The 229,002-nt window shown below is 66.2% G+C and carries 210 protein-coding genes and 11 pseudogenes (2 of these 221 only partly in view); 109 read left to right on the top strand and 112 right to left on the bottom strand.

What is annotated here, in order from left to right; translation table 11 throughout:
* From OHA40_RS32260 to OHA40_RS32240, 5 genes and pseudogenes are all read right to left on the bottom strand, one after another.
* Window positions 1–993, bottom strand: the 5' portion of a protein-coding gene (locus OHA40_RS32260; protein ID WP_330230232.1) for an IS256 family transposase. The gene continues 240 nt to the left of window position 1, outside the view; 993 of the gene's 1,233 nt are visible here — the first part of the coding sequence; its start codon is at window positions 991–993; its stop codon lies off the left edge, out of view.
* Window positions 994–1,099: 106 nt separating this feature from the next.
* Window positions 1,100–1,669 (bottom strand): annotated as a pseudogene (locus OHA40_RS32255) (IS21 family transposase); the annotation flags it as partial.
* A 144-nt stretch (window positions 1,670–1,813) separates the two neighbouring features.
* Complete coding sequence (locus tag OHA40_RS32250; RefSeq protein ID WP_330230576.1) at window positions 1,814–2,026, bottom strand: NUDIX domain-containing protein; 213 nt, start codon at window positions 2,024–2,026, stop codon at window positions 1,814–1,816.
* Window positions 2,027–2,240: 214 nt separating this feature from the next.
* A complete protein-coding gene (locus OHA40_RS32245; protein WP_442943861.1) occupies window positions 2,241–3,131 on the bottom strand; it encodes a phosphotransferase enzyme family protein in 891 nt (296 codons plus the stop codon).
* Window positions 3,128–4,444, bottom strand: coding sequence for an XRE family transcriptional regulator (locus tag OHA40_RS32240; protein ID WP_330230574.1), 1,317 nt, complete (start codon window positions 4,442–4,444; stop codon window positions 3,128–3,130). The genes OHA40_RS32245 and OHA40_RS32240 overlap by 4 nt, the downstream gene beginning before the upstream one ends.
* 272 nt (window positions 4,445–4,716) lie before the next feature.
* Between OHA40_RS32240 and OHA40_RS32235 the strand changes: the two genes are divergently transcribed.
* Genes OHA40_RS32235 through OHA40_RS32195 form a run of 9 tightly spaced genes read left to right on the top strand, consistent with a single transcriptional unit; the run spans window position 4,717 to window position 10,428 of the window.
* Window positions 4,717–5,154 (top strand): hypothetical protein, encoded by a 438-nt coding sequence (locus OHA40_RS32235; RefSeq protein WP_330230573.1) that lies wholly within the window; start codon window positions 4,717–4,719, stop codon window positions 5,152–5,154.
* Complete coding sequence (locus tag OHA40_RS32230) at window positions 5,147–5,332, top strand: hypothetical protein (RefSeq protein WP_330230572.1); 186 nt, start codon at window positions 5,147–5,149, stop codon at window positions 5,330–5,332. Before OHA40_RS32235 ends, OHA40_RS32230 begins: the two co-directional genes overlap by 8 nt.
* Window positions 5,333–5,388: 56 nt before the next feature.
* Entirely contained in the window at window positions 5,389–5,517 is a 129-nt protein-coding gene (locus OHA40_RS32225) for a hypothetical protein (RefSeq protein WP_330230571.1), read from the top strand.
* Window positions 5,507–6,202, top strand: a complete 696-nt coding sequence (locus OHA40_RS32220) for a hypothetical protein (RefSeq protein ID WP_330230570.1) — start codon at window positions 5,507–5,509, stop codon at window positions 6,200–6,202. Before OHA40_RS32225 ends, OHA40_RS32220 begins: the two co-directional genes overlap by 11 nt.
* Window positions 6,199–7,098, top strand: a complete 900-nt coding sequence (locus OHA40_RS32215) for a hypothetical protein (protein ID WP_330230569.1) — start codon at window positions 6,199–6,201, stop codon at window positions 7,096–7,098. Before OHA40_RS32220 ends, OHA40_RS32215 begins: the two co-directional genes overlap by 4 nt.
* A 23-nt stretch (window positions 7,099–7,121) precedes the next feature.
* Entirely contained in the window at window positions 7,122–7,757 is a 636-nt protein-coding gene (locus OHA40_RS32210; RefSeq protein WP_330230568.1) for a hypothetical protein, read from the top strand.
* Window positions 7,758–7,801: 44 nt separating this feature from the next.
* A complete protein-coding gene (locus tag OHA40_RS32205) occupies window positions 7,802–8,791 on the top strand; it encodes a hypothetical protein (protein ID WP_330230567.1) in 990 nt (329 codons plus the stop codon).
* On the top strand, window positions 8,785–9,696 hold the full coding sequence (locus OHA40_RS32200; protein ID WP_330230566.1) for a hypothetical protein: 912 nt from the start codon (window positions 8,785–8,787) through the stop codon (window positions 9,694–9,696). Before OHA40_RS32205 ends, OHA40_RS32200 begins: the two co-directional genes overlap by 7 nt.
* A gap of 21 nt (window positions 9,697–9,717) precedes the next feature.
* A complete protein-coding gene (locus OHA40_RS32195) occupies window positions 9,718–10,428 on the top strand; it encodes a hypothetical protein (RefSeq protein WP_330230565.1) in 711 nt (236 codons plus the stop codon).
* 77 nt (window positions 10,429–10,505) lie between these two features.
* Here the strand turns inward: OHA40_RS32195 and OHA40_RS32190 are convergent.
* Window positions 10,506–11,668 (bottom strand): IS3 family transposase gene (locus OHA40_RS32190; RefSeq protein WP_330230251.1). Its coding sequence is split into 2 segments (ribosomal slippage): window positions 10,506–11,381 and window positions 11,384–11,668, totalling 1,161 coding nucleotides; the frame shifts between segments, so codons are not numbered across the junction.
* A 49-nt stretch (window positions 11,669–11,717) separates the two neighbouring features.
* Complete coding sequence (locus OHA40_RS32185) at window positions 11,718–12,107, bottom strand: hypothetical protein (protein WP_330230564.1); 390 nt, start codon at window positions 12,105–12,107, stop codon at window positions 11,718–11,720.
* A 203-nt stretch (window positions 12,108–12,310) separates the two neighbouring features.
* On the opposite strand from OHA40_RS32185, the gene OHA40_RS32180 reads away from it, so the two are divergent.
* Entirely contained in the window at window positions 12,311–13,576 is a 1,266-nt protein-coding gene (locus tag OHA40_RS32180) for a DUF418 domain-containing protein (protein WP_330230563.1), read from the top strand.
* A 166-nt stretch (window positions 13,577–13,742) separates the two neighbouring features.
* Here OHA40_RS32180 and OHA40_RS32175 read toward each other — a convergent pair whose 3' ends face one another.
* The 6 genes from OHA40_RS32175 to OHA40_RS32150 are packed head-to-tail and all read right to left on the bottom strand — an operon-like array spanning window position 13,743 to window position 21,239.
* Window positions 13,743–15,254, bottom strand: coding sequence for an ABC transporter ATP-binding protein (locus OHA40_RS32175; protein WP_330230562.1), 1,512 nt, complete (start codon window positions 15,252–15,254; stop codon window positions 13,743–13,745).
* Complete coding sequence (locus OHA40_RS32170) at window positions 15,251–16,021, bottom strand: energy-coupling factor transporter transmembrane component T (protein WP_330230561.1); 771 nt, start codon at window positions 16,019–16,021, stop codon at window positions 15,251–15,253. Before OHA40_RS32170 ends, OHA40_RS32175 begins: the two co-directional genes overlap by 4 nt.
* Window positions 16,018–16,650 carry an MptD family putative ECF transporter S component gene (locus OHA40_RS32165; protein WP_330230560.1) on the bottom strand — a complete coding sequence of 211 codons (633 nt, stop codon included), beginning with the start codon at window positions 16,648–16,650 and terminating at the stop codon, window positions 16,018–16,020. The genes OHA40_RS32170 and OHA40_RS32165 overlap by 4 nt, the downstream gene beginning before the upstream one ends.
* A gap of 37 nt (window positions 16,651–16,687) precedes the next feature.
* Window positions 16,688–18,403 (bottom strand): ABC transporter ATP-binding protein, encoded by a 1,716-nt coding sequence (locus tag OHA40_RS32160; protein WP_330230559.1) that lies wholly within the window; start codon window positions 18,401–18,403, stop codon window positions 16,688–16,690.
* A complete protein-coding gene (locus OHA40_RS32155; RefSeq protein ID WP_330230558.1) occupies window positions 18,400–20,238 on the bottom strand; it encodes an ABC transporter ATP-binding protein in 1,839 nt (612 codons plus the stop codon). The genes OHA40_RS32160 and OHA40_RS32155 overlap by 4 nt, the downstream gene beginning before the upstream one ends.
* A complete protein-coding gene (locus tag OHA40_RS32150; RefSeq protein ID WP_330230557.1) occupies window positions 20,235–21,239 on the bottom strand; it encodes an alpha/beta hydrolase in 1,005 nt (334 codons plus the stop codon). Before OHA40_RS32150 ends, OHA40_RS32155 begins: the two co-directional genes overlap by 4 nt.
* Window positions 21,240–21,303: 64 nt before the next feature.
* Here OHA40_RS32150 and OHA40_RS32145 point away from each other — a divergent pair, with 64 nt between their 5' ends.
* Entirely contained in the window at window positions 21,304–22,083 is a 780-nt protein-coding gene (locus OHA40_RS32145) for an AraC family transcriptional regulator (protein WP_330230556.1), read from the top strand.
* On the opposite strand, the gene OHA40_RS32140 is transcribed toward OHA40_RS32145, so the two are convergent.
* Window positions 22,080–22,538: a MarR family winged helix-turn-helix transcriptional regulator gene (locus tag OHA40_RS32140; protein WP_330230555.1), complete on the bottom strand. Its 459-nt coding sequence runs from the start codon at window positions 22,536–22,538 to the stop codon at window positions 22,080–22,082. The genes OHA40_RS32145 and OHA40_RS32140 overlap by 4 nt on opposite strands.
* A gap of 860 nt (window positions 22,539–23,398) precedes the next feature.
* On the opposite strand from OHA40_RS32140, the gene OHA40_RS32135 reads away from it, so the two are divergent.
* Window positions 23,399–26,716 (top strand): NB-ARC domain-containing protein, encoded by a 3,318-nt coding sequence (locus OHA40_RS32135; protein WP_330230554.1) that lies wholly within the window; start codon window positions 23,399–23,401, stop codon window positions 26,714–26,716.
* A 54-nt stretch (window positions 26,717–26,770) separates the two neighbouring features.
* Here OHA40_RS32135 and OHA40_RS32130 read toward each other — a convergent pair whose 3' ends face one another.
* Window positions 26,771–27,148 (bottom strand): hypothetical protein, encoded by a 378-nt coding sequence (locus OHA40_RS32130; protein WP_330230553.1) that lies wholly within the window; start codon window positions 27,146–27,148, stop codon window positions 26,771–26,773.
* Between the two features lie 410 nt (window positions 27,149–27,558).
* Between OHA40_RS32130 and OHA40_RS32125 the strand changes: the two genes are divergently transcribed.
* Window positions 27,559–28,209: a hypothetical protein gene (locus OHA40_RS32125; protein ID WP_330230552.1), complete on the top strand. Its 651-nt coding sequence runs from the start codon at window positions 27,559–27,561 to the stop codon at window positions 28,207–28,209.
* A gap of 120 nt (window positions 28,210–28,329) precedes the next feature.
* Here the strand turns inward: OHA40_RS32125 and OHA40_RS32120 are convergent, their stop codons facing one another.
* Window positions 28,330–28,578, bottom strand: coding sequence for an FCD domain-containing protein (locus OHA40_RS32120; RefSeq protein ID WP_330234458.1), 249 nt, complete (start codon window positions 28,576–28,578; stop codon window positions 28,330–28,332).
* Window positions 28,579–28,679: 101 nt separating this feature from the next.
* Here OHA40_RS32120 and OHA40_RS32115 point away from each other — a divergent pair, with 101 nt between their 5' ends.
* The 3 genes and pseudogenes from OHA40_RS32115 to OHA40_RS32105 all read left to right on the top strand — a co-directional run bounded on the left by OHA40_RS32115 (window position 28,680) and on the right by OHA40_RS32105 (window position 29,973).
* Entirely contained in the window at window positions 28,680–28,931 is a 252-nt protein-coding gene (locus OHA40_RS32115) for a hypothetical protein (protein ID WP_330234504.1), read from the top strand.
* 13 nt (window positions 28,932–28,944) lie between these two features.
* Window positions 28,945–29,472 (top strand): annotated as a pseudogene (locus OHA40_RS32110) (YbhB/YbcL family Raf kinase inhibitor-like protein); the annotation flags it as partial.
* A 3-nt stretch (window positions 29,473–29,475) separates the two neighbouring features.
* The gene (locus tag OHA40_RS32105) at window positions 29,476–29,973 is read left to right on the top strand and encodes an SRPBCC family protein (protein WP_330234457.1); all 498 of its coding nucleotides are present in this window, start codon (window positions 29,476–29,478) and stop codon (window positions 29,971–29,973) included.
* 73 nt (window positions 29,974–30,046) lie between these two features.
* On the opposite strand, the gene OHA40_RS32100 is transcribed toward OHA40_RS32105, so the two are convergent.
* Window positions 30,047–31,297 carry an MFS transporter gene (locus tag OHA40_RS32100; protein WP_330230551.1) on the bottom strand — a complete coding sequence of 417 codons (1,251 nt, stop codon included), beginning with the start codon at window positions 31,295–31,297 and terminating at the stop codon, window positions 30,047–30,049.
* Window positions 31,298–31,693: 396 nt separating this feature from the next.
* On the opposite strand from OHA40_RS32100, the gene OHA40_RS32095 reads away from it, so the two are divergent.
* The 3 genes from OHA40_RS32095 to OHA40_RS32085 are packed head-to-tail and all read left to right on the top strand — an operon-like array spanning window position 31,694 to window position 33,908.
* A complete protein-coding gene (locus tag OHA40_RS32095; RefSeq protein ID WP_442944088.1) occupies window positions 31,694–32,947 on the top strand; it encodes a lipase family protein in 1,254 nt (417 codons plus the stop codon).
* 53 nt (window positions 32,948–33,000) lie between these two features.
* Window positions 33,001–33,327 (top strand): hypothetical protein, encoded by a 327-nt coding sequence (locus OHA40_RS32090; RefSeq protein WP_330230550.1) that lies wholly within the window; start codon window positions 33,001–33,003, stop codon window positions 33,325–33,327.
* Window positions 33,327–33,908, top strand: a complete 582-nt coding sequence (locus tag OHA40_RS32085; protein WP_330230549.1) for a carboxymuconolactone decarboxylase family protein — start codon at window positions 33,327–33,329, stop codon at window positions 33,906–33,908. Before OHA40_RS32090 ends, OHA40_RS32085 begins: the two co-directional genes overlap by 1 nt.
* A gap of 10 nt (window positions 33,909–33,918) precedes the next feature.
* On the opposite strand, the gene OHA40_RS32080 is transcribed toward OHA40_RS32085, so the two are convergent.
* From OHA40_RS32080 to OHA40_RS32060, 5 genes and pseudogenes are all read right to left on the bottom strand, one after another.
* Window positions 33,919–34,140 (bottom strand): hypothetical protein, encoded by a 222-nt coding sequence (locus tag OHA40_RS32080; RefSeq protein WP_330230548.1) that lies wholly within the window; start codon window positions 34,138–34,140, stop codon window positions 33,919–33,921.
* 5 nt (window positions 34,141–34,145) lie between these two features.
* Entirely contained in the window at window positions 34,146–34,865 is a 720-nt protein-coding gene (locus tag OHA40_RS32075; RefSeq protein WP_330230547.1) for an energy-coupling factor ABC transporter ATP-binding protein, read from the bottom strand.
* On the bottom strand, window positions 34,862–35,623 hold the full coding sequence (gene cbiQ, locus OHA40_RS32070; RefSeq protein ID WP_330230546.1) for a cobalt ECF transporter T component CbiQ: 762 nt from the start codon (window positions 35,621–35,623) through the stop codon (window positions 34,862–34,864). The genes OHA40_RS32075 and cbiQ overlap by 4 nt, the downstream gene beginning before the upstream one ends.
* On the bottom strand, window positions 35,624–35,947 hold the full coding sequence (locus OHA40_RS32065) for a PDGLE domain-containing protein (RefSeq protein ID WP_330234455.1): 324 nt from the start codon (window positions 35,945–35,947) through the stop codon (window positions 35,624–35,626).
* 99 nt (window positions 35,948–36,046) lie between these two features.
* Window positions 36,047–36,697, bottom strand: a pseudogene (locus OHA40_RS32060) (energy-coupling factor ABC transporter permease); the annotation flags it as partial.
* Between the two features lie 116 nt (window positions 36,698–36,813).
* Here OHA40_RS32060 and OHA40_RS32055 point away from each other — a divergent pair.
* Both OHA40_RS32055 and OHA40_RS32050 read left to right on the top strand, forming a co-directional pair.
* Window positions 36,814–37,167, top strand: coding sequence for an ArsR/SmtB family transcription factor (locus OHA40_RS32055; RefSeq protein ID WP_442943859.1), 354 nt, complete (start codon window positions 36,814–36,816; stop codon window positions 37,165–37,167).
* Between the two features lie 116 nt (window positions 37,168–37,283).
* A complete protein-coding gene (locus OHA40_RS32050; protein ID WP_330230545.1) occupies window positions 37,284–38,345 on the top strand; it encodes an MBL fold metallo-hydrolase in 1,062 nt (353 codons plus the stop codon).
* A gap of 21 nt (window positions 38,346–38,366) precedes the next feature.
* Here OHA40_RS32050 and OHA40_RS32045 read toward each other — a convergent pair whose 3' ends face one another.
* Entirely contained in the window at window positions 38,367–39,008 is a 642-nt protein-coding gene (locus OHA40_RS32045; protein WP_330230544.1) for a TetR/AcrR family transcriptional regulator, read from the bottom strand.
* 471 nt (window positions 39,009–39,479) lie between these two features.
* On the opposite strand from OHA40_RS32045, the gene OHA40_RS32040 reads away from it, so the two are divergent.
* The 6 genes from OHA40_RS32040 to OHA40_RS32015 all read left to right on the top strand — a co-directional run bounded on the left by OHA40_RS32040 (window position 39,480) and on the right by OHA40_RS32015 (window position 52,691).
* Complete coding sequence (locus OHA40_RS32040) at window positions 39,480–40,781, top strand: alpha/beta hydrolase (RefSeq protein ID WP_330230543.1); 1,302 nt, start codon at window positions 39,480–39,482, stop codon at window positions 40,779–40,781.
* A gap of 57 nt (window positions 40,782–40,838) precedes the next feature.
* Entirely contained in the window at window positions 40,839–41,093 is a 255-nt protein-coding gene (locus OHA40_RS32035) for a hypothetical protein (RefSeq protein ID WP_330230542.1), read from the top strand.
* Window positions 41,094–41,738 (top strand): PEP-utilizing enzyme, encoded by a 645-nt coding sequence (locus OHA40_RS32030; RefSeq protein ID WP_330230541.1) that lies wholly within the window; start codon window positions 41,094–41,096, stop codon window positions 41,736–41,738.
* 425 nt (window positions 41,739–42,163) lie between these two features.
* On the top strand, window positions 42,164–50,674 hold the full coding sequence (locus OHA40_RS32025) for an amino acid adenylation domain-containing protein (protein ID WP_330230540.1): 8,511 nt from the start codon (window positions 42,164–42,166) through the stop codon (window positions 50,672–50,674).
* Window positions 50,675–50,762: 88 nt separating this feature from the next.
* Window positions 50,763–51,176 (top strand): hypothetical protein, encoded by a 414-nt coding sequence (locus OHA40_RS32020; protein ID WP_330230539.1) that lies wholly within the window; start codon window positions 50,763–50,765, stop codon window positions 51,174–51,176.
* 24 nt (window positions 51,177–51,200) lie between these two features.
* Complete coding sequence (locus tag OHA40_RS32015; protein WP_330230538.1) at window positions 51,201–52,691, top strand: FAD-dependent oxidoreductase; 1,491 nt, start codon at window positions 51,201–51,203, stop codon at window positions 52,689–52,691.
* Between the two features lie 324 nt (window positions 52,692–53,015).
* Here OHA40_RS32015 and OHA40_RS32010 read toward each other — a convergent pair whose 3' ends face one another.
* The gene (locus OHA40_RS32010; RefSeq protein WP_330230537.1) at window positions 53,016–54,209 is read right to left on the bottom strand and encodes an MFS transporter; all 1,194 of its coding nucleotides are present in this window, start codon (window positions 54,207–54,209) and stop codon (window positions 53,016–53,018) included.
* Window positions 54,210–54,280: 71 nt separating this feature from the next.
* On the opposite strand from OHA40_RS32010, the gene OHA40_RS32005 reads away from it, so the two are divergent.
* Window positions 54,281–55,114, top strand: a complete 834-nt coding sequence (locus OHA40_RS32005; RefSeq protein WP_330230536.1) for a hypothetical protein — start codon at window positions 54,281–54,283, stop codon at window positions 55,112–55,114.
* 168 nt (window positions 55,115–55,282) lie between these two features.
* Here the strand turns inward: OHA40_RS32005 and OHA40_RS32000 are convergent, their stop codons facing one another.
* Window positions 55,283–55,729, bottom strand: a complete 447-nt coding sequence (locus OHA40_RS32000; protein WP_330230535.1) for an SRPBCC family protein — start codon at window positions 55,727–55,729, stop codon at window positions 55,283–55,285.
* Window positions 55,730–55,971: 242 nt separating this feature from the next.
* Here OHA40_RS32000 and OHA40_RS31995 point away from each other — a divergent pair, with 242 nt between their 5' ends.
* Window positions 55,972–57,207, top strand: a complete 1,236-nt coding sequence (locus OHA40_RS31995) for an IS110 family transposase (RefSeq protein ID WP_330230534.1) — start codon at window positions 55,972–55,974, stop codon at window positions 57,205–57,207.
* An 88-nt stretch (window positions 57,208–57,295) separates the two neighbouring features.
* Here OHA40_RS31995 and OHA40_RS31990 read toward each other — a convergent pair whose 3' ends face one another.
* On the bottom strand, window positions 57,296–57,958 hold the full coding sequence (locus OHA40_RS31990; RefSeq protein WP_330230533.1) for an SRPBCC family protein: 663 nt from the start codon (window positions 57,956–57,958) through the stop codon (window positions 57,296–57,298).
* Between the two features lie 148 nt (window positions 57,959–58,106).
* On the opposite strand from OHA40_RS31990, the gene OHA40_RS31985 reads away from it, so the two are divergent.
* A complete protein-coding gene (locus OHA40_RS31985) occupies window positions 58,107–58,754 on the top strand; it encodes a TetR/AcrR family transcriptional regulator (protein ID WP_330230532.1) in 648 nt (215 codons plus the stop codon).
* On the opposite strand, the pseudogene OHA40_RS31980 reads toward OHA40_RS31985, so the two are convergent.
* Window positions 58,732–59,508 (bottom strand): annotated as a pseudogene (locus tag OHA40_RS31980) (alpha/beta hydrolase family protein); the annotation flags it as partial. The gene OHA40_RS31985 and the pseudogene OHA40_RS31980 overlap by 23 nt on opposite strands.
* Window positions 59,509–59,702: 194 nt before the next feature.
* Entirely contained in the window at window positions 59,703–60,284 is a 582-nt protein-coding gene (locus OHA40_RS31975; protein ID WP_330230531.1) for a helix-turn-helix domain-containing protein, read from the bottom strand.
* Window positions 60,285–60,371: 87 nt separating this feature from the next.
* On the opposite strand from OHA40_RS31975, the gene OHA40_RS31970 reads away from it, so the two are divergent.
* From OHA40_RS31970 to OHA40_RS31940, 8 genes and pseudogenes are all read left to right on the top strand, one after another.
* Window positions 60,372–60,998 carry a class I SAM-dependent methyltransferase gene (locus tag OHA40_RS31970; RefSeq protein WP_330230530.1) on the top strand — a complete coding sequence of 209 codons (627 nt, stop codon included), beginning with the start codon at window positions 60,372–60,374 and terminating at the stop codon, window positions 60,996–60,998.
* A 25-nt stretch (window positions 60,999–61,023) separates the two neighbouring features.
* Window positions 61,024–61,512, top strand: a complete 489-nt coding sequence (locus OHA40_RS31965) for a DinB family protein (protein WP_330230529.1) — start codon at window positions 61,024–61,026, stop codon at window positions 61,510–61,512.
* A 23-nt stretch (window positions 61,513–61,535) separates the two neighbouring features.
* Window positions 61,536–62,558 (top strand): alpha/beta fold hydrolase, encoded by a 1,023-nt coding sequence (locus OHA40_RS31960; protein WP_330230528.1) that lies wholly within the window; start codon window positions 61,536–61,538, stop codon window positions 62,556–62,558.
* A gap of 297 nt (window positions 62,559–62,855) precedes the next feature.
* Window positions 62,856–63,971, top strand: coding sequence for a hypothetical protein (locus OHA40_RS31955; RefSeq protein ID WP_330230527.1), 1,116 nt, complete (start codon window positions 62,856–62,858; stop codon window positions 63,969–63,971).
* A gap of 600 nt (window positions 63,972–64,571) precedes the next feature.
* Window positions 64,572–65,240: pseudogene (locus OHA40_RS34840) on the top strand (MFS transporter); the annotation flags it as partial.
* A gap of 34 nt (window positions 65,241–65,274) precedes the next feature.
* Complete coding sequence (locus OHA40_RS31950) at window positions 65,275–65,850, top strand: MFS transporter (RefSeq protein ID WP_330230526.1); 576 nt, start codon at window positions 65,275–65,277, stop codon at window positions 65,848–65,850.
* On the top strand, window positions 65,847–66,263 hold the full coding sequence (locus tag OHA40_RS31945; RefSeq protein WP_330230525.1) for a Dabb family protein: 417 nt from the start codon (window positions 65,847–65,849) through the stop codon (window positions 66,261–66,263). Before OHA40_RS31950 ends, OHA40_RS31945 begins: the two co-directional genes overlap by 4 nt.
* Window positions 66,264–66,306: 43 nt before the next feature.
* The gene (locus OHA40_RS31940; RefSeq protein WP_330230524.1) at window positions 66,307–66,720 is read left to right on the top strand and encodes an ester cyclase; all 414 of its coding nucleotides are present in this window, start codon (window positions 66,307–66,309) and stop codon (window positions 66,718–66,720) included.
* Here OHA40_RS31940 and OHA40_RS31935 read toward each other — a convergent pair.
* The 3 genes from OHA40_RS31935 to OHA40_RS31925 form a co-directional block, all read right to left on the bottom strand.
* On the bottom strand, window positions 66,717–69,344 hold the full coding sequence (locus OHA40_RS31935) for an ATP-binding protein (RefSeq protein WP_330230523.1): 2,628 nt from the start codon (window positions 69,342–69,344) through the stop codon (window positions 66,717–66,719). The two genes, OHA40_RS31940 and OHA40_RS31935, sit on opposite strands and share 4 nt — an antisense overlap.
* Window positions 69,345–69,802: 458 nt before the next feature.
* The gene (locus tag OHA40_RS31930) at window positions 69,803–70,093 is read right to left on the bottom strand and encodes a hypothetical protein (RefSeq protein WP_330230522.1); all 291 of its coding nucleotides are present in this window, start codon (window positions 70,091–70,093) and stop codon (window positions 69,803–69,805) included.
* Window positions 70,094–70,831: 738 nt separating this feature from the next.
* The gene (locus OHA40_RS31925; RefSeq protein ID WP_330230521.1) at window positions 70,832–71,560 is read right to left on the bottom strand and encodes a GntR family transcriptional regulator; all 729 of its coding nucleotides are present in this window, start codon (window positions 71,558–71,560) and stop codon (window positions 70,832–70,834) included.
* A gap of 61 nt (window positions 71,561–71,621) precedes the next feature.
* Here OHA40_RS31925 and OHA40_RS31920 point away from each other — a divergent pair.
* The 5 genes and pseudogenes from OHA40_RS31920 to OHA40_RS31900 form a co-directional block, all read left to right on the top strand.
* A pseudogene (locus OHA40_RS31920) lies at window positions 71,622–72,479 on the top strand (FAD-binding oxidoreductase); the annotation flags it as partial.
* Window positions 72,480–72,673: 194 nt separating this feature from the next.
* Window positions 72,674–73,084, top strand: coding sequence for a hypothetical protein (locus OHA40_RS31915; protein WP_330230520.1), 411 nt, complete (start codon window positions 72,674–72,676; stop codon window positions 73,082–73,084).
* Between the two features lie 277 nt (window positions 73,085–73,361).
* Window positions 73,362–73,655: a hypothetical protein gene (locus OHA40_RS31910; RefSeq protein ID WP_330230519.1), complete on the top strand. Its 294-nt coding sequence runs from the start codon at window positions 73,362–73,364 to the stop codon at window positions 73,653–73,655.
* 115 nt (window positions 73,656–73,770) lie between these two features.
* Window positions 73,771–74,529 carry a hypothetical protein gene (locus OHA40_RS31905; RefSeq protein WP_330230518.1) on the top strand — a complete coding sequence of 253 codons (759 nt, stop codon included), beginning with the start codon at window positions 73,771–73,773 and terminating at the stop codon, window positions 74,527–74,529.
* Window positions 74,530–74,918: 389 nt separating this feature from the next.
* Window positions 74,919–76,121 carry an FAD-dependent oxidoreductase gene (locus OHA40_RS31900; protein ID WP_330230517.1) on the top strand — a complete coding sequence of 401 codons (1,203 nt, stop codon included), beginning with the start codon at window positions 74,919–74,921 and terminating at the stop codon, window positions 76,119–76,121.
* A gap of 165 nt (window positions 76,122–76,286) precedes the next feature.
* Here the strand turns inward: OHA40_RS31900 and OHA40_RS31895 are convergent, their stop codons facing one another.
* From OHA40_RS31895 to OHA40_RS31855, 8 genes and pseudogenes are all read right to left on the bottom strand, one after another.
* Window positions 76,287–77,393, bottom strand: coding sequence for a glycoside hydrolase family 76 protein (locus OHA40_RS31895; RefSeq protein WP_330230516.1), 1,107 nt, complete (start codon window positions 77,391–77,393; stop codon window positions 76,287–76,289).
* A 554-nt stretch (window positions 77,394–77,947) separates the two neighbouring features.
* Window positions 77,948–78,889: an aminoglycoside phosphotransferase family protein gene (locus OHA40_RS31885; RefSeq protein ID WP_330230515.1), complete on the bottom strand. Its 942-nt coding sequence runs from the start codon at window positions 78,887–78,889 to the stop codon at window positions 77,948–77,950.
* 77 nt (window positions 78,890–78,966) lie between these two features.
* Complete coding sequence (locus OHA40_RS31880; protein WP_330230514.1) at window positions 78,967–79,434, bottom strand: hypothetical protein; 468 nt, start codon at window positions 79,432–79,434, stop codon at window positions 78,967–78,969.
* A gap of 87 nt (window positions 79,435–79,521) precedes the next feature.
* Window positions 79,522–79,761: an acyl carrier protein gene (locus OHA40_RS31875; RefSeq protein WP_330234453.1), complete on the bottom strand. Its 240-nt coding sequence runs from the start codon at window positions 79,759–79,761 to the stop codon at window positions 79,522–79,524.
* 20 nt (window positions 79,762–79,781) lie between these two features.
* Window positions 79,782–80,030, bottom strand: a pseudogene (locus tag OHA40_RS31870) (alpha/beta fold hydrolase); the annotation flags it as partial.
* A gap of 225 nt (window positions 80,031–80,255) precedes the next feature.
* Window positions 80,256–80,711, bottom strand: a complete 456-nt coding sequence (locus OHA40_RS31865) for a VOC family protein (protein ID WP_330230513.1) — start codon at window positions 80,709–80,711, stop codon at window positions 80,256–80,258.
* Window positions 80,712–80,738: 27 nt separating this feature from the next.
* Entirely contained in the window at window positions 80,739–81,599 is an 861-nt protein-coding gene (locus OHA40_RS31860) for a DUF5996 family protein (protein WP_330234452.1), read from the bottom strand.
* 522 nt (window positions 81,600–82,121) lie between these two features.
* The gene (locus OHA40_RS31855; RefSeq protein ID WP_330230512.1) at window positions 82,122–82,880 is read right to left on the bottom strand and encodes a DUF899 domain-containing protein; all 759 of its coding nucleotides are present in this window, start codon (window positions 82,878–82,880) and stop codon (window positions 82,122–82,124) included.
* Window positions 82,881–83,360: 480 nt separating this feature from the next.
* Here OHA40_RS31855 and OHA40_RS31850 point away from each other — a divergent pair, with 480 nt between their 5' ends.
* From OHA40_RS31850 to OHA40_RS31840, 3 genes are all read left to right on the top strand, one after another.
* Window positions 83,361–83,696 (top strand): hypothetical protein, encoded by a 336-nt coding sequence (locus tag OHA40_RS31850; RefSeq protein WP_330230511.1) that lies wholly within the window; start codon window positions 83,361–83,363, stop codon window positions 83,694–83,696.
* A gap of 111 nt (window positions 83,697–83,807) precedes the next feature.
* The gene (locus OHA40_RS31845) at window positions 83,808–84,005 is read left to right on the top strand and encodes a hypothetical protein (RefSeq protein WP_330230510.1); all 198 of its coding nucleotides are present in this window, start codon (window positions 83,808–83,810) and stop codon (window positions 84,003–84,005) included.
* 70 nt (window positions 84,006–84,075) lie between these two features.
* Window positions 84,076–84,336, top strand: a complete 261-nt coding sequence (locus tag OHA40_RS31840) for a hypothetical protein (RefSeq protein ID WP_330234503.1) — start codon at window positions 84,076–84,078, stop codon at window positions 84,334–84,336.
* Here the strand turns inward: OHA40_RS31840 and OHA40_RS31835 are convergent.
* Window positions 84,317–84,493 (bottom strand): annotated as a pseudogene (locus tag OHA40_RS31835) (transposase); the annotation flags it as partial. The gene OHA40_RS31840 and the pseudogene OHA40_RS31835 overlap by 20 nt on opposite strands.
* Before the next feature lie 169 nt (window positions 84,494–84,662).
* Here OHA40_RS31835 and OHA40_RS31830 point away from each other — a divergent pair.
* Window positions 84,663–85,493, top strand: a complete 831-nt coding sequence (locus tag OHA40_RS31830; protein WP_330230509.1) for an alpha/beta fold hydrolase — start codon at window positions 84,663–84,665, stop codon at window positions 85,491–85,493.
* Between the two features lie 528 nt (window positions 85,494–86,021).
* On the opposite strand, the gene OHA40_RS31825 is transcribed toward OHA40_RS31830, so the two are convergent.
* The 7 genes from OHA40_RS31825 to OHA40_RS31795 form a co-directional block, all read right to left on the bottom strand.
* Complete coding sequence (locus tag OHA40_RS31825; RefSeq protein WP_330234451.1) at window positions 86,022–86,252, bottom strand: DUF6400 family protein; 231 nt, start codon at window positions 86,250–86,252, stop codon at window positions 86,022–86,024.
* A 702-nt stretch (window positions 86,253–86,954) separates the two neighbouring features.
* The gene (locus OHA40_RS31820; protein ID WP_330230508.1) at window positions 86,955–87,284 is read right to left on the bottom strand and encodes a response regulator transcription factor; all 330 of its coding nucleotides are present in this window, start codon (window positions 87,282–87,284) and stop codon (window positions 86,955–86,957) included.
* A gap of 247 nt (window positions 87,285–87,531) precedes the next feature.
* A complete protein-coding gene (locus OHA40_RS31815) occupies window positions 87,532–88,332 on the bottom strand; it encodes an ESX secretion-associated protein EspG (RefSeq protein WP_330230507.1) in 801 nt (266 codons plus the stop codon).
* Complete coding sequence (locus OHA40_RS31810; RefSeq protein ID WP_330230506.1) at window positions 88,329–90,905, bottom strand: hypothetical protein; 2,577 nt, start codon at window positions 90,903–90,905, stop codon at window positions 88,329–88,331. Before OHA40_RS31810 ends, OHA40_RS31815 begins: the two co-directional genes overlap by 4 nt.
* 44 nt (window positions 90,906–90,949) lie before the next feature.
* Complete coding sequence (locus OHA40_RS31805; protein WP_330230505.1) at window positions 90,950–91,441, bottom strand: YbaB/EbfC family nucleoid-associated protein; 492 nt, start codon at window positions 91,439–91,441, stop codon at window positions 90,950–90,952.
* Window positions 91,438–91,782 (bottom strand): hypothetical protein, encoded by a 345-nt coding sequence (locus OHA40_RS31800; RefSeq protein WP_330230504.1) that lies wholly within the window; start codon window positions 91,780–91,782, stop codon window positions 91,438–91,440. The genes OHA40_RS31805 and OHA40_RS31800 overlap by 4 nt, the downstream gene beginning before the upstream one ends.
* 24 nt (window positions 91,783–91,806) lie before the next feature.
* Entirely contained in the window at window positions 91,807–93,579 is a 1,773-nt protein-coding gene (locus OHA40_RS31795; protein ID WP_330230503.1) for a WXG100-like domain-containing protein, read from the bottom strand.
* Window positions 93,580–93,767: 188 nt separating this feature from the next.
* Here OHA40_RS31795 and OHA40_RS31790 point away from each other — a divergent pair, with 188 nt between their 5' ends.
* Window positions 93,768–94,883, top strand: coding sequence for a hypothetical protein (locus OHA40_RS31790; protein WP_330230502.1), 1,116 nt, complete (start codon window positions 93,768–93,770; stop codon window positions 94,881–94,883).
* A 115-nt stretch (window positions 94,884–94,998) separates the two neighbouring features.
* On the opposite strand, the gene OHA40_RS31785 is transcribed toward OHA40_RS31790, so the two are convergent.
* A complete protein-coding gene (locus OHA40_RS31785; RefSeq protein WP_330230501.1) occupies window positions 94,999–96,222 on the bottom strand; it encodes an FAD-dependent monooxygenase in 1,224 nt (407 codons plus the stop codon).
* Window positions 96,188–97,612 (bottom strand): MFS transporter, encoded by a 1,425-nt coding sequence (locus OHA40_RS31780; RefSeq protein ID WP_330230500.1) that lies wholly within the window; start codon window positions 97,610–97,612, stop codon window positions 96,188–96,190. Before OHA40_RS31780 ends, OHA40_RS31785 begins: the two co-directional genes overlap by 35 nt.
* A gap of 145 nt (window positions 97,613–97,757) precedes the next feature.
* On the opposite strand from OHA40_RS31780, the gene OHA40_RS31775 reads away from it, so the two are divergent.
* Entirely contained in the window at window positions 97,758–98,390 is a 633-nt protein-coding gene (locus OHA40_RS31775; RefSeq protein WP_330230499.1) for a TetR/AcrR family transcriptional regulator, read from the top strand.
* Between the two features lie 323 nt (window positions 98,391–98,713).
* On the opposite strand, the gene OHA40_RS31770 is transcribed toward OHA40_RS31775, so the two are convergent.
* Window positions 98,714–99,910, bottom strand: coding sequence for a L,D-transpeptidase (locus OHA40_RS31770; protein ID WP_330230498.1), 1,197 nt, complete (start codon window positions 99,908–99,910; stop codon window positions 98,714–98,716).
* A 220-nt stretch (window positions 99,911–100,130) separates the two neighbouring features.
* The gene (locus OHA40_RS31765; protein WP_330230497.1) at window positions 100,131–100,277 is read right to left on the bottom strand and encodes a hypothetical protein; all 147 of its coding nucleotides are present in this window, start codon (window positions 100,275–100,277) and stop codon (window positions 100,131–100,133) included.
* Window positions 100,278–100,440: 163 nt separating this feature from the next.
* On the opposite strand from OHA40_RS31765, the gene OHA40_RS31760 reads away from it, so the two are divergent.
* The 3 genes from OHA40_RS31760 to OHA40_RS31750 all read left to right on the top strand — a co-directional run bounded on the left by OHA40_RS31760 (window position 100,441) and on the right by OHA40_RS31750 (window position 102,928).
* Window positions 100,441–101,637 (top strand): NAD(P)/FAD-dependent oxidoreductase, encoded by a 1,197-nt coding sequence (locus OHA40_RS31760; protein ID WP_330234450.1) that lies wholly within the window; start codon window positions 100,441–100,443, stop codon window positions 101,635–101,637.
* A gap of 186 nt (window positions 101,638–101,823) precedes the next feature.
* A complete protein-coding gene (locus tag OHA40_RS31755; RefSeq protein WP_330230496.1) occupies window positions 101,824–102,240 on the top strand; it encodes a VOC family protein in 417 nt (138 codons plus the stop codon).
* A gap of 121 nt (window positions 102,241–102,361) precedes the next feature.
* Complete coding sequence (locus OHA40_RS31750; RefSeq protein WP_330230495.1) at window positions 102,362–102,928, top strand: hypothetical protein; 567 nt, start codon at window positions 102,362–102,364, stop codon at window positions 102,926–102,928.
* A gap of 635 nt (window positions 102,929–103,563) precedes the next feature.
* Here OHA40_RS31750 and OHA40_RS31745 read toward each other — a convergent pair.
* Window positions 103,564–104,250, bottom strand: a complete 687-nt coding sequence (locus tag OHA40_RS31745; RefSeq protein WP_330230494.1) for a TetR/AcrR family transcriptional regulator — start codon at window positions 104,248–104,250, stop codon at window positions 103,564–103,566.
* Window positions 104,251–104,392: 142 nt separating this feature from the next.
* Between OHA40_RS31745 and OHA40_RS31740 the strand changes: the two genes are divergently transcribed.
* The 4 genes from OHA40_RS31740 (at window position 104,393) to OHA40_RS31725 (ending at window position 108,718) form a co-directional block, all read left to right on the top strand.
* Window positions 104,393–105,463, top strand: coding sequence for a hypothetical protein (locus OHA40_RS31740; RefSeq protein WP_330230493.1), 1,071 nt, complete (start codon window positions 104,393–104,395; stop codon window positions 105,461–105,463).
* Between the two features lie 191 nt (window positions 105,464–105,654).
* On the top strand, window positions 105,655–106,659 hold the full coding sequence (locus OHA40_RS31735) for a polyprenyl synthetase family protein (RefSeq protein WP_330234449.1): 1,005 nt from the start codon (window positions 105,655–105,657) through the stop codon (window positions 106,657–106,659).
* Between the two features lie 33 nt (window positions 106,660–106,692).
* Entirely contained in the window at window positions 106,693–107,874 is a 1,182-nt protein-coding gene (locus OHA40_RS31730; protein ID WP_330230492.1) for a lycopene cyclase family protein, read from the top strand.
* An 85-nt stretch (window positions 107,875–107,959) separates the two neighbouring features.
* Window positions 107,960–108,718 (top strand): DUF2306 domain-containing protein, encoded by a 759-nt coding sequence (locus OHA40_RS31725; RefSeq protein WP_330230491.1) that lies wholly within the window; start codon window positions 107,960–107,962, stop codon window positions 108,716–108,718.
* Here the strand turns inward: OHA40_RS31725 and OHA40_RS31720 are convergent.
* Window positions 108,710–109,696, bottom strand: coding sequence for a DUF2332 domain-containing protein (locus OHA40_RS31720; protein WP_330230490.1), 987 nt, complete (start codon window positions 109,694–109,696; stop codon window positions 108,710–108,712). The genes OHA40_RS31725 and OHA40_RS31720 overlap by 9 nt on opposite strands.
* A gap of 547 nt (window positions 109,697–110,243) precedes the next feature.
* On the opposite strand from OHA40_RS31720, the gene OHA40_RS31715 reads away from it, so the two are divergent.
* Both OHA40_RS31715 and OHA40_RS31710 read left to right on the top strand, forming a co-directional pair.
* Complete coding sequence (locus OHA40_RS31715) at window positions 110,244–111,263, top strand: WD40/YVTN/BNR-like repeat-containing protein (protein WP_330230489.1); 1,020 nt, start codon at window positions 110,244–110,246, stop codon at window positions 111,261–111,263.
* Between the two features lie 4 nt (window positions 111,264–111,267).
* The gene (locus tag OHA40_RS31710; RefSeq protein WP_330230488.1) at window positions 111,268–111,540 is read left to right on the top strand and encodes a ubiquitin-like small modifier protein 1; all 273 of its coding nucleotides are present in this window, start codon (window positions 111,268–111,270) and stop codon (window positions 111,538–111,540) included.
* 258 nt (window positions 111,541–111,798) lie between these two features.
* On the opposite strand, the gene OHA40_RS31705 is transcribed toward OHA40_RS31710, so the two are convergent.
* Window positions 111,799–112,104, bottom strand: coding sequence for a hypothetical protein (locus OHA40_RS31705; RefSeq protein WP_330230487.1), 306 nt, complete (start codon window positions 112,102–112,104; stop codon window positions 111,799–111,801).
* A 464-nt stretch (window positions 112,105–112,568) separates the two neighbouring features.
* Here OHA40_RS31705 and OHA40_RS31700 point away from each other — a divergent pair, with 464 nt between their 5' ends.
* The 3 genes from OHA40_RS31700 (at window position 112,569) to OHA40_RS31690 (ending at window position 114,694) form a co-directional block, all read left to right on the top strand.
* Entirely contained in the window at window positions 112,569–113,582 is a 1,014-nt protein-coding gene (locus tag OHA40_RS31700; protein ID WP_330230486.1) for a BtrH N-terminal domain-containing protein, read from the top strand.
* A gap of 200 nt (window positions 113,583–113,782) precedes the next feature.
* A complete protein-coding gene (locus OHA40_RS31695; RefSeq protein WP_330230485.1) occupies window positions 113,783–114,064 on the top strand; it encodes a hypothetical protein in 282 nt (93 codons plus the stop codon).
* Window positions 114,065–114,148: 84 nt separating this feature from the next.
* Window positions 114,149–114,694, top strand: a complete 546-nt coding sequence (locus OHA40_RS31690) for a DUF3558 family protein (RefSeq protein WP_330230484.1) — start codon at window positions 114,149–114,151, stop codon at window positions 114,692–114,694.
* A 154-nt stretch (window positions 114,695–114,848) separates the two neighbouring features.
* Here the strand turns inward: OHA40_RS31690 and OHA40_RS31685 are convergent, their stop codons facing one another.
* Window positions 114,849–115,304, bottom strand: coding sequence for a hypothetical protein (locus tag OHA40_RS31685; protein WP_330230483.1), 456 nt, complete (start codon window positions 115,302–115,304; stop codon window positions 114,849–114,851).
* Between the two features lie 629 nt (window positions 115,305–115,933).
* Between OHA40_RS31685 and OHA40_RS31680 the strand changes: the two genes are divergently transcribed.
* From OHA40_RS31680 to OHA40_RS31655, 6 genes are read left to right on the top strand one after another with little or no spacing between them, the layout of a single operon-like run.
* Complete coding sequence (locus OHA40_RS31680; RefSeq protein WP_330230482.1) at window positions 115,934–122,515, top strand: acyltransferase domain-containing protein; 6,582 nt, start codon at window positions 115,934–115,936, stop codon at window positions 122,513–122,515.
* Entirely contained in the window at window positions 122,508–127,817 is a 5,310-nt protein-coding gene (locus tag OHA40_RS31675) for a type I polyketide synthase (protein WP_330230481.1), read from the top strand. The genes OHA40_RS31680 and OHA40_RS31675 overlap by 8 nt, the downstream gene beginning before the upstream one ends.
* Complete coding sequence (locus OHA40_RS31670) at window positions 127,814–130,807, top strand: type I polyketide synthase (protein ID WP_330230480.1); 2,994 nt, start codon at window positions 127,814–127,816, stop codon at window positions 130,805–130,807. Before OHA40_RS31675 ends, OHA40_RS31670 begins: the two co-directional genes overlap by 4 nt.
* Window positions 130,804–131,469, top strand: a complete 666-nt coding sequence (locus OHA40_RS31665) for a glutathione S-transferase family protein (RefSeq protein WP_330230479.1) — start codon at window positions 130,804–130,806, stop codon at window positions 131,467–131,469. The genes OHA40_RS31670 and OHA40_RS31665 overlap by 4 nt, the downstream gene beginning before the upstream one ends.
* Window positions 131,466–132,674: a cytochrome P450 family protein gene (locus OHA40_RS31660; protein WP_330230478.1), complete on the top strand. Its 1,209-nt coding sequence runs from the start codon at window positions 131,466–131,468 to the stop codon at window positions 132,672–132,674. Before OHA40_RS31665 ends, OHA40_RS31660 begins: the two co-directional genes overlap by 4 nt.
* Window positions 132,671–133,321 carry a hypothetical protein gene (locus OHA40_RS31655; RefSeq protein WP_330230477.1) on the top strand — a complete coding sequence of 217 codons (651 nt, stop codon included), beginning with the start codon at window positions 132,671–132,673 and terminating at the stop codon, window positions 133,319–133,321. Before OHA40_RS31660 ends, OHA40_RS31655 begins: the two co-directional genes overlap by 4 nt.
* A gap of 52 nt (window positions 133,322–133,373) precedes the next feature.
* Here the strand turns inward: OHA40_RS31655 and OHA40_RS31650 are convergent, their stop codons facing one another.
* Window positions 133,374–134,060, bottom strand: coding sequence for a DUF1214 domain-containing protein (locus OHA40_RS31650; RefSeq protein WP_330230476.1), 687 nt, complete (start codon window positions 134,058–134,060; stop codon window positions 133,374–133,376).
* 842 nt (window positions 134,061–134,902) lie between these two features.
* Here OHA40_RS31650 and OHA40_RS31645 point away from each other — a divergent pair.
* The 3 genes from OHA40_RS31645 (at window position 134,903) to OHA40_RS31635 (ending at window position 137,951) form a co-directional block, all read left to right on the top strand.
* A complete protein-coding gene (locus OHA40_RS31645; protein WP_330230475.1) occupies window positions 134,903–136,105 on the top strand; it encodes a hypothetical protein in 1,203 nt (400 codons plus the stop codon).
* A gap of 73 nt (window positions 136,106–136,178) precedes the next feature.
* On the top strand, window positions 136,179–137,411 hold the full coding sequence (locus tag OHA40_RS31640; protein ID WP_330230232.1) for an IS256 family transposase: 1,233 nt from the start codon (window positions 136,179–136,181) through the stop codon (window positions 137,409–137,411).
* Window positions 137,412–137,453: 42 nt separating this feature from the next.
* Window positions 137,454–137,951 (top strand): hypothetical protein, encoded by a 498-nt coding sequence (locus OHA40_RS31635; protein WP_330230474.1) that lies wholly within the window; start codon window positions 137,454–137,456, stop codon window positions 137,949–137,951.
* Between the two features lie 221 nt (window positions 137,952–138,172).
* Here OHA40_RS31635 and OHA40_RS31630 read toward each other — a convergent pair whose 3' ends face one another.
* Window positions 138,173–139,393 carry a hypothetical protein gene (locus OHA40_RS31630; protein ID WP_330230473.1) on the bottom strand — a complete coding sequence of 407 codons (1,221 nt, stop codon included), beginning with the start codon at window positions 139,391–139,393 and terminating at the stop codon, window positions 138,173–138,175.
* A 304-nt stretch (window positions 139,394–139,697) separates the two neighbouring features.
* Here OHA40_RS31630 and OHA40_RS31625 point away from each other — a divergent pair, with 304 nt between their 5' ends.
* On the top strand, window positions 139,698–140,441 hold the full coding sequence (locus tag OHA40_RS31625; protein ID WP_330230472.1) for an arginase family protein: 744 nt from the start codon (window positions 139,698–139,700) through the stop codon (window positions 140,439–140,441).
* A gap of 35 nt (window positions 140,442–140,476) precedes the next feature.
* On the opposite strand, the gene OHA40_RS31620 is transcribed toward OHA40_RS31625, so the two are convergent.
* The 3 genes and pseudogenes from OHA40_RS31620 to OHA40_RS31610 all read right to left on the bottom strand — a co-directional run.
* Window positions 140,477–140,800, bottom strand: a complete 324-nt coding sequence (locus OHA40_RS31620; RefSeq protein ID WP_330230471.1) for a putative quinol monooxygenase — start codon at window positions 140,798–140,800, stop codon at window positions 140,477–140,479.
* Between the two features lie 9 nt (window positions 140,801–140,809).
* Entirely contained in the window at window positions 140,810–141,835 is a 1,026-nt protein-coding gene (locus tag OHA40_RS31615; protein WP_330234448.1) for an NAD(P)-dependent alcohol dehydrogenase, read from the bottom strand.
* A gap of 156 nt (window positions 141,836–141,991) precedes the next feature.
* A pseudogene (locus OHA40_RS31610) lies at window positions 141,992–142,123 on the bottom strand (amidohydrolase family protein); the annotation flags it as partial.
* 200 nt (window positions 142,124–142,323) lie between these two features.
* On the opposite strand from OHA40_RS31610, the gene OHA40_RS31605 reads away from it, so the two are divergent.
* Together OHA40_RS31605 and OHA40_RS31600 are read left to right on the top strand one after the other, a co-directional pair.
* The gene (locus tag OHA40_RS31605) at window positions 142,324–143,796 is read left to right on the top strand and encodes a helix-turn-helix domain-containing protein (RefSeq protein WP_330230470.1); all 1,473 of its coding nucleotides are present in this window, start codon (window positions 142,324–142,326) and stop codon (window positions 143,794–143,796) included.
* Window positions 143,797–143,950: 154 nt separating this feature from the next.
* Window positions 143,951–144,290 (top strand): annotated as a pseudogene (locus OHA40_RS31600) (sigma factor); the annotation flags it as partial.
* Window positions 144,291–144,333: 43 nt separating this feature from the next.
* Here OHA40_RS31600 and OHA40_RS31595 read toward each other — a convergent pair.
* The 3 genes from OHA40_RS31595 to OHA40_RS31585 all read right to left on the bottom strand — a co-directional run bounded on the left by OHA40_RS31595 (window position 144,334) and on the right by OHA40_RS31585 (window position 147,097).
* Window positions 144,334–144,852 (bottom strand): SRPBCC family protein, encoded by a 519-nt coding sequence (locus tag OHA40_RS31595; RefSeq protein WP_330230469.1) that lies wholly within the window; start codon window positions 144,850–144,852, stop codon window positions 144,334–144,336.
* A gap of 367 nt (window positions 144,853–145,219) precedes the next feature.
* Window positions 145,220–146,251, bottom strand: a complete 1,032-nt coding sequence (locus tag OHA40_RS31590) for a DUF2293 domain-containing protein (protein WP_330230468.1) — start codon at window positions 146,249–146,251, stop codon at window positions 145,220–145,222.
* Window positions 146,252–146,512: 261 nt separating this feature from the next.
* Entirely contained in the window at window positions 146,513–147,097 is a 585-nt protein-coding gene (locus tag OHA40_RS31585) for a CGNR zinc finger domain-containing protein (RefSeq protein WP_330230467.1), read from the bottom strand.
* A 102-nt stretch (window positions 147,098–147,199) separates the two neighbouring features.
* Between OHA40_RS31585 and OHA40_RS31580 the strand changes: the two genes are divergently transcribed.
* A complete protein-coding gene (locus OHA40_RS31580; RefSeq protein ID WP_330230466.1) occupies window positions 147,200–148,372 on the top strand; it encodes an epoxide hydrolase family protein in 1,173 nt (390 codons plus the stop codon).
* On the opposite strand, the gene OHA40_RS31575 is transcribed toward OHA40_RS31580, so the two are convergent.
* On the bottom strand, window positions 148,362–148,502 hold the full coding sequence (locus OHA40_RS31575) for a hypothetical protein (RefSeq protein WP_330230465.1): 141 nt from the start codon (window positions 148,500–148,502) through the stop codon (window positions 148,362–148,364). The genes OHA40_RS31580 and OHA40_RS31575 overlap by 11 nt on opposite strands.
* Window positions 148,503–148,875: 373 nt before the next feature.
* On the opposite strand from OHA40_RS31575, the gene OHA40_RS31570 reads away from it, so the two are divergent.
* Entirely contained in the window at window positions 148,876–149,067 is a 192-nt protein-coding gene (locus tag OHA40_RS31570) for a YegP family protein (protein WP_330230464.1), read from the top strand.
* Between the two features lie 463 nt (window positions 149,068–149,530).
* A complete protein-coding gene (locus tag OHA40_RS31565; RefSeq protein WP_330230463.1) occupies window positions 149,531–150,091 on the top strand; it encodes a choice-of-anchor K domain-containing protein in 561 nt (186 codons plus the stop codon).
* 623 nt (window positions 150,092–150,714) lie between these two features.
* On the opposite strand, the gene OHA40_RS31560 is transcribed toward OHA40_RS31565, so the two are convergent.
* A complete protein-coding gene (locus OHA40_RS31560; RefSeq protein ID WP_330230462.1) occupies window positions 150,715–151,194 on the bottom strand; it encodes a MarR family winged helix-turn-helix transcriptional regulator in 480 nt (159 codons plus the stop codon).
* A gap of 63 nt (window positions 151,195–151,257) precedes the next feature.
* Between OHA40_RS31560 and OHA40_RS31555 the strand changes: the two genes are divergently transcribed.
* Window positions 151,258–152,433, top strand: coding sequence for an FAD-dependent oxidoreductase (locus OHA40_RS31555; protein ID WP_330230461.1), 1,176 nt, complete (start codon window positions 151,258–151,260; stop codon window positions 152,431–152,433).
* 385 nt (window positions 152,434–152,818) lie between these two features.
* Here OHA40_RS31555 and OHA40_RS31550 read toward each other — a convergent pair whose 3' ends face one another.
* From OHA40_RS31550 to OHA40_RS31535, 4 genes are all read right to left on the bottom strand, one after another.
* Window positions 152,819–153,169 (bottom strand): DUF3703 domain-containing protein, encoded by a 351-nt coding sequence (locus OHA40_RS31550; RefSeq protein ID WP_330230460.1) that lies wholly within the window; start codon window positions 153,167–153,169, stop codon window positions 152,819–152,821.
* Window positions 153,170–153,194: 25 nt separating this feature from the next.
* Window positions 153,195–153,941, bottom strand: a complete 747-nt coding sequence (locus OHA40_RS31545) for a cation transporter (protein WP_442943854.1) — start codon at window positions 153,939–153,941, stop codon at window positions 153,195–153,197.
* Window positions 153,905–154,240: an ArsR/SmtB family transcription factor gene (locus OHA40_RS31540; protein WP_330230459.1), complete on the bottom strand. Its 336-nt coding sequence runs from the start codon at window positions 154,238–154,240 to the stop codon at window positions 153,905–153,907. The genes OHA40_RS31545 and OHA40_RS31540 overlap by 37 nt, the downstream gene beginning before the upstream one ends.
* A gap of 156 nt (window positions 154,241–154,396) precedes the next feature.
* Window positions 154,397–155,134 (bottom strand): TetR/AcrR family transcriptional regulator, encoded by a 738-nt coding sequence (locus OHA40_RS31535; protein WP_330230458.1) that lies wholly within the window; start codon window positions 155,132–155,134, stop codon window positions 154,397–154,399.
* A gap of 118 nt (window positions 155,135–155,252) precedes the next feature.
* Here OHA40_RS31535 and OHA40_RS31530 point away from each other — a divergent pair, with 118 nt between their 5' ends.
* Both OHA40_RS31530 and OHA40_RS31525 read left to right on the top strand, forming a co-directional pair.
* Entirely contained in the window at window positions 155,253–155,852 is a 600-nt protein-coding gene (locus tag OHA40_RS31530; RefSeq protein ID WP_330230457.1) for an NADPH-dependent FMN reductase, read from the top strand.
* Between the two features lie 159 nt (window positions 155,853–156,011).
* On the top strand, window positions 156,012–156,194 hold the full coding sequence (locus tag OHA40_RS31525; protein WP_330230456.1) for a hypothetical protein: 183 nt from the start codon (window positions 156,012–156,014) through the stop codon (window positions 156,192–156,194).
* Between the two features lie 659 nt (window positions 156,195–156,853).
* Here OHA40_RS31525 and OHA40_RS31520 read toward each other — a convergent pair.
* Window positions 156,854–157,960, bottom strand: coding sequence for a helix-turn-helix transcriptional regulator (locus OHA40_RS31520; RefSeq protein ID WP_330230455.1), 1,107 nt, complete (start codon window positions 157,958–157,960; stop codon window positions 156,854–156,856).
* A gap of 156 nt (window positions 157,961–158,116) precedes the next feature.
* Between OHA40_RS31520 and OHA40_RS31515 the strand changes: the two genes are divergently transcribed.
* Complete coding sequence (locus OHA40_RS31515; RefSeq protein ID WP_330230454.1) at window positions 158,117–159,583, top strand: FAD/NAD(P)-binding protein; 1,467 nt, start codon at window positions 158,117–158,119, stop codon at window positions 159,581–159,583.
* Between the two features lie 475 nt (window positions 159,584–160,058).
* On the opposite strand, the gene OHA40_RS31510 is transcribed toward OHA40_RS31515, so the two are convergent.
* The 4 genes from OHA40_RS31510 to OHA40_RS31495 are packed head-to-tail and all read right to left on the bottom strand — an operon-like array spanning window position 160,059 to window position 164,134.
* On the bottom strand, window positions 160,059–160,808 hold the full coding sequence (locus tag OHA40_RS31510; RefSeq protein WP_330230453.1) for an ammonium transporter: 750 nt from the start codon (window positions 160,806–160,808) through the stop codon (window positions 160,059–160,061).
* Window positions 160,809–160,833: 25 nt separating this feature from the next.
* Entirely contained in the window at window positions 160,834–161,550 is a 717-nt protein-coding gene (locus OHA40_RS31505; RefSeq protein WP_330230452.1) for a hypothetical protein, read from the bottom strand.
* Window positions 161,547–162,938: an MFS transporter gene (locus tag OHA40_RS31500; protein WP_330230451.1), complete on the bottom strand. Its 1,392-nt coding sequence runs from the start codon at window positions 162,936–162,938 to the stop codon at window positions 161,547–161,549. The genes OHA40_RS31505 and OHA40_RS31500 overlap by 4 nt, the downstream gene beginning before the upstream one ends.
* Window positions 162,935–164,134: an alpha/beta hydrolase family protein gene (locus OHA40_RS31495; RefSeq protein WP_330230450.1), complete on the bottom strand. Its 1,200-nt coding sequence runs from the start codon at window positions 164,132–164,134 to the stop codon at window positions 162,935–162,937. The genes OHA40_RS31500 and OHA40_RS31495 overlap by 4 nt, the downstream gene beginning before the upstream one ends.
* A gap of 104 nt (window positions 164,135–164,238) precedes the next feature.
* Between OHA40_RS31495 and OHA40_RS31490 the strand changes: the two genes are divergently transcribed.
* Complete coding sequence (locus OHA40_RS31490; protein ID WP_330230449.1) at window positions 164,239–164,835, top strand: TetR/AcrR family transcriptional regulator; 597 nt, start codon at window positions 164,239–164,241, stop codon at window positions 164,833–164,835.
* Between the two features lie 188 nt (window positions 164,836–165,023).
* Here the strand turns inward: OHA40_RS31490 and OHA40_RS31485 are convergent, their stop codons facing one another.
* On the bottom strand, window positions 165,024–167,813 hold the full coding sequence (locus OHA40_RS31485; RefSeq protein ID WP_330230448.1) for a helix-turn-helix transcriptional regulator: 2,790 nt from the start codon (window positions 167,811–167,813) through the stop codon (window positions 165,024–165,026).
* Window positions 167,814–167,975: 162 nt separating this feature from the next.
* On the opposite strand from OHA40_RS31485, the gene OHA40_RS31480 reads away from it, so the two are divergent.
* Both OHA40_RS31480 and OHA40_RS31475 read left to right on the top strand, forming a co-directional pair.
* Window positions 167,976–168,800: an alpha/beta fold hydrolase gene (locus tag OHA40_RS31480; protein WP_330230447.1), complete on the top strand. Its 825-nt coding sequence runs from the start codon at window positions 167,976–167,978 to the stop codon at window positions 168,798–168,800.
* A gap of 47 nt (window positions 168,801–168,847) precedes the next feature.
* Window positions 168,848–169,549 carry an alpha/beta fold hydrolase gene (locus OHA40_RS31475; protein WP_330230446.1) on the top strand — a complete coding sequence of 234 codons (702 nt, stop codon included), beginning with the start codon at window positions 168,848–168,850 and terminating at the stop codon, window positions 169,547–169,549.
* Between the two features lie 124 nt (window positions 169,550–169,673).
* On the opposite strand, the gene OHA40_RS31470 is transcribed toward OHA40_RS31475, so the two are convergent.
* A complete protein-coding gene (locus OHA40_RS31470; RefSeq protein ID WP_330230445.1) occupies window positions 169,674–170,705 on the bottom strand; it encodes a nitronate monooxygenase in 1,032 nt (343 codons plus the stop codon).
* A gap of 133 nt (window positions 170,706–170,838) precedes the next feature.
* Here OHA40_RS31470 and OHA40_RS31465 point away from each other — a divergent pair, with 133 nt between their 5' ends.
* Window positions 170,839–171,192 carry a TetR family transcriptional regulator C-terminal domain-containing protein gene (locus OHA40_RS31465; protein WP_330230444.1) on the top strand — a complete coding sequence of 118 codons (354 nt, stop codon included), beginning with the start codon at window positions 170,839–170,841 and terminating at the stop codon, window positions 171,190–171,192.
* A gap of 245 nt (window positions 171,193–171,437) precedes the next feature.
* On the opposite strand, the gene OHA40_RS31460 is transcribed toward OHA40_RS31465, so the two are convergent.
* Window positions 171,438–172,430 carry a helix-turn-helix transcriptional regulator gene (locus OHA40_RS31460; RefSeq protein ID WP_330230443.1) on the bottom strand — a complete coding sequence of 331 codons (993 nt, stop codon included), beginning with the start codon at window positions 172,428–172,430 and terminating at the stop codon, window positions 171,438–171,440.
* A 64-nt stretch (window positions 172,431–172,494) separates the two neighbouring features.
* On the opposite strand from OHA40_RS31460, the gene OHA40_RS31455 reads away from it, so the two are divergent.
* Complete coding sequence (locus OHA40_RS31455; protein WP_330230442.1) at window positions 172,495–173,637, top strand: epoxide hydrolase family protein; 1,143 nt, start codon at window positions 172,495–172,497, stop codon at window positions 173,635–173,637.
* A 50-nt stretch (window positions 173,638–173,687) separates the two neighbouring features.
* On the top strand, window positions 173,688–173,822 hold the full coding sequence (locus OHA40_RS31450) for a hypothetical protein (RefSeq protein ID WP_330230441.1): 135 nt from the start codon (window positions 173,688–173,690) through the stop codon (window positions 173,820–173,822).
* Window positions 173,823–173,869: 47 nt separating this feature from the next.
* Here the strand turns inward: OHA40_RS31450 and OHA40_RS31445 are convergent, their stop codons facing one another.
* On the bottom strand, window positions 173,870–174,427 hold the full coding sequence (locus OHA40_RS31445; RefSeq protein ID WP_330230440.1) for a TetR/AcrR family transcriptional regulator: 558 nt from the start codon (window positions 174,425–174,427) through the stop codon (window positions 173,870–173,872).
* A 72-nt stretch (window positions 174,428–174,499) separates the two neighbouring features.
* Here OHA40_RS31445 and OHA40_RS31440 point away from each other — a divergent pair, with 72 nt between their 5' ends.
* Window positions 174,500–175,426, top strand: a complete 927-nt coding sequence (locus tag OHA40_RS31440; protein WP_330230439.1) for a TIGR03620 family F420-dependent LLM class oxidoreductase — start codon at window positions 174,500–174,502, stop codon at window positions 175,424–175,426.
* A gap of 370 nt (window positions 175,427–175,796) precedes the next feature.
* On the opposite strand, the gene OHA40_RS31435 is transcribed toward OHA40_RS31440, so the two are convergent.
* The 3 genes from OHA40_RS31435 to OHA40_RS31425 form a co-directional block, all read right to left on the bottom strand.
* Window positions 175,797–176,222, bottom strand: a complete 426-nt coding sequence (locus OHA40_RS31435) for a DoxX family protein (protein ID WP_330230438.1) — start codon at window positions 176,220–176,222, stop codon at window positions 175,797–175,799.
* 347 nt (window positions 176,223–176,569) lie between these two features.
* Window positions 176,570–177,301, bottom strand: coding sequence for an alpha/beta hydrolase (locus tag OHA40_RS31430; protein ID WP_330230437.1), 732 nt, complete (start codon window positions 177,299–177,301; stop codon window positions 176,570–176,572).
* A gap of 291 nt (window positions 177,302–177,592) precedes the next feature.
* Window positions 177,593–178,144: a dihydrofolate reductase family protein gene (locus OHA40_RS31425; protein ID WP_330230436.1), complete on the bottom strand. Its 552-nt coding sequence runs from the start codon at window positions 178,142–178,144 to the stop codon at window positions 177,593–177,595.
* 364 nt (window positions 178,145–178,508) lie between these two features.
* Between OHA40_RS31425 and OHA40_RS31420 the strand changes: the two genes are divergently transcribed.
* From OHA40_RS31420 to OHA40_RS31410, 3 genes and pseudogenes are all read left to right on the top strand, one after another.
* Window positions 178,509–178,949, top strand: coding sequence for an SUKH-4 family immunity protein (locus OHA40_RS31420; protein WP_330230435.1), 441 nt, complete (start codon window positions 178,509–178,511; stop codon window positions 178,947–178,949).
* 208 nt (window positions 178,950–179,157) lie between these two features.
* On the top strand, window positions 179,158–179,364 hold the full coding sequence (locus tag OHA40_RS31415; protein ID WP_330230434.1) for a hypothetical protein: 207 nt from the start codon (window positions 179,158–179,160) through the stop codon (window positions 179,362–179,364).
* A 287-nt stretch (window positions 179,365–179,651) separates the two neighbouring features.
* Window positions 179,652–179,786, top strand: a pseudogene (locus tag OHA40_RS31410) (thioredoxin reductase); the annotation flags it as partial.
* Window positions 179,787–179,893: 107 nt separating this feature from the next.
* Here OHA40_RS31410 and OHA40_RS31405 read toward each other — a convergent pair.
* Window positions 179,894–180,364 (bottom strand): hypothetical protein, encoded by a 471-nt coding sequence (locus tag OHA40_RS31405; RefSeq protein WP_330230433.1) that lies wholly within the window; start codon window positions 180,362–180,364, stop codon window positions 179,894–179,896.
* Window positions 180,365–180,441: 77 nt separating this feature from the next.
* On the opposite strand from OHA40_RS31405, the gene OHA40_RS31400 reads away from it, so the two are divergent.
* Complete coding sequence (locus OHA40_RS31400) at window positions 180,442–181,143, top strand: nitroreductase (protein ID WP_330230432.1); 702 nt, start codon at window positions 180,442–180,444, stop codon at window positions 181,141–181,143.
* Window positions 181,140–181,613: a MarR family winged helix-turn-helix transcriptional regulator gene (locus OHA40_RS31395; protein ID WP_330230431.1), complete on the top strand. Its 474-nt coding sequence runs from the start codon at window positions 181,140–181,142 to the stop codon at window positions 181,611–181,613. Before OHA40_RS31400 ends, OHA40_RS31395 begins: the two co-directional genes overlap by 4 nt.
* A gap of 214 nt (window positions 181,614–181,827) precedes the next feature.
* On the opposite strand, the gene OHA40_RS31390 is transcribed toward OHA40_RS31395, so the two are convergent.
* From OHA40_RS31390 to OHA40_RS31375, 4 genes are all read right to left on the bottom strand, one after another.
* Window positions 181,828–182,721, bottom strand: a complete 894-nt coding sequence (locus tag OHA40_RS31390) for an alpha/beta hydrolase (protein ID WP_330230430.1) — start codon at window positions 182,719–182,721, stop codon at window positions 181,828–181,830.
* A gap of 81 nt (window positions 182,722–182,802) precedes the next feature.
* Window positions 182,803–183,408, bottom strand: a complete 606-nt coding sequence (locus tag OHA40_RS31385; RefSeq protein WP_330230429.1) for a TetR/AcrR family transcriptional regulator — start codon at window positions 183,406–183,408, stop codon at window positions 182,803–182,805.
* A 164-nt stretch (window positions 183,409–183,572) separates the two neighbouring features.
* On the bottom strand, window positions 183,573–183,917 hold the full coding sequence (locus OHA40_RS31380) for a DUF1801 domain-containing protein (protein ID WP_330230428.1): 345 nt from the start codon (window positions 183,915–183,917) through the stop codon (window positions 183,573–183,575).
* Between the two features lie 30 nt (window positions 183,918–183,947).
* The gene (locus tag OHA40_RS31375) at window positions 183,948–184,499 is read right to left on the bottom strand and encodes a dihydrofolate reductase family protein (RefSeq protein WP_330230427.1); all 552 of its coding nucleotides are present in this window, start codon (window positions 184,497–184,499) and stop codon (window positions 183,948–183,950) included.
* Window positions 184,500–184,601: 102 nt separating this feature from the next.
* On the opposite strand from OHA40_RS31375, the gene OHA40_RS31370 reads away from it, so the two are divergent.
* From OHA40_RS31370 to OHA40_RS31350, 5 genes are all read left to right on the top strand, one after another.
* A complete protein-coding gene (locus tag OHA40_RS31370) occupies window positions 184,602–185,129 on the top strand; it encodes a MarR family winged helix-turn-helix transcriptional regulator (RefSeq protein ID WP_330230426.1) in 528 nt (175 codons plus the stop codon).
* Window positions 185,130–185,375: 246 nt separating this feature from the next.
* Window positions 185,376–186,248: a universal stress protein gene (locus OHA40_RS31365; protein WP_330230425.1), complete on the top strand. Its 873-nt coding sequence runs from the start codon at window positions 185,376–185,378 to the stop codon at window positions 186,246–186,248.
* A 649-nt stretch (window positions 186,249–186,897) separates the two neighbouring features.
* On the top strand, window positions 186,898–187,374 hold the full coding sequence (locus OHA40_RS31360; RefSeq protein ID WP_330230424.1) for a DUF1772 domain-containing protein: 477 nt from the start codon (window positions 186,898–186,900) through the stop codon (window positions 187,372–187,374).
* Between the two features lie 161 nt (window positions 187,375–187,535).
* On the top strand, window positions 187,536–187,934 hold the full coding sequence (locus tag OHA40_RS31355; RefSeq protein WP_330230423.1) for a PPOX class F420-dependent oxidoreductase: 399 nt from the start codon (window positions 187,536–187,538) through the stop codon (window positions 187,932–187,934).
* Between the two features lie 124 nt (window positions 187,935–188,058).
* A complete protein-coding gene (locus tag OHA40_RS31350; RefSeq protein ID WP_330230422.1) occupies window positions 188,059–188,196 on the top strand; it encodes a hypothetical protein in 138 nt (45 codons plus the stop codon).
* Between the two features lie 245 nt (window positions 188,197–188,441).
* Here the strand turns inward: OHA40_RS31350 and OHA40_RS31345 are convergent, their stop codons facing one another.
* The 5 genes from OHA40_RS31345 to OHA40_RS31325 are packed head-to-tail and all read right to left on the bottom strand — an operon-like array spanning window position 188,442 to window position 195,366.
* Entirely contained in the window at window positions 188,442–189,062 is a 621-nt protein-coding gene (locus OHA40_RS31345) for a glycerol-3-phosphate responsive antiterminator (protein WP_330230421.1), read from the bottom strand.
* Window positions 189,063–189,070: 8 nt separating this feature from the next.
* Window positions 189,071–190,639: an FAD-binding oxidoreductase gene (locus OHA40_RS31340; protein WP_330230420.1), complete on the bottom strand. Its 1,569-nt coding sequence runs from the start codon at window positions 190,637–190,639 to the stop codon at window positions 189,071–189,073.
* Window positions 190,636–192,309, bottom strand: a complete 1,674-nt coding sequence (locus tag OHA40_RS31335; RefSeq protein WP_330230419.1) for a glycerol-3-phosphate dehydrogenase/oxidase — start codon at window positions 192,307–192,309, stop codon at window positions 190,636–190,638. The genes OHA40_RS31340 and OHA40_RS31335 overlap by 4 nt, the downstream gene beginning before the upstream one ends.
* Window positions 192,306–193,889, bottom strand: coding sequence for an FGGY family carbohydrate kinase (locus OHA40_RS31330; protein ID WP_330230418.1), 1,584 nt, complete (start codon window positions 193,887–193,889; stop codon window positions 192,306–192,308). The genes OHA40_RS31335 and OHA40_RS31330 overlap by 4 nt, the downstream gene beginning before the upstream one ends.
* A gap of 40 nt (window positions 193,890–193,929) precedes the next feature.
* Window positions 193,930–195,366 (bottom strand): MFS transporter, encoded by a 1,437-nt coding sequence (locus OHA40_RS31325; RefSeq protein ID WP_330230417.1) that lies wholly within the window; start codon window positions 195,364–195,366, stop codon window positions 193,930–193,932.
* Window positions 195,367–195,557: 191 nt separating this feature from the next.
* On the opposite strand from OHA40_RS31325, the gene OHA40_RS31320 reads away from it, so the two are divergent.
* The 3 genes from OHA40_RS31320 to OHA40_RS31310 all read left to right on the top strand — a co-directional run bounded on the left by OHA40_RS31320 (window position 195,558) and on the right by OHA40_RS31310 (window position 197,650).
* Window positions 195,558–195,851 carry a putative quinol monooxygenase gene (locus OHA40_RS31320; RefSeq protein WP_330230416.1) on the top strand — a complete coding sequence of 98 codons (294 nt, stop codon included), beginning with the start codon at window positions 195,558–195,560 and terminating at the stop codon, window positions 195,849–195,851.
* A gap of 420 nt (window positions 195,852–196,271) precedes the next feature.
* Complete coding sequence (locus tag OHA40_RS31315; protein WP_330230415.1) at window positions 196,272–196,835, top strand: ABC transporter ATP-binding protein; 564 nt, start codon at window positions 196,272–196,274, stop codon at window positions 196,833–196,835.
* Window positions 196,832–197,650 carry a hypothetical protein gene (locus OHA40_RS31310; protein WP_330230414.1) on the top strand — a complete coding sequence of 273 codons (819 nt, stop codon included), beginning with the start codon at window positions 196,832–196,834 and terminating at the stop codon, window positions 197,648–197,650. The genes OHA40_RS31315 and OHA40_RS31310 overlap by 4 nt, the downstream gene beginning before the upstream one ends.
* Window positions 197,651–197,712: 62 nt before the next feature.
* Here OHA40_RS31310 and OHA40_RS31305 read toward each other — a convergent pair whose 3' ends face one another.
* The 8 genes from OHA40_RS31305 to OHA40_RS31275 form a co-directional block, all read right to left on the bottom strand.
* Window positions 197,713–199,722 (bottom strand): polyprenyl synthetase family protein, encoded by a 2,010-nt coding sequence (locus OHA40_RS31305; RefSeq protein ID WP_330230413.1) that lies wholly within the window; start codon window positions 199,720–199,722, stop codon window positions 197,713–197,715.
* A 325-nt stretch (window positions 199,723–200,047) separates the two neighbouring features.
* Window positions 200,048–200,845 (bottom strand): sigma factor-like helix-turn-helix DNA-binding protein, encoded by a 798-nt coding sequence (locus OHA40_RS31300; protein WP_330230412.1) that lies wholly within the window; start codon window positions 200,843–200,845, stop codon window positions 200,048–200,050.
* On the bottom strand, window positions 200,751–201,023 hold the full coding sequence (locus OHA40_RS34835; RefSeq protein WP_442943853.1) for a hypothetical protein: 273 nt from the start codon (window positions 201,021–201,023) through the stop codon (window positions 200,751–200,753). Before OHA40_RS34835 ends, OHA40_RS31300 begins: the two co-directional genes overlap by 95 nt.
* Window positions 201,024–201,320: 297 nt before the next feature.
* Window positions 201,321–201,707, bottom strand: a complete 387-nt coding sequence (locus tag OHA40_RS31295; protein ID WP_330230411.1) for a hypothetical protein — start codon at window positions 201,705–201,707, stop codon at window positions 201,321–201,323.
* Between the two features lie 169 nt (window positions 201,708–201,876).
* Window positions 201,877–202,689, bottom strand: a complete 813-nt coding sequence (locus OHA40_RS31290) for an AraC family transcriptional regulator (RefSeq protein WP_330230410.1) — start codon at window positions 202,687–202,689, stop codon at window positions 201,877–201,879.
* Between the two features lie 4 nt (window positions 202,690–202,693).
* Window positions 202,694–203,122, bottom strand: coding sequence for a DUF5360 family protein (locus OHA40_RS31285; RefSeq protein ID WP_330230409.1), 429 nt, complete (start codon window positions 203,120–203,122; stop codon window positions 202,694–202,696).
* A 186-nt stretch (window positions 203,123–203,308) separates the two neighbouring features.
* Complete coding sequence (locus OHA40_RS31280) at window positions 203,309–204,556, bottom strand: phytanoyl-CoA dioxygenase family protein (RefSeq protein ID WP_330230408.1); 1,248 nt, start codon at window positions 204,554–204,556, stop codon at window positions 203,309–203,311.
* Between the two features lie 10 nt (window positions 204,557–204,566).
* Entirely contained in the window at window positions 204,567–205,379 is an 813-nt protein-coding gene (locus OHA40_RS31275; RefSeq protein ID WP_330230407.1) for a hypothetical protein, read from the bottom strand.
* Window positions 205,380–205,421: 42 nt separating this feature from the next.
* Between OHA40_RS31275 and OHA40_RS31270 the strand changes: the two genes are divergently transcribed.
* Entirely contained in the window at window positions 205,422–206,021 is a 600-nt protein-coding gene (locus tag OHA40_RS31270) for a TetR/AcrR family transcriptional regulator (protein ID WP_330230406.1), read from the top strand.
* A 113-nt stretch (window positions 206,022–206,134) separates the two neighbouring features.
* A complete protein-coding gene (locus OHA40_RS31265; protein ID WP_330230405.1) occupies window positions 206,135–207,412 on the top strand; it encodes an MFS transporter in 1,278 nt (425 codons plus the stop codon).
* Window positions 207,413–207,720: 308 nt separating this feature from the next.
* On the opposite strand, the gene OHA40_RS31260 is transcribed toward OHA40_RS31265, so the two are convergent.
* From OHA40_RS31260 to OHA40_RS31250, 3 genes are read right to left on the bottom strand one after another with little or no spacing between them, the layout of a single operon-like run.
* Complete coding sequence (locus OHA40_RS31260) at window positions 207,721–208,521, bottom strand: crotonase/enoyl-CoA hydratase family protein (RefSeq protein WP_330230404.1); 801 nt, start codon at window positions 208,519–208,521, stop codon at window positions 207,721–207,723.
* The gene (locus tag OHA40_RS31255) at window positions 208,514–210,664 is read right to left on the bottom strand and encodes an acetate--CoA ligase family protein (RefSeq protein WP_330230403.1); all 2,151 of its coding nucleotides are present in this window, start codon (window positions 210,662–210,664) and stop codon (window positions 208,514–208,516) included. Before OHA40_RS31255 ends, OHA40_RS31260 begins: the two co-directional genes overlap by 8 nt.
* A gap of 1 nt (window position 210,665) precedes the next feature.
* Complete coding sequence (locus tag OHA40_RS31250; protein WP_330230402.1) at window positions 210,666–211,439, bottom strand: enoyl-CoA hydratase/isomerase family protein; 774 nt, start codon at window positions 211,437–211,439, stop codon at window positions 210,666–210,668.
* A 157-nt stretch (window positions 211,440–211,596) separates the two neighbouring features.
* Between OHA40_RS31250 and OHA40_RS31245 the strand changes: the two genes are divergently transcribed.
* Window positions 211,597–212,991, top strand: a complete 1,395-nt coding sequence (locus OHA40_RS31245) for an amino acid permease (RefSeq protein WP_330230401.1) — start codon at window positions 211,597–211,599, stop codon at window positions 212,989–212,991.
* Window positions 212,992–213,008: 17 nt separating this feature from the next.
* On the opposite strand, the gene OHA40_RS31240 is transcribed toward OHA40_RS31245, so the two are convergent.
* Window positions 213,009–213,908, bottom strand: coding sequence for a MurR/RpiR family transcriptional regulator (locus OHA40_RS31240; protein ID WP_330230400.1), 900 nt, complete (start codon window positions 213,906–213,908; stop codon window positions 213,009–213,011).
* A 570-nt stretch (window positions 213,909–214,478) separates the two neighbouring features.
* Window positions 214,479–214,676 carry a hypothetical protein gene (locus OHA40_RS31235; RefSeq protein ID WP_330234502.1) on the bottom strand — a complete coding sequence of 66 codons (198 nt, stop codon included), beginning with the start codon at window positions 214,674–214,676 and terminating at the stop codon, window positions 214,479–214,481.
* Here OHA40_RS31235 and OHA40_RS31230 point away from each other — a divergent pair.
* Window positions 214,606–215,151 carry a hypothetical protein gene (locus OHA40_RS31230; RefSeq protein WP_330234446.1) on the top strand — a complete coding sequence of 182 codons (546 nt, stop codon included), beginning with the start codon at window positions 214,606–214,608 and terminating at the stop codon, window positions 215,149–215,151. The two genes, OHA40_RS31235 and OHA40_RS31230, sit on opposite strands and share 71 nt — an antisense overlap.
* Before the next feature lie 36 nt (window positions 215,152–215,187).
* Here OHA40_RS31230 and OHA40_RS31225 read toward each other — a convergent pair whose 3' ends face one another.
* Complete coding sequence (locus OHA40_RS31225; protein ID WP_330230399.1) at window positions 215,188–218,469, bottom strand: protein kinase domain-containing protein; 3,282 nt, start codon at window positions 218,467–218,469, stop codon at window positions 215,188–215,190.
* 195 nt (window positions 218,470–218,664) lie between these two features.
* Here OHA40_RS31225 and OHA40_RS31220 point away from each other — a divergent pair, with 195 nt between their 5' ends.
* The 3 genes from OHA40_RS31220 (at window position 218,665) to OHA40_RS31210 (ending at window position 220,353) form a co-directional block, all read left to right on the top strand.
* Entirely contained in the window at window positions 218,665–218,889 is a 225-nt protein-coding gene (locus tag OHA40_RS31220; protein ID WP_330230398.1) for a hypothetical protein, read from the top strand.
* A 440-nt stretch (window positions 218,890–219,329) separates the two neighbouring features.
* Complete coding sequence (locus OHA40_RS31215) at window positions 219,330–219,812, top strand: hypothetical protein (RefSeq protein ID WP_330234445.1); 483 nt, start codon at window positions 219,330–219,332, stop codon at window positions 219,810–219,812.
* Window positions 219,793–220,353: a TetR/AcrR family transcriptional regulator gene (locus OHA40_RS31210; RefSeq protein WP_330230397.1), complete on the top strand. Its 561-nt coding sequence runs from the start codon at window positions 219,793–219,795 to the stop codon at window positions 220,351–220,353. Before OHA40_RS31215 ends, OHA40_RS31210 begins: the two co-directional genes overlap by 20 nt.
* A 209-nt stretch (window positions 220,354–220,562) precedes the next feature.
* Here the strand turns inward: OHA40_RS31210 and OHA40_RS31205 are convergent, their stop codons facing one another.
* From OHA40_RS31205 to OHA40_RS31190, 4 genes are all read right to left on the bottom strand, one after another.
* Window positions 220,563–220,688 (bottom strand): hypothetical protein, encoded by a 126-nt coding sequence (locus OHA40_RS31205; protein WP_330230396.1) that lies wholly within the window; start codon window positions 220,686–220,688, stop codon window positions 220,563–220,565.
* Window positions 220,689–221,171: 483 nt separating this feature from the next.
* Window positions 221,172–222,467 (bottom strand): cytochrome P450, encoded by a 1,296-nt coding sequence (locus tag OHA40_RS31200; protein WP_442943852.1) that lies wholly within the window; start codon window positions 222,465–222,467, stop codon window positions 221,172–221,174.
* A gap of 410 nt (window positions 222,468–222,877) precedes the next feature.
* On the bottom strand, window positions 222,878–223,789 hold the full coding sequence (locus OHA40_RS31195; RefSeq protein ID WP_330230395.1) for an IS5 family transposase: 912 nt from the start codon (window positions 223,787–223,789) through the stop codon (window positions 222,878–222,880).
* Between the two features lie 61 nt (window positions 223,790–223,850).
* Window positions 223,851–224,222, bottom strand: a complete 372-nt coding sequence (locus OHA40_RS31190; protein WP_330230394.1) for a VOC family protein — start codon at window positions 224,220–224,222, stop codon at window positions 223,851–223,853.
* An 87-nt stretch (window positions 224,223–224,309) separates the two neighbouring features.
* Here OHA40_RS31190 and OHA40_RS31185 point away from each other — a divergent pair, with 87 nt between their 5' ends.
* On the top strand, window positions 224,310–224,819 hold the full coding sequence (locus OHA40_RS31185; protein WP_330230393.1) for a MarR family winged helix-turn-helix transcriptional regulator: 510 nt from the start codon (window positions 224,310–224,312) through the stop codon (window positions 224,817–224,819).
* 46 nt (window positions 224,820–224,865) lie between these two features.
* Here the strand turns inward: OHA40_RS31185 and OHA40_RS31180 are convergent, their stop codons facing one another.
* The 3 genes from OHA40_RS31180 to OHA40_RS31170 all read right to left on the bottom strand — a co-directional run bounded on the left by OHA40_RS31180 (window position 224,866) and on the right by OHA40_RS31170 (window position 228,550).
* Window positions 224,866–225,399: a hypothetical protein gene (locus tag OHA40_RS31180; protein ID WP_330230392.1), complete on the bottom strand. Its 534-nt coding sequence runs from the start codon at window positions 225,397–225,399 to the stop codon at window positions 224,866–224,868.
* Between the two features lie 166 nt (window positions 225,400–225,565).
* Window positions 225,566–227,056 (bottom strand): flavin-dependent monooxygenase QhpG, encoded by a 1,491-nt coding sequence (gene qhpG / locus OHA40_RS31175; RefSeq protein ID WP_330230391.1) that lies wholly within the window; start codon window positions 227,054–227,056, stop codon window positions 225,566–225,568.
* Window positions 227,057–227,422: 366 nt separating this feature from the next.
* On the bottom strand, window positions 227,423–228,550 hold the full coding sequence (locus tag OHA40_RS31170) for a hypothetical protein (protein ID WP_330230390.1): 1,128 nt from the start codon (window positions 228,548–228,550) through the stop codon (window positions 227,423–227,425).
* Window positions 228,551–228,742: 192 nt separating this feature from the next.
* On the opposite strand from OHA40_RS31170, the gene OHA40_RS31165 reads away from it, so the two are divergent.
* On the top strand, window positions 228,743–229,002 hold the start of the coding sequence (locus OHA40_RS31165; protein WP_330230389.1) for a D-sedoheptulose-7-phosphate isomerase. The gene runs 277 nt beyond the window's last position; the window shows 260 of its 537 coding nt (coding positions 1–260); it begins with the start codon at window positions 228,743–228,745; its stop codon lies off the right edge, out of view.

The following is a 229,002-nucleotide window of genomic DNA, read 5'->3' as shown; positions in this document are numbered from 1 at the left end:
GCGCCAGATCTGCTTGGGGAACGCGGTGAACGACAGCAGGTCAGCGCGTGCTGCGTCGAGGTGTCCGGCCACCTTCGGCAGTTTCTCGGTCAGTGCATCGAGCATCCGATCATATTGGGCAGCAACCGATTCGGCGTCTGCCTGGTCGAACGCCGAGTGCAACAGAGTCCGCACCCACGGCCACGACGATTTCGGGGTGATCGACATGAGGTTCACCGTGTAATGCGTACGACACCGCTGCCAGGCAGCTCCGGGCAGTGTCGCGCCGATCGCGGCGACCAGCCCGGCGTGGGCGTCGGACGTGACAAGGCTGACGCCGGACAGGCCGCGGGCGACCAGGTCGCGGAAGAATGCCAGCCAGCCCGCGCCGTCCTCGCCGCTGGTGACCTGGATGCCGAGGATCTCGCGGTAGCCATCGGCGTTGACACCGGTCGCGATCAGGGCATGCACGTTGACCACGCGGCCGTTCTCGCGGACTTTGAGCACCAGCGCGTCCGCGGCGAGAAACGTGTACGGGCCTTGGTCGAGTGGTCGGGTGCGGAACGCTTCGACCTGGGCGTCGAGGTCGGCGGCCATGATCGACACCTGGGACTTGGAAAGCTTTGTCACACCGAGTGATTCGACCAGTTTCTCCATGCGGCGGGTGGACACACCGAGCAGGTAGCAGGTCGCCACCACCGAGGTGAGCGCGCGTTCGGCGCGTTTGCGGCGCTCGAGCAACCAATCCGGGAAATAGGAGCCCGAGCGCAGCTTCGGGATCGCGATGTCGATCGTGCCGACACGAGTGTCGAAGTCGCGGTGGCGGTACCCGTTTCGTGAGTTCACCCGCTCGTCGGATCGTTCGCCGTAGCCGGCGCCACACACCGTGTCGGCTTCAGCGCTCATCAATGCCTGGATGAACGTGGACATCATGTTGCGCAGCAGATCCGGGCTCGCGACGGCGAGTTGGTCCGACAGCATCTTGGATGGGTCGATAGGCTGGACAGAGGTCATCGCGTGAAACTTTCTTCCTTCAGTGACTTGGTAGGTCTGTTGAAGGATCACGCGGTGACCACCCTCTACTCGGCTACGACACGCCCAGACTTTGCTGGTGTCCGGTCGTACACCATCCTGCTGGACTCAACCCGACGCGGTCCAGGCCCTCGATCAGATGCGGCTGATCGGTCGACGGGGCAAGGTAGCCGCGCCAACGCCCGGAATGGGCCAGCGATCCGACGAGCAGATGCGCGTTCGCGCCCCAGCCCCAAGCTGCGGGCGGGTTCGGCAGATCCACCCAGTCCCACTGGGTTTCACCACCGGGTGCGTGAGGGATGACGGCGTTGGGGCGTTCGGTCGCGGTCCGGCACGCCTGGCAGACCGGCCGCAGTCCGCGGGCGCGGATGTTGCGGGTCAGCGACTGATACGACAGCGGGAAACCCAGCGGTTCCAGCTCGTCCATCAGCGTCTGGGCCCACAGGTGCGGGTCCTCGGCCAGGCGTGCGGTCACGTACTCGACGAACGGCTCGAAAGGGTCCGGCAGATGGCGTTTGCGGACGCCGGGGGTGCGTTCCCCGGCCAAGTAGGCGCGGATCGTCTTGCGGTCGCGGCCGGTGTGGCGGGCGATCTGGGAGATCGTCCAGCCTCGGGCGCGTAGGGCACTGATTTCCACATCTTCCTCACGTGTCAACATGGAAAAGCGGGCCTCCTCCGAACGAAAGCGCTGGTCAGGTGTGGTAACCACCAGCATCGAAGGAGGCCCGCCCTTCACGGCGGAGCCACACGGGACAAATGGGGAATTTCGGTGAGCGTCAGTGGGGAAATTCAGTGAGCGCCGTCACACAGACAAGAATGCCATTCGACCACCGGATGACGAGTTGTGCATGATGTGCGCAAAGTTGACATCGTCGGGGTTGATGCTGATGCCGATCTCTTCTTCGGCCTCGCGGATGAGCGCGGTAATCACGGATTCGTCGGCTTCCAGGTGGCCGGACGGCAGATGCGAGCTTCCATCCTCAAAGCCCGTGTTCTGCCGCTGGCCGAAGAGCACCTCATTGCCGCGGCGCAGAACCAGGTGAACATCACCGGGTGACTTTGTGCCGCCGGGTGTCTGAGCCGTGCGCCTTCTTGGTGACTGTGTCAGTCATGAAATGAAAAATCCCCTTGTCTGCCTGGGACTGCTGGTCCGCTTATACAAGTCCGCGCCTGCCTGCAGCCATGGCCAATGCACTCAGCAGGCCCCCTCCCAGCCTCTATTTTGCCTGCTAGTACTCCGCTTTCCACGACACCCACGGCCGTTCGCCATGCTTGCCGCGAAGACACGCCACCCGGCGCGCTGCCTGTTCCTGCAGACGTGGATGCTCGGCCGCCAGTTGCGCCAGCCAACTGGTCATGCGGAACTCACGAATATCGCGGAGCAGCTCGAAACCATCCCACTCGGTGATGTCGTGGCCGTATGCGGTGACGAACTCCTTGTACTCGACCTCGGTGATCCATCCGCATGTAGCCCAGTTGACGGCCGTCTGGACGGTGTCCCACTCAGGCGGACCGATACAGAATCGTTCCAGGTCGAGCATGATCTGCTCACCGTCGTCCGCGGTGACGATGTTGCCTTCGTGGGCGTCTCCGTGAACGGCGCACCATGGCAGCCCGCTGGGCAGGTTCGCCCATCGCTGTTCCAGCGACGCTAGGTGCTCGTGCATCCACGCCCGGTCATCGTTGGTCAGGCTGGGCGTTTGGTTGATCCGCGTATCGAGTCGGACGAACGGTTGGACGTAGCCGACGCCAATATCTGTTGGCGCTGGAAGGTCGTGAAGTTGCCGGAGCATGCGGCCAACCTGCGCGGGCCGACTGATGTGATGCGGTGGCAGCTCGTGCCAGAAAACCACCGGGCGCCCATCTACCGCGATAGGTTGCTCGAAGTCCCGGATGACTTGCACTGCCCGGATACCGGATTCCTCCAGCCACTTGGACACCGCCACCTCACGCCGTGCCGCGTCCATCTGGCCCGGCCGGGAGATCCTCGCGACGATGCGTCCCGGCAAGCGGTAGACGGCGTTCTCGTTCATGCTGATCACCTCAGCTCCAGCAGCCGACAGGCCCACTGCCACACAGGCGGATTCAAGGACTGCGCGGGTCTCAGCTTCCGGGCTCATACAGCAGCTATACCACCAAGACGCTGCCGAAGGTCGGCCACGCCATCCAACCTGCGGTGGGGTGCCGCCAGGCCGTTCAGTTCGCGCAGGTACCAGCCTGCCCGTTGCGAGCGGACATGGGAGGCATCGCTGACTGCGGCTTGCCCGATCACGGCGGCTTCCTCCGGTTCACCGGTCGCCATCACCAAGGATGCCAACTTCAGGCGAGCGAAGGCACGGGACCGGACGTAGTTGTCGCCATGCCCATCGACGGCTGTCTGAAGACGGCACCGGGCCTCGGAAACGAACCTGCCGCGAATCGCCAAGTCATAGAGGGCATGGCCGGTATCGCCACCGTGCTGGGCCACGTCGTAGTAACCCATCCAGATCGGATCGTTCTCTGGACGGCTGTCACTGAATTCGTCATCGGCTTCACCGATTGCCCGGACAGCGTCATCGACGCGTTGCAGCTTGGCCAGGGCTCTCGCTCTGACAGTGTGGATGTTCGCACGTTCGGTCGCTGTTAGCATGTCAGCCCGCACCAGTGCCAATTCGGCGAACGTCAGGCCGGTATCGGGATCTCCACACCAGATGGCCTGGCGGGCCATGCGCGTCAGCACCTCGGCCCGGAGGTGCGGATCGCCTGCTTGTTCGGCACAGGTGAGGGCGAGTCGCATCATGCGCCGGGCGTCGTCGTGGGCAAAGGCGTCGAAGGCCATCCAAGCTGACGTATGCCCGAGAAAGCCCACTGCGGTATATAGATCCGCCCGGTTGTTGGCCGAACACCGTGCGTTCAGCAGCTCGACGGCGTAGGTCAGCTGCGCGGCAACGGCTTCACGGACCAAGCCGCCGCCGTATGTGTTATCCCATGTCGAAAACACCTGGGCGGTGTTCAGTACCTGCTGGATCTCGGTTTTACCGACCAAGGATGGGACCGGGGTCGGTTGGGTGACTACCGTCAGTTCTCGCAGTGGTACAGACGCGGCGAACGCGGCTGCCGTGCCGAGAGCCACACGGAAAAAGTCTGAACGGCGCACAGGTTCCTCCTCCAGCAGATCGGAGACCAGCACAACTGGGGAGCGCTGGTCGTGGAACCCCACGTCCTGGTCGGATTCGACATTGAAGACATGGCGAAAAGCCGCGCGGTAGCGAGGGTTCGGCCAGGTTCGTTCGCCTCGCAAGTAACGGCGAATAGTTTCGTCGGTGTAGCGGCCAGGTTTGCCACCCGACTGCTCGACGCGCGCGTTCAGGAGATCCGCCAGTCGCTGCTGCGTCATGTCCGCCTCACTCATGAGGCGCTGCAGTTTCACGTTGGGCACCAGCTGTTTCGTCATCGCCGCCTCCCCTTGCGGTGCCTTGTTCACGGTTAGTCGGAAGGCTACGCCCGGTTGAGGTTTCGCGACGAGAAACCCCCGCTAGACCCCCCTTTCTGCGCGCCGGAACCCCCCTTTTAGCGCGGTTCTAAACGGGGGTGAGTGGTGGGCCTACCGACGTCCGTCCGTCGGGGCGACCCTCAAATCGGCACTTAACATTCACGGGGTTGCCGACACTCCGCACTTCGCTGAACGTCAGGGTGCCCCCTACCAAATCTGCCAGGGGTGGCCGCATGCAAACCGATTTGCTTCTCATCGCACAACCGACCGCGGTCCGGTGTGCGTGCAATCTCGTGCAGCTCAGACTGTCCCACTGGGGGTTGTCCCATGTCTCCTCGGTGATGGAAACGCTGACAAGAGATCTGGTTGATGCGGTCGTTCGCACCATCGGTTCTTCGAAGCACGACCGACCGGAACCCGAAGACAACATTCCGCTTATCCGCTGCGTGCTGTGGCTGCGCAGTGGCGTCATCGGCTTTGCCGTCGAAGACCCCACAGAGGTCAACATCCCAACACCGCCCGTCGCCACTCTGTATCCAGCAGTTCGGTGGGATCGAACAAGGCTGACGACCGGCAAGGCGACCTGGTTCATCGTCCCGGTGCCATCGACGCTCTCCAGATCGGACCAGCGCAGTAGTGCCCTGTCTCCCAGGAGGGTAGGCCATGTCTGAATGCCATATCCGTGTGCAGCTCGAGGGCTTCCCGCCGCTCGACTTCCGCGCCGAGCGGGATGCCGCGCTGAATTTCGCCCACGCCGCGTCTTCCGTCGGAGTGATTGCGAGCACCGACGACGACATCCGAGATGATCTGCCGCTACTGCCATGTGCACGCCTCTGGCGGTGGCCATGACGCGAACGATCCACCGTCGTCGTGGCGGCACTGCATCCACCTGCACGGAAGCTGCCATGGAACTGACGATGCGGGACCTGGAAGTCGTCGCCCGCGTCTTCGGCTTCGCCAACGCCAGAGCCCTCATCGACTTCATGACCAGATCCAATTCATCGCCAACAAAGGAGCAGCTTCGTGATTGTTGATCTCGCCAACGCGCCTCTGGCGCCGAACCTTTGGGGCAACAAGGCGGCCCAACTCAGTCGGCTTGCGACCGAAGGATTATCGGTTCCTCCTGCACTGTGCCTACAGCCCGGTGCCGTGACTGGCCTGTGGCGAGGAAGCATCCTCGGCAATTGGCTAACCGCGCTGACATCCGATCGCGTCGTGCTGCGCTCATCAACCCAGGCCGAAGATCGGACGGACGACGCCGGGGCCGGCCGAACCGTGTCGCTAACGGGTCTGCCACCGTCAGCCGAACATCTCATCCGCGTGATAGAGCAAGAAATCGAGCCAGACCTGAACCGCTACGAGGGTGGACGCTGCTGCATCCTCCAGGAGCAGATCCCGTGCGTGCTGGGTGGCGTCGCGTTCAAGACGCCGGAATCACTGTTGGTGGAGGGCAACTACGACACGCCGCTGGCGACGACCGGCGGAGAAGTACCTCAACTGAGGCTGGTGTCCCAGGATGGCATTCGCGAATGGGAGTTCATCGACCACGACTCAGTCCAGTACCAGCGGTTTGCAATTCAGATTGAAGATCTTGCCGTCCGAATCTACGCCGTCATGCGGATGCCTGTGGATATCGAGTGGGTGTTCGACGGTCGGAGCGTCTTCGCGGTTCAGGCCCGGCCGGTGACAGCACCTCTGGTGAACGAGGTGCAGTCGTGACGATCACCAAAGCCCAGGCGGTCGAACTGTTCCAACGCTTCCACCTGGACGGGTTGCCTGCCTTCCTACTGCATCTGCCGTCGCCCGATCCCGTCGACGCCATCCGCACTCAGCTGCCGAATGCCTCACGGTTCACGCTCCGGGTGTGCGGCAATGACGAGAACCAGAATCTGCCGCGGATCATCGGCTGCGACCTTGGTGACGCCGAGCAGTGGCTAAATGAGGCCCATGGGGATGGCGTCAGCACCGTGGTGGTGCAGCCCTACGACGATCTGCTCTTCTCCGTGGAACTGGCGGTGGCCGAACACACCTACGTTGCGGAGTTGGTCCCAGGTATCTGGGAACTGGACAACCAGGCCGAACCCACCACCATGACGCTGACGCCTGCCGAGGAAAGTTGCGTCCGGCTGCGCGGTCCAGTGGCAGCCCAACCTGCTAAGTACTGGATGATTTCCACCGGATATGTGGTGCAGCAGGCCCGAGTCGAAGACTGGCAGCTGAGCGATGTGATGCGCTGGGTCGGCGAGAACGCCAGCGAACTGCAACAGCTGCGGGACGCGGTCGGCACCGATGTTGTGGGCGTCAAACTGCACTACGCCCGTCGGTATGGCTTATCGCCTCAGAACATCCACACCAAGGGGCTGTCGGTTCCGGCTGACGTCCAACCGACGGCACCGATGCACCTTCCCATTCTAACGTCCGTCCAACAGGCACCACCCCAGACGACGGCTGTCCGGCTGGCTGTCAGTATCGGCCGGGAGCGCTACAGCGATCTGCTGGCGTTCGTGGCCACCTTGCAAGCGGCAGGCGTGAAGACGGTGTACGTCCGATCCGGCCTGCTCTCCCACATGGCAATCACCCTGCGGCAGCATGGGTTTGAAGTGAGGCGATGGTAATGCACTGGGTTTCAATTGACGGTGTGGACGGCTCAGGTAAGACCACCCTTGCCCGTCAACTGCAAGAGATCGACCTCGAGCGGACCCGCATCCTGGTTCGTGACGACAAGCCTGAACAAGCACTCGACAATTCGCTGCTCGTAAACCAGCGGCTGATCGCCCTGCGGGAACTCGTCTGGGACTACGACCCCAAGGAAGCGGTCTGGGAGTACGGTACCCGGTACTGGCTGCATAGTCTGGCCAGCTGGTTCTGGCTGTACTACGAAACCGTCATCACCCAAGCTGGCAGGGCGGCCCCCTTCGTTGTCACAGACGGCTGGGCCATCAAGCACTGGGCGCGGTTTCGAATGCACGAATCACTGGCCATCTGTGCTGCGGCTGACCGAGTGTTTCGCCAGCTGCCGTGGCCCGATCGAACCGTACTGCTGCCTCCGGGAGCTGTGGCCGGAGACCGATCAACGAAACAACTGAAGCCCTCGGAGTTCGGCGCGTTCCAGCCGGGCGGCACGACGAAGTTCGATACCTACCAGCAGGCCACGTGGGTTCAGATGCGCGATCTGGCCGAGGAGATTGACGACGAGCTGACCGACGTCCGCTACATGCCATCTGGCGAGACGCCGGATGCTTCCTCGTTCCTGCGGATTGTCGAGGTCAGCTGATGGCCACTCGTATTGTTCCTCCGACACCGCCCGCGGATCACACCATGGGCGAACAGTTGCATCGCTACGTACTGCCGAAGGTGCCGGAGTTGGATCTGCGCGATGTACAGGCCATCAAGGTGTACGGCTCGCCCTCGCTGGCCTTGCTGCTCAACGCCAAGCCGCTGGATTCGAAGTTGTTCAATTGGCGCCGGCCTGAGTTCATCCGCCTCGGCGGATTCCTCCACTGTGTTGCCTCGCCCGGCCGCGACTACACCTGGCACTACGCGAAGCTAATAGCTACCGCGGGACTTATCAGGGGGCAGCAGCGGCCGGTCGTGCTGACACAGCCGCGACGGTACGAGGTGGAACGGTTTATCGACCGCTGGTTGCCGCTCTCCCTCCCAGATGCCGATTTGGTCATCCTCGGGTACGTGCAACACCTCTTTCGCCAGGAGGCCGAATCGGTGCCATGGACCCACTGTCACGGCTTCGGCTGGAAGCGTATTGAGGTTGCCGGAGCAACGGTCCTGCTGCTTGGCTGCGAGTTCAGCTACTGGGGCGATCTCTCCGGCAGCCTAACCGCCGCGATCTTGCGCCGCGGCATCACTTCGTGGGTGATGTACGTCGGCAAGCTGGGAGCGCTCGATCCCAGTCTGGCCCCGAATCAGTGGCTGGCGACCGGTCAGAGTTCCGTAGTCGATGGCGTGCCGTTTGGCTGGCAGGGCCGTCTGCAGTATGTACGGCCGACAGGGCGGACGCTGCGGGACATCTGTCACGTAACGATGCCCTCGGTGATCGATGAGACCCGAGAGTGGGCGGTCGAGGCATCACAATCGAGTCAAGTGGTTGATCCCGAAATCGGGCACATGGGACGGGCGGCCGTCAAGGCTGGCGCGTCGTTCGACTACTTGCATCTCGTGACGGATAACCTCGTCAAGGATTTCGGCCAGGGGCTGTATGACGAGCGTTTGAAACGCGTTGCATCGCAACGGAAATCGTTGGTTATGGAGGCAGAGCAAATGATACGAAGGAGTATAGTTCAAACATGCTGAGGGGACCATTTCTGTATTGCGGCTCGAGCTGGCGCGAAGATGGCCGGTGGTTCCACGAAGCTATTTCGCCCAACGGTGTGGTTGAATACTGGCCGGGCGCGAACAAGCGACTGGCGTTTCGCATAGCCGATGAAAGTCGCTACTGCTTGGGCTATTTCACCTTCGATAATGGAACCAGCACAAGGCAGCCATGCTCGGGTCACGCAGCTGTGAGGACCGGCAAACAGTGTGACCGGTGCCGCTTTCTCGAAGGCTTCTCGACTGTCCACCAGCATCAGGGATCTATCGACGGATTGCCTGTGCAGATTCGGGACTACATCGGCCAGCCCCACCTGCTCTACATCGCCTGTTTCGGAACTGGGCAATGCAAGGTGGGAACCGCTGCATTGTCTCGGCGAAACTCTCGCCTCTATGAACAGGGAGCCATCCTGGCGCGAATCGTCGCCAGTTCGCCGGACGGCCTCCATGTCCGTCACCTCGAACGCATCGTGTCCGCAGCCGGATTCAAGCAGGCGATGTCCAGCAGTGCCAAAACGAGTGCCCTAACTGGCGCGCTGGATGGATGGTCGACCCTCGAAGGTTCGCTCACCACCGCAGCGGCCAAGGCTGTCGACAGTCTGCCTCCTGACGCTACGATCCTGTCCGACACCTGGACTGGCGGTGAGTGGTTCTACAACAAGCTGCTCGACCACGGCCGGATGCTGGATGCTGCGCCATCATTCGACGGCGCCGGCGAGTACGTCATCGATGGTATCGACGCCCTTGGGCACACCATTCTGTCCCACGACGGCGACGGATCTTCAGATCTGGTGCTGATCAACGAATCCAAGTTCATCGGCCATCTGATCGAGCTGGACGACGCGATCGAAAACGAACCAAGCTCGGCGCAGGCCAGCTTGTTCTAATCCCTGCCTTTAGGAGTACCAATGAGCACGCTAGCGGACATCTGCACCTTCTGCTGCGAGGTTAGCGGCGGAACGTCGTCCAACTTGTTCTATGACCTTGGTATCTCGCAGGAAGGCAGCCTCGACTACATCCTCGATGAAACCCCGCACTTCGTGGTGTTTCCCTGCATCGGGGCGCTTGTGCCGGAGTATGTGCTGATCGTTAGCAAGCGGCACACGCTATCGGCAGGCTGGTTCAACAACGAGGAACGAACTGATCTGCGACAGCTGATCGAACGATGGAAAGGTCGGCTCGGCCCGGCCGGTGGCAACGTGGTGCTGTTCGAGCACGGCAGCTATGACTTCCGGGACAAAGGCGGCGCCTGTTACGACCACGCCCACGTCCATTTGATCGCCACCGATGCCCAGCCAAAGGCCTTCGTCAGATCCGTCGCCGAGGATGTCGTCCTGCATGGCTCCGATGATTGGCTATCCGCGGCCGTTGACAGTGTTCAGCGACAGGAACGTTCGTATCTGGTGATGAGTACCGACGGACACGACTACATCGGCAACTCGCGCCAGGCGCGTTCGCAGTTCTTCCGACGGCACCTTGCTGAGTGGCTGGGTGCTGAACCGGGTGGTTGGGATTGGTTGGTATATCCCGAGATTGAACGGGTACGAGGGATGATCGAGTGTCATAGACATACCTCCGGGCTTAGCGAGCGGAATTCCCGGCAGAGTGGTGGCGGGTAACTGGCGGAGCGACCGGCGAAGTACCGATACCCCCCGATTGAGCCCGGGACTGCTGCACGATCGGGTGACAGATTCGATCACGCGGCCTGACTGGCCGGTGGGGTCATGATGGTCTCGTATTGGACCGGCGTCAAACGGCCGAGGGTAGCTTGGCGTCGGCGGCGGTGGTAGGTCCGTTCGATCCAGGTGACGATCGCGATGCGCAATTCCTCACGGCTGCACCAGGATCGGCGGTCGAGGACATTCTTCTGCAGCAGCGCGAAGAAACTCTCCATGGCGGCATTGTCACCGGCCGCGCCGACACGGCCCATCGACCCGGCCATGCCGTGACGAGTCAGGGCTCGCACGAATTTCCGGCTGCGAAATTGCGATCCGCGGTCGGTGTGCAGAATGCAACCGGCCACCTCGCCACGGCGAGCCACCGCATTGTTGAGCGCGTGCACCGCCAGCGCCGATTTCATGCGTGAGTCGATGGAGTAGCCGACGATCCGGTTGGAATAGACGTCCTTGACCGCACAAATGTAGAGCTTGCCCTCGCCTGTCTGATGTTCGGAAATGTCGGCCAGCCACAACCGATTCGGAGCCTCAGCGGTGAAGTCGCGTTGGACCAGGTCATCGTGGACCGGCGGGCCGGCCTTGCCCTTTCCGCGTCGCTTCTTGCCGAACGCACTCCACCAGCCCTGGGCCGAACAGATCCGCCATGCAGTGCGGTCGGCCATCGGTTCACCGGCGGCGCGGGCCTCGTCGGCGAGAAATCGGTACCCGAATTCGGGATCGTCGCGATGGGCGTCGAACAGCGCGTTGGCCCGATACGCCTGGTCGAGTTCGGCGGCAGTGACCGGTTCGGCCAGCCATCGGTAGTACGGCTGACGAGCCAGTTTCAGCACCCGGCACGTCACCGTGACGGGGATCCCGTCTTCGGCCAGCTCGCGGACGAGCGGGTAGATCATTTTCCCGGCAGGTTCGCCTGCGCGAAATAAGCGGCGGCCCGTTTGAGGACCTCGTTCTCCTGCTCCAGCAACCGGATTCGCCGTTTCGCCGCCCGCAGCTCGGCCGACTCGCTCGTGCTGGTGCCCGGTTTGGTTCCCTCGTCGACGTCGGCCTGACGCATCCATTTCGACAGCGTCATCGGGTGGATCCCGAAATCGGCGGCGATCTGCTCCAGCGTCACACCATCGTCGCGATTGCGAGCCACACGCACGACATCGTCGCGGAACTCACGGGGATAGGGCTTCGGCACGATGACATCCTTCCAGCCCACCCGAAGGGCAAGCCAACTCGGTTGTCACCTATCCGTGCAGCAGTCCCGGTTGCTGGAACAGGGGCAGCAGATTCAGCGGGCACGTGGAGCCGGGCCGGTCTACTTCGCGGCACCCTTCCGCGTGCAGTGCATCGTAGAAGCGCCGTATGGGAAGCCCTCCCAGCTCGTCGGCCCGGTATCGCAGAGTCAGCCCGTACCAGGACGGGCGCACCCCGGCCGGTACGTCGGGCACGGTGATGCCCGAGAAGTTCAGCAGCACATCGGCTTTCGACCCGGCGAGGTTGCGCACCTGCGGTTCCACGGTCGGGTCGGTGACCTCGTAGCTCTGCCCGGCAACGATCCGCACCCCGCTGCCTGCCACCGCCGCGCGGAAACTGTCGAGCAGGTCCTTGCCGAAGTCGTCGTTCTGATAGAGCACCGCTACGGTCGCGTCGGGCCGTTCCTGGCGGACATATCTGGCGAATGCGCCCCTCGGACTGGTAGCTGGGCTGCCAGCCGATTGTCCACGGATGGGCGGTGTCGGCGCCCCAGTGAGCAGCCCCAATTGCTCGAGTGAAACATTCCGAATGTCCGGGTTCAGGCGCGAGAAATCGTGTAGCTGACCTCTTCTAGAGTGAAATCATGCCCCGCCCAATCGAATCAGTGTCCGCTGTCGGCGCTACCACACAGCGGGTCGTCACTCTCGACGTGGCGCGAGGCTTCGCCCTCTTCGGGATCCTGATCACCAATGCCGCCGTTCTGACCGGAATCCTGTCATCCGACGGGCCGACAACGCCGATGCGGTTGTGGACGCACGCCGGCCCGGTCGACCGTGTCACCGACGCCGTGGTGGAAGCGTTGTTCCAAGGCAGGTTCTATCTCCTGTTCGCGTTCCTGTTCGGTTACTCCTTCACCCTTCAGATGGAGGCGGCACGGCGTGCCGGGGCGTCGGGGTCGATGAGAATGCTCCGCCGGTGCTGCGCGCTGTTTCTGATCGGAGCTGCCCACGCACTGCTGTTGTGGGTCGGCGACATCCTCACGCTGTACGCGATGCTGGGTCTGATTCTGTTGCTGCTGCGGGGCATCCGGCCCAGCGTCGCGGTCGGCGCGGGCGTTGTGCTCTTCGTGGCATTCAGCCTGCTGGCGTTTCTGCCCGAAGGTGCGACAGACTGGAGCACTTGGCTGCTTCTCCCCGAGATGCGTTCGGGGTATGCGGGTGGCGCGCTGGACACGCTGGCCGTACAGCTGGATGTGGCGCCGCGCTTCGTTCGGATGACCTGGCTCGGTCAGGGGGCCACCAGCCTCGCACTCTTCCTCCTCGGAATGGCCGCGGGCAAGAACGGGCTGTTGCAGGACGCCGAGAGAGTGCGGCGATGGACACCATTCGTGCTGTACGTGGGATTCGGTGTCGGGCTGCCTGTTTCGGCCGTGACGTTCACCGACGTGGCGGGCATCGGATCTGCGCCCGCCAATTGGAGCGGTGTGCAGCAGTTGGTCAACCCCCTGATGACGTTCGCTTACCTGGCGCTGGTGATCCGGCTGGCGCAGACTCCCCGCTGCGCGGCCGCGATCGGATGGCTGGCGCCGATCGGCCGGATGTCGGCCAGCCACTACATCGCGCAGTCGGTGGTATTGATGGTGCTCTATAGCGGGTACGGACCAGCGCTGGCCGGTCGAGTTCCGGCGCCGGTCGTCATCGCACTCGGCGTGCTGACCTTCGGATCGCTGGGGGTGGCAAGCCGGTGGTGGCTGGCGCGGCATGCATACGGACCGGTCGAATGGTGTCTGCGCGCCGCCACCTATGCACGCATACCTCAATGGAAGCGCGATTCCCCTCCGTACGGGCAGCGACCGGCATTCGACGAAGAACGGGCCGACTTCTCGCAGGATCGAAACGAGAGCGTCTGATCAACAGCCCGGAATCGACTGTGAGCGTTCCGCTGTCGGTGATTGCCGAGCGACTGTAGCTCCTCGCGGCGTGTCGGTGACGCTGGAAGTGGATTCCGGAGGCTTGACCGAAGTACAGGAGCCGGTGTCCGGAGTGATCGACAACGTGGGCGGACAGCTATTGGGCCTACGCCTTGCTTGCTCCGGCGCCCGTGTAGATGGGACGCAAACGCAGCTCCTGGTCCGCGGCTAGAGCGAGCAGGTCGGCGTCATGGCTGATGAGGACGACCACCGCACCGCCTGCGGCGATGTCGCGCATGGCCCGCGTGATCGATTGCAGGTGGCGGCGGTCGACACCGGAGCTGGGTTCGTCGAAGATGACGATTCGGCGGCCGCTGAGGCGGGCCGTGGCGACGACCAGGCGCTGCTGCTGACCGCCGGACAGCGACAGCGGGTGCCGGTCGCCTAAATCCTCCAGGCCGAGATCGGCGAGCACGGCGGCGGCATGTCCCGCGTGATCCTGGCGCGCACCAAGCCGGAGTTCGGCGGTAACGCTGTCGGTGAACAGTTGCCGCTGTACATCCTGCATGACGATGGCGGATTCGCGCTGCCGCTGCGAGCGGGACAGCGGGCGGCCGTCGAGGAGCACCTCACCGGCGTGCCGTTGCAGCCCGGCGAGGATTCGGGCCAAGGTGCTTTTTCCCGCACCGTTGGGGCCGGTAACGGCGGTGATGGCGCCGCCGGGCAGATGTGCCTCCACGATGTCGAGCACGCGGCGTCCGCGGAATGCGCAACGGATCCCTCGGAGGAGGATACCGCCACCAACCGCGTCCGGGCCGGGTGTTGCTGCGATGGAAGTCTTTTCGCCGACTTGGTCCTCTACTGCGGTGCCCTGCGGCAAGGGTTGCCCAGCCCCGATGCTGGGTCCGTGAGCCAAAGCCGGTGCCAATACCGGTCTTTCGGGTGTTTCGAGGCCGCGCAATCCCTCCGCGCGGAGCATCTGGTCGGTCAGTCCGGCAAATTCGGCTCTGGTCCACTCCTTTCCGATTCGGCCATTGTGGGGGAGTACCACGAACCGGTCGGCGAGTTCGCGCAGATAGTGCAGCCGGTGTTCGGCGATGACGAGGGTCACGTCCAGGTCTCGCAGCCGACGCAGCGTAGCGGTGAGATCTGCGATGCCCTGCGGCGAAAGGTTGGAGGTCGGTTCGTCGAACAGCAGCAGGGGTGGTTCATGGGTGACGGCCGCCGCGCACGCCACCCGCTGCTGCTGGCCGCCCGACAGATCCCGCAACCGGGTGTGGGCGAGATCGGTGAGCTCGAAGTCGGCGATGACCGCGCCGACCCGGTCGCGGATCCGCTGCGGAGGAGTACCGAAGTTCTCCAGCGCGAACGCCAATTCGGCATCGACCGCGTCGGTGAAGAACTGGCGGCGCGGATGCTGCAGCACCGTGCCCGTCACTCGCCCGACCTGCGCGAGATCGGTGATCGGCTCCCCACCGACGCGGACCTCCCCGTGCAGGGTCCCCGCATGGATGTGCGGGATGAGGCCGTTCATCAACCGCAGCGCCGAACTCTTGCCCGATCCGCTCGGCCCGCACACCACCACCGTCTCACCGCGCCGGACGTGCAGGTCCAATCCGCCGAGTACGGGGGTGGCGCCGCCCTGATACGTCCACCGGACATCCTTCAGGAGAATCATCGCTTGGACCTCCACAGCACCGTCACCGCCACGAGCATCACGACCACGGCCCCGGCCACCGCGTCGGCGGGGCCGAACCGAAGCGGATACATCGACGTCGGCCGCGTGTGCGAGCCCAGCCCGCGCAACAACGCCGACGCCGAAAGATCTTCGGCCGCAAGCAGGCTCGACGCCATCAGCGGCACCGTGAAGTACTCGATGCTGCGGATCGGATGCCGCAGCATCGCCCACCGGCCGCCCAGCCCGCGCAGCTGCATGGCGTCACGCACCGCCCGCGCCTCGGCGACGATGGTGGGCGCGAACCGCAGCATCACCGCACCGGACACCGTGACCGCGGACGGCACCCGCGCCGACCGCAGCGCAGCGGTGAACCGGGTCGGTGAGACGGTGCGGATCAGGTGTGCGGCTATGCCTCCCACCGCCACCAGCCGTAGCGCGTATCCGGTGACGATCCCGGCGACGCCGACCACCGGCCATGCGGCGACCGACGGCAGCAGGTAGGCCACCGCGGCAACAGCCCCCGCGGCCAGCGGCAATCCGATCGCGCGCCGCCAGGCGCGCTCGGAGATCGCCAGCAGCACACCGGCAGTCAGCGCGGCCGGAATGAACCACACTCCCCCGGGCCCCATGACGGTGATGCTCGCGGCCAGCAGCAGCGCCACCACAGTGCGCGGGTCCGGCGCCCACCGTGGGACGGTCCCCGTCGATGCGGCGGGGACCGTCTCGCCCGTTGCGGCTCGGCCCGGCTGCGGGAAAGTACCGCTCACGCCAGTCCGGCTTTCCGGAAGTGCTTGTCCAGCAACCGAAGTCCCAGCACACCTCCGATCAGGCCGAAGACAAGTGTGGACAGGGCGAAGGTGAGCAGCACGGCCGGCGAGAGCAGCGCGTCCAACTGTTCGATATAGCCCGCACCCCTCTCCTGCATAGACGTGCTGGACAGGAATTCGTCGCGGGCATAGAACAGCGGCAGAAAAAGCCCCACGAACCAGGTGCTGAATACGGCATAGGCGAGCACACTCAACTGCCGCGAACGGTATCGGCCCACCCACAGCAGCACCTCGGCGATCACCGCCGCCGCCATCCCGACGACGAAACCGATCGGCGGCCCTCCGATGAGCAGCATGAAACCGCTGACGATGACGGCCAAGACGGTGATCATGCCGGCATGCCGAACCCTGGTGAGGAACAGCATGAAAGGCACACCCGCCCCGACGATGCTCGCCGCGACCGATACCAGTGTCGCCACCGGATTGAGGTATTCGAGCAGGCTGAATACGCCCACGGTCACGACGTAGAGCGCGCCGAAGACTCCGATATTGATGAGATCCCTCGGACTCATCCGGAAATCGATACGGCGACCGGTGGATTCGACGTTCACGGTGCTTACTGCTCTCATGTCGGCTGAACTGTGTTCGAGAAAGGGGACCTGTTACTCATTCGCCTGCTGTCGGTATCAGGGAGAGATTCCAGACATCGGCGTAGCGGCCACCGCGGCGCAGCAACTCGTCGTGGCTGCCCGCTTCCACGATGCGGCCGCGGTCGAAGAAGACGACGCGATCGGCTCGTCGCACGGTCCGCAGCCGATGCGCGACCATAACCACGGTCCGGCCCGTCATCAGGCGCTCGATACCCTGGTGGACAGCCGCCTCGTTCACCGGGTCCAGTGCGGAGGTCACCTCGTCCAGCAGCACGATAGGTGCGTTCTTCAGCAGTGCGCGTGCGATCGAAACACGTTGGCGCTCACCGCCGGACAGCAGTGCGCCACCCTCGCCGACTTTTGTCGCCCAGCCGTCGGGCAGCCGCTCGATCACCTCGTCCAATCGCGCCGCGGTCGCGGCCGCGCGCACCTCGGCGTCGCCGGCGTCGGGACGGCCCAAGCGCACGTTGTCCTCGATGGTTCCGTCGAAGAGATAGACGTCCTGGAAAACGATGGCGATCTGCGCCATCAACTCCTCGGTGCTGATCGCGCGCACGTCTACGCCGCCCACGCGCACCGCGCCCGCGTCCACGTCGTAGAACCGTGCAAGCAGTTGCAGCACTGTGCTTTTGCCCGCACCCGACGGTCCGACGATGGCGAGCCGCTGTCCCTGCGGCACGGACAGTGAAACGTCGTCGATCACCGTGCGGCCGCCGTGCCGGAAGGTGACGGAGTCGAACTCGAGGTCGTGGCGTTGCGGCTGGATCGATTCGCGCGGCTCCGGCAACGGCTCGGTGCGCAAGAGCGCATCGAGTCGCACCAGCACGGAACGCGCGCTGCGGAGTTTGCCGCCGATATCCGCCAGCGACAGCAGCGGATCCGCGCAGCGGGCCGCGAGCACCAGGATCGCCAAAGACTCTGCTGCGCCGATGTTTCCGCCGAGCGCCAGGTGAGCGGCCAGGACCAGCAGCGCGGTGAACATCGCCTGCACCGTGAGCGTCAGGCCCACCACGCCGGGCAGTGCGGACACGGTCGAACGGCGGGACGCGCGCTCGAGCTCACGCAGCGAGTCGTCGAGCAACCGGAAGCGTTCCGTGGTCCGGCCGCCGGCGCGTAGCACCGGCTGTGCTCGGAGAAATTCGATGACCCGCCCGGTGGCGTCATGTTCGCGTTCGGCGCTCTCGGCGTCGCAGGCGGCCGTCGACCGTCCCGTCCAGACCTGGACCGCCGCCACGAGCGGGGCGGCGAGCACTGCGGCCAACCCCAATTGCCAGTTGAAGGCGAGCATGACGACAACGATCGTCAGCGGAGTCACCGCGGCGGAGATGAACGGCGCCAGCAGATGCGCGATCACGCTCATCGCATCCAGAACACCGCGGCTGGCCAGGACGGACACTTCCCCGACCCGGCTCGCGCTGTACCAGCCGAGGGGCAAGCGGGCCAGGTGATCGCCGAGCCGGTGGTACATGCCGCGCAGCAGCGTGGTCCCGACGCGGAAACCGGACAGATCGCTGAGATAGCGCAGCGCCGCGAAGGCCGCGACCGCGGCCCCGAACGCGGTCAGCCAGGGCCAGGCATCCCCGGGCGTGCTCCCGAATAGCGCCCGCAGCACCGGAACCAGCAGTGCGTAGGACAATCCCTCGACGACGGCGGTCGTCGTCATCAGCGCCACAGTGCGGCGCACCGGAGGGGCGTACTCGGGTCCCAGCACGCGCAACAGCATTCGAATCATCGGTACTCGTCTCCTCGCAGCGCCCCGGAACGGGTTTCGACCTCGTCGGCGATCGCGGATCGATGGGATTGCCAGAACGCGGCGAACTTTCCGTTGTGCGCCAACAGCTCGGCGGGCCTGCCGCGCTCGACGATCGTCCCGTCCTCCAGCACCACGACGGTGTCGGCGTCGGCAACCGTCTCCAGGCGATGGGCGATGACCAGGATCGTCCGATCACCCGACAGCGCCGAAAGTGCTTGGCGCACTGCCTGTTCGGTTTGCGGGTCGGCGAAGGCGGTCGCCTCGTCGAGCACGAGCACGGGCGTGTCGGCGAGCAGCGCGCGGGCGAGCGAAATCCGTTGTGCCTCACCACCGGACAGTCCGGTATCCGCACCGATCACCGAATCGTAACCCCGCGGCAGCTCGAGAATTCGATCGTGAATATTCGCCAGCCGGGCGGCGCGGACTACGTCGTCGAGGTCGGCATGCGGTACCGCCAGCGCGATATTGTCCGCGACCGACGCGCGCAGCAGGCGAACGTCCTGGAAGACGAAGGAGACCATCCGATAGAGCTCCCGGCTGCCGAGCTCACGCAGATCGACTCCGCCCACGGCGACCGAACCCTGAGTGGGGTCGAAGAACCGTGGCAACAGCTGCACCAGCGTGGATTTGCCACTTCCCGACGGACCCACGAGCGCGGTGACGGTGCCCGGCTCGAGCACCAGGTCGATCCCACGCAGCACCTCGCGGCCGGCGTCGTAGCCGAATCGGACGCCACGCAGTTCCACCCGGTGCCCCTGTGGTGCGAGCGGATGCGCGGGCTCCGGCAGCGACGGCACGGCCAGCACGTCCCGGATCCGGCCGAACGCGCGCCGGGCGGCCTGCATCTCGTCGAAGCCGTGGCCCAGCGCCGCCACCGGAGCAGTCAGGCCGAGTCCCAGCAGCAGGAAGGGCAACAGATCCGCACGCGCCAGCGAACCGTTCGTGATCAGAACCGCACCACCGACCAGCACAACCAGCAGCACGAACGGCGGCGACAGCGCCAACTGCATCCCCGCGGCGATCGGGGCGAGACCGCGCACCCACCGGAAGAAGGTGCCGACGAAATCGTCCACGGCCGTGCGGAATGCACGGTGGGCGCGCCCGGACCCGCCGAACGCCTTGACCACCGCGATACCCTGCACGAACTCGACGACCGAACTCGCGACCCGTCCCATCGCCGCGTCGAACTCCTCCTGCTCACCCAGCCGGGGCGGGGTCATCATCAACGGGACCAGTGCCACCGCCAGCACCACCGGAATCAGCGTGATCAGCGTGAGCCGCCAGTCCACGGTGAACAAGTAGGTCAGCGACACCAGCGGCACCACGAAAGCGGAGACCAGTTCGCCGGGGGAGTGGGCGATGAACGGGTGCACGGCGCTCACATCGTCGCCCACCAGCTGGGCCAGCTCACCGGTCCGGCGGCGGGAGAACCAGCCGATCGGTACGCGGCCCAGCCGCGCGGCCAGTTGCCTGCGAAACGACAGCTGCACCTGGCCGTCGAGCAGATGTCCGATTCCGGACGACGCGGCTGTGAACAGCAGTCGGACGAACAAGCCGGCCGCACCCGCGAGCACGACGATCCGAACATGACCGTGATCGATCGGACCGGGCGACAACAGGGTTCGCCCCAATTCGACAACCGCCAGCAGCGGGGCCAACCCCGCGACAGCGCCGATGACCTGCAGGATCGCCACGGCGGCGAAACTGCCCAGATAAGGGCGCAGCAGCCTGGAGACACTTTGTCCCGCAGCGGAATCGGCATCCGCGGGCGCCGGGGACAGCGCCCTCGCCTCAGCAAGATCGGTGGTGGTCATCGCCGCCCTGCCTTCGTCGCTCTCGTCGCAGCACTGCCCGAGCGCTCCAGCAGGTGGCTGCGCAGGTGAGCGAGGATCTCGGCGCGTGCGGGCCGGGCCGCGGGGACCAGTCCGGGCATGCTCAGGAAGGCGTGCACCGCTTCCGGGTAGCGGGTCAGCGTCACCTCGACTCCGGCCTCCCGCAGCCGAGCGGCATAGGCCGGTGCCTGATCTTCCAGCGGGTCCGTACCCACGGCTTGGACAAGGGCCGGAGGGAGTCCCGCGAGGTTGTCGCTGTGCACTGGTGACATCACGCGAGGGTCGAAGGATTCGGGAAGCACGATGCGCTGCACCGCGCGGCAATTGGCCGGTGTCGCGGTGGGGCTGTCTGCGTTCTCGGTGAACGACGGGTACTCGAAGGCACGGTCGGTCCAATCCAGCTGCGGATTGATCAGCACCTGGGCGCGTACCGGCAGCCCCAGTCCGACCGCCCTGATCGCAGTCAGTGTCGCGAGCGTGGCTCCCGCGCTGGCACCCAATAGGGCGAGTCGAGTGGGATCGGCTCCCCAGCGCGCGGCCTCGTCGACGAGGTGGGATACGGAGTCGTAGGCGTCCTCGACGGGCGCGGGCACCGGGTGCTCGGGCGCCAGCCGATAGTCGACCGAGACGACCACGGCCGGACAGTTGGCCGCCAGGTGACTGAGCAGCCAATCGTCCTGATCCGGTGCGCCGAGAATCAATCCACCGCCGTGGAACGCGACGATCAGCGGCAGCTCCGAACCTCCCCGCTCGGGCCGGTACACGCGGGCACTCAGCCGACGCCCCGGCAGATCGAGTACGGATGTGGTGATCTGTGCGCCGCGATCGCGCTTGCCGGTGACGAACCTGCCGAGCGCGGACCGGCGCTTGCGGTGCTGGGCTTCACGCACCTCGATGACCTGGGCCGGGGTGATCGAATCCCAGTCCGGTTCGGTCGTGAGTGCGGTCAGAATCCGCACCCCCAGGGGAACCTTGCCTCGCATGACTTTGCTCTCCAGACTCCTCGTGGACCGCCGTGCTCCGGCGGCGTACCGATACCCTGGCAGCGTGACCATCGACGCGCTTTCGGAAATCTGCGGTCCGACACGGACGCCGGTGGCGTGGGTGCGGTCCGGTCACGTCGGCTATATCGGGCCGGATCTCGGCGTCGACCCGCATTCCCCCTCGGTCGCGATGCTCAGTGTCGGCCTGGACGCGCCGCTCGTCCTGCATACCGCGCAGGGGCCGATAAGCACCGGCAGTTCATTCGCCCCCGCCCGCACGACGCAGCGCATAGTCGCCACCCAGGGATGGATTCTGGTGCTTTTCGTCGACCCCACGGGAGCGCCCGCCACCGCTATCGCCGACGAGATGACCGCTGCCGCAGGACCTTTCGGCCTCGCTCACCGGCGAGAGCGTGAGCTTGCCGAGCTATGCTGTGCTCCCATCGTGGATCCGGACCACATCTACGCCCGAGCCATCGCCGGCGCCGCACCCGTCACCGATCCACGCATCGAGCAGGTCGCCGCCACCATCCGCAGCGACCCGGCCCGCTCCTACCGCGCCGACCACATCGCCGCGAACCTGGGCCTGTCCACCACCCATTTCCTCCGCCTGTTCACCCAGCAGTCCGGCACCACATTCCGCGGCTATCAGCGGTGGAACCGCATGATCCACACCGTCCGCGGCGCCGTGACCGGCCACGACCTCACCCGATCCGCCCTCGACGCCGGCTTCGCGACCCCGTCCCACTTCAGTGAAACCTTCCGCGACATGATCGGACTGTCCGCCACCAAGATGCTGCGCGCCGGTATCCGATTCGATCTCGGAACCTCGCCTGCGTCCTAGTGTTCGCGATACCCCGGTGGGCGTTGATGGTGCGTGAGCAGTCGAGTGAGCAGGCGGGTCAAGTTCGTTCGGTCCTCGGCCGACAGCGGTACGAGGAGGTCGTCCTGCACCTTGTCGAGCGCTCGGTCCAGGCGTCGCAGTTGCCGTTCGCCCGCCTCGGTGAGGCTCACAATGTTGCGTCGTCGGTCACCCGGGTCCGGTGCCCGCTCGACGAAACCAGGCTCGGCCAGTTCGTTGATGGCCGCTACCACATCGCTGCGGTCCATATTGCACCGGCGACCGAGTTCGGCCTGACTGGCCACCCCGAACTCGTCCAGCGCGGCCAGAATGCGGTAGTGGTACCCGCGCGCACCCGCCTCGCCGAAGCCGTCGGATGCCAGCCGGTGGGCGTGCACCGCCAATTGGGTGAGCAGCCAACTCGGCTTCACGGTCAGGCGTGCGGGCGTCTCCTCCACGGCAGCAACCATACATGTTGGCACTGCCAATGAATGGCCGTGCCGAAATCACTCACCGACGGGGCGTGTCGGGTAGCCTGTCGGCCGCGGTACGCAGACGACCACGTTCGGCAGCAGCCGCACCGCGTACTTGTCCGACGGACATGGCTCGAAGACAGGCCGCCCGTTCTCGCAGCGGAAGTAGCCCGACGCGTCGTCTGCGATCCTCAGCTCGCCATTGCGGCACTCCTGGGCGACAGCCTGCGGTGCTTGAAGACTGACGAACGGTGTCGCGATCACCGCACCGAAGCACGCCAGCGCAGTAAAACCCCGAGAAGGTCCAAAGACCATAGATACTTCCACTTTCTTGGACGATCGAGCACCTGGCGGCCCAACCGTAACAGGAGGTCGAATGCGGTTGTGTGGCAATGAATTAGCGGACAGAGCATCTGACATCGACCGGCGTGAGGTGGAACGCGGTGTACCGGCTGAGCTGAGGCCGCAACTTCTCTCGCCGACAAGCTTTCGACAGGCCAGGGTTGCAGATTTCGGTACGTGCTACCCCCTGTGGCGTCGATGATGGAGAGTATGACGACTACGCAGCGGTACGCTTTCGTAGCAGCGGGATTGCTGGTGACAGGGGGATTGATCGTGGTTGCTGTGGTTTGGGGGCGGCGCGGCGTGGAGTTGGTGAGCTGGCTGGCCGGAGTCGGCAGTTTTGCTGCGGCAATACTGACTTTGCTGATCACCGTTCGTCCGAGCGGCGGAACTGCTCGGGTGCTTCGACTTTCGGCGCGGGCGCGCGATAATGCCCAGGTATTCCAAGCCGGTGGGGACATCAGCACCGGAGATATCCGGCGGCAACCATGACGCCTTTTCCGATGCGTTCCAAGGCGCAGGCACGGGACCAGGGCCGCATCTATCAGGCGGAGACCATCACGATCCACAATTCCCCGGAAGGCCACCCCTGGCGCGAGCGAGTTCCGCGGATGATCCCATCGCTGGATCGAATGGTGGAACGCCCCGATCTCGGCGATCAGCTACTGGAGGCGTTGACGGCCCTCGAGGCCGGCGAAGTGGGATTGGTGACCGGCCTGCAGGGGGTCGGCGGCTTCGGGAAGACGACGATGGCGGCCTGGGCCTGTCAGCACGCGGAGGTTCAGCGGCGCTATCCCGCGGGCATCTTGTGGACCACCCTCGGCCAGGATGCGCACGGCGCGGTCTTGGCCGACCGAATCAATGATCTGGTGTTCGTTCTCAGCGGATACCGCCCCGCAATCTCGGATCCGGATACGGCAGGATCGGAACTGGGTCGCTTGCTCGATGGGCTGGAGCCGGTGCTGCTGGTTGTCGACGACGTGTGGGATCGCACGCAGCTGCGGCCCTTTCGGCACGGAGGGCGCGAATGCACCCGCCTGGTCACCAGCCGCATCATTGATGTGCTGCCCGCGGGTACCAGGCGCATCCATGTCCCCCCGATGACCGACGAACAGGCCCGCTCGATGATCACCGCCAACGTGACGGGATTGCCCGACCGGGTGACCGATCGGCTCGCGCGGTCCGCTGGCCACTGGCCTGTGCTGCTGAACCTGGTCAACGGCGCCTTGGAGCGGCGAGTGAGCCGGGGGCAACCACCCGAGGTGGCGGCGGACGAGGTCGCGACTCAGCTGGCCGTGGACGGCCCTGCCGCGTTCGACCCGAGGCGGGTGGCCGATCGCAGCCATGCGGTGACGGCGACGGTGGAGGCCAGTCTGGCGCTGCTGGAGGACGACGATCGAGAGCGCTATCTCGACTTGGCGATCTTTCCCGAAGACATCGAGATCCCGCTCGCGGTGCTGCGGTTGCTGTGGCGGCAATCCCGGGTCGACGCCCTGTGCGAGGAACTGGTGCGACTCGGCCTCGTCGCCGACTACCGGTTGGATGCTCCTGGTCCGCGATTGATCCTCCACGACGTCATCCGCGCCCACCTGCACAAGCTGTGCTCGCCAGGCGACCTGATCGCGCGGCATGACCTGCTGATCGCCGCGGCGCGAGAATTGTTGCCCGACGATGCGCCGAGTCCCTGGTGGCGGTTGCCAGCCGAGCACCACTACCTGGTTCGCTTCCTGCCCTACCACCTGCTACAGGCGGGCCGGACAACAGAACTGGACACACTGCTCGCCGATTTGCGCTGGACCGAAGCCAAGACGCGGATTCTAGCCTCGGCGGTGCCCGTCCAAGCCGACCTGCAACTGGTGGAATCAGCGGCGGCGAGTCATTTGCGCCGGGCCCTCGGACGATCGGCGATCGTGCTCGGTCCGATCGATCCCCCAGAAGCACTGGGGGCCACACTGGCCAGTCGTCTTCGGGACGTGCCGGGCTTGGAGTCCGCCCTCGATCGCTACACGTCGACTCTACCTCGACCACGGCTGGAGCCCGCCCGGCGCCTGCCGGACCTGCCCGACCCGGCGCTTCGCCATAGCCTCATCGGTCATGCCGGTAGCGTGTCGGGGCTGGCCTTCTCTCCCGATGGTGTCTTCCTGGCGACGGCCGGCTATGAAGCGCGAGTCCGGTTGTGGGACTTGGCCGCCGGGGCGGAGGTCGGCGCGCTGAGTTGTGCGGGAAGCGTGCAGGGCGTTGCCTACTCTCCGGACGGGCGGCTACTGGCGTCAGGCGATCTCGAGGGCACTGTACGGCTCTGGGACCTGCCCACTCGACGGGAACTCATCGCACTGCACGGGCGGACCGGCGCTGGGCAGGGAGTGGCGTTCGCTCCGGATGGGCGACTGCTCGCTTACGGCGACAGCGAAGGAGCCGTCCATTTGTGGGAGGTCCCAGCCGGAGTCGAGCGGGTCGTACTGAGAGGTCACGGCGATCTGGTCAGCGCCGTGGCGTTCGCGCCCAGCGGGCAGTTGCTGGCTTCGGCGGGATACGACGGAACGATCCGGTTGTGGGACATATCTACGGGAGCCGAGCAAGTGGTGCTGACCGGGCATACCGGCCGGGTCAATGGTGTCGCGTTCGCTCCTGACGGGCGGTTACTCGCCTCCGCGGGGTACGACGGAACGATCCGGTTGTGGACTGTACGCACCGGAGCCGAGCAAGCAGTACTGACCGGGCACACTGATCGAGTCGGCGGAGTGGCTTTCGCTCCCGAAGGCGTGCTGCTGGCTTCCGCCGGGCATGATCGCACGGTCCGGCTGTGGGACGTCTCGCGGCGGTCCGAGGTGGCAGTGCTGACCGGGCACACGGATCGAGTGACCGGGGTGGCGTTCGCGTCGGATGGGCAATCGCTGGCCTCGGCGGGGTACGACGGAACGGTCCGGCTGTGGGACGTGCCGACCGGGGCCGAGCGGGCGGCCCCGGCTGGTCACACCGACCGCGTCAACGGTGTCGCGTTCGCTCCCGACGGGTCGTCGCTCGCTTCGGCGAGTTACGACGGCACCGTTCGCCTGTGGGATGTGCCGGCCGGATCCGAGCAGGCGGTGCTGGCAGGCCATGGCGATCGAGTCAGCGGCGTGGCTTTCGCACCCGGCGGGAGGCTGCTGGCGTCGGCCGGTCATGATCGCACCGTACGGTTGTGGGATCTGCAGGCCGGGTCCGAACGAGCCGTTCTCATCGGCCATACCGACTGGGTGAACGGCGTCGCCTTCGCTCCTGACGGACAATTGCTGGCGTCAGCGGGTTACGACGGAACCGTACGGCTATGGGACACAACGGACTGCGTGGAACGGGCGGCCCTGCGGACGAGCGGCGAGGTCTGGAACGTCGCGTTCTCGCCGGACGGTAGCCTGCTCGCGTCGGCGCACAGTGACCACACCGCGCGGTTGTGGAACGTCTCCGACGGCTCGTTGCGTGCTGAGCTCGTTGGGCACACGAATTGGGTGTGGAACGTCGGCTTCTCGCCGGACGGGCAATTGCTGGCCTCGGCAGGCTATGACGGAACCGTACGGTTGTGGAACGTCTCCGACGGCTCGTTGCGTGCTGAGCTTGCCGGGCACGCGAATTGGGTGCGGGATGTCGGCTTCTCGCCGGACGGTGCAGTGCTGGCCTCGGTCGGTCACGACGCGACCGTCCGGCTGTGGGACGTCGCCACCGGCCGCGTCCGCTGCGCGCTTCGGGTAGCGGCCCCGCTCAGCGCCGTGGTCTGGCATCCGGACGCCGAGCAGTTGGTGGTGGCAGGCGCGACCGGTCTCTACATGTTTCGCCACGTCCTTTGACGGACGTCGTCCTGCCCCAGCCGCTTGATCAGGCCGAAGCCTCGGCTTCCGATCTCAGATGAGCTGCCAGGCCAGCCATCCGTACAACGGCCTTGTGACGCTTGTTCCGGTTCCATCGAAACTACCGGTCAGAACACGGTATTTCGGCGCCACCGCCCGGCCGTAGTCGCTTTCCCGAAGCAGTGATTCATCAGCCTCGAAAAGGAAACCGGTGTAGTTCTGCGGCGTTCCGTGCGCGACGAGAACATCACGCCGGAACTGTATCTTCTGCTCGGACTCGCTCCAGACTCCGACAATGGGGTCGAAGGTCGGAACATCTATCCGGATCGTGCCGCCGACACCGCCGTCGGCCGTGATCACGATGTCGAGGTCGCCCTGAAAGCCATTCGCGATGATGTGCCAGTGACCCGCCGGAACCGAAATACCTTGCACTGCAACCCCCTAGCCTGGATCTCTCGTCCGGTCATTCGCGGTGCGCCGATACGGGTGCGACGAGCCTTCGATTCGGCATCATAGTTGTATTCGTTGTCCGGTAACAGCTTTCGCCTCTTCGGACGGATCACTGGTGGCGCATCGGACGGAGCAAGGGATCGTTCCCATCGCCCGGCGCTCCGGGCGGCCTGGTCCCGAGTCCGAGCAATACGTCCAATCGCCGACATCCATGACGTCACCCCACGCCGACGCATGCGAGCCTACTTCGCACGCGCGACACAACCCGCCGGAACGTGAGACGCGAGGTGCTGGGGTCAAGGAGCGATCATCTCAATCTCGACGTGACATTTTCGCGGCCGTTTCGTAATGTATCGGTGACCTTTTCTCGACTTTAGCTGGTATTCGACATCATGCCTGGCCAACATCGCAAACGGACCGCAGCCCGGAAGCTCCCTCGCCTGGCTGCGTGTGGCATCGCGGCAGCTGTCGCCGTTGTGCTGTGGGTGGCGCTACGACCGAGCCCGGCTGCTCAGCAGGCCGCGGCAGTCGATTCGCCGCCGTCGTCCGCCGTCGAATCCGGCCCGACCCCGACCACCGTGCCGTCAACGACTCAGCCGGCACCGGCAGTGGCGCCGGCAGCGGCGGCGGCCGCGGGACCACCACCGTCGGCCAAGCAAGCCCAACAGCACCCGCCTCCCTCCGTGCCATGTTCGACGGAACTCGTCGGCACGCGGCCGCACGTGGCACAGGTGGGCAACCTGCTCAAGAAGACGTTCGGCGTCACCGACGTCGGCGGCGCCGTCGGCCGTGGCGACGGCGACCACGGTGCCGGACTGGCGCTCGATTTCATGACACCAGATTCCGCGCGCGGCGACGCGATCGCCGAATTCGTGCTGAACAATAAGCGGCGTTTCGGTGTGACATATGTGATCTGGCGGCAGCGGTACAACGACGGCAGCGGTTGGTCGTACATGGAAGACCGCGGGAGCCCGACCGCCAATCACTATGACCATGTGCATGTGTCGTTCGATCAGGCTGCCGATGTGGACGTGACCTGCTGATTGCGCGCCACCGCCGATACCTTCGCGGCCTGCGCCTCGGCGGCCGTCTTGCCGAGCGGCGAATGACCAGTGCTGAGCCCGGCCGCAGCTAAGGCGCTGCTGAAGATCGAAGTCGACGCATCAGACTTGGCGTCCGGGTTCGCGGGAGGCACGGCCGGTCAGTGCGGCCGCGGTCAGGGTGAGGTGCTGGGCTAGTGCCGCGGCTGCGGCGTCGGCGTCGCGGGCCAGCGCCGCCTCCTCCAGCCGGCGGTGCTCGTCGGCGCCGTCCCGATCGGGGTTGCGGCGCGCCGACCAGCGGCGGGCCAGTTCGCTCGCGGTCCACATCCGGTCGAAGGTCTCCAGCAGGACGGGGTTGCCGCATCCCTCCAGCAGGGTGCGGTGGAAGATCCGGTGGGCTTCGGACCATGCATCGCTGTAGTACTCGCCCTGCTCCGGCTGGTATGCCGGGGTGCCTCGCCAAGGAACAGGGCGTGAGCCTGGCCGTCGTGCGCGAGGCGCTCGTACGAGTGGTCGGCGAGGGCCTCGCCGACCGGCTGCCCAACCGTGGCTTCGCCGTCCCGGCGTTCTCCGACCGCCGCTGGCAGGAGATCGCGGAGGCCCGCCGGACCGTCGAACCGGTCGTGCTGCGCATGTCCATCGAGCGCGGTGACATCGACTGGGAGGCCCGCGTACGAGCTGCCCACCGCGGCTGCCAATCCCGCCACTCCACCTGCATGGTCTGAAAGGAACGACGCGATGAGCGCCAACCATCCCTTCGCTCGCCTCCCCGAGGCCTCCTCCTTCACCGTCACCAGCACCACCGTCGCCGACGGCGCCGCCTGGTCGCTCGGGCAGTTCTCCTCCGGCGTCCCCGGCGGGAAGGATGTCTCCCCGCAGCTGTCCTGGAGCGGAGCCCCGGAAGGCACCAAGAGCTACGCCGTCACCGTTTACGACCCCGATGCCCCCACCGGGTCCGGATTCTGGCACTGGGCGGTCGCCGACATTCCCGCCACCGTGACCGAGCTGCCCGAGGGCGCCGGCGACGACACCGGCTCGAGCCTGCCCGAGGGTGCCTTCCACCTGCCCAACGACGCCCGCGCAGCCCGCTTCATCGGCGCCGCCCCGCCCGCCGGGCACGGTACTCATCGCTACTTCGTCGTGGTGCACGCCCTCGACATCGCGTCCATCGGCGTCCCGGCCGACGCCACCCCGGCCTTCCTCGGCTTCACCATGGCCTCGCACATCCTCGGTCGTGCGGTCCTGACCGCCACGGCGGAAACGCCCCGCGTGAGCGAAGACCGCGCGGTCGACGACACCGAACGGATCGAGGTTTCCCGACTGATCCCCGCTCCCGCCGACGCCATCTTCGCGGTCCTGACCGACCCGAAGGGCCACGTGGACATCGACGCGTCGGGAATGCTCATGGACGCCGAAGGGGAACCGGTCGAGCAGCCCGGCGACCGGTTCCTCGTCCACATGGACCGGGAAGCCCTCGGGGACGTTCCCCTGGCCAAGTACGACGTCGAGGTCGTCATCACCAAGTTCACCCCGGACGAGGAGATCGCCTGGACAGTCGAAGGCAGGCGCCGGCCTCATGCCCGCCACATCTACGGCTACCGGCTGGAGCAGGCCGAGGACGGCACCCGCGTCACGTCCTACTACGACTGGTCGGAGATCGACGAGGAGTGGAAGAGGCGCCTCGTCTTCCCGGTGGTTCCCGAATCCGCCCTCAAGGCCACCCTCGGGATCCTCGAGCGCACCGTCCGCCGGAGAGCCGCAGCCTGACCAGACCCTCTGCAAATCTGCGGAGTCGAGCTCCGGACTGGCTCGACTGACGCGTGGCCGCTTTGCCTGGGGGCTATTGCGGAGTCCGGACATAGTTTTCGGATTCTGTGTGTGTAGGCGTCGCCCGGAGGGCGGGTCCGATGCGGGGAGTGGTCAGGGTGACTGCGATGGCGGTAGCGATGGCCGCGGCGGCGAGGGCGGCGGTGGCAGGCCAGCCGAACCAGCCGACGGCAGCGGCACCGAAGGCGGCGCCCAAGCTGCCGCCGATGAAGTAGACGATCATGTAGGCGCTGTTGAAGCGAGCCGGGGCGGCCGGGGCGATGGCAAGGACCGTGCTTTGGTTGGCTACCTGGGCCGCGAACAGTCCGGCGTCGAAGAGGCCGAGGCAGATGAGGGTTACGACGGTATTCGACAGGAAAGCGCCCAGAGCTGCCGAGGCCGCGAGGGCGAGCACGAGCCCGATCACGATCACTCGCCGCGCGCCGACGCGATCGGTCCAGGCCCCCGAGATGCGGGTTGCGGCGACACCGAGGAGTCCGGCGATGGCGTACATGCCGATCCGTTCGGGTGAGTACGAGAACGGCGGCTGGGACAGCGCGACTGGGAGTCCGGCCCAGATCGCGCAGAAGGCGAAGAACCACAGGGCGCCGCGACCGGCCGCCAGCCGGAGCGTCCGATAGCGGGCGTGTAGTGCTGGAAGTCCGCGCAGCGTCGCCAGGTAACCCACGGTGGCACTCCCCGCGGCGGCGGGCAGCACGAACCGGGCGGTGACCGCAGTGGCCACGCACGCCACTGCGAAAACGAAAAGCGTTCCGCGCCAGCTGATCAATTCCGTCAGCCACCCTCCGACAATTCGGCCCGCGAGGATCCCCGCCGAAATGCCCGCGGTCACGACTCCCAGTACCGTGGCCTGCCGCCGCGGTGGCGCGAAGCGTCCGGCGACCGAACTCAGTTGCGCACCGACCGACGATCCTGCCCCGATCAGGCCGACGACAAGGCCGAGCAGCCAAGTCGAACCGACCACCGCACTCGCCGCCAAAGCGAGGGCCAGGGCAGCGAACTGGGCCGACACCACGATCCGCGGCGCGAACCGGTCGACCAGCGGTACCAGGAGCGCCAGCCCCGCTAGATAGCCGAAAGGCCCGCATGCCAAAGCCGTACCGACCGCCGCGAGTGAGGCGTGTAGCGAACCGGCGACTTCCGCGATGGCCGGTTGCAGCGGATAGATACTGGCGGTGCCGAGTGCGGCCGCGAGCGCCATGAACCAAACGACGGGTGTCCGCAGCGCGGTGACCCGTTCGCCCGGAATCAGTTCGGTCTTCATTGCACCGACGCTAGGAGCACCGAGCCCAAGCGTCCGGCGGGAAAAGGACGCGATAGTTGCCACCGTCGGACGCGTCCTGAGGCCTGCAGCAGCCCGCCCGCTCCGGCCTGGCATAAGCGCCTCGGCTGCCATCCGATACAGCGGCTTCACCGCACCCTTCGACTGGCCTTTCGGAACGCAGGTCGGCTCAGGCGCGATCCATAAGGCGCACTGACCGGGTGCAGTTGGCCCACCGAAAGTGTCACGTGCCCGTGCGTGACATCGCGTGCACATTGGCAAGTTCCTGGTGTTTCGGCTCCCCGTTCGGCGTGTCGCTGGAGGTTTGCCCACGCCGTCGGATTTGAATGCAGGCTGGCTGGTCGACGAAGCCGCGAACTACCCGTGGAGGTCAAGGTCGTGATCCGGCAGTTCCTTCTTTTCCCCGGCAGCAGGCGCAGCCGTCCAGCTCGGACCCTCAGTGCGATCGGCGGTGTGGTACTCGGGCTGCTCCTGACGACGACGGCGACCGCGGAACCCCTGTATCCGCGGCCAGATCCGGACCCGTTCTATGCCGCCCCGGCGGATCTGGCGGCACACCAACCAGGGGATGTGCTCGGTGCGCGGGCGCTGCCGCCGCTGGCGATCTTCCCCGGCGCCACCGTCACGCTGGTCAAATTCCGGTCCACCAACTCGCATGGAGCGCCGATCGCGGCGACGACCACGGTGCTCACCCCCTTCGGCCAGCGGCCAGGTGGGCCACTGCTGTCGTATCAGCACTTCATCAATGCGCTCGGCACCCAGTGCGCGGTATCGCACGCGCTGTACAGCGGCGATCGGAATGTGACGGTGACGATGCCGACTTTGAACGTGGTGCTGGCGCAGGGCTGGAGTGTCGCGCTGCCGGATCATCTCGGACCGTACTTCGCCTTCGGAGCGGCACGTTTGGGTGGCCAGATCACATTGGATGGCATCCGGGCGGTGAAACAGCTGTCCGCACTCGGCGTGCAGCACAGCCCAACGGTGCTGGCCGGCTACTCCGGCGGCGGCCTGGCCACCGCATGGGCGGCTGCGCTGCAGCCGTCGTATGCACCGGAGCTGGAGCTCGCGGGTGCGGCCTTCGGCGGCGCCCCGATGAACATGGTGACGATGGCGGAGGCGCTGGGCTTGGGTCCGCATCGGTCCTTCGGGCTGGCCATGGCGGCGGCGATCGGCCTGGAGCGGGAGTACCCGGACCGGCTGCCGGTCAGCTCGTATCTCAATCCGCGCGGCCTCGAGGTCCGTGAGCAGATGGCCAACAGCTGCGCCAATGAGATCCTCACGGCAGGCATCGGCGGCAGCGCCGGCGAGTACGTCACCGACACCTCGATCTTCGACAGCCGCGAAGCCCGGTCGGTGGTGGAGGAGAACAGCCTGGAACTCTACGCCGGGGTACCGGAAACACCGATCTTCGAATGGCATTCGCCGGACGATAAGCAGATTCCGGTCGAATCCATCGAGAACACCGTCCGCCGTTGGTGCGCGGCAGGGGTGCGGGTGCAGACGCAGCGGATGCCCGCGGTTGTACCCCTGCCCGATGTCGATCATCTGTCCGCCGCGGTACTGGGTGCACCCGCGGCGCTGCTGTGGCTCGACGCTCGGGTTCGCGGAGAGCCCGCCCCCACCAACTGCTGACGCAGTGTGCACGTAAGGGCCACCAGCCGAACCGGAGGAGAGACGAGGCCGCTGTGCCATACGAGGACAAGAAGCAAGCAGCGCACCGTGCTCTGGTGGACCGCGTCCTGAACGGAAAGGGCAGGGCATCTCCGGACCAGCGCGCCCGTGCCTTCCGCAACGCCGATGTCCCCCCGCCCTTGCACGCGCTGATCGACAAAGTCGCCACGAGGCCAACTCGGGTCACCGACGCGGACTTCGCGGCTGCCAAGGCAGCGGGCTTCAGCGAGGACCAGCTGTTCGAGCTGGTCGTATGCGCCGCGGTCGGCCAGTCCGCCCGGCGGTACGAGGCGGGACTGTCAGCCTTGGCCGAAGCGACAGGTAGCGAGGAGGCCCGATAATGCGACTCGACATCCTCAACCGCGGTTACAGCACCGGGACCAAGGTGTTGTTCACGCTCATAAGAGTGTTCTCCGGGCACCCGGTACCAGACGCCGCCAAGCTGGTTTTCTACCGGCCCGACTTCTACGGCGCCCTGGCGAAGACGTTCACCCACGAGGCGATGCGCGGGCCTTCCGCCTGGTCGGTAGCCGATCGAGAGCTGATGGCGGCCTTCGTATCGAAGGTCAACGAATGCGCGTTCTGCATCGCCGCACACACCGCGACCGCAGGGCAGGCATATCAGGACGCCGCGAAGGTTCGAGCGGTACTGGCCGACCTGGAATCGGCCCACATCGAGGACGGGCTGCGGGCAACGCTGCGGATGCTCGGCAAGCTGACCCGGGAGGCAACCGTGGGCGTCGAGGACATGCGGGAAGTGCTGTCCGCAGGTGTCACACCCCAGCAAATCGAGGACGCGCTGGCAGTCTGCGCCGCGTTCAACACGACCGACCGGCTCGCCGACGCTTTCGGCTTCGAGCTGCCCAGCGCCGCCGGCTTCGAGGCCGGAGCCAAGTACCTGCTCAAACGGGGCTACCGATAGGACTGCAGCTCTACCGTCGGACATGCCGCCGACCGCGCGGTTCGGCCGACAGCGGCAAGCAGCTCGGGAACCGAGTGTCTTCAGATCGTGCGCTGTGTCGGTCGAACCACTCCGCTTCGGCAACGGCGGCCAGCCAGTCCGGCGCCGCAGCGGCGAGCACGTCGAGGGCACGCAGTGTCTCGGTGACGAACTGCAGCCGGTGGAGGTCGCGGGCGATCAACGTCGCGATCACAGAGTTCAGCTGAGGCGGTGTTCGGCGAGCAGCGCGGTGTCGTCGAGTATTTCGTCGATGGGTCCGTCTGCGACGATTCGGCCGCTGTCGAGGATCACTGCGCGGTGGCAGATGCGTTGGGCGTAGGGCAGGTCGTGGGTGACCAGGACAAGTGTCGTGGGCAGGGCCAGCAGGATGTCGGCGAGTTCGCGGCGGGCAACGGGGTCGAGGTTGGCGGCGGGTTCGTCGAGGACGAGTACTTCGGGGCGGCATGCCAGGACGGTGGCGAGCGCGGCGCGGCGGCGTTCGCCCAGCGACAGACGTGCGGGGGAGCGTTCGGCTCGATCCGACATGCCGACCGCGGCGAGTCCGAAGCGCACGCTGTCGGTGAGGTGCTCGCCGCGCATCCCGAAGTTGCTCGGCCCGAACGCGACATCTTGTTCGACTGTCGGCATGAACAGTTGGTCGTCAGGGTCTTGGAACACCACACCGACGCGTTGGCGGATGGCGCGAACAGTGGTGCGGTCCAGGCGCGTGCCGCCGATGAATATCTCGCCGGAACCGGCGGTGAGCACACCGTTGAGATGCAGCATCAGGGTGGATTTGCCCGCGCCGTTGGGCCCTAGAACCGCGACTCGCTCGCCCGGGCCGATGTCGAGATTCAGCTCGTCGAGCGCGGGGGTCCCATCCGGGTACGCGAAAGTCAGGTCGATGAGGCGGACAGCAGCCGCGGCGGACTCGTTCACCGGGCGACCCACGCGCCGACACACACCCCGACAGCAGCGAATGCGGGAACGCAGGCGACAAACCATTGCGCGCGAGTGGACGGTGCTGTGCCGAAGTCGGGGACAGTGCCGGTGTATCCGCGCGAGAGCATTGCCAAGTGGACCCGTTCGCCTCGTTCGTAGGAGCGCAGGAACAGACTGCCGACACCGCGTGCTGTCGCGCCGATCTGACGTATCGTACGCGGGTCGTCGCCGCGCGAGATCCGCGCCAGGCGCATGCGCGCGGCCTCGTCGGCGATCACGTCCACATACCGCAGCATCAGTACGACGATCGTGACGATCATGCCCGGCACGTGGAGCCTGCTGAGCCCGCCCGGTAGTTCCCGAACGCTTGTCGTGGCCGCCACGGTCAGCGAAACTCCTACCCCGATAGTTCCTTTCGCGACGATTCCCCACGCCGCATACAGGCCCGTCGTCGACAGCGACAGCCCGAGCAGGTTCGTTCTGGGCTCTCCGGCCGCGAACGGCAATAGGATCGCCAGCATCACGAATGGCAGCTCGATGAGTAGTCGCGGCGTGATCCACCGCAGCGGAATCTGGGCCACGCCCCACGCCGCGACCAATCCGCCCGCATAGACGGCATACGGCCAGAACAACTCTCGCGGCGTCGCGACAACGGCGAAGACGGTGAGCGTGGCGCAGACTATCTTCACTTCGGCCGGAGCCCGATGCACCGGCGAATCGCCGGGTAGATGCAGTCGGTGACTGACAGTGGCCACCTACCGAGACTCCGGCTCGGGCGACGTGCTCGCGCCGTCCGGCACAGGATCGGCCCGCCGGTGTTCGGATCGGCCGGCCCGGATGATGCGAACGACCGCGAACAGTGCGGCGAAAGCGGCTGCGACCCCGAGCACGCCGGCGACGCCGGTCAGCCGGTCGTTACCGTCGATCGTGTAGTCGGCCAGCGGCGAACCCGCCAACCGGTGATCGTCTGTGTTCCGGGCGATGCACTCACCCTGCAATTGCTCGGCACCGTCGACCTCGACGACCGTGCAGCCGCGCTGGGTCGTGGCATCGAGGCCGTCCGGCTGCGAACTGGCCACATAGGACAGCAGGCCCGCCACGAGCACCGCGACCGCCGCGAAAGCGAGCAGAAATCCGTTCACCGACAGTGCGGCACGCCGCGGCGTCGCACCTGCCGCTGACCGATCGGTGGCCCGCAGCAGGTACACGAGGTCGGGGCGCGCGTTGACGACGGCGACGACGGTGATCGCCGTGATGATCCCTTCCCCGATGCCGATCAGCGTATGGGTGATGAGCATGTACCAGGCGACCGCGCCGACGGTCGGCCCGGCGGCCCCGCCGATGGCGTACTCGACGACGAAACCCATTGCGGCAAGGACCGTTCCGGCCAATGCCGCGACGAAGGCGACGACACCGATCCCGCCGCGCCTCGACGCGAGAGGCAGCAAACGGCGCGCGACGAGATATCCGACCGCAACTCCGATCAACGCCATATTCGTGATGTTCGTGCCCAGCGCGGTCAACCCGCCGTCGGCGAACAGCAGTGCCTGGACAACCAGCACGATCGCCACGCACAGCGCCCCCACATAGGGCCCGACAAGGATGGCGGCGAGCGCCCCACCCAGGAGATGCCCGCTCACGCCGGGCAGGATCGGGAAGTTCACCATCTGCACCGCAAAGATGAACGCGGCCACCAGACCCGCCATCGGAGCGGCGCGCTCATCTAGTTCGGCACGCGCCCGCCATGCCGCGAACGCCAAGCCCGCAAGGGCGATGGCGGCGAATATCGCGGAGGTGGGTGCGTTGACGATGCCATCGCTCATATGCATGGCAGATGTGGTGTAGCTCACCTTCCGATACGATACCCGCTATATATGTACAGGTGGACCGATATGAGCATTGGCGATGACTAGCCCTGGCAAGGAGAGAACGGCAGAGTAGAACAGTGCCCTCAAGCCCCCCGCTCGACCCCGAACACGCCCAGCCCACCGTAGCTGGCCTGGATGTCGCCGGTATCGAACACTGGGCTCACCGATTCGACCTGCTCTCGGACGCCAACCGGCTGCGGCTGCTGGTATGCCTGCATCACACCCCTGACCAGAGCGTGACCGACCTCGCCTCGGCCGTCGGGATGACCGCGACCGCCGCCTCACACGCCCTGCGGCTCTTGCGCTTCCAAGGCTGGGTCACCTCCTCCAAAAACGGCCGCATAGTGCGCTACCGCCTCGCGGACGAGACGATCCACCAACTCCTGCACTGGCTCGGCGCCCCACACGCCCCCGCGCCGAGCCCGCTCTAGGCTCCGCGGCTGCCCAGGGCGGTAGCGTTTCTCAACATGAGGGCGAGAGGTTCAGACCAGCCGGTCGAGGATGGCTGCCAAGCGGGCCTCGCGGGTTCGCCCGGGATAATCGAGGGGTGACAGTGAACGCGGAAGTGGAACATTCGCTGCACGGCGAGGTCGCGACCTATGCCGGTGGGGTGCACGAGGTCGCCGACGGGTGCCTGGCGTATCTGCAGCCCAACGGCGGCCTGGGCGAAGCGAACGTCGGGCTGGTCGTCGGCGATGGCGCGACCTTGATCATCGACACCTGCTGGGACCACGCTCAGGCGCGGCGCATGCTCGCCGCCGCCGCACCTTGGCTGCACGGCAATCCGATCACCACCGTGGTCAACACCCACAGCAACGGTGATCATTGGTGGGGCAATGCCGTGATGCCGGCGGCGGCGACCGTGATCACCTCCGCGGCCTCACGGGCCGCGATGGGCAGGGAGAACCGGCTCGCGATCGCCGCGATGACCACAGCGGCCGGTCTGGCGGCCAGACTGCCACTGCCGCAAGCCATCCGATCGTTCGTCACCGACGCTCACGCCGAGTTCGGGCCGTTCGACTTCTGGCGAGTGCGGCCGCGCTACCCCGATCGCACATTCTCCGGATCGTTGCGGCTGACCGTGGGTAACCGCACGGTGGATCTGGTCGAGGTCGGTCCTGCGCACACGCCGGGGGATCTGATGGTGTTCGACCGCGACCGCAACGTAGTGTTCGCCGGTGACATCCTGTTCATCGGACAGACCCCGATCATGTGGGAGGGACCGGCACGTAACTGGATCGACGCCCTACGCCTGATCCTGGACACCCGGCCCGCAGCCATCGTCCCGGGGCACGGACCACTCGCCACCGAAACCGACGTCACCGACCTGGTGTCGTATTTCGAATGGCTCGACGACTCCGCAACCCGACTGTGCCGCAACGGCATTCCCCCGTTCGACGCCGCGGCGCAGATGCTGTCGTCGGACACCTTCACCGAAAGCCGCTGGGCCCGCTGGCGCCGTCCCGAATCGCTGCTGGCCGGTGTCCGGGCCACCTACCGGCACGTGCGCGGGCACCGCGTGCGGATCCACCCGCTCGACATGATCGCCACCATGCGCGGCATCCAGAAACTCGGCAACCGTTTCGCGAAAGATCAGCGGCGGCAATGAATCGGTGCCGCCCTTTGATCGTCAGAGCTCGGGACGTGACGGGCCGGGGCGGTAGCCGACCTGTTGGAGTACCTCGGTGAGATAGGCCTTGATCTCTTCCGCTCCGATGTTGTCCGGATACGCGACCAGATGGTGGAGGATCGCACCGTTGAGGATTTGCTGAAGGATCCTCAGATTGGTGCTAGAGGGAAGCTGCCCGGCATGGCAGGCTCGATCCAAGGTGGTGCGCACTGCAGTCACACGTCGCGCATCGTGCGTGTCTCGGTAGGAGCGAAGCAGCTCCGGGTAGTCGTCGACGGAACCGTGCAGGCGGCGAAGCAACCGGCGGTTCCGGGGATCGCTGAGGTGATCCGCAAAGTCGATGAGCATATGGTCCAGATCCGGCCAGTCCAGGAGGCCACGAGCGTCGTCGGCCTGCGCCGAGCTGATCGCCTGTACCAAGAGGGCCGTCTTGTCCCGGAAGCGCCGGTAGACCGTTGCCCGGGTGACGCCGGCGCGCTGGGCCACCTGCTCGATGCTGGTCAGGTTGGCTCCGCATTCGAGAAATAGCTCGAGCGCGGCGGCGAGGATAGCTTCGTCTGCCTGCTCACTGCGGGGCCGTCCCGGCGACCGTCGGGAGGACGCGATGCCGGTCATCCCGGTAATTCCGGTGCTAAGCAGCATGTGAGCCATTCAACATTGTGGGTACAGGAGGTCGGGTCTGCTGCAACCACACCATGCCTCGACGATTGATCCCCGGGTCAATGGTCCTAGGCGGTCGGTGACCGGTGGATCGGTCCTGAATCAGTGGTCGCAGACGGTCAACGGGGGCGTGTTGGTGCGACGACTGTTCCCCAAGCTGGGGACACCAAGGGTGGCGGAGGCCGTAGCCTCGGTTTCGAGGAGCCCCTTATCCATACACTGAGCGATCTCGCCAGGCAATGCGACTCGAATTCTGACCAAGATCACCCCGCGTAGATGAGAAACCCGCTTTCCGACAGCGTCCGGGCCGCCTCTCGAACGGTCGAAGCCGCGCTCCAGAGGGCGGCTTCGAAGGTCTCGGCGGGATATCGCTCTGCCGGTGCCGGGCTGCGGACTGCTGTCGGTCATCTGCGCGACGCTGATACCCGAACGGCTCTGACAATCGGGGGTGGCGTGGCGCTGACCGGAATCGCCCTCTACAACCTGCTGGACGAGGAGGAGTATGAAAAGCCGCCTCGTACTTCGACTGCGGAGGATGCGGTAAGAGTCAACAAGTGGTGGAACTCGCTGACCCCTGAGGAGCAGAAGCGGCTGCTGGCCGAGGACCCCGAACGGATCGGCAATCTCAACGGAATACCGGTCGAGGTCCGTGACGCCGCGAACCGGCAGGTCATGAACGCCGACATCCGCCGGATCGAGGACATAGCGAAAGCCAAAGGCGTGTCGGTCGATGCGATCGAGGAAGACCCGAAGAAGTACGGCCTGACAGCTGAGGACATAACGCGCTACCACAACGCGATCAACGTCCGAGCCGGCCTGGAGCAATACAGCGGCCCGAACAAGGCCGATCCCGGGCGGTATCCGCCTGCCCCGTATCCCACCTACCTGTACGTGTACCAGCCGCTCGCATTCGAGGGAAAGGGCAGGGCCGCAATCAGCATCGGCAATCCGGACACCGCAGACAACACTGCGGTCGTCGTGCCGGGAGCGAGTCAGAGCGTGCGAGCCAGCGACGCATCCGACAAGGGCTGGTTCGCCGTCCAGGGCGAACAAGCGCAGAATCTGTATGTCGAATCGAACAGAGCCGACCCGGATCATCCGACCGCGGTCGTCGCCTGGATGGGATACGACTCGCCGACCGACGGGATCACCGCCGTGCTGAGCGGCGACCCCACGGCTATGCGCAAGGGCGGAAACCTGCTGGCCGAGGACGTCGACGGGCTGTGGGCGACCCATAAGGATCCATCGAAGTCACACGTGACGGTCGTGGGATATTCCGCCGGGGCCATAGTCGCCTCCGATGCGGCGGCCGCGAGTCAACTGCACGCCAACGACGTGGTACTGCTCGGACCCGTCAGCACCGACGAGGCACGCAACGCGGACGGCTTCCACGTGGACGGCGGAGACGTGTACGTCGGTAAAGCATCCAACGACCTGAACGCTCACGCGGGCCAGGCTTGGTTGGGCGGTCCCGATCCCATCGATCCGGACTACGGTGCCACCCGTATCAAGGCGGAAACGCCGGAGAGGTACTCGTCGCCGATCGACTACAGCATGCAAGCCCATACACACTACTTCACCGCCGGCAGCGAATCACTGTACGCCACAGCCCTTATCGCCTCCGGCCACGGCGGACAATTGACCCAGCACGGCATGGAGGCCGAACACCAGGAGGAGATCCCGCTCTGGCCCGACGACGACCCCGAAGAAGACCGGACAGACATCCAGGACAACCACTACCACAGGTCCCAGTAGCGACAGCGCAAAACCTCACTCACCGACCGCCTACAACGCAGACCCCGATGATCGGCCGTGGGACTGTCAGTGATCTTGTGGGCGGGCATGCACTGCTCCGGCGACATCGACATCACCCGGACCAGATGGAGTGAAGATCCGACCCTGCTCGTCCCGCTCATCCTCGGCAACATCAAGAATTTCGCACCAGGTGCGAGCCGGGTGAGGCACGACCAGGGACGTACCGACGCTGGATGCATGATGAACGAGCTCTCGAGCCGCCTGCACGCCCTGCGCGGAGGCAAGCGCAAGGCGAAGAAAGCGGCGCGGTAAATGAGTCTGTTGCGCCACTTCATCGGCTACCGGGAGTACTCCAAGCACGCATGCCTGCAACGGTACGGACTGTACAAGCAGGCGCTCCTCACCGAAGCCAGGAAGCTCGCTGCCCAGGGCGTGATCAAGCATCCGGAGGATGTGTATTTCCTGTCCTTGGATGAGTTCCGAGACGTGGTTCGGACAGGACGCCTGGACTACGCCACCATCATCGAGCGACGGGATGCGTTCGAGGACTACCAGAAGCTGACCCCGCCGCGGGTGATCACCTCGGACGGCGAGGTGATTTCCGGCGAGTACGAGACCGGCAGCCTGCCGGCGAGAGCGTTGGCCGGTCTCGCGGTGTCCTCAGGTGTCGTGGAGGGCCGCGCGCGGAGCATCCGAAAGATGGAAGACGCCGAGGTGGAAGACGGCGACATTCTCGTCACGGTCTTCACCGACCCGAGCTGGTCCGCATTGTTCGTCTCGGTGAAAGGCGTGGTGATGGAGGTCGGAGGAGTGATGACGCACGGCGCCGTGATCGCCCGGGAGTATGGGCTCCCTGCCGTCGTCGGGGTGCAGGACGCCACCCGGCGCATCCAGGATGGCCAGCTCATCCGGTTGAACGGAACCGAAGGGTACGTCGAGGTGCTCTCGGAGTCCTGAATATCAGGGTGCCGTTCCCGCAGATGACTGCCGAGTTCTGCATGCCGATGGACTGCGCCGACGAGCGCTTCGGAGTTATCGTTGAAGTTCCTGCTGGAGGCCATGGTTGAGGGATACCCAAGACATCTCCTAGCCATGGCCTCGGGGATACGACATGCACGCACCGAACGTGTCGCTCGCCGACAACCTCCGCATGCCGCCGCTCGCTCAGCCTGTCGCGGCGGTCGATGCCACCGCGCTCGCGCGGTCCACCGTGGCAGATCCCAACTCACCTGAGTTGAGCTTCATCGTGGGTCGAGTCTCTTGGGGCTGCGGCTCAGCAAGCGACATGAAGAGCGGGGAAGCTTCGTTTTACTACAGTCGTAGTGCCTGACTGGTGGTAACTGCCCGGGTGGCTACGGCGCGGTCAATATGAAGGTCTCGTCATGCAACAGTCTTCCGCTCGACCGATCGATACCGGTATCGGACTGCCGGACGGAGCCTTCCCGCTTTCGGCAGCGCAACGCGGAATATGGTTCGCCCAGCACATCGCGGGCGACGTCCCGATCTCCATTGCCCAGTACGTCGACCTTGCCGGACCGATCGACCTCGACCGGCTCGCACCGGCAGCGCGCCGAGCAGGGCGCGAGTTCGGCACCGGCTATCTGCGCCTGATAGAACGCGATGGTTATCCATTCCAGTGTGTCGACACCACCCTCGACGACAGTGCGCGCATCCTCGACTTCCGACGTGAGCGCGATCCTGTGGGCGCCGCGCACGCCTGGATGCGCGACGAATACTCGGCGCCCCTCGATCTGATGAACGACCGGCTGGCCTGTGTCGTCATGCTGCGAATCGCCGACGACCGCTGGTTCTGCTACTGGCGGATGCATCACATCGCGCTGGACGGCATGGGGGTGTCGGCCATGGCGCGACGCACCGGCGAGCTCTACACCGCGGCAATCGCGGGAAGGCCGCCTCCTGCCGCCCGAGCCGAGGACCTCAGGAAGATCGTCGACGCCGATCTGGCGTACCGCAGCTCCGACCGCTTTGCGGCCGACCGGGAGTATTGGCTGCGGCACCTCGACGGGATGGCCGACCCGGTAAGTCTCGCGGGCCGGGCCGCCGAAGTGAACGCTCATCCGAGACGCGCCGAGGGGGTACTGGAACAGGAAACGGCGGCGTTGCTGGAGACTGTCGCGAAGGCGGCATCGTCCGGTGTGGCGCCTACGTTGGTCGCGGCCTTCGGCGCTTATCTGGCCGCTATCACCGGCGCTGCAGAGGTGGTATTGAGCCTGCCGGTCTCTGCGCGCACGACGGCAACGATGCGGCGCTCCGGCGGCATGATCGCCAACGTCGTCCCGGTGCGACTGGTCTTGAACCCGACCACGACCGTCGGCGAAATGATCCGGACCGCGCAAGGCGAGCTGACCGGCGCGCTGCGGCGGCAGCGCTACCGGCAGGAGGACATCTTCCGCGACCTCGGTTGGCCTATGGACGAGGTCGCGACATTCGGTCCATCGGTGAACTTGATGATGCTCGACACCAGGGTTCAGCTCGGCGTGGTCACCGGAACAGCGCATGTGCTGACCTCTGGGCTGATCGAGGACCTGTACGTCAATCTGTACCCGGGCGTGGGTGGCGAGAGCACCCACATCGACTTCCAAGGCAACACGAACCTGTACAGCGATACGGAATTGATCACCCATCACGGTCGATTCCTGCGGTTCCTACGCCGGTTTCTCGCCGCTGGACCGGACGCGGCGCTGTCCACGATATCCGTCATACCCGACGACGAGCTGGCTGATCTCGCACCGGCACGGGGACCGGCGAGCGTTCCACCGCGTACGCTCCCCGAGATACTCGCCGCCGGTGCGAAAATCGACCCTGACGCGATCGCTGTTCGTAGCGGGGCGACCCGTCTGACCTACCGGCAGGTCGAGGAATACACCAACCGGCTGGCGCGCGTCCTGATTGCATCTGGTGTCGGGCCGGAACGCAGTGTGGCGATATCGATTCCGCGCTCGATCGATTCCGTGCTCGCAATGCTCGCGGTAGCCAAGACGGGCGCTGCCTTCGTGCCGATCGACCCGACCTACCCTACTGACCGGATCGAGCATATGGTCGACGACAGCGGAGTCGACACCGGCGTTACCGTGGCGACCGCGCGAAGGCTGTTGCCGAATCGGGTGAACTGGCTGGTCCTCGACGAGAAGGAGACCGGCCGGGATATCGCAGAGCAGAATGCGGACCTGGTCGACGATACGGTGCGGCGTGCAGCGGTGCGGTTGGATCACGTCGCCTACATCATCTACACCTCGGGATCGACCGGCTTGCCCAAAGGCGTGCTGGTCACGCATCGGGGTTTGGCAAATCTGGTCGCGAGTTCCGCGCGCAGCTTCGGTGTCGGTGCCGATTCCGTCATGGCACACGCCGTTTCGCCGAGTTTCGACATCTCGGTCGAGGAGATCCTGGTCAGCTTCGCCGCCGGCGCGACGCTCGTCGTTGTCCCGCCGTCGGCGTACGCCGGCGAAGAGATGGCGGCCGTTCTTCGCGCGCAGGGTGTTTCCCACCTGGATGCCACACCGGCAGTCGTGGGATCCCTCGACCCGGCGACACTGCCCAGCCTGCGCACCGTCATCGTCGGTGGCGACTCCTGCCCAGACGAGCTGGTGGCCAAGTGGTCCGGCCGTGCTGTTCTCAATGGGTACGGGCCCACCGAAACCACTGTCACGGCGACGTTGAGCGACGCGCTGACACCTACTGCGCCGGTCACGATCGGAAGCCTTGTTCGCGGTGTCTCCGCGGTCGTGCTCGATGCATGGTTGCGACCGGTGGCTCCGGGGACGATCGGTGAGCTCTACCTCGCCGGGACGGGCGTGGCGCGCGGCTACCATCAGCGTAAGGGCCTCACTGCTAGCCGATTCGTCGCGAATCCCTACGCGCACGGCGAGCGGATGTACCGCACCGGAGACTTGGCGCGCTGGACCAGGAGCTCCGGGCGGTTGGAGCTGGATTACAAGGGCCGCAGCGACTTCCAGGTCAAGGTGCGCGGCTTCCGCGTCGAGCTCGGTGAAATCGACGCTGTCTTGCAACAGCGCCCGGACGTCGACTTCGCGGTCACTCTGGGCATGGAGACCGATTCCGGTTCCACCGCGCTGGTGTCCTACGTGCTGCCCGAACCGGGTGCCGAGGTGTCTGCGGATGCACTGAAAGCGGCTGCTGGCGAATCGCTTCCGGACTACATGGTGCCCGATGCGGTGGTACTTCTGGACAGCATCCCGCTGACCCCGCTGGGAAAGGTAGATCGCACGGCACTGCCCGAACCCGAGTTCGGCTCACATGCGCTCGTCGGCCGACCGCCCTCGACTCCGCGGGAGGAGGCGCTGGCCGCGTTGTTCGCCGAGATTCTCGGGCTGGACTCGGTGGGCGTCGACGAGAGCTTCTTCGCGCTCGGCGGCGACAGCATCATGTCCATTCAACTGGTCTCGAGGGCGAAGTCCGCCGGGATCGGCTTCAGCGCACGAGATGTATTCGAACGCAAGTCCGTTGCCGCGCTGGCGGCGATGGCCACCGAGGTGCATGCCCCGGTGGTACGCGAGCTGCCCGGCGGGGGAGTGGGCGCCGTCGAACTCACACCGATCGTGCACGCGATGCTGGACCAAGGAGATACCTGGCGCCGGTTCGGTCAGGCGGTTCTGATCGGTCTTCCGGCCGGCGTGGACCACGCTCGACTGGTCGAGGCCGTTGGAGCACTCCTCGACCACCACGACCTGCTGCGTTGCTCTTTGCGAAACACCGACCACGGCTGGGAATGGGTTGTCGCCTCAGTCGGTTCGGTCGAAGCAGGCACCTTGGTGGACGTCGTGACCGCGAGTCTCGACGGGGACCTGACCTGCGCGCACGAATTGCAGCGTGCGGCGGACCTGCTCGATCCGGAGGCCGGGATCGTCGCGCGCTTCGTGCTGATCGAACGAGCGGAAGCCGCTCCATTGTGCTGGATCGTGCTGCACCACTTGGTGATCGACGCCGTCTCGTGGCGCACCCTGCTGCTGGATCTGGCGACCGCGGCCATGGGCGGCGCTCTCGCTCCGGTCGGCACCTCGTTCCGGCGTTGGGCGCGCGGACAGGTCGAGCACGCGGCCGGACGCGGTGCCGAACTGCCGGTCTGGCAGGACATCTTGGCTACACCCGATCCGCCGATCGGCGCGGGCACCCTGGATCCGGCCCTCGACGTCGCAGTCACTACGGCGACATGGCAGACCACCATCGCTTCGGACGTCGCGGACACGGTACTCACCACAGTGCCGGACCGATTCCACTGCGGTGCCGACGATGTGCTGGTGACAGCGCTCGCGATGGCGGCAAGCCGTTGGCGCGACCGAAGGTCATTGCTTTTCACCCTGGAGGGCCACGGGCGCGCGGAGGCCGTCCTGCCCGGCGCCGACGTCGCGCGCACCGTGGGCTGGTTCACCGCTGTTTATCCGATGGCCATCGATCTGACGGGCATCGACCTCCGTGACGCGTTCGACGGCGGCCCTGCAGCGGGCGCCGCGATCAAGACCACAAAGCAGCAGTTGCACGCGGTGTCCGACAAGGGCATCGGCTTCGGCATGCTCCGCTACCTGAACACCGACACCAAGAATGCGCTTGTGGACGCGCCGACTCCCCAGATCAGCTTCAACTATCTGGGCCGGGCACCGATCGGCAGCGAGACCGGAGCTTGGCTGCCGCAACGCTTCGCGGCAACGCGGGACGACCGGGCACCAATGGCCGCGGTCGTGGATATCAACGCCGTGCTGACCGAAAGCGGCTTGGAAGTGACGTGGGCGTACGCTTCTCGGCTGCTCGACAGGGCCGACGTCGAAGAGCTCGCCGGCCTCTGGGCAGCCGCGCTGCGGGCACTGGCCGATCACACCAGGAGCGCGGGAGCGGGAGGGCACACCCCTTGTGACTTAGACCTCGTCGCGGTGACCCAGCCGCAGATCGACACCTGGGAAAGCACCTACCCGAATCTCGCTGACGTATGGCCGCTGTCACCACTGCAACACGGCCTGCTCTTCCACGCGCTGTACGACCCCGAGGGCACCGACGGCTATACGGTGCAGTCGCTACTCACCCTGGCGGGCACCGTCGATGCCGCGCGACTACGCACCGCCGCACAGACGGTGGTGGCACGGCACGACATCCTGCGGGTCTCGTTCGTGGAAACCGACGACGGGCCACGCCAACTCGTCCTGACCGACGCCGCCATCCGCTGGCAAGAGATCGATCTGACCGGAATCGCCGATGCCGAGCAACGGCAACGGGAGCTCGACCGAGTGATCGCCGTGGACGCAGGCACCCCGTTCGAATTGACCCGTCCACCGCTAGTGCGCTTCACGCTCGTACGTACCGCCCCCACGCAGTACCGGTTCGTGCTGACCAACCATCACCTTGTGCTGGACGGCTGGTCGACGGCGTTGCTGGTGCGGGAATTGCTCACGCTGTATGCCACTGCGGGCGACGCTTCCGCGCTGCCGCCCGCGCACTCCTACCGCGAATTTCTTTGCTGGCTGCGCGAGCAGGATCATGCTGGGTCAACCGCTGCCTGGGCGCAATCCCTGGCAGGCATCGACACCCCGACACGGGCCGTCCCGACACCGGCCGGTATCGGGACGATGGAGACCGGGATGGTATCCGCCGACCTGTCCCAGGACACCGCCGACCGATTGGAAACGGCCGCGCGCGATTCGGGCACCACGGCGAACACGATGGTGCAGGCGGGCTGGGCGATGCTGCTGGCCGTGCTGACCGGCCGATCCGACGTGGTATTCGGCGCGACGGTGTCCGGCAGGCCACCCGAGCTGGCCGGTGTCGAAGAATCGATCGGCCTCTTCATCAACACGCTGCCGGTGCGCGTACGGCTCGATCCTGCGGAGAAGGTCGCCGATCTCTTCGCTCGCTTGCAGAGTGAGCAGGCACGCCTGATGGACCACCAGCATGTCGGGCTCGCTGCGATCCATAAGGCGGTGGGCTTGGCCGAATTGTTCGACACTCTCACCGTTTTCGAGTCCTATCCCCTCGGCCGAGAGGCGTTGTCAGATGTACCGGATATCGCGGGCATGCGGGTGCTGGACATCGAGGGCACGGACGCAACGCCGTATCCGTTGAATCTCATGGTTGTTCCGCTTCGTGGCAGCGATGGGCGCAACACGCTGCGCATCAGCTTGAAGTACCGGGCCGACCAGCTCGCGCCGGGGGCGGCGCGCCCGCTGCTGGATCGCCTGATCCGGCTGCTTAATCAGCTCGCAGGCGACCTACAGGCCGTGGTGTCCCAGCTGCAGTACTGCGACGACGCGGAACGTGCCGCGCTGCTGCCGGTTCGTGGACCGGAGCCGGTGCCGACGCGAACACTGCCCGGAATTCTCCGCGCCGCAGCACGGATCAATCCTGGAGCCATCGCGGTGAGCGCAGGCGAGCGCACGATGTCCTACGACGAACTCGACGCCTGGTCCAACCGCCTTGCCCGGGCCCTGCTGCGCGAGGGTGTCCGGCCGGAAACGTGCATCGTGCTCGCTCTCGGTCGATCGCTGGAATCCGTGGTGGCGGTGTGGGCGGTGGCCAAGACAGGCGCGGCTTTCGTGCCACTGGATCCCCGCTATCCGATCGACCGGATCGAGCACATACTCACCGACTCGAAGGCGCCGATCGGCGTGACGGTGACCGCGACCCGCGAGACGCTGCCGGGAACCGTCGACTGGCTGCTGCTCGATGACCTCGATACACGCCGCCGGGTCGACATGACCTCCGCCGCACCGATCACCGACGAGGAGCGTGGCAGTCCCATTCACATCGACCAGGCGGCGTACCTGATCTACACCTCAGGATCCACCGGTAAACCTAAGGCTGTGCTGCTCAGCCATCGCGGCTTCGCGAATCTGGTGGCTGCCTTGACGGAGTCACTGGAGTTGGATGCGACGGCCAGCGTGCTGCATGTGGCGTCCCCGAGCTTCGACGCGTCGATCTTCGAGCTGCTGACGGCACACGGCGCGGGCGGGCGGCTCGTCATTGCGCCGCCGGCCGTCTGTGCGGGCGCAGACCTGGATCGACTGCTGCGCGCCGAACGGGTCACCCACGCGTCGGTCACGCCGTCGGTACTGGCCACGATGAATCCCGTCGGCCTCGATCACCTGCGGGTACTCGCTATCGGGGGCGAGGCCGCGACGGCGGAACTGATCGAGCAGTGGTCGGCCGGGCGGCTGATGGTGAACCTGTATGGTCCGACAGAGTTCAGCACTTGGGCGACCTGTCGCGGCGAGCTCGTCGCGGGAGCGCCGATCACGATCGGCGGGCCGATCCGCGGTGCCACCAGCATCGTGCTCGACACCTGGCTGCGCCCGGTGCCGGTCGGCGTCGCCGGTGAACTGTACCTGGCCGGTCCCGCGCTGGCCCGCGGCTATTCCGACCGATTCGAGATGACCGCGGCACGGTTCGTCGCCCATCCCTACGGCGAGCCGGGCGAGCGGATGTACCGCACCGGGGACATGGTGCGCTGGGTCACCGGGCCCGACGAGACATACGAGCTGGAGTTTCTGGGCCGCAACGACTTCCAGGTCAAGATCCGCGGCCTGCGGATCGAACTCGGCGAGATCGATGCGGTGCTGTGCCGCGACGAACAGGTCGGCTACGCGGTGACGATCGGCCGCGCCGCGCCGACGGGGGCGACCGTGCTGGTGTCGTATGTACTGCCCGCCCCGGGCGTCGAGGTCGACGTTGCGCACCTGCGCGCAGTCGCGACCGAGGCCCTGCCTGCGTACATGGTCCCATCCGCCTTCGTCGTGCTCGATGCGATCCCGCTCAACGCGGTCGGCAAGCTCGACCGGGCGGCGTTGCCGATACCGAAATTCGCGGACGAGCAGACCGAGTACCGAGCACCCTCGACACCGACCGAAGAAACTCTCGCCGACATCTGCGCGGAGCTGCTCGGTCTCGACAAGGTCGGTGCCGACGATTCCTTCTTCGCTCTCGGCGGCGACAGCATCATCGCTCTCCAACTCGTGTCCAGGGCCAAGCGGAAGGGCGTCCACTGCACGCCGCTACAGGTGTTCGAGCACCGCACCGTTGCCGCATTGGCCGCCGCCGCCGACGCCGGGCGCGCGATGCTCGATGAGCTGCCTCCGGCCGACAGCGGACCCATGCTCGACGTAGTGTTGCCGATCCGGATCGACGGCAGCGAACCCGCGCTGTTCTGCGTCCATCCGTCGTCCGGAGTGGCGTGGACGTATTCGGGATTCGCGGACTCGCTGGCACCGGGCAGGCCGATCTATGGGCTGCAGGCACCAGACCTCGGCGGCTCCGAAGCACCGGCACACTCGATCGAAGAGTTGGCCGATCGGTACATTCGCGAGATCCGCGCCGTGCAGCCGGCCGGGCCATACCACCTGCTCGGGTGGTCGTTCGGCGGACTCATCGCGCACGCGATCGCCACGAAGCTGAGAAATGCCGGTGACGCTGTCGGCGTTCTCGCGCTGCTCGACACCGATTCCGCGGACATCGACGGTGCGAGCATCGAACAGCTTTCTGCCGGCGCCTTCGTCAATGCCTTCGGCCCGATGTTCGGTATCCATGATGTGCCTGCCGATGCGTCCGCTGCGGAGGCCGCCGATCTGATCCGTACCCAGCTGGGCGGCGTTTCGCCGGTAGACGCAGGCGCTATCGAACGGATGACGCGGTCGTTCAACGCGGTGGCGCAGATCAGAACCGCATATCGGCGTCCCGTATTCGATGGTGACATAGTGTATTTCAGCGCGACCGTCGACACTTCCGACATCTTCGGCCCGGCTGGCTGGCGGCCCTACGTGACCGGCGAAATTGTCGATTACGACGTCGAAGTCACCCATGACGAACTGACCGCACGACACGTGTTGCCGATCATCGCGCGCGTACTCGACGAACGTATGGCCGGTCGAAGATGAGCCAGTTCCCCGTCCCCATGCAGCGTGACCCGGCAAGTACCCGGCCGACCGTCGCAAGACCAGCCGCCGCGAGCAGAAGGGCCGCACCATGACCGTCACCGCCATCCAGATCGGTCTCGACCCCGACGTCATCGATTACGACTCGCCCGACTTCACCCACTTCCCTGGTCTGACCAAAGAGAAGTTGCGGAAAGCCAACGACGACAACGTCGCCGGGCTGCGCGCGGCAGGCTACGACGTCGACAACTGCCTCATCGACTTCGGCGAGGCCGGCGCCGAGAAAGCACGCAAGTGGCTGGCGGCCAAGCATTACGATGCCGTCCTGATCGGCGCCGGCGTCCGGCTGGTCGCCAGCAACACGCCGCTGTTCGAGTCGATCGTCAACACCGCACACAGCACTCAACCGGACTGCCGGTTCGTGTTCAACTACTCGGCCACCGCGACGCCGGCCGACATACGCCGCTGGTACCCCGATCCGGCCGACGCCACCCCGACGCGCTGACCACGGACATCAGGAATGCAACCTATGGACGCCCAGCACAGCGTCGATGTCCTCGTCGTCGGAGCCGGGCCGACCGGCCTGACCGCCGCGGGCGACCTCGCGCGCGCCGGCCGGACCGTCGCCGTCCTCGAACGATGGCCCACCATCAACCCCGCCAGCCGCGCGTTCGCCACCATGGCGCGCACCCTCGAAGTACTCGACGCCCGAGGGCTCGCCGACGATTTGCTCGCGCACGCACACCAAGCCGCCGGAGTCGCGATCTTCGCCGGTGCCCGGGTCGACCTGACCCACCTGCGGTCACGCTACAAGTTCGGGATGATCACCCCGCAGACCAACGTCGACCAGGCGCTCGGCCGCTATGCCGCCGCACAGGGCGCCGACATCCGGCGCGGAAACGAGGTGATCGCGCTCGACCAAGACCCCGACGGCGTGACGGTGATCGCGCGGCCGAAGGGCGACGACGACCCCCGGCATCGTAATGTCTGGCGCGCCGCCTACCTCATCGCGGCCGATGGCGCGCACAGCACGGTTCGCGGCCTCCTCGGCGTGGACTTTCCCGGGAAGACGATCCTGTCTTCCGTCGTCCTCGCCGACGTCAAGCTGGCCAACGGGCCGACCGATGGTGGACTCACCCTCGGCAGCAGCCGCGAGGTGTTCGCTTTCCTGGCTCCGTACGAGCGGCACGACAGCGACGGCTCCTGGTACCGGGCGATGGTGTGGGACCGCAATCATCAAGTCGCCGACACCGTTCCGGTCGGCGACCGCGAGGTGATCGACGTGCTCGCCCGGGCGATGCGCACCGACCTCGGTGTCCGCGACATCGGCTGGCTTTCGCGTTTCCACTGCGACGAGCGGCAGGTCACGCGGTACCGGCACGGCCGGGTGTTCCTGGCCGGCGACGCCGCGCACGTTCACTCACCCATGGGCGGACAGGGCATGAACACCGGCATCCAGGACGCGGCCAACCTGGCCTGGAAGATCGATGCCGTGCTCGGCGGCGCCTCCGACCGGGTCCTCGACACCTACCACGACGAACGCCACCCGATCGGCAAACGTGTGTTGCTGCAATCCGGACTCATGGCCCGCGCCGTCGCCCTCCACCCGCGCATCGTCCGCGGCTTGCGCAACCTTCTCGCCCCGGGATTGCTGCGCCTGCCTCCGGTCCGCGACGCAGTCTCGGGCAGCTTTGCCGGCACGTCCCTGCGCTACAGCCGCCGTCGCGGCGACAGCCGCTCGGTAGGTACCCGCGCCACCGAGATCCCGCTGGTCGAAGGACAACTCACCACTGTGCAGCGCACACCGGGATTCCTCCTGATCCGCGAACGCGCAACGCCCGCGATCGACACCGCCGACCTCCAGCAGGCCCAGCGGGCCGACCGAGGACCAGCCGTCCTCGTGCGGCCCGACGGTTACATCGCGTGGGTGGGGGCATCGACCGACCGACCCGGTTGGGGCAAGGTCCTCGATACCTGGACTGGAACATCTCACCAGTCCCGCGTGACAGGTGGTGATTGACCGGAACCCACCGCGACGCAGGACTCATCGCGACCGGAGCGACAGGATCCACCGGGGCAATTCCCATACCTGCGCCATGGTGCTGCGCCTGATTGTGAGATGTGCCGAGATCTATCCAATTACGCTGGTAGATGATGGTTTTGACAGCGGACTACGCAGTAGTGACGCCGTCCCGACCTATGCCCAACGGTCAACTATCAACCCTCCCCAACCGGAGCCGCTACCCATTCGTCGACTGAGCTGTGGGGAAATGGCACAGCGTGCAGTGGTGGCCCCACGAAATGCCAGCGGGTGCCGCGCGAGGTTGGCTGAGCAGGGCGACTGTCAACCGCCGAGCCTTGGTATTGACGTCGTGGTTTGTCGCCAGGGCAGCAGTAGCGAGCTGGCCAGCAGGGTGATGGCTGCGCAGGCGATCGCGACGCGGGTGCTGGTGGCGGCCGCGAGGAGGCCGCCGAGGGCGATGAAGGCGGGTTGGAAGGTTTTGGAGCTGATCGACCAGGCGGTGCCGACACGGGCCATGTGGTCGTCGGTTGTGGCGTTCATGCGGTAGGTGGTGAACACCGGGTTGAACACGCCGGCGCAGAACAGCAGCAGGGTGTCGGCGGTGGTGATGACGATCAGTCCGGCTGTGCCAGGGTGCGCGGCGAGCATTAGTCCGAGCCAGCAGGTACGCAACACACCGAAACCGAGCAGCACCGCGCGGTCACCGAGCCGGGTCACCAGCCTCGGCGCGCACAGCGAGCCGGCCAGCCCACCCAGAGTCGGTAGGCCGAGCGCCAGACCGTACTGCCAGGGCGCGAACCCGAGCTCTCGCAGCATCAGCAGCGCCATCAGCGGGCCGGTCAGCATGAGCGAACCCCCGAACAGCATGGCGTTCCAGAACAGCCGGTGCAGGACGGGATGGGCGAAGATGTAGGACCAGCCACTGCGGATCTCGGTGGTCCAATGATGGTCGCGGCGTTGATGATCCGGCGCTGGTTCGGGGGTGGCGATGCTGCGCAGTCCGAGCGCGGACAGCAGGTAGCTGACGGCGTCGATGAGGATGGTGGCGGTGGCGCCGAACATCGAGATGAGTGCGCCGCCGATCGGGGCGCCGATGGTGGAGACGGTCCAGAATACGGTTTCCAGGCGGCTGTTGGCTCGGATCCGGACCTGTTCGGGCACCAGCGATTTCAAGTAGGCACCGCTGGCGGCGCTGAACACGATCGTGCACAACGTGCTCACCGTGGCAACCACGCACAACTGTCCGTAGGTCAGTACGCCCAGCCAGGCGGCCACCGGGACGCTGGCGAGAGCGGCGAACGAAATGAGGTCGGTCTGCACCATAATCGCGCGTCTGCGGCGGAACTCGACGAACGGCCCCAACGGCAGCGCGACGGCCGCGGCGGCGGCTCCGGACAGCGCTGCCATCAATGTCAGCTGCAGATCCGAGGCGTGAACGATCAGGATTGCGACCAGCGGCAGCGCCCCGGCGCCGAGCGCGGTGCCGAGCTGGCTGACCGCGGCCGCACCCCACAACCGGTGGAAATCCGGCAGGCCGTGGCAAGAGCTGGCAGAGCATGTTTTTGGACTTCGGTTAGCCTGCATCCATGTCATTGGATCCGACTGCTGGTTCTCCGGCACAGCGATTGACCGAGCTGGCTCACCGCGCGGCGGAACTGCTCCGAGTGAACGGGCTCGCCTGGGGGCCAGCGGTGGCCACCGGCACGCAACTCACCTTCGATGGCGCGCTCACCAGGACAGCAGAGGTCCCGGGGGATGCGTACATCGTCGAGGATGTGTTCTCGTGGCGCTCGGGGCGCGGGTCGGTGCTGCCGAACGCGTCCGCCCCTGGTGCTAAGGAGGCTCGCGTCGATTATCTTGCGCGGCTCGAGATCACCGACGCCCACTTACTCGATCAGTTCGGCACCGGCTGGGAGCAGGTGCTCGATCTGAACACCGAGATCAACTCGATCCCGTTCGAGACGTGGTTTTCCCGTGCCGCGATGCTCATGCCGGTGGATACCGAGCAACGTAATCGCGCCTGGGCGGCCGTACGCGATCATGCACAGCAGCGGGGGCGGTATCGGCAATGGCGAGACACCATCGAACTGGCCACCCTCTATTTCCAGGCCTGCCTGGACTCCCCTGACCATCGTCCCGCGGACCTGCACGCATTTGCGGCAGCTCAAATGATCGGTCGAGACGCCATGGCGGTCATCGCGCTCGGCGAACGCGCCCCCGACGCTGCACTCATCGCGCACCTGGACCAGCTGATCGCGCCGTGGCGCGCGCTGGCCGGGTCGGAGGACGACCGGATCGCATACGCCGCAGCTGCCCGACAGTCCGGCGCCATCGCCAGCGACCTACCTGCACCTGACTCCTACGACCCCGAACTCGACGACTACGACCTCAGTCTGGAAGACGCTGTCATCGATGACTGATTACGGAAACCAGCGACCCTTACGAGGTCGGTACCCCGGCGTCGGGCCGGAGGAACGAGCGCACAGACCGTCCGATTTCGCTCAGAGTCGGCACAGCTCTCTGATCCGACCTTCATGTTTCGGTCAGATGGGCCGCAGATTTGCTGGTGACCGTGCAGGTCGCAGAGCTCAGACCAGGCCCTCCGCTGCGTAGGCTGCGAGGTCGTCGGCCATGCGCTGCATCACTCGGGGAAGGACGAAGGGCATGATCCAGCCGACGCCGGGCCGCATACGCCAGCTGCCGTGCCAGGTGATGCTCGTACCGCCCGCAGTGGTGGACTCGAGTTCGATAGCAGCTCGGTAGTTCCTCATCGCGAAGTTGAAGGCGTCCTCGTAGGCCATGCGCCGATCCGTCACCAACTCTGTCAGTCGTTCGCCGGTGACGACCCGGCCGGTGCGGAACGCGCGGACCGACCCGATGCCGTCGTGGCCGCGCGGATCGAGGCCGCTGGAGCGTTCTTCGACCAATTCGTCCAGCCCGGAGGACCACCGGGGCCAGCTGCGGCCGTCGATCAGAAGCCCCCACACCGTGCCGACGGGGGCCGGGGTTGTGGAACGTACTCGGTAGTGCGGCACGTCGCGTCCTAATCAGTTCGGGGAGTGAGCCATCCGGCAAACTCCTTGGTGGTAGCCGACCGGTAGGTGAGCACTCGTGCGTCCTGGACGTTGAGTCCTGAAGAAAGACTGTGCCCCTGCCGGTAGGTCGGGAGAGTTGATCGCTGCTGGGATGTCGTGCCCGTTCGTGGTGATGTGAGCACTGCTTGATTAGGTCGCTGATGGTTCTCTCGCTGGCTGCTCGACGGTGATCGGCATCGAGAATGGGAGGACCATTGCGACTGTTCGTAGGAGACGACTGGGCTCAGGATCATCACGATGTGGAGGTGATGGATGGCTCCGGTCGCCGTCTGGCCAAGGCGCGCCTTCCTGCGGGGGTGGCCGGGATGGGCAGGTTGCACGCGATCATCGGGGATCTGGTCGGCGACGACGTCGATGAGGCCGAAGTGCTGATCGGGATCGAGACCGACCGGGGTCCCTGGGTTGGGGCGCTGGTCGCCGCGGGATACACGGTGCTGGCGGTGAATCCGTTGCAGGCGGCCCGATTCCGTGACCGGTTGGGGGTCTCCGGCGCCAAGAGCGACGCCGGCGACGCGCACGTGCTGGCGGATATGGTCCGCACCCACTCGCATGAACTGCGGTCTGTCGCTGGGGATTCCGCGCGTGCGGAGGCGGTGAAGGTGGTGGCCCGCATCCATAAGACGATGATCTGGGAACGCACTCGCCACACCCAGCGGCTGCGGCACGCGCTGGGTGACTATTTCCCCGCGGCGCTGGCCGCCTTCGACGACCTCGACGCCGCTGACACCCTTGAGCTGCTCGCCAAGGCACCCACCCCGACCCAGGCAGCCCGGCTGACGATCGCCCAGATCAGCGCCGCGTTGAAGCGGGCGCGCCGCCGCAACGTCGCGGACAAAGCCGCCGCGATCCAGACCGCGTTGCGCTCCGACCAGCTCGGCCAACCCGAGGTCGTCACCGATGCCTACGCTGCCTCGGTGCAGGCGCTGCTGGCGGTTCTGACCGTCCTCAACACCCAGATCAAGACTCTGCAAGGGCAGGTCGAGGCCCATTTTTCCAAGCACCCGGCCGCTGAGATCATCTTGTCCCAACCAGGTTTGGGGCCGGTCCTCGGTGCCCGGGTGCTCGCAGAGTTCGGTGATGACCCCGACCGCTACGCCAGCGCCAAGGCCCGCAAGAACTACGCGGGCACCTCCCCGATCACCCGCGCGTCGGGCAAGAAGAAAGTCGCTCTGGCCCGGTTCGTGCACAACGACCGGCTCATCGACGCCCTCACAACACAGGCATTCTCCGCGTTGTTGTGGTCCCCGGGTGCCCGCGCCTACTACGACCGGCAGCGAGCCCGCGGCGTCGGCCACAACCCCGCCCTGCGCCAGCTCGCCAACCGACTCGTCGGCATCCTGCACGGCTGCCTCAAAACCGGCACTCACTACAACGAGGCCACCGCCTGGCCTCACCTGGGCGAGAAGGCTATTGCTTGACATTCAAGCCTCCTGGGATGTCTTTCTTCGTCTTCGGTCGGCGCGATCTGCGCCGTAAGGCCGAGATGTGTTGGTGGACATAGCGTTCCTAGCCTTCGGCGGCTGTGCGCAGGTCGGCCAGCCAGGCTTCCAGTCCGGCGCCGAGGAAGTAGGTGGAGGTCGGCACGTCTGCTTCGACCTGGGCTCCGTTCCAGTTCTCCTCGGTGCGTACGAGGACGCCGTCGTCGACGGGGGTGAAGGTCCAGACGTGAATGCCACCGTCGATGCTCATCCCGTCGCCGATCGCTGGACCGGTCCAGCGGATGCACCGGCCGGGCTGCATCTGCTGGACAGAGGAGGTGATGGTCAGGGTGGTCGCGGGGGTGGTGGCGGTGGCGGGGGCGGGCGTGGTCCATCGGAACTGCGAGCCCGGCTGCAGCGGCCCCGAGTCCAGGCGCTCCATGCTGGTGACGGCCTGCTGCCAGGACGGCCAGCGTTCCACGTCGGTCTGCAGGTTCCAGATGGTATCCAGCGGCGCCTTGATCAGGGCCTCGGTCCGGTAATGGATCGGGGCGCCGGGATCGATGCCCTTCCCCTCGCAGGTCAGCGATGCCGGGTCCGCTGCGGGGCGGTCGGCGAGGGACGGCGTGGCGGTGGCGGCCAGGATTCCGGCGGTCAGCGCGATCCCGAGCAGGGTGGCCCGCCCGGAGCGGCGGGTGGTGTCGGAGGCGGCTCGAGCCGTGGGCGTGCTGGACGGGCGAGTGTCGGTCATGGTCCTGCTCCTCGTTGACGTGCCACTCCGAGAGTGGTTAGTACATATTGCGTAAGTTAGAGGCTATAACGCAAAACGGTGAGAAGCAAGAGATAAAGTGATAGCCTCTAACCAGCTCGGTAGCGCACGGTCGGGAACGGAGTAGTCCATGACGGACGCAGGTGCGAAGAGCCCGCGGCAGCGCTATCGCGCGCAAATGCAGGCGGAGATCAAGCAGTGCGCCTGGCAACAGATCGCCACGGCGGGTGCGTCCGCGCTGTCGCTCAACGCGATCGCCAAGCAGGTTGGCATGAGCGGCCCCGCCCTGTACCGATACTTCACCAGCCGCGACGAGTTGATCACCGCACTCATCCGCGACGCCTACCGCAGCCTCGCCGACACCCTCCGTGCGGCTCGACACTCCGGCGCAGACCTGGCCGGACTGGCCTACGCCCTACGGGAATGGGCCTTGGCCGACCCGCAGCGATACTTCCTCATCTACGGCACACCCGTCCCCGGCTATCACGCACCCGACGACACGACCGAGATCTCGGACGAAATCATGACGATGCTGATCGAGGCCATCTCGGCACTGCCCGTGAGCCAGTCGACGACACCGTTCGACGCCCACATCGAGAACCATCGCCGATGGGCCGACAGCCACTCGGTACCGGCCACCACCCTCCACCGAGCCCTGGCCTTCTGGACCCGTCTGCACGGCGTTCTCTCGCTCGAACTCGCCGGCCACTTCACCGGAATGGGGTTCGACCCCGCCCTACTGTTCGCCGACGAGCTCAATACCCTGGTGGCCCACTGAGATACCGGGCGAAGAACCGCTCGACGGCATGGAACATGTCGATTTGGTTGTCCGGGTTCACGAACCCGTGTCCCTCGTCGTCCGTGATCAGGTATTCGACCTCGGCCCCACGGGCGCGGAGGGCTTCGACGAGGTTGTCGGCCTCGGCGCGGACGACACGGATATCGTTGGCGCCCTGAATCACCAGTAGTGGTGTGCGGATTCGGTCCACGTAGGTGATCGGTGAGCGGGCGAGCATATCGGCCTCTTGTTCGGGGTCATCAGGGTCGCCGACGAACAGGTGCCAGTCGTTGGCCACATGGGGTTTCGAGAAAGGGGGGATCGTGCGCAGGAAGTTCGCGAGGTTGGAGATGCCGACGTAGTCGACAGCGGCCGCGAACACGTCGGGGGTGAAGGTGACGCCGACAAGAGCGGCGTAGCCGCCGTAGGAACCGCCGATTATCCCGACCCGCTCCGAGTCGGCGTAGCCCTGCTCTACGGCCCACCGCACGGCGTCGATGACATCGTCGTGCATCGAGCCGGCGAACTGCCCGATGGCGGCCTTCACGAATGCCTTGCCGTAACCGATGGATCCGCGAAAGTTGACCTGCAGCACCGCATAGCCGCGGTTGGCAAGCAGTTGCACGGCGGGGTCGTATGCCCAGCTGTCACGAAACCACGGGCCGCCGTGGAGCACCACGACCATCGGCAATCCAACCGGCTCGATACCCACGGGCAACGTCAGATACGCCGGAACCCGCAGTCCGTCCCTCGCTGGACTGTCACTCCTCGATTTCCGCTGGCACGGGACAGTCTCAACTGTGCCGTAACGGCATAGTCAATTGCCGATGTGCCGGCGCGATCGCGGCGTGAGGTGGGTGCGTCCGTGTCACCGGGCCGGCCGAGAGCTGCTGCCACGAGCCGGCGCGCGTAGGCAGCGTCGAGTCCGTCCGGGCGGAAGTGGTCCGCTCACCGGTGGGGGTCGGCGCGTACATGCGATCGCACCCCCTGCAGACCGAACAGAATGAGAAGCTCGACCGCGCCGCCGTCGGCGCTGCCCAGCCAGTGCGGCAAGGAGGTGTCGAATTCGGCCGCCTCACCGGGTGGCAACGTCAGGTCGCGCTCGCCGAGCACGAGCCGCAAGTGACCGTTGAGCACGTACAGCCATTCGAAGCCTTCGTGCGTCTGCGGTGTCGGTTCCAGCGGTTCCGGCCGCGCAGGGATGATCATTTTGAACGCGTGTACCCCACCCGGCCGTCGGGACAGCGGCACGAAGATCATCCCGAACCGCCTGATCGGTTTCAGGTGTATCCGGGGATCGCCGGTGCGCGGGGCGCCGACGAGGTCGTCCAGCGGAACGTCATAGGTACGAGCCAGCGGCAGCAGTAACTCGAGAGTGGCCCGGCGCTGCCCGCTCTCCAGCCGGGACAGGGTGCTCTCCGATACGCCGGTCGTCGTCGCGAGGTCGGCGAGGGTGATGCCGCGGTCGCGCCGCAACGCACGCAGCCGCGGCCCCACCGTGTCGAGCACATCGTTTGTTTCGCGGTCCATGAGCTCATCTTGCCGGAACCGCAAGATTGCGTGCCAGGTTGCGGTGCGACTGGCGAGACTGAACGCGTTCCGACAGAAGGAGTCTCCATGAGCACCACCGATGCGGTCACGTTCTGGAACGGCGTCTACGCCGACCGGCAGGCAGCCGCCGACCCGCGGCCGAACGATCTTCTTGCCGAGACGGTTTCGAGTCTGTCACCCGGCGACGCGTTGGACCTCGGATGCGGCGACGGCGGCGACGCGCTGTGGCTCGCCCGTCGCGGATGGCATGTCACCGCCGTAGACATCTCGGCCGTCGCGATCGAGCGGCTCATCAGCCTTGCCATTTCGCGCGACCTGGGCGACCGCATCGTCGCCGAGCGGCATGACCTGCACGAGTCCTTCCCGCAGGGCGGGTTCGACCTGATCTGCGCCCACTACCTGCACACCCCGTTCGACCTGGATCGGGCAACCGTCCTGCGTGTGGGCGCGCACGCGCTGCGTCCGGGTGGGCGGCTGCTGGTCGTCGACCACGGCTCGACCGCGCCATGGTCATGGAACCAGGATCCCGGCCTCCGGTACCCGACCCCGCATGAGGTCGCGGCGGAAATCGGGCTGGACCGCACGACATGGAGGGTCGAGCGGGCCGACGCACCCCGCCGAAGCGCGACCGGACCGGACGGGCGCACTGCCGAGGTCACCGACAACGTCCTGCTCATCCGCCGCACCGCCTGACTCGCACCCAACGAAGGAGACCACCGTGCCCACCACCACACGCCGTGACACCCCGCCGCCCCGGACCGGAAGCAGCGAGACCGAGATCCTGCGCGGATTCCTCGACTACCTGCGGGCCGGGATCACAGCGAAGGTCGACGGCGCCCCCGAACCACAGGTGCGAACAGCCGTCGTGCCGTCGGGCACGAACCTGCTCGGCCTGCTGAATCACCTGACCGTCGTCGAGCGCTCGATGTTCCTCGGGGACAAGGTCACCGACTGGCAGGCGACGTTCCAGGCCGCACCGACCGACAGCGTGGCCGATGTCGTCGCCCGATACCGAGACACGGTCGAGCGTGCGAACGAGGTTCTCGACGAATGCACCGATCTCGGCGCGCCTGTCCCGCGGTCACGGCCGGGCCGCCCCGCTCCCACCGTCCGCTGGGCACTCACCCACATGATCGAGGAGACCGGTCGCCACGCGGGCCACGCGGACATCCTCCGTGAACTGATCGACGGCACGACCGGCCGCTGACCTCTTCTCCGGGAAAGGAACACATGATCACCGCGACCCGGCCGCCGACGCACGGCCTCCTCCGATCCGCGCGCGCGATGGGTACCGTCGCGCTCACCCTCCTGATCACGGTGAGCGCCGCAGCCTGCTCCACGACCACCCCGGACATCGCCCCCTACGCCGCCGCCACCCAGGGCGACCCCGCGTTCGAGGGCACTTTCCGGCACGAGTTCGCCGACGTCGACGGTGTCGGTATGCACTATGTGACCGGCGGTAGCGGCCCGCCGGTCGTCCTGATCCACGGCTGGCCGCAGACCTGGTACGGCTGGTGGCCGATCATGCCCGCACTCGCCGAACACCACACCGTCTACGCCGTCGACCTCCCCGGACTTGGCGACAGCACCGGCTCACCGACCGGCTATGACAAGGCCACCCTCGCGCGATACGTACACACCCTCATCGCCGAAAAGCTCGGAGTGCGCGACGCCCGCGTCATCGGCCATGACTTCGGCGCCGCCGTCGCATTCCAGTACGCCGCTCAGTTCCCCGCCGACACCGCACGCCTCGGCTACCTCGACCTACCGCTGCCCGGGCCCGCGATCGATGCGCCCGCATACCGCTCACTGAGCTGGCACATCGCCTTCCACACCCAGCGGCGGGTCCCCGAAACGGTGGTCGGCGACGACGTCCGCGAGTACCTGGCCCTGTTCTACCCACAGGTCTCCTTCGAGGGAACGGCATTCGGCGGCACGTCGGACCGAGCCCCCTTCACCGACGCCGAGATCAGCGAATTCGCACGCACTTACAGCAGGCCCGAGGCCCTGGCGGGCGGCTTCGAGCTCTACCGCGCCCTCGACAAAGACGTCCGCGATACCATCGCGGCAGCACCGACGCATGTCCCGACCCTTCTCATGACCGCTCTAGGGCAACTCGATGCGGTCCGTGCCACCGTGTCCCCACGCATGACCAATATCGTGCGAGCTGTGGACGTGCCGCGCGCGGGACACTGGCTCGTCGAGGAGAATCCCCAATTCGTCACCGCGGAACTACAGCGTTTCCTCGACTGACGACACCGCCACCGCCTGGCTCGGGATGCCGGACAGCACCCCGAGCCGGTGCGTTTCTGCCGCGGACCGGTTGTGAGCCAACGAATCTGAGGTCGGCAGGCCGAAGGCCTGCTCACGCCGATCATCGTGCACACGTCGGGGAAGAAGGCAACAGACTCGCTTGCCGTGGCAGCCTTCCCAGCATTGGCGAACTTCCGGCTATCGATCGGCCTATCCTGCTTGGCAGCCGCCGGATCGTGGCCCCGAGCGGGGGGCGAGCGCCTGATCCGTTTGTGAGAACTACGTGTTGGACAGGCGATGACGCGACTCGTGCACTTCGTGGGCAGCTTGCCCGCACCATTGACCACCGATGACAGTGACGTGCTGGAATGGTTCGTCCAGCGCAGCCGAGGCCACCGGCTCACTGGTGTACCGCGAGATCTGGATCCCAACTGGGTCGTGGAGTACCTGCGCGAGCGGGAGAAACACGGCGACGTCTTCGAAGTGGTACGCAGCGGTGACTTCGCCGACTACGCCGACATGCGGGTCTACGGTATTCGCCGCGGCGCCACGCTCGAACCCCGGCACGTGGCGATGGACCGCGTCGACCGCATCGGCGCGGCCGTCACCGCCTTTCGCGCGCTACGGGATCGGCATCCGGAACTCGCCGAAACGAGAATGCAGGTGAGTCAACCGAATCCGCTGGACCTGGCGATGTTCGTGTTCGGCGGCGCGGCCGTAGCCGACGGACTTCCACTCGGGCGCGCACTGCGCCACCTTCGGACGGTGACTCCGGCGCTGCGAAACCTGCCGGTTTTCGTCGACGCCGCGCTGGCCGAAATGGCCCAACTCCAAGCCGATCACAGCGAACTGATCACCTGGCAGGTGGAGTCGCCGATCGCTCAGCTCGCACTGGTGAAGGCGGCGCGATTGGGTGCGCAGGCTCCGGTCGGTCGTCTGGTCGCGCGACAGTTGGCCGACTTCCTTGCGCGGGCGCACGATATCGGCGCACAGACCATCCTGCATCTCTGCTACGGCGACTACCGACACAAAGAGCTTCTCGCCCCACGCAGTCTCGCGCCGGCGGTGAATCTGTTGAACGCCGTCGCACGACACCTACGTGCTCGTGCGGTGCCGCTGCCACCCGCGCACATCCCCTGTGCCTACGGTGCTCATCCAGCTCCGGTGGACCCGGCCTTCTACCGGCCGCTGCGCCGACTGGACCCGGACTGGCGCATCATCGCCGGGGTCGTGTCGCCGGCGGGAGCACAAGACAGCATCCAGAGCCTGGCCTTGTTCGAAGCAGATGCAGGCCGGGCCGCATACGGTGTGGCGACAGCATGCGGCCTCGGCCGGTGCACCGTCGAGGAGGCCGAGCGGGCCGCCGCTGCCACCGTGGCGACCGCCCAGGGCGCACCGTGGGCGACGGCGTGAGGCTGAATCGCCCTAGGCTGAGCTCGAAACACCCACTCACCTGACTGCCGTTGCAGACGAACGATGACAAACATTTGACCAGGCCGATGACCTGTTGTTCTGCCGAACCTGGCTGACCAGGCCGTACCCGCGCCGATCGGGCAACCGACCTGTCTGCCGATTCGCCAGGCTTATCTATCGGCCGCGCGCCGCCCGCCGCGGGGCCGATAGCCCGAAATCGGTTGTCCGACAGGCGGGCCTGCGGACGCTGCTCCCCAACCCCGGACCTGGTGGCAGCGGCGAGCTGTGCTGAGGCGGTCCGGACTGAAACGGTTGGCCCATTGCGCGAAACTCCTTGCTGACACTGCGACTCGAAGCAACCTGTCCGATAACGGCGGGTCCGGTCCTGACCAATCGCAAACACCCGGTCCGCCTCGGGCCCATCCAGCCGGAATGCCGTACATCTGCTCAGCTTCCGCCAGCTGCAGCGGGGGGGCGGCGACTACGGAGGCGGCATTCAGAGTCATACCGCGGGAGCGGGGGAAGCTCAGGGCTGTGTCTGGACGGTCACTGGCCGATTCGCCAGGACAGGTCAGTCACTCGCGTCGGTGAAAACCACCTATGCGGCTTCCCGCGATGCGAATAGGTAACTTTCGCCGACGCGAAACACGCTGTGCCACTGGAAGTCTTCGTCTCGTCAACGAACGACGAGGAGGAACGATGACCACCGCCCGGCACGCACCCCCGCGGGTGGCCCAGGCGACGCTGCTGGCAGCGGCCACGCTGACCATCATGGCCGCGGCCATCATCGCGCCGAGTCTACCGGTGATGACCGAGGTCTTCGACACGGCAGATGTACTGGTCAGGCTGGCCCTGACGGTCACCTCGCTGGCGATCGCGATCAGTGCTCCGCTGAGCGGCACCGTCGCCGACCGTGTCGGGCGGCGACCGTTGCTCATCGGCAGCTTGGCGCTCTACGCGGTGGCGGGCACCGCAGGCTATTTCGTCTCTGATCTGGCAATGCTGCTGGCCACCCGGGCGTTGCTCGGTGTCGCGGTCGGCGGGATCATGACCGCGGTCGGTGCGTTGATCACCGACTGGTTCGACGGACCCCGGCGTGCCTCGTTCCTCGGGATGCAGCAGGCATCGGCGAGCCTCGGCGGAGTGGTGTTCCTGCCACTGGCCGGTGTACTGGCCGACCTGGACTGGAAACTGCCGTTCTGGATCTACGCCGTGTCCGCACTGATCTTGCCGTTCGCCGTGCTGACGATCAGTGAGCCCGCCCGCGCCGCCACACCCACCGCCGCGCCCGGCGCGTCGGTGGGTGTGGCGGAACTCGCTGCGTATCTACGGAATTTACGCACTCGCGCTGGTCGCGACACTTGCGTTCTACATGGCACCGACCCAATTGCCGTTCCTGCTCACCGATTTCCACGTCGGCCCCGCGGTCACCGGAATCGTGGTCGCCGGGAGCACACTGACCGGCGTCGTTGGTGCGCTGGCCTTTCCCGCACTGCGCAGCAGGCTCGCACCCGCCACCATCACCACCGCCAGCATCGGCCTGCTGGGGTTGGGCTGGCTGGTGATCGGCACCGCGGGATCTGTCGTGCTGATCGTGGCCGGACTGCTGGTCGGCGGCATCGGCGTCGGCCTCGTCGTGCCCAACCTGAACCTGCGCCTTGCCGACCTGGCAGCCCCGGACCGGCGCGGCCAAGTCCTCAGCGGACTCGTTTCCGGGATCTTCCTCGGCCAGTTCCTTTCACCGCTGGCCGTGCAACCACTTATCCAGACCATCGGCGTCGCCGACACTTTCGCTCTCGGCGGTGTCGCGATGACCGTGGGCGCGGCCCTGGCCGCGCTGTTCACCCTGCAACAGAACAAGAACAGGAAAGTCGCATGATCTACCACGGCAACCGATTCACCATCAAGGCCTCCGCCACCCCGGAACAGGTCGAAGGGGCGCTCGAGAGCCTGCGCAACCAAGGCCGGGTCATCCCGTCGGTGAAGTCCTTCGTCGTCGGCCCCGACTACGGCGGCGAATACCACTACGGCGCGGTGTTCGCCATCGAGGACCTCGAAGGCTACTGGGAATACCTCGTGCATCCGGCCCACCTCAACACCGACCGGGTCGGGCTGCCCCTGGTGGACAAGTTCGTGTCGTTCGACATCACCGACGACGAGGACCCGCAGATGGCCGACAAGATCGCCGAGTTGCACCAGCGCCGCTACGACACCATGCCCGAGATCGCCGAGCTCGTCTCCGAGCTCGGCGAATACACCGGCAGCGCCGCGCCCGGCCAGCACGGCGAATAGCCCCGCCACCGGCCCCTGACCGAAACGAAGGAGGACCAGAACAATGTCCTACGACAAGATTGCCCAGGCTTGGGTCGACATATGGAACGGTGACCTGTCGCTGGTCGAAGGCACCGTCCACCCGGATTTCGTCTCCCATGCCGCACCGCTGCTGGGTGGACCTCCCGCCGACACGGCCGGCCGTGACGAACTCGGCACCTGGGTCGGTGGCGTCCGGGCAGCCGTCCCCGACCTCCGCTTCACCGTTCAGGTCGGGCCACTGGTCGACGACCCTTACCTGGTGCTGCGTTGGTTCGGTCGCGGGACGTACCAGTCCGGTTTACCCGGTGCGGCGCCCGGACCGACTCCGATCGAGTTCTTCGGCATCGACATCCTGAAGGTGACCGACAACATGATCAGTGAGTACTGGGCCAACGCCGACAGCATGTGGGTTGTCCAGCAACTGGGCATTTCCTAAGGCTTCAGGTCGGGCACCTCCCGCAGCTGTCTGCGGGAGGTGATGCCCAGCTTGCGAAAGATGTTGCGCAGGTGGGCATCGATCGTGCGAGGGCTGAGGAAGAGCCGGTCGGCGACCTCTTTGGTCGTCGCACCGGCGGCCACCAGCCGCGCGATGTGCATTTCCTGCATGGTCAGCTCGTCGTGGGTGCGGGTGGAACGGCTGCCTGCCTGGGCTCCGGCGGCCCGCAGTTCGTCTGCGGCACGACGGGCGAACGCTTCCATCCCCAATTCCGACAGCCGGTTGTGTGCACTGCGGAGCCGCTGGCGTGCGTCCAGCTTGCGGTTCTGGCGGCGCAACCATTCCCCGTACAGCAGCTCGGTCCGAGCAAGGTACGGCGCGAGCCGGGTTCCGTCGAAGGTGTCGACGGCTTCCAGATATGCCGGTTCGTCCCCGGTGACGAGGGCGCGGGCGCACGCGGTGACTCCGGCAGCCCACACCGTGCCACTCGGCTGGGTGCGTTCGGTCAGTGCCGCCAGCGCGGCCGCGGCTTCGGTGCTGCGGCCGCAGTGCACCGCTGCCTCGATCAGTTCCGGCAGGGCGATGCCGGCGAGGAACAGGTCACCGCCGGCCGCGGCCTGCTGAGCGGCGGCCAGCGCTGCCGGATAATCGGCCAGACCGTTGGCCAGCACGGATCGGGCCCAGTGGATGTTGGCGATGAGCTGCCCGGCGCCGCGGGCGTCAGCCGCTGCTGCCGCCGCGTCGAAGAGTTCGCGCGCTTCCTGCCGACGGCCGCGGATGGCGGCCAGGTGTAGCCGCGGGTACATCATCGGTGGCGCGCCGACGGCGTCGGCGATCGCTTCCTCTTCCGCGATCGCCGACATCGCCGTGGCGAAGTCACCGGTGTGCACGGCGCCGGAGGCCACCTGGGCACGGCCGAGCCGCAGCATGACCGGCGAGCCGGAACTACGACCGGTTTTCATGATCCACTCGGTGATCACGTTGTGCGCGTCGATGTCCCACAGTTCGGCCGCGACCATCGTGGCCAGTGCGGGACGGGCAGAGAACACACCGACATCGGTGACGACCGACCGCAGCAAGGGCGCCGCCGCCTGGTGCCTCTGGGTGGTCAGCGTGAGCAGTGCGTCGAGGATGTCCGGTGGCGCCGGAGCCGGTGGGGCAGTACCGGCTGCATGTGTCACCCTGTCCATCACCCCGCTGGCGCGGCCGACTGCCAACGCCATTTCCAGCGCGTCGAGGTAGCAGTCGCGCGACCATGCCGGATCCAGGGCGGCCAGCCGCTGCGCGGCGCGGAGCATGAAATACGGGCCGTCCCCGTCGCCGTGCCGACTGAACGCGATCTGCCCGCGTAGCAAATCGACTCGAGCGAGCGTCTCGTCGTCCAAGCCGCTGGTGTCCACGGTGGTCAGCAGATTCGAGGCTGCTTCGACAGCACCTGCTTCCAGAGTGAACCGTACGGCTGCGAGTGTGCGTCCTGTGCGTTTGGCCGGGTCCAGCGACAGTGCCGCGGAGCGTTCGAGGAACGCTGCTGCGGCCGCGACGCCGCACCGGGCCTGGGCCCGGGACGCGGATGCTTCCAGTTCGGCGGCAACGGCTTCGTTCGGCCCGGCGCCGGCATGAGCTCGGTGCCAGGCGCGGCGGTCGGCGTCGGTGACCGGATCGGTTACCTCGGCCAGCGCTCGGTGCACGGTGTGCAGTTCCGTTGCGTCCGCAGCCCGGTAGACAGCCGACCTCGCCAGCGGATGACAGAACCGCACCCGCGTGCCGAATTCGATCAGGCCCGACACCTCTGCGGCGCTGCTCATATCGACAGCAATGCCGAGTTTGCGGGCCGCCGCCCACAACAGGGCCGGGTCGCCGGTCGGCTCGGCACTGGCGAGAGTCAACAGCAACTGCGCCTGGGCGGGCAACGCCGCCAGCCTGGCCTGGAATCCACGCTCCACCCGGTTCGCCACCGACGACTGTGGGAGAGCGAATCCATCGGTGCGCGGCAACTCCAGCAACGCCAGCGGGTTACCGCGCGACTCGGCGAGGATCCGGTCACGCACCCGAGGATCGAGCGTGGACTGCAACAGCCCACGCGCCTCGTCGTCGGTCAGACCCTCCAGTTCCATACCGGGAAGCTCATCAAGGCCCTGGCGAGCTGCGAAGACCATCGCGACCGGTTCCGAAGCGATCCGGCGGGCAAGAAACATCAACGCCTTGGTCGAGGCATCGTCGAGCCAATGCGCGTCGTCGATCACACACAGCACAGGGCGATTACGCGCAGCCCCGCTGAGCAACTCCAGGACCGCCAACCCGATACGAAACATCTCCGGCGCGCCGGTGGCCTGGCCGAACGCAACTCGTAGTGGCTCGGGCATCTCGTCCACACGCCCCAACACCGGCACACACAGCTGGTGCAGTGCGGCGAATGGCAACTCGGACTCGAACTCCGACCCGGACGCCTGCAGCACCAGGAACCCAGGCGCTCGGCTGACCTGCTCGAGCAGGGCGCTCTTGCCGATGCCTGCTTCCCCCCGCAGTACCAGCACACCGCCCCGGCCCTCGGCAGCTGAGCGCGTAAGCCCCTCCAGTCGGCCGATCTCGTCCTGTCTGCCGACCAACGACGAACCATTCTGCACAGCGCGCACCGTACGTGATACCGGATGAAGCAACACACTGAACTCTGGAAGCCCCCGCACCGGGAAAGGACAACGCCCAGCGGCACGACAGGATGAGCGTCGGAGGCGTCCTATGTGGCGGAGGTCGTGGGAGTGCGGTCGAACAACGCGTCTCACTCGTCACGAATTCGCGCTGCCTGATCGTCGGGCGCTACCGCGAATCAGATCTCGACGAGATGCCGCTGCCCGACCAGCACACGTATTCGGCGTTGAATACGTGTGCGCTGGACGGTGACTCGGCGAGCGAACCGTTCACCCACCTCGGGCACGCACATCAAATGCGCGACCGCCCCGCGGCGTCCGACACGGCGAATGAACGGTTCGATTCTGGCAAATTCACTGCAATAGCGCGTACCAGCTGATGCTCAGCGTACGCGTAGCGGCACAAAAGAAATCCGGCCCCGAGAGGCGAGACCGAATCAGGCGGCGGGCGGGGGCTGGTTCAGGTCCCTGACGCCGGTGATCGCATCGATGATGTTGACGATGGCGGAGGTGCCGCCGTCGAGGGCCGAGCTGCCGGAGTCGAGCATGGCGGAACCGGAGGACGAGCCGGCCGAACCCGAGGATGAGCCGCCGCCGGCCGAACCCGAGGCCATGCCTGCAGAGCCCGTGGCGGGGGAGTCAGCGGCGGAGGCCACCCCGACCGGACCGAAGAACAGGGCAGCGGCGGAGACGGCGCCGGCGGCGACAAGAACCTTGCGAGAGACCATGTACGGAGCTTCCTTTCACAGATGGATAACGACGCCATCACGGCGCGCCACCACTAACGTTATGAAAAAGATATCTGCAAATCCACTCCTATTATTGTGTGAATAATCACAGTTAATAGTTAGCTAATGTCATATTTTGCCTAAGTAAAACAATTCGATCTTCACCCGGACGCGGATTCCATGATCAAATTCGGTTGATTTATCTACGACGCCGCGTATCGGCGTGCGGCGGAGCCGATCTCGCAGCGGACCTACGATCCCGGCACGGCGGGACCCGAGCCGATGACGCGCTCGGGGATCGCTGGCATGCCGGTGATCCGGTGTTCCAGGCGAGGCAGGGTACCGCGCGACGGCGCGTATACTCGAGATCCGATCCCGCCCGGTGCCCGGCTCGTACTGCACCTGGCACTCGAACTCCGGCGGTGCGGCGGCAGCAGACGATCGCCGATGCCGATCACGCGTCGATGATCCTGAACGTACTGACCGCGTGACATGTGCTGCCGATCATCGCGCGCGTACTCGCCGAGCACTTGGAAGGTCGAAGATGAGTTCCGCAGCGGTGCGGACGTATTCGGCGGACAACTGCTCATGACATGTCCTGTGATGCCGCAGCTGTAGCGACTGTGCTTGCAGTGCTTCGAGACTGCCGTGGCGGGCGGGATTCAGGACTGACGCGGGTTGCGCGTGAGCGGCGCTGGTGGAGCTTGGCCGCGTCCGTTCGTCACGGATGGCGAGCCGTCAGCCGACGATGGAAGTCCAGATCTCGTCCGCGTCCAGATCGCTGTCGCCTTCCGGTATTGCCTGGGAGACGAGATGTCGGCCGGTGTTGACCAGGTGAGCGCGCATCGCGACTTCCGCGCCCTCGACGTCGCCCGCGGTGATGGCGACGATGACCGGGAGGTGCTCGGCGTCGATATCCGCGAGGGTTCGGGTGGTGTCGGCGGTGGAGGCGCCGAGCAGGCGGGTCGCTTCTCGCAGCGATTTCACTATCGCGCGCGAGCGGCTGTTGTTCCCCGCCTGCAGTATCAGGTCGTGCAGTCGCAAATCGTGCTGAGCGAATAGAGTTTCGTCACCGGCCGCCGCGGCCTGCCGCATCAGGGTGTGCTGTTCGTGCAGTGCGTTGACGAGCGCCGGCGTCGCGTTGGCGGCGGCCTTGCGGGCAGCGGGCAGTTCCAGGGCGAGGCGGACGGCGAAGATCTCCGCGATCTCTCTTGGCTGTGGCAGCAGGATACGAAATCCTTGGCGCGCCTCGAACTTGATCAGGCCGACTTCCTCGAGGCGCAGCAGTGCCTCTCGGACAGGCGTGCGGGATATGCCGAGCACCTCGGCGAGCTGGTAGACGGAGTACTTCACGCCGGGCTTCATCCGCCCCTGGTCGATCGCAGTGCGGACGGCGGTGATCACCAGTTCCATGCGCCGTCCCGGCGATGACGGTAGCGGTTCGAGTTCTAGCAATCCATCTGCCACAGGTGTCACTGTAACAACGGGTGGCTATTCGTAGCATGCTACGAGCTGTAGCATGCTACGAATGATTGCTGCTGAGTCACTGGCCGCCGAACTGCGACGTTCCGGAGATGTGTGGCCGACGACACCACGCGCGCCGCGTACTCGTCGGACGCCTCGCTGTATCGGGTGCGACCACTGGTGGTCGCCCGCCCACACCATGCCGATGAGGTGGCCGCGGTGCTCGCGGTCTGTCGCCGCGAAGGCGTACCACTGACCTCTCGCGGGGGCGGTACCTCCGTTGCCGGGAACGCCATCGGGCCCGGGGTGGTGCTGGATTTCAGTAGGCATATGAACCGCATCCTGTCGATCGATTCGGACGCGCGGACGGCGACGGTTGAGCCCGGGGCGATTCAGCTGGCGGTGCAGCAGGCGGCGGTGCAGCACAGGCTGCGATTCGGTCCCGACCCGTCGACGTTCACCCGCTGCACTATCGGCGGCATGGTCGGCAACAATGCGTGCGGTTCCCGGACGTTGGGGTACGGGCGGACTTCGGACAATGTGACCGAGTTGCAGGCGCTGACCGGCACGGGGGAGTCGTTGGTTTTGCGTTCCCCGGGTGATCGGCGTGAATCGATTCCGGAATCGCCGCTGCTGTCTGGACTGCGGGCGATCACAGGTGACGGATTGGCGACGATCCGCACCGAGTTCGGGCAGTTCGGTCGCCAAGTTTCCGGATACGCCCTCGAGCATCTGCTACCGGAGAATGGTTTTCGACGTGGGCCGGATGCTTGTCGGCAGCGAGGGCACGCCGGCTGTTACCACCATGGCGACGGTCCGGCTCGTCCGCGAACCTGCCCAACGGGCGCTGGTGGTACTGGGATACCCCGACATCGCGTCGGCAGGCGACGCTACACCGTTGGTGCTGCGGTTCGAACCCTCTTGCCCGAGCTGCTGTCGCAGATGAAGTCCCCGACCCGCCGGGGGCGATTCAGCCCCCGGAATGACCTGGTCGTCGAGAGGTTGTTTGCTGTGGGGTCGGGGTGGGGAAACGTAGAGGTGTGGTGCGGTGAGCGCCGCGCGATGTCGTCTGATTGCGCTCCACGATCTACTTCCTACGCAGGAGGACGAAGATCTATGGTGACTATCCGGAACTACCGACGTCCCGCCCTCATCGTGACTGCCTTCGGGGCGATCGGGCTGGCCATCGTGTCGGGCGCTGCTCCCGCTCTCGCCGCCAACACTATCGACATCAGTGGTGTTGGACCGGCCAACGTGGGGGTCGACTACAGCTGCGAAGCCTCGGCCGGAGTGGCTGGCATCAAGGCGATGGTGGGCGATCCCAACGCAAACAGTCCGTCGGCCACCGGCACGCAGAACGCCGTCACATGCGACGGAGCCCAACATACCGCCGTGATCGTCCTGGTCGGAACAGCTGGTGAGGATGCGCCGTTGTCGGCGGGGCAGACGGTGCAGGTGCGGGTCGCGCTTGTCGATCGCGACGACATTGTCGTTTCCGGGCAGGCGAAGGTAGTGTCGCTGGGGTAGTGCCAGCACCCAGATGTGTGGTCGATGGCCGGTTCAACAGCCGCTGACCCGGCGCTCGATTTCATGACATCCGATTCCGCGCGGCGACGCGATCGCCGAATTCGTGCTGGGCATGAGGCCGAAAACATGGTTTCGAAAAGCAGCCTTTGGTTAATCGTGAAGGAACGCCCGGTGCTGGCTGTCGGCACCGGTGATGATCGTGTTGGAGGTTTGCCTGCGGAGCCTGAGCTCGCCCTCAGCTGGCTGACTGTCACGACAGCGGGAAGGAAACAGACACATGTTGATGATCACCCCCGCGGCCATCGAGGCCGTTCGTAGCATCACGTCGGCGGATGGGACGCCAGAGGATGCCGGGCTGCGAATCTCTACGGCGGACGGCGCTGAGACGCTCCAGCTGGCGGTCTCTGCGGGACCGGCCGAGCAAGACCAGGTCCTGAACGCCGAGGGTTCACGGATCTTCCTGGACGAGCAAGCCGCCGCCTTTCTGGACGACAAGATCCTCGACACCGGGCTGGACTCCAACGGCCAAGGCACCTTCGTGCTTGCCCAGCAGGACGCCTCGGGCAACTGAACCGCCTGAACATCACGGCGGCGATCTTCAGCCGTCCACCGACCAGTGGCTGCGTTGGGGAGTCCGGGATGGTTGCTGATCCGCTTGTGTCGGTGCGTGCCGCTAATCTGCTGGCATGGCCGGACCGGACTCTGCGTTGCGCCGACTGACGCGCGACGCGGGAAAGCTGCTGCAGCCGTATGGCTTTCACGGCTCGCAAGCCATGTGGGTGCGAGTAGCGCCGGGTGGTGCGGCGTCGGTCTGCCGCACCCGGACACTGCGTACCTGGACCGGCGGGCACCAGGAGCTCAAATTCGGCCTGAACCTCAGCGCTACACCGACCGCCTGGTGGGAATTCTGTAACTGGCGCAATGCGCAGCTGGGTCTCCCGCTCATGCCGCTCGAGCAGGCGACCGGCCCCGGGCTGATCAACGACCATGGTATGCCGGACGATCTGACCGAGTTGTGGTCCCTGCAGGTCGACCCGACACAACCGGGCCGGGCGCTGCAGACAGACGTCGACGCGATCCGCGCCGAGCTGCCCCGGCGCGTACACGCCTACGCGCGCCGGGCCCTGCGGCTGCTGGAACCGGGCCGGTACCTCGACGAACTGTTGACCCTCCCGGACCCGCAGATCGGGACCTGGGAGGCGATCGTCGTCCTGCTCGCCGACCGCGGACCGGGACCGCAACTGGAGGACGCATTCATCCAACTCCGAGCGTGCTTCGCCGGGCGGGACACGTCGGCCTACGCAGAGAACGTCATCGCGTACGCACGAGGCCGTGCCGCCCTGGCTCGAGCAGGTACGGGCACGAATTCAAGGCCTGCACCCACCGTCGGCGGGTTGCCGAGCGGGCGCGCGACACACGGCTACTTCACAGCAGCGAACCATTGATCCGAGGTTGCGGAGGGGGACTTGGCCACTACACACGCCCTTCAACCGGGGAGACGTTGATTATCGGGGCGAGATAGGAGCCGAGTCGGCCGACGGGTTCCTCAGGAAGGCCGCGCAGACAACGCAGTGGCACTGAGTAATCGGCTGCCACGGTGCCGACTGGAACGGCTCGTGAGAATGACGTTTGTTCTCGTGTATGTTGGTCGGGTCTACTCACCGGAGAGCCCATGGGCTTTCGAGGGCTTCGGCCTCACCGACTGGTTTCTCGGTGCCTGGTGGCATCGAGGAGGTGGGAGTCGTTTCCGACTCTGGTGAGGTGTGTCTTGATCAGTCCCGAATCATGTCGACGTTTCCCCATTTCTCCCGGTCCGCGGCGGGCGCATCCACATGTGATTGTGATCGGCGCCGGTTTGGGTGGGCTCTGCCTCGCGCAGGGGCTACGCCGTGCCGGGATCAGTGTTGCCGTCTACGAGCGGGATACCTCCGCGGCCGTGCGCGCCCAGGGCCACCGGCTGCACCTCGATGGACGCGGTCGACAGGCGCTGTCGGCGACCCTGCCACCGCACCTGTTCGGGCTCGTCGCGGCCATCGCCGGCCGACCGGCTCCGAACGCAAACGGTTTCGACCACCAACTGCGTCCGACCGGGGTTTTCACTCTGGACGATCCGGCGCCGGGGTCGGCCACCGACGGCGACATCATGCCCGCGCACACCGTCATCGACCGGCAGGTCCTACGCCGGGTCCTTCTCACAGGCCTCGATGGCATCGTCCATTTCGGCCGCCGTTGCGTGGGATACGACAGCGATAAAGGCACCGTCACGGCATGGTTCGCCGATGGCGGCTCTGCGCAAGGTTCGGTGCTGGTCGCTGCCGATGGTGTCGGTTCGGTGATTCGCGCCCAGCGTCTGCCCCACGCGCGGGTCGTGGATTCCCAGGTCCGCCTGATCTACGGCCGGCTGCCACTGACACCCGATCTGCACCGCGCGCTGCCGCCCGAGATGGTCAGCGTCTTCAATTCGGTTGTCGGACCGGGTAATCGGTTCGTGGGCATCGCGCCGGTGCAGTATCGTCAGCCACCGGCGGAAGCCGCGTCTCGGTTGGCACCCGAGGTGGCTTTCGAGCCGACCGAGGACAGCCTTGCCGTGATGTTCGGTAGCCGTCTCGATCAACTCGGGCTATCAGACTCGGAACTGCGCGCTGCTTCCGGTCGGCGACTGCGCGACATGGTGCTCGAGCGCCTTTCCGGTTGGCATCCGCTGGTGACCAGGATCGTCGAGGGATGGGCTCTCTCGAGCGTCTACCCGATCACCGTGCGCTCCAGCGTTCCCGTCCCACCGTGGCCGACATCGAACGTGACCTTGCTCGGCGACGCCATCCACGCTATGAGCCCAGCTGCCGGCGCAGGTGCGAATATCGCGTTGCGGGACGCCGCTGCCCTCGCCACGGCGCTGACCGCGGTGACTTCCGGTCGCCCACTTCTGGATGCGGTGCGCGACTATGAGCGGGAAATGATCGAGGAAGGCTTTCGCATGGTGCGCTTGTCGGCGGCGAATCGGACACAAACACTGGGAGCCGACCCGCTGCCGATCTGACTCACTGTCCCGCAGCCGCGTTGAGTGGCTGCCACCGCAGCTGATAACGGTGGCATCCACCCGACGGACCACGCGCAGATCGGCTGCCCGGCTGGTCTCTTCGGCTTGAACGGCCGAATCTTATCGGCTCATGCCGTCGGCCCACTGCACCCGGCTGCGGTGGGCTCAGCGTCCCGCGGCGGTGAGCTGGTAATCCGCTTCGAGCAGCATCCACCCGCTCAGCTGTACCGAGAGATCGCGGCTAAGGTTCGTCGACGAAGCGGCGGACGAGCGCGCGAGCGGGGGAAAGGTACTTGGATGTTCCGACACCGTGACCGCGCGGGTCCAGTCCGGACCGAACAGAGGTAGCCCGTCCACCTCGGCGCGGTGTTCCCAGGCCGCCCGCGCGGAAGCGTGCACGATATCCGCGGCGGTGGTGTTGTCCAAGGCCAGTGCGGCTTCAGCGAGATACCTGGCGAGGATACCCATGAACAGCCCGGAGTCGTCCCCGGAGGCCGCGGCGATCACCCCCGCGTCCGTGACCCGGTCCTCGATTGCGGCAACGAGTGCTGCCACGCGGCTGTGATGGCTCGATTCGCCTGTACGCACTGCCAGCTCGGTTTCCAGCCCGATGATCACGCCCTGGCTGTAGGTGTGGATAGTCCGGTCCACTCGTCCACCGGGCTCATGAACACCGTCGAGGATCAGGCCGCTGTCGGTATCGCGTAATCGGGTGTGCAAGAAATCGGCAAGTTGTCGGGCGCGGGACAATTCGCCCAATCGCGCCATAGCGATACCGGTCGGACCGATCGCAGGGGTGTTGTAGAAATCGTCGCCGGACCGCCAGGGCACCGCACCGACGGCCGGGTTCCAGCCGTCGATCAAGGCGCCCCGCAGGTCCCCGATGGCGTCGCTGAACCGGACACCGAGCAGCCGGTCGGTGCGTTCGAGCGCCAGCACCAGCCACGCCATATCGTCGTAGTACTGGTTGGTCCAGCCGGTGAGATTGCGAGTCCGGATACCGCGTGCGAGGGCGACGACCCGGTCGATGCGTTCGGGAGTGCGGGCGCGATACGCGGCGTCCACCGCACAGTCGAGAAGGTGGGCTTGCCACCAGTAGCACCATCGCACGAACGACTGGTCCAGCAAGGACGCCGGCCAGACCAGCATGCCCAGCCGCATCCGCGGCCGGCCCCAAAGCGTGCGCACGTGTCGCTGCAAGATCGCCTGTTCGGCCAGGTCAGCCCGCTTCCCGGGCTCCCCGGGGCCGACGGACACCTTCCGCGTGATCATCCCTGCCTGCGTCGGTTGCGCCATCCCGGTGAGTGCGATCGAGGCTCCGGCCGCCAACAGTAGACTGCGCCGACTGATCCCCTTGTTCCGGCGATCCATCCGCTCGGACTCCCTTTACCGAACAACGATCACCGGAGCACGGGAACCGTGCAGCTACATTCTATCTCGCAACGACCACCACGGCGCGGCGCCGATCGGCTGCCCCAGATACCGGCGTCAACCGCTGGCAGTCCCGGTATGGCGTAGCCGGGATGTCCGACGGGTCCAGCCGTCCGCATCACGGCTCGAACCGCACCCCGGCGCCGGTGGTTCGCATGATCGTGGATCTGCGCTGACGCAAACGACTGTCCCCACAGGCGGTCGCATTGTGGTTGTGATGCCGACCTCGAGCGTGCATGCGGCGCCGGTTGAACCGGCTGTCGCACATCGACATCCGCACCGGCGAGATGATCCGCCGCTACGAACACCCACACCCCGGCGCGTTGATCCACGTCGATGTCGAGAAACTGGACAGCATCTCTGTCGGGAGGCAAGGTCCAGTATTGCCGCTGAGATCAAACCAGTGCGTTCGCGACCGCCAGGTGCAGTCGCAGATCGTCCGGTTCCCCGTCTTCGACGGCCCAGACGATTTCCTCCATGGCACGCATGAACGCCCAGCCGCGGGCGCGATCGGCATCGACGTCCAGTGCGGTCGCGGTGCGCTCGATGACCCTCCCAGCATGCTGCGGCTCGGGCGCACTCTGCACCTGGATCATCACCAGGAATCCCGCGTCGAAGGCCGCCTCACCCAGATACGCCTTCGGATCGATGAGCAGCCATGGTTCCCGCTCGGCCGCGACGATATTGCCGAGGTGGGTGTCCCGATTGACCGCCAGCAGCGGCCCGTCGGGCACCGCCAGCTTTGCACACCATTCCGCTGCCCGCTCGAGCAGCAGTGCTGGAACCACCTGCAACAAAGTGAGTTTCGGATCGGCGAAGAGCCGGTTCCAGTCCGCCACCATGTCGGCGGCCGCGGGCAGCACGGGATATCCCTCCGGAACGCTGACGGGTTCGCGCCGCAGCCGCCGGTACAACCGGCAAGCGAGCTCGACCTTCTCGACGTTCTCCGGCCGCCCTTCGAGACTCGGAGAACCGGGCTGGTCTACCAGTTCCGTCCCCGGCCGTGCCCATTCGAGCAGCATCGCCCCAGACCCGGAATCGTATTCGTACAGGCGGACGGCCCCCTCGCCCCGATAGCAGAACAGCCCGGTCGGCTCCCCGACGTTCTCCTCATCGACAACCGGAACCTTCAGCACCGCCACCAACCCGTCGCTGCGTCGAACCGGAGCCACGTAGGAATGCGTGCCGCCCCCGAACCCGTTCCCGATCACGTCCAATTCCCATGCCGCGCAGCGTGCATCCACGACGCGTGGCAACTCGGCGAGCCATCGTTTCCCGCGTTCCCCGAACACCTGTCCGATATTGTCGACGACGTCCTGCGGCAGTGAGATCGGCACCTGCCCAGTCTGCCCGCCGACAGGTCGGGCAGACTGGCCCGCCCCGCCGGTTCCGTCACTCGGCACGGACGGGCAAGTCAAGCGGCCGGGCTTCGGTCCAGCCTTGGCGCAGCCCGGTGTTCATGGTCCAGATCGGGATACAGGAGGCGATCTCTTGCGCGAAATCGAAACTGCCCGAACCCGGCCACCACTCGCCGGGTTCGTTCCCGGATGCGGGGCGCCAACGCGCGCACCGCGCCTCGCGTCAGCGCCGCTGTCATCAGCCGACGCAAGCGGTGTGCCGGGGGCGGATCCGTCACCGCCAGCATTTTGCCCGCCGCATGGTCCCGGCCGGCCAGCAGAGTGAGCAGGACGTTGCCCCGCTGTGAGGTGAACCGCTTACTGTCACGGTAGATGGCCAGCGCCGGGTCGTAGCCGCAGACAACCCAGAATCCGGGCCGGCCGGGCGCACTGTCGTGCCAGAATATCGGCTGCCGACGGCGTCGGCTGCGCCAGAATTCCGCGATATCCGCTCGCAAGTGCGTTGCCGGTTCGGTGAGACCCACACCTGCGTTTCATTCTGGCTCATCGACCGGATCGTTGCGGTCATCCTCTGCTCACTGACTCCGGTTCGGAAATCGACAGCAGCGGAGCTAATTGCGCGGGCGAAGGGGCTCGAGCAACATGCGCATCGTCATCTCCACACCCAGGACGGTGCGGATCCGTCGGGCGAGCTTTGCGGCTTCCATGGATTCGCCGCCGAGATCGAAGAAGCTGTCCGCGGGATGGAACTCCGGCAGGCTCAGGGTTTCCGCGAGCCACCCGATGCCGCACCGCAGCCTCCCCCGGCGTACCCGGCTGTCGGTCCGGACGACCTCGCCTACGTGACCCACGGCATGCGCGGGTTTGCCCAATATTCGAGCAACGCAGCCGAATCGGCGACCATGTCGTCGATGGTGATGCCGTCGGCACTCTCCTCGGACGGTGCGATCCCTCGATTGTCGAGCGTCACGACCCGGAAGCCGGCCTGTACCAAGGCGGGTACCTGGTAGGTTCGCCAGGCCCGCCCCGGACTGCCGCTGCCCATGATCAACAGAACCAAAGGTCCCTCGCCGACCATCTGGTAGCTCAACTGGATTCCATTGACGATCGCCATCGACATGTGCTTGTGAATACCACCTGGTCCGCCGGCTCGACGAGTCGTGCCGAGCCCGACTGCCGCGCAGAAAGTAACCAGCGATGGGATGCGCCCCACCAGCCTCGCCTTCCCAGCAATGGGAGTCGGCGGTCGGGCGGCGTGCAGGCCCGCGCCTTGCCGCTCGGGCTTCCAGCACACCCACAACCGAGATGAAGCGCGTTGTTCAAGCGGTGGTCGACACCGACCACCTCAGCCGCCTCGTACTACACGGTCGGCGAAAGCGCCGTGAAGCATGCCGGTGGCCTGGCCGACCTCGATCAGATAGCCGTCGGGATCGCGTAGATAGCACCGCAACTCGGCCTTGCGATCCAGTGGTTCGGTGAGGAAATGTGCATTTTTGGCTTTCGCTTCCGAATAGAAGGCGGCGATGTCGGCTACCCGGACATTGAGGAACGAGGAGACCGGGTCGCCAGGCTGCGGCGGCGCCAGGACTACGTCGGGCTTATCCGGTGTCGGTCCACCGCCCGGGTTCATGATTATCCAGCTGTTGGCGACCTTGACAATGGCGGGGTTCTCCTCCAGAACCACTTGCCCGCCGAGGATGTCGGCGTAGAAATTGCGTGAACGAACCACGTCGCGCACTGTCAAGAAATGCGTCAGGACAAGCCCGTGCTCGGGGGCTGGTAGGTCTTGACGGTCGGTCATGGCTACACCTCCGATGTGTTGTGTTATTCAGCGCTTGTGGTCCCAGCGGCCCGGGTCGACCTCCAAGGCTGCGCGGTCCCAGTGGCCGAGTTCGGCGGCGGCCTCATACGTCGTATGGAGGAACTCGAGTAGCGCCCGCTCCGGTGCTTCGGCGTTGCGCACCGCCTCGTACGGCAGCAGAAACTGACGGTTCTGTCGGCTGTAGAACGCTTCTCGCGGACCGACGCGGTAGTCGGCGAATCCGTCGGGTTCCGGATATGCGTAGGCGTAGAAGGCGCCCTCCTCGCCGCCGCCCGGCCAGAATCCACAGCTGCTCAATTCATGCGAGTAGCCCTCGACCATCACCCAGTCGGCGCAGTTCGGAGCACCGCCCGGGTGCCGCGGCGCGGTCCGCCCGGAGAATCTGGTACACGCCAGATCCATCGCTCCCCAGAAGAAGTGCACAGGGCTCACCTTGCCGATGAAATACGACCGGAACTCGTGGATGACGCGGTCGGCGGCGACCAATTGCCGCCAGAACAAGGTGGCGGCCGTGGGATCGTAGGATCGATGCTCGTAGTCGTGGGCGAAAGGGATCGCCGGATCGACCTCGTTGGGTCTGGCTTGAATCCGTACGGGAATTCCGAGTTGGCCGAGTGCGCCCATGGTTTCGGCGTAGAAAGCGGCGACCGGCTTGGGTTCGAGCGCAACCTGCCGGGATCGGCCATCGCTGGACCGGATGTGCAGCTGGTGGTCGACGAAGTCGAACTCGATGTCGAATGAGCCCACCGAATGCTGAATAGCCGAGGTGGTCAGTCCCCGCGGGCTGACATAGAGGGTGACTTGCCACCAGTGGTTGACCAGCGGAGCCAGGGAGAGTCTGATTTTGCCGACGATCTGCGTCCACATGTGCAAGGTTTCGCGCGTCGGAGTCCAGTCATCGACGCGCAGTGCAGGCCACGCCCGCAGACGGGGTGAGGGCTCCGTGTCTGTCACTACTGCACGCACCTCCTTGTTCGTCGGAAGCTTCCCTGCGTTACCAGGGCAGCGCGCTGGTACCGATAGAAGCCGGTACGCCGACGCCTGATGCCCGCAGCGATGCGCGGAACGCAACTCGACGAGTCGTTCAGCGCGTGCGGTCGTTGAACACTCTGCGGCCGCTCGGGAAATATCCGATCCCACCGTCCGACTACAGTTCGGTATCGCTTCCTCCGTTCGATAGCCGGGCCATTTCACACGCCACCGCTCACGATTCATCGCCACATTTTCAGTGCGCGCCCTGCCGAATGAACGTACCCGTTGACCGGTTGCCTCGGAGGTCGAACAGCACTGACCCGCTCGGCCGCCAGTGTCGCCGTCACGACGCGCATGAGGTAACACACCGTCGTGACGGCGAAGGCTCCGGAAAGAACCGGACCACGGTGTTGTCGATCATCTGGAGGCGGGGCCCTTCGAGTCGACGCGCGGCGGGCGCTGGTCGTTGGGGTCGTCCGGGTCGGGTTCGCCGAACCACCGCGACGGCGTGTGCTCGCCGTAGGTGTCGTGCCAGTCCCACCATTCGTAAGCCGGGGTCTGCGGGTAGCCCTCCGGTGAGTCCTCCCACTGCTCCTGGCGTCCCAGCGCGGTCATGTCGAGGTAGCTCCACGTCGTACCCAGTGCCTCGTCGCCGCGGCTGTTGATGAAGTAGGTGCGGAACACGCGGTTGTCGTCGCGAATGAATGCGTTCGTGCCGTGCCATTCGTCCACGCCGAAGTCGTCGTCGAAGTCGTCGGTAATCGTGTACCACGGCATCTCCCAGCCCATCCGCGCCTTCACCCGCTCGATGTCCGCCTGGGGCGCGCGGGAGGCGTAGACGAGTCTGGTGTCGCGGGCATTCAGGTGGGCGAGGTTGGGGACATGATCAGCCATCATGGAGCAGCCTCGGCACGCATGGTCGGGCCAGCCGTCCACGCCGGGCTCGTAGAAGGCGCGGTAGATGATCAGCTGACGCCGGCCCTGGAACAGGTCGAGCAGGCTCGCCCTGCCGTCGGGTCCCTCGAACGTGTACTGCTTGTCCACGACCTGCCATGGCATCCGCCGTCGTAGGGCGGCCAGCGCGTCACGTGCGCGGGTCAACTCCTTCTCCTTCACGAGCAGCTGCTGCCGGGCTGCTTCCCACTCCTGCGGCGAGACGATGGACGGTGTGCTCATTGCGATGTCCTTCCTTTCGGTTTCGCTCGTTCAGGCAGGGGCGATATACCCCCGGAGGTGAGCGTGTTCGCGTGGTGCACCGGGTGGTCAAAAGTGGCGATCTCGAACACCGATTTGCCAACCTGCTCCGGGCTAAGCGCAGGTTCCCCGATAGAGCCCGCGGGGGCCTCGGTCGGGTCGGTCTCGTCCCGCACAAGGTGACGTAACTTGCCACTGAACTTTGCGGTGGGAGTGTTCGCGGCTGTGCTGGTGTCGGAGACCGCCTCTACGATGCCGTTGACACGTCGCACGAGCATCTGTTGCAGCGTGAAGAGGCCGCGCGCACCGACTGGACCCCGGCACACCGCGCCGCCAAGGAGGCGCGGCTCCTCGACGGGCTGGGCCGCGCCGCGCCCGCTCTGCCTCGCACGGCGGTTCCGAGTACGGGGCGCGTGGGGCCTGTTCGAGAGCGGCCGGCAGCAGAGTCTCGGCACGGTCGAGATGGTCGCGCAGAAGGTAGGCGTAGATCAGCCGGTTGTACGCCTGGGGCGGCGCATCGTCGGGGAAAGTGGTGACGAACTCCAGGGCGGTGACACTTTCCTGGCCGGCCGCGGGATGTGCGGCGTTGGTGAGCAGACCGAGCAATCCCGTGAAGTCGTCGGGATCGGCGCGCCACTGGTCGGCCCAGTCGCCGCCGTGTCGGCGGCTGAGCTGATCGAGAAGTTCCTCGCCCTGCTCGCGGGCGGTGGGGCGAGGAAGCGTTGGGGGTCTATGAGGCGGGTCAGCCAGGCTGATGTGGCGCGGTGGTCGGCGAAACCGCCGGGAAGTTCGTCGTAGGTCAACTGCCACGAGGTCGACCGGTACCTGCTGCCGCTCAAGACCGGCGGCTGGCACCACACGTCGACCTGGTGGTTCACGCCGGGCCAGGCCTATCTTCCACAATGCCGCGTGCGTCGCGGCCCGCGCTGGCGACCACGGGCGCGCGCGCTGGAATTCGTACGCGCCGCGAAGCAGCACGGCTATGCCGACTTCGCCTCGATTCTCGAGGACGAGGACCTGCGAGGTCTGCACGACAACCCCGCCTTCACCGCGCTGTTCACCAGCGGGCTGAGCCCGAGGTCCGACGAGGAAGAGCAGGCCACATGAAGAGATGGCGAAGCCGCCCGATCCCGAAGCTCCCCAGCAGCCTCGAAACCTTACTGGCTCACGAATTGCATTGTCCGGTAAAGGATGCTGCGGAGAGGACGCCCGCCGCACCGTCGCCCTCGACCCGGCGCGCCACGAGGTCGGCCTGCTGGACCGGATCGATTTGGATTCGCCCGACGGGCGGCGGCTCGATCTCATGTTCGTCTGCGCCCACCCGGCTATCGACCCGGCGGCCCGAACTCCCTTGATGCTCAACACCCTGCCCCGCTGCACGGCCGAGCTCACGACGCCGACCGTGACCGCGACCCGACCACCACGATCGCATCGATGAAGGTCGCCACATAGACCTCGTCGAGAGGCCGGCTGGCCCACTCCTGCATCTCCGCGATCACCTAGTCGGTAATGCGCGAGACCGTTTCCTTCGATTCCGAGGCCCCGTAGATCTCGGCGAAATGCGTCGAGATCTCCCCGGTGGTCGAGCCTTTGGCGCTGTCATTCGAACCTCGCGTCAACCAGGGAAGGGGAGTGACCGACTCTCGCGACTCGACGACGGTGCGGCGCGTCGAGCGATCGCTGGCGCCGACCGGCATTAGGGCGAGCGATAAGCCCGAAGTTCAGCCATCACATTCTCAGGTAAGCATATGTTAACTTTGCGATGTGGAGTCGATTCAGAGCCGAGCGGCGGCGTTCGAACGTGACCTAGAGCGAAGAAACCGTCGGATAGGCCCGCATGATTGGTCGTTTCATGTCGGCGGCGGCGGTGATGCTGTCGTCCTGTTGCCAGGCGGAGCGGGGATAGCGATCGGGTGGCTGGACCTCGCCCCGGCTCTACATCTGGCCTATCGGGTTGTTGCCGTCGACTACCCGTCGACGGCAACAACTTTCGATGAGCTCGCCGACGGTGTTGTTGCGATTTTGGATGGGGAGGGCATCGGGTCGGCGCAGGTGGTGGGTCAGTCGGCGGGCGGGATGCTGGCGGAGGTGTTGTCGCAGCGGGCACCGGATCGGGTGCGTTCGATCGTATTCACCGGCACCGGTTTGTATGGGCCAGAGGATGAGTCCCGATTGGCGGCTCGGGTGGCGGCAACGGATTCGACGCCCTGGGAGCAGACACGCGCCGCAGCGCGAGAGGCGTTGCGCAGCGCGTGGAAAGACTCCGGTGAGGCCGAGTTCTGGGTTGAGTGTGTGGATGTTGCCTATCAGCGATCCGGACAGCGAGGCGCCGCGAATTCCCTCCGCTGCCTGCTGGACTTGGCGCGCCGCTTGCCCGAGCTGCAGCAGCAACCGGCGTGGCAGGGCCCATCTCTTATCGTCCGCGCCGACGACGACTCCCTCATCACCGGACTTCACCTCCAACGGCTGCGTGAGCTGCACCCCCACAGCGAGTTTCGACCCTTCTCCGATGGTGGTCATTCTCTATTGGTAAGCCGTCCCTCCGACTATGTCGCTACGGTCACCGATTTCCTGAACCGGCACAGGGGCGATTAGCCCGCCGGGCGGCTCGGACAGGGGACTGCTCACACCGATGCTCGTCGCACCGCTCTCACCGCCATCGCACCTGTCGTCGTTATGGCAAGTCAGACCTCGCGGCTCGGTCGCCCGCCGACCTCATCTCGGAGCGCCGAGGGAGCTCGGCGGCAGGTGACGCACCTGCCGCACTGTCGCGGGCCCACTGGATGCGACCGATCCATTCGTTCGTCGAATATTGGACGGGTAGCGTGGTCTGGCTTGGTGGCATCGATCGATGTCGAGTGGGACGGAAACGGGCGGGTTCGCAGCGCCTCGTAACGTTGAGGGGGAGTACCCCGTCTGTGCTGGTGCTTGAAATCCAGCTCGCAGCAACGAGTTCGGACTCATTCACCACAACGCAGCCCGATCAGCGTGGTGTGGTGAACGCGCGCCCAGCGGCATTACTGCGCATCCACTGCCCACGAAACTCAGCCGAGAGCCGGAGCAGCCAGGTCACGACTCGCCGGAGGCGACACCACCAGTCATGGTTCGCGCTCGGCGGTGAGATCAGTCGGCGATATGGCGCGTCGCCTGATCCGGCAGGATCCCGGCCCGGACGAGTTCCTCGTAGATCCGCTGCTGCTCATCGTCGAGATTCGAGTACAGCATGTCGTACGCCAGATCTTCCTCGGCGAGGACCGCCACCGGATCCCAGTCATCACCGAGCGCCGCGACGACGGCGCTGCGTCGTCGTGCCTCGTCCAGCGTGAGGTCGTAAGCAAAATTATGGTCGGCCATTCTGGCATCTCCAACCAGGTTCTTTCCAAAAACGAATTGACGACGATTCCCAACCACGCCTTCTCGGGCAATGACGTGCATCACATTCCACGGTTGGACTTCGTCACATTTGACGCCCGTGCGCGGACTGGATCACGGAGCAAACGCGTCCACAAATCGCCACGACACGGCCACCGCTGAAATTGGGCACGGCCACGCTATATCGCCACGCCGCCAACAGAGGGCGAGTTCCTGTCGCATTGTGCGACCTGGGATCGGTGATGACGACCGATACCGCAACCGGGGCAACCGCATCCACAATCCATTCGTGCGGCTGAGCAGCCTGAGGGGGCATCCGATCGTGGAGAGCCCGGTGCGTAGAGAGGCGTACTCCGTGCTCTCCGTGGCGGCCCGGGAAAGCGGAGCGGCAGCAATGCCGACACCGTGCCCGCGAAGGTCTCTCGCGGATAAGGGGAGTTGTCGCGTCTGCTTCCGTGGATCCGTCGCGGCCCGCCCAGATCGAAACGCCTGCTGATTGCCATCCGCCCGGAAGCCAGCGCGGCGCCTTGTCACCAACGCCCATGGTCGGCACACTTCGTTCGATCGTTCGTCGCGCTGGTCGGCGCCGCGCCCTTACCTGGGAGGTCTTCCTTTGGCCAGAGTTGCGAGCGTGTCCTCGATGAGAACTGGTCACCGAACGGGGTCCGGTACGGCGAGCATGGATCATGTGGCGTTCCGCTCGAGGTAGATCAGGACGGCGCGGACACGCTGGTTGTGGATGGGGTTCTTGGTGACCCCGAGTTTGGTGAAGATGGCGCTGAGATGTTTTTCGACGGCGCTGACCGACAGCGACAGTTCATCCGCTATCCCGGTGTTCGTGAGCCCCTGAGAAAGGCGCCGGAGGTAGCCCTCCGCAGAGGGCCGGTTTGCTCGTGTCCGGCTTGGCCCCTTCGATGTATGCGACAGCCAGGCGGACGGCAAACCCCATAGGGATTCGATCCTTCGGCCAGCACGAGAAGAGGTGTGCACAATCGGGTTCCCCGGTCGGCTCATCGGTGGTGGCTGCTTGATCCTGGGTCCGCTGGTGTTCCTCGCTGTTCGGATCGCCGCAGGGGGGCGCACCACTGGGGCCCAGTAGCAGAGGCGATGGCCAGATGGGGTCTCCGGGGAATTGTTCGAGGTGGCGGCGTGGATGTAGCGGATGGCGGTGGTGACTCCGATGCCGAACACGGTGATGAGGGCGAGAGGGGTGTTAGACGAGATCCCGCACAGCGCCGGCGCGGGGCACGATCAAGCGGCGTCAGTCCTCCGTCTCCATATGCGATTCCATGCGCGCCAGAATGTGGTCGATCTGTTCGCGCACCCACTCGGTGAGGCGGTCACTGCTCATGGCGGTGGCGACCGGGGCCGGGTGGTCCAGCGGCATGACGTAACGGCCGTCGTCGGGGAGGTCGCGCCAGAGCATGCCGGCTTCGATCCGGCCGCGCGGGCCGTACTTGGAACGGCCCTGCAGGACCTTGACGATGCCGGTGCTCACCGCGGGGGTCGCGAAGAAGGCGTCGCTGCTGATCGTGTCGTCGTCTGTGTCGTCGTTGTCCGAGACGCCGGACGACGGGCCTTGGTCGACGATCGTGGGTTCCGAGGTCGGTAGAGCGAGCTGGATATCGTCCAGACTGCCTGCATTGCATTTGGGCAGCAGCCCGAGCACGGAATGGGCCAGGGCGTGCGGGTCGCATTCGACAGCGTCGAAACCACCCGCGTGCATGAGGGTTTCGCCGGGGCGCTGGGTGATGATGTACCCACGGGCGCGTTGCCGGACGGCATGTACCCGGGTGCGCGCTTCCGGGTTGTCGAAATCCTGGTCGTCCCAGGCGTGCGCCACGATGAAGATGTCAGGTCGGGCGATGGCGCCCGCCATGGCGTCCAGTTCGTGGTCGAACCGTGCCCGCAACTGCTGCTGAACCTCGAACTTCTCCCGCTCGTAGTCGTCCGCCAGCCGGGTGCGGCTGGTGAAGACGAACGGGGCGGGCAGTTCGCCCTGCCGCACTTCCTCGCACAGCAGGTTGAACTCCAGGTCGGTGAACGTCCAGGTTCGGCTCACGAGTCGATCACCGGCTTCACCCGGTCCGGCACGGCGCCGATGGCGTCGTCCAGGTGCGCCTTGGACTGCAGGAACTTGGCCGGCTTTTGCGCGGTGTTGCCCTGCGCACCGCCGCCCGCGCCGGCACCGGCCGGACCCATCATCGGGGCACCGCCCATCCCGTTCGCGCCATGGCCCGCGGCGGCTGCGGCCGGGTACAGCGGGTGTTCGGCGCCGGGCAGCGACGCGCGCGGAAACATTTGCCCGGCACGGGCCTGCTGGTAAGGATGTTCGGACAGACCAACCGGGCTACCCACACCACCGCTACCGGCTCTGCCACCACCATCGCCGCCCGCGCTGGACGCCGGATCGACTGACGGATCGCCTACGGCGGCGGCGAGCGCGGCCGGGTCGAACCGGCGCAGCATCTCGTGCAACTGGTCCGCGCCGGGCAGGGTGGCACCGAGCTGACCGAGCGACTCCAGTCCCTGGGTGAGCGCCATGCTGATCTGGCCGAGGAAGTCCTTGCCCGCCTGGGCGAACGACGCCGGGCCGCCGTCGGCGCCCGCCGTCTGACCGGGCAGCCCGGCCCCGGAGGACGACTGGCCCGGCAAGCCGGCACGCGAGGGCAAGTGGTCACTCGTGCCGGTCGCGGCCGCCAGCGCCTTCTCGTCCAGCGCGTTCGGCAGGTTGTTCAGCACCGACCGCACCTGCGCCGGGTCGAGACCGGTGAGCTTCGCCAGTTCGCCGACGTCGGCCACCTCCGGAATGTTCTTCAGTACCGAGCGCACCTGCTCCGGGGAGAGGCCGCTCTTCTTGGACAGGGTGTCCTCGTTCAGCAGCTTCGGCAGATCGCCGAGCATCGAACGCACCTGGGCCGGATCGGCACCGGTGGCTTTGGCGAGCGCGTCCTCCAGCCCGCTCGCGCCGGATCTACCCACACCCGTCCCCGATGGCCCACTGCCCGTTCCACCGCTGCCGGACGATCTGCCCTTCGCGCCGTTGGGCAGCGGAGCGGACCCGAGCGACGACGGGACGCTGGGCACGCTGGTGCCGCTGCCTCCCGAGGGCGGTTCAGACGACGACTCGCCGGGAAAGCTGCTGCGCGGGAACGGATTCCCCGAACTCGACGGGCGCGACTGCGTCTCGCCGTCCGGCGAACCACCGCCGGACGAGCGGACCGGGGTCGCCGCACCGCTGGCGCCGGCCGCGGCGGACTCGGCTTCCCTGTGGGCGGCTTTGTAGCCGGGTGGGAGCTGCCCCTGCGACCCGGAACGCTCGCCGCTGCCGCCACCGCCCTTGGCGCTGTTGGGCAGCGGGGCAGCTCCGCCCGATCCCGTGCCGCCCGATTCGGCGCCGTGCGATCCGGCGCTGCGAGGGCCCGGGCTTGTGCCGGAACCCGCTGTGTCGTAACCGGACTGGCTCGCCGGCTCGACCTGCCCGTAGCCCAGCTGGTACCTCGGATCCTGCTGCTGGTTTCCGTGACCGTACTGGTTGTCCCCGTACTGGCCGTTGCCCTGCCCGTTGCTGCCCTGCTGGTCGTTCCCGGGCTGGTTCTGGCCCTGACCACCCTGCGGCGCCGGTTGGGCAATCGGACCGTTCACCACGGGCATCGCCGAGACGGTGTTCTTCATGCCTTCGCCGTAGTGCTTCTGCCACTCGTCGCGGTACCGACGGGTCACCCGGCCCGGGCAGCAGTCACCGGGATCGGGGCTGGAGGGCATGCTGAGCTTGGTCAGGTGCAGCCACTGCGCACTGTAGTCCAGGTTCTGGCTCATCGCGATCATCGAGGTGGCCAGCGGTTGCACGCCGTCGGAGTAGTTTTTGATCGCCGCGGCCGCCGCGGCCGCGCCCTGCCCCTCCCATGCCTCGGTGCCGGTGTTGATGGCGTTCACGAGGGTGTTGAGCTTGCCGAGCAGGTCGTTGGCCATGCTGTGCCAGGTGCCCGCGGCGGCCAGCACCGGAGCCGGGTCGAGATCGCGTCCCAGCTCGTACAATTCGCTGAAGGCGAGGCTGTCCTTGTTCTCGATGTTGGCGGTGACGCCCGGATCCTTCTCGCCCTGGTAGTCCTTCAGCGAGGCGGGGAAGCTCCCTGCGTTCGCGTTCTGGACGTGCTGCTTGCCGTCCTTGCCCTTCCAGGCGAATCCGCCGTTCGCCTTGTCGAATTCGGCGTCCGGCCCGCCCGGCTTCCGTGCGCCGGGGGTGTAGGGGCCGGCCACTGTCGGCATCTTCAGGTCGTTGAGCGCCTGGAAGTTGCTCTCGGACTCACCCTCGGCGTTCGCGTACGCCTTGCCCGCCGCGATGTAGGTCTCGCCCATGTCCGTGACGATGTCGGCGTGATCTTTGAGGATGGTTCGCAGCCGGTTTCCCTTGGCGGTGAACGCCATCGCCAGCTGAGTGCCGGAGGTGAGGGTGCCGATCGGCGCGAGATTGTCGAGGCGCAGGTCCGTCACGGCCACAGCCATACCGAGCAGGTCGTCGACCAGATCGGCGCAGGCGCGAGCGGCGGCCAGCGCGTCGGCCGTGTCGAACTTCAGATACCCGGCCTCGGCCTGGTTCTTCAGGCCCGACCACGTGCCCGGCTCGAGAGCCATCCCGTTCACCCTTCTTGTCGCACGGGCGCACCGCGTACGCCGCGTCAGTCGTCGTTGTCGGCCACCATGGACCGGGGCGCGCGGGCGCCGGAATCGTCGTCGTCGGGCCAGCGGTTCGGGTCCGGCGAAGTCAGCGGCGGTGGGGGCGCCGTCGGCATGAGCGAGCCCAGATCCGGTGCGCCCTCGATGACCTCGGAGAGCTTCGGCAGAGCGTTCTTGCGTTCCAGCAGCGGGCGCATGAGCTCCTGGCTGCGCTCGGCCACCTTCGCCGCGGCGGCCTGCACCGCCGCGGTGACGTTCTCCGCGATCTCCTCGAGGGTCAGATCCAGGACGTCGTCGGCGAACTTGGTGTCGATCAGGATGCCGTCGGCGTTCACCGTGACCTCGATGCGCTGATCGCACACGCTCACCGTCTCGGTGAGCCGCGAACGCCGCTGCTGCAGTTCGGCGATGCCGCGGAACTGCTCGCCGAGACCCTCCACCAGCGTCGCCATATCGGCGCGCAGGCGTTCGTTGACGGTAGGCTGCCCGGTCACGGCGTCGGCTTCCCGAACTGGCCGGCATTGCCGGAGTCGGTATCGGCCAGGGCGTCCGCGGCATCACGCTGACCGGTCGCCATGTCGCCCAACGTGGTCGCGGCGCCGATGGCGCCCTCGATCAGGTTGTCCCGCGCCGCCTTGTAGCCCTTGTCGCCGTCGAAGAACTTGTGGCCGCGCTTGTCATCACCCCACGGCATGACGGTGCCGTCGGACTCGATACCGCTGAGGGTGTTGCGCAGCTTCTCGGCGACCCCCTTGGCGTCGTTCGACAGCTCCCGGGTCAGATCCGAGGCGTGGCGCAGCTTCTGGGGATCGACCTCCAACCGTTCCGCGGCCATGGCACTCCCTTCAGTGTCGTCGGATTACGGGGTGAACGGGACGTCGACCTGCTTGGCGGCGTTCGCGAGTGGCGCATCCGCCGCGGGCGGGGCGCCCGGGGCCAGCAACCACTGCTGCCCGGAGGAGCCGCTCGACGATGGCGGTGAATACGGGCCGGGCAGCGGTTCCACCCACGGCCACTGCTTCGGCCGCGGCTTGCCGCGCACGTCCTTGCCCTCGCCCAGAAACGGTTCGCTGTGGTGGGTGGCGATCGGGTTTCCGTTGCCGCTCCCGCCATTCGCGCCGGTCACCTGAGCGCCGGACAGCGGGCGCGGGCGCGGCTGCGCACCGCCGGAGCCGGAATGCCCGCTGCTCGACGAGGAGGACGACCCCCTCGGCGCCGGGGGAGCGGCGTGCGACGGTCCCGAGCCGGACGGAGGAGGTGGGGTCCAGCCGCCGTCGACCGAGGACGACCACGAGGTCGGGGGTTGATCGGTGCGGGCGTCGTGGTACATCGTGCGGCCCGAGCTACTGCTCGAACTGCTCCCGCCGCTCTGGAACGAGCTCGCGGCGTCGTGGTAGACGCTGTTGCCCGAGGCGCTGCTGTGCGAGGACGGCGGCCGGCTCGACGAGCCCGCGACGGTGGAGTGCACCGGCTGAACCGAGGACGACACGCTCGCATGGGAACCGATGACCGACTGGCGGGACGGCCGGGAAATCGACCCGCTGGACGAACCGTCGCGCACCGGTGGCCGGGGCGCCGCGTTGCCGGAATTCGGTTTCGGCATCCAGACATAGGAGCGAATGTCGCCGTGCCCCGGCGGAATCGGCTTGCCGATGGCGAAACCGCCGCGCGCACCGCCCACCACCGCACCCCGCGTGACACCGCCGACCCAGCCCGGCCCGGATGCGAACGACGAGAAGTCTCTGGTCGCCGCGCCCACGGCCAGATTGCCGAAGATGGTGCCGACCGCACCGGAGGCGCCACCGATCACCGCGCCACGACCGACCCGGCCCGCGATGTTGTTCAACTGCTTGCCCGCAACCTTGTCGATACCGTTCCCGAGATAGCGCCCGAATTCGCGCCCGGGCACAACGCCCGCGACACCGGCGAGGATGGATAGCCCGAACTCCTTGCCGTTGAAGTGCCGTCGTTTGCCCGCCGCGAGCTGGCCGACCTGCACCGAGCCGTTGATGGTCGCGACGATGGCCGTCGCCTCTATGGCCCGCGCACCGTAGACGCCCCAGCCCTTCGCGGTGGGAAAGACTGGCCGCAGCCGCGCGGCCTGGGTCCAGAAGTGCCGCTTGGCGGTCGAAGCACCCAGGCGTGCAGCGAGATTGGTGATCGCCTTCTGTACGAAGTCCTCGAACACCTTGAGGAAGGAGCGCGTGGTGGTGATGGCGGCCGCCTCCACCGCGGGCGCGGTGGGCGGAAAGAGCCAGGCCCACAGGATCTCCAGCGCCAGCCAGGCCAGCGTCACGATGACGGTGATCTTGGTGGCCTGGATTTCGGTGCCCATGTCGAAGGTGCTGTCGCCGATGGTGCTCATGAACTTCGCCAGCGTCTCGATGGAGTGGTCACCGGTGCGCAGCGCGTCGTAGCGGGCGCCCATGGCGGTACCGCCCTCGCCCTGCGGATAGGCGTCGATGGTGGCCTGTTCGGCCGCATCGATATCGGCGAGCAGGGCCGTCAGCTCCGTGCTCGCCGTCTTCCATGCCTCCGACACCGCCCATGCGGCGTCCTCATCGCCCTCGGGCCAGGTGGTTCCGGCCACCCAGGCCAGCCACTGCAACCCCTCGGGCATGTGAATGGTCATCGCTGCACCGCGGCGGCCCCGTACCGCCCCGTCGGATTGCTCACCACAGCTCTCCTCTCGGCGTTCGATGTCGTGGGATTAGAACGCAGACAGTTGAATTCGTAATGACGGGCAAACGAATTCGCTGCACCGGCGCCGTTCGCTCCCGAGTGGTAGCGTGCGGGCCCGATCGAGGAGGCGCCGCTTTCATGACCGCAGCAGAGGATTCGCTCCCCACCGATTCCGAGTCACCGCTCGCCGACGCGGCGAGCCGCCGGATCGCCGCGGAATTGATCGCGCTCGCCCCGCCGGGCTGGCACGAGATGCGGGCGGTGTTCGCGCTGACCGCCGTATCGGAGCTGGCATCGGTCTTCTTCACCGACGAGCAGGGCCATCCGGCCCAGGTGTTGCCGTCCGAGGAGGTGCTGGCACTGGTCCGGCGGCACCGCGAGGCGTCGGCCGCCCTGCCCGGTGGCCCGTGGTGGCGTTACCTGGTGATGGCGTCGGCGTCCGGCGAGATCGGTGCCGAGCACGACTTCGGCGCCGAGCCCTTCCCGGACGACCACCTCTTCCCGCCGGAGGTGTATCGGGCCGACCTGGAGGCGTTTCCGCGGGCGCGGCTCCCGGTCTGGCTGGCGGCCCACATCGGGCACGAGGACCGGCAGTCCCGGCCCACCGAGCAGGCGGGGGCACTGGCCCGGACCGCCACGCTCACGCCGGAAATCGAGACGACATTGCCCGCCCTGCCGTTGCTGGCGATGCGCTGGGCGGCGATCGCCGCGGCGTTCGTGGCGGCCGGATCTCCGTGGGGGCCGCGGGTGCTGCCCGCGCTCGGCCTGTTCGAGGGCGCCGAACGCAGCGGTTCCTCGCTATGGCTGGTCCCTGGCGACCGGGCGGTGCTCTCCGGCGGAGTATGGAACGACCCAGTGCTGGACGCGGTCTACAACGCCGGCGCTCCCATGCCGGATCTCTACGCGGGCGCGCCGGGCTGGGTGGCGAACCCGCTGCTCAACCCGCGCGCCGGGTCTGGGCTGCTCTCCTTCTGCTACTGGTGGGAGGGCGCCCACTGGTATCGCGGCGCCGCCCCGCCCGCGAGCGAGGTCGCGGCCGCGATTCCCGGGGTGTGGACCAGGGAGAGCGCAGCCGACATCGTGGCGTCGCTGGCCGAGGAATCGGGCGTCGGAACGCGGGACGCGGCACTGGAACTGGTGCTGGCCGCGGAGCACGGCGCGGCCGAGCGCGCACTGCTGGTGCGGCTCTTCGGCGAGCGCGAGGATGTGGACGGCGCGCTACACCAGCTACTCATGGCGGGCGCGGCGGGCTAACCGTCAGGGGGCCTCACCGGAGCCTTGATTCTTACAGTCCCATCATCGACGTGGTACTGGGCGGCGTTCGTGCGACCGCAGGTGCTGCGTCCGCATTTTATTTGGTGCGGCTGTGTCATGACATTGGGACGAATTCAGGCAGCGAAAGGGCTGAGTGGGCCGGTCGTGGTGTCGTTGGGGGCGTGGTGACGAGGTCACGCAGCATAGTGTTGCGTTGCTCCAGGGCGCGCGCCGTGGTGGGGAAGAGCGCTGCCCCACCGTGGTCGACCAGCGCATGGTTCATGGCCACGAACTCTCGCGTGTTGTGTTCGTAGGCGGCGAAAGCTGCGGCGTGGTTCCGTTTCGTGGCCAGGGCATTGGCGAGCATGTAGGCTCCGGCAAGCGCGAGGCTGGAGCCTTGTCCAGTCAGGAACGAGGGTGCGTACGCGGCGTCGCCGACTAGCGCGACCCGGCCGCTCGACCAGCTGGGAATGCGGATCTGGGCGGCCATGTCGAAGAACAGGTCATCCGCGTCGCGCATGGCGTTGACAATGCTGGGGACCTCCCATCCTGCGTCGGCGAAAGCCGCGGCGACCAGGTCCCGCTGTGCGTCAGGGTTCCGGAGAGCTTCGAACGGCGGTTCTGGTTGGTGAAAGTTCAGGAAGGCATGCAGTTCGTCGTGGTGGCCGGTGGCATAGAGGGCTGCGGCTTTGCCCGGGGTGTTCCACAGCGTGAGCTCGCGAGAGAGCCCGAAGGTGTTGGGCATGGTGAATATGGCGAAGCAGTAGCCGAGGTAGCGGTGGAACTGCTCTTCGGGGCCGAATAGCAGCTCCCGGGTGTGTGAGTGCATACCGTCGGCGCCGAACACCAGGTCGAATGTGCGCCGTAGCCCGTTTCGGAAGGCAACGTCGACCCCGTGTCCGAGCTGGTCGAGGGTGTCGATGGAATCGTTGAACAGGATTTCCACGTCGTCGCGGATCGCTGTGTAGAGGGCCGCAGCCAGATCCCCTCGACCCACCTCGAGGTCCCGTCCCTCGATACTCCCGGCGACGGCATACGGGTGGACCGAGGCCACCTGACTGCCATCGGCGTTGAGGAAGGTGAACCGCCGCGAGTCGATGTGTGCGTCCTGCAGTTGCGGCAGTATCCCCATCCGCCGGACGACTTCTATCGCGGTACCGCGCACGTCGATCGGGTAGCCACCCCCGCGCAGCGCACTTCCCTTCTCCACCACCGTGACCGCGAATCCGGATCGGTGCAGCCAGTACGCCAGCGCGGGTCCGGCGATACCGGACCCGGAGATCAGAACGTTGCGCTTCGAGGTATTACTCACGTCCATCGACAGACTGGTAGATGTCATGCCTCGGTTCCTTCTTGGTGACACGAACAACGAACAGGGACAGTGCGGCGACGAGGCCGGCGATGACAAGACCTGTGACGAAGGCCGATTCGGTCGGCTGGCCCGACATCGGGTCGGTCCCGGCGGCGAGGATCGCGCCGGCGACCTGGACGCCCAAGGCGGCTCCGATCACGCGTGTCACCACGAGCAGGCTGGTGGCGATACCGGCGTCCCTGGTCTCGACGGTGGTGGCGGTGCTGGCAAGCAACGCCGTGCTGCCGACGCCGGCGGCGAACGCGGTCAGCACTTTCGCGATGACGAGCTGCCATTCCGCGGTGTGCAGCGATGCCAGAGTGATCACGGTGACCACTGTGACGACGGTGCATGCGATGACCACGGCACGCGGACCGAAACGCCGCGCCGCGATCCCGCCGAGCGCCCCGCTTACCGCCCCGGCGATGGCGCCGGGCATCAGGAACAGTCCGATGTCGGTGGTGCCGGCCCCGAAGCCGTACCCGTCGGCCGATACCGCGAACAGCTGTGGGACCAGGAACATCACCATCCCGAAACCGGTGGTCATGAAGAAGGTCAGCACGCACGAACTCCACATCGCGGGCCTTGCCAGCATTCGCAGATCGACCATCGGCGAGGCTGTCCGGCGCTCGACGACGACCCATCCGGTCGCGAGAGCGGCCACGACCACCGCGATGGCACCGACCGCGAGCGGCGGCAGGCCTCCGCTGGTCACCAGCATGAGCCCGAGCATGAGCGCGAGCAACGTCCCGCTCAGCAGACTCGCGCCAGGCCAGTCGATCCTGTCGTCCGTCTGGATCGGCGGATCATGCGGCATCAGCCGGGACACGATCAGCGTCGTCGCGATGATCGCGATCGTCGGCAGCGCGAACATCCAATGCCGAGACAGTCCTTCCGCGATTGGCCCGGCAATCAACGTTCCCACCATGGCGCCGGCCGTGAACAGCCCGGTAACGAGCCCGATCGCCACCTGCGTCTCACCTGCCGGGAGGTGCTTGCGCACCAAGATGTAAGAGAGAGGCAGCGCGCCGACCATCGCGCCCTGCAATACCTGGCCGAGCAACAACACCGGCAGGTTCGGCGCCAGGCCGGCCAACAGGCCACCGGCTGAGACCACCGCCATGAGCCGGACCAGCACTCGCTTTCCGCCGTAGCGATCGCCGAGCTTGCCTGCGATGGGTGCGACAACCGCGCCGGTGATGAGCAATGTGTTGGTGATCAACGCCCCTTCGGAAGGGGTGATCCCCAGCTCACGTTGTAGTAGCGGGAGCGCGGGGTCTACCACTGACTGCAGGCTGCCGAGGGCAAGTGCCAGGATGCCGAGGGCACCTATCGCCGGCCTCCCAATGCGGACCGGGGAAACCAGTGTTTCGGACATAGACGTCCTTTTCATCGTTGGGTGTGAGTAAGGGCGTGGACCGTGCCTGATGTGTGCGCCCGGGCTCCCTGGGCAACCAGATGACGGTTCGGCACTTGATGGCACTACACTACACGGTGCAGTGTAGTGATGCTACGATCCGCTCATGCCAGACGCGAAGACGCTGCGCGCAGGGTCCGCACAGAAGCGGGCCGCCATCCTCTCGGCGGCCCGGGAGTTGTTCGTCGCCGACGGTTTCGAGCGGTCGAGCGTCGACGCGGTCGCCGCCCGTGCCGGGGTGTCCAAGCGGACGGTCTACGACTACTTCGGCGACAAGCAGACCCTGTTGCACGCGGTTTTCGACACAGTTGGCCAGTCACTGCTCGACACGATCCGGCGCACCCTCGACGACACGCTCGACGGTCTCACCGACGCCGCCGAATTGGAGGCCGCCCTGGTCACGTTCTCGATGCAGATCGCGACCGACATGCTCGACTCGGCGGAGTACACCACGCTGCAACGACTGGTCCGGACTGGATCCGATCACCTGCCACACCGCGACGACCATGCCTTGACCGACGCGCCCGAGGAGGCCATGGGTGAACGGTTCGCCGCCCTCGCCCGTGCAGGGCTGCTCGATGTCCCCGACGCGCGACTCGCGGCCGACCACTTCATCGCGCTGACCTTCGGGGTCGCGCTCAGCCGATTCGGTTCCGCCAACGCCGCGAAGGACACCCGTATCAGGCCACTCATCGTCGAAGGAGTGCGGACGTTTCTCCGGGCATACCGGACGGGGTGATCACGCCGGACTCGGGCTGGCCGTCGCCTGCTCCATTCACAGCAGCCGGACTCGGCACACACTGCGCGCTCAGGCAATAGCTCGATTACCAGTTCAGGCCGGCGGATGCTTGAAGAGCAGAACCGCCCGTCCGTCTCCAGGAGTTCCCGTCTGGAGGTGGACAGGCGGTCCGCGGTGAATGCCGACTCCAACCGCGATCCCGCACCTGCGGCTCGACGTGTACTCCGACGCCGCCCGTCTGGATCGCGAGGTGACCTGGACGCACACCTCCGACCTGCCTGAACTCTGGCGCTGGGTGTCCGCCGGCGAACTGGCCTTTCGTGTCACGTGTGGGCGCCGCCGCGAAGCCAGTCGGGCCAGGGGATGCTCCAATCGCCGTTCTCCCAGATGTCGAGGGAGTCGCCGCCGGTGTTGCGGACCTCGACGACGTCGCCGGGTATGACGAAGTCGTAGAACCATGCGGCATCGTTGGGGGAGAGGTTCAGGCAGCCGTGCGAGACGTTGGTGTTGCCTTGGGCCCACATGCTTGCGGCCAGTTCGTGCACGAAGATTCCGCCGTGGCTGATGCGGACCGCGTGGTTGATGCTCGTGCGGTAGCCGAGCCCGGAGTTGGTGGGCAGGCCGTAGGTGGCGGAGTCCATGATCACCGGGTGCATTCGGTCCAGCACGGTATAGATGCCCGGGCGGGTCCAGAACGACAGGAATCTGCCACCGACGACCGCGGTGCCGCCCATGCCCATCGATGTGGGCATGGTGCGCACCAGGTTTCCGTTGTCGAAGACCTCGATCTGCTTGGTGTCGTCATCGGCGATCGCGACGTGCGCTGGGCCGATGATCACCGACACCCGTTGGTCGCGCAAGCCGTAGCGGCCCTCGCCGAGCGCGAGGCCGAAGAGTTCGGCCGTGACCGTGATCCTGGTTCCCGGTGCGTGATAGCGCTCCGGCCGCCAGTGTGCGTTCTGATCGTCGAGCCAGTACCAGGCACCGGTGACGGCGGGCTGGGTGGCGACCTTCAGGTGGCGTTCCGCGGCTGCCCGGTCGACGGGTTCGTCGAAATGGGCGACGAGCACGAAACCCACTCCGTAGGTGTCGTTTTCGGCCAGCTCGACGAGATTGGCGGAACGCAGCGAAACGTCGATGAGTCGTTGCGGTTGCACCGTGGTGCAGGTGGCCGTCACGGTGACGTCGCCGGTTTCGCCGTGTGCCACGGCTTTCGCGGTGTAGGTGTGTCCGTAGCCGAGTGGTTCGGCGCTGGTCCAGGTTCGATGATCGGGTGCCGATGTGCCTGGCAGTGATCTGCCCGTTTCATCGATCCATTCGACCGACCGCAGCGTCCCGTCGGTGACCGTGACCGTGCCGGTGCTGCGCGCTTCGACGTCGTGGGCGCCGGGTGGGGGATCGAATCGGATTGTGGCGGGTTCGGGTGGCGGCGCGAGTTCTCGCGCCAGCCCGCATCCGGCCAGGGTGAGGCCACCCGCACCGGCGAAGCCGATCAGCAGCCGACGACGTCCCAATGCCACTGTGTATCTCCCTTCGACCGGTGTGGGGCCGACCTCTATCCGCCAGCATGCGGCAGCTACGCGCCGACTGAGACACCGACGAGCGGCATCTCCACCGATCCGTCGCACAACCGATACCGTTCCTCGATCGATCCGGATTCTCGTAAAACGGTCATCGGCGGTCTGCGAGACACGGACGGTTACACGGTCCGCTGGCGCGCAACTGTCAGCCGAAACCTGCTCAGGGCCGCACGACGGTGACCAGGTTGATCAACGACTGGTCGGCGGCCGGAGTACGTCCGAGGTCGCGGATGTAGTCGGTGAGGTAGACGCGCTCGCCGGTCCAACCGCGGTCGGTGCACCACTCAGTGACTACGCTACCGAACACGGCTACCGCCAATTCAGTTGTGTCCCAGACAAACACAATATGATCACTCCGTGGCCACCCCACTTCCAGCGCCCCGACCAGCAGCATCGACGATCACGAAGCCCGGCTGGAGTATTAGAATGACGATGTGCAGCGCGCTGCAGTGACCGATCCTTCGCGTGTCATGGTTCTCGGGTCCGGGTTTGCGGGTCTGTGGGCGGCGCTCGCGGCGGCCCGGCGGCTTGACGAGCTCGGTGTGGCGGTCGGAACCGTCGATGTCACGATGATCAGTTCCACGCCGTACCACGACATCCGGGTGCGCGACTATGAACGCGATCTGAGCACATCCCGCATCCCGCTCAGCGCTCTTCTCGATCCGGTCGGAATCAAGCACATCGTCGGCGAAGTGACGGCGATCGATGCTGTGGCGCGGGTCGTGGAATCCACCGCCGGCGCTGATGGCTACGACCGGCTGGTGCTCGCGTTGGGCAGCCAGGTGGTCAAGCCCGATATCCCTGGCCTGCGGGAGTTCGGTTTCGACATCGACACCCATGACGCAGCGACCAGACTGCAAGCCCACCTGCGCCGGCTTGCCGAGGGCTCCGCTGACCCGGCGGCCGCGACAGTAGTCGTCGTCGGGGCAGGTTTGACGGGGATCGAAGAGGCGACTGAGCTGCCCGCGATGCTCGCCGACGCCTTTGCCACGCGTGCCGTCGCACCGCGGGTCATCCTGATCGACCGCAACCGGTTCGTCGGCTCGGACATGGGCGCATCGGCGCGACCGGTCATCGAGGCGGCGCTGGCCGACACCGGGATCGAGACCAAGTTGGGCGTCGGGGTCGTCGCCATCGACGAGCGCGGCGTGACGCTCTCCTCGGGTGAAGTGGTGCCCGCCGCCACCGTCGTCTGGTGTGCCGGTATGCGGGCCAACCCGCTGACCGCGGACTTCGGGGTCGACCGTGACCGGTTGGGTCGACTGCCCGTCGACGATTATCTGCGGGTCTGCGGTGTGCCCGGGGTATTCGCCGCCGGTGACGTCGCCGCCGCACAAATGGACGACGAGCATATGTCGGTGATGTCCTGCCAGCACAGTCGCCCGATGGGCCGATGGGCCGGATACAACGTCATCGGCGATCTTCTGGGCAAGCCCGTGAAGCCGTTGCGGATCCCTTGGTATGTCACGGTTCTCGATCTGGGACCGGCAGGTGCGGTGTATACCGAGGGCTGGGACCGCCACGTGGTCGCGTGTGGCGAGAAGGCTAAAGACACCAAGCGCGCCATCAACACCCGGCGTATCTATCCTCCGTTGAGCCGCGACCGTGACGCATTGCTGGCCGCCGCCGCGCCCGAACTGCAGGCCGCGCCCGAGCACGGGCCCTAGTCCGCCCATCGACTACCATCGCGCGCGACGCAGCCACTACCAGCATCGATCCCGACTTACACCATGATCACGAAGCCCGGCTGGAGTATTTAGCGGGCTACCTGCGCCGCACACCTGCCGAGCCCGGCGAATACCGAAACCCAGGTCGCCTGAACGGAGCCGGGTAATCGTGCCAGGATCTAGACCATGCCGATCACCACCAGTTCGTTCGACCATGTCCGCTTGACAGTGACCGACATCGACAGATCGCGGGCCTTCTATGACGCAGTCTTCGGCTGGCCGATCGCTTGGGAGGTTCCCGCGGACGCAGACGACGCCACGCGTGAGCGACTCGGATTCCTCTTCGGCGGTGTGATCTACCAGATGGGTGATGCACTGCTCGGACTTCGTCCCGTCGCCAGCGACGAGTTCGACGAAGATCGAGTAGGACTCGACCACCTCGCTTTTGCCCTTGCCACACGGTCGGATCTCGATTCGGCGGCTACCTTGCTCGACCAACTCGGCATCGCTCACGAGGGCGTGAAAGACCTCGGTCCCATGTACATTCTGGAATTCCGCGATCCGGACAACATCGCGCTGGAATTGGTCGTACGCAAGCGGTGATCACCCCTCCCGTCGTGCAGGCGCGGCACCGCATGCCGCTCACCCCTACCACTAAACGTCCGGGCATAGACCGCAGCCATCACCGGCGCCGTCCTGGAAGCGCGATTCCCTGACCGAGTCGATGCACGACCCTGGCCACGACCGTGTCGAACCGACCGTCGGCACCGTCCTGTTAGGCTCAGGCTGGTTATCCCGGGGAAGACGCTTCACTCGAGAGGTTTTGATGAATTCGCTTATGTACTCACGGTTTTCGAGCTTCGCCGCAATCTCCTGCCTGAGTGCGGCAGCACTCGTCGGCGCACCCGCAGCTCTCGCCGCGCCGAGCTCGTCATCGGAAAAACTGTGCACCATCACCTACCCGACACCGGACGACTTTTCCGTCGAGGCATCGAGCGAGGTATTCGTGGAACCGGACAACAACGGGTCGATCACGCTGACCATGCACACTGATGCGAAATCCGAGACTCCCTACGATCAGACGTTCCGCGTCACCTGGTCGAATCTCGATACCGGCAAGAACGGTCAAGCCGAAACCACCGCGCGGGTCCAAGGCTCCGACAACGTGCTGACCATCTCCAACGTGAACACCAAACCAGGCCGAATCCCGCTGGTACTGGCAGCTGCCAACCACGGATCCGGCCAGAACTACACCAACGGCGACTGCACCGTCGAATACAAGGTCAGCTAGTCCACCCCAAACCTGTTCCGCCACGGCGGTTCGGGGTCTACTGTGCGCACGGGGCCAAAGGGCCCGCCGACGGTGGTCGACCAGGCGTACCAACCGTCAGCTCGAGCGATCCAGCCTCCGTTGATCACGGCTGCCGAACGCACCCCGAATCAGTGCGACTGTTCCGCCCGAACTGCTGCCCGGTGTCCCCATGTTCGCCGAGCGCGACGCCATCGCGAACTCGGCTGGCCTGCACTAGGTTCCGCGCTGTTGCACGTCGACCCGTTCGTGTTCGCGTAGCAGCCGAGCGCCGACGACCATTGAACCGTCCCCGACGGCTCACCGGCATTACACCCTGGCTGCGCCTTGATGGTCATCCCACTGTCGAGTCAGGCCGCAGACAGGGCCGGAGACTGCGATTCAGCGTTGTGAACGGCACTGACCAGTTCCCGGGGTGCACCGCCGCGCGACAGAGCGGTCGAAGTCGAACTCGAAGAACTGGCCCTGGCCGGCGACGACGACGCGAACCCGAAGACGGAGGAAGCCACCACCCGCCTGAAGCAGATACAGACGGAGGTGGCCGATGTTCCGGTGGACGGCCGTGGCGTTGTCGTGCGGGGCCGGAAACCGTCAGACACTCCCGCGGCGGATTCCTCCTACCTATCCGGCTTGTGGTTGGGGTGGCGGGTTGCGAGGTCGAAGAGCGTCACCAGTTCGGTGGCGTAATCGCGCAGGTCGAGGTCGGGCTTGGTCTGCAGCAGCAGGGGCAGTCCGCCGAGTGAGCGTTGGATGGCGGCCGCCATGGTGAACGTGTCGAATGCCCGGAACTCGCCGCGTGCTTGTCCGTGTCGGAGGATGTCTTCGATATGGCCGAGGACCCCCCGGTCGGTGTCCGGGCTGTAGGCGGCGGCGTTACGCGGCTCGTCGTGAACGGCGGCGAAGATCGACTGTAGCGCTCGCATCCGCACGCGGTGCGCGTCGACGAAGGCGACCACTCCGGTGATGTAGGCGCGCAGTTCGTCGGCGCCGGAGCTGTTCCGGGGGCGTTGCACGGTATCTGGTGGGTTCTGGAGTGGGCGGGTGGCCGGATCCTCGCGTGCTCGGTCGATCAGGAACTCATTGATCGAGGTGAAGATGTCGGCTACGACGGCGGCGACCAGGTCGTCCTTGCTGGCGAAGTGGTAGGAGATGAGCCGGGTGCTGCTCAATCCGCCCCGCTCCGCGATCCGGCCGAATGTGGTTCGGCGGTAACCGAGTTCGGCGATGGTGGCGATGCTTGCCGCAATGATCTGCGCACGCCGTGCAGCTGTCGCGGCAGCACGCCGGGAGGTGGTGGGTGGCATCGGAACTAACTCCCCTCGTTGGTCGCGTCGCGCCCGATCCGACTATTCCCGGACATGGTGAGACTCCGATTGTCCATCCTGCCTCCCGTCGCTACGGTATGGAAAATTACTCAGCGGGGTAAATTTTGGATGGAGGAGAAACTTGTCGAATCGGTCCCCAGTCGCAGCACCTGCCGACGGAAACCGCAAGGCGGCATGGACGCTGGTCGTGCTCGCCCCGGTCAGCGCGGAGGCCACGTTCTCCGGGGTGACGATGCCGGCGATGTGGTTGCTGTTACCGGCTCTGGTGGTCATGTACGGCGCCGGTGTCTTGTTCCTTCGTGAGCTGGTTGTCCGGTTCGGCGGTGGCTGGCCGAGTCTGCTGGTGATGGGCCTGGTGTACGAGCTCGTCGAGGACGGTCTCGGTCTGCAGGCGTTGACCAGCCCGAACCTGTACCACGCGGCCGAGTGGGGTCCCCGGATACTCGGATTCAATACCGTCTACTGGGAGTCGCAGATCGGATACCACACGGTGTTCAGTGTGCTGATCCCGGTTTTGCTGGCCGATCTGCTGTTCCCGAGCCACCGTGGCCGCCCGTACCTGCGGCGTGGCGGTCTCGCCACGGCGGCAGTGGCTGCCGTGATCGGCGTCGTACTGCTGCGACTGTTCATTCCCGCCACCCAGGACCCCGGATACCAGACACCCCTATCTGTCGTCCTCGCGATCCTCATCGCGATCACCGCACTGCTCGTCATTGCCCTGCGCGTGCTTCCCGGCTGGAATCCCCCGGCAGCCCCGGCAGGACGCACCCCGCACCGGGTCGTCGTCGCCGTGGTCGCCGGTGTCGCGGCCGCTTGCTTTCTCGGCCTGCTGATGCCGCTGGGCCTGCCCCCGGACCATCTGCCGGACGGGCCCGCGGTCGGCAGCGGCGGATGGGTCGCGATCCCGATGATCGTGGCCGCGGCGATCGCGGCCACCGCGGGATGGCTGGTCTATCGCTGGTCTGCCACGGCTGGATGGTCCGACCAGCACTGGATATGGCTCGCCGGTGGCGCATTGATCGGCCGGACACTGTTCGCGGTTGTCACCGCGCCCGCCGCCAACGACTACGACTGGGGATCGGCCGGCCTCGCGATCGCCATCGGCATCGTGATGATCGCCGCCATGGCCTACCTGCTGTCGCGCCTGAATCAGCGAATCCAATCGCCGCAGAAGCGCAGTGTGACCACATAACTCGTCACCGGGGATGACATAGCACCCGCCGAGGCCGGGTGTTGATCCCGACGCCGCAGGTTTCGCCTTACCACGAGATCGAAGACCTGCCCGCCGACGAGTGCACCATCGTGACCGACAGCCGTCGCAGTAACTCCAATCGGCAGATTGGGACTACGCGAAACTTCTTCGCTGACACAGTAAGTGAGCAAATGGTCAATAATACCGCAGGCACGCAACACACCATCGCTGGTATCGATCTCGGTGATACCGAGCTAGCAGCAACAGTGTGCACCGCCTTGGCAGATGTCGAGAAACTCCTGGGCAGAGTAACGGAAGATCTGGATACCCTCCTGCAACATCCCGCGCCGCACCGGACAGAGACCGGAGGCGTGCGCTTTCGACCACTGTTCACCCTCCTCGCCGGACAGTTCGGTCCATGGTCAGCCGATCCAGCAGTCCTCAGTGCGGCCGCAGTCGCCGAGCTCGTTCATCTCGCCACGCTGTATCACGGTGACGTACGAGACCAGGCCCCAGAGCATCGCGCCGCCTCCAGCACAACCCTCCATCGGGGTAACGACATCGCCATCTTGACCGGCGACTACCTGTCCGCACACGCCTCACGCCTGGCAGCCACACTCGGTCCGAAAGCGACGCGGATCGTCGCAGAGACATTTGCCGCGGTGGTCACCGGCCAGGTGCGCGAGAAACGCAGTGCCCAGTCCCCGAACACGGTCGAGCACTATCTGCAGGTGGTGGCGGAGAAGACCGGATCATCGATCGGTGCGTGCTGCCGCCTCGGCGGCATGTTCTCTGGTGCAAGCCACGACCACGTCGAACTGCTGGCCAGGTTCGGCGCCGCCGCGGGAACCGCTGTGCAGATCTCCGAGGACATCGTAAGCACTTCATCGGTGTCCGGCCGATACGGAACCGATCTGCGCAAGCTCATGCACACCCTGCCGATGGTGTACGCGCTGCGAGAAGAGGGCGCGACGGGCGCCGAGCTACGAGAGCTGCTGATCCGGCCGGTAGAGAGCGGTGCGGAGGTGGAGGAAGCACTGGAGCTGTTGTCGCGTTCGCGCGGCATGGCCTCGGCCAAGGAGGTGCTACGCGCCTACGCCGATGTGGCCGACGCTGAACTGTCCGCTCTGCCTTGTGGTTTTGCCACTGACGCGCTGCGGCGATTCGTGCGCTATTTCGTCGAACGCGTCGAATAGGTCGAAAAGTTGACTCCCACAGAGGTTCGCTGAATGCGAGAGGTTGATATGTGCGTAGTCGGGCTCGGGCCCACCGGTCGTGCGTTGGCGCACCGCGCGATGCGGGCCGGGATGACGGTCGCCGCGGTGGATCCGCGCCCGGATCGGTTGTGGTCACCCACGTACGCCTGCTGGGCCGACGAGCTGCCGCCATGGCTGCCCGCCACAGTGATTGCCACCCGCATCCCGAGACCCACCATCTGGACCACGACGCACCACCGCGTCAACCGGCAGTACTGCGTACTATCCAAACCCGAACTGCACGCAGCGCTGCCGCTCGACAATGTCCTCGTCGTGGCGGGCCGCGCCACCCATATCGAGCCGCATCGGGTGGAACTCGCCGATCGAACAACAATCACCGCGACAACAGTTTTCGACGCCCGTGGGCTGACGTCCCCCGGTCGGCGCCGCACAGCAAGCGCCCACGGCATCTTCGTCGACGCCGACCTCGCAGCACCGATGATCGACGACGGTGACGGATTGCTGATGGACTGGCGTCCCGACAACGGCGCCGGCCCGAAGGAGCCGCCCTCATTTCTCTACGCGATGCCACTCGGCGACGGAACGGTCGTCTTCGAGGAAACGAGCCTCGGCTTGGCCGGTGGCATGCCACAGCGCGAGCTACGCAGGCGAACGCTGAACCGGCTTGTCGCTCATGGCATCCGACTAACCGGGACGGAAAGAAGCGAAGCCGCCCACTACCCGCTGGATCAACCGCCGCCCAAACACGGTGCCGGGCAGGTAATCCCGTTCGGCTCCCGCGGTGGCATGATGAATCCCGCAACCGGATACAGCGTGGCCGATTCACTCGCCATGGCCGACACCGCAGTCGCAGCCCTTCAAGAAGGAAGCGACCCTATCGCTGCGCTATGGCCATGGCGAACAAGGCTGGTGCATTGGATGCGCACCCGCGGCCTATGGGGACTGGGCAGACTCACCACCGAACAATCAATCGCCGCGTTCGACTCCTTCTTCAACACCTCGCCACGGGGCCAGCGCGCCGTGCTGTCCACCCGCGACGATTACGCGACACTCGGCGCCGTGCTGGTCGATACCGTCGCCCACACATGGCCGTTTCATTGGCGGTTCGACTTCATCGGCTGGACCAACCGCAACCGTTGGACGGACTACCCTTTCAGTCAGCTGCCGACCTCCACAGCGCGTCCACAGCACTGAGACACAACCTCGGTATTGCACCGCCGATCCAGAACAGCACTCGAGGGTGATGTCCGCCCGCGCCCACGGTTTCTACCGTCGGTCCGTGACCACCGAAGACACCATTCCTGCGCCGACTCGACGCCACTCCGTTCTCGATCCCCGCCCGCGCTGGTGGCGCAGACCCTGGATACTGCCGCTGGCGGTCGTCGCCGTGCTGTTCGTTGCGTTCTCGCTCCCCAGATATCTGACGTTCGATCCGGCTCTGTCGAGGGTTCAGCAACCCACTGTCGCGCTGCACTATCCGGTGCTGGTGGCGCACGTGATATTCGGGTCCATCGCCATGCTCACCTGTTGTCTGCAGGTGTGGCCACGATTGCGCCGCAAGTATCCGGCGGCGCACCGGATGGTCGGCCGCGCTTACGTTTTCGTTGGTGTCGTCCCCGCGGGTGTGGCCGCGCTGGTACTCGGTGCGACGACCCCGTTCGGTCCCGTGGCCATGGCCAGCAACCTCATGCTCGCCGTCCTCTGGCTGGGATGCACCGTCATCGGATTCCGTGCGGCCCGCCAACACCGCTACGCCGACCACCGCCGGTGGATGATCCGCAGCTTCGCCCTCACCCTCTCGATCATCACCAACCGGGTGTGGGCAGTGCTGGTGTTCATCGCGCTGGAACCACAGCTCGACACGACCTTCGGTGGCAACGAGGCACTGCTCCGCCAGGCCGTCGGCGGCACAGTGGCCTGGCTGAGCTGGACCGTGCCGTTGCTGGCTGTCCAGTGGTGGCTGGAGCGAGACTTCCGTCGCGCACGACCTGCCGCGAAGTTCCTTGCCGTGCCCGAGCGGGAGGGGAAGTCAGGGTGACGCGGCGCGGCGAAACCAATCAAGGGTCTGACCATGAGCACCGGCATATGCCAACGGAACCCCGTCCAGCGCAACAACGAACCGCCCAGGAGTGTTCTGCGCCGGCGTAGGAAGCTGAGCAGCCACCGATTCAACGACCCCGCAGCCTTCGTTCGACAGCCAATGGCAGGGCAGGCCCCGAATCGTCCGCTCGAAGCGGCGGCGCTCGTCGGTGCTCAGATAGGCCAAGACAGCGCTATGGAAGACCACCACCGTCGCCCCCTGCGGCGCAGCGTCAACCAACTCGGCCACGGTCTCGTTCAGGTCGCCGGACACCACATCCACCGGCCTGGACCGAGAAATCGCCACCGCTTCGCGCAGCCGCCGCAACCGTTCGGGCTGTCCAGGCCAGGTCAGGCACTCGAGCCACCGCATCTCGTCGGCATCGTTCGCGTCCAGCGGATTCGAATCGACACCCGCCCGCCACACAACCTCGGGCAACCGATCCGGAATAGGCGGCTTCCCCGAGGTCGCACACCACAACCTCACACCGGAAGCGCCACCGGCAGGATGCAGCACATCCCGATCGTCGTAGTGATAGCTGAACAGATCCGGATACAGGCACAGCCCCGCAGACGCACCCACCTCGATCAATGCCAAAGAACCAGCAAGCTGCGCTAACGCCGGAACAAGCACCGCGGCCCTGCCGACCTCGTTGGTTTGCGTCCTTCGCGTCATCACTACCTGCGCGACAGCATCCCAGTGCTGAAACACCCAGTCCCTGAACTCGGGAAACGAAGCCTCGGCGACCCCCAGATAGCGCGCCGCCGCGAGCACAAGATTCGGCTGCCTCTTCTCCACCGGAAGCCGATCGATCAACGACAGCAGCCGCCGATCCGACGCGATCCCCAACGTCCACAACTCATAGCACGACGAACTACCCCGAGCCTCGAATTCGGCGAAACGTCGATACCGGCCAGCCGTCGTCTCCCGATCCACACCATCGTTCTATCCGAATACCCACTCGCTGACCAGCCACCGGATCCTGTTCTGGTTCGGCGATCGGCGGCGGGGATGGGTGTGACGAGGTTGCGGCGATGCACGGCTACATCCCCGGCCGGGTGCAGCCGACCATCGAGTTGGTGCTGCCGCACAAACCCCGCCGACGGTAGTGCCACCGCGCCTCGGGCCGATCGAAGTCACCATTCCGGTTCTCTGAAGGTCAGCCGGTGCTACGCGGCTGCGGCCGGACCACGGAGGCTTCCGGTTGCTCGACGACTCGCTGCGTTTCAGCGAACCTTCCGTATCTATCAGCGGCCACAGTCGAGAAAGGGCCGGTCGCGGAAATGTCAGGCCGACATGACCGGTGGGCAGCACGCGTCGCGTCTCACGTTCTGGCGAGTTCTGTCGTGCCTGCGGAGTAGGCTCGCGCGCGTCGGCGTGGCGGTAACGGCATGGAGGTCGGCCAGTGGACGTATTGCTCGGAATCGGGACGCGCAAGGGGTTGTTCTTGGCGCGAAGCGAGGACGGTCGGTCGAGCTGGAGCGTGAGTGCACCGCGGTTCGCAGTAGCCGACGTGAAGGCGCTGGCGATCGACACTCGGCGGGAGGTGCCTCGCGTGCTCGCGGGAGTGCTGGACAGCCATTTCGGGCCGACGATGGTGGTCAGCGACGATCTTGGCGAGACGTGGAGTGAGCCGGACGATGCACCGTTGGCGTTCCCTCCGGACACCGAGGCGGCGTTGCAGGGCGTGTGGCAGATCGCGCCCGCGACAGGCGCGGAGCCGGACGTGGTCTACGCGGGCGTCGAACCGTCGGCGTTGTTCCGCTCCACCGATGGCGGGAGGACGTTCGAGCTGGTCAGAGCCCTGTGGGAACACCCGCACCGTCCGGAGTGGACGCCGGGCGGCGGTGGGTTGGCGTTGCACACGGTCCTCCCGCATCCGACAGACACACAGCGGATCGCGGTCGCCATGTCCACCGGCGGCGTGTATCAGACATCCGATGGCGGGGCGTCGTGGAAGCCGACGAACAAGGGCGTCACAGCCGATTTCATGCCAGGCGAGTTGCCGGAGTGGGGGCAGTGCGTACACAAGGTCGCGTTGGACGCCGAGACGCCGAGCACCATGTATCTGCAGAACCACGGTGGCGTGTTCCGCAGCACCGACGACGGTGCGAGCTGGCAGTCGATCGACGGCGGGTTGCCGGCGTCCAACTTCGGCTTTCCCATCGTCGCGCACCCTCGGCGTTCCGGCGTGATATACACGTTCCCGCTGGTCGCGGACATGGAGCGATTCCGATTTCCGCCGGACGCCACCTGCGCCGTGTACCGCAGCGAGGACGGCGGCGAGACGTGGTCCGCGAAGACCGACGGGCTCCCGCAGGTGCCGTTCTGGGCGGCGGTCATGCGCGATTCCATGTGCGCGGACGACGCCGACCCGACGGGCATCTACTTCGGCACCCGCAACGGCGAGGTGTATTGCAGCGCCGACGAAGGCGAACACTGGCAGCTCGTGGTCGACAAGCTGCCGGACGTGTTGTGTGTGCGCGCGGCAGTGATCGGATAACGTCATGGCACGCGTGCATTTGCCGTCCATGCTGCGTACGTACGTCAGCGGTGAGAAGGAACTCGACGTCGACGGGGCGACCCTCCGAAACGTGTTGGACGCCCTCGGCGAGCGGTCTCCCGCGTTGGAACGCCGGCTTCGCGACGAGAGCGGAAAACTGCGTCGCTACGTGAACTTCTACGTCAACGGCAACGAATGCCGCACCCTGGATGGCCTGGACACACCCATCGGCGCGGGCGCCGAGGTCATGATCATTCCCTCGGTCGCCGGCGGGTGACTGCGCCGTGTCGAGATCCACCTCCGCCGGATTGCGATGGCGCGTCCTTCGCATCTTCATCGCACGCCGCGCTAACCGTGCTGAATGTCCAGCTGGTCCGATTGCAGATGGGCATCCACGCTGTGGAATTCGGGCTGTCGGTGCCGGACGAGTGGCGCGAACGGCTGTGGGCCGGCGCCCGGGGCTGCGAGCATGGCCGCGGGAGCGAGTAGACCTTGCCGACTTCGACAAGGCCCACTCGCCAACGCAGTCGATCAGCTATTGAATCGGCTCCGATCCGCATTCCTTGCCCATCACGTCCGGGAGGTGGACCCATCCCGACGAACAGCTCACAGGCTCGCCACCGTTCACCACAAACGGTTGCGTGATCTCGCCGCTCACCGGTGCACCGTCCGACGCAGTGCACTCCACAGCGGTCACCCTGCCTTCCCACAGCGGTGAATGGGACGAGCAGTTGTATGCCCACATATCTTGCGCGGACGCGGTCGGCGGACAGAACAGCAGCGCCGCCGCGGCGGCGAGAAACGGGGGAAGACCCATACGAACGAGGCGTGTGGCTTTCATGACGATCTCCTTGTCCTGGTTCCGTGCGGTCTGAATCGGTAACCATCCCGGACGAGCCGTCCGAGCGGTAACGAGCAGAAACTGCGTGGTTGCTCAGGAGAGAACGTGCACACTGCAACGAAGAATGGTACGCCGGGAGTACCCAGACCGACTACGGAATGCCGATTGCTCTGATCCTTCATATCGAGGGCCGCTCGCCGCCTCCGTCGGCGGCGCCGCCGTCAACACCCGTCGAACGACCGCGCCGCCGAACCCGTAGCTGATCAGCGCGCCGCCTCCGTACAGCGTTGGACTCTCCCACCATGGGAGAGTCCAACATGATGGGAGCGCTCTCTTCGTCGCCCTCCACGAGCGCGGGCTGCGCACGCAAGCGCCCGTACGTGAGTCCTATCTCGGCGGGCAGGCAGAGGCACCGCGGGAAGAGCTGATGACCGGCTGATGATCTGCGCCCAGGAAGGCATGGCATGACCACGGTGATAGACATTGATGCCCGCGGTACACAGCACTGCGAGACGACAGCTCTGGGAGTGCTACTGCGCCACCAGGGACTCGATCTGTCCGAGCCTATGCTCTTCGGCCTCGGCTCCGGTCTGTCCTTCGTCTACTGGGACAGTAAGAACATGGGCTTCCCCTTCCTCGGGGGACGGGTCAAGCCTTTCGACCTCACCAGAAACCTGGCCACCAGACTCGGGCTGGAGCTGCTGGTCCGGGAGACCACCTCCGCGCGCAGGGCATGGGAGAACGTGGTGGCCCCCATCGACGCCGGCCACCCCGTCGGACTGCAGCTCGACAGCTACTACCTGGACTACTTCCGGTCGAAGGTGCACTTCGGCGGTCATGTCGTTGCTATGTACGGCTACGACGACCACGACGCCTACCTGGTGGACACCGCCCAGCAAGGCGGCACGGTATCCACCACCCTGACCAGCCTCGCCCAGGCCAGGGCCGCGCGCGGCCCGATGACCGCCGAGCGCCGATCCTTCACCCTCACCGCTCCGAGGAACCTGCCCTCCCCACAGGGCCAGATCATTCCCGCCATCACCGCCTGCGCCGACGCCTTCCTCAACCCGCCCATCGCCAACCTCGGCCACCGAGGCATCGAGAAGGCCGGCAAGCTGGTGCGCACATGGCTCCAGCGGACCGACAACCCGCAGCGGGACCTAGCGCAGGCCGCCCTCTTGATGGAGAAGGCCGGCACCGGCGGCGCCCTGTTCCGCAACTTCTACCGCGACTTCCTCGCCGAATGCACCCAAACGCTCGACAGCAGCCACCTGCGCACCGGCCACGGGCTGTACACCGAGGCAGCCACCCTCTGGACGGAAGTCGCAGCACTGATCACACAAGCCGGTGAATCAGGCCATGCGCAGTACCTCGTACAGGCAGGCACCACCCTCTGCGATCTTTCACGCATAGAGCGCGAGGCCATGCAGGCACTGAGCCGCCTAGAGAGTAAAGCTCCCAACACGATCCAGCCCTGACAGCTTCAAAAACCGTCGATCGGCCGGTTGAGGTCGGTGCAAAAATGTCGCGGGCAGCTACGAGGTAGCTTTCGCGACCAACCAGCGGGTGATTCACATGGCATGCTGAAGGGGTGGATGAGCCGCACTCGCCGCATCGCCTGCTCCGTTCCAATCCGGATTCGCCTCCTACACAAGACCACTCGTGGCGGGATGCCGCTGTGCGCATCGTCGCCGGCGTCGTCGGCGCCGCCGCAGGCGCGTTGTGGTCGATGTGCGCGTACGTCGCGCTCAGCTCGCGGTTCTCGGCCGATCCCGCGCGGGACCCCCACGGCTATGGACTGATCAGCGGAACGATGCTGGCCGTTTTCGCCGGAGTCGTTTGCGCTCTGACGCTTCCCTGCGCCTTCCCCAGGAAAGGTAGGAGGCGCGCCATCAGGATCGCGACACCGGCGTGCGTCATCACCTCGATGCTGCTGCTCGCTGCGCTGTTCACGGCGTAGCCGATCTGGTGTGATCGGAGCGATGGGGTGATGTCGAATTCTATGCGTGGTCGCTGCCGGTGCGCGCTCGCGGTGGTGGCTGCCGTGACGGCGGTCGTGCCGGTCGCCGCGTGTCGCAACGACGAATCCCCGCGACCGGGCGCGTCGTCGAGCGCCGCCACTACCTCGCCGGCGCCGTTGCCGCCATGGACGCTGGCTGATCTCACCTACCACCCGTGCAGTGTGCTGGGCGCGGACGATACCGCCCGCTTCGTCCTCCAACCCGACCCAAAGCCCACCACGCCTCCGCAGCAGCTGCCCAGCTGCACCTGGTTCTCCATCCAAACTGGGCTTTCGGGCAGCTTCACCATCCGATTCGCCCCGCAGACCAGCGATCTCAGCGATCTGGATCAACGCAGGGTGCGTGATCCGCTCGAGCAGATCATCACGATCGAGGGTCGCCGGGCCACGCTGGCGCCCAGCATCCGTCCCGACAGCCGCAACGGCAGCTGCTCGGTCTACGTCTCGGTGGCCTCAGGCGGATCGTTCTACCTCGGAATCGCCGCCCCCGGCGTCAGCGCTGGTGTCGACTGGGACATCTGCGCCAAGACCATCGACGTCGCCAGCACCATTTCGGCTCGCTTGCGCTGAGCCCACGCGGCTGTCCGGCCCTCACACATGGAAAGTCGTCCCCGGCCACTCGTCGGGCAGCCGCGCCGATCACGTCCCCTACGAGCGTTGTCTGCGACGCGGTCGTCGGACGGCGAGATGGCCGCCCGTTGAGCGCGCGCTCCCCAGGGGAGGCTCACTGTGGTGGCGGCTGGTGCTGGCTGGGGTAGTGGGCGGACGGTTGGCCCATCGGTGGATGAGGCCACGGGTTCGAAGGCTGGAAGCCAGCTCCTGCGACGCGCTGCGATCCCACGCTGGACGCCGCCGCGAGCAGTGCGCCGATTGCGACGAGCGCGATAAGTGTCACCGGGATCGATAGCCAACCACCGTCTTCCCACGCGCTGCGGCCGGCCCGGAAACTGCGATCGAAGGCGCTGGAGACGTAACTGGCATTGGGCGCGAACGTCATACCGGCTGCGATCCCGCCGACGATCCGGGCGGTCGCGGGCTTGCTCGCCGTGAGCAGCAGAATCGCGGCGAACAGGGCGAACAGAACGTTGATGATCAGAATGACGTCGCTGGAGAAGAACTTGCCGAACTGAACGTAGGACCAGATCCTGCGCACGAGATACAGGATCGCCGCCAGCGCCAATGCGGCCGCGGCTATCGCATCGGCCGCACCCCGTCCGCCGCCCGGCCGATAGCCCGGAACTGGCTGTCCGACAGGTGGGCCTACGAGCGCTGCTCCCCACCCCTGACCTGGTGGCAGCGGCGGATTCTGCGGCGGCGGTCCGGGCTGAAACGGTTGGCCCATTGCGCGAAACTCCTTGCTGACACTGCGACTCGAAGCAGCCTACGCGATAACGGCGGTCCGGGCCCGGCCGATCGCGGACACCCGGTTCGCACCGGGCACATCCAGCGGAATACCGCACATCAGCCCAGCCTCCGCCAGCGGGGGACTACGACACCGGAGGCGGAACTCGGAGTCCCACCGAAATCGGGGCAGTGTCTGGACGGTCCGTGTCGTCGTGTCGGCGTGGAACGGCAGGCACGCGGTCAAGGACTCGCTCCGTGTCGAACTGTTCCGCGGGAGCGTCGCCATCCGAGTCCTGCCACGCCAGGGAAGCAGCCGCGCCTTGTGAATTCAAGGGCCCGGGAACAAGACCATTCGGTCTATACAGGGGTTAGCGGGCGGGATACTATCCTCGGGCGTGCCGCCGTAGGAGGGCACAGGGCCACGCGACGATGAGGGTTTGTTGCGTGTTGGAGGTGGCCCGGCTTATGCGGTCCAATTCTATGGAGGACGTGCGGGATTGGCTCGTCGCCAGAACCGCGGCACTGAGCGGGTTGGATCCCGGTGCGATCGACGGACGCCAACCGTTTACTCGCTATGGGCTCGATTCACGGACGTTGACGATGCTCGCCGGTGAATTGAGCGAGGCAGGCGGCCAACCGGTGTCGCCAGCTCTGTTGTGGGCGTATCCGACACCAAATGCCCTGGCGGGCTGGCTCACCGGGGCCAGGTCGGAGCCGCAAGAACAGCACGAGTCCCCGGTCCCGGAGCGGCAACCGATCGCGATCGTCGGTCTTTCCTGCCGCTTCCCTGGCGCTCCCGACGCGGCGGCATTCTGGCAACTCCTCAGCGCGGGTACGGATGCGCTGACCGAACCGCCGGAGGGCCGGTGGGCCGAGGACGGTCCGCCACGCGGCGGGTTCCTCGACCGGATCGACGAGTTCGATCCCGAGTTCTTCGGTATCTCTCCCCGCGAGGCTCCACACGTCGACCCGCAGCAACGGCTGATGCTCGAATTGATGCAGGAAGCTCTCGATGACGCAGGCATTCCGACCGGCACTCTCGGTGGCAGCCGGACCGGAGCGTTCGTCGGTGCGATGTGGAGCGAGTACGGGGCGGGGATTCGCGCCGACCCGAATCTGGTCACCGAACACACCCTGGCGGGAGGCGATCCGAGCATCATTCCCGCGCGGTTGTCGTACACGCTGGGTGCCCGCGGGCCGAGCCTGCTGGTGAACACCGCGTGCTCCTCGTCACTCGTCGCCGTGCACCTTGCGGCGCAGAGCCTGCGGGCGGGCGAGTGTGATATCGCGCTGGCCGGTGGCGTGAGTCTGATGCTGGCGCAGGATACGGTGCACGCGCTGGCGCGGCTCGGCGCGCTGGCGCCAGACGGGCGTTCCAAGGCATTCGATGCGCGTGCCGATGGATACGGCCGCGGCGAGGGCGCCGGAATGATCGTGCTGAAGCCACTCGACCGCGCACTCGCCGACGGCAATCCGATTCACGGCGTGCTCAAGAGCAGCGCGGTGAATCACGACGGGTTCACCAATGGCCTGACCGCGCCGAGCTTGCTGGCCCAGGAATCCTTGCTGCGCAACGCGTACCGCCGAGCGGGGATTGCGCCTGCAGATGTCGGGTACGTCGAAGCGCACGGGACAGGAACGGCGCTGGGTGACCCGATCGAGGCAAGCGCGCTGGGCGCGGTGCTCGGCGCGGGCCGGCCGCACGACCGGTTGCTGCCGATCGGTTCGGTCAAGAGCGCGATCGGACATCTCGAACCGGCAGCTGGGATCGCCGGGCTGATCAAGGTGCTGCTGGCGATGCGGCATCGCACCCTGCCGCCGTCCGGCCAGTTCGAGCAGGCCAGTCCGCACATCCCCTTCGATGAATGGGGTTTGCGGGTCCTTTCGCGGCCGGAGAAGTGGCAAGGTGACGCGGGAGGCCGCCTGGTCGCCGGGGTGAGCGCATTCGGTTTCGGTGGTACGAACTGCCATGTGGTCCTCGAGAGCGGCGAGGACGCTCCGGTCCACCTGCTGCCGCTTGCCGCGGACAGCGAAGACGGCCTTCGTGCTGCGGCGCGAGAGCTGGCGACACCTCGGGACCGGTCATCGCTCGCTCAGTTGTGCGCCGCCGCTCGGGCGAAGGCAGACGGCGCGCACCGGCTCGCGCTGTCCGTTCGCGACCACGACGATCTCGCTTCGGCCACAGAGAAATTCCTCAACGGCTACGCCGGAGCCGGAGTCAGTACCGGGGAAGTCGAAGGCGACCGGCCGAGAATCACGTTCCTGTTCGGCGGGCAGGGTTCGCAATGGACCGGGATGGGTGCGTGGTTGCTGCGCGAGCCCACGTTCCGGTCGGCGATCAGCCGGTGCGAGACCGCGTTGCGCCGGCACGTCGACTGGTCCCTCACCCGCCTGCTGACCTCGGCCGACGAGCGCTGGATCGAGCGCACCGAGCTGGCCCAACCCGCGATTTTCGCGATGCAGGTCGCACTGACCGACCTGTGGCGATCACACGGGGTCGAGCCGGATGCCGTAGCCGGGATGAGCATGGGTGAGGTCGCCGCCGCGCACGTCGCCGGTGCGATCGGCCTCGACGACGCCGTGTTGATCATGTGTCGGCGAAGCACGTTGGCCGGCAGCCTCTCCGGCCACGGCGCCATGGCCGTGCTGGACCTGTCCGTTGCGGACGCGAACGAACTGGTATCCCGACACGGTGGTCGGGTATGGGTCGCGGGCGCCGCAGGCCCGGAATCCACGGTGGTCTCCGGTGACCGAGCAGCAATCGAGGCGATGCGGGACGAACTCACCGCGCGATCGATCGCGTCGGCGCTGATCAGGGTCGACTATGCCTCGCACTGCCCCTATGTGGATCCGGTGCTGCCCGATTTGCGGGCCGCGCTCACCGATCTGCAGCCCGGCGAGACCCGAATACCGTTCTATTCCTCGGTCACCGGCGAGCGAATGGACGGCACGCACCTCGATGCCGAGCACTGGGTGCGCACCGAACGCGAACCGTGGCGATTCCGAACCACAATGGGGTGGTTGCTCGGCGAGGGCAGTCAAGTCTTCATCGACGTCGGCCCGCATCCGATTCTCACGTCGGTGGTCGAGCAGAACGGTGGCACGGCACTGCCGACATTGCGCCGAGGCGACCGCGATTGCTCGACGCTGATCGATTCATTGGGTGCGCTGTACACCCGAGGTGCCGCTCGGCCACCGATGCCGCACCACGGCCGGACGGAGTTGCTGGTGCTCTCCGCCCGATCTCGTGATTCCCTGCTGGCATCGGCGACCGCGATGGCGCATGAGCTCAGCGGCGACGACGGAACCGCCCTGGGCGACCTGTGTTACACGGCCGCCGTGCGGCGAGATCATCACGAACACCGGCTTGCTGTGACGGGTTCATCGTCGAAAGAGCTGGCCGATTCGTTGCGTGCCACGGCTGAGGGCAGCATGCCGAGCAACACGTGGATGGGCGACGTGGAGCATGGCGAGCGGCGCCGGATTGTGTTCGTGTGCTCCGGTCAAGGGTCGCAATGGGTCGGAATGGGCCGGAACCTATTGGCCGAACCGGTGTTCCGTGCCGCCGTCGAGGAATGCGAGCATTGGTTACAGCCGCTGACCCAATGGTCGCTGACCGCCGAGCTGACCGCACCGGCGGGACGCAGTCGCCTCCAGCAGACCGCGGTCGCGCAACCGGCACTGTTCGCGATCCAAGTGGGGATCGCTCGGCTTTGGCAGGCATGGGGACTCGCGCCGGACGCCCTGATCGGCCACAGTGTCGGCGAGGTCACCGCGGCGTATCTGGCCGGGGCACTGTCTCTCGCCGAATCGGTCGAGGTGGTATATCACCGGAGCCGATTGATGCAGGCCGCGGCGGTGACGGGGGAGGGCGGCATGGCTTCCGTGGAACTGCCTGCCCAGCGGTTGCGCGACATACTGAGCGAATACCAGGGGGAACTGACGATCGGGGCGATCAACGATCCCTATTCGACCGTCGTCTCCGGCAGCGACTCCGCACTGGCGGACTTGCTCGGACGGCTGCGTCGCGACGGCGTCGCTTACCGTGAACTCCGGGTCGGTTACGCCTTCCACAGCGCGCGGATGGACCCGGCCGGGCGGGAGTTGTCCCAGGCGCTCGGCATGCTTGCTCCGGAGCCGAACCGGTTGCCCGTCTACAGCACAGTTTCGGGGAAGCTCGTTGACGGTCAGCGATTCGACCCGGATTACTGGGGGCGCAACGTCCGACAAACCGTGCAGTTCGCGGATGCGATGAACGCCGCGATCTCCGACGGGTACCGGGTTTTCCTGGAGATCGGGCCACATCCGGTTCTGCTCGAGAACATCCAGCGATGTCTCGCCGCCCGCAGGATCGATGGTCACGTCATCGGTTCGCTGCGCAGGGGCGAGGACGAACGGTCCGCGCTGCGCCGCGCCGCAGGCGCGCTGTACGCCGGCGGGTGCGCGCCGGACTTCGATCGGCTCCTCGATGCCGGTCGGGTCGTTTCGCTGCCCGCGTACCCGTGGCAGCGAAAGCGGTACTGGCTCGCGGCAGACCAGCGCACCGTCCTCTCCCGCACCGCCGAAGGCCATCCGCTGCTCGGTACCGGTCTGGTCTCGGCGGTCGAGCACGGAACCCGGTACTGGCAACGCACGCTGGACCCGGCACACCTGCCGTATCTCGCCGACCTCACCGTGCGCGGGAACGTCGTGCTTTCCGCGGCCACATTCGCCGAAATGGCATTGGCTGCGGCCGCGGAGGCCTACGAGACCACGGATATTGCAGTTACCGACCTGGCGTTCGAGCGAATGCTGGAGCTGACCGAGGCAGTGGCGCCCGCGACCCAGGCGGTGATCAGCACGCGGGATGGACTCTTCCAGGTGTTCAGCAGCCGCGGTCCGGACTGGGCGCGGCATGCGCTGGCCACCGCCGGCCCCGACACCGGCGAGCCGGACGTGCGCGAGAAACCGGAATTGATCGGGAAGCGCTGCCCCACGCACCGGGACGGGACCGACCACTATCGGGTTCTGGCCAGGGCGGGACTGGACATCGGAGCGCACCTCCGTGGGGTCTCGGAGCTGTGGTTCGGCCAGGACGAAGTGCTGGCCCTGCTCATTCCGCCGCAACCGGCGCACTCTAGTGGCGCGGATTACCGCATCCATCCCTCGGTGCTCGATGCCGGTCTGCAGGCGCTGATCGCCCTGTGCAACGGTTCGTCCGGCAGCTACGTGGTGACCGAGATCGGTCGGTTGCGGGTGTACCGGACACCGACCGGGCCGGTATGGGCGCACGGCCGATCGGCGGGTCCGGGCGGTGACGTGTACCTGCTCGACGACGACGGCCGGGTACTGATGGAAGCCGAGGGCGTGCGTATGCGCTCGCTCCCGCCCACAGAGCCGGATCCGGCTGCGGATTGCCTGTACACCGTGGAATGGCGCGAAAGCCCACACCGAGAACCGTTGCGAAAGCGAGTGGGGCCGTGGGTCGTGTTCGCGGACGAGGACCGCCTCGGTACCGAACTCGCGGACGAGCTACGGGCGCGAGACATCCACTGCGATCTGGTAACTGCGCGGATCACCGACTCGACCGCGATCGGATCCCTGCGCACAGTTCTGGCTGGACCACCACCGGCCGGGGTAGTGCTGATCGGCAGTCTCGGCACCGCGAGCGCGCGTGCGCTGGCCGACGCACTGGCCGGAATGGGATGGCGTGATCAGCCACGGCTGTGGCTGGTGACCCGCGCCGCACAGGCAGTCGGCGAGGATGCCGCTACGGTCAGCGTCGACCAGGCGCCCCTGTGGGGACTCGGCAGGGCGATCGGGCTCGACCACCCCCAGCTGTCGGTCACACGGCTGGACCTCGCCACACGGCCGACACCCGATGAGGCGGCCAGGTTGGTGTCGGAATTGCTCAGCGACGAGCGGGAGACCGACGTCGCCCTGCGTCCCGGCGGCCGGTTCGTGGCCAGGCTGGTTCGCGTGCCCGACGGCGGTGAGCGGACGGCGGAGCTATCGGCCGACGGCGCGTACCTGATCGTCTGCGAGGACGCCGCGTTGGCCGAGTCGTTCGCCGGGTGGATGACCGACCGCGGCGCGCGGAATGTCGTGATCCTGGACGGTACCGGTGCAATCCGGCCCATCGGCTCCGCGCGAGTGCCGACCATCGATACGCGCGGCACCGACGGCCACGAGATGAGGAGACTGATCGCCGAGATCGAGTCCGCCGCAGGCCCGTTGTGCGGGCTCATCCACGCCGGGAGTGGTGACAGCGCGTGGCGGTGGCATCAGCACACGCTCGATCGCAGGCTCGATCTCTTCGTACTCTGCTCCTCGGTCGCGTCCTTGTTCGGTCGCCCGGGTGACGCACTGGACAGCGCACGGCTGGATGCGATCGCACACCACCGCCGCGGCCTCGGCCTACCGGCGATGAGCCTGCATCTCGCCCAGGAGGGCACGGCGGCACACGGCATCGCCGATGCGCCCGCGGCGGGTCTCGCACGGGCATTGGACCGCGGGGTGGGCCCGGAACTCGGGCGGCTCGCCGTCATGGAGCTGAACCTCCGGCACTGGTTCGAGTCGTTTCCCGGCGCGGCGGGCGCGCCCCTGTTCGACGAGATCGAATCCCGTGCGCCGGACATCCCTACCGCGTTCGCCGCCAGGCTGGCCGCGACCACCGTGTCCGAGCGTGCCGCGCTGATCGAAGAGCATCTGACCGAACAGCTTTCCCTGACGCTGCAACGAGATTCCGCGAACCTGAGCCGGAAGGCGACGTTCCAGGGCATGGGCATGGGGTCGATCATGGCGGTGGAGCTACGCAACCGGCTGGAATCCACGCTCGGCATCCGGTTGTCCGTCGCGCTGCTGTTCACCTACTCCACCATCGCCGCGCTCGCGGAGTTCATCGCGGATGAACTCGCAGTGGCGCACCCTTCGGCGCGGCCACCGGAACCGGAACCGGAGAATGCACCGTCCCTGGCAGCGGACATCGATCGGCTCTCCGATGCGGAAGCCGAGGCCATGCTGCTGGACAGTATCCGGCTCGTCGAACAGGACCGGGGCAATGACTGAGCAGGCGTCGTCGGTGAAGCGAGCTCTGACGGCCATTCGGACCCTGCAGGAACGGTTGGACCGGGAGCTGCTTGCCAAGACCGAGCCGATCGCCGTCATCGGCATGGGGTGCCGGGTGCCCGGCGGCGGCACCGGCCCCGACGAGTTCTGGCGGTTGCTCGACGACGGCATCGACGCGATCAGCGAGGTGCCCCCCGACCGGTGGGCACGCGAGGACGGTACGGCGACCCGCTGGGGCGGCTTTCTATCCGATGTGGACGCATTCGACCCGGCCTTCTTCGGCATCTCGCCCCGCGAGGCCGAGGCGATGGACCCGCAGCAGCGCCTGCTGCTGGAGGTGGCCTGGGAGGCGCTGGAACGGGCGGGGCACGCTTTGCCGGATCGGCTGACCGGCTCGCGCACTGGTGTGTTCGCCGGCGTGGTCGTCACCGACTACGACCGCCTCAGCATCGGCGAGCGCGACATCTACACCGTGACCGGCAACGGCCACTCGTTCCCCGCGGGACGGCTTTCCTACGTTCTCGGGCTCCAGGGTCCGAGCATGGTGGTGGACACGGCATGCTCGTCCTCGCTGGTCGCCGTGCATCTCGCGGTGCAGAGTCTGCGATCCGGCGAGAGCACGATGGCGTTGGCAGGCGGGGTCAACCTGATGCTGGCCAGGGACATGACCGACATGCTGGCCAGTTCCCGCGCCCTGTCCGAGGACGGGCGATGCAAGACCTTCGACGCGCTGGCCAACGGCTACGTCCGCGGCGAGGGATGCGGAATGCTGGTTCTCAGACGACTGTCCGACGCGGTCGCGGACGGCGATCCGGTGCTCGCGGTGATCCGTGGTTCCGCGGTGAACTCCGACGGACGTTCGTCCGGGCTGACCGCGCCGAACGTGTCCGCGCAGAAAGCGTTGCTCCGGCACGCGTTGCGCAGTGCGCGCGCCGACGCGGCGGATATCGGCTATGTCGAGACACACGGCACCGGAACGCCACTCGGCGATCCGATCGAGGTGGACGCGCTCATCGAGGTGCTCGGCAGGCCACGGGACGACGGTTCGCGCTGCGTGCTCGGAGCGGTGAAAACCAACATCGGTCATCTCGAAGCAGCCGCCGGGGTGATCGGGCTGATCAAGGCCGTGCTCGCGCTGCGATGGGAGCGTATTCCGGCGAACCTGCACCTGCGCACCGTCAACCCCAGGATCGACCTCGCCGGGACCGCCCTGGTACTGCCGAAAGACCCGGTCCCGTGGCCGAAACGGGACGGTGCGACGCGGATGGCCGGCGTCAGCTCGTTCGGTATCAGCGGCACCAACGCGCACGTCATCGTCGCCGATCCGCCGGAGCACATCGAACCTCCCGCAGCCGCGCCCGCAGCGGGACCGGCACTGGTGCCGATCTCCGCGCGCGATGCCGGCGCGCTGACCGATCTGGTCGCTGCGTTCCGAGCCACGCTGACCGAGCGGCGGGCCGAGATCGCCGATATCGCTTACACCGCGGCCGCCCGCAGACAGCATCACGAGCACCGCGCCGCACTGTTGCTCTCCGGCGACGGGCCGCCGCGGCTGGTGCCGGGCACCGAGCCGGACCGACGGCCGCGGGTGGTGTTCGTATTTCCCGGGCAGGGCTCGCAGTGGCTCGGCATGGGACGTGCGCTGTTCGCCGATGAGCCCGCGTTCCGCGCGGCTGTCGAGGCGTGCGACGACGCAATACAAAATGAGGCCCAATGGTCGGTTATTGCCGAACTGACCGCCGACCCGTCCGAGTCCCGGCTGGACCGGATCGACATCGTGCAGCCGGTGCTGTTCGCGATGGAAGTCGCCTTGGCGGCCCTGTGGCGGTCGAAGGGCATCGAGCCCGACGCGGTCATCGGCCACAGCATGGGCGAGGTAGCCGCCGCGCATGTGGCCGGCGCGCTCACGCTGGCGGACGCGGCGCGAATCATCTGCCGCCGCAGCCGGTTACTGCGCGGACTGGCAGGACGCGGTGCGATGGCGCAGGTAGAGCTGCCTGTCGAACAGGCGAGCGCGGTGCTGTCCGGATTCACGGATCGGGTGTCGATCGCGGCGAGCAACAGCGCACGCTCGACCGTGCTGTCCGGCGCACCGGACGCCCTGGACGAGATCTCGGTCCAGCTGACCGATGCGGGAGTGTTCTGCCGTCGAATCAAGGTCGAGGTCGCCGCGCACAGCCCGCAAGTCGACGCCATCACCGATGAGCTGAGCCGCCGGCTCGGTGTGCTGACACCGCAGACCGCCACGGTGCCGATGCGATCCACCGTTCTCGGAAAAGTCTGCGACGGTGCCGAGCTGGATGTTACCTACTGGATCCGCAACCTTCGAGAACCCGTGCTGTTCTCCGACGCGGTCCGTGACCAGATTGCACTGGGGCCAACAGTGTTCGTCGAACTGAGCCCTCACCCGATCCTGCTGCCCTCGATCGAAGAAGACGGAGGTACGGCCCTCGCGTCCGGGCGGCGCGAACACGATGAGCGAGCGGTATTCCTCGAATCACTTGCCGCGCTGTATGTCCGGGGCAGCCAGGTGGACTGGCGCGCGCTGCATCCCAGCGGCGGGCGCTGCGTGCCGCTGCCTGCTTACCCGTGGCGCCGAGGGCGGTACTGGGTGGACCGGGTTCCCGCCCGCCGCGAACCGTACGGACATCCGTTGCTCGGTGAGCCGGTCAGCCCGGCGACCTCGCCGGGTACTCGGATCTGGGAACGGCAACTGGATCTGCCGTATCTGGCCGACCATACCGTCGATGGTGCCGTGGTGTTCCCGGCGTCGGGCTATGTGGAGATGGCGCTCGGTGCCTCGGGGCGATCATCTGTACTGGAAGAGCTCGTATTCGAACGCATGGCAATGCTCGGCGACGACGGCTCCGGTCACGTCCAATTCATCGAGGACTCCGACGGCTTCCAGGTATATGCCCGGACGACCGAGGCCGAGCCGTGGGTGCTGTGTGCGCATGGAACGATCGCTCACGGCGACGACGGGCCACCTACGGCCGAGCCGCCTTCGTCGGTGCGGAATCGATGTCGCACCGAGGTCACCGCAGACGAGCACTACGAACGATATGCCAGGCGAGACATCGGTTACGGCCCGGCTTTTCGTGGCGTGCAACAGATCTGGACCGGTGCCGGTGAGGCCATCGCGTCGGTCGAGCCGGCCACGTCGTCCTCGGGGTATGTCTGTCACCCGGCACTGCTGGACGCCTGCTTCCAGGTTCTCGGCGGTGTGCTGCTCGACCGGCTGCCAACGGGCGGGGTCATTCCGGTGCGGATCGAGCGGCTTCGACTGCATGGGCCGATCGGTGGACAGCTGTGGGTACACGCGCGCGCACGGTCCTCCGGGGACAGTGGGGATCTGCTGGTGCTCGACGCGGACGGCACCGTGCTGATCGAGGTAGCGGGACTGACGGTGGCCCGGCTCGCCGAACCGGAACCGTACCGGGACTGGCTCTACCAGGTGGCCTGGCGCGCGGGGGAACGCCTCGTGGCACCGGATCCGAGCGAAGTGACTGTCGGCACCTGGCTGGTGCTCGCCGATTCCACCGGTGTCGGCAACGCACTGGCGACGCTGCTCGAACGACACGGCCGGACCTGCGTACTGGTCGGCAAGGACGACATCGACGTGGCCGACGATGACGCCTGGAACACACTGCTCCACAACGTCGCCCAGGGAGAACCGGGCTGCGCCGGGGTGGTGCACCTGTGGAGCCTGGACACCACCGATACCGAACATGTCACCGCCGACACGCTGACCGTCGATCAGCACACCGCCGGACTGACCACGGTGCGGCTGGTCCGCGCGCTCGCCCGCCTCCGCCTGCGGGACCATCCCCGGCTGTGGCTGGTCACCAGAGGAGCGCAGCAGGTAGGCCGCGAACCGGTTGCAGTGTCCCAAGCTCCGCTGTGGGGACTGGCAAGGTCATTGAGCGTCGAGCATCCCGAACTACAGTGCACCCGGGTCGACCTCGACTCGGGTTGGGCTCGAACTCGTTCCGCCGAAGAACTCCTTCCCGAACTGGTCGTCGCGGATGGCGAAGACGAGATCGCGTTACGCGAGGATGGGCGCAACCTGGCCAGACTGGTACGCACCCGGTTCGGCGCCGGGGACGCCGCGCCGACCCTGACCTGGGGCACATACCTGATCAGCGGCGGCCTCGGCGGGCTCGGCATCGGTCTGGCACGCTGGCTGGCAGCGCGCGGGGCGTCGCATCTCGTGCTGGCCGGACGACACGATCCGAGTCCGGACGCACAGGCGAGGATCGACGAGCTCAGAAGAGATGGCGTCGAGGTCGTGGTGGCGCGCGCGGACGTCGCCCGGCGCGCGGACGTCGCCAGGGTGCTCGCCGATATCGACGACCGGATGCCGCCACTGCGCGGAGTACTGCACGCGGCCATGGTCCTCGACGATCGGACCATCCTGGGACTGGATACCGAACGATTCGATCGGGTCCTGGCACCCAAAGTCCGGGGCGCGTGGAACCTGCACGAACTGACCGGAGACAGGGAGCTCGACTTCTTCGTCCTGTATTCATCGGCTTCTGCCCTGCTCGGCTCGCCGGGACAGGCCGGTTACGCGGCAGCCAACGCATTTCTCGGCGCGCTCGCGCGGCATCGGGAATACGGTGGCAAAACAGCATTGTGCGTGGATTGGGGCCTGTACTCGCAGGACGGAATTATGGCGAGCCGCGCGTCGGAAGGGCAGCGGCTCGCACACCGAGGAGTCGGCACCATCACTCCCGAGCAAGGCATGGACATCCTCGGTCTGCTGCTGGGTGGCAAAACCAGCCAGGTCGCGGCGGCGAATCTCGATCTCCGGCAATGGCTGGCGTTCTACCCGTCCTTGGCCGGTGCGTCGCTGTTCGCCGAACTCGGTGACGACAACCGGGAGAGCGGGAGCAAGCAATCGGCTCCGTGGTTCGCGGACCGGCTGCGCGTGGCCACTCCTGCCGAACGCCCGAGCTTGATCGACGCCGTCGTCGCCGAGCAGCTCGGCCGGATCCTGCACCTCGACGCGGCCATGATCAACCGGAAGTCGCCGCTGACCGCCATGGGCGTCGACTCGCTGATGGCACTCGAACTGCGGAACCGGCTGGAGTCGGCGCTGGGCGTCCGGCTGTCCGCGACGCTGCTGTACGGCGCACCGACGGTGCTCGCGCTGACCGAACAGCTGCTCGACGCGCTCGGCATGGCCGAACCGCAGACGGCCGCCGATGAACTCGATGAACTCGGCGATCTGGACATGGACAACCTGCTGGCGCAGATCGACGATTCGATCGACCGGCTCGAAGGCGGGGAGCTGCCGTGAACAGCGCCGACGAAGAACGCTACCGCGCAGGCCTTGCGAAAGCGGCTTCCGCGCTGCGCAAGCTGGAGGCCGAGGTCGCGCGACTGCGGCGGCAGCACACCGAACCTGTCGCGGTGATCGGCATGGGCTGCCGTTTCCCAGGCGGCGTCGAGGACCCGGAATCATTCTGGACGCTGCTCTCCGACGGTGTCGACGCGGTGTCCGAACGACCGAACCGCGCCACCGGCGATGCCGGGGGACTAGGCGCCTTCCTGTCGGCGGTGGATGGTTTCGACGGGGCGTTCTTCGGGATCTCGCCGAGGGAGGCCGCCGCGCTGGATCCGCAACATCGGCTGCTGCTCGAGATCGCCTGGGAGGCGCTGGAAGACGCCGGAGTGGCGACCGAGCGGCTGGCCGGCAGCCGAACCGGCGTGTTCATCGGGATGAGCAGCAACGACTACCTCCTGCTCAGCGCCCGCTCCGGCGCCATGGGTGGGTATACGGGCACCGGAACGGCCCACTGTTTCGGCGCAGGCCGGTTGTCCTACCTGCTCGGGCTGCGCGGGCCGAGTCTCGCGGTGGACACCGCGTGCTCGTCGTCGCTGGTCGCGGTGCACCTCGCGATCCGGAGCCTGCGGACAGGGGAGAGCTCGCTCGCCCTGGCAGGCGGGGTGAATCTCGTTCTCGACGAGTCGGTGACCGAGATGATCAGCGATCTGCAGGCCTTGTCGCCGGATGGCCGGTGCCGCACGTTCGACGCGCGTGCGAACGGGTTCGTCCGGGGCGAGGGTTGCGGGATCGTGGTGCTGAAGAAGCTCTCCGACGCGCTGGCCGACGGTGATCGGGTACTGGCCGTGTTGCGGGGTTCGGCGATGAACTCCGACGGTCGCTCGGCCGGACTGACGGCGCCGAATCCGCTGGCGCAGCACGACATGCTGCGGCAGGCGTTCGCCGATGCCCAGGTGCGCCCCGGCGATATCGGGTACGTGGAGACCCATGGCACCGGCACCGCGCTCGGGGACCCGGTCGAGATCGATGCCCTGACCGAGGTTTTCGGCGAGGTGGGCCCGGACCGCGGCGGCTGTGTGCTGGGCGCGGTCAAGACCAACATCGGACATCTCGAGGCCGCCGCGGGCATCGCCGGACTGATCAAGGTGGTGCTGGCTTTGCAATACGCGGAAATTCCCCGCAATCTGCACTTCAGCACGCTGAATCCGAGGATTTCCCTTGCCGGAACACCATTCGTGATCCCCAGGTCGACCGTCGCGTGGCCCGAAGGCGAGCAGCCGCGGATCGCCGGTGTCAGCTCGTTCGGCATGAGCGGCACCAATGCGCATGTCGTCGTCGCCGAGGCGCCCACGATCGAGCCGGTGCCGCCACGCGTCGGACCGGTGCTGCTCCCGCTGTCGGCACGCAGCCCGGCGGCACTGACCGAGCTGGCGACGGCACACGCGAAACTCCTCGAACGGGAAAACGATCCGCACGACATCGCCTACACCGCAGGAGCCCGGCGCGATCATCATGAGTGGCGGACTGCGGTCGTCGGTGCGTCCGGCACCGAACTGGCCGAGCAGCTGCGCGTGTTCGTGCGGGACGGTGCCACCGCGGCGCGTGCCGCGGCACCGCCGATGCTCACCTATGTTTTCTCCGGGCAGGGCGCTCAGTGGATCGGGATGGGGCGCCAGCTGCAAGCCGGCGAACCGGTCTTCGGCGCCGCGCTCGAGGAATGCGCGGAGCTGATCGCGCAGCACGCGTCGTTCTCGCTGCTCGCCGAACTGGCCGCGCCGCACGACAAGTCGCGGCTGCACCGCACGGAGATCGCCCAACCCGCGCTGTTCGCCTGTCAGATCGCGTTGTCGGCCCTGCTCTCGTCGTGGGGCATTCGACCGGACGCGGTCATCGGGCACAGTGTCGGCGAGATCGCTGCCGCGCACGTCGCGGGTGCGCTGAGTCTGGCGGAAGCCATCAGGATCGCGGTGGCCAGGGGCCGGATCATGGCGCGGGCAGACGGTTCGGGGGCGATGGTCGCGGTCGCGCTCGGCCAGGATGAGATCGCGAATGTTCTAGCCGCATCGGATACTTCGGTCGTGGTCGCGGCGATCAACGACGGCGGGTCCGTCGTGCTGTCCGGCACGGTGGACGAGCTGCACACCGTGGTCGGCCCACTCCAGCGACAAGGTGTCCACTGCCGATGGTTACCGGTCGGCTACGCGTTCCACTCGCCGTCGATGGCGCCACTGGCCGCGGAACTCGCCACGGAACTCGCCACGGTCGAGGCCGTGCCGACAGCGTGCCCCCTCTACAGCACGGTGCGCGGAGACCGAATCGCCGGAAATGAATTGACCGGCGACTATTGGGCGGACAACGTCCGGCATCCGGTCCGGTTCGCCGAAGCCGTGCACGCCGCGGCCCGCGATGGGCAGCAGGTCTTCCTCGAGATCGCACCGCATCCAGTGCTCTCCGGTCATATCGCGAACTGTCTCGGCAGGACAGCGGCGATACCGACGCTGCGCAGGGAGCGCCCGGAATTACCCGGCCTGCTCAACTCGATTGCCGAGCTCTACACCGCGGGCTATCCAGTGGATTTCGCCGGCCTGTACCAGGATCGGCGCCGGGTAGTACCTTTGCCGCGCTATCCGTGGCAGCGCAAACGTCACTGGATCGACACGACGGCGGCACCGCCGAGTGAACCGGTCGCCGTCGAACCGGTGCACTGGATCGATGAACTGATCGGGTTGCCGGACGACGAGCGGGAGGCCGCGATCGAGTCGGCGGTATGCATCGACGCGGCGACCGTGCTCCAATTGTCTTCGCCTTCGGACGTCCCGGTCGACGGCAAGTTCATGGAACTGGGCATGGATTCGCTGATGACCGTGCAACTTCGACACGAACTGGCGACGCGAACGGGCCTTGCGCTGCCGGCGACCCTCGCCTTCGATCATCAGACCCCACGGGCGATCACACGGTATTTGCTGCAGGCGCTCGCCGAGCACGCGGAGGACAAAACATGATGAAGGTATACGGGACCGCTACGAGCGCCTGCACCCACAAGGTGCTGATGGTGCTGGCGGAGAAGAATCAGGACGCCGAGCTGGTCGAGGTGAGTGTCCTGAAAGGACACGACAAGTCGCCGGAACACCGAAAACGCCAGCCGTTCGGCGAGATTCCGGTACTCGAGGACGACGGGTTCTTATTGTACGAATCGCGGGCGATCATCCGCTATCTCGATCAGCGGCTGCCCGGCCTGGCGCTGACGCCGAACGACCTCCGGCTGCGCGGGCTGATGGAACAGTGGATCAGCATCGAGCAGAGCTATGTCAGCGGCCCAGTGTGGGAGCTCGTCCGCGGGGGCCCGGTGTACGAGATCATCCGCCGAAGCCCGGGCGCGCGATTCCTGCCGCCACCACCGGACCGGGACGCTATCGCCGCGGCGCGCGCTGAGCTCGCAACCGCGTTCGACGTCGCGGATGCCACGCTGGCCGGGCAAGAGTTCCTCGCCGGCCCCGAGTTTTCACTCGCCGAGGTGACCTGGCTGCCCTACTTGCAGTATCTGGTCGCTTCCAATGGCGCGGACCTGATCGACGCGCGGCCGAACCTTGCGAGATGGTGGCGGGAGATCAGTGGAAGGCCGACCTGGCGCCGGGTCGGGCGGGTGCTGGAGCGGCCCGAGTGAACCGGTTCGATCCGTGGGGCGAACAGATGCGCGTCGATCCGTTGCCGACGCTGGCGCGCATGCGTGCCGAGGCACCGATCGTCCGCCTGTTCAATCCGCACCAGAGTGCGCCCGAGTGGCGCGTGACTCGCTATGCCGACGTCGTCGAACTGCTGCGCGACAATCGTTTCAGCAAAGACAAGCGGAAGCTGTCCGATGCGGCACGATCCCGGTACTTCCGGGTATCCGAATTCGACCGGCTGGACAAGCACATGCTCTACGCCGATCCGCCGGAGCACACCAGGTTGCGTGCCTTGGTGGCCAAGGCGTTCACGCCCCGCCGGATCATGGAGCTGCGTCCGTACGTCGCCGAGGCGACCGAACGGCTACTGGATCCGGTCGAACGGCAGGAATCGGTGGATCTGCTCGACGCGCTGGCCTTCCGGCTGCCGATCGCCGTACTGGCCCAGCTGATCGGAGTTCCGGTCGAAGACCAGGAGCGCTTCCGGGAATGGACCAGGATTCTGATCGCTCCGCCGTCGGAAGGAGATTTCGACGCCCTGCGCCGCATGGTCATCGAGTTCCAGCAGTACCTGGAGGAATTCCTCGCACTGCGCCGTCGGCGGCCACGCGACGACCTCACCAGTGCGTTGATCAAGGCGCAGACGCAGAGTGACCGGCTGTCGTCGGTGGAACTGATGAGCATGATTTTCCTGCTCATCGCGGCGGGTTTCGAAACGACGGGGAACCTCATCGGCAACGGGGTGTGGGCGCTGCTGCGACATCCTGCGGAACTGCGGCGGCTCCGAACCACGCCAGCGCTCATCGAACCGGCGATCGAGGAGGTGTTGCGATACTGCCCGCCAGTGAAGAACAGCACCGGAGCCTTTCCGCTGACCGATGTCGAGTTCCGCGGCACGGTCATTCCGGCCGAGGAATTGGTCGTCGCTTCGCTGCTGTCAGCACATCATGATGAAGCGCAGTTTCCCGAACCGGACCGGTTCGACATCACCCGGACACCGAACCGGCACTTGGGGTTCGGCCTCGGCCTGCACTTCTGTCTCGGGGCGTCGCTGGCAAGACTGGAGGCAACGGTGGCTATCGGCACCGTGGTGCGGCGCTTCCCCGGACTGCAATTCGCGGTCGACCCGGACACATTGCGATGGAAGGACGGCGTATTCGTGCACGGCCTGGAGCAGCTTCCCGTGACCTGGGGGGTGCGATGACGATCCTGGTGCGGCAGGCGGCGATCGACGACCTGGACGAGATCATGGCCGTCGAGCAGGACTGGGAGGAAGCCCAGCGGGCGAGCCGGGACCAGATGACCGCTCGCCTGCGTGCGTTTCCGGAGGGGTTCTGGGTCTTCGAACAGCACGGCGAGGTCGTCGGCACCTTGATGGGCTTTCCCATGCGGTACGAGGCGGACAGGGTTTCCGAACTCAGCGACTGGGACACGGTGACCGGCAACGGTTACTACCCGGAGATCGATCTGGACACCGCGAACGCCATCTATCTCGCTTCCGGCTCTCTGAAGCGCACCGCACGCGGTGGCACAGCATACGCGGTGATGATGGAGACCCCGGTCGAGCTGGCCGAGAGGTACGCCTTGGACTATGTCCTCACCGGAGCCAAGATCCCCGGCTACGACGCCTACTGCCGCCGATTCGGCGAGATCGACGCCCGCGACTATGCGTTTCGCACACTCGGTGGCTGCCTGGTCGATCCCTTCCTGGAGATGTATCGGGGGCACGACTATCTGGTGCCCGACCAGAGGCACATCGTCCCCGACTACTATCCGGATCCGCCGAGCAGGGATTACGGCGCGATCGTGGTGCGAAGCGTGCGGCACAGGCCCGGCGACGACCGTCACTGAACAGCCGGTGGAAGGTCACTGCGGTCATGGGGCGAAGAGGTCCCGGATCAGCTCACGGCAGCGGTGCGAGTGGCGGAGGGTGCCAAAGAGACTGTACCGCCTCAGGTTTCGGCGCATAAAGCCGCAGGGTCAGAGAGAAATCGCCCGATTCGGGAATGGGCAGCCAGTTTCCGGTGGGGACGCTCGGTCCCGGGTCCGCGTACTGCAGGGTGATGTCCAGGGAACCGTCAGGATTGAGCGCTACCGGAACCTGGTGGCCAACCGCGTAGATCCCCGCCGGGTTGGGCACCAGATAGCTGTCGGCGTCGTACGCGGTCAGCGACCAGAAGGCGTCGACAGGCGGCAGTTTGCCCGGCGCGAAATGCAGCCGAAAGCGGCCCCGGTTCATGTCGTCCACCGAGCCGAAGAACGTCGGATAGATGGCATCCTCCGAGAGAGCGGCCCCGAGACCATTCCATGCCTGGGTCGCGCGTAACAGGTAATCGGTGCCGTACGCGCCCAGGGTCGGGTCGTAGATCCAGCCGTTCTGGTTGACCGAATTCGCCCCCAGATACACCGGGATCTGCCGCTGTGCGGTGGCGGCCGCCGAGCCGAGTTCGGCGTCGGACAGGCCCTCGACTTCGCCGCCCGGCCGGATGCCGATGGTCGCGAAGCGTCGCATGGCGGGTGCGTCGTCGGGTGCGGGCGGATTGATCGCCATCACCGCGCACATCCGGTCGAAGAATTCGCGTGCACCCATGTTCACGACCTGCTCGGCCGGCGCCGGCCGCGGCTGGGTCGGTCGAGCCGTCCTCGTCCGATCTGCCACACGCCACCGCGCCGATCGCGGCCCCTGCCGTCGCCGCCAACACGACGCGCCGCGAGATAGTGGGCCTGCGCTCGGGTCTGTCGTCCATAATCCTGCTCCGCCTCCGATCAGATCGGGTACCGTGCAGGGCTCCGCACCGGATTATAGCCGCCCAACGGGAATAAAATCGCTGGTCAGCACCTCGGAGGCAACTCCGGCGCGAGGTCTTATGACGGTTGGCGGGTACATCGACGAGCCCGCTTTCGTCTGCCGGTAACCGACTGCGGCGCCGGACGGCCGCGGCCGCCGGGCGCCGTTCCAGTGGGCGATGGAATCGAGCATTTGTTCTACTTGGTTCCGATTCGCCGAGCGCGATCACCGAGTAGCACCTCGATGAGGCCGTTGCGGGCCAGCCGTGATCCCGGCAAGGCCCGACGTCATCGGTCATCGAGGACGTGGGCGGGCGAGTTCGTGATGGATGGCTGGAACGAAACGATGATTCGGAAGTGTGGATGCTCGAGGGTCTGGATAAGGTCGACTGGGACGCTCTAGACGACGGATACGGGTCTGTGACCGCAGTTCCCGAGTTGCTTTGGAAAACGACATCGGAGGACCCGTCTACCCGTGGGTTCGCGATATACAAGCTCGAGAATCTGTTACGAACGAACCCGCTGGATTATGACTTCGACCCCGTCGAATCGGTCGATCCGCATCGGCTCGGGGCTGTGTGTGTGCCTTTCCTGGTTGAGCTCGCAGTGGATCCGCTCCACGGCGATCGGGCGGCGATGCTACGAATGATCGCCACCATAGCCGGTGTCGATGAAAGCGAATACGGAACATCTCTCCACCTCCGTTGGGACGGCGAGTCGGCCACGACGAGCGAATCCCGGCACCGGGAAACCGCTCGTTCGGCGATCGGGCGCGCGCTGCCGAATCTCCTGCCGTTGCTGGCCGACCCGGACCACGACGTCCGGCGTGCGGTCCCATTCGTCCTGGTGGCTTGCGCCGACAGGTGGGAGACGGTGATCCCCGCACTGCGGGACCACATCGACGAGGAACGCGACTCGCTGGTGCGCGGCAGGATCGACACCGTACTTCGGTGTATCGCAAAGGACCGGCCGGAGCAGGCGGCCCGATTCGGGCTTCCGCCATATTCGCCGCCACCGCCCGAACCGGTGACGCTGTCGGCGCAGACCGCACGAGCCCTCGGATACCTCGCCGAGCCCGACCCGATAATGCGAGGAATTGGCTGCACAGAAGCGGGCAAGGTTATCGACACCTGGCGGGCAGAGCACCCGGAATTGCTCGATGCCTTGGTGGATGCGGTGGGCGATGTCGATCTGTGGGAAACCGCGACCGACGTCTTGACCCGCCTGGGATCGGCCGCGGCGCCGGTGACCGATCGCATCCTCAACCAGCTCGAGCAGTACCTGCGGGTCACCGAACTCCCCGAGGGTATAGACAACTCCTGCCCGTTTCAGTGGCTTCCGCTGCCCTGGCTGTCGCTGAACACCAGGGAGCGATCACCGCATCGCGTCGGCCCACTACTGCAATTGGCGGCCAATACCGGCGACCGTGGCGCGATTCCGGCGGTGCGCTGGGCGTTGGAGCTGGACGAGCCGCCCATCAACCTGGACAAGGCATTGGCGCCGCTCGGCGCACACGCACTAGAACTTCTGCCTCTTATTCGCCACCGGATGGTCGAGCTGCACACTCGCAAAGCCGACGACGACCATCAGCGTGCGAGCGATCGGACAACTCGGCCAGCCGGCCGCTGCCGCTGCGCACGAGATCGTCGAGGTCCTCTCGGATACGCCGGTGCTGGCGGTCGAGATCCTCGGTCAGCTGGGTCGTGGCGCCGCATCGACCGAGCCAACGGTCCGGCCATTCCTGAACCACGTCGACCCGTCCGTTCGCCTGGAAGCAGCAGTGTCGCTCGGTTGAGTCCAGCAGGATGGTGTACGACCGGACACCAGCAAAGTCTGGGCGTGTCGTAGCCGAGTAGAGGGTGGTCACCGCGTGATCCTTCAACAGACCTACCAAGTCACTGAAGGAAGAAAGTTTCACGCGATGACCTCTGTCCAGCCTATCGACCCATCCAAGATGCTGTCGGACCAACTCGCCGTCGCGAGCCCGGATCTGCTGCGCAACATGATGTCCACGTTCATCCAGGCATTGATGAGCGCTGAAGCCGACACGGTGTGTGGCGCCGGCTACGGCGAACGATCCGACGAGCGGGTGAACTCACGAAACGGGTACCGCCACCGCGACTTCGACACTCGTGTCGGCACGATCGACATCGCGATCCCGAAGCTGCGCTCGGGCTCCTATTTCCCGGATTGGTTGCTCGAGCGCCGCAAACGCGCCGAACGCGCGCTCACCTCGGTGGTGGCGACCTGCTACCTGCTCGGTGTGTCCACCCGCCGCATGGAGAAACTGGTCGAATCACTCGGTGTGACAAAGCTTTCCAAGTCCCAGGTGTCGATCATGGCCGCCGACCTCGACGCCCAGGTCGAAGCGTTCCGCACCCGACCACTCGACCAAGGCCCGTACACGTTTCTCGCCGCGGACGCGCTGGTGCTCAAAGTCCGCGAGAACGGCCGCGTGGTCAACGTGCATGCCCTGATCGCGACCGGTGTCAACGCCGATGGCTACCGCGAGATCCTCGGCATCCAGGTCACCAGCGGCGAGGACGGCGCGGGCTGGCTGGCATTCTTCCGCGACCTGGTCGCCCGCGGCCTGTCCGGCGTCAGCCTTGTCACGTCCGACGCCCACGCCGGGCTGGTCGCCGCGATCGGCGCGACACTGCCCGGAGCTGCCTGGCAGCGGTGTCGTACGCATTACACGGTGAACCTCATGTCGATCACCCCGAAATCGTCGTGGCCGTGGGTGCGGACTCTGTTGCACTCGGCGTTCGACCAGGCAGACGCCGAATCGGTTGCTGCCCAATATGATCGGATGCTCGATGCACTGACCGAGAAACTGCCGAAGGTGGCCGGACACCTCGACGCAGCACGCGCTGACCTGCTGTCGTTCACCGCGTTCCCCAAGCAGATCTGGCGCCAGATCTGGAGCAACAACCCCCAAGAGCGGCTGAACAAGGAAATCCGCCGCCGCACCGACGTCGTCGGCATCTTCCCCGACCGTCAAGCCATCATCCGGCTCGTCGGCGCCGTGCTCGCCGAGCAACACGACGAATGGATCGAAGGCCGCCGCTACCTCGGCCTCGACGTGCTGGCCCGCTCCCGCGGCCTCACCGACCCCGCCGAACAGGAGGACACCACCCCAGCACTGACCGCCTGACCGAACAGGGTCACGCGGCAATCACCCCGATACACCACCCGCTTGGACTTGACCGTGTCGCTCTGGCGTTTGGTCGGAGACCCCGAACCGGCGTCAGCTCAGGTGACGGCCGCGCTGGAGGCTGGGGATCCGGGGTTGTATCCCCGCGCGGTCGCGGTCGCGAAGACAATGGGGCCCGTCGCCGCCGGCTGTGTACCGGCACTGCGTCGCTTTGTCGATGACAGGGCGCGCCTGTGGCTGGCAGTCGACGCCGCCATCGCAATGTGGCGCATCAGTGGCGAGCCCGAACCTACGGTGACCGCACTGCTCGAGCTGAGCACCACCGCGCTCAAACCGCGCCAAGCCATCGGGGAGTTCCACGCGAACTTGCTGAGCTACGCCGCAAAGTGTTTCGCCGAGATCGGGCCCGCCGCCGAGGTCGCCGCACCACTGCTGGCGGCCGAACTGGCACGACCGCGCCGACGCGATATCGGTGCGGGAAACGATATCGAGCTTTGCCACGACTGTCGAAGCGCACTCGACAGCATCTTCGAGGCTTGAGCCGGGACTGGTCGGGGGACCGGCGCGGTACTCCAACCTGCGCAAACGTTCTGCCGTACATGGTGTCTCACCAACGTTCGTTCACGAGACACCCTGCGCCGTACGGTGTTTCCGCAGGCTAAACCTGTGCCCCGAACTCCGCAACCAACGGAGACGACTACCTGTCGGTAGCCGCCCGTATCACGGGAGATTCCTTTCGGCTACTACGGCGACCCCGGCCCTCAGCTTCGGCTTGCCGGTTCGGTCGTCACACCTTCCTCCGAAAGGCGGGACCATGCAACGTGGTTGGGCCAGTCGACCGCACGGTATCGGGTCGGGCGAAGCCCGGGGATCGGAGTGATGCCGGTGATCTCCACCGCGGTATGGAACGGAACCGTGAGTATCTGGTCCATCTCCTCACGTACGAAAGCGATGTAGTCCGCCTCGGGCAGTGACGCGTGCACCCCCTCGCCCCACACCGTCACCATCTGCGGCGAACCATCATCCTCCTGTTGCCGCACCATGATGTCGGCGAAGAAGAGAGACGCAGACTCGTCATCGTCGAAGTCCCCGCTCACAACCGCGTCGAAGCCGTATTTCTCCTCCAGCCACTCACGCTGCTCTCCGTATCGGGTGCAGGCCAGCAGCGTACGGGCTCGGTCGACGGCGGGCGGCAACGGTCCGGTGATCGCCTGGTCCAGTGGGACCACCATCCCGTTGTCGTCAACTGTGTAGGCCTGCGGTGACAGGGGGCGGGCGGCTTCACGAACTTCCTGCTCCACGGTCTGATACAGATGCTCGAGCAGTTCCGGATCACCTGGAGCGACAATCAACGACGTGTGATCCGGAATGAATGCCACTGGCCGGTGCCGGTAGCTACTGGTGCACGCCGCCAACCAGCCCGGGACGAGCAGCCACGACGGGAGATAGCTCGAGTCCTCGACGACGATGCGGACTATGGCACCCTCATCGAACTCGGTCGCGATCACCGTTTCCGCGAGATTCTGCCGCGCGGCGTCGAACACCTCCTCCGCGCCCACGCCCCATTCGACCAGCTGCTGTTCTGCCGGGAGTTGGATCCGGCCGGGCTCGTCGATCGCCACCATCTCGTCGATGAACGGAAACGCCGGCCGCCGCAACCGGGAACCGGAATTTTCGAGCACGTACGTGCAGGGCCGCAGAACGGGTCGCAACAGCGGACGGACCTGGTCCCAGCTCGACAGTGTCAGAGACGGGGCGAGCATCACGGTGACGAACCGCTCCACCTCAGCGCGTCGTTCCTCGGCAGAGGAATCCCGCACCTGCTGGAAGAGGTTGCTCAGACTGAGCACCATGCCGCCGTTGTATCGGATGACGAACTCATCTGGGTCATAGGACACGCGGGTGGCGCCAGCTTTCATCATTTCCTGATAGACCTGCAACGCCAACTGCCGTTGCGCAGTCCGCTCCTCGGGTATCGACATCCACACCTTGCCTTCGCACAACATCTACTGATCCGTCCGACAGACGGATCATCACCCGTTTGTTGGGGCGGAGATTCCCACGCTAATGTCCCAGCACGACCACCCCGTACACACCTTCCCCACCTCTGGGAACTTGATGTCTGATGTGAAGATGGTCGGGGATGGTGCCGGTGGGCGGCATGACAGGATTTTCATGTCCAGCCCACGGAGGGGCCATCTGATTCGCGCTCCCATCAATCACGCGGTGAATGGGCGAGTTTCGAATTTGCTAGTAGCCGCTCGCATCGGAAGCTAGATTTTCTCCATGTCGTCGATCATCGTTGTGCCGTTCCATCAGGATGAGCAGCTTCCCGCGGAGAACTTCCCCCTCCCGGGTGGAGGTCACCGAATGGTCGTGCCGGATCTCCCGGAGGGGAACATCTGGGAGCGCCTGGTCTCGCTCTACCGAGTAGTGGCTGACGCTGTGTCCGAGGCCGAGGAGACGCCGCTCGTGGTCTCGGGAGACTGCACGGTTTCGTTGGGCGTCTTGGCCGGCGTGCAAAGAAGAGGGGTCGATCCCTCGATAATATGGTTCGATGCGCACGGCGACGTCCACACGCTCGAATCTTCGACGTCCGGATACATCGGTGGAATGGCGCTGCGGCTAGCTCTCGGAGCGCACGCAGATCGCATGGTCGAGCCCCTCGGCCTCAGACCTCTCACCGAACGGCAGGCCACCCTCGTCGACGCACGCGACCTCGATCCCGCTGAAAGCGAGTTCCTTTCGACCGCTGCTATCCGCCGTTGCTCGGTCGAGCAGATTCACCTGCCGGAGGATCCGATTGTCCTCCATGTCGACGTTGACGTGATAGATGGCGACGAAGTCCCCGGACTGCGATACCCCGTACCCGGTGGGCCGCCTCGCAACACCGTGCTCGACGCGATTCAGAGAATTGTCGACACGGGCCGGGTGGTAGCGCTCGATATCGCATGTCCTTGGTACGCGGGCAATTATCCACAGCGTTCCGAGCTGCTCGCCGCCATCACCGGCAGGTTCGAGCTTCACTGATCCGTTTGTAGCTGAGCCTTTAGATGGTGCACCACTCACGCCACGGTCATCTCGCCCATTTCCGACCAGCCGGTGGCGTCGATGGTCTGGCTGATGATCTTCGGAGTGGCAGCAAGAGCGCGCGGCAGTTCCGCCATCGCTTTCTCGAAGTGCGCGCTGGTGACGTGAGCTCGGCCGGCGTCGGCGTCCCGAAATGCCTCCACCAGTACGTATTCGGCTGGGTTGGCCAGGCTGCGGGACCACTCGAACCAGAGATTGCCGTCTTCGGCGCGGGTGCCTTCGGTGAACTCGGCGACCAGGTCCGGCCAGCGCTCGGCCCACTCCGGGCGGGTCTCGAATTTCACGACGATGAAGATCATGGTGCTCTCCTAGGGAACGAGGATGGCCCGGCCGCGGACCTTGCCCGCGTCGAGGTCGTCGAGGGCGGACTGGAAGTCGTCGAGGGCGTATTTCTGTGTGTGCAGGGTGACCGCGCCGCGCGCGGCGAGTGCCATGAGGTCACACAGGTCGTTGTAGGAGCCGACGAGGTTTCCGATGATGTTGATCTCGGTGGAGACGATGTCGATCGTCGGCACCTCGATGTTTTCGCCGTAGCCGACGATGTGGTAATCGCCTGCCCTGCGTAGCATCCGGATGCCTTCGGCGGTGGCGCCGCCTTCACCGACGAAGTCGACCACGGTTTCGGCGCCGTGGCCGCCGGTCAGGTCCAGCACCTGCTCGACGTGGCTGCCATCGGCGACCACGGTGCGGTCGGCGCCGATCGCTGCAGCGAGATTCAGGGCATCGGGGTTGCGGTCGACGACGATCAGTTCGGCCGGGGTGAGGGCTTTGAGTACCTGGATCCCGATGTGGCCCAGCCCGCCCGCCCCGATGACGACGGCGCGGTCGCGCGGGGTCAGGCGGCGGGCGGCCTTGGCCGCGGCGTGGTAGGCGGTGAGCCCGGCGTCGGCCAATGCGGCGACGTCGGCCGGCTCGAGCGAGTCGTCGATCCTGACCACACTGCGGGCAGAGGTCCTGAGGTAGTCGGCGTAGCCGCCGTTGGTGTCGATGCCGGGGAAGGCGTTGGCCGCACAGTGCACGTCGTCGCCCGAGCGGCAGGCGCGGCACAGCCCGCAGGTGATCAGCGGGTGCACGATGACCTTGTCGCCTTCGGCCACGTTGGCGACCGCGGAACCGACCGCGTGCACCCAGCCGGCGTTCTCGTGGCCGATCGTGTACGGCAACCGCACCTGGGATGTCTCGGCCCACTGCCCTTCCAGAATGTGCAGGTCGGTCCGGCACACTCCGGCGCCGCCGATTTTCACGACGACGTCGAAGGGCCCGGTAGGAGTGGGCGCCTCGACCTCCGTCATCTCGAGGTTGCGGTGGTAGCCGACGACCTGGACGGCTCGCATGGTGCTCATGGTGTTCCTTCTCCGGTCAGGTGGTGAGTGCGGTCGTGTCCGAAGCCATCAGGTAGGCGAAGTTCGGCGAGCAGAACGACCTCGGCAACCGCAGGCGTACCTCGACCTCGCCCGCGGGCGAGACTCCAGGGAGCTCCGAATCCGGCGATTACGGTGGTAGTCGTGGAAGCAGTCGATGAACTGCATGCCGTGAATGTTGCGCTGGTACTCCGGCCGGGCATCCCGCAGCGCGACGTGAGCGTCGACGATGAAGTAGCTGGTGGCATCCTTGCGGTACATGGGCTGCGCTCCTCGAACGAAGTCTATGTGGTGACCATCACAGGCCGAGATCGGAGTGTAGGGCGGCCGGAGACGGCCGACGAGGGCGTCGGCGTCTCATTCTGAGACGCCAGAACTACGGCGTCGGCGGACCGGCGGTGGCACGGTGGGTTGCAAGCGGATCACGCCGCTGTGATCGCGCGGTTCAGGAGGAGGCGCCCATGACGGACATGAAACGGGTCAGGCGTCACGAACTGGTCGACCGCCGCACGAGCGACGTCTCGAAGCGATTGCTGGCGTCATGGCAACGCAGCGAGGACTACGGCGTGCCGCTGGAGGAGATCGATCCGGTATTCACCGGCACCGAGAACCTCGGGTCGCTGTTCTTCCGGTGCGGTAGCGAAGTGCTGGCCGATCTGCACTCGACCCTGGCCGACGAGCCAGTCGGCATGATGCTCGCCGACGCCGACGGCGTGGTGCTCAGCCGGCTCAGCGGTGACCGCGCACTGCTCGACGCGCTCGACGACGTACATCTGGCACCGGGCTTCGGCTACGCCGAACGCGACGTGGGCACCAACGGGCTGGGGCTGGCCCTCGCCGACCGGGTGCCGACATTGGTGCGCGCCGACCAGCACTACGCGCTGAGCTTGTGCACATTCACCTGCGCCGCAGTCCCGGTGCTCGACCCGACATCCGGCCGACTTGAAGGCAGCGTCAACCTCACCACCTGGTCACAGTCGTCCAGCAATCTACTGCTGGCACTGGCTCGCTCGGCCGCGAGCAACACCGCCGCACTCATGCTTGCCCGCTCGAGCGGCCGGTCACCGCGCCGCACGACGCGCGGCCAGGTCTTCCGCGTCGAGGTGCCTCGCCTCGAGCCCGGATCGGGCACCGTCGCTGCTCTGTCGCGGCCGTGGAACGAGGCGGTCGCCGCCGCCGAACAGGCGATGACATCCGGACGGATCGTCGCCGCGGTGGGCGAATCCGGTTCCGGTCGCGCGACCGCCCTCGCCCAGGCCGCCCGGCGCGCCTACCCCCGCGACCGCATCCTCTCGGCAGGCACGCCGGCACCGGCCGATGTCGACACGTGGCTGGGACTCTGGACACCCGAACTCGACAAGGCTCACACCGCGGTGATCGTGCGCGACGTCGACGCGCTGCCGGTCTGGGCCGCCGAACAACTGCGCGACCTCCTCGACCGCCACGGCGACATTGCGCCGTTCGCGGTCACCGCCGAACACTTCGCGGACATCCCCGCATCGCTGGCCGCACGCATCGATACCGTCGTCCCGGTGCCCGCTCTGCGTGATCGGCCCGATGACGTCGGGACCCTGGCTGCGCACCTGACGTGCCGAGTGCGCGGTCGCGAGATCACCATCAGCGCCGCGGCCCAGCGGGCGTTGCGCGGCTACGACTGGCCCGGCAACGTCAACGAACTGTCCCAGGTGGTGTCACACCTGGCGAGCCGGTGCGATGCGATCGACCTCGCCGACCTGCCGCCGCAACTGCTGGCCGGCAGCACCCGCCACCTCTCCCGTATCGAGGCGTTCGAGCGCGGTGAGATCGTGCGCGTGCTCTCGACCACCAGCATTACGATGGCCCGGGCTGCCGCCGAACTCGGCATGAGCCGCGCCACCCTCTACCGCAAGATTGCGCAGTACGACCTGCGCATGCCGCGGGAACGGTCGAGCTGAGGTACCGGAATACGGCGAAGCGCGGCGGTGGCTTCGTGCTCGACCGGCGCATCGACCACTCGCGGTTTCGGGCCGAATGAACTCCCTTCCGCAGCTGATCTTCAGGTGCCGTCCCCGCTGGGTCCGAGAAAGATCCGAAAATTCGTCGCTGCGGATGTCGAACGAGTCGCTGCTGCGGGAGCTCGTGCCCGCGGTGATCGGTGTCCTCGTCCGGCGCGGAGCCGACTTCGCCTCGGCCGAGGATGCCGTGCAGGAGGCCCGGATTCGCGCGCTGGAGAACTGGCCGGAGGATCCACTGCGTGATGCGAAAGCCTGGCTGGTCGCGGGCGCCTGGCGCAAGTTCCTCGACGCCCGCCCGGGCCGAAACCTCACGGCGGGGACGGGAACTTGCCGTGGAGGTCGAGCCGCCGAGAGGTCCGGTGCCAGGCACGGACGACTCACTGTGGCTCTACTTCCTGTGCGCGCACCCGTCGCTGTCCCCTGGTTCGGCCGTATGAACCACCACGCCGGGAACGCGCCTTGTGTTCTCCGCTTGGCTCAGTGCGGGCTCCTGTTCTCCGCCAGCTGGACGAATTCGGTGACGGCGGTAGGCACTTCCTCGCCGAAGATGCTTTTCAGCACGGGTAGCGAGATAAGGGACAGCGGCCCCCTGGTTTCCAGGCGCCAGGTGACGTCGTAGCGACCGTCGGCTCGGCGCTGGATGGTGTGGTGCCAGTCGGTATGGGTCCCGAGCAGGCTCTCGAATCGGTCGGTGAAGCTCTCCTTCGGCGTCACCTCGACGATCTCGTACCGGACCGGGTCCTGGCCCTCGACCTTGACGGTGCCGGTGGTGCCTGCCTCGAACGGACCGTCGACATTGATGTACTCCAGGCCGCGGTCCCACTCGGTGCGGGCGGGCACGTTACTCCACAGCTCCCACATGACGTCGGGATTCGCATCGGTCGTGCGGGTCACGGTCACGATGTGGGAGTCGCGTAGCGAGCCGACCGTTGCGAGCACGGCTGCGGCTGCGATGAGGAGGGCCAGTACGCCCAGGACGAGGGTGCGGCGAGACATCTGCGCCCCTTTCGCCTGCCTCGCACGGAGAGCAGGATAGAACAAATGTGTTAGACAAACGTATCGCACGAATGTTCCAGTCGCACGGAACTCGGCATGAGAGTGCGTTCAGCAGACAGACCAGCTACAGGTGCTTGCCCGGTGATGGAGGTGCCCCGCGTGTCTGTGCCCGCACCGATGCTGGCGACCGCCACATGTTGACTGAACTAACTGCACTGTTTTCTGCGGCTCAGAATGTTTCGCAAGTCCCGGTGCGTCCCATAGCTATACGCAAACGCCGAAACCAAGAGACCGGGGAGCCGAAAACATCGGGAGGTTCGGGAGCGGCGGGCTGTGAGGGTAAGGGGGAGCGGGGGAGGGTGATGCCTCAGCCGCGCCAGGTTTCGAGGACGTGGTCGACGGTGGGACGGATCCGGACCCTGGCCTCCGGGCGGGAGATGCCGGTCATGAGGAGGTGGTCGTAGTCGGTGTCGCGGTGGCGGATGGAGGCTATGACTGCCAGGGTGAGCGCTTCGGGGGAGAGAAGTTTGGCGGCGGCGGTGCGGCCTACGCGGCCGCTGCCGCGGGCGGCGGCGTGTTCGGCGATTTCGGTGGCGCGGTCGCTGGGGCAGCCGGGGAACAGACGGCGGATCTCGTCGGACATGCGGGCGCAGTATTCGACGTCCTGGGCGGCGCGGCGGACACGGTCGCGCTCGCGGCGGCGTGTGCGGGCGTCGTCGTCTGCCAGGCATTGTTGTTCGGCGCGGGCGAGGGCGGCCTCCTCGACAAGGATGCCCAGCCGTTCATAGCGTTTGCGTCGCTGGTTGAGGCGGACCACGACGGCAGCGAGGGTGCTCTCCTTCTTGGCGCGCCGGCTCAGCGCCGCGTTTCCGGCGGGCAGGAACTCCAGATGGTCGAGGTCCGAACAGGTCAGGCACAGCGGTCCGGCCGCGGAGGTGATCAGATATGGGCCGGTTTCGGCGCATTCGGCGCACGTCCATGGCTGCGCGGCCTCGACTACCGTCAGATCCGGAGCCCGGTTGTGGCGTTGGACGACCTGTTCGCGCCGCGCCGGGCTGAGTTCCGCCGAGAGCCAGTGCATGCGGAACACCTCGTCTTCGCCGTTGTCGACGAACCGCAGCGCCTGGCGATCGCGCCCGCCCGACAGATACGCCGCTGTGCTCGCGGCGAGCCCGCGCTCGCGGGCCCACTCGCCCAGCAGCTCCGCCGCCTCCTGCATTCGCCGCCCATCCACCGCCGTGACTTGCTCCAACGACCGCACCTGCCCCTGCCGCCAGCGATCGACATGACTGGATCGCACCCACCCCAGAACGGCGAATACATCGACCGCCGACACGTATTCGCGTTGGGCCAGAGCCGCTTCCGCAGCCTCGACCACTCGCCGCCGCAGCTTGGACACGGGTTCGAACCCTAGCGCACGCCGCGGGTGAGCTAGACGATCGCCGGCGACGAATCGCGACGATGAACCAGGCCGCTGGGCGGTGGAGACGAAGTGGGACGGAAACGGGCGGGTTCGCGGATTCTCGCAACGCTGAGGGAAGTAACTGGTCTGCGTTGGTGCGTGTAACCCACCTCGCTGCAACGGGTTCAGTCTCGTTTACCCGAGCGCAGCTCGATCAGCGCAGTGTGGTGAACGCTCACCCAGCGGCATTATCGGATACTATCGTCGAGTGTAGTCAGCCTCTGGTGTTTTGCGCTGGTTGGCATTGAAGCGCGCCTTCTTCTGACGATTTCCGCACGTGTTCATGTCACACCATTTGCGGGTGCGACTTTGACTGGTATCGAAGAAGGCGGCTTGGCAGGTTGGCGATGCGCACAAGGCCAATTTTCCGTCTCGTTCGCCTGCGATGATGCTGATCGCGTCGGCGGCGATCACGCTTAGGGCATCTTCTACGCAGGAAGCCGAGCTAAGTCGCCATTGACGATTACCCTCGGGCGTCAGGATAGCCGCGGCCCGACCCTGAATGCTGCAGTCATTGATGATTTGGATAGCAGACGCAGGGAGAGCGTCTTGGATCGCGGTTGCTGTCGCGGCGGCGTGAATTGATTCCCTCAGTTCCCGAGCGAGTTCGAGCTGGGCGGTGGTGCAGGACTCCACGGCCAGGCCATTCACTGCCAGCCAGTCGACGAGTCGCTGCGGCGTGGGAATGCGCTCCACAGCGTCGCCACGACGCTCCGTCAGAGTCGCCGTGAAGCTGGTCGCTAGCACGTTACCGAGACGAAAGTCAGGGAACCGAGCGCGCATGGAACCACCTTAGCAGGTTGCACGCTGACATCGGACATGCTAGAACCGTCTTAGCCGGTTCGCGATAGGTCGTAGCCGGTTCCCCGATGGCCAGGAGGTCTCATGCCCCGTCCAACCAGCGACGTGCAAGCATTCGAAGCCCACGCAACTGACGCTGACCTCGACGATCTGCGCGCGCGACTAGCCGCGGCGCGGCTACCGGAAGCTGAGACGGTCTATCGCGCCGCACCCGACCCTCGCCGATGGGAACAGGGCGTTCCTCTCGCCGACCTCGTCGATGTCGTGAACTACTGGCGCACCGGGTACAACTGGCGGTCGTTCGAAGAGCGCCTTGACCGGATCGGCCAGTTCCGCACGACCATTGATGATCTGGGAATCCACTTCCTGCACCGCCGATCCGCGCGCGCAGATGCCACTCCTCTGATCTTGACGCACGGCTGGCCAGGCAGCATTGCTGAGTTCATCGATGTAGTAGACGAGCTGGCAGATCCGAAAGATGCAGACGCGCCGGCGTTCCACGTCGTGGTCCCGTCATTACCAGGCTTTGGTTACAGCGACAAGCCGGCCACCACCGGGTGGGGAACCGAAAAGATCGCGGCCACATGGGTGGAACTGATGGGAAGGCTCGGCTACAGCAAGTTCGCAGCCCACGGCGGCGACTGGGGAGGTAATATCACCACGGTTCTCGGCGGCAGGTTCCCGGCGCACGTTCTCGGCATCCACACAACGTTCGCGGAGGCGCCGCCCGGGTTGACAACGGACGGGCTGACGGCGGCCGAGCGCAAATGGACCGAGGAAACCCGCGATTTCTGGCGCCACCGCGCGGCGTACGCGAAGCAGCAGGCGACCCGACCGCAGACCATCGGCTACTCGCTCGTCGACTCACCGGTCGGGCTTCTTGCCTGGATCCTTGACAAGTTCGCTGAGTGGACAGATACCGAAGATAGCCCGTTCGAGACGATTTCCATAGACAGCGTTCTTGACGACGTCACCCTGTATTGGCTGACGCGGACCGGCGCATCGGCGGCCCGCATTTACTATGAAAGCCACAACTCGCTGGACCCCGAACTTCGGGTCGACGTCCCGTCAGCAATCAGTATGTATCCCCGCGACATCGAGAAGTGTCCGCGCCCCTGGGCACAGGAGCGGTACCGACAAATCGTCCGATGGAGGTCGCCCGAAACCGGGGGACATTTCCCGTCGCTGGAGGTTCCCGAGTATTTCGTCAAGGACCTGCAAGAAGGCCTCGCGGCAGTGCTGGCCGCTAATCGGTGAACGCGGCTGGGTCCAGCTCGCCAGCCTCGACCTTGTACTCGGCCGAAAACAACCGACGCTTGCGAGGAGGCATAACGAACGTCCTTACCAGCAGAACCAACAATCCTGCCAACTCGGTGTCCACTTCCACGGGTGAACCTCAAAGGGCTTGACAGTTCTGGATAAGGCGGCCGTCCTTTGGTTTGCTGCAACGCCGCATGCACGTCACCCGGCCGACGCGTGCGCTGATGCGTGAGGTGCCGGTGCACCCGTTCTGCTTTATGCCATGGACGGTCAGTGACCGATTTTAACCTACGTTCGCTGTCCAACGTGCCTATCGACGCACGATCAGAGGCATTTTCGTGCGTTGGTGCCCGTCCCACCTTTACTACCGACCCTGGATGCAGCTCGTTGGTTGCTGTTCGATAACCAGCTGGGGATTTCGTTGGCTGGGGTTGTCGTTGATCGCCTAGCGTCGAGATGGTCAGGTGTTATCCAGGTCAACAAGAGCTGAGGTAACTGGGATGGCTGCGAAGTTCGAGATCTACAAGGACAAGTCCGACAAGTATCGGTTCCGACTCAAGGCCGCCAATGGCGAAGTCATTGCGGTGGGCGAAGCGTATGAGTCCAAGGCTGCGTGCAAGAACGGCATCGAGTCGGTCAAGAAGAACGCTCCTGCCGCCGATATTGTCGACCAGACACTGGCTGGGGTCTAGCGACTTCGATCCGCGGGCTCGGTTCGGCCACTTGGCGCCGGACCGAGCGGGCGCACGCCCAGGATCACGTGGTGGTTAATCGCTGTCCAACGCAATAGTCGGTACACTGCGCTCTGCACCAGCGGCCGACTTGGTGAACATCCCTGCTTCGCAACAGGTTTCGCTCACCTATCCAGTGTGGGCTGGTGTTCCATATGTTCGCCGCGCTCGCCGAGTTCATCCGTCGGGCTCGGGCCATCCTCCCCTGGCCGCAGGAGGCCATGTCCTTGGTCCCTGCGGCGTCGAACTCGAGCCGATTGGGTCCCGGACCGAGCGCATGAGTGGAATCGGCTACTTGCAAGCCACCGGACTCACGTTGGCTCGCAACCGATTTCGGTGACACGGCGCCGCTGCGGAGGGATGATGGAGTCTCGCGCTGGATAGGCAGATCGTTCGGTGATCCGGAACAAGGAGTACTTCTGTCATGGGCAAAGTCAGCACCAAAGGGGAATGGGCGCGCGTCAGCGTAGAGGAGTCGCAGTTCGAAGGTCTGAGAAAATCTGGCACCAGATCCAGCAGTGGCATCAGATCCAGCATCAGATGGGGTGGCGCCCAGGACGACGAGAAGAGCGGTTATGACTTCACTGGCCTCACCGACGTCGACGCGCTCCTCGACGGTAAGGATTTCAAGCTGGGCATCTTCACGCACTACAACCGCCGAACCCACCTGAAACACAGTCAGTTCTGGGTGTACCTCGAGGTCACTGTGGACTTCCAGGACGAGGGGTTCGACCACACCTTCACCCTACGTTTCCGCCATGACGAGACGCCCAACCAGCCCGGGGACGTGCCCGATGCGGTCAAACTGCCGATAGTCCACGAGAACGACATCGTGCGCGTCGACGATGTCGAATACAAGGTGTCGATCACCGGTTTCTTGGATGGCAAGGGGCAGGTGACGCCGCAGTTCGACAACCCCGAGGACGGAATCAAGAGAGTCTGGCTCGTTGCCCGGTTCGAGCCGATGAGTGAGCCGGGCTCCTGAACCACGGCACCGAACCCGGCCGACACGGAAACCCCACCGCCGTGCAGCCGGAGAATTGCGGCGGTTCAGATCCAATCCCGCTGCGCAATGCACCGGCCATACCTGGGACGCAGCACCGGCAACCGCTTCGGATCACGGACCTGGCTGCCGCGGCCGCTCGTCAGTGCCCGGCCGACTCGGAGCGCCTTGTGCGTGCGCCACATCCGGAACTCGCGGCCGGCTCGCCCAAGTGGGGACGGGCCGCTGTGAGTCGGTCGGCGAACCAGTCGGCGATCACGGTGTGTTTCTCCATAGAGTGGTTGCACATGCAGTGGTCGCCATCGGCCCATTCACGCCAAGTCTTATCATGGCTGGCTGCGGCTGTGTAGATTCCTCGCTCCCGGTGACGAATTGGTCAGCCGGCCGGGAACTTCTCCGAGTACACGACCGCGAGGCCGCCGACGAAGCGATAGGGGAGGGCGATACTGGTCTGTCGTCGGTTCTTGTACGTCGGGTTGCGAGAATCAGGAGACCCGGCAGGTCGCCGTCGTGCGCGAACCACAGGGGGAGGCCGACCAGGGTGTCATCCTTCCGGTAGCTCGTCAACATCACATGCTTGCTGGCACGCGAGTCGCTCCAGGTCGTCATGCGGACCCCTCCAGATCGGCAGTGGCGGCGCGCTGTATCCGAGTCGCGTTGCGCAGAAAGTCCAGAATCAGTTCGAGCTGCTCGTCGCTGTAGCCCGCATACAGTTCGGTGAGCCCGGCGACCAAGCCCTCGAAGAGCCTGCCGAACCCGGCGATGTGCTCGTAGTTGATCTCGACGACGACTCGACGACGATCGGTCGTGCCCTTGGTGCGGCGGACGAAGCCTTTGACTTCGAGCCGGTCGATGAGGCCGCTCACCGACGCGGGCGCCAGACCCGCGCGCTGGGCGATATCGCCCGCGGTCAGCGGGCCGAGACGTTCGAGCAGGTCTAACGCCTTCTCCTCGGTCATCCCCAATCCCATCCTGGCCGCGACCGCGCTATGGAACATCACCACGACGTTGCTGTTCTCGCGGCCCGCGACCGACAGCTCCTCCAGCAGTTTCTTTCGCCTATCCGAAATATCTGTTGACAACACCCACGCCCTTCCATATATTTCGTTCGGACGAACTAAATATCTCACGAGATCGAAGGTAGCGCAATGAAGGCAATGATCATCGGCTGTGGCATCGGTGGACCGACGGTGGCGATGGCGCTCGCGCAGGCCGGCATCGAGTCGGTCATCTACGAGGCCTACGACACCACCGCCGACGGCATCGGCTCGTTCCTCAACATCGCCTCCAACGGCCTGGACGCGCTGCGGGTGCTCGGCGCCCACAAGGCCGTCATGGCGGCGGGCATCCCGACCCCGCACATGGTGATGTGGAGCGGCACCGGCAAGCGGCTCGGTCAGGTGGAGAACGGTCTTCGACTCGACGACGGCACGGTGAGCCACACCATCCAACGACCCGACTTCTACCGCATCGTCCGCGACGAGGCCGCGGCGCGCGGCATTCCCATCGAGTACGGCAAACGCCTTGTGGCTCTGCGTGAAACGACCGACGACGTGACCGCGATCTTCGCCGACGGCAGCACCGCCACCGCGGATCTGCTCATCGCCGCCGACGGCGTGCACTCGACGACCAGGAAGCTGCTCGACCCGGCGGCACCGGGTCCGCGCTACTCCGGACTGCTCAGCATGGGCGGGGTGGTATCGGACCCGAAGTTCACCGGGGAGCCGGGTGTCTACAACATGATCTTCGGGAAGAAGGCGTTCTTCGGCTACAGCGTCGCCGAGTCCGGCCAGACCTGGTGGTTCGCAAACCTGCCCATGGCACAGGAGCCGAGCCGCGAGGCGCTCGCGAACACGGACTGGAAGCAAGCCTTGATCGAGGAGTTCGCCTGCGACAACAACGACTCCGCCGAGATCGTCCGCCGCGGCTCGGTGGAGTTGGCGCTGCCCGTCTACGACCTGCCACCCATCCCGACCTGGCACCGCGGCCGAGCAGTGCTCACCGGGGACGCAGCGCACGCGACCTCGCCGAGCTCCGGGCAGGGGGCCTCACTGGCTATCGAGGACGGGCTGATCCTGGCCAAGTGCCTGCGAGACCTGCCCGACCACACCGCCGCCTTCCAGCGCTTCGAGCAACTCAGGCGCGCACGGGCCGAACGCGTCGTCGAGTTCTCCCGCAAGATCAGCAACAGCAAAGCCGCGGGGCCGGTGGCCCGGGTTTTCCGCGACCTGATGATGCCGATCTTCCTTAAAAAGGCGGCCAACGCCGAGTCCCTGGCCTGGCTCTACCGCCACCACATCGACTGGACATCACCACAGATCTGATCGATCCGCCGCGACGCGCCAGTCAGTGTGGTTCTCCCACGCGGGTGGCCCGAGGGTTGGACCATATGGGCAGTGAGGTGAGGGCCGCGTTCCCTGCAGGCAGACGCAGGTGACCTCACGACCCGTGGCGTCAACCTTGTGACCAGCCAGTTTCTGCCAAGAGGTTGGCAGTGAAAATGGACGGGTCGCGCAGGCGTCGGGTTTGACCTCTAGCTTGACCGACTCCCGTGCTGCAGAATGTCATTCTTGCGATCTGTCGACTCGATGCCCGCGCGACCGCACGTGTGTCGTGTGCGGGTGGTCGTGATACCCGCCGGTGGGCGGTCGAGCCGCGGCGGTGTCGTATTCCGGGTGCTGGCCCGCAAGCACGGTTAGGCCGAGTCGGTCAGGCCGTGGCCGGGTGCAGGAGGGCGGCCAGATCCGGTGGGGTGGGCATCGTTTGGCGCAGGCGGACGTGGGCGCGGCCGGTGTTGCCTTCCGGGGAGTGCCCGGTCAGGGAGCCGGGTGCGGCGACGATGATCCGGATGATCTGTCCGAGGGCTTCGCGCCGGTCGCGCTGGCGCACGGCCAGAGCGAACATGGCGACGTGGTTGCGGGTGTGCAGCCACGGGTCGGGCTGGGACAGGATGTGCGCGCGTTCGAGGTGGGCCCACCGCTCCTCGTCGGCAGCCGCGGTCTTCGCGGCCGCCATCTCCTGCTGGTAGCGGATGCGGGCGGCGTGCGGGATGCGTGGCATGGCAAGGCCTTTCAGTACGGGGTGGTCAGTCGCAGCAGTCGCAGTCGTGACCGGTGCTGCGTTCGGTGGTGGCGAGTGCGGCCGGGACGGGGCAGCAGGTGTCGCCTTTCCAGGCGTTGAGGCCTTCCTTCACGGCGATGACGGCGATGACGAGCGCGGCGATCGGGTCGGCCCAGGACCAGCCGAACAGGCTGTTGAGCAGCAACCCGACCAGCAGCACCGCCGACAGGTAGGTGCACAGCAGGGTCTGCTTGGAATCGGCGACTGCGGAGGCGGAGCCGAGTTCACGTCCGGCGCGGCGCTGCGCCCAGGACAGCACCGGCATGATCACCAGGCTCGCGGCGGCCAACCCGATGCCGATGGGGGAATGCTGGGCCTCGCCGATGCCGAGCAGGGCGCGGATGGAGTCGATGGTGACGTAGGTGGCGAGGGCGAAGAAGGAGAACGCGATGATCCGCAGTGCGATCTTCTCCCGCTTCTCGGGATCGCGGCCGGCGAACTGCCACGCCACCGCCGCCGCGGAGGACACCTCGATGACCGAGTCCAGGCCGAACCCGATCAGTGCGGTCGAGGACACGCGCGTGCCCTCGGTCAAGGCGATGACCGCCTCGATGACGTTGTAGGAGATGGTCGCAGCGACGAACCAGCGAATCCGCCGCGCCAGCACGGCTTTGCGGTCCGAGCTAGGACCGACCGTCACCGCCGACGGCGTCGAGGGCATCCCGAGCGAGGCCATCAGCAGCAGCCGTCGGCGTCCGCGGCCGGGCAGCATGCCGGATCGACCGCGAGCACCAACCCGAGCAGATCCTCGAGCGCGGCCGCGATGCGGGCGTCGGCCAGCTCGTAGCGGGCGCGGCGTCCCTCGGGGACCGCGACGACCAGTCCGCACCCTCGCAGGCACGCCAGGTGGTTGGACAGGATCTGGCGCGAGACCCCGATCTGCTCGGCCAGATCCGAGGGATACCCCGGTGCCCGGCGCAGGCTCAGCAGGATCTGGGTGCGGGTTGGGTCCGACAGCGCGTGCCCGAACCGGGCCAGGGCGTCGGTGTGCAGTACCGGCAAGGTTTCCACACCGCTAATATACATCAGAATCTGTATCCAGAAAATGCTGAATTAATGGGAGCACCATGACTACTACCGGGGACCCCTATTGGGACAAGCCAAGACGGCGCTACGTGTGTTTCTCCGTAGCGGGTACCGTCTGCGCCGACCGGTCCCGAGATGCACTCAGATCGCCAGGCGCACCGCGATGCCATCGAGGACAGAGTCCAGACCGATCTCGAACTGCCACTGCACGTCGTCCTTGCGGTCGGCCTCGTGGATATAGCGTGCGTACATCGGATAACGGCCAGTGTTCATGAGCCAGGTCATCTGTGTGGCCAGTCCCGCGCGGGCCTCCTTGCGGGTGGACCAGCCGCGCACGTGGAGCATCTGACTCAGCCTGACCTCGGAGTCGACCGCGCCGTGTACATAGGCGGTGACGGTGCTGAAGACCGCCATGGCGGTGTCCACGTCGAGCCCGAGGCCGTCGAGTGCGACGAGGGCCGCCTCCGGCACGGCCAACTGGTTCGGGGTCGGCGCGCCGCACGCCGCCCGCGTCACCCACGAGTGCTGCAGCAGGACCTCCCTGATGCGCAGGGCGACGGACCGCATGGTCGCGCGCCAGCCGTCCTTGCCGTCGAGCAAATCCAGCTCCGCGTAGACGAAGTCGACCATCAGCTCGAGTAGCTCGTCCTTGCCGGTGACGTAGCGGTACGCGGCCATGGGGGCGACTCCGAGTTCGGTGGCCAGGCGGCGCATCGTGACCGCGTCGAGCCCCTCGGCGTCGGCGATGGCGACGGCGACCTCGGCGATCCGCCGGGGAGTGAGGGTGGTGCGGGGAGCCGGCTCCGGTCGTTCGAGGCGCTCCCACACGGATACGGGGTCCTTGTCCTCGCTCGCTGACTGTCTCTCCTGGTAGGCCATCGCTTGGGTTCCTTCCGCCGAATGACGCCGTGTACAGCGTACCGGAGGTGGACAACGTACACTTCGATGTGTACGTTGTACGTTATGGATACAGCGTACACATTGTCGAGGGGTTCTCATGGCTGACCTGACCGACGACATTCTCCGCACCGCAGTGATCATCGGCAGCACCCGGGACGGGCGGTTCGGTCCGGTCGTCGCCGACTGGATCGCCGGACACATCGCTCAGCGCGAAGACATGGCCGCCGACCTGATCGACCTCGTCGAGACGCCCTTGCCGACCGTTTTCCCGGCGTTCGGGCAGGCTCCTTCCGACGAGGTCGTGGCACAGCTGGGCGCGGTGTCGCCGCGACTGGCTCAGGCTGATGCCTTCGTGATCGTCACGCCCGAGTACAACCACAGCTTCCCCGCGTCACTGAAGAACGCCCTCGATTGGCACAACGAGCAGTGGCACGCCAAGCCGGTCGGCTTCGTCTCCTACGGTGGACTCGCCGGCGGGCTGCGCGCGGTTGAGCAGCTTCGTATCGTGCTCGCGGAACTCCACGCGGTCACCATCCGCAACACCGTCAGCTTCCACAACTACGGTGCGGTCTTTGGTGCCGACGGCAAGCCGGCCGACCCCGGGTGCAACGTGGCAGCAAAGGCCATGCTCGACCAGCTCACCTGGTGGGGGCAGTCCCTGCGCGAGGCCAGACGCGTCCGCCCGTACGCCGTCTGAGATGGCGCCACAGCGCGATGACCGACCGACCGCCCGATACTCCCGCGCTCCTTCCTCGCGGCGCTCGGCGGACAACAGATCCTCACACCGAGCTTCCCCGATTCTGGGCGACCTCGGCCACTGCCGTCCCCGGACCCCCTACCCAGGCGAATTTCGACGATGTGGTCGCCACATAAGGTCACGGACATCGGCGAGCCCGACCGCATGGAGCGCGACGAGTTCGACCTCGTAGCTGTCGGCAGGGCCCTGCTGGGAGATCCCCAGTGGCTGGCGAAGGTCCTCGCCGACCGCATCGACGAACTCACCCCCTTCCACGCGGGCCTCATCGGCAGTCTCCACTGAGCTGTATCGCCGCCTGCCCGACCGCAGGCCGATGATCCCGTCCGCGCAGGCGGCGCAGTGCATATGTAACTGATCACTGAAGGATTGGAGCAAGGAAAATGCAAACCCGACCTATACTCGGTGATCCATCGCGCGCTACCACGGCCCACGAGGTGGCCGCACGGTTCGCCGAAGGGCTGCAACAGTCAGGCGCAGCAGGCGACGCAGACGGATACGATGCTGCTTTCGCGGCAGACGTGGTGTGGGGCAGTCCGTATGGTGCGTCAGTAACCGGCTACTCCGAATTGAACGCCATACACCGCCGCTTGATGGCCGCACAGGTTGCGCCGCGGTCACACTTCGAAGTCGTCGGCGCGACTTCGCCCGCGCCAGGGGTCGTGCTAACCCAGATCTGCAGGCTCGCCGCCGAAGCGGGCGGGTTCTCCGAGATCGCCATGTACGTCCTGGTCGAGAAGGATGGCGGATGGTGGCTGGCGGGGGCTCAGAACACGCCTATCACGGATCCACCCCAACGAACCGAGTCGAGTTCATGACCTGCTCCCGTAGAGGCACGTCGCATGCGCGGTAGTCGATATCGCCGAATCCTCTGCGTCGCCTGAGGTCCTGCTCGACGGGACTTGCCGACCCGCTACTTCCGGGGCGCTTTGACCCGATGTTTGCTACGGGTAGCGGACGCGGGCGCTTTCAGGCGCCACGAGCGGCTCGTAGTGCTCGGTGTAGAGCTTCGCGACCAGCTCACCCCGACTCGCTACGGCAACCTTCTCGAAAATCGCCTTCACATGGTCTCGGACCGTGTGCGGCGACAGGAACAATCGGCTCGCGATCTCAGCGGTGGACAGCCCGCGCACGATCAGTTCGGTCACTTCGCGCTCCCGGGGTGTCAGCTCGTAGGCGGCGATAACCAGCGTGGCGATCTCCGAGACCGGCGCGGGTCCGATCGTCATCGCGGTCATCTCCTCGGTGTCATCGGCACCGCGCAGGCACGAGGCATGACATACCAGCCACCCGCCGGTGAGCGCGCGCATTCGGATTCGCGCATTCCCACCCGTCTCGCGCGCACGACCGACGGTGCTACGAATCCACACTGGCAGGGGCAGGTCGATACCGGACGGCGTCGCCGCGCGAGGGCCCGGCGGCATCTCGGCGAGGAAGCGGCGGGCCTCGTCATTGATCGACGTCAGGTTTCCCGCACGGTCGAAAAGCAGCATTCCCGGCGTATCGGAGGGCCGTCGCGGCGGCGCCGTGGATTGGGCGTACGAGCGTAGCCGCTGCGCCATCGGACTCGACAACGAGCCGACCACTGCCATCTCCTCGGCCCGGAACGGCGCTCGACCGCGCTGGCGGAACAGACTCAGCTGTCCCCAAGGCCTGCCATCGACCCGGAACACGGCACGCAGTTCGTCGTCGAAGCCCCGTGGCCGCATGAAGTCTCGGTACAGCGGGCTCGACAACGGACGATCACCGGTGGCCTCCCGCAACCCGGCAACCGGCACCGGAGACTTCGTCAAATGCCGAAAGGGATTGACGGCATCGGCGAGGAATTCCGATTCCCAGTAGATGCCGCACCCACCCTGCTGGAGGTTTTCGATCCGCACCGGCGCCGTGGTCAACCCGTTGATCGGATCAGTGGCAACCCATACGGCCGCGTCGAAGGGTGCGGCGCGGCGCAGGCGGTCCGACGTCACGGCGAACAGGCTCGCCGCGTCGGGCGCTGCGGCGATTCCCGCCAGGAGACCGCCCGACGGCTCACTGGTCGACCTGCTCATGCCCGCAATGGTTCCCGCACACGAGGAGTCGTGCAACCCCTCACGTGAGGGGTTGCACGGCGTGTCGAAACCCCCCGATCGAGGGATGGGATCTCGCCCGGCGGCCGAGAAGGCTGGTCGACGCACGTTCGTCAAGACTCAGAAGAGGGATCAACCATGCATATCGGAATCGTCGGCGCGGGAATGGCTACGGTGGCCCTGCTCGACGCGCTCGCCGACTCGGACGCGAAGCCGGGTGAGATCACGGTGTTCGAGAGCTCATCCGCCGTCTGGCGCGGCCGCGCATACCAATGCGATCAGGACTCCGTGCGAGTAAATGCACCACCGATGGCCATGACCGCACGCGGCGGAGACCTGGATCATTACCTGCGTTGGTTGCAGGAACACCCCGAACTCGCCCGCTACCTCGACGAAGGACTTGGCCTACCGGTGGTTCCGCGCGCGGTATACGGACAATACCTGGAACACACCGCGCATATCGCCATCGCCAACCTGCGCCAGGACGGATGGCAGGTGAGCGTCGTCAATTCCGGCGTCACCGGCTTCTCTCGAGACACCGACGCCACCTTGCACACCGCCGTCGGCGGCACATTCCAAGTGGACCGCGCGGTGCTGTCCATCGGCGGCGGACAGCCACACGACAGCTATGGGCTGGCCGACACGCCGGGCTACGTCCATGAGCCATACCCCCTGTACCGCAGGTTGGCCGAGGTCTCCGCGGACAGGCACGTCGCCGTCATCGGCACCGGATTGACCGCCGTCGATATCGTCACCGGGCTGGTCTCCACCGGACACACCGGTCCGATCACCCTGATGTCCCGAAGCGGCGTACTGCCCGCCGTACAGCAACGTCCCATCCGATACGAGCCGCGTTATCTGACACCCGAATACGCGTTGCAACGAGTTCGCGAAAACCAGGGCCAGGTGACACTCACCACGCTGATCGAACTGATGAAGGAGGAACTCTCCGAGCTGGGGCAGGATTTCCGGACGCTGACCGATGAGGTCATCGGCAACGACACCGAACCTCCTGTGCAGCGTCTGCGACGCCAGCTGTCCTTGGTGGCGGACCCGCATCAGGGCCGGCGACTGCTCGGCCGGGCCATCCGAACCGTCGTGCCTGCGGTGTGGCCGCTATTCAGCGAGCAAGACAAGACGATGCTGCGCAGCGCACACTTCCGCACCATCAACTGCCTGAGTTCACCCGTGGTGCCGCACAATGCGAATATCCTGCTGCACCTGTTCGATTCCGGCCAGGTACGGCTGCGGCCAGGGTTGCAGAAGATCCGGCCACACTCCCACGCCGGATTCACGGTGACCGACGACACCGAATGGACCGCCGACGTGGTGATCAATGCCGTCAACCCACCGGCCTACACCGTGCCACAGGCCACCGAGGGGTTGGTGCGTTCGCTCCTGACCTCCGCATCCGCCGAACGGCATCCGTTCGGGGGTCTGACCACCCAACCCGGCACCGGCAGGCTTCTCATCTCGGGCCGGCCCGACCGCACCTGGTACGCACAGGGCAATATCGCGAGCACCTCGACATTCATTGCGACAGACCCCACAGGTCTCGCGCACGAGGCGGCACGACTTGCCCACACCCTCACCGCACAACAGTAACCAACCGTAGAGGGAGCCATTTCAAAGAACCTGGCCCTGCTCACCACCTCGACGGCCACCACACCGAATACACCCCGAAGGGTTGATCATCCTGAATTGCAAAGAAATACGCCATCGCATCAGCATGCTCATCCGAGCCGATCGTATTCCCGCCACCGCCGTCGCGGGCAGCAGCGGTCCCTGTCGCTCCCGGCACGTCCACAACCACCCGTGTGCGTAGTGTCTGTGTCCGGAGGGGGAGTCGACCACTGCGCACACGTGCTTCGTCGCCAGCGCAGTCGTAGCCAGCGCCGTCGCGCTGAACTTGATCCCGCTCAACGTCGTGAAGAACGTGGCTGGCCGTCGCACCTGCGAGATCGTCGGCCGCCAGCTTGATCTCGCCCGCATTCTTCGAGAGTGTCCTGAGATGGTCAGTCAGGTTCTGTATGTCGGGTGCGTCGAGCTCGGCCAGCCCTGTCGCGGTCGAGTGCCTGGGTCAGCCCGATGAGCCGCTCTCGAGCCCGCCCGCTGATCCGCTCGGTAGCCGCAGGCGGGCATCGGGAACCCCGGTGCCGTTCGGATCGAGCATGCCGTCTTGGTGTGCGTACGGGCTCTGGCCGGGCGGCGCCTGCAGGGTGGTGACGTACTTCCAGAGACCGTCGGCCATGGCTGCTCCGCCGAGGACGAGCGTGCCGACGACGCCACCGGCGCCGGCGAACGCGAGGATGGCGGCGGGGGTGGTGGCGAGACAGCCCGGCCCCACGACGAGGCAGGAGCCGAGGCCGATGGCGGCACCGACCAGCGCGCCGAGTACGGTGCCGATGATCGTGCCGATGAGGGGGCCCCTCGCCATATTGTCGGCGAAATCGTTGAAGGCCAGTTGATTCTCCATCGGGGACGCGACCGGACGCGGCGGGTCCAGTGCGATCCCGGTGCGGTCAGGGGTGAGCGTGAGGGTGTGCCCGTCCCCGGAGATCTGCTCGTGGATCGGTCCGCGCCGGCCGTCCAACAGGAAGGCCAGCGGCAAGGTCGTGACCGGTTGTCCGCCGGTGTCATGGACGGTGACCGAGTGCCGGTCGGCTGACACGGCAAAGGTGCCGCCATCGAGTGTGGCGACTACGGAATTGCCCACTACTGTGGCGCGGTATCCGATCGGTGCCGCCGGCTCGGCCTGAGCCGGCGCGACAGCGATCGCGAGGGTGCCGGCCATCGCGATGGCGGCAAGAGTGTTTGTGCGGTAATTCATTTCGGTGTTATCTCCGTTGTCACTGTCAACGCGGGCCGTCGGCGGGCGGGACACCGGGCTTGCCCTGGAGGTATTCGGCGTATTTGCTATGGCCGGGTGGAGTATTGAGGGTCGTGACGTATTCGTAGAGCGCATAGGCGGTGGTGGGGCCACCGGCGAGGATCAGGCCGGTCAAGCCGCCGACCGCGCCGACCAGGCTGACGATGGGGAGCACCGCCACGACACAGCCGAGGCTGAGAATCACACAGGAGGCACTGGCCAGGGCGAACCCGATGCCGATGCCGACGACGGCGCCTATTGCGGTGCCGATCAGGGTGCCCACCGACATACCGATGCTGGCCGCGTTGATGAGATCGTTCATGGCGAGCTGGTTTTCGAGGGGCGAGGCGACCGGTTGCAGTGCCTCGCGGTGGATGCCGCTGGTGTCGGGGGTGAGGGTGAGGGTGTGGCCGTCGGCGGAGATCCGTTGCCGCACGGGGTGTGGTCGGCCGTCGATCGTGAAGATCAGCGGCAGTGCGGTGAGGAGCTGTCCGGCGGTGTCGCGGATGGTCACGGACCGCTGGTCATCGGTGACGGCGAAAGCGCCGTGGTCGAGGGTGGTGACCACGGATGTGTCGGCCAATGTCGCGTGATACGTCACGGGCGGCGGCGTCTCGGGCGCCGCACCGGCGGGTACGGCGGCTACGCAGACGGTCGCGGTGGTGAGCAGTGCGGTGATGACCGTGCCGCGGATGATTTTCATGGTTTCCTCATCTGTGTGCTGTCCGGCGCTGCGATGGGCGCCGGGGATGAATGGTCCGGCGGCGGGATTGCCGAACCACCGCGCCCGCGCGTGCGGGTGGCATGAAATGGACTGGTACTCATCGAGATCGAGATTTCAGCGGGAGACGCAGGATGCCGGGCAGCGTCCCGGTCCGGCCTGATCATCAGCATCGACATCACCCCGCCCGCCACGAGAAGCCACCCGGCGATATCGAAGGCGTGCGTGAACCCGGTCGACTGGGTCGGCGCGGCGTCGATGAGCCTGCCGGTGACGTACGGTGCGAGCAGGCTGGCGACGGCGGCGACCGCGTACGAGATTCCGAGCGCGGCGCTGCGCTTTCCGGCTGGACAGGTGTCGGCGATCGCGGCGTTGACCAGAGGTGTCTGCGCGGTACCCGCCGAGAAGGCGACGACGACGAGCAGCAGGGCGAGCGGTGCCGCGTCGGCCCTGGTCAGGGTCAGCATGCATACCCCGGCCAGCACGGTGACCGTGCCACCGAGCACACCGTAGGCGATTCTGCGGGAAACACCACGCCGGACCGCGCGTTGCGCGAGGGTGCCGACAGTGAGTACCAGAATGATGGCGGCCACGCTCGGCAGGCCGATCAATCCGCCCACCGCGGCTTTGCCGAATCCGGCCTCGTCTTCCAGATACAGCGGTAGCCAGGCGAGTCCGAGAGCAAGGGCCCACATCACGGCGAAGGTCGAGAACGTGCCGCCGAGCCACGTTCCAGTGGTGACGATGCGCCGGTAAGGGACACCCGGATCTGCGGCGGATCCTGATTCGGCCCGCACGTGATAAGGACCGCTTCCGCCGTAACGCAGCCACGCCAGCAACCACAGCAAACCGAGCGCGCCGAGTAGACCGAATGCGGCACGCCAGCCCAGCAGACCAATGGTCAGGATGATCAGCGGCCCGCCGAGCACCGCGCCGAGCGCGCCGCCAACGGTGACGGCGGCCGAGGGAAGAGCGCGCCTGTGTTCCGGGAACCAGGTGAAGGCGGTGTGGTTGGCCAGCGGAAATCCGGGACCTTCGCCCGCGCCGAGCAGGACTCGGGTGCCGAGCAGAACCGCGAATCCGGTGCCGGGGATCACGATCGGAAGCTGGGCGACGGACCAGATCAGGATGAGCACGACGAGCAGGGGCCGTATCGGAACTCGGTTGCCGAGGAAGCCGACCAGCACCGCCGACGCGCTGAACAGCAGGTAGAACCCGCCCGCAACCGTTCCGAAGGCGGTAGCGCTTAGCCCGAGCTCGTCCATGATCGGTTCGGCGGTCAGGCCGACCACCGCCTTGTCGGCGAAGTTGAGCATCATGAACAGCATCAGCAGGGCGAGCACACCGCCCGCGCTGCGGCGAGCGGTCACCGGCCGAGGCGGGTGTCGAGCCAATCGAAAGTCCGCTGGTTGAACAGCTGCGTCGCCCCCTCGTGGCAGTGCTCGCCGCCGCCGTCCGCTGCTGCGAAGACCATCAGTTCCTTCTCGCACCGCAATGCGTCATGGACCTTGACGGGCTGGCCGCGGAAGAACTGGTCGTTCTCCGCCTCGAGAACGAGGGTCGGGCAGGTGATCTTGTCCGCGAGTCCGTCCAGGGTGTAGGACTGGGTCATCCGGATGTATTCGGCCGGCGATGCCGCGCCGAAGGTCCACATGCCGTTACGCACCGCCCACCGGCTCTGGGTCGACAACGCCATCATCAACTGCAGGACGGGATTCGCGAGATCGTCGCGCTTGTCGATGATCCAGTCATGGAGAAACGGCGGCATCGCATCGCGGTACGCCTCGTGGAAGCTGTACACCCCATCGTGCAGGACACAGGCTGCGAAGCGGTGCTCGAAGGCGGCCGCGCGGGCGGCGAGATAGCCGCCGAGGCTGGTGCCGAACAGGACGAGACGTGCCGGATCGACACCGGGCAACCTGATCGCGTGGTCGACGACCGGCGTGACAACCCGCTCCCAATCGGGCCGGAACACCAAGCCGGATTCCCGCCGCGCCGAGGCCTGGCCGGGCCCTTCGAAGGCCAGCACGTGGTAACCGCGCCGCAAGGCCCCCTCGGCCGCGAAAAAGTAGAGTTCCTCCAGCGTCGAGTCGAATCCACCGTGCAGGATGACGGTGGGCCGCGGCTCGCCCGAATCGTCCACGCGGAACAGGAATCCGGGCAGCGCACCGCCCTCGTACGGGATCGCCTGGTGCAGTGGCGGATGGTCGAACAGCTCGACCGCGGCGGCGAAGGTCTGCCGCGACAGCATCGCGAGGCGGGCCGACACCGTGTCGTTGTCCGGATCCTCTCGGCGATAGAAGTCCGCGTTCCGGTAGTAGTTGGAGGCGCGGAGCAGGGCCTCCCGAGCGCTGACCAGATGGCCGGCGGCGCGAGCTTCCGAGCCGATCCGATGCACGCGCTCGGCGGTGGCTGACCACTCACGACACCATGCCGCTTCGTCACCCTCGGGGACATTGCGGCAGGTGACCAGCACTTCGCCGAGCTCAGCACCGCCGTAACAACCGTGCCCCGCCGTTCGCAGTGCCTCGAACGAGAATGACTCGTCGTCGAATAGAAACTTCATCGTTCCTCCATCGTCGGAACGGAACCGTTCCGTTGTGTTGTGGAGCACAAATTTAGCCTTGGTAGTATTGGAACGCAACCGTTCCGTTCTAGAGAGGTAGCCGCATGAGTAGTCACCGGGCCGCGGGGGCGGCAGTGCTCCGCAAGCGCGTGACCGAGACGATCGCACGCGCCGCCTTCGACGAACTCGCCGAGACCGGGTACGCCCGGCTGTCGATGGAGGCCGTGACCCGGCGAGCCGGCGTCGGCAAGGCGGCGCTGTACCGGCGCTGGCCGTCGAAGGACGCCATGCTGATCGATCTGGTGTCCACCGCAGTACGCGAGCACAGCCCCGCGGATATCGACACCGGTTCACTCCGCGGCGATGTCGAGGCGTTCATCCGCGATGTCGTGGATATGTTGACCCATGAACTGGTCAGCCGGATCGTCCCGGACCTGTTCGCCGAAGCGGCGCGCAACCGCGATCTGGCCGATGCGTTACGGGAGGCGGTGGCCACCCCCCGTCGCGCGGCGGCCGCGCAACTGCTGCAACGGGCCGTCGACCGCGGCGAACTACCCACACATCTCGACTACGAACTCGGCATGGACCTGCTCGGCGCGCCACTGTTCTTCCGGCTCCTGATCACCCGAGGATCGGTCGATAACGGCTACGTCGCGCGCCTCACCAACGCCACGACGGCAGCCCTCGCTGCCGCCGAGTGACCCACGCCGTCAGTCGAATTCGATCTCGGAGACACCAACGGCGACCCGCCGGACGTTCTGGATTCGCTGATCGATCCGGTCCCGGGCCCGTTGGAATCTCTCGGGCTGTACGTCGACACCCGGCATCACCCAGACGGGCCACTCCGGGTCTGGGTCGAAAGCGAGCTCTTGCCAAGTGATCTGATCCGCTACGTGATGGGCCCTTTGAGCGCTTCGGCGAGCTCGATTCGGCCGGTGATGCCGAGGCGTGGGTAGATGCGGTACAGGTGGGAACCGATGGTCCGGTGGGAGAGGTAGAGCTTCTCGGCGATTTGCCGGTTGGTGAGTCCGTCGGCGGCGAGGGTGGCGATTTGCAGTTCTTGCGGGGTGAGTTGGTCGCGGGCGTTGAGGGCCCGACGAGTGCTGCCTTCGCCGGCGGCGCGCAGTTCGTTGCGAGCGGCTTCTGCCCACGGATCCGCACCAAGTGCGTCGAAGGTGTCGCGGGCCGCCCGCAGTGGTTCGCGGGCTTCCGACATCCGGCGTTGGCGGCGCAACCGGCGACCGTGGTGCAGTTGCAGCCGGGCGCGGTAGAGGGGCCAGGAGCCGACGTGGCTGTGGAGTGCGTCGGCATAGGCGGTGTCCGCGTCGACGTCGTCGGCGAGAACCGCTCGGCTGTACTCGTCGACGACGCTGAGCATCGGGGCGGGCAGCTGCGTCGCCAGGGCAGGCAGTTCGGCCAGCAATTGTCTTGCGGCGTCGACCTTTTCCGCGGCGACTGCCGCGTCGGCGAGTTCGGGAGCGATCCACCAGCATCGCATGGGGTGGCTGACCGGGTCTGCCGGGTCGAAGACGCGTTGAAGGGCCACGTAGGCGTCGTCGGCGCGGCCCGCCAAGAGATGGATCATGCCGCGGGTTTGCTGGGCAGCGGCGTGAATGCACCGCATGCCGGTGGCCAACGGACTGGCATGGATCTCGCGTAGATGATCGTTGGCGAGCTCGGATTCTCCGCGCAGCGCGGCGATCATGGCCAGGTTGGTGCGCCCGGCGACCAGATGGAATTCTTCGCCGGTTTCCTGGGCAAAGGCCAGGGATTCCTCGGTTTCGGCCCGGACCGTGTCCCACTCGCCGAGCCAGATGCGGCTCCAGTTTCCGGCGCCGAGAATTCCTGCGAGCAGTCCGAGCCGTCCTTGATTGCGTCCGATAGTGGCGGCGGTATCGATGTAGTCGGAACCGCGGCGGAAGTCGCCGAGGAACAGGGCGGCGTAGCCGAGGAAGCGCATGGCATCGGCATCGGAGCGGTCCGGAGTCAGCCGGGCGAGCTGGTCGAGTACCGCGGGACCGCGGTCCCAGGGCAGGGTGTAGGCGTCGATGGCAAGCTGGCGGGGGTCGTGCGCAGGTAGGTCGAGGATGTCGAGTTGGGTGGCGATGGCCTTGCGGGCGTCGGGTGAGGCGTCTTGGAAGAAGCAGCGGGAGGCGGCCCGCCACAGCAGCTCGGCGGCGAGATCGGCGTTGCCCGCGGTGCGGACCTGCGCGGCGATGTCGACCAGTTCGAATATCCGACCTTCGGGGTCGTGTCGGCCGAATGCGATGACTTCCTGGACGTTGGCCAGCCGCGCTCGTTCGATTGGTCCCAATGCGCCGAGGTTTGCTCGATCGACCAGGTCCTGGGCTTCGCGGCGGGCGCCGGTTTCGCTGGCGAGTTCGGCGGCGTGCAGTAACAGCGCGGTGGTGCAGTCCGGGCTCTCGGAGAGCTCGGCCGCTCGGTGTAACGCGTTGACCGCGGCCATCGTCGCGCCCCGGGCCCGGGACCGCTCGGCGTAATCTTCGAGTTGTGCGGCGAGGGTGTCGTCGGCTCCGAGAGTTGCCGCGGCCCGGTGCCAGAGTTGCTTGTCGGGGAAGTCGGCAAGTACGTCGGCCAGGATGGTGTGGGCGCCGAGTCGTTGGGCCAATGGCGCGCGCACATAGACGGCCGAACGCATCAGCGGGTGCCGGAATCGCAGTGCCGCGCCGGATAACTCGACCAGGCCGACATCGAGGGCTTCCTGCAGATGTGCGGTGGTGACCGGGGTTCCGGCGAGTTCGGTGGCTGCCCGCAGCAGTCGTCGGAGATCGCAGGTGACGTCGGCGGACAGGACGATCAGCAGTACGCGGGCCGGATCACTGAGCTCGGCGGAGCGGGCGGCGAAAGCGGCTTCGAGGCGGGTGGTGAGCGGGAACTCCTCGACTACCCGGTCAGCGTTGGTCTGGCGTAACGCCCGGGGCAATTCGATAAGCGCCAACGGGTTGCCCGACGCTTGCTCGAGCAGCCGCTGCCGAACGGTGGTTGTCAGCGCTGGCGCTTGCGCATCGAGCAGCGCGATGGCGTCGCGCTCGTCCAGCGGGTTGACGACGAGGTCGGGCAGCCCCGCCCGATGCGCCGGATCCGCCTGCCCGGCGCGGGTGGCGCCCAAGGTGAGGACCGCGTCACTGCCCACTCGGCGAGCCACAAAGCTCAGCACGTCGGCACTACAGCTGTCGAGCCATTGCAAGTCATCGACGATCAAGACGGTCGGGCACTGTCCGGCGGCCTCGCCGACCAACTGAAGCACGGCCAACGCCACCGAGTACAGATCCGGGGTGCCGTCCTCCTGCCCGAGCGCCGCGCGCAGTGTGCGCTGTTGTGTCAGTGGCAATTTTTCTGCCTCGGACATGAGCGGATGCAGCAGCTGGTGCAGTGTGGCGAAGGGCAGGCCCGCCTCGTTCTCGACGCCGACCGCGGACAGGACGGTCAGTCCCCGTTCGATCGCCGTATCCCGAACGGCGGCCAGCAGTGCCGATTTTCCGATACCGGCTTCGCCGCGCAGTACCAGCGCCGACCCGTTACCCGCGACAGCTCGATCGAGTAGGCCCCGGAGTAATGACAGATACTCCTCGCGCCCGACGAGACCTCGTGAACCGTTCGGTGTGGTCGCCAGGACATCGCTGGAGAAGAACGATGGCGCCGAAATCTCACTACCCACCCACGAAGCCTGGCAGAAGGGCCTGTGGTTTCACAACGCGACGGATTGAGTAGCCGCCGAGCGACTGAGTCACCGATCGGGGCGACTGAGTCATCGATGCAGTCGCCGGGGCAGTCGTTCGACTGATTCGTCGGGGGTACCCGGATTCGTAATTTCATCGGCATGACATCGACATTCACCACCACAGACGGCGCCGAGATCTTCTTCAAGGACTGGGGCGCCGGACAGCCGGTCGTCTTCAGCCACGGTTGGCCGCTCAACGCCGACGCCTGGGACGAGCAGGCTCGCCTGGTCGCCGAGAACGGCTTCCGCGCCATCGCTCACGACCGCCGCGGTCACGGCCGATCCAGCCAGACCTGGGACGGCAACACCATGGACCGCTACGCCGACGACCTTGCCGAACTGATCGAGAAGCTCGACCTGCACGACGCCGTTCTGGTCGGACACTCGACCGGCGGCGGTGAGGTGGCCCGGTACCTCAGCCGCCACGGCAGCGCCCGCGTCGCCAAGGCGGTCCTGCTCGGTGCGGTACCCCCGGTCATGGTCAAGTCCGACACCAACCCCGAAGGCACACCGATGGAGGTCTTCGACGCGATCCGCTCCGGCGTCGCCAACGACCGCTCGCAGTTCTATTGGGATCTGAGCGAGACCTTCTACGGCTTCAACCGGCCGGGCGCGACGACCTCGGAGGGTGCCCGCCGCGCGTTCTGGGCGTTGGGTATGCAGGCCGGGATCCGGGCCGCGTACGAATGCATCGCCCAGTTCTCCGAGACCGACTTCACCGAGGACCTGAAGCGGATCGACATCCCCGTGCTCGTGGCGCACGGCGATGACGACCAGATCGTCCCGCTGCACGACTCGGCGGTGAAATCCGCTGAGCTGATCAAGAATTCGACTCTTCGCGTCTACCCCGGTGCACCACACGGGCTGTACGGCGAATTCCGCACCGCGTTCGAAACCGACCTGCTCGCGTTCCTGAAGCACTGAACTCGCCTGTCATCCATTCCCGCACTCACTTTTCAAGGAGCACCGCCATGAGCACCGCCACCGTCGTCCTCGTCCACGGCGCATTCGCCGAATCCGCCAGCTGGAACGGGGTCGTCAGTCGCCTGCGTGACCACGATCTGACCGTGATCGCCGCCCCCAACCCGCTGCGCAGTCTGGTGACCGATGCCGAGGTCGTCCAGAGCGTCGTCGATTCCGTCGATGGTCCCGTCGTCCTGGTCGGGCACTCCTACGGCGGCCAGGTCATCTCTCAGATCCACGATCCGAAGGTCAAGGGGCTGGTATACGTCGCCGCGTTCGCCCCGGAATCCGGCGAGAGCATCGGCGAACTGTCCGCCAAGTACCCCGGAAGCACGCTCGGCGAGACCCTGAACCCGGTCCCGCTCGTCGACGGCAGCACCGACCTCTACATCAAGCAGGACAAGTACCACCACCAGTTCGCGGCGGATCTCCCCGCGGACCAAGCCGAACTCGACGCTGTCACCCAGCGCCCGCTCAACGACCGTGCCCTCAATGGCAAGTCGGGCGCACCCAACTGGAAGAACCTGCCGTCGTGGTTCGTCTTCCCCGACGCGGACTACAACATCCCGGTCGCCGCACACCGGTTCATGGCCGAACGCGCTGGAGCCCGCGACACCGTCGAAATCGCCGGCGCCTCACACGCACTCGCGGTCTCTCAGCCCGACGCCGTGGCGGAGGTCATTGCCAACGCCGTCAATTCCGTCTCCTGACCAGCAACAACCGCTGTGCCGCGTGGACATTCCACGCGGCACAGCGATTGCAATGGCGGGCATTCGTGGCAGATGCGACAGCCCAGGACCGCAAGGGATCGAAGCCGCTATCCGTGCCCGCCGGTCACAGTGTGGAGGCGAGGCGGGTGAGTATGCGGGCGACGGGTTCCGGGGTCGCCTCTCGGTATCCGGTGCCCGCCCAGAGATGGATTCGCTGGGCGTCGCCCGCCAAGGTGGCGGCTTTGCGGATCGGGCTGGTGAGATAGTGCACTGCCGGATAGCCGGTGGGTGCGATCTCGGTGTACCTGTCAGTGAAGGCATTGCGGAGCGCGCGTGCCGGACGACCGGTGAACGCACGCGTCACGATGGTTACGTCGAAGGCCGGGTCGGCGATGGCGGTCTTGTGGGCGGCGGAGGCGCCGCTCTCATCGGCGCGGAGCAGAACGGTGCCAACCGAGACGGCTGCCGCTCCGGCGCGGATGGCCGCTGCGACGCCATCCGCTGTCCCGATGCCGCCTGCGCCGATGACGGGGATCGACACGGTGGTGGTGATCTGACGGATGAGATCGTCGAGGGGAATCACGGGGGGAATCGTCCCCGGCGTCAACGTGCCGGAGTGCCCACCGGCCGCGGAGGCCTGCACGGCGAGCATGTCGACCCCGGCGTCCGCCGCCTGGTGCGCCTCGGTGGTGGAGGTCACGGTCTGGACGGTGACTGTGCCTGTTTTTTTGAATGCGGCGATGACGGCGGCAGAGGGAATGCCGAAGGTGAAGCTGACCACGGGGACCGGGTCGGCGAGGAGGAGCGCGATCTTCTCGTCCCAGTGATCGTCGTCCTCGCGCAGTCCGATCTCGCTGAGGTTCATTCCGTAGACGTCTGCCTCGGGCTGGAGCAGGCGCGAGTAGGTGCGGTAGGCATCCTCAGCGATCGGAACCGGGTTCGGTGCGAAGAGATTCACTCCGAAGGCGACGCCGGATGCCCGGACCGCTCCGACATGCTCCGACAGAGTGTCGATGTCCTTGTACCCGGCGGCGACGAATCCGAGGCTCCCTGCTCGGCCCGCTTCGATGACGAACTCGGGTGTCGACGGACCGCCGGCCATCGGCGCGGCGAGCACGGGGTTCATGACTCCGAGTCCGGTGAGTGGTGAGCTCATTGTTGGTCCTCTCTGTCGTTATTCGCCTCGTCCTGGTCTAGTCGATCTTGGAGACGTGGTAGTGACTGATCAGCCAGGTTCCGCCGTTTTTCGGAGGATGACGGTGAGATGAACCGGAAGCGTGGGGCGATCGATGAAGCCGAAGTCCACGGTCTGGTATCCGACGATTACGTCGTCGGAGAGCACATTGGAGATGAGTGGGCAGGACGATCCGATCCGTGAACGGTTGCAGGGCATCTTCGACGAACAGATCGACATGGTCGAACGAGCCATCAAGGAAGCGATGGATGGCGATCAAGTGCCTCCAGGGAATCCGCGGGAGGCGGCCAAGTCTGTTGTCGCACAACTCGAAGGTCTGGTCCTGTTCGCCAAACTTTTCAATGACCCTGCCCAGCTGGATCGGCTATGGGAGAACAGCATGCGCCTGCTGGGCGTTGACGGGGTGACCGAAGCGCAGACGGCGTGGGCTGCACCGTCAGGCCAGTAGCTGGCACCGGCCACAGCGTCAATGTGAAACGTCAGCGTACCGGAACCGAGTTCGATCAGCCGGGCGTCGACGGCGGGCACCAGGATTTCCGGTTGGGTGGCCACCCCCAGGACTGCACCCGTGACTGCGAGCGTCTCAGGCGCTGGATGGAGGGTACAGGGCGAACATTCGTCGTTGTCGCCGCTCGAGCTGGCGTGGGCCAACTGCCGCAACTTCGGTGCCGCAGGATCGGGCGAGCTGGGGTGTCAGCCCGGAGGGCGGTCGGCCGAACCGGGCGCGTCGTGCCGGGGCGCGATGGCCGCGGTGACGCGGCCGGCCAGCGCGCGCAGGTGATCGATGAGTTCGGGTGGTTCGTGCACATGGAATCCGAATCCGAAAAGCCCTGTGTAGACGGCTATTTCGTCGAGTGAGTTCGAGCCGGTGTGCAGCAGGCAATGCCCTTCGTCGATTGCTTCGATCACGCCGACGGTCGGCGGGATGCGGTCTGCCGCAACAGCGGCCGATACCTCGAGGGTGATGCGCGCCTGATAGCGATAGGGGGCGGTGCTGACTCCGCGGGACACCCACCCGGTCAGGTCGATCTCGGGTGCCTCGCGCGAGGTGAACCGTGGCCCGTTGGGGATGCGCGGGCGGAGGCGGTCGACACGGTAGGTGCGCCAATCCTGCTTCTCGACATCCCAGCCGACCAGATACCAGTGCCGCCCGGTGTGCACGAGCCGATGCGGTTCGGCTGCCCGCCGGATCTCGGTGCCGTCGTGGGTGTGGTAGTCGAAGCGGAGTTGTTCGTGGTCACGGATCGCGGCGGCGATCGTGGTGAGGACATTCGCATCCACGGACGGGGTGCCTGCCGGCACGCTGAGGGTCGCTGCTTGCAGAGCCGAGGCCCGGTGGCGCAACCGGGCCGGGAGGATCTGCTCCAGTTTCGCCAGCGCCCGCAGCGAACTCTCCTCGATGCCGGTGATGGTTCCGCCCGCGGCGGTGCGCAGCCCGAGGACAACGGCGACCGCCTCGTCGTCGTTCAGCAGCAGCGGGGGCAGTTTGGTTCCCGCGCCCAGGCGATATCCGGCCGCTCCGGCGACAGCGTGCACGGGGTAGCCGAGGTTGCGCAGCTTGTCGATGTCGCGGCGGATCGTGCGGGTATCGACCCCGAGGCGTTCGGCTAGGTCGGCGCCGGTCCATACGCGGGGCGTCTGCAAGAGCGACAGGAGTTCGAGCAGACGAGCCGAGGTTTCCAACACACTGCGCATTCTGCCCCATAAGCTAGGGCGGAAGTTGACCTAGCGGCTTCGTAAAGTCATTCTCATGAGCGCAGAGATAACTCCCTTCCGCATCGCCGTCCCCCAAGCCCAGCTCGACGACTTGCATCGGCGACTGGATGAAACCCGCTGGCCGGACGGCGTCACCGGAGTCGGCTGGGCGCATGGCATTCCGCTCGACTACACCCAGGAGCTGGCACGGTACTGGCGCACCACCTACGACTGGCGAGAGCAGGAGGCGTGGCTCAACGCGTTCCCGCAGTTCCGCACCGAGATCGACGGCCACGACGTGCATTTCATCCATGTCCGGTCGGCGGAGCCCGGTGCCTTACCGCTGATCCTCACCCACGGGTGGCCCGGATCGATCGTGGAGTTCCTCGACGTGATCGGGCCGCTGACCGACCCGGTTGCGCACGGTGGCCGGGCCGAGGACGCCTTCGATGTCGTCGTGCCGACGATCCCCGGGTTCGGGTTGTCCGGGACGGCGGTCGGCTGGTCGACCAGACGGGCCGCACGGGCATGGGCGGAGCTGATGCACCGGCTCGGCTATGACCGCTATGCCGCACATGGCGAAGACACCGGCGCGGCCATTTCTCGCGAACTGGCGGTGATCGATCCTGAGCACGTCGTGGCGCTGCACGTGACGATGATCGCCTCGGCCACCGTCACCCCCGAGACAGCGGACCTCGACAATCCTGCCGAGAAGCGGGCGCTGGCGCTGGCTCAGCGCGCCCAGTACGAACTCGGCGCCTACGCGATGTTGCAGGCCACCCGCCCGCAGACACTGTCCTACGCGCTCGCCGACTCCCCGGTGGGTCAACTGGCCTGGATTGTCGAACGATTCAAGGACTGGACCGACTCGACCGACGTGCCCGAGGACGCCGTCGACCGCGACGCGATGTTGACGAACGTCATGATCTACTGGCTCAGCGGCACCGCCGGCTCGTCGGCACGCTACTACTACGAAGGCGCCGCGACTTGGGGCAGGCCCGAACCCGAAACCGATGTGCCGGTCGCCGTCGCCGTGTTGCCGCACGACCTGGGTGTTCCGGTCCGCCGCATCGCCGAACGAAACCACAACATCGTGCGCTGGACCGAATTCGATCGTGGCGGCCACTTCGCCGCCATGGAGGAACCGGACCTCATCGTCGACGACTTGCGCGCCACGTTCGGCGAATACCGGCGATAGGGGCCACCGCCCGCCATCTGCAGAGTTTGAATCCGCCGCCGCCCTACCCGGTGACGGAAACGGCGGACCTGCTGTGGTTCTGGTTCGGTCCGACGGGCTGGCGCACCCTGGTCGTGGAGAACGGCTGGTCGTGGGATCGGGCCGAGACTGTCCTCTACCGTACGGCCGTCGCCGGTCTTCGCTGAGTCAACGGCTCCTGCCGGATCGGACTTCGGCTCCCTGCGCCGGTCCACTACCGTGTCGCAAGCCCCTCGACGACAAGTCGCAGAAGGCGATCGGGGTCGGCGGTGGCGTACGGGCTCGCGGTGCCCGCCCCGCAGGCCAGGGCAAACACCTCGGCGGGAGAGACATCGAGCCGGATGGTTCCGGCCTTTTGCGCTTTGACCACGAGCACGCCAGCGGCGGCGCGCATTGTCTCAACGCCGGCATTCAGGTCCGACTCTTCGACCGCGGCCGCGGCCAGGATCGATTCCGCCAGGCCCCGGTAGGCCGACGCGCACCGGCCGAACTCCTGCAACCACTCGATAAGCGCCTCGCATGGCATGTCGGAGTCGGCGAGCCGTTCCGCGTTCTCCTGCAGGCTCGTGACTCGATCGTGGATCAAAGCCTGTAGAAGTGCCTCGCGGGTGGGGAAGTGCTTATAGAGGGTCCCGATGGCGATCCCGCAGGTGCGCGCGATCTCCGCCAGCGAGGCCTTTACCCCATCTCGGCGGAAGGTCGCGTCCGCGATCTCGAGAAGCTTCTCGCGGTTGTGGCGTGCATCGGCACGCCTCGCTAAGGGTCCCGGCATACAGTCTCCTCGACAAGGTGAGCACCTCTCACTATCGTTAAAGTGAGAGGTGCTCATTCTACTGGAGGACGAATGGATACGACAGCGGGCCGCCTTGGACTGTGGACATTGGCACTGGATGTACAGCCCGCCATGCGGGTACGCGAACTGGCAGCCGAGATCGAAGAGTTCGGTTTCGGCGCCCTATGGATCGGTGAGGAATTCGGCCGCAACGCGCTAACGCAGGCGGGGATCCTCCTCGGCGCAACGAACGGTCTCGTGATCGGCACCGGGATAGCGAACATCTTCTTCCGCGATCCGATCGCGATGGCCGCCGCAGAACGCTCCCTCGCCGAGGCCTATCCCGGCCGGTTCATCTTGGGCCTCGGCGGACATCGGGTCGATGACCGGCCACTGACCTACCTGGGGCATCGCGTCCCATCCGCCGGGCGTGCCGTCACAACGATGGGGGCCTACCTCGACGCGATGGACGCAGTGCCCCTGCAGAGCCCGCCCCCGGCCGTTCCCAGCCGCCGTGTCCTGGGCGCGCTCGGGCCCAAGATGCTGAGCTTGGCCGCCGCAAGAACCAGCGGCGCGCTGCCTTACCTGGTACCGGTCGCCCATACCGAAGACACCCGCACCCGGCTCGGTCCTGATGCGCTGCTGGCCGTCGAGCAGGCGGTCGTGCTCGACCCCAACCCTGACGTGGCCCGCGACCTGGCACGAGCTCATGTCGGCACTTACCTTGCAGGCGGCGGCGCGCACGTCAAGGACATGCTGCGTTTCGGCTACACGAATGACGAACTGTCCGGAACCCCGGCCAGCCGTGTCGTCGACGCGCTGGTAGCGGGAGGCGGGCGCAAAGCGCTCGACGCCATCGCCGAGCGAGTGCAAGCCCACTTCGACGCCGGCGCCGATCACGTCTGCCTGCAGGTTCTCACCGCCCAGCCAGCCACCGCGCCGATAGCCGAATGGCGCGAACTGGCCAAACTCAACACCCTGCCCCGGCGAACAACCTAGATCCGCGCGACAAAGACCCTCCAACTGATAGAGCTCGTCACCCAAACAAAAGCGGACCGACCACACCCTCCTGCCGACGAGGCTGGCCACTTCACACAGGTCGGATGGAAGTCCACCACCAAGGTCGTCCCGGCCGCGTGCCCGATGGCTTCCCAGGACGCACCATCGGCGCGTCCGCCTGGCGCACGGCCTCAGTGAGTCGTTTTACGCCCGGACGCGACGGCCACCTGGAGCGGCGCCCGGGCCGGGCCGCTGCGGACCAGATGGCCGCTGGATCGATCGCCGCCAACCCGACAGGTGATAGATCCGAGAACGCACGACCGGCGATCGGTGGGTGGGCCACCGATCGCCGGTCGTACTTATGGATTTGTCATCGCGACAGCGAGTTGCGCAGATCGGTGATGGTGGCGCGGCGCTCGTAGGCGATCCAGGCGAAGATCGCGGCAAGCACCAGTGGGAAGATCCCCATCAAGGGCTTGTCGGCGATGAAAGCCTGCGTCCCGGCGGCGAGCACGGTGAGAACGGACAGACCCGCGGCGGCCAGGGCACTGAGCCGTGGCACCATCAGGCCGATACCGCCTGCGACCTCCACAACTCCGATGAAGATGAGCAGCCCGAGGGGGATGGTCAGATTCTCGGGGGCGTTGTCCGCCAGGGCATTCGGCATAACGAGCTTCGGCCCGCCGGAGGCGATGATGAAGAACAGGCCGAGCAGGATCTGCAGGGTCCACAAGGCGCGGTTGCGGACCTTGCCGGGACGGTCGGTGACGTCGTTGGAGAAGTTGGCGGTGGTCATTTCTGGTCCTTCTGGTTGGTCGCGCCGGGTTGGTAGCGCGTTCAACGGATAGGACGGAGCACCGTCCGAGGACTCATCGCTGTCCGCGAAGATTTTCGGAACCGCTGCCGTACTGGCTTAGCGCCGGATTCCGTGGTCGCCGACCGTTGGGCATATGACACCAACACCAGCGGGACCTTCACGACGTCAATCCTGAGAAGCGCCGTCCCGACCGGCCGGTACCGCCGCGATCGGGGCGGTTGTGCATCTGCTGGCCACCGCCATCGAGGAGGGCCGGGACCTGTCCTCGATGAGCGGCGTCCTGGCCGACAGCTCCTATCGTCTGCTGCCGGCCTGACGGCCCGGCCTCACTTCAGGTGCCGGGCGAAGAACCGGTTCCCGTCGTCCCCCTCGAACTGCGGGACGCCGGTGTGCCCGCCCATATTGGCGTGCAGCGTCTTCTCCTTGGAGCCGAAGGCGTCGAACAGGTTCAGGGCCAGCTGCCGGTCGTTTCCTTCGTCGTCCCACTGCAGCAGGACCTGCAGCGGAATGGTGATCTGCCGGGCCTCCTCGAACATGGTGCGGGGCACGAAACTCCCGGCGAACAGAAGGGCGGCCGAGATGCGCGGCTCGACCACCGCCAGTCGGATGCCGATGGCGATCACCCCTCCCGAGTACCCGACCGGGCCGCCGATCTCGGGCAGCGCAAGGAGGTCGTCCAGGGCTGCCCGCCATTCCGGGACCGCCTTTTCGACCAGCGGGAGGACGAGCCGGTCGACGATCTCGTCATCGACCGGCTCGCCGGCCTCCAGCGCCCGGCGCAGGTCGGCGCGGGCCTCCTCGGCGGCGGCCCAACGGGGCCGGCCACCGCTGCCGGGGAGCTCGATGGTGGCCGCGGCGAAGCCCTCCGCCGCGGCGTGCCGGGCCCGGGCCACCAGTCGGGGGTACATATGGCGCAGTCCGCCGGGGTGGCCGACCAGGATCAGCGGCGCCGGTGCGGACGCGGATCCGGGCGTCCACAGGATGCCAGGGATCTCGCCGAGAGCGAACTCGCGTTCGAGGACACCGTCGTCGAAGCGCTGTTCAGAAGTGAATTGCATGGTCGTGCCTTTCGGGAGTGCTCTCGAGCGGCGCTCCCGGACGACCTATCGCCCGACCGTGACCCCAGAGGGGAGCACCCATGTCGATACTGCGTTCACGGGTACCACCTCCTCGTTCTCTCGCACGGCCTCCGGAAAAGTAGCAGTGGTCGCCGTGGTCCGCCAACGGGTTTTTTGCGGAGGCTCCGGGGCCGGATGCCATGGAACCACTCGCTTACTGGTCCTAACAAAATGATCAACGTGGTGGAGTCGGGCGTGTCTGGTAGCGGGGCTGCTGCGGTTGAACGGACCTCAGTCGGCGAGGTAGCGCAGCATCACCACGGTGTTGAAGTGCCTCGTCTCGGCCAATCGGAGCTGGATGCGCTTGTCCAGCGATGGGAACAGCGGTGTGCCGCCGCCGAGCACCACGGGCAAGAGGAACAGCTGGTACTCGTCGATGAGCCCGTGTGGCATCAGCGAGGCCGCGAGGCCCGCGCCACCGACCTCCATGACGCCATCGCCTCCAGCCTTGAGCCTGCGGACCTCCTCAACCGCGTTCTCGCTGATCAGCGTGCTGTTCCAGTGGACCTCGGTGAGCGTCCGGGAGAAGACGACCTTCGGCTTCTCCGTCCAGAGCCTGCCGAACTCACGCTCGATGCGCGGCGCGTCCTCGGGCACGTGCGGCCAGCACTCGGCCATCAGCTCGTACAGGCGACGGCCGTGCAGCGAGACCTCGATCTCGCGGTAGCGGTCGTTGTGGAACTGGTGCAGCTCCTCGTCCGGGTTGGTCCAGTCGATGCTGCCGTCGCGGTCGTTGATGTAGCCGTCCAGGGACACGCTGAACCCGTAGATCAGTTTCCTCATGACCGGGTAGACCTCCTACGCTCTCGAAACTCATCGGCGTTCATCGGGCAAAAGGCAGGCTTCAGGCTCTGGGGCACGCCGCGAAGGCGGCACGCTCAGCCAGCAAGATTCAACGGATTTATAGCCGTTCGCTTGACAGTGCAGAGAATGAAATCGTTCCGAACACACGCAACTCGCAATGACACGTTGACCTGTGACGTCACTGTTCGCCGATAAGCGACGTCCAGTTTCACCAGCGGAGCCACAGCGGGATGGCCGTCATACAGCTCTGGGCGGCGGGGTCGGCTGTCTGTGAATTCCGGTAGCATCCCTGCGGCGCCCCCGCGCGGATGGACGCCACGACACCCCTTCTGGACGAACCGACATGACACACGACTCCGACATCGACGCGGCACTGGCCAGCCTCGACGGCAGGCGCGGCAGCATGGTTCCATTCGCCGGAACCTGGTGCCTCGCACCGTATCCCCGCACCCAATTCGCCGATGGCCGCGCCTGCACAGTCCTCGCTGACGACGACGGACTACAGACCCTGGTCATCGCCGACGACGGCGAAGTCCTGATCGTGACCGACGACGGCACAACGCTGGTCAACACCACCATCCAGCGCTTCGCCGCGTGCGCCCGCGCCTACACCGAGGCCCGCAAGCAAGCCCGCCACATCGACGAGGACGACGAGGAGACCTTGGAAGCGCACGGAGAACAGACCCTCGCCACGTTCCGCGGCATCGACCCTGCTGCCGTCGCCGGCGAGAACCAGTTCTGGTCCGTCGCCGCTGAGGAACTGGGCTACGGCCTCACCATCTGACAGCGGATCACCGTCTCGCAATAGCGGCGGTGAGAAACCGCTGCCGAGATCGGTTCGGGCAGACAGTTCGCAATGACATGCAGCGCGGATGCGATCAACACCGAGCCGAGCGCGGCTCCCGCCGAGGGGGCACCCGATGCGAAGCCGCCCGGTAGCCTGTGGCATTCGACCCGGGAGAAGGCCACTGAACACGAGGAGGGAGGTACACATGTACTCCGACCTGCTGACTCAAGCGAACCTGCTGGACCACGACGTGTGGACCAACTCGGATGCCTGGACCTCCGCTCTGGAGTACCAGGCCCGAAAGAGGAACATGAGCAGCAAGGACAGCCGGACCTTGGGCGCCATCTTCTGCATCGGATCGGTCGTACTCGTCCTCGGCATCGTCTATCTGGTAACCAAGCACAAGAAGTAGCCGTAGACCGGTCGGCCTGTTCGACTCTCCGGCTCCCAGCTCGTCAGCCGACTGCATCAGTACCGACACTGCCGGATAGCCCGGACCCGATAGTGCCGCAACTTCTTCGGTGGGTGTTGTGATGTCATCGCGTACTGGACCGCCCCTGACGTGGAGCAGATGCGTTTCCACATCGAGCAGACCCGTCACATCGCCGCGCACCTGTGCGGACGCGACCTGTACCAGGAGATGCTGGCCTGGGAGACCGCCGAGCAGACCATGTCCGGCAGCCGTTTCCGCATGAGCAACGCCGGTTACTGGTCGCCACCGGGCTGCGCGACGTGCTACCCGACATCTCCGGGCTGGCCCAGCATCGGGGTCACGGCGTGGTGCACTGCCCGTACTACCACGGCTGGGAAGTGCGTATCGCCGCAGGAGCCCCCCGCTGACACCGTCGCACGAATCAGGCCGGCCGAGCCCGGCGGCGCGTTCTCGACGACGGCGTGGTCTATCCGAATCGTGACAACAGGATTCGGGAGCGCGCGCCGCCTCAGCTGGTGCGATCAGCGGTGACGATCCAGGCACGCGAGTCCAACCAGATGCCATCGTCGGTGGCGTGCGCGGCCAATGCCGCGCGCAGCCGCTCGAGGGCGCGGTCCGCGGCGGCACTGTCCAGTTGTTTCAGGGCGGCGCTGGTGGTGCTGAAGCCGCAGACCCAGGTGAGGGCGGCGGCGACGTCGGGGCCGTAGTAGACCGGCTCGCGGACGTCGGTGAAGGTGACGGCGGAAAAGCCTGCGGCCGTGAGGATTTCGGTGACGGTTGGCGGGCCGGCGAGGGAGAACGCGTTGGGTCCTTCGGTGGGGGTGGGCGATGGCGCCCGGTCCGGGGTGAGGCTTTGCTGGATGGTGGTGGCCCATTCGTTGCGGTCGCGGGTCTGCCAGACCATCATCACCAGCCGGCCGGACGGGCGTAGTGCCCGGGCGATGTTGGCGAACGCGGCGTCAGGGTCGGCGAAGAACATCGTGCCGGGGAATAATACTGATTGAAATCGTATTGAATAAGACAGTTAGGAACGTAACGGATAGCTGGTAGGCGATCATGGACGTATACGAGGCGGTCACAAGCCGACGTGCGGTGCGCGGATTCACTGACGAGCCCGTGTCGCGGGCGGTGCTGGAGCGCGTGCTGGCCGCCGCGGCTTGGTCGCCGTCCGGTTCGAACCTCCAGCCGTGGAACACCTACGTGCTCACCGGCGCGCCACTGGCCGAGTTGAAGAAGCGCGCCGTCGAGCGCGTGGCCAACGGCGACCCGTGGGACGAGCGGGAGTACGAGATGTACCCAGCCGCGCTGAAGTCCCCCTACCGCGAGCGCCGATCCGCCTTCGGCAAGGAGCGCTACAGTGCACTCGGCCTGGCGCGCGAGGACTGGGAGGCGCGCCAGCGGGCGGCCATCGCCAATTGGGACTGCTTCGGCGCGCCAGCCGCGCTGTTCGTGTACATCGACCGTGACCTGGGCACGGCCCAATGGGCCGACCTCGGGATGTACTTGCAGACCATCATGCTGCTGCTGCGCGCCGAAGGCCTGCACAGTTGCCCGCAAATGGCCTGGTCGCAGGTTCGCGAGACGGTCGAGGAGGTCGTCGAACCCCCGGACGGACTGATCCTCTTCTGCGGCATGTCGATCGGCTACGAGGACCCCGAAGTGAGTTACATCCGTACGGGCCGCGCCCCGCTCGACGAGACGATCACATTCGTCGACGGCAGGTGCCCGGCTTCTCCGATTGGACAGGTCGCCTCATGACCGACGACGCTTCTCGACAGGCGACCCCCGCGCCCGACAGTCCCGGAAAACCTTCGCCTTTCGCTCTCGGGTTGCTGCTGCGCCGGGCGCACTGGCGCGCGGCAGCGGTGATGACGGAGGTGCTTCGGCCGCTCGGCATCGAGTTGCGACATTTTGCCGTGCTGATCGTCCTGGTCGATCGCGGGCCTACGGAGCAGCGGGACTTGGTGGAGGCGACGGGCTCGGACAAGGCGGGAATCATGCGGATCGTGGACGACCTGGAGCGCAAAGGGCTGGCCGTGCGCAAGCCCGTTCCGGGGGATCGGCGGGTGCGGGCGGTGGAGATTACCCGCAAGGGCCTCGAGCTCTTCGACGCCGCTCATGTCGCCGCCGAGCCACAGGCCGAGCTACTGGTTTCCGTACTGGGGCCTGGCGAGGCCGAGCAGCTGACGGATCTGCTCACCCGATTCGCCTCTCACGACGAGAAGTAGGCGCCCGCGGGCGAAGTCGAGTTGACAGCCCACCGACCCGGCGTACTGCTGCGGCGTGGCGCTCCCACTCGAGGCGTCGATCCGTCACGGATCGGCGCGAACACCCGTTACCAGGGCACGGTGTGCTGGCACTGAGCGCCTGCGGGCTGCCGCTACGGTGGGACAGTTGTCACCATGTAGATACTTTGTCCCGCAACGCAATTCCAGTGGGCGATCAGCGGGCCAGGTGGGTGAGCAGGAAGTTGCGAGCGGCGCTGGATGCCTGGTCGAACCGTTCGCCGTACACCTCGAAATGGCCGCCGGGTATCAGTTCGAGCTGTTTCGGTTCCAATGCCTCGGCATAGCTGGTCAGCGCGACGTCGGTCGGGGTCAGTGTGTCGTTGTCGGCGATTACCATCAACAACGGTGTCGGTGAAACCCGCCGCAGGAACGCTTCCGGAGCGTAGGACTGGAGCTTGTCCACACTGGAAAGGGTGACTTCGTTGCGCCAGGTGGGGATTTGCGGCCCGTTCGCCATCAGCCACTCGTAGACATCCGCGCCCGGCATCGCGACCAAATCGGTGGGATCATCAGAAGCCGACTTGATCATCTGGTACGGCTTGCCGGCAGCACGGGCGAGGCGGTCGGCCGCGATGGCCTCATGCATGGCGGGCAGCGCGATCGGCGACACCAGCCGACTGAACATAGCCCACCCGTGGGTCAGCGGCACCTGGGAGACCACCGCACGTACCCGCCGGTCGATGGCCGCGACAACCAGCGCGTGCGCGCCGGCGAAGCTGGTGCCCCACACCGCGATACGGTCGGGATCGATACCGTCCAAGGTCTGCGCGAAGGTAATCGCATCGCGATAGCCGTCGACCTGCGCCATGGGATCCACCTCGTAGCGCGGCTCCCCGTCGGAGGTCCCGAATCCGCGGTGGTCGTACACGAGACACGCGAGGCCTGCCTTGCTGAAGACCTCGGCAAACGGCGCCACCCACTCTTTGACCCCAGCGAACCCATGTGTCATGACCACCAGGGGAACCCCGGCCGCTGCGGTGTTCACCGGCTCATACAACCAACCGCGCAAGGTCACGCCACCACTGGTGAATTCCACGTCAACCCGCATGACGCCTCCCATCAATTCCGTTACATCGCGTAATGAAATTGACGATAGGCGAGCCGAGGATGTGATGTCAACCACAATCGACTATTGACTACGCCGGTAGCCGACCGCATCGAGCGCGGAATGAACGGTCAGCTGCACCAACTCCTCATCGATCGGACCCAGCGTCGGTATCAGCGCGCGCATCAGCATCGGGCCGGTGATCAGGTCACAGATCCATTCGGGGTCGGTTCCCGCGCCGATTTCTCCCCGTTCCACCGCGCGATCCAGGATGGACGCGGTCGAGACCCGCCGGGGATGCAGGAATTGCTCATGGAAACGACGAGCGAGATCCTGGCTGCGGGACAGGTCTTCCAGCAAGCCCGGCACCGCCATGCGCACTACGGGGTCGTTGAACAGTTCCATCTGGTGGTGCTGGATGGCCAGCATCTCGGCCTCGAGTCCGCCTAGATCCTGCGCGCCCGGCTGTAGTCCGTACCGGTCGGCCAGCAGTGCCATGACGAGTTCGGCCCGGTCCGAGAAGCGGCGGTACAGGGCTGGACGGCTCGTTGCCGCCTCGTCGGCTACCGCTTGCAGGGTGAGGGCGCCGTAGCCGCGCTCGACGACCAACTGTGCCGCGGCCGCCAGCAAGGCGGCGTCCAGTCCGCGATCCCGCGGGCGGCCCGCCCGACTCTGCATCCTGTCGTGCATGCGCTCACCGTACCCAGATGGTTCGCGGTGCGAACAACAGCGTCAGCGGCTGTGTGACCCATCCGGCTACGCCCTCGAAGGCATGACATACCGCGAAGGGTGAGTTCTCGTCCGACGCAACGGCATCACCGTGACAAGCAACTCCTCTACATGGCCCGGCCCATTCAGAGGCCGCTGCTCGCCTTTGCCAAGAACTCGGCGAGCAGGTCATAGTCGACATCTTCCCCCTCGACGATATCGGCGGTCTTGCGTTCACCGTTGCCCATCGACCTGAGCACTCCTTTGACCACGTCGACCTCGGTGGCATTGAACACCATGAACGACAGCTTGTTCTTCGCCACGTGGATCACCGCCGCATGCCGGCCGTTCTTCAGAAAGTGCGGTTTGCCGTACTGGATCTGCTCATCGACGGTGGGGATCGTCTTGTGGATCATGGCGCGCAACTGTCGGCAAACGTCGATCTGCCACGGCAGCAACTTGTCGATGTATTGGGTGACTTCGTCGTTCATGGCATCCTCCATGGAACTCGATGGTGGTGGTCAGCGCTGGCCGACGGGGCGATAGGTCAGCGCGACGGCGCCGGTGCCGAAGGTGGTGGAGTCGGCCAGTTCCAGGGTGGCGGCGCTGGCCGGCCGGAACAGTGGCTGGCCGCCGCCCTTGATGACCGGGACGATCGAGATCCGGTACTCGTCGAGCAGACCCGCCGCGCTGAGGGCGTCGGTGAGCCGGCCGGTGCCCCAGATGAGGATGTCTCTGCCGTCCCGGTTCTTGAGTTCGGTGACGGTGGCGATCAATTCGTCACCGCCGATGACCTCGGCGGGGCCCCATGCGGTTGTGTCGACCGGCTCGGAGGCGACGACGTACTTGGTGACGGCGTTGACGTGGTCGGCGTAGGGGTTGCCACCCATGCTCGGCCAAGCCTGCGCCATGCCCTCGTAGGTCACCCGGCCCAAGAGGAGCGCGTCGGCGCCCAGGGTCATATCGAAGGCGAGTTTCTGGGCTTCTTCGTCGGCGTAGCTCATCGACCATTCGTGCGGATTGTCGATGTAGCCGTCGAGTGTGGAGTGGGTCGAAGCGATGATTTTGCGCATTGCGGTGTCTCCTTGGAGGCGGGACCGGATGGCGGTCTGCGAAGATGGTCACACATTTGATAGTTAGATGTCAAACTGTAAAAGGTCGAATAGGATGGGGCCATGAGTGAGAACACCCCCGAACCCGACTCCATCGACGCTGCTGTCGCAGCTTGGGCGCGTGAACGCCCGGACCTCGATCTGACCGCGATCGGCATCGTCGGCCGCCTCGGCCGGGCGGCTCTTCTCCTCCGCCCGGCACAGGAACGAGTATTCACCGAATTTGGACTCCAGCCAGGCGAATTCGATGTTCTGGCGACCCTGCGCCGGACGGGCGAGCCGTACACCCTCATCCCCTCACAGCTCTCGGCCGCGCTGTTGCTCACGAGAGCGGGGATGACCAACCGGATCGATCGACTGGTGGCCTCCGGCCTCGTCGAACGCACACTCGACCCCAACGACCGGCGCAGTTTCCACGTCCGGTTGACCGAAAAGGGCTACACCACGGTGGACGAGGCGATGACCGCGCACACCGCCAACGTCACGCGACTACTTTCCGCACTCCCCGAAGCCGGGCAAGCCGCCCTCGAAGACCTCTTACGAACTCTGCTGCACACGCTGGAAGCCCCGGACGATCGGGTCACCGAGTAGCCGATCCGCGGTCCGTGGTCATCCCCAGCCGGGCCGAGACCACCTTCATCGCGGCCCACTCACCGACGTAGTCGTCACGGCGATCGAGGACCAGCCGGACAGCCTTGCGGAGCTCTTCGCCATTGGTGAGGCCGAGCAATCCGATGCCCGCGTCGGTTGGCGGTGTTGCGGTCCGGCGTCACGCAGCCGAAACCGGGTATCCCTCGTGGGGGCCAAGTAGTGATTTGTGAAGCGAAGGGAAACCGCATGGTAGGCAATCCGATTCTCGCGGCCGTGGACGGCTCGGCCAGCTCGTATCATGCCGTCGCCTGGGCGGCGGTAGAAGCCACGCGGCACCGCAGTCCGTTGCACATCCTCACCTCGATGGCGATCCCGACCGGCTTCGGTCCGGGCATGTCTCTAGGGGAGGCGGACCTGGAGTTGCTGCGCGGCGACGGCGAGCGGATCCTTGATGAGGCAACGCGTGTGGCCCGCACGGCGGCGCCCGCCGCGGAGCCGGGCATCACCAGCGAGGTGACGTTCGAGTCGATCATTCCCACGCTGATCGAGCGCTCCCAGCACACCAGAATGCTGGTCGTCGGCAGCCGCGGCCTGGGCGCCTTCCAGCGGGGGTTACTCGGCTCGGTCAGCACGGCCACCACCCAGCATGCCCGTTGCCCGGTCGCGGTGATCCACGGTACGGCCGCGATCGACGCGGTGTGGGCGACCAAGCCGATTCTGGTCGGTGTCGACGGCACCGACAACAGCGCTCTCGCTATCGAGCTCGCCTTCGAGGAAGCTTCCCTACGCGGCGTGGGTGTCGTCGCCCTGCACGCCTGGAGTGATGTCACGGGCCTGGATCTGCCGATCGGGGACTGGGCCGACTTACATCGGCAAGAGCAAGTCGTCCTGGCCGAAAGCCTCGCTGGCTACAGCGACAAGTACCCGGATGTCCCGGTCCACCGCATCGTCGTCGTCGATCGGCCCGTCCGCTCCCTCCTCGAAGAATCCGCGAACGCCCAACTCGTCGTCGTCGGCAGCCACGGCCGCGGCGGCTTTGCCAGCATGATCCTCGGCTCCACCAGCAACGCCCTCCTGCATTCGGTGGAAATTCCGTTGATCATCGTGCGCTCCAAGTAGTCGAACCCGACACAGCCCGGCACCGCACCACAAGGCCCAGGGCTCGACGCCGAACGCGACATGCCCACGCCGACGTCGACAGCCTCGCAGTCTCCCCGCTGGCGACCGACCCTTAGGCAGCGATCGACCGGTTTGGAGCCGAATTGCCCTCGCAACCGAACGATTCCGGACCCAATCCGCTTCCGTAGCTGAACTGGTCTGCGGTGCGTCGACCGGGCTGGAGCATGGCGAGCAGTTTCAGCGCTGTACGCGGCAGATGAGTGCGTTTCTGCGGGGGCTCGGTGCGTGGCAGTGATGCCGCCGCCTGAGCTGCGGCGGCATCACCGGGCGGCAGGTCAGCTCACCGGCGTCAAGGTGGGGGTTGCCAGGTGTGGTCGATCGCCGACCCCGACGCGGTCAGGCTGCTCGCAACCCCTGTCGACGAGGACCGGGACCGCGATGAGCCCCAGCGGAACCAGCAGGCCAGCGTTCGGTGACCGGCTTGCCGGGCGACAGAGTCCGCTCGGCCGGAACGGGCATGTGCAGCTTGCTGATCCGAGCGCGACCCGCCGTAGCGATCTGAAATCTAGCAACGCAGACAAGCTAGTGGACGAATGTTACCGTTGCTCTAGTTTCTAGCGCTGCTAGAACTTGGGAAGGGAAGCCGAAAATGCTCATTGTCACCGGCCAGATCATCGCCGCCGTCGCCGTTCTCGCCAATGCCATCGTCTATGGCACAGATGTCTGCGGGGCCGTGATCACCCGGTCCGTTTACCGCAAGCTCGATGACGCGACCGTGACCATGAGTGCAGGATGGGGTCACTACTACGGCGACAAGCGCATGCCCGTTGTCGGTGCGGGCGGTGTGGTCACTGCGGTGCTCACGCTGCTGATCGCACTGCTGGCCGGGCAGATCGGCGCCGCTGTCGCGGCAGGGATCACGGTGGCGGCGCTGCTGACCTGGCTCGCCTTCTACGTCCGCATCGCCAAACCGATCAATACCCAGCAGACCGCCGCCGCCCAGAGCGGCATCATTCCCGCCGATGCCCGTGCGCTGCAGGACAAGTGGGACAGCATTCTGAAGTACCGGGTCACCCTGCAGTTCATTGCCATTGCCGGACTGTGCGCCGCGCTGATTCTGTTCTGATCTCAGAGCAAGTAGCCATCCTCCACGATGTCGCGGTCCTGAACCGCCGACGCAAGACGCGCGGGACGCGGCAGGCAACAGCTTGCGCTTCCCGCACCCGACAACTTCCGGCTGATCGCCGGGGGCACACCTGATATCGAATTCACTGAGGAGTAACCGACATGACCTTCACCATCAATGAACAGCAGTTCCTCGCGGAGGCCGGGATCGGCCGGCTGGCCACGGTGTCGCCCGACGGCGTTGTGCAGAATAACCCGACCAGCTATCGGGTGAACGCCGACGGCACGATCGACATCGGGGGCATACGGATGCGTGCCAGTCGAAAGTACCGCAATGTCGAGGCGGGCAGCCGGGTGTCGTTCGTCATCGACCAACAGGTTTCATTGGAGCCATACGTGATTCGCGGCATCGAGGTACGCGGCACGGCCGAGGCGCTCGATGACGAGGAGCCACCGTTCCAACCCCAGGAACGCGCGGTCATCCGAATTCACCCCGAACGGGTCATCTCCTGGGGCATCGACGGCGGATCCTTCGACTTCACCAGTCGCGGCGCCGAGTAGTCGGGCATCGTGGGCGATCCCACAAGAAAGGCCGTCACCGACCGTCCGGCAAACTGCGCCACCCGCGTTACACCGGCCTGCGTACTGACAAGGCCGCCGACGAAATCGTGAGGGAGACACGCTGATGGCTCGCATCGATGTCGAGATCACCCACGCGGACCGGGTGCTGTTCCCGGCCGACGGAATCACCGAGGGCGACCTCGTCGATTACTACGGCGAGGTCGCCGCGGTGATGTTGCCTCACCTGAAGGACCGTCGTTGATGCTGCAGCGGTACCCGCGCGGCATCAATGAGCAGGGCTTCGTTCAGAAGGATTTCGCCGATTCACTGACGGACTGGATGGACCGGGCAGAAGTCCCGAAAGACGGCGGCACCGTAGTACAACCCCAAGGACGAGCGCAGATTGTCCGGGAGGGTATCGAGCACCCTCGACACGCTGTCGACCGCATCGGCGAGCTGGGCCTTGTCGGTGCCTGCGCGGGTCGAAACGGGCAGGGGTGGGGAAGTTCAGGAGGTGCGCAGGGACGAGCGACGCAGCTCCCACAGGTCCTCATCCGAGGTACAGACGCCGGCAGCGCCATGCTGGAGCGCCTCGACCACGTCCGCCTCCTCCTGGACGAACCCGGCCGCGAGATACGGCACCCCGAGGTCCCTGGCCTGCCGCTCCATGTAGCGCAGCACGATCGCGGGCATGAGCTGAACCATGTCCGGATTCGACCGGGCGATGGACTGGATGCTGCGATGCAGGTTGGAGCGATCTGTCACGAACACCTTCTGCATCGCCAGCAGGCCGAGGCCACTCGCCCGCTCGATGATCGCCGCCCGGGTGGAGCAGATCCCGATCGCCCCGATCCCTTTGAGGTAGGTCAGGGCGCCGGGGTCGTGGCCAAGGCCCGGCGTCGAGTCCATATTGACGAACACGATCTTGCCTGCGGCGGCCGTCCGCTGGACCGTCGCCTCCAGATCGCCGAGAGGGACGGAGGCGAGGATGCCGAGCGGGGTCGAGGTCGTGAGGAACCGGTCCGCCATCGTCACACCGACAAGCGACGCCATGACGGGATACTCCGCCAGCGCCGCCAGGAGGCGCAGATCAACGGGACGTTTCGGGCGAGGGTTCACCGGATCCACCATATGCACTAACCCTGGGTGGACCTGCCGGTGCCGGACCCGAAACGGCTGGGCAGCCCCAGCTTCCCCGGGTTCATGATCCCTGCCGGGTCGAGGGCCTGTTTGACCGCCACCAGCGTGCCGAAGCCACTGCCCAGCGCCGGCTCGACGTACGGCGAGCGCAGCAGCCCGACGCCGTGGTGATGGCTGATCGCAGCGCCGTGCCGGATGAGTACCTCGTTGGCGGCGTCCCACGCGGCCCGGTACCACTCGCGGCGGCGGGGCCGTTCGACGTCGCCGCGCAGGGAGAAGTACAGGCAGGCTCCGTCGGTGTAGGCGTGCGACTGGTGCGCGGACGCGCGCAGCGTCCCGGGAACCGCCTCGATGGCCGCCACCACCTCGTCGTAGACCACGGGCAGGATCGACCACGGCGCGGCGATCTCACAGGTGTCGGCGACGAAGCCGGGGCTCTTGGCGAAGCCGTCACCGGACTTGCCGACGAGCATCCGCTCGTCCAGCCAGCGGGCGAGGACCGCTGTGCCGTCGAGCGTCACCGGCGCCCGCTCGGCGCAGACCTTCTCGACAACAGCCATGGTCGCGTCCACCAGGGCCTGGTCGCCCTCGTCGGCGACGAGCAGCAGGTGAGTGCCCGGCTCGCCGAAGTGGGTGCCGCTCTCGTGCGCGTCGTACAGGCGCAGCACGGCGGGTGTCGCGCCCCGTTGGAGGATCTCCCGGCAGGCGTCCAGCCCTGCGGCGAACGTGCCGAACCCGTAGGCGAGGCCCACCGCGTAGGAGGGCAGCCGGTGGGTACGCAGCCGCAGCCGAGTGATCACGCCGAGCGTGCCCTCGGAGCCGATGAACAGCTGGCGCAGGTCGGGGCCTACAGCGGCCCGGGGGTAGGTACCGAAACTGGCAGGGGTGCCATCCGGCAGGACCACGTCGAGCCCGACGACCATGTCCTCGATCTTCCCGTACCGGGTGGACAGCTGGCCTGCGCCGCGGCAGGCCGCCCAGCCGCCGACCGTGGAGATGGCGAAGGCGGACGGCCAGTGCCCGGTAGTGGCGCCGTGCGCCTCCTGCAGTTCCTTCTCGAACAGGTCGCCGAACATGCCCGCCTGTACCTCGACGGTCATCGACTCGGTGTCGAAGGAGATGATCCGGTTGAGGCGGCAGACGTCCAGCACGACCCCACCGAAAACCGGCAGGGCGGCGCCGAGGACGTTGCTGCGGCCGGCTGAGACCGTCAATGGGATGCCCTGCGCGTGGCAGATCCGGACCACCGCGGCAACCTGTTCCTCGTCGGCCGCCTCGACGATCACGGCGTCCGGGGTGGCCGGGGCGCCGTCCGTCTCGCTGATGGACGTGCCCGCCCACCAGTCGCGGGTGCGCAGGATCACCTCGTCCCGGTCCGTGTGCACGGCGGCGGCGACCGTGCGCAGTTCGGCGACGACCGACTCGGGAACCTCGACCACGGCAGCCTGCAGGCTGGCCTTCCCCTGGCCAGGCGGGCAGTCGGCGGCCCAGCGCGGCGGGGTGGGCGCGCCGACGACGTAGTCCCCCCGGTTGAACGGATGTGTGATGGTTTGCCTGCTGATCATGAAAGTCCCTTCATCAGTACGGTCTTCTCGCGGTCGATGCCCGCGGCGTAGTCGTCGATCTGCCGGGCGACCTCCTTGTCCGACAGACCCAGCTCCTGTTGGAGCAGCCGACCGACCTCCGGGGCCGCCTGCACCGACAGGTCACGGGCGAACAACCGCATCCGGGTGCGGCGGGACAGCACGTCGTCGACGGTCCGCGCCAACTCGCAGCGAGCCGCGTAGACGATCTCGGCCCGCAGGTGGGCGGAGCCCTCGATGATCGGCTCGGCGAGGGAGGGGTCCTCGGTGAACAGCCCGGCGACGAACCTGGCCTCGGTGCCGTACCGCTCTCCCAGATGTGCGCCCAGCCCCCCGGTGGCCGAGGTGGCCTCCGCGTCGTAGCCGGCTCCGCCCAGCAGGGGGAGCCGCACCGTCCGGCAGCGGGCCCGGCGTCCGAGGACCTTCAGCGCCTCGTCGACCACGAGCTCGCCCATGTGGCGGCTGGTGGTGAGCTTGCCGCCCGTGACGGTGACGAGCCCGCGCGCGTCCGTCGAGATCTGGTGGTCGCGGCTCATGTCGAGGGTGGCACCCTCCGTGTCGCCGACCAGAGGGCGGAGCCCAGCGATCGAGCCGATCACGTCCGAGGGTGTGAGGCCGGCGTCGAAGGCGGTGTTGGCCCCGTCGAGGAGGTACCGCATCTCCTCGCCCGTGCACAGCACCTCGTCCAGGGAGCCGTCGTAGTCGGTGTCGGTCGTGCCGACCACGACCACGTCCCCCCAGCGGGTGCAGGTGGCGCGACGGGCCCGGCCCGGGACCGGCACGGTCACGGTGCCGTCGACGGGCAGCCTGGTCCACGGCACCACGATGTGCACACCCTTGGCGGGGCGGATCCGGGGTCTGTGGCCGGGATCCGACAGGGTGTCCAGCGTGTCGGACCAGACCCCGGTGGCGTTGATCACGACACCCGCCTGCACGTCGATGTCCCGGCCGTCGACCTCGATGGTCGCACCCCGCACCCTGCAGCCATCGCGGAGGAGGCCACGGCAGTTGGCGCCGTTGAGCACGGTCGCCCCGAAATGCGCCGCCGTCCGCGCGATGGTCAGGGTCAGGCGTGCGTCGTCGGTACGGCTGTCGTAGTAGAGAAGGCCGCCCTCGAGCCGGTCGGCGCGCAGCCGCGGCGCACGGGCAAGGACCTCGGGCACGCTGAGACGCTGATGCAGCCTGCCGATGCGCCACCCGCCGGCAAGGTCGTAGGTCCACAGCAGACCCTCGAAGGCCGTGGCGATGCGCGCGTCGAAGACGCCGTCCTTGGCGAGCACGGGGAAGACGAACGGCAGTCGCTGCACCAGGTGCGGCGCGTTGCGGCGGAAGCGCTGCCGTTCCACCAGCGAGCGCCGGACCAGCGGCAAGTTGCCCTGCTCGATGTAGCGCAGGCCGCCGTGCACCATCTTGGATGACTTGGAGGACGTGCCCGATGCGAAGTCGTCCCGTTCCACGAGCGCCACGGTCAGGCCGCGGGTGACGGCGTCCAGTGCGGTGTAGCAGCCGGTCACGCCGCCACCGACGACGAGGACGTCTACAGAGCTGGAGGCGAGCCGTTCGATCTGCTCACGGCGGTCGAGCGTCAGCGGCGTCCGGCGGATGGCGCTCCTCGTCTCTGACCTCGCCTTGCGTTCGGGAAGCCGGATCACGATGTTGATTCCTCCTGTGAGTCGGGTTCGAAGCCGCGGGAACCGTGCTCCGGCGGTGAAGCGCCGTGGCCGGCGGCGGCCGTGACATGGCGGGTCACCAGGTCGCGCCACGCGGCGCGGGCGTCCTGGCGCTCGGCGTCGGGCAGTGCGGGTTCGAAGACGGGGCCCGCCGGCAGTCCCACCACGACGGCCGCGACGCTCGGCCACAGCCCGGCCCGCACGCCGCCGAGATAGGCCGTGCCGCGCAGGCTGGCCGTCTCATGGCCGCGGGCGCGCTGCACCGGCCGGCCGACCAGGTCGGCCTGGCTGGACATCAGCACGTCGCTGGCGGCGAGCCCGCCGCCGCAGAACAGGTCGGTGACGGGCTGTCCCATGACCTTCTCCACGCCTTCCAGCAGGTCACACACCGAGTGCGCGAAGCCTTCGAGGATGCCGCGGGCCAGTTCGGCCCGGGTCGTGGACAGGCTGAGGCCGGTGAGGATCCCGGTGGACTCCGGCGACCAGACGGGAGTCCGCAGTCCCGCCAGGGCGGGCAGGAACCTCACCCGGGTCGGGCCGGTGTGCTCGCGGGCGAGTTCTGCCAGCCGGCTCGGCGACTCGAACAGCCCGATCTCTTCGCACAGCCAGCGCATCGCGGAACCGGTCGTCGCGGCATAACCTTCCACGCTGAACACGGACGCGCCCCGGGACCGCCAGCCGACCAGCGTGAGCACGCCGGGCTCCTGGCAGCGGTGGGTGGGCGGACGGTCGCCCGCGACGGCGTCGAGGAAGGTGCCTGTTCCGTGGACACAGGTGGCCTGGCCGGGCCGGTGGGCGCCGAGCGCAATCATCGCCGCGTGCTGGTCACCCATGACCGACAGGATGGGCAGCCGCCCGCCGAGGACCTGCGGGTCGGTGACGCCGAAGTCGCCGTCCTCGTCGACGATCCGCGGCAGCACGTCGCGCGGGCAGCCGAGGAACTCCACCCACGGCTCGTGCCAGTCTCCTGTCCGCAGGTCGTAGGCGCCCACGGCCACGGCGTTCGTGGCGGACATGACGTGGCGCGCGCCCTCAGTGAGCTTCCAGACGAGCCAGGTGTCGACCGAGCCGAAGGCCAGCCTCCCCTGGTCATGGGCCCTGCCGACGGCCTCGTTCCGGGTGATCTCCTCCGCCGCCCACAACAGCGGCGCCCGGGAGCCGACCGGCCGACCGGTGTGCTCCAAGAGGTGCGCGTCCCACTCCGGCTCCCACTCCCGCAGCCGGGACGCGTACCGGCGGTCCTGCCACACCACGGCCTGGCTGAGCGGCGAGCCGGTCACCGTGTCCCACAGCAGGACGGTGGCGCGCTGGGTGGAGATAGCCACGCCGGTGACCTCCACCTGGTGTGCGGCCGCCCAGTCCAGCGCCTCACGGCAGACCCGGACGGTGTTCACCCAGATCTCCGTCGCGTCCTGTTCGACGCGCAGATGGTCGGAGGATCTGACCGAGATGGGCAGGTACGCCGGGGCCGCCGTGTCGCCATCGTCGAGGACGATGGCGGCACGGGTGCCCGTGGTGCCCTCATCGATGCTGAGTACGCCGCGGCGGCGCTCCCTGGTCATCTGCGAAGGTCCTTTCATCGGTCCGGGGCCGTTCACCCGTTCAGGCCGACACCGGTTGGCGCTGAGGGCGGCCGATGGCCTCCTCTTCCAGGTTCACCTCGACGCGGGTCGGGTCCCACTTGATCGCTACGCACACGAGCAGGCCGACCAGCGGCACCACTGACAGGACCATCAGGCTGTTGCCTACCCCGATGCCCGATTGGAGCTGCGGGAACAGATACAGGCCCGCGACCGATCCGAGGCTGCCGAGCATGCCGGTCACGCCGGTGCCCAGCGTGCGGATGTCGGACCGGTACGAGAGCGCCGCGATCGACTTGCCGTTGGGGCCGGGGCCCGCCGAGTGGAAGAAGATGAATATCACCGGCAGCAGCGCGGCCAGGCCGATAGGCAGCTGCTTGAAGGTCGCGCCCATGACCAGCAGCGCGACGAACACCACGGCGTATCCGGTCATCGAGCTGATCCGCAAACCCAGCCGCCGCCCGGCGTAAGCCGATAGGCAGCCACCGACGATGCCGACCGCGTTGAACGCCATGGCGCCCAGGGTCGCCGTCTCGAACTCCTTGCCGAACAGCTCGAGACTGATCACCGGCAGGTACCAGCCCACGGCGAAGTACTGCATGGCCTGGGTGAGGGAGATCGCGGTCGACAAGACGGTCCGGGGGAGGTAGGGGTGGCGGAACAGCACGCCAGCGTCTCGGAACCCGACCCGGTGCCCGGCATTCTCGACCTGCCCGGTCTCCAGCGGCCCCTCTTCCGCCGCGAACCCGTACATCCGGCGCAGGTTCGCCACGGACTCCCGCAGCCTGCCCTTGGACGCCAGCCAGGTGGGACTCTCCACCAGGAAGACCAGCTGCAGCACGAACAGCAGCAGCGCGAACGCGGCCGAGGAGGCGACGGACCAGCGCCAGATGTCCGCACCGACGTCGAACTTGTAGAACACCAGGGTGAGCAGGAGGTTCGTGGTCGTCGCGGTGTACCAGACGCCCTGCCAGAAGTTGAGCCTGCCCTTGAGCGAGGCCGGGGTGTACTCGGCCAGCAGGGCCATCGCCACGGCGAAGTCGACGCCGTAGGCGATGCCCACCAGGGCCCGCCCGGCGAAGACCGTCTGGAAGTCCGAGCCGGCCGCAGTCAGCACTGCGCCGAGCCCGAAGACGACCTTGGTCATCAGCAGCGGCTTGACCCGGCCGATCCGCGCAGCGAGCCAGCCGCCGAAGGGGTTGGAGACTATCGCGATGGCTGGGGCCATCGCCGTGAGCACACCGACCTGCGTGGGCGACAGGCCCAACTGCTTGACCATCGGGGACAGGCCAGCCCCCAGCGCCGCGTTGGAGTACGCGTCCAGGAACAGTCCCGCCAGGGCGAGAAACCAGATCCCGCTGGTCCGACCGCTCAGGGTCTTGAGGGTGTCGATGAGGTCGGCTACGTCTCCCGCGCTGCGGATGACTGCCGTTCTCGTGTTCGCAGGGCCGTCATTCATGCCCGCCGCCTTTCGGGGTTGAAACCCCTGCCAGCGGTACGGCAACGACTGAAAGCACAGACGGAAGACCACTGACAGGGTGTCTTCGTCTGTGCTGTCGGTTGACGAGACGTTAGGCGGCTACGTCCCGTCCTGTCAAGCATCATGCGCAGAGGTGACAAAGTGCGACCCTCGTCATAGAGTCGCCGGCCATGACCTATGTCGTGCAAGCTGTATGGACCGCCCGCGGCGGCCAGGAGAGCGCAGTCGCCGACATCATCCGGCTCATCACCCCGCTGTCCCGACAGGAGCCGGGCAACCTCGCGTACCAGGCGCACGTCTCCACCGACGACCCACGACGGTTCATGATCTACGAGGAGTACGTGGACGCCGCGGCCTTCCAGGCGCACCGCACCTCGGATCATTTCCAGGAGCACGTCGTAGGCGACTGCCTCGCGCGCTTGGAGTCCCGGGAAATCACCACCTACACCCCTCTCGCCCCCTGATCCGGCCGTTAGCGCCGGGCGGGATCCGGCTAACGCCCACCGCGGGCACCGGCTTCGCCCTGCACACCGAGACCGCGTATGCCGAAGGGATCGCCACACATCCGCGCCGGAGGCCACCTGCGGAGCTCGGTTTGCATTCTGCCCCAGAAGGATTCGATGACGGCGTTGTCCCACAGTCGCCGATCGAGCCCATCGACGGCACCAGCCCGGACTTGCGGGCCTGTCGCGGCCGGGGGTTTCGCCGCGAGGGAGGGCGGGACGTCCTCGCGCTGGGTGTGGGTGCCACGAATTGAGCGTTCCAGCACGGGTTTTCGCTGTCGATTGGTAGCATTCGAGCCGTTGTCGGGCCATTACATCGGCGGCGGGTAAGGGGCGTTGATGGAGGTGGAGGGCGTCCACCACTCGTACGGCAGGCGGTCGGTGCTGCGTGGCATCGACATCGTGTTGCCTGCGGGGGCGCTGGTGGGCATCGTCGGTGAGAACGGGGCAGGTAAGTCGACGCTGTTGAAGGTTTTGTCTGGAGAGCTGCGACCGGACCGTGGGGTGGTCCGGCACCGTGGGCGGTTCGGTTACTGCCCTCAGCAGGTGGTCTTGAACGACGTCTTCACGGTTCGTCAGCACCTGGACTTCTTTGCTGCGGCCTATGCGATCCCGAACCTACGGCGGGCCGAGGAGACGATGGAGATCTTGCGCTTCTCCGAATATGCCGGTGAACGGGTCGGAACGCTCAGCGGCGGTACGCGGCAGAAGCTCAACCTCACGCTGGCGGTGATGCACGATCCGCAGATTCTGCTGCTGGATGAGCCGTATCAGGGTTTCGACTGGGAGACGTATCTGCGTTTCTGGGAGTTGGTCGCGGTGTTGCGTGACACCGGCCGGTCGGTTCTGGTGGTGTCGCACCTGGCTCACGACACCGACAAGCTGGATCAGGTGTGGCGGTTGTACGACGGCGTCTTACGAGGCGGACAGGAGCACGCCGGATGAGTGATGGTGTGCGGCTGTTCGTGATCGCCACGCGCTACGGCCTCATCGAGCATGCTCGTAACCGGTTCGCCATGCTGTTGGTGGCTGTCTTCCTTCCCATATTGATCACCGTGGTGCGCGTGGCCGTCACAGACATCCAGGTGCCGTTCCGGCTTCGATACACCGGTCTGGTTCTGCGCGCCAACGGCAATGAGCTCGCTCAGATCAGCGGCGCCCTGATGGCGGTCTCACTGATCATTGGGTTCATGATGTTCGCGGCGACTTTCAGCAGCGGAGCATTCGACCGGCGTCTGTCGATGGCCGGGTATCCCCGGGTCGCTTTGGGTTTGGCGAAGATCGCCTGCCTCGTGGTGGCCTCGGCAGTGGTCTGCGTGTACGCCACCGCGGTCATCAGTTGCTACTGGTCGCCTCAGCAGCCTGTCGTGCTCGCCGCGGCACTTTTCGGCGCGGCGATGACCTACGGGGCGCTGGGTGTCGCCCTCGGCGCGCTGCTGCGCCGCGAGGTGGAGGGGATGTTCGCCATCGCGATGATCAGCTGCTTCGACATGGCCGTACAGAATCCCATCGCCAGCGCTGGGGCGGACAGCGATTTCGTGCGCTGGCTGCCCTCCTACGGGGCGATGCAGGCTTCGACCGCGGCCGGTTTTTCCGACGCCATGCCAAGGGCAGGTTTCGCCGTGCAACTGGTCTGGTTCACCGCGAGCGCCCTCGTCGGACTGGTCGCTTTCCATCGACGCACCCGCTCCTGTCTTCGACCCAGGATGTGGATGCGCCTCCCCGGACCGACAAGGTCGAGACAGCCGGCGAAGCGCTGAGGGCGTCCCGCACGACCACACGGTGGACGCACGGGAACATACCCTGCTTTGCCGGTTACGGACTACGACGCGGAAGGAACCGGTTCGGCGGCCGAGAGGTAGACCTCACGGCGCAAACGTTCCAGGTCCGGCGCTGCGGTAGCGGAGGTAGGCATGTACCGATCGCTCTCACGCCCCCACAGCCCCACGCTCGTTATGTTCACATACATTTCCGCGTAGCCCTTTCCCCGGTCGGGCAGGCCGGGTAGAACGCGCAGGAGCGCGGGGACGTAGTGGATCACCGCCTCGAGTTGGGTGCGCTGGTCCGCCACTTGGCGCTGTACCTGCTCTACGGCTTCGCGGCGGGTGCAGCCGGTTTCGTGACGGACCGCCCGCACCAGGTTATAGGGGACTTGGTCTGCCTCGTCCTGATCCAGCCCCACCAGGTCGTTCTCCACGAAGGTGACCCAGAAGGCGAGTTCCTCGAGACGGCGGATCACGGGGTGGTTGCGCAGCTTCGAGGGCAGTTCCCGGTCGTGGTACACCTCCATGCAGGCGATGGCGGTTTCGATCCCACTCGTCGACATCCGCAGCGGCAGGTAGTCGGCCGTGGAAGGGATGTAGCCGTTGATGCGATGGTGCGCTTCGCGTTCGGCGGCTTCGAACCACTCCTCGAGGGTGTCGAGGAACCGCTCCTGCCAGCGGGTGGTCCGGCCCTCGCGCAGCCGCGGCCATATACTCGCCCAAGCCGCCGGAATCGCGCCGCGCCGCCACTGTTTCGCCGGGTCCTGGCGCAGTGTCGCCACCATGCCACGTCTCAGCGCGGTCACGGCTTCCGGGTCCCTCAGTTGCGGATCCTCGAAGAGGTCGTCCCAGGCAAGGACCAGCACGGCCATTGCGTAGGCGGTCTGTTCACGAGTCGCGTTCGCAGCTGGGGCCAGGGTCTGTGCCGGGATCCGGATCGCTCCGGTCCACCGGTGGTAGTCGGCCTCGGCAGGGGAGGTGGCGAGGCCGGTGTCCACCAGCCAGCTCCTCAGCCATTGCGCAAGCTGCGGCGGAAGCCCACTACCGTGCGCTCGGGGTGGCTGCGTCGACTGCCGGGGGACTGCGGGCTCGGCAGTTCGCCGGTCGAGTATGGACCGGGCGTAAGCGGTCATCGCCTGGCGGGCGCGCGGGTCGACGGGCAGGGTGGCGAGCTGACCGGCGGCCCGGTCCATGAAATCATCAGCCGTCGCTTGTGCTTCGTCCACGGCGCCGCAGGCGATGACGAGTTCGCGGGCACTTGCGGCTTGCCCACGCGTCATTCTGCCGTGCAGTAGGCGACCAAGGCTTCTATCGCGGGCGGCCGCGCGGATCACCGGAAGTGTGTAGATGCCCTCGGGCAGATCCGCGTTGACGGGCTTGCCCATTTCTTCGGCGGTCGAAGTCAGATCGAGGATGTCGTCACACAGCTGGTAAGCCAGCCCGAAGTATCGGCCGAACAAAGACAACGCCTCTTCTTGACGCTCGGGCCGGCCTGCCTGCATCGCGCCCACCCGGCATGCCAGCGAGAGCACCGCCGCCGTCTTGCCGTCGATCGCGTCCAGGTAGGACTGCTCGCTGCGGGACGCCGTGTAGAGGTCGGCGGCCTCGATCACCATGCCCGCGCACATTTGCTCACCCGCGATGGCCCCCGCGAGAACCTCGCGCTGCCCGAGTTCGGCCAGCATGCGCACACTTGTGAGCATCACGGAATCCCCACCCAGTACGGCCATATGCGAACCCCACACCACATTGGCACTGGGACGGCCTCGACGCTGGTATGCGTGATCGATGACGTCGTCGTGGTAGAGCGAGCCCAGATGCAGCAACTCGACGGCAGCGGCGGCGCGCACGACCCGATCGTCGGCCGGGGCCGCGGGATCGGTGAGCAGGTAGTACGACAAGAGGGTCAACGTGGGACGGACCAGGCGGCGAGAGGTGCCCGGCCCGTCGTCGGTGAGCGCAGCCAGTTCAGATCTGCCCTCCAGCCGAACGGGTCCGAGAACGTCACGGATACGGTCCAGGTCCGCATCCAGATGGGGGAAGACAGCCGAATCGATTTCACGTGGCACGCGGGCACTCCTGACTGGTTGCATCGGTCATCCACAAAACCGCCGATCAAGGCAATTTGACACCACCGTGGCGCGGAAGATGTTGGGATCGGCCAATTTTGATGCCTCGCCCCTCATTGCGGTGAATGCTCGGACCGACGTCGGCAGTGTGCCGCCACACATCGAATGTGGCGGCCCGCGGTGGATCGTTACGGCGAGCGCGTTGTCCAGCCCAGCCCGGTTCTTCCGCGTCGTGCCGGAGAACCCCGGCTTACGGAACACCCCGCGGGAGGTTGCCCACACCCGTGGGCTGCCCGACCCCAGGTGGCCATTCCGCCATAGGTATTCATCGCAGGGTGAGTAGGGTCTCGGATTCGACGCGGGTCAGCTTCTGCGGGTTGCGGACGTAGTAGAGGCCGGTGATGCGGGCGTCCTCGACACGGGCCGCCATGACGCCGTCGATCTCGCCGTCCAGGCGGAAGACGAGTGCCGGGTTGCCGTTGACCACGGTCGGGCCAACAATGAGCGTGGCTTCGGTCTTGGCGAGGCCGCCGACGAAGAAGCGGACCACCTTCTCGGCGCCGATGATCGGCCGCAGCGCGGCCTGCTTGACGCCGCCGCCGTCGCTGACGACGACGACCTGGGGCGCGAGCACGTCGAGCAGCCGCTGCAGATCCCTGGTTTCCAGCGCCCGTTGGAACGACTCCAGAACCGCCCGGGTCTCGCTCACGGAAACCACCGAGCGGGGGCGGCGGGCATCGACGTGCTTGCGGGCGCGGTGCGCGATCTGGCGGACAGCCGCCGGGGTCTTGTCGAGGGCGGTCGCGATCTCGTCGTAGCTGATATCGAAGGCTTCGCGCAGTACGTAGACGGCGCGCTCGGTCGGCGACAGTGTCTCTAGGACGAGCATGAGCGCCATCGAAATGGTCTCGGCGAGTTCGACGTCCTCGGCTATGTCCGGCGTGGTGAGTATCGGCTCGGGTAGCCAGGCGCGCCGGAAGCCGTGACACGGGTATTTCACCGCATAGGCACGCAGCCACGCCCGCAGATCAGCGTCCGGATCGGCCGCGGTATGCGCCAGCGAGATACGCCGATAGGTGAACTGAGCGACCCCAACCACCTTGCACGCCAAACGTTCCGACATGCTCAACACGACTTTGAATATGCCTACGGCGCGGCGCTTGGCGGCGGGGCTCAGAATTTCCCCTTCGCGACCTCTCCCGCAGCGCAGCCTTCTCCAACTCGGCCTCGGCCAAAAGCCGCTTCAACCGCGCATTCTGCTCGCGCAACTCCTTCGGACCGCGCGCAGCGTCGGCGTCCATGCCGCCGAACTGGCGGCGCCAGTTGTACAGGGTCGCCGCCGAAACCCCAGTTCGGCGGCGATCTGCTCGCCGGTCCCGTCTTCCGCGGCCAGCTAATCGGCGCGGCGCAGCTTGCGCACGATGACCTCCGCGGAATGCCGCTTGCGACCAGCCATGTCTCTCATCGTCCCTCCCAGCTCTCACCAGGGGCAACAGAACTCTAATACCGAACGGTCTCATTAACCGGGGACGGGCCGCAGCGGGCCGACCCGGAAAGTCCGATCCACACCGCTTCAGAGAATGCAAGCATGGGGAGTCCTACTGGCTGGTGGCGAAGGTTGGTGTCCTGATGTCGCCCGCGGCGTGCAGTTTGTTGTACGCCTGAATCAGTGCGGCGATACCGACAGGGATCCCGACCACGGCACCGCCTATAATTGGACCGAGCGCTGCGCCCAGGGCGAGCCCGGGAATGCAACCTCCGATAAGGCCTACGACCGCGCCGACGACACAGCCGCCGATCAGGCCGATTACTCCTCCGGCCATGGTGCCGACCGTCACGGCAAGCATGAATTCGGTGCCTGCTTGATTCAGAGCGTTTGTGATTTCGGTCTGCTGATCGGTGCCGGTGGCGATCTCTGTCGGGTTGGTCTCTGTTCGCGGTGCCATAGTGGCACCTGGGTCGGGCAAAGGTGCCGTGTCGTTCACGGCGTATGTAGTCGATGTTTCGGTTAGGGGTGCGGCGTTCACCGTCGCGTTTCCGGCCGCCGCAGCGATCGTGGCGACCGTTACGGCGGCGACAACAGCGTGATGAATTCTGTGCGGCATGAGCTGTCTCCTGTTTGAAAATTTGATACGGCGAGCCCGACTTCGCTGATCAGGCTTTACTGCTGAGCCGATCTAAACAGTGTGACGTAGATAACCGAAGGGTATTCTCGGCCGCGTGGGGGGCAAATAATGACGTCATCGGAACGACGGCGCGAGTGACTGTTGCAGTGCGCCCGGTCCAGCGCTGATATGCGCGCCGGAATTCGCGACTGTCACCGAAGCCGACCTCGGTGGCCACCGCGGATATCGGCAGATTCGATTCGCACAGCAGGGTGTTCGCGCGCTGCAGGCGCACGCGATCACGGATCTCACCGAATTTCTGGCCTGCTTCGGCGAGCCGCCGGTGCAGCGTTCGCTCACTCATCATCAGACGCTTCGCGACCAAGGGTTTCGTCAGCGGCTGGCGAATGTTGTCCCGAAGCACTCGCTCTACCGCGGCGACGATTCCAGGATGATCGTGGGCCGGGTCGACACCGGCCGTGGATCGGTCGAATGTTCCAGCCGCGAAACAAATACGTGTCGTCGGCGCGCGGAATCGTATCTCGCATCCGAACGAGCGGCGGTAGGCGGCGGCGTGCGTGGGTGGCGGGTACGCGAACTCGATCCATTCGGGCAAGATCTCCACGCCGAACATCGAGCGAGCCAAAGTCGTTGCGGCGCAACATGCCTGTTCGACGAAAAACTGCAGCACCGATGGTTCGGAACATCGGTCGGTGATCCTCAGTACGAATACGTGTGCGCTGGTTTCGATCTCGAAGTCCAAAACTTCGGCTGTGGTCCGGCGCTGCCGGAGGACCGCCGCGAGCAGATCCGAACCGAATCGGGCCACGATCGTGGGTTCGTGCGTCAAGGGGCGGCCCATGATCTCACCTCACTGGTTCACGGGTGGACGACATTCGGAATATCCCGGCGAGGGCTGCGATCGGGAACCCGAACAGCCACAGGTTGGGAAGCCACCACAGCGGGCTGTACTCGCCACGTATCACGTAGAAGTTCAGTGCCATCAATCCTGCGGCCGAGGTCAGCGACAACGACACGGTGATCATCGGCAGCGAGATGGCCGAGCGGGATCCGAGTGCGAGACCGGTGAGACCGAGGCCGATGGCGGCGAGGTCGAGCCCGAGAAAAGACCAGTTCCACTGCTGGAGAAAATGGTCGGACCCGACGCTGATGATGCCGAGCGCTGTGATGATCCAATAGGCGAGAAAGCCGAGATCGGTCAGCAGCATGGTCCGTTTGACGCGCCGCAGGCGTCGATGCAATTGCTCGATCTGGTCGAAATGATTTGTGGGCATCGGAATCTCCGCGTGAAGCTAGTCGGACTGAGTGGTGTCCCCACCGTGTGGGAGCCGAGTTGGGACACAGTGGATTGGCGCCGAGAGGCAGGGCACTTCGCCGGGCGAGCGTTCATGATCAGTGGTGATGCCTGAGATTTCGTGAGGTGGTGTCTCACCCGTGCGCCGGGTGAGACACCGTCCGAGTCAGGCCGAAGGGAACAGAACTCTTCCCGGATCACCGTTTTCGTAGAGGCCGAGCATCCCTCCTCCGACGGCGGTGGCGTCATGAGCGGCATAGCCGAGCAGGGCCTGGACCTCGGGAGACAGGTTGACAGCGGTCCGCGGAGGAACGTTGAGCACGCTGTTCTCCACTGGGCGTAGCCAGCCCGCGCAGTAGCTCAGTGACAGTCCGCGGCGACGTTCGTCGGTGGTGCGGTTGGCGCCGCCGCCGTGGATCGCATCGCCGCGGAACAGCAGTACATCGCCGGGTGCCATGACCGCTCGGACGAGTTGATCGGCGGCCGGGTTCTGTTTGATGGGCCACTCGTGGCTGCCCAGAGCGATATTGGTGGCGCCGTTCTCCTCCGTGAAGGGTGTCAGCGCGATCATCGCGTTGACCAGGACGCTGTCGGTGGTGTGTGGCAGATGCGGCCAGGAGTCGTTATCGCGATGCGGATACTGGGCAGGCTCGCCGGGGCCGATCTCGATGAGTTCACCGGCGTTGAGTTGGATTCCGGAGGAGACCGAGGCGAGCATTCTGGTTGCCCAGGCGCGCAGGTCGGGGTGGGCGATCAGTGCGCCCGACGCGGGGATCTTCGCGGCCAGGCCGTGGAGTCGCAATGTGTTGCGTCCGAGAAAGCTGTCATACAGCGCGGATCCGCTGTCGGCCTGCCCGGCGTCCGTGTGTTCGCGCAGCCAGGCGTCGAGTTCGGCGGTGAAGTCCGAGCGCAGGTGCTCTGCGATGAGTCCTTCGACGACGACGGCGCCGTGTTCGCGGACCGAGGCGTCGATTGCGGGCCAGTCGTAGGGTTCCCGGAACCTCGGGACGGCCGGAACCGAGCCTGTGCCAGCAGGCTCGGCGTCCGGCTCGGCGGTGTGGTCCCCGACGTCAACCGGTATCGGGTCGGAGTAGGAGATGATCCACCAGGAACCTCCTTCGGGCCCGGTGGTTTCCGGCCCGTAGACGTGCCCTGCTCTGGTCCATCGGATGTCGCCGGCACGGTAGAGACCCTCGCCCTCGATGTGGTGTTCGCCCGCGGTGTAGACGTAGATGACGTCGCCGTGGTGGTAGTGGGCCGAACGTGTTTTGTTCGGCGGATCGCTGACGTGCATGACGAACGGCATGCCCTCCTGCCCGAATCCATCCTGGAACAAGCGGACCTCGCCGCTTCCGGTTGTGGGGTCGATGATCGGGTCGGAGTCGTCGGCGCGGTAGCGCGCGGTAGCGGACATGGTGGCTCCTTCAGTGGGTTGGGTTGATGCGGTCGGCGGTCCACCGTTGTGCGATCGCCTCGGTGAGATGGTCCAGTTCGACGGTGCTCGCCGCGGCCTTGCGGCGCAGGGCGCGGAGTTCGCGAAGCTGGGCGAGAAGACCGGGTGCGGTCGGGTTCAGTGACCCGCTGCGGCGCTCGACCTGCAGTACGCCGCCGCGCAGCCGTCCCGATATTCGTCGTTGCGCCAAGGCGGTCATCGCCTGGTTCTCCTGGTGGGCCAGAAGGATTGCCGGTCCGTCAGCGGCGTCGATCTCGGGTAGGTGCAACCGGTCACCGGGCCGGGCGTCGAACAGATCGGTGCGAGCGGGTAGCGATGTGATCCACGGTTCGTCCTGTCGCAGCGTGACCAGGACCGTGCCGTCGGGTCCGGCGTCATCGATCACCAGTGTCGGCGTCAGGGTCGCGATGACCCGCCCGAAGTACCAGGGAAACCATCGACGATGGCCTGGAATCGCGCTGAGATGCCTTGTCGGCGCGAACTTTTCCGCTTCCTGGGCCAGCAGCGCACGCGCGGAGCCGGTTCCGTCGCGATCGATCTGCAGCAAGGCGGTGGCTTGCAGAAAAATCCCGCCCGCCGCCAGCGCGACATGTGGATCGGCGGCGATTCGTCGCATCTTGCCGATCATCGCCAGGGTCGAGGTGACGACGGGCCGCCCATCGGGGGCCTGTAGCGGCGTCACCGCACACGCGCCGATCGTCGCGGCGGACCGCCATGCCAGCACTCCGACTGCGGCGGCGGCGAGCGCTCCCAGGCCGGCATCGCGGGGGTCAGGTTTATTCATAACCACGGTTACGTAATATCCATGATGTAAACTTCCCTGTCAATGCCGAAGATTGTCGATCACGAAGAACGACGCCGGGCGATCAGTGCCGCGGCGTGCCAGGTCATCGCCACCAAGAGCCTGGCGAATACCACCGTGCGCGATATCGCTGCCGAGGCCGGTTGCACGACCGGCATGGTGGTGCACTACTTCGCGGACAAGCGCCAAGTGCTGTTGGCCGCCCTGACCGCGGCGACCACGGCGGTCGCGGAACGAATGACGCAGATGGCCGCCGAGTCGACGGGCCTGTATGAACTGCTGTGCCAATGCCTGCCGATGGACGAAACCCGTCGGGTCGAATGGCAGGTGTGGCTTGCGTTCTGGGACTCGGCCACTCACGATGCGGACCTTGCCCGCGAGCAGCGCGCGCGGTATCAGGCATGGCGCGAGGCACTGGAGCTGGTGCTGGTGTCTATCGGGTATCCGGCGGGGCGCGCGCTCGAAAACGCGGCCGAATTGCTCATGATCGTCATCGACGGCATCGGGATACAGGCGGTTTTCGATCCTGATAGGTTTCCTCCGGATCGTCAGTTGCAACTCCTGCGTCACCAAACCGAGCACATCCTGACGACACTCGATGCCAAGTGTTCTTCCCAGCCGTGACACCGGCACCTGGCCGGACTTGCCCCCACTCCGGCCGTGCAGCCCCTCGTTCCGGCCTGCGCAGGCAACTACGTTGATCGAATCCCACCGGCTTGGATTGAGCGGACTCACCCATGAATGGCACTCCACCGCGAGCGTCGAGCACCGAAAAGCGGAACGCGCCGGCCGAAGGCCCGGCCGCACCGGTCGGAGCGCGCTGGACTGGTCTGTTCGCGCTCGCCTGGCTGGGTGTCTGGCTCGCCCAACTGACCCCGTTCCAACTGTTGCTGCCGACTCAGCTCAACACCGTCCTGGGTATCGGATCGACGTTACGCCAGGACAATTGGCAGCGCAGTGTGGTCGATTTCGGTCTTGTCTCCGGTCTGTCTGCCGCGTGTACCGTGGTCGCGTTCCCGCTCGCGGGAGCTCTCAGCGATCGAACCGCAAGCCGATACGGTCGGCGCCGCCCGTGGATTCTCGCGGGTGCAGTCCTGTTCGCCGGGTCGTTGGTGGCGCTCGGAACGCAGAACACGGTCTTCGGCATCGCGTTCTGGTGGTGCGCGGCCATGACCGGATTTTGTTTTGTCGCATCGGCTTTGACAGCGATGATCGGCGATGGCGTACCCACTGCCCAGCGCGGAATCGTCTCGAGCGCGATCGCGGCACCGCAGGCACTCGGCCTCATTCTCGGCGTTGCAGTGGTCGCGACGCTCGCACTCGACGCCGCGCAGGGGTACACTTTTGCCGCCATCATTCTGATGAGCTGTGTGCTCCCATTCGTGTGGTGCACACCCGATCCGACACTCGCGACGGTGTCGCAGCGCGGGCAATCCGTTCGAGAACTTCTGGGATTCAGAGATTTTCGCTGGGTACTCACCAGCCGTGCTCTGATCAATCTCGGAAACACCCTGGGCACCTCCCTGCTGCTGTTCTACCTGCAGTTCGGGCTCGAGGTCAGTGAGCCGGGTTCATCGCTGCTGGTGCTCACCACCGTCTATATGGTCGTCCTCACCATTGCCGCCGTGTGCTGCGGATGGATGTCCGATCGGATCCGCCGCCGTCGTCCCTTCGTCTTCGCCGCAGGCGCCTTGCAGAGCATCGCTGCCGTCATCGTGATCAGCACCGAATCGTTCAATGGCACTGTGTTTTCGAGCGCCCTTGTCGCCGGGGGTTACGGCTGCTTCCTCGCCGTTGATCAGGCGCTGGCCGCCGATGTACTGCCCTCGGCCGATCACAGCGGGAAAGACCTCGGCGTCATGAACATCGCGCTGGCCGTGCCGCAAGCTATCGGCCCGCTCATTGGTGCGGGCATAGTTTTTCTCTCTTCCGGATTCGCCGGACTGTTCATCACGGCGGCGGTCTGCACGATCCTCGGGGGTGCCGCGGTGTTGCGGGTCCAGACGGTCCGCTGAAACGTCACCGCGGGCATGCGGCCGCCGTCGACCGATTGAGCCGGTTCCGGATGGCGGCGAAGACCGCGGGCATCGCAGCTTCTACTACGTGTGCTTCGCCGTACCCGACCTACAGCGTTGTCGAAGTCGAATGATCCCGCCTGCCCTGTGTAGGTCAGTGAGGTAAGCAGGCATGTGCCGTCGGAGTTGGAGAACCACGCGATTTGGTCGTAGAAGTGGTTAGTGCTGTGGCTGTCGAAGATTGTTTGAGGACGGTGTTGAGTTCGATGGGTGGCGAGAGTCCGGTGGAGATGAAGGCTTCGGCGTGCTCATCGGCCTGTGAAGTCGGGAGTCCTGCGGTGCAGCATGGCCGAGACGGCCTCGTGGTGGTCCTCGGTGTGGTGAGCGGCGGCCTGCATTGCCGCGGACAGCTCGAGCAGACTTTCCAAGGTCTGGTGTGTTCCTTCGCGCAACAGCTGTTTGGTCATCCGCAGCGCATGCGGAGGGTTGGCGGACACGCGGGCGGCGAGCCGGTGGGCCGCTTCCAGGAGAGCGCCGGGCTCGACGACCTGGGACACCAGTCCCCAGTCGAGCGCGGTGTTCGCATCGATCGGCTCACCGGTGAAGGCCATCTCACAGGCCCTGGCCATGCCGATCGCCCTGGGCAGCAGCCAGGCGCCGCCGTCACCTGGGATGAGGCCGACCTTGACGAAACTCTCGGCGAACACCGCGGTGCTGGCAGCGACTCGCAGGTCGCACATCAGTGCCAGATCGCAACCCGCACCGATGGCCGGGCCGTTGACGGCGGCGATCGTCGGTATCTCGCAGTGATACAAGGCTTTCGGAATGCGCTGGATGCCGTGCCGGTATTCCTGACGCAGCTGTGCCGGTGTGCCTGCGAACATTCCGGCTCGTTCGCGCATGTGCTTGATGTTGCCGCCGGAGGAGAACGCGGTCCCCGCACCGGTGAGGATGGCCACCCGCAGGCTGTGGTCCCGGTTGGCCGCCGCCACCGCGTCCTCGAGGGCGGTGATGGTGTCAGCTTCGGAGATAGGATTACGGGCTTCCGGGTTGTTCAAGGTCCAGACGACCACGTCTCCGGTCCGGTCGATCAGAATCGGATCATTCATCGCGGCCTCCAGAAGTCTTTTCGGATAGAACGATGCGCACGTCGACCGGCGTTATGCCGGACCCGGACGCGATCACCGGGTTGAGATCGAGTTCGGATATCTCCGGGTGCGCGGCGACGAAATCGCCGATACGGACGAGGAACCGCGCGAGGCTATCACGATCGACTGCGGGGAAATGCCGGTAGCCGTCGAGCATGCGGGAGGCGATCGTTTCCTCGATCATCTCGCGGGCTTCGGGTTCGGTGAGCGGAACGGCTCGGAACGTGACGTCCCGGACCGCCTCGACCAGCACGCCACCGGTGCCGAAGGCCAGCACGGGTCCGAAGATCGGATCACGTGTGGCGCCGACGAACAGCTCCACCCCGGTGTCAGCCATGGGTGTGACGATCATGCCGTCGATGCGAGCGTCGGGTACCTCGGCGGTGACCGAGTCGATGATCGCTTCGGCGTGCTCGGTCGCGGTGGACGCCACCACGCCCAGCCTGACGCCTCCGACGTCGGATTTGTGGATCACCTGCGGGGAAACGACCTTCAGCGCGCACGGTCTCCGATAGGAGGCGACCGCGGCGGCCACCGCATCGACGCTCCGGGCGAAAGTCCACACGCCGACGTCGACTTTCGCCTCCGCCAGCACCCACCGCGCGGTCGGCTCGTCGAGAATTCCCGAGCCCGGGATGGGCGGGGCGGACGGCGGCAGCATCAGCGAGGAGCGTCGGGCACGGTCGGCCACCAGGCGGCCACGCCGCTGCAAGGCCGCGGCCGCCCGTACGGCGTGCTCGATCGAGCCGAGCACCGGTACGCCCCCGGCCCGCAGCCGGTCGTGGTTGGCGATATCGAGGCCCGCATAGCAGCTCTGGACCAGCAAGGGAACACCGTATTCGGCGGAGAGCGCGAGCAGAGACCCCGCGGCGGCGTCTTCGGATTCGCGCAGCAATGGATCGAATCGGAGGTGGTAGCCGCCGTACAAGCCGATGATCAGCACTAGCCCCACTGCGGGATCGCGCATGAGGATCTCGGCGGCTTCTACGAAGACCATCGGGTCGGCGTCGGTGGCACCTGCCACATCGACCGGACCGGACACCGCGGCGGCGCCGCCGAGCAGTCGCCGCAACTGTCGTCGGGTTCGCTCGCCGAGCCGGGCCGATTCGATCCCGTGCGCGGCCAGGGCATCTGCCGCCAGTGCCGCGTGGCCACCGCCATCGCTGAGGATGGCGACCGAACGGCCTGGGGCGACCGGGGCGCAGGTTGCGAGGGCTCCCGCGACGATCGCAAGTTCGTCCGAGCGGTCAACCAGCTCCACCCCGGCTTGGCGCAGTACGGCGGCCGCCACGGCGTCCGAGCCCGCGATCGAGCCGGTATGTGAGGCCGCCGCGCGGCGGCCCACCTCCGAGCGTCCGCCGCGGAGCAACACGACCGGTGTGTCCGGTACGGTTCCAGCGGCCGCGACCAGGAACGCCCGCCCGTCGGTGAATCCCTCGGAATGGATCGCCACCACGCCGGTTCCCGGATGGCGGGCGAGTTCGGTGAGACATTCGTCGTAGCGGACGTCGGCCTGATTACCGAGCCCCACGTACGCGTAGAAACCCGGGCCCTTCACCGCGTGGTCGTCGTTCACCAACGACAACAGCATGTTCCCGCTCTGCGTGATGACACTGATCGGTCCGGGCCGGATATCCCGCAGGCCGACCAGATTCGCACCTGATGTGACATTGAGCAGGCCGGAGGTATTGGGGCCGATGACACGGATGCCGGTTTCATCGATTGCCGCCGCCAGCGCGGCGGCGAGATCGGCACCGTCCTCCCCAATCTCGCCGAAACCGTTGGCGAGTACCACCGCTCCGGCGATGCCCACGGCCGCGCACTCACGCAGCGCGCCCGGGACAGCGGCGGCGGGCACAGCGATCAGCGCGACATCGGCGCCATGGGGAACCCGATCGATCGATGAGCAGACCTCCAGGCCCAAAATCTGCCGGGTATTCGGGTTGACGGGGTAGATGGGGTGGGCGTACCCGGTCTCTTGCAGTGCCCGGATGGCCTGGTACCCACGCTTCGCGGAGTTGTTGGACGCACCGACTATGACGATGGAGCGGGGGTCCAACAGCCGTTCGAGTGCGGTGCGGACGGGGGCGTCGAGCGTGGGCACATCATTTCCCTTCGAAGACGGGGGTACGGCGTTCGGCGAAGGCCGCTACGCCCTCGGCCCAATCCCGAGTCGCCATCAGCTCCAGGATCTGGCGCGGCTCCGTGGCGAGCGCTACTTCGAGGGAATCGTCGCGGCGCAGCGCGGCCTTCATCCGCGCGAGCGACAACGGCGCCTTCGCGGCCAACGATTCGGCGAGGCCGCGCGCGGTATCGAGAAGGATGTCGCCGGGAACGGCCGCGTAAGCCAAGTCCCAGTCGAAAGCCTGTGTGCCGGTGCAACGCTCTCCAAGGATGAGTAGATCGGTGGCCCGGCGCAGACCGATCAACCGTGGGAGCCGATGAGTGACTCCGCCGCCGACGAACGTCCCGATACCGACCTCGGGAAAGCCGATCTGCGCGTCCTCGGCCATGACGAGAAAGTCTGCGCTCACCGCCATCTCGGCACCCGCGCCGAGTGCGTAACCACCGACCGCGGCGACCACCGGCGTGTCCATCCGCTGGATCTGCTCGCATGCCCGCTGAGCGAGATCGAGGTAGTGCGCTTGCTCGGTGGGCGTGCGAGTGCCGGAGCGATGCGCCTTCAGATCGGCGCCCACGCAGAACGCGCGGCCCGTGCCGTGGAGTAACACGCAGCGTACCGCGGGATCCGAATCGGCTACGACCAGATGGCCTATCAACGCCTCGTAGAGCTCTTCACTGACCGCATTGAGCCGCTCCGGGCGATTCAACGTCAGCGTCGCCGTGGAACCCGACCTGCTCACCAGCACCGTGGACATATTCCTACTCCCTCCTTCTGGGGTCGGGCCAACACTATGCCATATCAGTTGCATTCCCAGCTATGGATGCAAATTCATTTGCATACACCGGGTTGGGGGTGTTGCATGACCGACCATCAGTTACCCGGGTCACAGCCCACGGTCCTTGGGAGGCGTCGTGTCCACCGCAAACCCTTATGCGGGAAACCTGAAGCACACCATCAACACTCGTCAGTTGACGATGATCGGAATCGGCGGCGTCATCGGTGCCGGCTTGTTCGTCGGCAGTGGCAAGGCGATCGGGGCCGCCGGGCCAGGCATCGTCGTGGCCTATCTACTCACCGGTCTCGTGGTGATCCTGGTGATGCGCATGCTGGCTGAACTGGCGACTGCCAGTCCCGAGACAGGCTCGTTCTCGAGCTATGCCTCGCGTGAACTCGGGCCGTGGGCCGGGCTGTCGGTCGGCTGGATATACAGCTACCACTGGTGCGTAACAGTCGCTTTCGAGGCCATAGCCGGTGGAGCGATTGCCAACCAGCTGTTCCCAGCGTTGCCCACATGGGCGTTCGCCCTGCTCTTCATGAGCGTACTGACCGGAGTCAACCTGGCCGCGGTGAGCTCGTTCGCGCGTTTCGAGTTCTGGTTCGCCTTGATCAAGGTCGCCGCGATCGTAGTCTTCATCGGTATCGGCATCGCGGCGATCTGCGGTGCGTTCACCCACTACACTCCGCCCGGGACAACGAACCTGCTGGAGCGAGGCGGCTTGCTGCCCAACGGATTCACGCCGCTGCTGGCCGCGTCGCTGACGGTCTTCTTCTCCTACTTCGGCACCGAACTGGTCACCATCGCAGCGGGCGAGGCCGCCGATCCGGTCAACGCGGTGCGGGCGAGCATGCGCAGCGTCGCCGGGCGCATCCTGATCTTCTATGTCGGCTCGATCCTGGTCGTCGTGACGTTGCTGCCGTGGGACAGCGCCGAGATCACCGAAAGTCCGTACACCGCGGTATTGGATCTACTGGGCATTCCCGGCGCCCGGGCCATCATGAACCTGATCGTGCTCACCGCGGTGCTGTCGTGCCTGAACTCGGGGCTCTACTCCGCTTCGCGCATGCTGTTCTCCTTGGCCCAGCGCGGAGAGGGACCACGCCTGCTGGGCCGCGTCAGCCAATCCGGTGTGCCCATGGCCGGGGTTCTCGCAGCCGCGAGCGCCGGTTTCTCGGCCGTGGCCGCGAACTACTTCCTGCCCACCGGAGCGGTCTTCAGCTTCCTGCTCAGTTCGTCCGGCGCCGTCGCGGTGATCGTCTACCTGTGCATTTGCGCCACTTACATCGCCGGCCGACGCAATCGCACCGCCGCGGAGTTTTCGGCGCCACCGGTGCGGATGTGGGGCGCTCGCTACGTGCCGTCCCTGGTCTCGGTCACGCTGCTGGGCATCGTGGTGGGGATGGTTTTCGGATCCGATACCCGGACACCGCTGGCGCTGACTCTGACAGTCACGACCCTGGCTGTAGCGGCGGGCCTGCTACACCAACGTCGCGTCGGCAGGAATACGGCGATGACAGCGGCGAAATAGACAGCCGCAGAGGGGAATCAGACACCATCGGCGGCGTAGACGCCGAATTCACCCAGCAGCCGTTCCTCTTCTAGCAGCGTGTCGCGCACCTCGTGCCCGAGGAGGTGCGCGACGGCGCCGGACATCGCTTGGACGATCGAGGTGAAGGCGGTCATCGAACGCAACACACTCGCGCTCGACGCCTCGACGTAAAAGATCTCGTGCGCCGCTGCCGCCAGCGGCGAGACCGCAGTGTCGGTCAGGGCCACGACATGGGCGCCACGTTGCCGGGCCCACTGCGCCGCGCGGACTGTATCCAAGCTATAGCGACGGATCGATATCGCTACGAAACAGTCCCCGGCGTGGACACGACGCAGCTCGTCGATCAGAGACCCCCTGGTCCCTGTCACGGTCGCCACATCCTCACGCAAGAGACCCAGCAGATAGCCCAGGAGATAAGCCGGCGCGTGGCACTTACGTAGACCCATCACATGCACTCGCGGTGCGCGCGCCAACTGAGTGGCCACCGCTTCCCAGGTGGCGTCCTCGATGCCGGCGAAGGAGCGGGCGATGTTCGCTTGGTCCAGCATCACCTGGTTCTCACGCAGGCCGCCACCCTGCGCCACCAAGAGCTCGAGGTTCTCGAAACGGCGCAGCAATTGCGCCCGCTCCTGCAGCCGCTCCTGGCACAGCCGGGCCAAACCCGGATACCCCTTGAGCCCCAGGCCGCTCGCGAACCGCACCACGGTGGCCTCGTTGACCCCGACCGCGCTCGCCAAATCGGACACGGTCATGAACGCCACCGCCTCCGGGTCCGACAGCACCCGCTCGGCCAGCTTCTTATGCGAGACCGACAGCGAACCCGACCTGGCGCGAATCGCGGTCACCAGATCATCGAACGTCGCCGGACCCCTCACCGGTTCCGCATTCGCATCCACGGACCCTCCTCCACCAGGACCGACCGCCACGATTTCTTTCCCAATCTATCCGACCGAGCCCGCCACACCTTTGCCCGACGATAGGAATCGTCCTACTACTCGGCGGCGGTCCGCCGCTCGGTGACACGCCGTCGCTCCCTCGCGGACCGGCATGTCTCCAGCTCGAACCGCGAACTCGACCTCCGGATGGCGGCTCAGCATCATCGATCTCGCCGAGCTCCCACGGACCCTCACCTGGAAGTCGGAACACCCTAGGACCTCGATATCGCCGGAGCCCAGACGGCGTGCCAATTGCCATTGCCGAATGCCGATGGCCACCACGTCGCCGGGACCCAGTCCTCGGTCGATCAACTTCCGCACGCCAACAGCGACGCCGATTCATCGAGCTGCCGATAGGTCGGCTCCACTGCCGAAAATAGGTATCCCCCGGGCAGTCCTACCGTCGCATGTGCGCTGACCAGGCAGGAGGCTGTAACTCGACGGAGCGGTCACGATCAGGGCAGGACCTTCCATGCACCTTCACGAGCCTGATAGACCACCACGCGTCGACGACGCCACCGAGCAGCATGGTCAGACGAGCATGATGATTCGACGCTGCATCGACTGCGCGAAGTTGCTCGCGCCGCTGACCACCACGTGTCCGGAGTGTCGATCGGCGACGCTCGAATGGGTCCCCTCATCCGGCGAGGGCACGATCGTGTCGTGGAAACTCGCGCACCGCCCGACGAACGGCGGTTCTGGGGAGTGGGAGACCTCGACAATCGCCATCGTGGAACTCGACGACGGCCCTTGGGTCTACACCACCATCGAAGGCGAGGTTTCCCCGCCATTGGACCAGCCGGTGCGTGTGAGGTTCGAGCGCGCGCAGACCGGTGACCGGTTCCCGGTGTTCAGAACCCACACGGCCGACGGGCGGCATTCCGCCGGAAGCGGCAGATCATGGGTTCGGTCATCGCTGCACCTATGTGAGTTTCTGGAGGCGACAGAAACGCTCGACGCCGAAGCGAGGTCTTTGATCAGGTTCGCGATTCGATGGGCTCCGTTCGGCGGTGCCACCGCCGAAGAGCTACTCGTCACCTGCGGCGTTTCCCGGTGGCGATTCGTGCAGATGATTCGCGATGCCCTCCGCCCGAGTCCCGACGACAGCCGAAAGGCGCGCGCGCTCAAGCGCAATCTGCTCGACGCTCTATCATGGGCGTGGCGAGCGTATCCGGACTCCTCGACTTCCGACGCCCGCGGTTAGCCCGGCAGTCGCATTCATTCGGAACCTGGCCATCGGTCATTCCAGCGTGTCGTGTGTATGTTCTACGGCCCAGGCTGCGATCTGCGTCCGCGAGGTGAACCCCAGTTTGGTCAGGATGTGTTCGACATGTCCCTGCGCGGTACGCTGTGAGATCACCAGCCGAGTGGCGATCGCTTTGTTGGTCAGGCCTTCGGCGATGAGGTCGGCGACTTGGCGCTCACGCTTGGTCAGGGGCGCCGCCGCACGATCGGTCGCCGTCACGGCCTGAGGTCGCTCACCCAGCGCGAAGCCGACCACGGCATCGAAACTCATCTCGAGGCCCTCTTGGTAGGCAGCCTCATATGCTCGCGTGCCCAGCACCTTGCGTGCATTGCGCTCGCATTTTTCATGGTGGGCAATCGTATTCGGAAGCAGGGCGCTGAAGTTGCCTACGATGCTGCCCAGTTTCTCAGCGGCACCTAACAGGACGGCCGCGCGCCTCGCATCGTGCTTCTCGATCGCGATCCAGGCCAGAAACTCCGAACAGAACGCGGGCACGAGCGGATTGCCCAGCAGTTGGGACAGCCGAACGGCCTCTTTCAACATGTGCGTCGCCTGATCCTGCTCACCCTGCAGCCAGAAGGCGAGTCCGATAAAGCCTGATGCAAACGACCGAAAAACGGTATCGCCGTGAGACTCGGCAACGGTCAGAACCTTCTCCAGACAGGCGAGTGCCCGCGCAAGATCCCCCTGCAGGTCGCACGTCAATCCGAGCAGGACCAGCGCGTTCATGTGCCTTGTGACCTCACCGAGGACGTCGAATGCGTCGGCGGCATCGGTCAGGCGGCTGCTTGCGCGAGCCAGATCGCCGCTCACGAGAGCGGTATAGCCGTCGGCATTGGCGAGCAGGGCACTGGTCATGGGGTCGGCCGTCTGCTCGGCAAGGACTCGAAGCTCCGCCACGTATCGGGTTGCGGCAGCAAGGTCGCTTTGTAGCGTGGCGAGCTCACTTGCCGCGTACAGCGCCTTGGCTCGGCCCAAGCCTGGCCCATCCGACGAACGGCTGAGCGCCCGGTCGCACCAGCGGCGCCCCTCGCTGAGCCGCCCACGCAATGACCAGAACGGAAACAGGGCGCCGGCGATACCCGCCGCGCGCTCGTCCGACTCGGACAGGCTGAATTCCATCGCTGTGCGCAGGTTCGGCAGCTCTCGCTCGAGCCGGGCGATCCACTCGAGCTGTCGTGGGCTGATCCACTGCGCGTCCGTATCCAGCGCCAACCGCTCGTACCAGTCCCGATGACGACCACGCAGCGCCAAGTACTGACCGGCCTCCTCGAGCTGATCTTTGCCGTATTCCTGCACGGTCTCGAGCATCCGGAAGCGCACCCCGCCGTCGCCTTCCCCCCGGATCACGATCGACTTGTCCACCAGTCCGGATAACGTATCCAGCACATCCTGCTCGGTCATCTCGCTGCCGCAGACTTCTTCGGCGGTGTCGAGCTCGAAGCTTCCGGCGAACACCGACAACCGCCCCCACAAACGCTGCTCGGCCGGCGTGCACAGGTCATAGCTCCATCCGATGCACCCACGTAGCGTCTGCTGCCGCGTCAGCGCACCGCGACTGCCCTGGGTCAACAAAGCATATCGATAGTCCAGCCGCTTCAGGATCTGCTGCACCGACATCATGCGCAGCCGCGCCGCTGCCAGCTCGACCGCCAACGGCAACCCATCAAGCCGAGCACAGATCCTGGCCACGCCGAGCCGGTTGTCCTCGGTCAGTTCGAAGCCCGGCACCGCCACAGCGGCCCGTTCCACGAACAACGTCACCGCGTCGAAGCGGGCCAGACTCCGCAGCGACGGCTCACTCTCCGGATCCGGAACCCCGAGCGGCGACACCGGAAAGACCGACTCCCCGCCGATTCCCAACGCCTCGCGGCTGGTCGCCAGAATCCGCACCTGCGGGCAGGTTCGCAGCAACGACTCGGCCAGTTCCGCGACCTCTTCGATGATCTGCTCGCAATTGTCCAGCACCAGCAGCAGCCTGCGCGCGGACAGGAATTCGACGAGCACTTCGGGCATCGGCCTACCGCCCTGGTTGCGCAGACCCAATACGGCGGCCACGACATCGACCAGCGAGGCCGCGTCGCGCAGCTCACTGAGCTCGACCAGCCACGTCTCGCCTGAAAAATCCCGCTGTAGCTTGCGAGCAACCCGCAGCGCAAGCCGTGATTTGCCGACGCCACCTATTCCGGTCAGCGTCACCAGTCGCCAGCCGGTCAGCAGGTTCTTCACCTCCGACACCTGGGTACGCCGACCGACAAAGCTGGTCAGCTCGAGCGGCAGATTCCCCAAACCATCTCGCAGCCTATCGCCGCCCCGATCCAGAACGCTGCGCTGAACTACCGAATCCGCCGACGCCGGCGGTGCTTGTTCGGCTCCCGGTTCCGCCCGCAGCGCCATCTTGTCGACAACGAAATCATGAGCGAGCTGAACCCGCTGTAACTGCTCGCCCAACACCGCAGCGGTCGGACGCTCCCGCGGGTCGCGAGACATCGTCGCCTCGATCACCGTGCTGACGCCTTCAGGGATGCCCCTCTCGCGCAGATCCGGAACCGGCTGCGTCGTGATCCGCAGGAACTGCGCCACCACCTGCTCGCCGCCGTGGCGCTCGAACGCCGCGTGCCCGGTGACTGCACAAAACAGCGTGGCCCCCAACCCGTACACGTCCGACGCGCGGCTCGGTGGATCCCCACCGAGCACCTCGGGCGCGGTGAACGCCGGCGAACCGGTGACCGCGCCGGTCGCGGTCTCGAACCCACCGGAGATGTGGGCGATGCCGAAGTCGGTCAACGCGGGCTCGCCGTAGTCGGTGAGCAGAATGTTCCCTGGTTTGACGTCACGGTGTAAGACACCGGCCCGATGCGCCGCTTCCAGCGCACCCGCCACTTTCAGCCCCAGGTGCAGTACTTCCTTCACCGGCAGCGGGCCGCCGAGGCGGATCTGTGCGTCGAGCGAACCCTGGCTGTGGTATGGCATGACCAGGTACGGCCGACCGGTCTCGGTTTCGCCCACCTGCAGTACGCCGACGATATTCGGGTGGCCCGTCAGCCGTCCCATCGCACGTTGCTCGCGAAAGAAACGCTTCCGATTCTCTTCCAGTTCGCCGGTCAGCACCTTCACCGCTACTGTGCGATCCAGGCTGACCTGGGTGCAGCGATACACAACGCCGAAACCACCCCGCCCGATCTCCTCGGCATCCTCGAAACCGGCCGCACTCAGCTCCGCGGCGGCATCAATGCTGACGTCACGCTGCGTCTTGAAAGGATCGCTCTCGGCCATCGACTACTCACGATCCACCCGTCGCGGCACATTAGCCACAATATCGCCCTCCCTTTCCGCGCGAGCATTGCGGCGACCTGGTCCGCGGGAAGCTGACCCGCCTGGCCGACGAAAGGCGACAAAGGCGCCCAACTATTCCGCAAACAGGTCACCGACGCGCAGGAGAAGGGCCTGACGCCCGACGGGGTACGCGCCATGCAGAGGATCGAAGCCTCGCTGGTCGACAAGACTGTGGAGTTCGAATTGATCGACCTGGATGGGACTGTGGGCGACTTCGCAGGCGGCGCGCTGGCCGGATTCGATCGCGCCGTCGGTATAGCCAGCCCAGCGCGTAGCGGTTTCACGGTCACCGAGCTCGTCGGCCAGCGTGGAGCAGGCGCGCCGGCATCGCGATGGGCATTCGGTCGCGCTGCACCATAGGCAAGCGGGACTCGACCGCATCCGGGAGGACCGTCACCTCTGCGCCCACCCGTCATTGCGCGCGGGCGGCGAGGTCTACGACCCTCGCCCCGAGGTTGCCCGGAAGCATTTGGCGATCGCGTTGTCCTCCTTGCTGATCCATCCGCCCACACGGGCCGCAAGCTGCTGGAAGAGTTCAAGAACTTCATCTGCGACCCGCTGTTCGCTCCATCCCCATCCCACATCAGGGCCGCGTTCCACGACGGAGCCCGAACAGCCACCCGCAAGAGCATCATCCAGGTCGCGGCAACGGCGGCGATGCTCGAACTCGACCCGGACGACCGGCATCCACCTCGCAGGGAGCGCCTGATCCGAGATCGATGTGTACTGATAGTACACATCACTGGTACACTACCCTCATGCGATGGAGAATAAGGTTTATCGGCACCGCATTGGTGACCGTGTTGTTGACGTACCCTCTGTGGGCGCCGGGCTCGGGCAGTGGCCTCCTGGGTGAAGTCTGGGCGCTGGGCTGGGCTGGTGGGCTCATCGGCGTCTTCGCGTTCCTCGGCTTGGTCGCGCTCTACTGCCGTCAGCTGCAGCGGTTACTGACGCTGGTGCGGCCGCATGCGCGGCCGGTATCGCCCAGCTCGGTCTGGTGGATGTTCGCGGTTCCGTTCAACTTCGTGGAGGACTTCTTCATCGTGGGCAATATCTCGGCCGGTCTTTCCGCCGACGGCCGGTTGCCGCAGCGGATTGCGCAGCAATGGACACGGGTAGGCTACTGCTGGTGCGGGTTCCAGATTCTGTCGCTTTTTCCGGGCTGGCCCGGGTATCTCGGTGGCGCCGTGGCCGTCGTGCTGTGGCTCACGCACTGGGTTCGGACCACGCGGGCGGCTTCGATGCTGAAAGTGCGGTCGACTGATGCCCTTACCACGGTTTGAGCGCCTGCCGACGCCGACCAAGGAGGCGATCCTGACCGTAGCCCGCGATCACTTCGCACGCGACGGCAAGGACGCGGCGTCGTTCAACCAGATCATTGCCGACGCAGGCATCTCCAAGACCTCGGCTTATCACTACTTCGACGGGAAAGACGACCTCTTCGCCGCAGTGGTCGCTGACGCGGCAGTGAGAACGCTTGCGATGCTGGGCCCGTGGCGAGAAGTGCCCACGGTGGAAGAACTCTGGCGGCAAGTCGCCGAGGGTTCCGCGAGCCTGCTCGCCTACCTTCGCCAGAACCCCGAGGACCGGGCAGTTCTGGCCGCGGCGGCGCAACTGGGCACCGAAGGCGACCCATGGGTCCGGGCATTCGTAGCCAACGCGGTCGACCTCGGCCTGTCGACCGACGAGGACGGCTGGCTTTCCGCGGTCACGGCCGCCTTGTTCACGGCGGCGGACCGCTGGGCGCTAAGCCATCCGAGCCTGCCGGACGAACAAGTTGCTGGTCGGCTCGTCGCACTGCTGCGCAGGACTATGACCCACTGATTCAATGCCGCGGACAGGTTTTCGGCCTTTCTGTCGGGGCGGTCCTCGGCCTGGTCGAGGACATGCCCTGGCCCCCACGCCGGCCCACGCGCCCCCGGGTAGCGGAGTCCTAGCTGCTTGTGCGTGCCTTCGACATTCCGCCTCTACCGGCACCGCTGTCGTCGGCTCGCCACGTGGCCGCACCACCGGACGCAGCGTGGGATCACCTGTCAGCCGCCGACACTCGCGCCTGGCAGCGGACCGCCACCGAGCGTGGGGAGGTGGGCGATACCCGCTCCGGTGACGCGACAGCGGCCCTGCTGGAAGCGCTCGATGCCGCGCGCGGTGTCCGGCATGCTGGTGACGGCCTGGTGGTGGTGCTACTACGCGGGAGCGGGGTCGCCGCCAGTCTGCATTGGCCGATCGAGGGCACGATCACCACAATCGTCGGCGGGGTCGCGGTATCGCCGGGCACAGATCGCGCCGTGCTGATCGTGGTCGGCTCGCTCAAAGTGGCCGGAACTATCATCCGCACCTCCGACGTCGCTGAGGAGCGCCTAACGACCGCCGGAGTGGCGATCGCTGCGCGCGTGCATGTCTCAGCGCTGGCTGAGGGTCTGCAATGTGCCCGCACCATCGGCGCAGTAGGCGCCCCACGCAGCGAAGCGCGGGCCGCCCATGTCCCGCGATTCACTCGGCGACAGATCCCGTCTCGCGCTCCACTGCGTCGAGCGGGGACGTTGGTCATGCAGCTACCTCATGGTCTCGGAGCCGTGTGTCCGCACACTAGGTGCTGAAGCGCGCTTCACGTCAACCAGGGCGTGGCGGTTCCAGGCTTCCTACACGAAGGTCAGCGGCGGGGACTTCGGGAAAACGACCGGCATTGCCGTCATCGCCCGGTGGAACGGACCCGGCCGCCAGACCAGCTGGTCCGCAGGCACCGCGAGCTCCATTTCGGGGAGGGCGTCGAGCAGTTGGTCGATGGCGTTCTGCACAGTCGGGTAGGCGATCGTTTTGGCCGGGCAAGCATGAGGCCCGGTACTCCACGCCAGATGCGAGCGATTGCCGATACGGCTGCCGCCAGGCTCGTCGGCCCCGCGGATGTCGGGGTCGTTGTTGCACGCGGCGAGGCTGATGACGACCGGCTGGTCCGCTGGCAACCAGACGTCGTCGATCATGATCGGCTGCCGAGGGTACGTGGTGCAGAAGTTCGCCATCGGTGGGTCGTTGAACAGCACCTCGTCGAGCGCGTGTTCGGTCGACAGGTTCCGTCCGAGGACATCGCTTCCGTACCGATACCGGTCGTCGGTGAGCATCAGCAGCAGGGTGTTGGTGATCAGGTTGCGCTGCGCTTCGAAGCCCGCGCCGTAAAAGCTCATCAGCTGGGCGAAGATCTCCACGTCGTCCAGGTTGGCCGGGTGATGTGCCAGCCGCGAGGTGGCGTCGTCGCCGGGCTGGTACCGCTTGAGCTGAATCAGCTCCATCAGCGCCTCTTTGACCATCTTCATGCCCGGGGCGGGGTTGACTGTATCGAAGCGCGCGGCCATGCCGGTCGCGACCCGCCGCCCGATCTCGGCGGGGCAGCCGACCATATCGTTGAGGATCTCGAGGACCAGTGGAAACGCGTACTGGGATACCACGTCGGCGGAGCCGGCCTCGCAGAAGTTGTTGATCAGCGGGATGGCGATTTTCTCGACTGTGGAACGCAGCCCGTGCGTATCGATCCCGTCGATGCTCGAGACGGAGGCCTGCCGATAGCGGGCATGTTCGGCTCCGGTGTTGTATCGCGCTGCCGGGTACCACTCCATCATCGGCCGGACGGGAGAGTTCTCCGGAATGGTCTTCTGCCAGGTTCGTGGATCGGCGGGAAAGTGGGTGGGGTCATTGAGGATTCGCACCGCCGTCCGATACCGGATCACCAAGGTCGCTGGCACACCCGGCGCCAACTCGATGGGAACGAGCGAGCCATACTGACGGCGCATCTCGCGGTAAGCACGATGCGGGTCGGCGACGAACTCCGGGGTGTACAGCGGGACTCGGCGGTCAGCATTACCTGTGACGGATTCGTGCTGGACGGGGCAAGTTCCGGCCGAAGTGGCGTGCGGGGCGGATGTTGGGGACTGTGGTGTGGTCAAAGACGTGACTCCAGACGATGGACAGGAATTCGACGAGAGTGATCGATGAGCGCGGCACGTGCCTCGAGCGAGGTCAGCGTGTGTCGGGTGCCAGGTCTAACGCCGCGCCCCACCGAACCGCTCGAGGGTTCCGTCGTAGGCGACTGTTCGTGCGCCGGCGTGTCGGCGGCCAGCTGGTGCTGTTTCGAGTACCGCACGTCAGACCGCGACCGCCACGGCGCTGAGCGCTGTGATGGGTCAGCACCATGAAAACACCACGGCGGTATCTTGATTCATCAGTCCTCTTGTCGTTGACGGGTTTGAAGCTACTACAGCCTTCCGCTACCTGCCGTCCAGCACCTGGCGACTCCCACACGCTAGCAACAACTCTGCCGGGCTGGGGAGGATGTGGCACGAGCCGGAGTGGGCCGCTAGGCAGTGTCTCCCAATAGTCGGAGCCATTCGATGACCAGTGCCAGGAGCAGCCCGGCGCGGTAGGCCAGGGCGAGTTTGTCATACCTGGTAGCGATGGCGCGCCACTGCTTGGTTTTGTTGAAGGCGCGTTCGATCACATTGCGGCGTTCATAGGCGGTCCGGTCGAGTTCCGGAGGTCGGCCACCGAAGCTGCCTCGGCGTTTGCGGTTGGCTATCTGGTCGGACCGTTCAGGGATGACGATGCTGATTCTCTTGCGCCGCAGCAGGCTGCGGTTCGCTGCCGAGGCGTACGCCTTGTCCGCGATCACCTGCTCAGGGGTCCGCCGTGGTGCCCCGCTGTCGAGGCGGGGCACCACGATCCCGTCGAGGACCAGCGCCAGCATCGGGCTGTCTCCGGCCTGCCCCGGGGTGAGCAGCAGCGACAATCCCCGACCGTTTCCGTCGACGACCAAGTGGGCCTTGGTTGTCAGTCCGCCCCGAGAACGGCCGATCGCATGGTCCGCCGGTTCGTCCAGTAGATTCGTGCAATTCGAAGAAGCCCCTGCGTGACGGGGCAAGCTCGCGCCATGTTGATGGACGCGCACGATGGTGGAATCGATCGAAGTCACCCAATCCAGGTTCCCGGTCGCATCCGCCAACGCCAGCATTGCTGTGAGCACCCTGTCCCACGTGCCGTCACCGGCGTAGCGGCGATGTCGTTTCCATGCCGTTTGCCATGGCCCGAACACCTCTGGCAGATCCCGCCAGGGGATCCCGGTCCGTAGCCGATACAGCATGCCCTCGACCACGCGGCGGTTGTTGGCGAAATTGCGGCCGACCCGCCCCTCTGACCTCGGCAACAGCTGTTCCAGCAACTCCCACTGCTGGTCCGTCAGAACCTGACACCGGCCAGCAATCGCGCCAACCACGCTGAACCTTCCGTCATCTTCTCGATGCCACCCGCAGAAATCCCGTCTTCGACTGTGTGGCTCAGGGAACGACGGTGAACAGCTCGTAGCTGTGGCCGCCGGGCTCGCGAACGTAGACGCCGCGCCCGCCGGCCAGGTGGTTGATCTGCCGGTCCCACTCGTGTTCCGGGCCGGAGCCGTACTCCACGGCAGGCCATTTCGCCAGCCTCCCCAGTACGGCATCGAAGGTGTCGTCATCAATGAGGAAGGCGTAATGACCAGGCTCGACCCGCCCGCGGTCGTCGAAGTCGAACGTCAGATCGTCGTTGACTCGCACAGGCACGAACGGCCCGGTTGGAGCGGATACCACCAGCCCCATCAGTTCGGCGAAAAACGTTGCCGCGGCCTGCTTGTCGGTCGTCGGAACGATCGTGTGATTGAGAACGATGGACATCGCTGCCTCCTTTGTCGTGGACCCCGAAAGGTCATTTATATGCGATACGCATACAAATATAGGTGCGTATCGCATACAATGTCGAGGGTGGGCACACGTGACACTCGAAGCACCTCGGCCACGGCCGACACCGCCGCGGTCGGCAACACGGTCGACGGTGGCCCGGCCCTGTTTCGGCTGGTCCGTTTCTGGTCACGCCGCTGGAGCAACCAGGCACTCACGCGAGTAACCCGGGAACCGGATGGAGAGCTGCGGCGGGTGCAGCACATTCAGGTCGTAGAAGCCGTCGCCGCCGTGCTACGGACAGGTGAGGAAGCGGCAGTCACCGATGTTGCCGAGCAGCTCGGTCTCGACCACTCCGGCGCCAGCCGCATGGTGCGTGACGCCGTCGCGGCCGGATACCTTGCCCGCGGCGACTCCACCCACGACCGTCGCCGCGTCGTCGTTCAACTCACCGACAGCGGACACGAGCTGCTGACTGCATCCCACGACTGGCAACGCCGCTGCTTCGACCAGCTCACCGCGGCGTGGAACGAACACGACCGCAGCCAATTCGCCAGCTACCTGCAACGCCTCGCCGACGAGGCGATCCAGTGAATCGATTGGCCGCGCAAGCGCCGCGAAATCTATTGGGAGACACTGCCTAGTCGTGCTGCCGTAGGTCGGGTCCCGATTCCACATGTTCCGGCTCGTCAGCCCACTGCAGATCGCTGTCGGCGGTGTGAAAGTAGTCCGGTGGAATGACGTTGGGATTGAAGGATTCCCGGATATAGCAGATCGGCCGATCGACGATCACGATGACGTATGCCTTTGCTGCACAGAGGCGGCCATCCGGCCATCTCGTCAAGCCTGCCCGCAGTATGTGACGACGTTGGGATACTCCACGAGAAATCAAGGCGTAACCGATCGGCATCTGGACATCGTCAACTCCATAGGCGGCCGCGGGCCCGGGGACGATGACGACATAGTTGGCGGATACGGCCACCATGTCGGAATTGATCAGGCATGAGCGGCGGACGATGATGCGGTCGGCACCGGACACCTGCAATGCATCGGTGACAGTGGTAGGCAGCCGACTGGCTGCCATATGGTCTTGACGGAGCACATGAACCTGGAGGTCCGTCCTGAGTATTGCCTCGAGTACCGGCATTGTGGAGCCGTCGCTGGCCAGTAGCATCCTGGTGAGCGGATGGCCGAACCGCCCGATCTCGTCTCTGTTCATCCGGAAGCCCGAGCCACCGGGCGATGCCTCGCCCGGTGGCTCGGGGACGGAGCGAGTGATCGTCACAATTGTCGGCTCCGCGCAGTGATTTTCACGGGAAATCCGTGTCGGAAGCCGGTGACTACGCTGTGGTGACGTCGGTGCCCTTCGGTGGAATGAACGGGCGAACTATGGCCTCCATCTCCGCGTCGGTGCGGGGGTTGCTGGTCAGGCCGAGTGCTGGTTCGGTCGTGATACGCACCTCGCCCATGACAGTGTCCGCCCCGAGCGGATCGCGCCAGATGTTCCACACCGGGGACATGTCCAAGTGGCCCATGTATTTGATGTTTACCTCGGCTGGCTCCTCGGCGAGGAGTTCGGCCTCGGTGACGATGGTGTCGGTATCGGTGCGCTGCTGTTCTCCCGACGACTCGTCCACATCGGTCAGTCCCGCCATGATCCTGGTGAACGACTCCTGCGGGGTATCGCCCTCATGTGCCTCGGTGAGGCTGCTGGCATGCGTGAAATATTCCTCGGACCCGACGTACTGCTCATACATCCGCGAAACCAGGACCAGGAATCGCCAGTACGCCCGCCGATAGGTGTAGTCGAAGAACCCCAGGGCCTCGGACTCGCTCATCTCGCCCCGCAAGGTGGTCGCAATCGCCGCCGATGCGGTCAGCGCTCCGTAGGTCGCCAAATGCACGCCAGTGGACAACAACGGATCGAGGAAGCATGCCGCGTCACCGACAATGGCGTAACCCGGACCGTAGAACCGATCGGCGACATAGGAGTAATCCTGCTCCGCCCGGACGCTGTCGACCTGCTGTGCTCCCTCGAGCAACTCGCTCAGCTGGGCACTGCTGCGGATGACATCGAGATAGTACGACTCCAGTGATTCGTGCTCACGACGCTTCGCGAGGAACTGGCGCTTGGAAATCACATAGCCGACGCTGAAGCGGCCGTCCGAAAGAGGGATGTGCCAGATCCAGCCGCCTTCGGGGGTCGAAACGACGTTGATCGCGCCTTCCGGGCTGTCCGGATGCAAGCGGGCGCCTGTCCAGTACGACCAGATGGCGGTGTTCCGGAAGGCCTTGTGCTGCCGGCGCATATCGAAATGCCGCTTGGCAAGCAAGCCCGCGCGTCCCGAGGCGTCGACGAGGAAGTCGAATTCGGTGGTCCGAGTCTGATCGTCATCGGGGCCGGTCCATTCGACGGCGGTGGGACGGTCGCCGTCGAACACCACATTTGTCACGGTGGCCTGCTCGATTATCTCGGCGCCCTGTTTTGCCGCGTTACGCAGGAGGATGTCGTCGAACGCCGCGCGGTCGACCTGCCATGACCAAGCGTCCGCGTCCACGAGCCGAGACCAGTCCAACAGCCAGGTATCGGCCTGCCACAGAAAGACCCCGCCACGCTTGACCTGGAAGCCGTGCGCGGCAACCTCGTCATAGGCGCCGGACAGGCGCAGTGTCGACAAGCACGACGCAAGCAGTGACTCCCCGATGTGATATCGCGGGAATCTCTCCTTTTCCAGAAGGGTCACGCGGATGCCTGCTCGCGCGAGCAGGGCTGCCGTGGTCGAACCGGCTGGGCCTCCACCTATTACCAGAACATGCGGATTGTACCCCATAGCAAACTCCCTGGAACTGCTGATAACGGATAGTGCGCCCGCACCGGAAACCGGACCGACTCCGGGGCCACGGCCGTAGGCAAACCCGGAGTAAGTGTTGCCGCTGGTTAGCCAGACCGGAGCGGAACACGATGTCTACTGTAGCAAAGGATACCCTTTCATGCGGTACGAAACGTGAAAATGGTTGTCAGCCAGGGGTATAGCGACATGCAGGCGGGCTTCCATCGCTCGTCGCACCGCCTCGATGGTGAGAATTTGCGGCGGGTGAACGTCGGAAACGGTTCTCACACAAGGCTCACGGACTTCGATGCGGTCGCCTGATGGCTGGCGGAAGCAGGCAGGCTACCTAAGACGTTGCGCTGCAAGCTATTCGAGCAAACTCTCGCGGTGCATGTCGTCCGTGTCGGTTATCGCGACGGTGGTCGCGGCCGCTTTTTGCGCGGAATCGACACTGCAACGGCCGAGTCCACAGGCAGTGGCGACACCGTACGCGGTTCTGGTTGCGGCCTTCTCGAAGAGAGCGAGCGCGCGGGCGCTGTCCTCGGCAGAGTCCGGCGAAACGACACCAGCGATCAACCGCCATTCCGGGTTGAGCTTGCGTAAGGGTGCGTAGAAGCGGGGGTCCAGCGGTGCCGGTTCGGTGCCGTAAGCGCACGGAATGTGCACCGGGGGCAGTGGCGCCCCCTGTTTGCTCAATAGTTGTGCAGTCTGATTGAGTAGCTTCACCGCGGGTGCGAGAGTGCGTGGGCTCAGCAGGCTCTTGTGCTGGTAGTCGCCGTAGCACAGGTGCACGATGGTTTCCGCCCCGATCTCGTGCATCCGGCCGAGAAACCCGGCGAGCTGCCGCGCGACAAGCCAGGCAAGCGACCACTGCGCATGCAGTTGGTCGGCTTTGACCATGCTCAGCAGCGCGATGGGCGACTCCAGTTGCCAGACAACATGATCGCCGTGCCGATCGATGACTTCGGTCATCTCCTGCAGCACTGCTTCAGTGAACACCGGCAGATGGCGGATCGCATCTACGACGAGAGTGGAGCGCCGCACAGCCTTCCCAACGGGCAGCCCAGCGGAGACCGCCGCGCCCGCGAACACGAACAGGGCAAGGTCCAGCGGGTTGGGCTGGCTTATCTGGACTTTCGCCTCGGCCAACTCCGGCCGGTCACGCCGCAGCGATTCCAACGCGGAGACCACTTCACCGATACGCTCGACCCGGTCCATCGACACATGTTGCGGCTCCAACGTGCGGCCGGACCGCAGGCCATAGCTGGGGAAGTCGCTGTAGTCGGTGTACTCACCCGAGTGGACGACTTCGAAGATGTCGGTATATTTCTGGCGCGTACGAAGATACTCGAGGATCCAGTCCGGGTCGAGGTCACAGGGCACCGCGGTGACGGGCCGTCCCTCGCTGTGTTCGGCGAACCATTGCAGCACGGCGCGATCGCCGGTCATCAGGTTCGCGGGCAGGCTGCCGACGAAATGCGCGTATCTGGTCATGCGTGGCTCTTCTGTTGTCTGGACGTGGGTGCGTGGCTGAGGCAACTTCCGATCACTGTTCGGTAGCTGCGCAGCCTACACGGCCCGGCTTCGGCGGTATTCCCAATTCACGTGCACCGCAACAGGTTTTGAGGTCAAGGCGGTGAATCACCCCGGTGAGTCCGGAGACTTTGACATACCGGGAGGATTCAGTTGGGGCAGGGTGGGCGGGTCTTGGTGGTCGGTAACGGCCGGTCGGCGGCGCAGTCGCAACACTTGGTCGCCGAGTTGGTCGGCCGGTTCGAGTCCGAGCGAAGTCCGTTGCCAGCGTTGGCGTTGGCTGCCGATTGCGCGGTCGTGACCGCGATCGCCAACGACTACGGGTTCGACGAAGTGTACGCGCGACACGTGCGTGCGCATGGCCGCGAAGGCGACGTGCTGGTGGCGTTCTACCCTTCCGGGCGCAGCGCCAA

This window comes from Nocardia sp. NBC_00508 (assembly GCF_036346875.1).
Classification (GTDB): Bacteria; Actinomycetota; Actinomycetes; order Mycobacteriales; family Mycobacteriaceae; genus Nocardia.
The sequence above is the reverse complement of the archived record's forward strand: the minus strand, read 5'-3'. Positions and strand labels throughout refer to the sequence as shown.

What these genes read in the sequence shown, in the direction of transcription:
- OHA40_RS32245 (WP_442943861.1), bottom strand. Translation starts at nt 3,131, where the DNA reads ATGAGCCCGGAAGCTGAGACCCGCGCAGTCCTTGAATCCGCCTGTGTG.
- OHA40_RS32240 (WP_330230574.1), bottom strand. Translation starts at nt 4,444, where the DNA reads ATGACGAAACAGCTGGTGCCCAACGTGAAACTGCAGCGCCTCATGAGT.
- OHA40_RS32235 (WP_330230573.1), top strand. Translation starts at nt 4,717, where the DNA reads ATGCAAACCGATTTGCTTCTCATCGCACAACCGACCGCGGTCCGGTGT.
- OHA40_RS32230 (WP_330230572.1), top strand. Translation starts at nt 5,147, where the DNA reads ATGTCTGAATGCCATATCCGTGTGCAGCTCGAGGGCTTCCCGCCGCTC.
- OHA40_RS32225 (WP_330230571.1), top strand. Translation starts at nt 5,389, where the DNA reads ATGGAACTGACGATGCGGGACCTGGAAGTCGTCGCCCGCGTCTTCGGC.
- OHA40_RS32205 (WP_330230567.1), top strand. Translation starts at nt 7,802, where the DNA reads ATGGGCGAACAGTTGCATCGCTACGTACTGCCGAAGGTGCCGGAGTTG.
- OHA40_RS32200 (WP_330230566.1), top strand. Translation starts at nt 8,785, where the DNA reads ATGCTGAGGGGACCATTTCTGTATTGCGGCTCGAGCTGGCGCGAAGAT.
- OHA40_RS32195 (WP_330230565.1), top strand. Translation starts at nt 9,718, where the DNA reads ATGAGCACGCTAGCGGACATCTGCACCTTCTGCTGCGAGGTTAGCGGC.
- OHA40_RS32180 (WP_330230563.1), top strand. Translation starts at nt 12,311, where the DNA reads ATGCCCCGCCCAATCGAATCAGTGTCCGCTGTCGGCGCTACCACACAG.
- OHA40_RS32175 (WP_330230562.1), bottom strand. Translation starts at nt 15,254, where the DNA reads ATGATTCTCCTGAAGGATGTCCGGTGGACGTATCAGGGCGGCGCCACC.
- OHA40_RS32165 (WP_330230560.1), bottom strand. Translation starts at nt 16,650, where the DNA reads ATGAGAGCAGTAAGCACCGTGAACGTCGAATCCACCGGTCGCCGTATC.
- OHA40_RS32160 (WP_330230559.1), bottom strand. Translation starts at nt 18,403, where the DNA reads ATGATTCGAATGCTGTTGCGCGTGCTGGGACCCGAGTACGCCCCTCCG.
- OHA40_RS32155 (WP_330230558.1), bottom strand. Translation starts at nt 20,238, where the DNA reads ATGACCACCACCGATCTTGCTGAGGCGAGGGCGCTGTCCCCGGCGCCC.
- OHA40_RS32150 (WP_330230557.1), bottom strand. Translation starts at nt 21,239, where the DNA reads ATGCGAGGCAAGGTTCCCCTGGGGGTGCGGATTCTGACCGCACTCACG.
- OHA40_RS32135 (WP_330230554.1), top strand. Translation starts at nt 23,399, where the DNA reads ATGCGTTCCAAGGCGCAGGCACGGGACCAGGGCCGCATCTATCAGGCG.
- OHA40_RS32125 (WP_330230552.1), top strand. Translation starts at nt 27,559, where the DNA reads ATGCCTGGCCAACATCGCAAACGGACCGCAGCCCGGAAGCTCCCTCGC.
- OHA40_RS32100 (WP_330230551.1), bottom strand. Translation starts at nt 31,297, where the DNA reads ATGAAGACCGAACTGATTCCGGGCGAACGGGTCACCGCGCTGCGGACA.
- OHA40_RS32085 (WP_330230549.1), top strand. Translation starts at nt 33,327, where the DNA reads ATGCGACTCGACATCCTCAACCGCGGTTACAGCACCGGGACCAAGGTG.
- OHA40_RS32045 (WP_330230544.1), bottom strand. Translation starts at nt 39,008, where the DNA reads ATGCTGCTTAGCACCGGAATTACCGGGATGACCGGCATCGCGTCCTCC.
- OHA40_RS32030 (WP_330230541.1), top strand. Translation starts at nt 41,094, where the DNA reads ATGAGTCTGTTGCGCCACTTCATCGGCTACCGGGAGTACTCCAAGCAC.
- OHA40_RS32025 (WP_330230540.1), top strand. Translation starts at nt 42,164, where the DNA reads ATGCAACAGTCTTCCGCTCGACCGATCGATACCGGTATCGGACTGCCG.
- OHA40_RS32020 (WP_330230539.1), top strand. Translation starts at nt 50,763, where the DNA reads ATGACCGTCACCGCCATCCAGATCGGTCTCGACCCCGACGTCATCGAT.
- OHA40_RS32015 (WP_330230538.1), top strand. Translation starts at nt 51,201, where the DNA reads ATGGACGCCCAGCACAGCGTCGATGTCCTCGTCGTCGGAGCCGGGCCG.
- OHA40_RS32005 (WP_330230536.1), top strand. Translation starts at nt 54,281, where the DNA reads ATGTCATTGGATCCGACTGCTGGTTCTCCGGCACAGCGATTGACCGAG.
- OHA40_RS31995 (WP_330230534.1), top strand. Translation starts at nt 55,972, where the DNA reads ATGGGAGGACCATTGCGACTGTTCGTAGGAGACGACTGGGCTCAGGAT.
- OHA40_RS31990 (WP_330230533.1), bottom strand. Translation starts at nt 57,958, where the DNA reads ATGACCGACACTCGCCCGTCCAGCACGCCCACGGCTCGAGCCGCCTCC.
- OHA40_RS31985 (WP_330230532.1), top strand. Translation starts at nt 58,107, where the DNA reads ATGACGGACGCAGGTGCGAAGAGCCCGCGGCAGCGCTATCGCGCGCAA.
- OHA40_RS31975 (WP_330230531.1), bottom strand. Translation starts at nt 60,284, where the DNA reads ATGGACCGCGAAACAAACGATGTGCTCGACACGGTGGGGCCGCGGCTG.
- OHA40_RS31970 (WP_330230530.1), top strand. Translation starts at nt 60,372, where the DNA reads ATGAGCACCACCGATGCGGTCACGTTCTGGAACGGCGTCTACGCCGAC.
- OHA40_RS31960 (WP_330230528.1), top strand. Translation starts at nt 61,536, where the DNA reads ATGATCACCGCGACCCGGCCGCCGACGCACGGCCTCCTCCGATCCGCG.
- OHA40_RS31955 (WP_330230527.1), top strand. Translation starts at nt 62,856, where the DNA reads ATGACGCGACTCGTGCACTTCGTGGGCAGCTTGCCCGCACCATTGACC.
- OHA40_RS31945 (WP_330230525.1), top strand. Translation starts at nt 65,847, where the DNA reads ATGATCTACCACGGCAACCGATTCACCATCAAGGCCTCCGCCACCCCG.
- OHA40_RS31940 (WP_330230524.1), top strand. Translation starts at nt 66,307, where the DNA reads ATGTCCTACGACAAGATTGCCCAGGCTTGGGTCGACATATGGAACGGT.
- OHA40_RS31930 (WP_330230522.1), bottom strand. Translation starts at nt 70,093, where the DNA reads ATGGTCTCTCGCAAGGTTCTTGTCGCCGCCGGCGCCGTCTCCGCCGCT.
- OHA40_RS31915 (WP_330230520.1), top strand. Translation starts at nt 72,674, where the DNA reads ATGGTGACTATCCGGAACTACCGACGTCCCGCCCTCATCGTGACTGCC.
- OHA40_RS31910 (WP_330230519.1), top strand. Translation starts at nt 73,362, where the DNA reads ATGTTGATGATCACCCCCGCGGCCATCGAGGCCGTTCGTAGCATCACG.
- OHA40_RS31905 (WP_330230518.1), top strand. Translation starts at nt 73,771, where the DNA reads ATGGCCGGACCGGACTCTGCGTTGCGCCGACTGACGCGCGACGCGGGA.
- OHA40_RS31895 (WP_330230516.1), bottom strand. Translation starts at nt 77,393, where the DNA reads ATGATCACGCGGAAGGTGTCCGTCGGCCCCGGGGAGCCCGGGAAGCGG.
- OHA40_RS31865 (WP_330230513.1), bottom strand. Translation starts at nt 80,711, where the DNA reads ATGACCGACCGTCAAGACCTACCAGCCCCCGAGCACGGGCTTGTCCTG.
- OHA40_RS31860 (WP_330234452.1), bottom strand. Translation starts at nt 81,599, where the DNA reads ATGTGGACGCAGATCGTCGGCAAAATCAGACTCTCCCTGGCTCCGCTG.
- OHA40_RS31855 (WP_330230512.1), bottom strand. Translation starts at nt 82,880, where the DNA reads ATGAGCACACCGTCCATCGTCTCGCCGCAGGAGTGGGAAGCAGCCCGG.
- OHA40_RS31850 (WP_330230511.1), top strand. Translation starts at nt 83,361, where the DNA reads ATGGTCGCGCAGAAGGTAGGCGTAGATCAGCCGGTTGTACGCCTGGGG.
- OHA40_RS31825 (WP_330234451.1), bottom strand. Translation starts at nt 86,252, where the DNA reads ATGGCCGACCATAATTTTGCTTACGACCTCACGCTGGACGAGGCACGA.
- OHA40_RS31820 (WP_330230508.1), bottom strand. Translation starts at nt 87,284, where the DNA reads ATGAGCCGACCGGGGAACCCGATTGTGCACACCTCTTCTCGTGCTGGC.
- OHA40_RS31810 (WP_330230506.1), bottom strand. Translation starts at nt 90,905, where the DNA reads ATGGCTCTCGAGCCGGGCACGTGGTCGGGCCTGAAGAACCAGGCCGAG.
- OHA40_RS31800 (WP_330230504.1), bottom strand. Translation starts at nt 91,782, where the DNA reads ATGGCCGCGGAACGGTTGGAGGTCGATCCCCAGAAGCTGCGCCACGCC.
- OHA40_RS31795 (WP_330230503.1), bottom strand. Translation starts at nt 93,579, where the DNA reads ATGACCATTCACATGCCCGAGGGGTTGCAGTGGCTGGCCTGGGTGGCC.
- OHA40_RS31790 (WP_330230502.1), top strand. Translation starts at nt 93,768, where the DNA reads ATGACCGCAGCAGAGGATTCGCTCCCCACCGATTCCGAGTCACCGCTC.
- OHA40_RS31785 (WP_330230501.1), bottom strand. Translation starts at nt 96,222, where the DNA reads ATGACATCTACCAGTCTGTCGATGGACGTGAGTAATACCTCGAAGCGC.
- OHA40_RS31780 (WP_330230500.1), bottom strand. Translation starts at nt 97,612, where the DNA reads ATGTCCGAAACACTGGTTTCCCCGGTCCGCATTGGGAGGCCGGCGATA.
- OHA40_RS31775 (WP_330230499.1), top strand. Translation starts at nt 97,758, where the DNA reads ATGCCAGACGCGAAGACGCTGCGCGCAGGGTCCGCACAGAAGCGGGCC.
- OHA40_RS31760 (WP_330234450.1), top strand. Translation starts at nt 100,441, where the DNA reads ATGGTTCTCGGGTCCGGGTTTGCGGGTCTGTGGGCGGCGCTCGCGGCG.
- OHA40_RS31755 (WP_330230496.1), top strand. Translation starts at nt 101,824, where the DNA reads ATGCCGATCACCACCAGTTCGTTCGACCATGTCCGCTTGACAGTGACC.
- OHA40_RS31750 (WP_330230495.1), top strand. Translation starts at nt 102,362, where the DNA reads ATGCACGACCCTGGCCACGACCGTGTCGAACCGACCGTCGGCACCGTC.
- OHA40_RS31745 (WP_330230494.1), bottom strand. Translation starts at nt 104,250, where the DNA reads ATGCCACCCACCACCTCCCGGCGTGCTGCCGCGACAGCTGCACGGCGT.
- OHA40_RS31735 (WP_330234449.1), top strand. Translation starts at nt 105,655, where the DNA reads ATGGTCAATAATACCGCAGGCACGCAACACACCATCGCTGGTATCGAT.
- OHA40_RS31730 (WP_330230492.1), top strand. Translation starts at nt 106,693, where the DNA reads ATGCGAGAGGTTGATATGTGCGTAGTCGGGCTCGGGCCCACCGGTCGT.
- OHA40_RS31710 (WP_330230488.1), top strand. Translation starts at nt 111,268, where the DNA reads ATGGCACGCGTGCATTTGCCGTCCATGCTGCGTACGTACGTCAGCGGT.
- OHA40_RS31705 (WP_330230487.1), bottom strand. Translation starts at nt 112,104, where the DNA reads ATGAAAGCCACACGCCTCGTTCGTATGGGTCTTCCCCCGTTTCTCGCC.
- OHA40_RS31700 (WP_330230486.1), top strand. Translation starts at nt 112,569, where the DNA reads ATGACCACGGTGATAGACATTGATGCCCGCGGTACACAGCACTGCGAG.
- OHA40_RS31680 (WP_330230482.1), top strand. Translation starts at nt 115,934, where the DNA reads ATGCGGTCCAATTCTATGGAGGACGTGCGGGATTGGCTCGTCGCCAGA.
- OHA40_RS31675 (WP_330230481.1), top strand. Translation starts at nt 122,508, where the DNA reads ATGACTGAGCAGGCGTCGTCGGTGAAGCGAGCTCTGACGGCCATTCGG.
- OHA40_RS31665 (WP_330230479.1), top strand. Translation starts at nt 130,804, where the DNA reads ATGATGAAGGTATACGGGACCGCTACGAGCGCCTGCACCCACAAGGTG.
- OHA40_RS31655 (WP_330230477.1), top strand. Translation starts at nt 132,671, where the DNA reads ATGACGATCCTGGTGCGGCAGGCGGCGATCGACGACCTGGACGAGATC.
- OHA40_RS31650 (WP_330230476.1), bottom strand. Translation starts at nt 134,060, where the DNA reads ATGGGTGCACGCGAATTCTTCGACCGGATGTGCGCGGTGATGGCGATC.
- OHA40_RS31645 (WP_330230475.1), top strand. Translation starts at nt 134,903, where the DNA reads ATGATCGCCACCATAGCCGGTGTCGATGAAAGCGAATACGGAACATCT.
- OHA40_RS31640 (WP_330230232.1), top strand. Translation starts at nt 136,179, where the DNA reads ATGACCTCTGTCCAGCCTATCGACCCATCCAAGATGCTGTCGGACCAA.
- OHA40_RS31630 (WP_330230473.1), bottom strand. Translation starts at nt 139,393, where the DNA reads ATGTCGATACCCGAGGAGCGGACTGCGCAACGGCAGTTGGCGTTGCAG.
- OHA40_RS31625 (WP_330230472.1), top strand. Translation starts at nt 139,698, where the DNA reads ATGTCGTCGATCATCGTTGTGCCGTTCCATCAGGATGAGCAGCTTCCC.
- OHA40_RS31620 (WP_330230471.1), bottom strand. Translation starts at nt 140,800, where the DNA reads ATGATCTTCATCGTCGTGAAATTCGAGACCCGCCCGGAGTGGGCCGAG.
- OHA40_RS31615 (WP_330234448.1), bottom strand. Translation starts at nt 141,835, where the DNA reads ATGCGAGCCGTCCAGGTCGTCGGCTACCACCGCAACCTCGAGATGACG.
- OHA40_RS31605 (WP_330230470.1), top strand. Translation starts at nt 142,324, where the DNA reads ATGACGGACATGAAACGGGTCAGGCGTCACGAACTGGTCGACCGCCGC.
- OHA40_RS31595 (WP_330230469.1), bottom strand. Translation starts at nt 144,852, where the DNA reads ATGTCTCGCCGCACCCTCGTCCTGGGCGTACTGGCCCTCCTCATCGCA.
- OHA40_RS31585 (WP_330230467.1), bottom strand. Translation starts at nt 147,097, where the DNA reads ATGCGCGCTCGGTTCCCTGACTTTCGTCTCGGTAACGTGCTAGCGACC.
- OHA40_RS31580 (WP_330230466.1), top strand. Translation starts at nt 147,200, where the DNA reads ATGCCCCGTCCAACCAGCGACGTGCAAGCATTCGAAGCCCACGCAACT.
- OHA40_RS31570 (WP_330230464.1), top strand. Translation starts at nt 148,876, where the DNA reads ATGGCTGCGAAGTTCGAGATCTACAAGGACAAGTCCGACAAGTATCGG.
- OHA40_RS31565 (WP_330230463.1), top strand. Translation starts at nt 149,531, where the DNA reads ATGGGCAAAGTCAGCACCAAAGGGGAATGGGCGCGCGTCAGCGTAGAG.
- OHA40_RS31555 (WP_330230461.1), top strand. Translation starts at nt 151,258, where the DNA reads ATGAAGGCAATGATCATCGGCTGTGGCATCGGTGGACCGACGGTGGCG.
- OHA40_RS31550 (WP_330230460.1), bottom strand. Translation starts at nt 153,169, where the DNA reads ATGCCACGCATCCCGCACGCCGCCCGCATCCGCTACCAGCAGGAGATG.
- OHA40_RS31545 (WP_442943854.1), bottom strand. Translation starts at nt 153,941, where the DNA reads ATGCTGCCCGGCCGCGGACGCCGACGGCTGCTGCTGATGGCCTCGCTC.
- OHA40_RS31535 (WP_330230458.1), bottom strand. Translation starts at nt 155,134, where the DNA reads ATGGCCTACCAGGAGAGACAGTCAGCGAGCGAGGACAAGGACCCCGTA.
- OHA40_RS31530 (WP_330230457.1), top strand. Translation starts at nt 155,253, where the DNA reads ATGGCTGACCTGACCGACGACATTCTCCGCACCGCAGTGATCATCGGC.
- OHA40_RS31525 (WP_330230456.1), top strand. Translation starts at nt 156,012, where the DNA reads ATGTGGTCGCCACATAAGGTCACGGACATCGGCGAGCCCGACCGCATG.
- OHA40_RS31520 (WP_330230455.1), bottom strand. Translation starts at nt 157,960, where the DNA reads ATGAGCAGGTCGACCAGTGAGCCGTCGGGCGGTCTCCTGGCGGGAATC.
- OHA40_RS31515 (WP_330230454.1), top strand. Translation starts at nt 158,117, where the DNA reads ATGCATATCGGAATCGTCGGCGCGGGAATGGCTACGGTGGCCCTGCTC.
- OHA40_RS31510 (WP_330230453.1), bottom strand. Translation starts at nt 160,808, where the DNA reads ATGAATTACCGCACAAACACTCTTGCCGCCATCGCGATGGCCGGCACC.
- OHA40_RS31505 (WP_330230452.1), bottom strand. Translation starts at nt 161,550, where the DNA reads ATGAAAATCATCCGCGGCACGGTCATCACCGCACTGCTCACCACCGCG.
- OHA40_RS31495 (WP_330230450.1), bottom strand. Translation starts at nt 164,134, where the DNA reads ATGAAGTTTCTATTCGACGACGAGTCATTCTCGTTCGAGGCACTGCGA.
- OHA40_RS31490 (WP_330230449.1), top strand. Translation starts at nt 164,239, where the DNA reads ATGAGTAGTCACCGGGCCGCGGGGGCGGCAGTGCTCCGCAAGCGCGTG.
- OHA40_RS31480 (WP_330230447.1), top strand. Translation starts at nt 167,976, where the DNA reads ATGACATCGACATTCACCACCACAGACGGCGCCGAGATCTTCTTCAAG.
- OHA40_RS31475 (WP_330230446.1), top strand. Translation starts at nt 168,848, where the DNA reads ATGAGCACCGCCACCGTCGTCCTCGTCCACGGCGCATTCGCCGAATCC.
- OHA40_RS31470 (WP_330230445.1), bottom strand. Translation starts at nt 170,705, where the DNA reads ATGAGCTCACCACTCACCGGACTCGGAGTCATGAACCCCGTGCTCGCC.
- OHA40_RS31465 (WP_330230444.1), top strand. Translation starts at nt 170,839, where the DNA reads ATGAAGCCGAAGTCCACGGTCTGGTATCCGACGATTACGTCGTCGGAG.
- OHA40_RS31455 (WP_330230442.1), top strand. Translation starts at nt 172,495, where the DNA reads ATGAGCGCAGAGATAACTCCCTTCCGCATCGCCGTCCCCCAAGCCCAG.
- OHA40_RS31445 (WP_330230440.1), bottom strand. Translation starts at nt 174,427, where the DNA reads ATGCCGGGACCCTTAGCGAGGCGTGCCGATGCACGCCACAACCGCGAG.
- OHA40_RS31440 (WP_330230439.1), top strand. Translation starts at nt 174,500, where the DNA reads ATGGATACGACAGCGGGCCGCCTTGGACTGTGGACATTGGCACTGGAT.
- OHA40_RS31435 (WP_330230438.1), bottom strand. Translation starts at nt 176,222, where the DNA reads ATGACCACCGCCAACTTCTCCAACGACGTCACCGACCGTCCCGGCAAG.
- OHA40_RS31430 (WP_330230437.1), bottom strand. Translation starts at nt 177,301, where the DNA reads ATGCAATTCACTTCTGAACAGCGCTTCGACGACGGTGTCCTCGAACGC.
- OHA40_RS31425 (WP_330230436.1), bottom strand. Translation starts at nt 178,144, where the DNA reads ATGAGGAAACTGATCTACGGGTTCAGCGTGTCCCTGGACGGCTACATC.
- OHA40_RS31420 (WP_330230435.1), top strand. Translation starts at nt 178,509, where the DNA reads ATGACACACGACTCCGACATCGACGCGGCACTGGCCAGCCTCGACGGC.
- OHA40_RS31415 (WP_330230434.1), top strand. Translation starts at nt 179,158, where the DNA reads ATGTACTCCGACCTGCTGACTCAAGCGAACCTGCTGGACCACGACGTG.
- OHA40_RS31405 (WP_330230433.1), bottom strand. Translation starts at nt 180,364, where the DNA reads ATGTTCTTCGCCGACCCTGACGCCGCGTTCGCCAACATCGCCCGGGCA.
- OHA40_RS31400 (WP_330230432.1), top strand. Translation starts at nt 180,442, where the DNA reads ATGGACGTATACGAGGCGGTCACAAGCCGACGTGCGGTGCGCGGATTC.
- OHA40_RS31395 (WP_330230431.1), top strand. Translation starts at nt 181,140, where the DNA reads ATGACCGACGACGCTTCTCGACAGGCGACCCCCGCGCCCGACAGTCCC.
- OHA40_RS31390 (WP_330230430.1), bottom strand. Translation starts at nt 182,721, where the DNA reads ATGCGGGTTGACGTGGAATTCACCAGTGGTGGCGTGACCTTGCGCGGT.
- OHA40_RS31385 (WP_330230429.1), bottom strand. Translation starts at nt 183,408, where the DNA reads ATGCACGACAGGATGCAGAGTCGGGCGGGCCGCCCGCGGGATCGCGGA.
- OHA40_RS31380 (WP_330230428.1), bottom strand. Translation starts at nt 183,917, where the DNA reads ATGAACGACGAAGTCACCCAATACATCGACAAGTTGCTGCCGTGGCAG.
- OHA40_RS31375 (WP_330230427.1), bottom strand. Translation starts at nt 184,499, where the DNA reads ATGCGCAAAATCATCGCTTCGACCCACTCCACACTCGACGGCTACATC.
- OHA40_RS31370 (WP_330230426.1), top strand. Translation starts at nt 184,602, where the DNA reads ATGAGTGAGAACACCCCCGAACCCGACTCCATCGACGCTGCTGTCGCA.
- OHA40_RS31365 (WP_330230425.1), top strand. Translation starts at nt 185,376, where the DNA reads ATGGTAGGCAATCCGATTCTCGCGGCCGTGGACGGCTCGGCCAGCTCG.
- OHA40_RS31360 (WP_330230424.1), top strand. Translation starts at nt 186,898, where the DNA reads ATGCTCATTGTCACCGGCCAGATCATCGCCGCCGTCGCCGTTCTCGCC.
- OHA40_RS31355 (WP_330230423.1), top strand. Translation starts at nt 187,536, where the DNA reads ATGACCTTCACCATCAATGAACAGCAGTTCCTCGCGGAGGCCGGGATC.
- OHA40_RS31350 (WP_330230422.1), top strand. Translation starts at nt 188,059, where the DNA reads ATGGCTCGCATCGATGTCGAGATCACCCACGCGGACCGGGTGCTGTTC.
- OHA40_RS31340 (WP_330230420.1), bottom strand. Translation starts at nt 190,639, where the DNA reads ATGATCAGCAGGCAAACCATCACACATCCGTTCAACCGGGGGGACTAC.
- OHA40_RS31330 (WP_330230418.1), bottom strand. Translation starts at nt 193,889, where the DNA reads ATGACCAGGGAGCGCCGCCGCGGCGTACTCAGCATCGATGAGGGCACC.
- OHA40_RS31325 (WP_330230417.1), bottom strand. Translation starts at nt 195,366, where the DNA reads ATGAATGACGGCCCTGCGAACACGAGAACGGCAGTCATCCGCAGCGCG.
- OHA40_RS31320 (WP_330230416.1), top strand. Translation starts at nt 195,558, where the DNA reads ATGACCTATGTCGTGCAAGCTGTATGGACCGCCCGCGGCGGCCAGGAG.
- OHA40_RS31310 (WP_330230414.1), top strand. Translation starts at nt 196,832, where the DNA reads ATGAGTGATGGTGTGCGGCTGTTCGTGATCGCCACGCGCTACGGCCTC.
- OHA40_RS31300 (WP_330230412.1), bottom strand. Translation starts at nt 200,845, where the DNA reads ATGTCGGAACGTTTGGCGTGCAAGGTGGTTGGGGTCGCTCAGTTCACC.
- OHA40_RS34835 (WP_442943853.1), bottom strand. Translation starts at nt 201,023, where the DNA reads ATGGACGCCGACGCTGCGCGCGGTCCGAAGGAGTTGCGCGAGCAGAAT.
- OHA40_RS31290 (WP_330230410.1), bottom strand. Translation starts at nt 202,689, where the DNA reads ATGGGCCGCCCCTTGACGCACGAACCCACGATCGTGGCCCGATTCGGT.
- OHA40_RS31285 (WP_330230409.1), bottom strand. Translation starts at nt 203,122, where the DNA reads ATGCCCACAAATCATTTCGACCAGATCGAGCAATTGCATCGACGCCTG.
- OHA40_RS31280 (WP_330230408.1), bottom strand. Translation starts at nt 204,556, where the DNA reads ATGTCCGCTACCGCGCGCTACCGCGCCGACGACTCCGACCCGATCATC.
- OHA40_RS31275 (WP_330230407.1), bottom strand. Translation starts at nt 205,379, where the DNA reads ATGAATAAACCTGACCCCCGCGATGCCGGCCTGGGAGCGCTCGCCGCC.
- OHA40_RS31270 (WP_330230406.1), top strand. Translation starts at nt 205,422, where the DNA reads ATGCCGAAGATTGTCGATCACGAAGAACGACGCCGGGCGATCAGTGCC.
- OHA40_RS31265 (WP_330230405.1), top strand. Translation starts at nt 206,135, where the DNA reads ATGAATGGCACTCCACCGCGAGCGTCGAGCACCGAAAAGCGGAACGCG.
- OHA40_RS31260 (WP_330230404.1), bottom strand. Translation starts at nt 208,521, where the DNA reads ATGAATGATCCGATTCTGATCGACCGGACCGGAGACGTGGTCGTCTGG.
- OHA40_RS31250 (WP_330230402.1), bottom strand. Translation starts at nt 211,439, where the DNA reads ATGTCCACGGTGCTGGTGAGCAGGTCGGGTTCCACGGCGACGCTGACG.
- OHA40_RS31235 (WP_330234502.1), bottom strand. Translation starts at nt 214,676, where the DNA reads ATGGCGATTGTCGAGGTCTCCCACTCCCCAGAACCGCCGTTCGTCGGG.
- OHA40_RS31225 (WP_330230399.1), bottom strand. Translation starts at nt 218,469, where the DNA reads ATGGCCGAGAGCGATCCTTTCAAGACGCAGCGTGACGTCAGCATTGAT.
- OHA40_RS31220 (WP_330230398.1), top strand. Translation starts at nt 218,665, where the DNA reads ATGCAGAGGATCGAAGCCTCGCTGGTCGACAAGACTGTGGAGTTCGAA.
- OHA40_RS31210 (WP_330230397.1), top strand. Translation starts at nt 219,793, where the DNA reads ATGCCCTTACCACGGTTTGAGCGCCTGCCGACGCCGACCAAGGAGGCG.
- OHA40_RS31205 (WP_330230396.1), bottom strand. Translation starts at nt 220,688, where the DNA reads ATGCCGGACACCGCGCGCGGCATCGAGCGCTTCCAGCAGGGCCGCTGT.
- OHA40_RS31190 (WP_330230394.1), bottom strand. Translation starts at nt 224,222, where the DNA reads ATGTCCATCGTTCTCAATCACACGATCGTTCCGACGACCGACAAGCAG.
- OHA40_RS31180 (WP_330230392.1), bottom strand. Translation starts at nt 225,399, where the DNA reads ATGCTACTGGCCAGCGACGGCTCCACAATGCCGGTACTCGAGGCAATA.
- qhpG (WP_330230391.1), bottom strand. Translation starts at nt 227,056, where the DNA reads ATGGGGTACAATCCGCATGTTCTGGTAATAGGTGGAGGCCCAGCCGGT.
- OHA40_RS31170 (WP_330230390.1), bottom strand. Translation starts at nt 228,550, where the DNA reads ATGACCAGATACGCGCATTTCGTCGGCAGCCTGCCCGCGAACCTGATG.